The 230,686-nt window shown below is 54.7% G+C and carries 191 protein-coding genes and 1 tRNA gene; 107 read left to right on the top strand and 85 right to left on the bottom strand.

The genetic code is table 11. From position 1 onward, the window contains the following. Nucleotides 1-523 precede the first annotated feature (523 nt). From JT718_RS15385 to JT718_RS15340, 10 genes are all read right to left on the bottom strand, one after another. A complete protein-coding gene (locus JT718_RS15385) occupies nucleotides 524-1,234 on the bottom strand; it encodes a DUF4097 family beta strand repeat-containing protein (protein ID WP_205503594.1) in 711 nt (236 codons plus the stop codon). Nucleotides 1,235-1,263: 29 nt separating this feature from the next. Further along, nucleotides 1,264-2,142 carry a DUF4097 family beta strand repeat-containing protein gene (locus JT718_RS15380; protein ID WP_240337120.1) on the bottom strand — a complete coding sequence of 293 codons (879 nt, stop codon included), beginning with the start codon at nucleotides 2,140-2,142 and terminating at the stop codon, nucleotides 1,264-1,266. A 22-nt stretch (nucleotides 2,143-2,164) separates the two neighbouring features. After that, nucleotides 2,165-3,115 carry a HEAT repeat domain-containing protein gene (locus JT718_RS15375; RefSeq protein ID WP_205503593.1) on the bottom strand — a complete coding sequence of 317 codons (951 nt, stop codon included), beginning with the start codon at nucleotides 3,113-3,115 and terminating at the stop codon, nucleotides 2,165-2,167. After that, complete coding sequence (locus tag JT718_RS15370) at nucleotides 3,105-3,614, bottom strand: GFO_1088 family ECF-type sigma factor (protein ID WP_205503592.1); 510 nt, start codon at nucleotides 3,612-3,614, stop codon at nucleotides 3,105-3,107. Before JT718_RS15370 ends, JT718_RS15375 begins: the two co-directional genes overlap by 11 nt. A gap of 231 nt (nucleotides 3,615-3,845) precedes the next feature. Beyond that, entirely contained in the window at nucleotides 3,846-4,712 is an 867-nt protein-coding gene (locus JT718_RS15365) for an EamA family transporter (RefSeq protein ID WP_205503591.1), read from the bottom strand. A 159-nt stretch (nucleotides 4,713-4,871) separates the two neighbouring features. Next, nucleotides 4,872-6,050, bottom strand: a complete 1,179-nt coding sequence (locus JT718_RS15360) for a hypothetical protein (protein WP_205503590.1) — start codon at nucleotides 6,048-6,050, stop codon at nucleotides 4,872-4,874. Between the two features lie 60 nt (nucleotides 6,051-6,110). Next, nucleotides 6,111-6,974: a helix-turn-helix domain-containing protein gene (locus JT718_RS15355; protein WP_205503589.1), complete on the bottom strand. Its 864-nt coding sequence runs from the start codon at nucleotides 6,972-6,974 to the stop codon at nucleotides 6,111-6,113. A gap of 55 nt (nucleotides 6,975-7,029) precedes the next feature. After that, complete coding sequence (locus JT718_RS15350) at nucleotides 7,030-7,362, bottom strand: hypothetical protein (protein ID WP_205503588.1); 333 nt, start codon at nucleotides 7,360-7,362, stop codon at nucleotides 7,030-7,032. 4 nt (nucleotides 7,363-7,366) lie between these two features. After that, a complete protein-coding gene (locus JT718_RS15345; protein ID WP_205503587.1) occupies nucleotides 7,367-9,775 on the bottom strand; it encodes a penicillin acylase family protein in 2,409 nt (802 codons plus the stop codon). Nucleotides 9,776-9,972: 197 nt separating this feature from the next. Then, nucleotides 9,973-10,404, bottom strand: a complete 432-nt coding sequence (locus JT718_RS15340) for a hypothetical protein (protein ID WP_205503586.1) — start codon at nucleotides 10,402-10,404, stop codon at nucleotides 9,973-9,975. Nucleotides 10,405-10,617: 213 nt separating this feature from the next. Between JT718_RS15340 and JT718_RS15335 the strand changes: the two genes are divergently transcribed. From JT718_RS15335 to JT718_RS15295, 9 genes are all read left to right on the top strand, one after another. Next, entirely contained in the window at nucleotides 10,618-11,943 is a 1,326-nt protein-coding gene (locus JT718_RS15335) for a M16 family metallopeptidase (protein WP_205503585.1), read from the top strand. A gap of 33 nt (nucleotides 11,944-11,976) precedes the next feature. Then, nucleotides 11,977-14,052, top strand: a complete 2,076-nt coding sequence (locus tag JT718_RS15330; RefSeq protein WP_205503584.1) for an insulinase family protein — start codon at nucleotides 11,977-11,979, stop codon at nucleotides 14,050-14,052. 589 nt (nucleotides 14,053-14,641) lie between these two features. Then, on the top strand, nucleotides 14,642-15,892 hold the full coding sequence (locus JT718_RS15325; RefSeq protein WP_205503583.1) for an efflux RND transporter periplasmic adaptor subunit: 1,251 nt from the start codon (nucleotides 14,642-14,644) through the stop codon (nucleotides 15,890-15,892). Between the two features lie 12 nt (nucleotides 15,893-15,904). Next, the gene (locus JT718_RS15320; RefSeq protein WP_205503582.1) at nucleotides 15,905-17,383 is read left to right on the top strand and encodes a TolC family protein; all 1,479 of its coding nucleotides are present in this window, start codon (nucleotides 15,905-15,907) and stop codon (nucleotides 17,381-17,383) included. 311 nt (nucleotides 17,384-17,694) lie between these two features. Then, nucleotides 17,695-18,387 (top strand): ABC transporter ATP-binding protein, encoded by a 693-nt coding sequence (locus JT718_RS15315; protein WP_205503581.1) that lies wholly within the window; start codon nucleotides 17,695-17,697, stop codon nucleotides 18,385-18,387. Nucleotides 18,388-18,398: 11 nt separating this feature from the next. Continuing rightward, nucleotides 18,399-19,643: an ABC transporter permease gene (locus tag JT718_RS15310; RefSeq protein WP_205503580.1), complete on the top strand. Its 1,245-nt coding sequence runs from the start codon at nucleotides 18,399-18,401 to the stop codon at nucleotides 19,641-19,643. Continuing rightward, nucleotides 19,640-20,821 (top strand): ABC transporter permease, encoded by a 1,182-nt coding sequence (locus tag JT718_RS15305; protein WP_205503579.1) that lies wholly within the window; start codon nucleotides 19,640-19,642, stop codon nucleotides 20,819-20,821. The genes JT718_RS15310 and JT718_RS15305 overlap by 4 nt, the downstream gene beginning before the upstream one ends. A 191-nt stretch (nucleotides 20,822-21,012) precedes the next feature. Beyond that, entirely contained in the window at nucleotides 21,013-22,395 is a 1,383-nt protein-coding gene (locus JT718_RS15300; RefSeq protein WP_205503578.1) for a sigma-54-dependent transcriptional regulator, read from the top strand. Continuing rightward, nucleotides 22,379-23,677: a sensor histidine kinase gene (locus JT718_RS15295; RefSeq protein WP_205503577.1), complete on the top strand. Its 1,299-nt coding sequence runs from the start codon at nucleotides 22,379-22,381 to the stop codon at nucleotides 23,675-23,677. Before JT718_RS15300 ends, JT718_RS15295 begins: the two co-directional genes overlap by 17 nt. Before the next feature lie 434 nt (nucleotides 23,678-24,111). On the opposite strand, the gene JT718_RS15290 is transcribed toward JT718_RS15295, so the two are convergent. Beyond that, entirely contained in the window at nucleotides 24,112-25,662 is a 1,551-nt protein-coding gene (locus JT718_RS15290; RefSeq protein ID WP_205503576.1) for a tetratricopeptide repeat protein, read from the bottom strand. A gap of 112 nt (nucleotides 25,663-25,774) precedes the next feature. Continuing rightward, nucleotides 25,775-26,683 (bottom strand): DUF72 domain-containing protein, encoded by a 909-nt coding sequence (locus JT718_RS15285; RefSeq protein WP_205503575.1) that lies wholly within the window; start codon nucleotides 26,681-26,683, stop codon nucleotides 25,775-25,777. Between the two features lie 422 nt (nucleotides 26,684-27,105). Between JT718_RS15285 and JT718_RS15280 the strand changes: the two genes are divergently transcribed. Further along, complete coding sequence (locus JT718_RS15280) at nucleotides 27,106-27,939, top strand: septal ring lytic transglycosylase RlpA family protein (protein WP_205503574.1); 834 nt, start codon at nucleotides 27,106-27,108, stop codon at nucleotides 27,937-27,939. Between the two features lie 230 nt (nucleotides 27,940-28,169). Continuing rightward, complete coding sequence (locus JT718_RS15275; RefSeq protein WP_205503573.1) at nucleotides 28,170-29,084, top strand: toxin-antitoxin system YwqK family antitoxin; 915 nt, start codon at nucleotides 28,170-28,172, stop codon at nucleotides 29,082-29,084. 139 nt (nucleotides 29,085-29,223) lie between these two features. Here JT718_RS15275 and JT718_RS15270 read toward each other — a convergent pair whose 3' ends face one another. Next, complete coding sequence (locus JT718_RS15270; protein ID WP_205503572.1) at nucleotides 29,224-29,577, bottom strand: YraN family protein; 354 nt, start codon at nucleotides 29,575-29,577, stop codon at nucleotides 29,224-29,226. A 126-nt stretch (nucleotides 29,578-29,703) separates the two neighbouring features. Between JT718_RS15270 and lipB the strand changes: the two genes are divergently transcribed. The 10 genes from lipB to porN all read left to right on the top strand — a co-directional run bounded on the left by lipB (nucleotide 29,704) and on the right by porN (nucleotide 39,890). After that, on the top strand, nucleotides 29,704-30,453 hold the full coding sequence (gene lipB / locus JT718_RS15265; RefSeq protein ID WP_240337119.1) for a lipoyl(octanoyl) transferase LipB: 750 nt from the start codon (nucleotides 29,704-29,706) through the stop codon (nucleotides 30,451-30,453). 2 nt (nucleotides 30,454-30,455) lie between these two features. Beyond that, nucleotides 30,456-30,860, top strand: a complete 405-nt coding sequence (locus JT718_RS15260) for a hypothetical protein (protein ID WP_205503571.1) — start codon at nucleotides 30,456-30,458, stop codon at nucleotides 30,858-30,860. A gap of 74 nt (nucleotides 30,861-30,934) precedes the next feature. Further along, nucleotides 30,935-31,975, top strand: coding sequence for an MraY family glycosyltransferase (locus JT718_RS15255; RefSeq protein ID WP_240337118.1), 1,041 nt, complete (start codon nucleotides 30,935-30,937; stop codon nucleotides 31,973-31,975). Nucleotides 31,976-32,056: 81 nt separating this feature from the next. Further along, complete coding sequence (locus JT718_RS15250) at nucleotides 32,057-33,106, top strand: DUF4271 domain-containing protein (RefSeq protein WP_205503570.1); 1,050 nt, start codon at nucleotides 32,057-32,059, stop codon at nucleotides 33,104-33,106. 64 nt (nucleotides 33,107-33,170) lie between these two features. Next, nucleotides 33,171-33,962, top strand: coding sequence for a uroporphyrinogen-III synthase (locus tag JT718_RS15245; RefSeq protein ID WP_205503569.1), 792 nt, complete (start codon nucleotides 33,171-33,173; stop codon nucleotides 33,960-33,962). Between the two features lie 137 nt (nucleotides 33,963-34,099). Continuing rightward, nucleotides 34,100-35,068, top strand: a complete 969-nt coding sequence (locus tag JT718_RS15240; RefSeq protein WP_240337117.1) for a PorP/SprF family type IX secretion system membrane protein — start codon at nucleotides 34,100-34,102, stop codon at nucleotides 35,066-35,068. 197 nt (nucleotides 35,069-35,265) lie between these two features. Continuing rightward, complete coding sequence (gene porK / locus JT718_RS15235) at nucleotides 35,266-36,285, top strand: T9SS ring complex lipoprotein PorK/GldK (RefSeq protein ID WP_205503568.1); 1,020 nt, start codon at nucleotides 35,266-35,268, stop codon at nucleotides 36,283-36,285. 75 nt (nucleotides 36,286-36,360) lie between these two features. Next, entirely contained in the window at nucleotides 36,361-37,158 is a 798-nt protein-coding gene (gene porL / locus JT718_RS15230) for a type IX secretion system motor protein PorL/GldL (RefSeq protein WP_205503567.1), read from the top strand. 68 nt (nucleotides 37,159-37,226) lie between these two features. Then, nucleotides 37,227-38,822 (top strand): type IX secretion system motor protein PorM/GldM, encoded by a 1,596-nt coding sequence (gene porM / locus JT718_RS15225; protein WP_205503566.1) that lies wholly within the window; start codon nucleotides 37,227-37,229, stop codon nucleotides 38,820-38,822. 15 nt (nucleotides 38,823-38,837) lie between these two features. After that, nucleotides 38,838-39,890, top strand: a complete 1,053-nt coding sequence (gene porN / locus JT718_RS15220) for a type IX secretion system ring subunit PorN/GldN (RefSeq protein WP_240337116.1) — start codon at nucleotides 38,838-38,840, stop codon at nucleotides 39,888-39,890. A 256-nt stretch (nucleotides 39,891-40,146) separates the two neighbouring features. On the opposite strand, the gene uvrC is transcribed toward porN, so the two are convergent. Genes uvrC through porW form a run of 3 tightly spaced genes read right to left on the bottom strand, consistent with a single transcriptional unit; the run spans nucleotide 40,147 to nucleotide 46,858 of the window. Then, nucleotides 40,147-41,958 (bottom strand): excinuclease ABC subunit UvrC, encoded by a 1,812-nt coding sequence (gene uvrC / locus JT718_RS15215; RefSeq protein WP_205503565.1) that lies wholly within the window; start codon nucleotides 41,956-41,958, stop codon nucleotides 40,147-40,149. A 15-nt stretch (nucleotides 41,959-41,973) separates the two neighbouring features. Continuing rightward, nucleotides 41,974-44,268: a penicillin-binding protein 1A gene (locus JT718_RS15210; RefSeq protein WP_205503564.1), complete on the bottom strand. Its 2,295-nt coding sequence runs from the start codon at nucleotides 44,266-44,268 to the stop codon at nucleotides 41,974-41,976. Between the two features lies 1 nt (nucleotide 44,269). Beyond that, the gene (porW, locus tag JT718_RS15205; RefSeq protein ID WP_205503563.1) at nucleotides 44,270-46,858 is read right to left on the bottom strand and encodes a type IX secretion system periplasmic lipoprotein PorW/SprE; all 2,589 of its coding nucleotides are present in this window, start codon (nucleotides 46,856-46,858) and stop codon (nucleotides 44,270-44,272) included. A 319-nt stretch (nucleotides 46,859-47,177) separates the two neighbouring features. Here porW and JT718_RS15200 point away from each other — a divergent pair, with 319 nt between their 5' ends. The 11 genes from JT718_RS15200 to JT718_RS15150 all read left to right on the top strand — a co-directional run bounded on the left by JT718_RS15200 (nucleotide 47,178) and on the right by JT718_RS15150 (nucleotide 56,508). After that, on the top strand, nucleotides 47,178-47,414 hold the full coding sequence (locus JT718_RS15200) for an AtpZ/AtpI family protein (RefSeq protein WP_205503562.1): 237 nt from the start codon (nucleotides 47,178-47,180) through the stop codon (nucleotides 47,412-47,414). Nucleotides 47,415-47,438: 24 nt separating this feature from the next. Next, nucleotides 47,439-47,804: a hypothetical protein gene (locus tag JT718_RS15195; RefSeq protein ID WP_205503561.1), complete on the top strand. Its 366-nt coding sequence runs from the start codon at nucleotides 47,439-47,441 to the stop codon at nucleotides 47,802-47,804. A gap of 43 nt (nucleotides 47,805-47,847) precedes the next feature. Further along, complete coding sequence (atpB, locus tag JT718_RS15190; protein ID WP_205503560.1) at nucleotides 47,848-48,924, top strand: F0F1 ATP synthase subunit A; 1,077 nt, start codon at nucleotides 47,848-47,850, stop codon at nucleotides 48,922-48,924. Between the two features lie 36 nt (nucleotides 48,925-48,960). Next, complete coding sequence (gene atpE, locus JT718_RS15185) at nucleotides 48,961-49,221, top strand: ATP synthase F0 subunit C (protein ID WP_205503559.1); 261 nt, start codon at nucleotides 48,961-48,963, stop codon at nucleotides 49,219-49,221. Between the two features lie 117 nt (nucleotides 49,222-49,338). After that, nucleotides 49,339-49,833 (top strand): F0F1 ATP synthase subunit B, encoded by a 495-nt coding sequence (locus JT718_RS15180; protein ID WP_205503558.1) that lies wholly within the window; start codon nucleotides 49,339-49,341, stop codon nucleotides 49,831-49,833. A 70-nt stretch (nucleotides 49,834-49,903) separates the two neighbouring features. Further along, on the top strand, nucleotides 49,904-50,461 hold the full coding sequence (gene atpH, locus JT718_RS15175; protein WP_205503557.1) for an ATP synthase F1 subunit delta: 558 nt from the start codon (nucleotides 49,904-49,906) through the stop codon (nucleotides 50,459-50,461). A 2-nt stretch (nucleotides 50,462-50,463) separates the two neighbouring features. Further along, nucleotides 50,464-52,044 carry a F0F1 ATP synthase subunit alpha gene (gene atpA / locus JT718_RS15170; RefSeq protein WP_205503556.1) on the top strand — a complete coding sequence of 527 codons (1,581 nt, stop codon included), beginning with the start codon at nucleotides 50,464-50,466 and terminating at the stop codon, nucleotides 52,042-52,044. Between the two features lie 76 nt (nucleotides 52,045-52,120). After that, entirely contained in the window at nucleotides 52,121-53,014 is an 894-nt protein-coding gene (gene atpG / locus JT718_RS15165; protein ID WP_205503555.1) for an ATP synthase F1 subunit gamma, read from the top strand. Between the two features lie 193 nt (nucleotides 53,015-53,207). Continuing rightward, the gene (gene pafA, locus JT718_RS15160; RefSeq protein ID WP_205503554.1) at nucleotides 53,208-54,875 is read left to right on the top strand and encodes an alkaline phosphatase PafA; all 1,668 of its coding nucleotides are present in this window, start codon (nucleotides 53,208-53,210) and stop codon (nucleotides 54,873-54,875) included. Nucleotides 54,876-54,918: 43 nt separating this feature from the next. Next, a complete protein-coding gene (locus JT718_RS15155) occupies nucleotides 54,919-55,482 on the top strand; it encodes an inorganic diphosphatase (protein WP_205503553.1) in 564 nt (187 codons plus the stop codon). A 168-nt stretch (nucleotides 55,483-55,650) separates the two neighbouring features. Next, the gene (locus JT718_RS15150) at nucleotides 55,651-56,508 is read left to right on the top strand and encodes a UbiA prenyltransferase family protein (RefSeq protein WP_205503552.1); all 858 of its coding nucleotides are present in this window, start codon (nucleotides 55,651-55,653) and stop codon (nucleotides 56,506-56,508) included. Between the two features lie 91 nt (nucleotides 56,509-56,599). On the opposite strand, the gene JT718_RS15145 is transcribed toward JT718_RS15150, so the two are convergent. Together JT718_RS15145 and JT718_RS15140 are read right to left on the bottom strand one after the other, a co-directional pair. Further along, nucleotides 56,600-58,108: an NAD(P)H-hydrate dehydratase gene (locus JT718_RS15145; RefSeq protein WP_205503551.1), complete on the bottom strand. Its 1,509-nt coding sequence runs from the start codon at nucleotides 58,106-58,108 to the stop codon at nucleotides 56,600-56,602. A gap of 132 nt (nucleotides 58,109-58,240) precedes the next feature. Next, the gene (locus JT718_RS15140; protein ID WP_205503550.1) at nucleotides 58,241-59,032 is read right to left on the bottom strand and encodes a phosphatase PAP2 family protein; all 792 of its coding nucleotides are present in this window, start codon (nucleotides 59,030-59,032) and stop codon (nucleotides 58,241-58,243) included. Between the two features lie 306 nt (nucleotides 59,033-59,338). On the opposite strand from JT718_RS15140, the gene JT718_RS15135 reads away from it, so the two are divergent. Next, nucleotides 59,339-60,784: a thioredoxin-like domain-containing protein gene (locus JT718_RS15135; protein WP_205503549.1), complete on the top strand. Its 1,446-nt coding sequence runs from the start codon at nucleotides 59,339-59,341 to the stop codon at nucleotides 60,782-60,784. A gap of 20 nt (nucleotides 60,785-60,804) precedes the next feature. Here the strand turns inward: JT718_RS15135 and JT718_RS15130 are convergent, their stop codons facing one another. After that, nucleotides 60,805-61,368 carry a DinB family protein gene (locus JT718_RS15130; protein WP_205503548.1) on the bottom strand — a complete coding sequence of 188 codons (564 nt, stop codon included), beginning with the start codon at nucleotides 61,366-61,368 and terminating at the stop codon, nucleotides 60,805-60,807. A gap of 67 nt (nucleotides 61,369-61,435) precedes the next feature. Further along, complete coding sequence (locus JT718_RS15125) at nucleotides 61,436-62,026, bottom strand: Crp/Fnr family transcriptional regulator (protein ID WP_205503547.1); 591 nt, start codon at nucleotides 62,024-62,026, stop codon at nucleotides 61,436-61,438. Nucleotides 62,027-62,205: 179 nt separating this feature from the next. On the opposite strand from JT718_RS15125, the gene sdaAA reads away from it, so the two are divergent. Then, nucleotides 62,206-63,111: an L-serine ammonia-lyase, iron-sulfur-dependent, subunit alpha gene (gene sdaAA, locus JT718_RS15120; RefSeq protein ID WP_205503546.1), complete on the top strand. Its 906-nt coding sequence runs from the start codon at nucleotides 62,206-62,208 to the stop codon at nucleotides 63,109-63,111. 87 nt (nucleotides 63,112-63,198) lie between these two features. Here the strand turns inward: sdaAA and JT718_RS15115 are convergent, their stop codons facing one another. Next, the gene (locus tag JT718_RS15115; protein WP_205503545.1) at nucleotides 63,199-63,726 is read right to left on the bottom strand and encodes a hypothetical protein; all 528 of its coding nucleotides are present in this window, start codon (nucleotides 63,724-63,726) and stop codon (nucleotides 63,199-63,201) included. 51 nt (nucleotides 63,727-63,777) lie between these two features. Next, nucleotides 63,778-64,974 carry a cation:proton antiporter domain-containing protein gene (locus JT718_RS15110; RefSeq protein ID WP_205503544.1) on the bottom strand — a complete coding sequence of 399 codons (1,197 nt, stop codon included), beginning with the start codon at nucleotides 64,972-64,974 and terminating at the stop codon, nucleotides 63,778-63,780. A gap of 433 nt (nucleotides 64,975-65,407) precedes the next feature. Here JT718_RS15110 and JT718_RS15105 point away from each other — a divergent pair, with 433 nt between their 5' ends. Beyond that, nucleotides 65,408-66,151, top strand: a complete 744-nt coding sequence (locus JT718_RS15105; protein ID WP_205503543.1) for a hypothetical protein — start codon at nucleotides 65,408-65,410, stop codon at nucleotides 66,149-66,151. Nucleotides 66,152-66,305: 154 nt separating this feature from the next. Here the strand turns inward: JT718_RS15105 and JT718_RS15100 are convergent, their stop codons facing one another. Both JT718_RS15100 and JT718_RS15095 read right to left on the bottom strand, forming a co-directional pair. After that, on the bottom strand, nucleotides 66,306-67,187 hold the full coding sequence (locus JT718_RS15100) for a glycerophosphodiester phosphodiesterase (protein ID WP_205503542.1): 882 nt from the start codon (nucleotides 67,185-67,187) through the stop codon (nucleotides 66,306-66,308). Nucleotides 67,188-67,287: 100 nt separating this feature from the next. Then, a complete protein-coding gene (locus tag JT718_RS15095) occupies nucleotides 67,288-67,761 on the bottom strand; it encodes an Lrp/AsnC ligand binding domain-containing protein (protein WP_205503541.1) in 474 nt (157 codons plus the stop codon). A 639-nt stretch (nucleotides 67,762-68,400) separates the two neighbouring features. On the opposite strand from JT718_RS15095, the gene serA reads away from it, so the two are divergent. The 3 genes from serA (at nucleotide 68,401) to JT718_RS15080 (ending at nucleotide 71,856) form a co-directional block, all read left to right on the top strand. Beyond that, entirely contained in the window at nucleotides 68,401-70,293 is a 1,893-nt protein-coding gene (gene serA, locus JT718_RS15090) for a phosphoglycerate dehydrogenase (RefSeq protein ID WP_205503540.1), read from the top strand. Nucleotides 70,294-70,428: 135 nt separating this feature from the next. After that, the gene (locus JT718_RS15085) at nucleotides 70,429-71,505 is read left to right on the top strand and encodes an aminotransferase class V-fold PLP-dependent enzyme (RefSeq protein ID WP_205503539.1); all 1,077 of its coding nucleotides are present in this window, start codon (nucleotides 70,429-70,431) and stop codon (nucleotides 71,503-71,505) included. Nucleotides 71,506-71,622: 117 nt separating this feature from the next. Beyond that, nucleotides 71,623-71,856, top strand: coding sequence for a hypothetical protein (locus JT718_RS15080; protein ID WP_205503538.1), 234 nt, complete (start codon nucleotides 71,623-71,625; stop codon nucleotides 71,854-71,856). Between the two features lie 85 nt (nucleotides 71,857-71,941). Here JT718_RS15080 and JT718_RS15075 read toward each other — a convergent pair whose 3' ends face one another. The 5 genes from JT718_RS15075 to JT718_RS15055 all read right to left on the bottom strand — a co-directional run bounded on the left by JT718_RS15075 (nucleotide 71,942) and on the right by JT718_RS15055 (nucleotide 78,679). Beyond that, nucleotides 71,942-73,324: a LutB/LldF family L-lactate oxidation iron-sulfur protein gene (locus tag JT718_RS15075; RefSeq protein ID WP_240337115.1), complete on the bottom strand. Its 1,383-nt coding sequence runs from the start codon at nucleotides 73,322-73,324 to the stop codon at nucleotides 71,942-71,944. Between the two features lie 289 nt (nucleotides 73,325-73,613). Next, nucleotides 73,614-75,248, bottom strand: a complete 1,635-nt coding sequence (locus tag JT718_RS15070) for a M28 family peptidase (protein ID WP_205503537.1) — start codon at nucleotides 75,246-75,248, stop codon at nucleotides 73,614-73,616. 122 nt (nucleotides 75,249-75,370) lie between these two features. Further along, entirely contained in the window at nucleotides 75,371-75,859 is a 489-nt protein-coding gene (gene ispF / locus JT718_RS15065) for a 2-C-methyl-D-erythritol 2,4-cyclodiphosphate synthase (RefSeq protein WP_205503536.1), read from the bottom strand. 675 nt (nucleotides 75,860-76,534) lie between these two features. Next, complete coding sequence (locus JT718_RS15060) at nucleotides 76,535-77,281, bottom strand: energy transducer TonB (RefSeq protein ID WP_205503535.1); 747 nt, start codon at nucleotides 77,279-77,281, stop codon at nucleotides 76,535-76,537. A gap of 114 nt (nucleotides 77,282-77,395) precedes the next feature. Beyond that, the gene (locus JT718_RS15055) at nucleotides 77,396-78,679 is read right to left on the bottom strand and encodes a M16 family metallopeptidase (protein WP_205503534.1); all 1,284 of its coding nucleotides are present in this window, start codon (nucleotides 78,677-78,679) and stop codon (nucleotides 77,396-77,398) included. A gap of 209 nt (nucleotides 78,680-78,888) precedes the next feature. Between JT718_RS15055 and JT718_RS15050 the strand changes: the two genes are divergently transcribed. From JT718_RS15050 to ytxJ, 4 genes are all read left to right on the top strand, one after another. Next, a complete protein-coding gene (locus JT718_RS15050; RefSeq protein WP_205503533.1) occupies nucleotides 78,889-80,868 on the top strand; it encodes an alpha-ketoacid dehydrogenase subunit alpha/beta in 1,980 nt (659 codons plus the stop codon). Nucleotides 80,869-80,974: 106 nt separating this feature from the next. After that, nucleotides 80,975-81,265 (top strand): hypothetical protein, encoded by a 291-nt coding sequence (locus JT718_RS15045; protein WP_205503532.1) that lies wholly within the window; start codon nucleotides 80,975-80,977, stop codon nucleotides 81,263-81,265. Next, complete coding sequence (locus JT718_RS15040; protein ID WP_205503531.1) at nucleotides 81,262-81,606, top strand: hypothetical protein; 345 nt, start codon at nucleotides 81,262-81,264, stop codon at nucleotides 81,604-81,606. The genes JT718_RS15045 and JT718_RS15040 overlap by 4 nt, the downstream gene beginning before the upstream one ends. Before the next feature lie 26 nt (nucleotides 81,607-81,632). After that, entirely contained in the window at nucleotides 81,633-81,971 is a 339-nt protein-coding gene (gene ytxJ / locus JT718_RS15035) for a bacillithiol system redox-active protein YtxJ (RefSeq protein ID WP_205503530.1), read from the top strand. 100 nt (nucleotides 81,972-82,071) lie between these two features. Here ytxJ and JT718_RS15030 read toward each other — a convergent pair whose 3' ends face one another. Further along, nucleotides 82,072-82,479 carry an OsmC family protein gene (locus JT718_RS15030; RefSeq protein ID WP_205503529.1) on the bottom strand — a complete coding sequence of 136 codons (408 nt, stop codon included), beginning with the start codon at nucleotides 82,477-82,479 and terminating at the stop codon, nucleotides 82,072-82,074. A gap of 71 nt (nucleotides 82,480-82,550) precedes the next feature. On the opposite strand from JT718_RS15030, the gene JT718_RS15025 reads away from it, so the two are divergent. The 5 genes from JT718_RS15025 to JT718_RS15005 all read left to right on the top strand — a co-directional run bounded on the left by JT718_RS15025 (nucleotide 82,551) and on the right by JT718_RS15005 (nucleotide 89,941). Further along, nucleotides 82,551-83,324, top strand: coding sequence for a hypothetical protein (locus JT718_RS15025; RefSeq protein ID WP_205503528.1), 774 nt, complete (start codon nucleotides 82,551-82,553; stop codon nucleotides 83,322-83,324). A 69-nt stretch (nucleotides 83,325-83,393) separates the two neighbouring features. After that, a complete protein-coding gene (gene lipA / locus JT718_RS15020; protein ID WP_205503637.1) occupies nucleotides 83,394-84,278 on the top strand; it encodes a lipoyl synthase in 885 nt (294 codons plus the stop codon). 465 nt (nucleotides 84,279-84,743) lie between these two features. Next, complete coding sequence (locus tag JT718_RS15015) at nucleotides 84,744-86,954, top strand: ice-binding family protein (protein ID WP_205503527.1); 2,211 nt, start codon at nucleotides 84,744-84,746, stop codon at nucleotides 86,952-86,954. A 34-nt stretch (nucleotides 86,955-86,988) separates the two neighbouring features. Beyond that, nucleotides 86,989-87,942 carry a PorP/SprF family type IX secretion system membrane protein gene (locus JT718_RS15010; protein WP_205503526.1) on the top strand — a complete coding sequence of 318 codons (954 nt, stop codon included), beginning with the start codon at nucleotides 86,989-86,991 and terminating at the stop codon, nucleotides 87,940-87,942. A 19-nt stretch (nucleotides 87,943-87,961) separates the two neighbouring features. Next, on the top strand, nucleotides 87,962-89,941 hold the full coding sequence (locus JT718_RS15005; protein WP_205503525.1) for an OmpA family protein: 1,980 nt from the start codon (nucleotides 87,962-87,964) through the stop codon (nucleotides 89,939-89,941). Between the two features lie 497 nt (nucleotides 89,942-90,438). Here the strand turns inward: JT718_RS15005 and JT718_RS15000 are convergent, their stop codons facing one another. Continuing rightward, the gene (locus JT718_RS15000) at nucleotides 90,439-91,062 is read right to left on the bottom strand and encodes a DUF4136 domain-containing protein (protein ID WP_205503524.1); all 624 of its coding nucleotides are present in this window, start codon (nucleotides 91,060-91,062) and stop codon (nucleotides 90,439-90,441) included. 294 nt (nucleotides 91,063-91,356) lie between these two features. Further along, a complete protein-coding gene (gene gcvP, locus JT718_RS14995; protein WP_205503523.1) occupies nucleotides 91,357-94,272 on the bottom strand; it encodes an aminomethyl-transferring glycine dehydrogenase in 2,916 nt (971 codons plus the stop codon). Between the two features lie 205 nt (nucleotides 94,273-94,477). Between gcvP and JT718_RS14990 the strand changes: the two genes are divergently transcribed. Further along, nucleotides 94,478-95,734, top strand: a complete 1,257-nt coding sequence (locus tag JT718_RS14990) for an NAD(P)-dependent oxidoreductase (RefSeq protein WP_205503522.1) — start codon at nucleotides 94,478-94,480, stop codon at nucleotides 95,732-95,734. On the opposite strand, the gene JT718_RS14985 is transcribed toward JT718_RS14990, so the two are convergent. Both JT718_RS14985 and JT718_RS14980 read right to left on the bottom strand, forming a co-directional pair. After that, entirely contained in the window at nucleotides 95,731-96,189 is a 459-nt protein-coding gene (locus JT718_RS14985; protein ID WP_205503521.1) for a hypothetical protein, read from the bottom strand. The genes JT718_RS14990 and JT718_RS14985 overlap by 4 nt on opposite strands. Before the next feature lie 187 nt (nucleotides 96,190-96,376). Beyond that, a complete protein-coding gene (locus JT718_RS14980) occupies nucleotides 96,377-96,598 on the bottom strand; it encodes a hypothetical protein (RefSeq protein WP_205503520.1) in 222 nt (73 codons plus the stop codon). 519 nt (nucleotides 96,599-97,117) lie between these two features. Between JT718_RS14980 and JT718_RS14975 the strand changes: the two genes are divergently transcribed. After that, a complete protein-coding gene (locus JT718_RS14975; protein ID WP_205503519.1) occupies nucleotides 97,118-97,993 on the top strand; it encodes a manganese catalase family protein in 876 nt (291 codons plus the stop codon). A gap of 63 nt (nucleotides 97,994-98,056) precedes the next feature. Here the strand turns inward: JT718_RS14975 and JT718_RS14970 are convergent, their stop codons facing one another. The 3 genes from JT718_RS14970 to JT718_RS14960 form a co-directional block, all read right to left on the bottom strand. Continuing rightward, nucleotides 98,057-98,443: a DUF6960 family protein gene (locus JT718_RS14970; RefSeq protein ID WP_205503518.1), complete on the bottom strand. Its 387-nt coding sequence runs from the start codon at nucleotides 98,441-98,443 to the stop codon at nucleotides 98,057-98,059. Between the two features lie 29 nt (nucleotides 98,444-98,472). Then, complete coding sequence (locus JT718_RS14965) at nucleotides 98,473-99,621, bottom strand: ribonuclease D (RefSeq protein WP_205503517.1); 1,149 nt, start codon at nucleotides 99,619-99,621, stop codon at nucleotides 98,473-98,475. A 231-nt stretch (nucleotides 99,622-99,852) separates the two neighbouring features. Further along, a complete protein-coding gene (locus JT718_RS14960; protein WP_240337114.1) occupies nucleotides 99,853-100,566 on the bottom strand; it encodes an SIMPL domain-containing protein in 714 nt (237 codons plus the stop codon). A gap of 152 nt (nucleotides 100,567-100,718) precedes the next feature. On the opposite strand from JT718_RS14960, the gene JT718_RS14955 reads away from it, so the two are divergent. From JT718_RS14955 to JT718_RS14945, 3 genes are all read left to right on the top strand, one after another. After that, on the top strand, nucleotides 100,719-101,729 hold the full coding sequence (locus JT718_RS14955) for a hypothetical protein (protein ID WP_240337113.1): 1,011 nt from the start codon (nucleotides 100,719-100,721) through the stop codon (nucleotides 101,727-101,729). 268 nt (nucleotides 101,730-101,997) lie between these two features. Beyond that, nucleotides 101,998-102,192: a hypothetical protein gene (locus JT718_RS14950; RefSeq protein ID WP_205503516.1), complete on the top strand. Its 195-nt coding sequence runs from the start codon at nucleotides 101,998-102,000 to the stop codon at nucleotides 102,190-102,192. A gap of 24 nt (nucleotides 102,193-102,216) precedes the next feature. Continuing rightward, on the top strand, nucleotides 102,217-102,939 hold the full coding sequence (locus JT718_RS14945; RefSeq protein WP_205503515.1) for a PRC-barrel domain-containing protein: 723 nt from the start codon (nucleotides 102,217-102,219) through the stop codon (nucleotides 102,937-102,939). 119 nt (nucleotides 102,940-103,058) lie between these two features. Here the strand turns inward: JT718_RS14945 and JT718_RS14940 are convergent, their stop codons facing one another. Further along, nucleotides 103,059-104,156: an MBL fold metallo-hydrolase gene (locus JT718_RS14940; RefSeq protein WP_205503514.1), complete on the bottom strand. Its 1,098-nt coding sequence runs from the start codon at nucleotides 104,154-104,156 to the stop codon at nucleotides 103,059-103,061. A 21-nt stretch (nucleotides 104,157-104,177) separates the two neighbouring features. Beyond that, entirely contained in the window at nucleotides 104,178-104,423 is a 246-nt protein-coding gene (locus tag JT718_RS14935) for a hypothetical protein (RefSeq protein ID WP_205503513.1), read from the bottom strand. Between the two features lie 288 nt (nucleotides 104,424-104,711). Here JT718_RS14935 and JT718_RS14930 point away from each other — a divergent pair, with 288 nt between their 5' ends. Continuing rightward, nucleotides 104,712-104,942: a hypothetical protein gene (locus tag JT718_RS14930; protein ID WP_240337112.1), complete on the top strand. Its 231-nt coding sequence runs from the start codon at nucleotides 104,712-104,714 to the stop codon at nucleotides 104,940-104,942. Between the two features lie 90 nt (nucleotides 104,943-105,032). Here the strand turns inward: JT718_RS14930 and JT718_RS14925 are convergent, their stop codons facing one another. Beyond that, nucleotides 105,033-108,587, bottom strand: coding sequence for a BamA/TamA family outer membrane protein (locus JT718_RS14925; RefSeq protein ID WP_205503511.1), 3,555 nt, complete (start codon nucleotides 108,585-108,587; stop codon nucleotides 105,033-105,035). Nucleotides 108,588-108,848: 261 nt separating this feature from the next. Between JT718_RS14925 and JT718_RS14920 the strand changes: the two genes are divergently transcribed. Continuing rightward, nucleotides 108,849-109,400: a hypothetical protein gene (locus JT718_RS14920; RefSeq protein WP_205503510.1), complete on the top strand. Its 552-nt coding sequence runs from the start codon at nucleotides 108,849-108,851 to the stop codon at nucleotides 109,398-109,400. A gap of 138 nt (nucleotides 109,401-109,538) precedes the next feature. Here JT718_RS14920 and JT718_RS14915 read toward each other — a convergent pair whose 3' ends face one another. The 4 genes from JT718_RS14915 to JT718_RS14900 all read right to left on the bottom strand — a co-directional run bounded on the left by JT718_RS14915 (nucleotide 109,539) and on the right by JT718_RS14900 (nucleotide 111,989). After that, the gene (locus tag JT718_RS14915; protein WP_205503509.1) at nucleotides 109,539-110,021 is read right to left on the bottom strand and encodes a very short patch repair endonuclease; all 483 of its coding nucleotides are present in this window, start codon (nucleotides 110,019-110,021) and stop codon (nucleotides 109,539-109,541) included. 196 nt (nucleotides 110,022-110,217) lie between these two features. Then, nucleotides 110,218-111,192, bottom strand: coding sequence for a c-type cytochrome (locus tag JT718_RS14910; protein ID WP_205503508.1), 975 nt, complete (start codon nucleotides 111,190-111,192; stop codon nucleotides 110,218-110,220). A gap of 133 nt (nucleotides 111,193-111,325) precedes the next feature. Next, on the bottom strand, nucleotides 111,326-111,589 hold the full coding sequence (locus tag JT718_RS14905) for a hypothetical protein (protein ID WP_205503507.1): 264 nt from the start codon (nucleotides 111,587-111,589) through the stop codon (nucleotides 111,326-111,328). A gap of 127 nt (nucleotides 111,590-111,716) precedes the next feature. After that, a complete protein-coding gene (locus JT718_RS14900) occupies nucleotides 111,717-111,989 on the bottom strand; it encodes a hypothetical protein (protein ID WP_205503506.1) in 273 nt (90 codons plus the stop codon). Nucleotides 111,990-112,183: 194 nt separating this feature from the next. Between JT718_RS14900 and JT718_RS14895 the strand changes: the two genes are divergently transcribed. Continuing rightward, nucleotides 112,184-113,800: a hypothetical protein gene (locus JT718_RS14895; RefSeq protein WP_205503505.1), complete on the top strand. Its 1,617-nt coding sequence runs from the start codon at nucleotides 112,184-112,186 to the stop codon at nucleotides 113,798-113,800. Nucleotides 113,801-113,850: 50 nt separating this feature from the next. Here the strand turns inward: JT718_RS14895 and JT718_RS14890 are convergent, their stop codons facing one another. Next, entirely contained in the window at nucleotides 113,851-114,450 is a 600-nt protein-coding gene (locus tag JT718_RS14890; protein ID WP_240337111.1) for a DsbA family oxidoreductase, read from the bottom strand. 373 nt (nucleotides 114,451-114,823) lie between these two features. Here JT718_RS14890 and JT718_RS14885 point away from each other — a divergent pair, with 373 nt between their 5' ends. From JT718_RS14885 to JT718_RS20750, 4 genes are all read left to right on the top strand, one after another. After that, nucleotides 114,824-117,586: a 2-oxoglutarate dehydrogenase E1 component gene (locus tag JT718_RS14885; RefSeq protein ID WP_205503504.1), complete on the top strand. Its 2,763-nt coding sequence runs from the start codon at nucleotides 114,824-114,826 to the stop codon at nucleotides 117,584-117,586. 85 nt (nucleotides 117,587-117,671) lie between these two features. Continuing rightward, nucleotides 117,672-119,312, top strand: a complete 1,641-nt coding sequence (gene odhB, locus JT718_RS14880; RefSeq protein WP_205503503.1) for a 2-oxoglutarate dehydrogenase complex dihydrolipoyllysine-residue succinyltransferase — start codon at nucleotides 117,672-117,674, stop codon at nucleotides 119,310-119,312. A gap of 290 nt (nucleotides 119,313-119,602) precedes the next feature. Next, nucleotides 119,603-121,006 (top strand): dihydrolipoyl dehydrogenase, encoded by a 1,404-nt coding sequence (gene lpdA / locus JT718_RS14875; protein WP_205503502.1) that lies wholly within the window; start codon nucleotides 119,603-119,605, stop codon nucleotides 121,004-121,006. A 270-nt stretch (nucleotides 121,007-121,276) separates the two neighbouring features. Beyond that, nucleotides 121,277-124,999, top strand: a complete 3,723-nt coding sequence (locus JT718_RS20750) for a DUF7619 domain-containing protein (RefSeq protein ID WP_205503501.1) — start codon at nucleotides 121,277-121,279, stop codon at nucleotides 124,997-124,999. A 106-nt stretch (nucleotides 125,000-125,105) separates the two neighbouring features. Here JT718_RS20750 and JT718_RS14865 read toward each other — a convergent pair whose 3' ends face one another. Further along, entirely contained in the window at nucleotides 125,106-126,584 is a 1,479-nt protein-coding gene (locus tag JT718_RS14865; RefSeq protein WP_205503500.1) for an OmpP1/FadL family transporter, read from the bottom strand. A gap of 21 nt (nucleotides 126,585-126,605) precedes the next feature. Then, nucleotides 126,606-127,679 (bottom strand): hypothetical protein, encoded by a 1,074-nt coding sequence (locus JT718_RS14860; RefSeq protein ID WP_205503499.1) that lies wholly within the window; start codon nucleotides 127,677-127,679, stop codon nucleotides 126,606-126,608. Nucleotides 127,680-127,902: 223 nt separating this feature from the next. Between JT718_RS14860 and proS the strand changes: the two genes are divergently transcribed. Together proS and JT718_RS14850 are read left to right on the top strand one after the other, a co-directional pair. Further along, nucleotides 127,903-129,381, top strand: coding sequence for a proline--tRNA ligase (gene proS / locus JT718_RS14855; protein ID WP_205503498.1), 1,479 nt, complete (start codon nucleotides 127,903-127,905; stop codon nucleotides 129,379-129,381). Nucleotides 129,382-129,774: 393 nt separating this feature from the next. After that, complete coding sequence (locus tag JT718_RS14850; RefSeq protein WP_205503497.1) at nucleotides 129,775-130,356, top strand: LOG family protein; 582 nt, start codon at nucleotides 129,775-129,777, stop codon at nucleotides 130,354-130,356. Between the two features lie 343 nt (nucleotides 130,357-130,699). On the opposite strand, the gene hemH is transcribed toward JT718_RS14850, so the two are convergent. Then, nucleotides 130,700-131,728 carry a ferrochelatase gene (gene hemH, locus JT718_RS14845; RefSeq protein ID WP_205503496.1) on the bottom strand — a complete coding sequence of 343 codons (1,029 nt, stop codon included), beginning with the start codon at nucleotides 131,726-131,728 and terminating at the stop codon, nucleotides 130,700-130,702. 314 nt (nucleotides 131,729-132,042) lie between these two features. On the opposite strand from hemH, the gene JT718_RS14840 reads away from it, so the two are divergent. The 6 genes from JT718_RS14840 to JT718_RS14815 all read left to right on the top strand — a co-directional run bounded on the left by JT718_RS14840 (nucleotide 132,043) and on the right by JT718_RS14815 (nucleotide 138,021). Beyond that, entirely contained in the window at nucleotides 132,043-134,382 is a 2,340-nt protein-coding gene (locus JT718_RS14840) for an SMP-30/gluconolactonase/LRE family protein (RefSeq protein WP_205503495.1), read from the top strand. A 273-nt stretch (nucleotides 134,383-134,655) separates the two neighbouring features. After that, entirely contained in the window at nucleotides 134,656-135,546 is an 891-nt protein-coding gene (gene era / locus JT718_RS14835) for a GTPase Era (protein WP_205503494.1), read from the top strand. 173 nt (nucleotides 135,547-135,719) lie between these two features. After that, the gene (der, locus tag JT718_RS14830; RefSeq protein ID WP_205503493.1) at nucleotides 135,720-137,033 is read left to right on the top strand and encodes a ribosome biogenesis GTPase Der; all 1,314 of its coding nucleotides are present in this window, start codon (nucleotides 135,720-135,722) and stop codon (nucleotides 137,031-137,033) included. Nucleotides 137,034-137,098: 65 nt separating this feature from the next. Continuing rightward, the gene (locus tag JT718_RS14825) at nucleotides 137,099-137,290 is read left to right on the top strand and encodes a hypothetical protein (protein ID WP_205503492.1); all 192 of its coding nucleotides are present in this window, start codon (nucleotides 137,099-137,101) and stop codon (nucleotides 137,288-137,290) included. Nucleotides 137,291-137,540: 250 nt separating this feature from the next. Next, nucleotides 137,541-137,765 carry a hypothetical protein gene (locus JT718_RS14820; protein ID WP_205503491.1) on the top strand — a complete coding sequence of 75 codons (225 nt, stop codon included), beginning with the start codon at nucleotides 137,541-137,543 and terminating at the stop codon, nucleotides 137,763-137,765. Nucleotides 137,766-137,820: 55 nt separating this feature from the next. Further along, the gene (locus JT718_RS14815; RefSeq protein ID WP_205503490.1) at nucleotides 137,821-138,021 is read left to right on the top strand and encodes a hypothetical protein; all 201 of its coding nucleotides are present in this window, start codon (nucleotides 137,821-137,823) and stop codon (nucleotides 138,019-138,021) included. Nucleotides 138,022-138,099: 78 nt separating this feature from the next. On the opposite strand, the gene JT718_RS14810 is transcribed toward JT718_RS14815, so the two are convergent. From JT718_RS14810 to JT718_RS14790, 5 genes are all read right to left on the bottom strand, one after another. Beyond that, nucleotides 138,100-138,669 carry a hypothetical protein gene (locus JT718_RS14810; protein WP_205503489.1) on the bottom strand — a complete coding sequence of 190 codons (570 nt, stop codon included), beginning with the start codon at nucleotides 138,667-138,669 and terminating at the stop codon, nucleotides 138,100-138,102. 140 nt (nucleotides 138,670-138,809) lie between these two features. Further along, nucleotides 138,810-139,616, bottom strand: coding sequence for an N-acetylmuramic acid 6-phosphate etherase (murQ, locus tag JT718_RS14805; RefSeq protein ID WP_205503488.1), 807 nt, complete (start codon nucleotides 139,614-139,616; stop codon nucleotides 138,810-138,812). Continuing rightward, entirely contained in the window at nucleotides 139,613-140,464 is an 852-nt protein-coding gene (locus JT718_RS14800; protein WP_205503487.1) for a BadF/BadG/BcrA/BcrD ATPase family protein, read from the bottom strand. The genes murQ and JT718_RS14800 overlap by 4 nt, the downstream gene beginning before the upstream one ends. A gap of 53 nt (nucleotides 140,465-140,517) precedes the next feature. Then, nucleotides 140,518-140,748 carry a cytochrome b5 domain-containing protein gene (locus JT718_RS14795; RefSeq protein WP_205503486.1) on the bottom strand — a complete coding sequence of 77 codons (231 nt, stop codon included), beginning with the start codon at nucleotides 140,746-140,748 and terminating at the stop codon, nucleotides 140,518-140,520. Between the two features lie 415 nt (nucleotides 140,749-141,163). Continuing rightward, a complete protein-coding gene (locus JT718_RS14790; RefSeq protein ID WP_205503485.1) occupies nucleotides 141,164-142,312 on the bottom strand; it encodes a formimidoylglutamase in 1,149 nt (382 codons plus the stop codon). A gap of 154 nt (nucleotides 142,313-142,466) precedes the next feature. On the opposite strand from JT718_RS14790, the gene JT718_RS14785 reads away from it, so the two are divergent. The 10 genes from JT718_RS14785 (at nucleotide 142,467) to JT718_RS14740 (ending at nucleotide 157,225) form a co-directional block, all read left to right on the top strand. Continuing rightward, the gene (locus JT718_RS14785) at nucleotides 142,467-144,233 is read left to right on the top strand and encodes an AMP-dependent synthetase/ligase (protein WP_205503484.1); all 1,767 of its coding nucleotides are present in this window, start codon (nucleotides 142,467-142,469) and stop codon (nucleotides 144,231-144,233) included. 288 nt (nucleotides 144,234-144,521) lie between these two features. Next, nucleotides 144,522-144,980, top strand: a complete 459-nt coding sequence (locus JT718_RS14780) for a MarR family winged helix-turn-helix transcriptional regulator (RefSeq protein ID WP_205503483.1) — start codon at nucleotides 144,522-144,524, stop codon at nucleotides 144,978-144,980. A 153-nt stretch (nucleotides 144,981-145,133) separates the two neighbouring features. After that, nucleotides 145,134-147,536: a 3-hydroxyacyl-CoA dehydrogenase/enoyl-CoA hydratase family protein gene (locus tag JT718_RS14775; RefSeq protein ID WP_205503482.1), complete on the top strand. Its 2,403-nt coding sequence runs from the start codon at nucleotides 145,134-145,136 to the stop codon at nucleotides 147,534-147,536. Nucleotides 147,537-147,761: 225 nt separating this feature from the next. Continuing rightward, the gene (locus JT718_RS14770) at nucleotides 147,762-148,058 is read left to right on the top strand and encodes a GIY-YIG nuclease family protein (protein ID WP_205503481.1); all 297 of its coding nucleotides are present in this window, start codon (nucleotides 147,762-147,764) and stop codon (nucleotides 148,056-148,058) included. A gap of 225 nt (nucleotides 148,059-148,283) precedes the next feature. Beyond that, nucleotides 148,284-149,462: an acetyl-CoA C-acyltransferase gene (locus JT718_RS14765; RefSeq protein WP_205503480.1), complete on the top strand. Its 1,179-nt coding sequence runs from the start codon at nucleotides 148,284-148,286 to the stop codon at nucleotides 149,460-149,462. Nucleotides 149,463-149,520: 58 nt separating this feature from the next. After that, nucleotides 149,521-149,871 carry a four helix bundle protein gene (locus JT718_RS14760; protein WP_205503479.1) on the top strand — a complete coding sequence of 117 codons (351 nt, stop codon included), beginning with the start codon at nucleotides 149,521-149,523 and terminating at the stop codon, nucleotides 149,869-149,871. Between the two features lie 41 nt (nucleotides 149,872-149,912). Continuing rightward, nucleotides 149,913-151,700 carry an acyl-CoA dehydrogenase FadE gene (locus JT718_RS14755; RefSeq protein ID WP_205503478.1) on the top strand — a complete coding sequence of 596 codons (1,788 nt, stop codon included), beginning with the start codon at nucleotides 149,913-149,915 and terminating at the stop codon, nucleotides 151,698-151,700. A 501-nt stretch (nucleotides 151,701-152,201) separates the two neighbouring features. Next, a complete protein-coding gene (locus JT718_RS14750) occupies nucleotides 152,202-155,324 on the top strand; it encodes a SusC/RagA family TonB-linked outer membrane protein (protein WP_205503477.1) in 3,123 nt (1,040 codons plus the stop codon). A 4-nt stretch (nucleotides 155,325-155,328) separates the two neighbouring features. Further along, the gene (locus tag JT718_RS14745) at nucleotides 155,329-156,756 is read left to right on the top strand and encodes a SusD/RagB family nutrient-binding outer membrane lipoprotein (protein ID WP_205503476.1); all 1,428 of its coding nucleotides are present in this window, start codon (nucleotides 155,329-155,331) and stop codon (nucleotides 156,754-156,756) included. Nucleotides 156,757-156,769: 13 nt separating this feature from the next. Beyond that, nucleotides 156,770-157,225 (top strand): hypothetical protein, encoded by a 456-nt coding sequence (locus JT718_RS14740; protein WP_205503475.1) that lies wholly within the window; start codon nucleotides 156,770-156,772, stop codon nucleotides 157,223-157,225. A 117-nt stretch (nucleotides 157,226-157,342) separates the two neighbouring features. Here JT718_RS14740 and JT718_RS14735 read toward each other — a convergent pair whose 3' ends face one another. Further along, complete coding sequence (locus tag JT718_RS14735) at nucleotides 157,343-158,794, bottom strand: hypothetical protein (protein ID WP_205503474.1); 1,452 nt, start codon at nucleotides 158,792-158,794, stop codon at nucleotides 157,343-157,345. A 436-nt stretch (nucleotides 158,795-159,230) separates the two neighbouring features. Here JT718_RS14735 and JT718_RS14730 point away from each other — a divergent pair, with 436 nt between their 5' ends. Then, nucleotides 159,231-159,461: a hypothetical protein gene (locus JT718_RS14730; protein ID WP_205503473.1), complete on the top strand. Its 231-nt coding sequence runs from the start codon at nucleotides 159,231-159,233 to the stop codon at nucleotides 159,459-159,461. A gap of 26 nt (nucleotides 159,462-159,487) precedes the next feature. On the opposite strand, the gene recG is transcribed toward JT718_RS14730, so the two are convergent. The 5 genes from recG to mutY form a co-directional block, all read right to left on the bottom strand. After that, the gene (gene recG, locus JT718_RS14725; protein WP_205503472.1) at nucleotides 159,488-161,584 is read right to left on the bottom strand and encodes an ATP-dependent DNA helicase RecG; all 2,097 of its coding nucleotides are present in this window, start codon (nucleotides 161,582-161,584) and stop codon (nucleotides 159,488-159,490) included. A 418-nt stretch (nucleotides 161,585-162,002) separates the two neighbouring features. Beyond that, nucleotides 162,003-162,602, bottom strand: coding sequence for a gliding motility lipoprotein GldD (gene gldD, locus JT718_RS14720; RefSeq protein ID WP_205503471.1), 600 nt, complete (start codon nucleotides 162,600-162,602; stop codon nucleotides 162,003-162,005). Further along, nucleotides 162,589-163,854, bottom strand: a complete 1,266-nt coding sequence (locus JT718_RS14715; RefSeq protein ID WP_317195516.1) for a transporter associated domain-containing protein — start codon at nucleotides 163,852-163,854, stop codon at nucleotides 162,589-162,591. The genes gldD and JT718_RS14715 overlap by 14 nt, the downstream gene beginning before the upstream one ends. 104 nt (nucleotides 163,855-163,958) lie before the next feature. After that, nucleotides 163,959-164,444: a single-stranded DNA-binding protein gene (locus JT718_RS14710; RefSeq protein ID WP_205503470.1), complete on the bottom strand. Its 486-nt coding sequence runs from the start codon at nucleotides 164,442-164,444 to the stop codon at nucleotides 163,959-163,961. Nucleotides 164,445-164,489: 45 nt separating this feature from the next. Further along, the gene (mutY, locus tag JT718_RS14705; RefSeq protein ID WP_205503469.1) at nucleotides 164,490-165,563 is read right to left on the bottom strand and encodes an A/G-specific adenine glycosylase; all 1,074 of its coding nucleotides are present in this window, start codon (nucleotides 165,561-165,563) and stop codon (nucleotides 164,490-164,492) included. A gap of 192 nt (nucleotides 165,564-165,755) precedes the next feature. On the opposite strand from mutY, the gene JT718_RS14700 reads away from it, so the two are divergent. The 3 genes from JT718_RS14700 to JT718_RS14690 all read left to right on the top strand — a co-directional run bounded on the left by JT718_RS14700 (nucleotide 165,756) and on the right by JT718_RS14690 (nucleotide 168,826). Further along, nucleotides 165,756-166,061, top strand: coding sequence for an HU family DNA-binding protein (locus JT718_RS14700; protein ID WP_205503468.1), 306 nt, complete (start codon nucleotides 165,756-165,758; stop codon nucleotides 166,059-166,061). Between the two features lie 60 nt (nucleotides 166,062-166,121). Next, nucleotides 166,122-167,003 carry a tetratricopeptide repeat protein gene (locus tag JT718_RS14695; protein WP_240337110.1) on the top strand — a complete coding sequence of 294 codons (882 nt, stop codon included), beginning with the start codon at nucleotides 166,122-166,124 and terminating at the stop codon, nucleotides 167,001-167,003. A gap of 215 nt (nucleotides 167,004-167,218) precedes the next feature. After that, a complete protein-coding gene (locus JT718_RS14690; protein WP_205503467.1) occupies nucleotides 167,219-168,826 on the top strand; it encodes an Rne/Rng family ribonuclease in 1,608 nt (535 codons plus the stop codon). A gap of 106 nt (nucleotides 168,827-168,932) precedes the next feature. Here JT718_RS14690 and JT718_RS14685 read toward each other — a convergent pair whose 3' ends face one another. Next, on the bottom strand, nucleotides 168,933-169,619 hold the full coding sequence (locus JT718_RS14685; RefSeq protein WP_240337109.1) for a porin family protein: 687 nt from the start codon (nucleotides 169,617-169,619) through the stop codon (nucleotides 168,933-168,935). Nucleotides 169,620-169,681: 62 nt separating this feature from the next. On the opposite strand from JT718_RS14685, the gene gldB reads away from it, so the two are divergent. Next, on the top strand, nucleotides 169,682-170,677 hold the full coding sequence (gene gldB / locus JT718_RS14680) for a gliding motility lipoprotein GldB (protein WP_205503466.1): 996 nt from the start codon (nucleotides 169,682-169,684) through the stop codon (nucleotides 170,675-170,677). A 69-nt stretch (nucleotides 170,678-170,746) separates the two neighbouring features. Beyond that, nucleotides 170,747-171,946 carry a glycosyltransferase family 4 protein gene (locus tag JT718_RS14675; RefSeq protein ID WP_205503465.1) on the top strand — a complete coding sequence of 400 codons (1,200 nt, stop codon included), beginning with the start codon at nucleotides 170,747-170,749 and terminating at the stop codon, nucleotides 171,944-171,946. 80 nt (nucleotides 171,947-172,026) lie between these two features. Here JT718_RS14675 and JT718_RS14670 read toward each other — a convergent pair whose 3' ends face one another. Both JT718_RS14670 and nth read right to left on the bottom strand, forming a co-directional pair. After that, nucleotides 172,027-173,928, bottom strand: coding sequence for an FG-GAP-like repeat-containing protein (locus JT718_RS14670; protein WP_205503464.1), 1,902 nt, complete (start codon nucleotides 173,926-173,928; stop codon nucleotides 172,027-172,029). A gap of 97 nt (nucleotides 173,929-174,025) precedes the next feature. Continuing rightward, the gene (gene nth, locus JT718_RS14665) at nucleotides 174,026-174,703 is read right to left on the bottom strand and encodes an endonuclease III (RefSeq protein WP_205503463.1); all 678 of its coding nucleotides are present in this window, start codon (nucleotides 174,701-174,703) and stop codon (nucleotides 174,026-174,028) included. 264 nt (nucleotides 174,704-174,967) lie between these two features. On the opposite strand from nth, the gene JT718_RS14660 reads away from it, so the two are divergent. Beyond that, nucleotides 174,968-175,939 carry a hypothetical protein gene (locus JT718_RS14660; protein WP_205503462.1) on the top strand — a complete coding sequence of 324 codons (972 nt, stop codon included), beginning with the start codon at nucleotides 174,968-174,970 and terminating at the stop codon, nucleotides 175,937-175,939. Nucleotides 175,940-176,029: 90 nt separating this feature from the next. On the opposite strand, the gene JT718_RS14655 is transcribed toward JT718_RS14660, so the two are convergent. The 4 genes from JT718_RS14655 to JT718_RS14640 all read right to left on the bottom strand — a co-directional run bounded on the left by JT718_RS14655 (nucleotide 176,030) and on the right by JT718_RS14640 (nucleotide 178,807). Continuing rightward, a complete protein-coding gene (locus JT718_RS14655) occupies nucleotides 176,030-176,260 on the bottom strand; it encodes a hypothetical protein (RefSeq protein WP_205503461.1) in 231 nt (76 codons plus the stop codon). Continuing rightward, nucleotides 176,235-176,834 (bottom strand): RNA polymerase sigma factor, encoded by a 600-nt coding sequence (locus JT718_RS14650; RefSeq protein WP_205503460.1) that lies wholly within the window; start codon nucleotides 176,832-176,834, stop codon nucleotides 176,235-176,237. The genes JT718_RS14655 and JT718_RS14650 overlap by 26 nt, the downstream gene beginning before the upstream one ends. A 432-nt stretch (nucleotides 176,835-177,266) precedes the next feature. Beyond that, entirely contained in the window at nucleotides 177,267-178,154 is an 888-nt protein-coding gene (locus tag JT718_RS14645) for a YitT family protein (protein WP_240337108.1), read from the bottom strand. Between the two features lie 20 nt (nucleotides 178,155-178,174). Beyond that, the gene (locus tag JT718_RS14640; protein ID WP_205503459.1) at nucleotides 178,175-178,807 is read right to left on the bottom strand and encodes a DUF6799 domain-containing protein; all 633 of its coding nucleotides are present in this window, start codon (nucleotides 178,805-178,807) and stop codon (nucleotides 178,175-178,177) included. 173 nt (nucleotides 178,808-178,980) lie between these two features. On the opposite strand from JT718_RS14640, the gene JT718_RS14635 reads away from it, so the two are divergent. Continuing rightward, nucleotides 178,981-179,373, top strand: a complete 393-nt coding sequence (locus JT718_RS14635) for a YidH family protein (protein WP_205503458.1) — start codon at nucleotides 178,981-178,983, stop codon at nucleotides 179,371-179,373. Nucleotides 179,374-179,646: 273 nt separating this feature from the next. Here the strand turns inward: JT718_RS14635 and JT718_RS14630 are convergent, their stop codons facing one another. After that, nucleotides 179,647-180,042 carry a group III truncated hemoglobin gene (locus tag JT718_RS14630; protein ID WP_205503457.1) on the bottom strand — a complete coding sequence of 132 codons (396 nt, stop codon included), beginning with the start codon at nucleotides 180,040-180,042 and terminating at the stop codon, nucleotides 179,647-179,649. 222 nt (nucleotides 180,043-180,264) lie between these two features. Next, complete coding sequence (locus JT718_RS14625) at nucleotides 180,265-180,699, bottom strand: hypothetical protein (protein ID WP_205503456.1); 435 nt, start codon at nucleotides 180,697-180,699, stop codon at nucleotides 180,265-180,267. Between the two features lie 184 nt (nucleotides 180,700-180,883). Between JT718_RS14625 and JT718_RS14620 the strand changes: the two genes are divergently transcribed. Then, nucleotides 180,884-182,143, top strand: coding sequence for an MFS transporter (locus JT718_RS14620; protein WP_317195515.1), 1,260 nt, complete (start codon nucleotides 180,884-180,886; stop codon nucleotides 182,141-182,143). Between the two features lie 634 nt (nucleotides 182,144-182,777). Here the strand turns inward: JT718_RS14620 and JT718_RS14615 are convergent. The 4 genes from JT718_RS14615 to JT718_RS14600 all read right to left on the bottom strand — a co-directional run bounded on the left by JT718_RS14615 (nucleotide 182,778) and on the right by JT718_RS14600 (nucleotide 189,559). Beyond that, on the bottom strand, nucleotides 182,778-183,935 hold the full coding sequence (locus JT718_RS14615) for an efflux RND transporter periplasmic adaptor subunit (RefSeq protein ID WP_205503455.1): 1,158 nt from the start codon (nucleotides 183,933-183,935) through the stop codon (nucleotides 182,778-182,780). A gap of 2 nt (nucleotides 183,936-183,937) precedes the next feature. After that, a complete protein-coding gene (locus JT718_RS14610; protein ID WP_205503454.1) occupies nucleotides 183,938-188,332 on the bottom strand; it encodes a CusA/CzcA family heavy metal efflux RND transporter in 4,395 nt (1,464 codons plus the stop codon). 455 nt (nucleotides 188,333-188,787) lie between these two features. Next, a complete protein-coding gene (locus tag JT718_RS14605; protein WP_205503453.1) occupies nucleotides 188,788-189,171 on the bottom strand; it encodes a hypothetical protein in 384 nt (127 codons plus the stop codon). A 256-nt stretch (nucleotides 189,172-189,427) separates the two neighbouring features. Then, a complete protein-coding gene (locus JT718_RS14600; RefSeq protein ID WP_205503628.1) occupies nucleotides 189,428-189,559 on the bottom strand; it encodes a 30S ribosomal protein THX in 132 nt (43 codons plus the stop codon). Between the two features lie 272 nt (nucleotides 189,560-189,831). On the opposite strand from JT718_RS14600, the gene uvrA reads away from it, so the two are divergent. The 8 genes from uvrA to JT718_RS14560 all read left to right on the top strand — a co-directional run bounded on the left by uvrA (nucleotide 189,832) and on the right by JT718_RS14560 (nucleotide 204,504). Beyond that, complete coding sequence (gene uvrA, locus JT718_RS14595) at nucleotides 189,832-192,651, top strand: excinuclease ABC subunit UvrA (protein WP_205503452.1); 2,820 nt, start codon at nucleotides 189,832-189,834, stop codon at nucleotides 192,649-192,651. A 519-nt stretch (nucleotides 192,652-193,170) separates the two neighbouring features. Then, complete coding sequence (locus JT718_RS14590) at nucleotides 193,171-193,836, top strand: carotenoid biosynthesis protein (RefSeq protein WP_205503451.1); 666 nt, start codon at nucleotides 193,171-193,173, stop codon at nucleotides 193,834-193,836. After that, nucleotides 193,826-194,977, top strand: a complete 1,152-nt coding sequence (locus JT718_RS14585; protein ID WP_205503450.1) for a lycopene cyclase family protein — start codon at nucleotides 193,826-193,828, stop codon at nucleotides 194,975-194,977. Before JT718_RS14590 ends, JT718_RS14585 begins: the two co-directional genes overlap by 11 nt. 146 nt (nucleotides 194,978-195,123) lie before the next feature. Further along, the gene (gene tpiA, locus JT718_RS14580) at nucleotides 195,124-195,888 is read left to right on the top strand and encodes a triose-phosphate isomerase (protein ID WP_205503449.1); all 765 of its coding nucleotides are present in this window, start codon (nucleotides 195,124-195,126) and stop codon (nucleotides 195,886-195,888) included. Nucleotides 195,889-196,155: 267 nt separating this feature from the next. After that, nucleotides 196,156-196,989, top strand: a complete 834-nt coding sequence (gene prmA / locus JT718_RS14575) for a 50S ribosomal protein L11 methyltransferase (protein ID WP_205503448.1) — start codon at nucleotides 196,156-196,158, stop codon at nucleotides 196,987-196,989. Between the two features lie 25 nt (nucleotides 196,990-197,014). Continuing rightward, a complete protein-coding gene (locus JT718_RS14570) occupies nucleotides 197,015-202,117 on the top strand; it encodes a hypothetical protein (protein WP_205503447.1) in 5,103 nt (1,700 codons plus the stop codon). A gap of 181 nt (nucleotides 202,118-202,298) precedes the next feature. Continuing rightward, nucleotides 202,299-202,943 (top strand): glycerol-3-phosphate 1-O-acyltransferase PlsY, encoded by a 645-nt coding sequence (plsY, locus tag JT718_RS14565; protein ID WP_205503446.1) that lies wholly within the window; start codon nucleotides 202,299-202,301, stop codon nucleotides 202,941-202,943. A 199-nt stretch (nucleotides 202,944-203,142) separates the two neighbouring features. Further along, a complete protein-coding gene (locus tag JT718_RS14560; protein WP_205503445.1) occupies nucleotides 203,143-204,504 on the top strand; it encodes a dipeptidase in 1,362 nt (453 codons plus the stop codon). A 170-nt stretch (nucleotides 204,505-204,674) separates the two neighbouring features. Here the strand turns inward: JT718_RS14560 and JT718_RS14555 are convergent, their stop codons facing one another. From JT718_RS14555 to JT718_RS14515, 9 genes are all read right to left on the bottom strand, one after another. After that, on the bottom strand, nucleotides 204,675-205,340 hold the full coding sequence (locus JT718_RS14555; RefSeq protein ID WP_240337107.1) for a porin family protein: 666 nt from the start codon (nucleotides 205,338-205,340) through the stop codon (nucleotides 204,675-204,677). Nucleotides 205,341-205,711: 371 nt separating this feature from the next. Beyond that, entirely contained in the window at nucleotides 205,712-206,362 is a 651-nt protein-coding gene (locus JT718_RS14550) for a porin family protein (protein WP_205503444.1), read from the bottom strand. A 349-nt stretch (nucleotides 206,363-206,711) separates the two neighbouring features. Then, nucleotides 206,712-207,329: a porin family protein gene (locus tag JT718_RS14545; protein ID WP_205503443.1), complete on the bottom strand. Its 618-nt coding sequence runs from the start codon at nucleotides 207,327-207,329 to the stop codon at nucleotides 206,712-206,714. A gap of 375 nt (nucleotides 207,330-207,704) precedes the next feature. Further along, nucleotides 207,705-209,243 (bottom strand): YifB family Mg chelatase-like AAA ATPase, encoded by a 1,539-nt coding sequence (locus JT718_RS14540; RefSeq protein ID WP_205503442.1) that lies wholly within the window; start codon nucleotides 209,241-209,243, stop codon nucleotides 207,705-207,707. A 232-nt stretch (nucleotides 209,244-209,475) separates the two neighbouring features. Beyond that, nucleotides 209,476-210,060 carry a D-sedoheptulose 7-phosphate isomerase gene (gene lpcA, locus JT718_RS14535; protein WP_205503441.1) on the bottom strand — a complete coding sequence of 195 codons (585 nt, stop codon included), beginning with the start codon at nucleotides 210,058-210,060 and terminating at the stop codon, nucleotides 209,476-209,478. Between the two features lie 4 nt (nucleotides 210,061-210,064). After that, on the bottom strand, nucleotides 210,065-210,559 hold the full coding sequence (locus tag JT718_RS14530) for a hypothetical protein (RefSeq protein WP_205503440.1): 495 nt from the start codon (nucleotides 210,557-210,559) through the stop codon (nucleotides 210,065-210,067). A gap of 378 nt (nucleotides 210,560-210,937) precedes the next feature. After that, nucleotides 210,938-212,770 (bottom strand): ABC transporter ATP-binding protein, encoded by a 1,833-nt coding sequence (locus JT718_RS14525; RefSeq protein WP_205503439.1) that lies wholly within the window; start codon nucleotides 212,768-212,770, stop codon nucleotides 210,938-210,940. 157 nt (nucleotides 212,771-212,927) lie between these two features. Continuing rightward, nucleotides 212,928-213,152 carry a hypothetical protein gene (locus JT718_RS14520; RefSeq protein WP_205503438.1) on the bottom strand — a complete coding sequence of 75 codons (225 nt, stop codon included), beginning with the start codon at nucleotides 213,150-213,152 and terminating at the stop codon, nucleotides 212,928-212,930. Nucleotides 213,153-213,189: 37 nt separating this feature from the next. Continuing rightward, nucleotides 213,190-214,881, bottom strand: coding sequence for a hypothetical protein (locus tag JT718_RS14515; RefSeq protein ID WP_205503437.1), 1,692 nt, complete (start codon nucleotides 214,879-214,881; stop codon nucleotides 213,190-213,192). A gap of 206 nt (nucleotides 214,882-215,087) precedes the next feature. Between JT718_RS14515 and JT718_RS14510 the strand changes: the two genes are divergently transcribed. The 3 genes from JT718_RS14510 (at nucleotide 215,088) to JT718_RS14500 (ending at nucleotide 217,273) form a co-directional block, all read left to right on the top strand. Continuing rightward, nucleotides 215,088-216,044: a GNAT family N-acetyltransferase gene (locus tag JT718_RS14510; protein WP_205503436.1), complete on the top strand. Its 957-nt coding sequence runs from the start codon at nucleotides 215,088-215,090 to the stop codon at nucleotides 216,042-216,044. Beyond that, nucleotides 215,999-216,652 carry a uracil phosphoribosyltransferase gene (gene upp / locus JT718_RS14505; RefSeq protein WP_205503435.1) on the top strand — a complete coding sequence of 218 codons (654 nt, stop codon included), beginning with the start codon at nucleotides 215,999-216,001 and terminating at the stop codon, nucleotides 216,650-216,652. Before JT718_RS14510 ends, upp begins: the two co-directional genes overlap by 46 nt. Before the next feature lie 159 nt (nucleotides 216,653-216,811). After that, complete coding sequence (locus tag JT718_RS14500; RefSeq protein WP_205503434.1) at nucleotides 216,812-217,273, top strand: hypothetical protein; 462 nt, start codon at nucleotides 216,812-216,814, stop codon at nucleotides 217,271-217,273. A gap of 130 nt (nucleotides 217,274-217,403) precedes the next feature. Here the strand turns inward: JT718_RS14500 and JT718_RS14495 are convergent, their stop codons facing one another. Further along, nucleotides 217,404-218,870 carry a DEAD/DEAH box helicase gene (locus JT718_RS14495; RefSeq protein ID WP_205503433.1) on the bottom strand — a complete coding sequence of 489 codons (1,467 nt, stop codon included), beginning with the start codon at nucleotides 218,868-218,870 and terminating at the stop codon, nucleotides 217,404-217,406. Nucleotides 218,871-219,208: 338 nt separating this feature from the next. Between JT718_RS14495 and JT718_RS14490 the strand changes: the two genes are divergently transcribed. The 3 genes from JT718_RS14490 to JT718_RS14480 all read left to right on the top strand — a co-directional run bounded on the left by JT718_RS14490 (nucleotide 219,209) and on the right by JT718_RS14480 (nucleotide 221,837). After that, nucleotides 219,209-220,549, top strand: coding sequence for a dihydroorotase (locus tag JT718_RS14490; RefSeq protein ID WP_205503432.1), 1,341 nt, complete (start codon nucleotides 219,209-219,211; stop codon nucleotides 220,547-220,549). Between the two features lie 81 nt (nucleotides 220,550-220,630). Further along, nucleotides 220,631-220,707 (top strand) — tRNA-His (locus JT718_RS14485). Nucleotides 220,708-220,913: 206 nt separating this feature from the next. After that, a complete protein-coding gene (locus tag JT718_RS14480) occupies nucleotides 220,914-221,837 on the top strand; it encodes a PfkB family carbohydrate kinase (RefSeq protein ID WP_205503431.1) in 924 nt (307 codons plus the stop codon). Nucleotides 221,838-221,956: 119 nt separating this feature from the next. On the opposite strand, the gene JT718_RS14475 is transcribed toward JT718_RS14480, so the two are convergent. Further along, nucleotides 221,957-222,331: an STAS/SEC14 domain-containing protein gene (locus tag JT718_RS14475; protein WP_205503430.1), complete on the bottom strand. Its 375-nt coding sequence runs from the start codon at nucleotides 222,329-222,331 to the stop codon at nucleotides 221,957-221,959. 159 nt (nucleotides 222,332-222,490) lie between these two features. On the opposite strand from JT718_RS14475, the gene JT718_RS14470 reads away from it, so the two are divergent. Both JT718_RS14470 and JT718_RS14465 read left to right on the top strand, forming a co-directional pair. Beyond that, on the top strand, nucleotides 222,491-222,808 hold the full coding sequence (locus tag JT718_RS14470) for a hypothetical protein (protein ID WP_205503429.1): 318 nt from the start codon (nucleotides 222,491-222,493) through the stop codon (nucleotides 222,806-222,808). A 68-nt stretch (nucleotides 222,809-222,876) separates the two neighbouring features. Then, a complete protein-coding gene (locus JT718_RS14465; protein WP_205503428.1) occupies nucleotides 222,877-223,155 on the top strand; it encodes a hypothetical protein in 279 nt (92 codons plus the stop codon). A 119-nt stretch (nucleotides 223,156-223,274) separates the two neighbouring features. On the opposite strand, the gene JT718_RS14460 is transcribed toward JT718_RS14465, so the two are convergent. Then, complete coding sequence (locus JT718_RS14460; RefSeq protein WP_205503427.1) at nucleotides 223,275-224,174, bottom strand: serine hydrolase; 900 nt, start codon at nucleotides 224,172-224,174, stop codon at nucleotides 223,275-223,277. A gap of 111 nt (nucleotides 224,175-224,285) precedes the next feature. After that, nucleotides 224,286-226,010 (bottom strand): M61 family metallopeptidase, encoded by a 1,725-nt coding sequence (locus JT718_RS14455; RefSeq protein WP_205503426.1) that lies wholly within the window; start codon nucleotides 226,008-226,010, stop codon nucleotides 224,286-224,288. A 564-nt stretch (nucleotides 226,011-226,574) separates the two neighbouring features. Here JT718_RS14455 and rpmH point away from each other — a divergent pair. From rpmH to JT718_RS14430, 5 genes are all read left to right on the top strand, one after another. Then, entirely contained in the window at nucleotides 226,575-226,733 is a 159-nt protein-coding gene (gene rpmH / locus JT718_RS14450; RefSeq protein WP_071885432.1) for a 50S ribosomal protein L34, read from the top strand. Between the two features lie 35 nt (nucleotides 226,734-226,768). Beyond that, nucleotides 226,769-227,179 (top strand): ribonuclease P protein component, encoded by a 411-nt coding sequence (gene rnpA / locus JT718_RS14445; protein ID WP_205503425.1) that lies wholly within the window; start codon nucleotides 226,769-226,771, stop codon nucleotides 227,177-227,179. Between the two features lie 33 nt (nucleotides 227,180-227,212). Beyond that, nucleotides 227,213-228,874: a S41 family peptidase gene (locus tag JT718_RS14440; RefSeq protein ID WP_205503424.1), complete on the top strand. Its 1,662-nt coding sequence runs from the start codon at nucleotides 227,213-227,215 to the stop codon at nucleotides 228,872-228,874. Between the two features lie 107 nt (nucleotides 228,875-228,981). After that, a complete protein-coding gene (tsaB, locus tag JT718_RS14435) occupies nucleotides 228,982-229,671 on the top strand; it encodes a tRNA (adenosine(37)-N6)-threonylcarbamoyltransferase complex dimerization subunit type 1 TsaB (protein WP_205503423.1) in 690 nt (229 codons plus the stop codon). Between the two features lie 7 nt (nucleotides 229,672-229,678). Then, entirely contained in the window at nucleotides 229,679-230,203 is a 525-nt protein-coding gene (locus tag JT718_RS14430) for a DUF2480 family protein (protein ID WP_205503422.1), read from the top strand. The last annotated feature ends 483 nt before the right edge of the window (nucleotides 230,204-230,686 follow it).

Genomic DNA, 230,686 nt, shown 5'->3' with positions numbered 1-230,686 from the left:
CTTTCTTCTCACAGAGCTACTTTTTCGTTAAGAAATTGGTGTAGCGCCAGGCGAAGTTTCGGGGCAACGCTCCCAGCGGCGAGACGCCGCCCGATGACGCACACTCGCCAGAGGCGAGCGAGGGTTGTTTGGGCCGTTGCCATTGATGCCCCCGTCTGGTTACTTTGTAGCACGTCCTTGCCTGATGTGGCAGATCTATTGCTTGTTCATGTAGGCCGGATAGTTAGCAGCAGTGTCATGCCTCTACCTGATGTGGTAGACCTATTTCTTGGACGTTAGGCTGATTACTCCGCGGTGGTGTCATGCCCTTACCCTACTTCAAATGGGGAACAGTCTGGTCTCTTATAGTTCAGCTACTACAGCGCCGTTGTTGGTGTTGTCACCAACAACCCCAACTGCGTCCCACCAGCGCCAGGGGCAACCACAGAAGATTGACGCAGGAGTAATCAGCAAAAATGAATCATGCGAACCTGGAGGGGGGCTTGTGTTTAGGGGCCGTTTTCCGGGAAGCAGCCCCTAAACGCTATTTCTTCTTGCGGAAGTAGATGTTGTTGCTGATGGATTCCAGGTTGATGGCCGAGCCGCCTTCTTTCACTTTGCCGCTGACGGCAGAACCAATCATGGGCGATTCCCGCGGTTTTTCGGGGTAGTGGATGGCCACGTCTGAGAAAATTTCGCCGGTAATGGTTTTGAGGGAAACGGCGGCGCCTTGCTGGCTGGGCCAGTCCATGTCTACAAAGCCGCTGATGGATTTGGCATGGATGGGGCCGGTGAAGCCGCGCAGTTCCACGTCGCCGTTGATGGTTTCCAGGGTGAGATGGGTGTTGCGGGGCAGGAAGACCTCGTAGTCAATGCGGGTGCAGGCGCCATTGCTCACTTTGCCGTTCTTGTAATTGGCGAAGGTGCGGCCCTGGCCATCGGGGCAGTCGCCTTCCACGTTGCTGTTCTTGAGCAGCGCATGGTCCAGGTCGGCGGTGACCTTTAATTGGTCTTTGCCCGGCGCGAAGTGGAGCAGGAGCGCCTGGTTGAGCTTGCCGCCGTTGATCTCATACGTCACCTTCACGTAGGCGTCTTTTTTGTCCCAGGCGGTTACCTTTACCTCGTTCCCGAACTTCAGGTTCAGGCTCACTTTTTTGGAGGCGGGCACGGCCAGCGTTTTCTCTACCGTTTTTTTCTGGGCATGGAGGTTCCCTATACCCCACAGCAGCAGGGCTACCACTAATAACTTTTTCATAAGATGAGTGCTTTAAAAGAGGTGGGCGATTATTTCTTTTTCCGGATAAATATGTCGCTGGTGATGGACTGCACGCTTATTTCCACGCCCCCGCCGTTCACTTTGCCGGCAATGTCGCCGCCGCCGCCCAGCAGGGCCAACTCCTCGTTCTGATTGTCCCGTTTCACGGCCATGTCAAAGTCGGTGTAGATTTCTCCCTGCATGGACCGGAGTTTGAAGTTGGCTTTGTCTTTGGCCGGCAGGGTAATGTCAATGTCACCGCTCACGGTAGAGATGGCGCTGGGTTTACTCTGTTCCAGCGAGGAGAAAATCACCTTAATGGAGCCGTTGGTGTTGTTGGCCACCACGGGCCCCGACACGTTGGTTAAGGTGGCCTCTGTGTTGTTCAGCTTTAATTCTATCTCGCCGTTTACGTCTGAGATGGACAGGCTTCCGCCTTCCCAGCTCGTTTCTCTGAACACCACCGATACGTTTCTGGGCACCTTGATCACGTACCTTCCCCCATTGCGCGCCGCCTGGGTGATAGACAGCGTGTTGTTGTTCTTGCTAACCGCTAAGCCCAGGCTGGTGTTATCTTCGGCCTGGTGGTAGAGCGGCTTCAGGCCTTCGGCGCGTTTGGGCGGAGCCGTGTAGTCCCGGTTCTCAATGATTACCTCGTCACCGTTGTGCCCCACAATCTGCACGTTGCTGTTTGACAGCCTTAGCTGCACTTGCTTGTCTTTGCCGTTGCCCAGCTTGGTTTTATAGGTGCGCAGTGCGCCCTGCCTGGCGGAGTCTTGCGGCAAGGAAGGGGCAGGCTGCTGCCTGGCGCGGACCTGTTGGCCCGGGGCGGCAGTTGCGGGTTCTATGGCAAGGCAGTTTCCGGTAAGCATGAGGGTGGCCCATGCCAGTATAAATGATGTTTTCATGGAAATAGAAGGTTATGCGTGACTAGATTAGGGTTCCTAGGCCCTCTTGTGCTTTGTACTTTACAATAGGTAGTAAGTCTTCATTGTGCATTAGTTGCTGCAGCTTTGGCACCGCGGTGGCCTCTTTTAGTTTCACCACAATCTCAATCAGCGTAAGCTGCATGAGCGGATCTGTTTGGGTGCCCAGGGCATGGATAAACGCTTTCCTGACTTCTTTGTGGTCTTTGAACTGATAGAGGGCCTCACAGGCGGCCAGGCGCACGTTCAGGTTGCCGTCCTGGTTCATGGTTTTCACCAGCAGTTTGATGATCTTCTTGCTCTCAGCCTCTGTGAGTCCTTCGGTCTGGAGGCCTTGGGTGACCAGCTGGAGCCGGTCGCTCGCCGAGGCTCTTGCCCCTGATGCGCTGGAGGCCAGCACCTGCTTCACTTGTCTGGGTTTGGAGGAGGTAAAGCGCGCTGTTCTATGCTCTGATGGCGCTGGTTCAGTTGCCGCAACAGATTCCAGGGGGACCGAGGCGCTGTTTTCTGCCGGCGCAGCAGTTTCCGTTTCTGGCCTGTTTTCCGGAATTTGGTCCTGTTTCAGGGCTACCACCTCAGGGCTTCCGGTAGGTATCTCTGTTGATTGCCTGAAGTAATTGCCCGCCCAAAACGCGATGATGAGCAAACTAATGCTGGCGGCGATCTGCCAGGAGTACGTCTGGAAGAAACTAGTGCTCTTCGGCTTCTCGGCTACCCGGTCCGCTGAAAGCGTTGGGTTCTCGATCTTCTCAAACAGCCAGTCATCCGACAGGAATTTGTCTACCTGCACGTCCTGTTCCTGGGCGTAGAACTGAAACTGCACGGCGTGGGGCTTCAGGCTGTCGGGCAGAAGCTTGGTGTGCCGGAAGAACGCCTGTAGTTGGGTTTCTTCTTCCAAAGACGTCTCGCCGTTGTAGTACTTCTCCAGTAAGGTTTCTATCTGCTCAAACTGCATAGTTTTCCATCTTTAAAAGTCCGTCGCGTACACTTTTGCGGGCCCGGGACAGCGCCACCCTAATGGCGTTGACGTTGATGCCCGTGATCTGCTCAATCTCGGGGTAGTCATAGCCTTCCACATCGCGCAGGTGTAGAATCAGGCGCTGCTGTTCGGGTAAGAGTTTAAGGAGTTCCTGTACCTTGTTCACCTGGTCAGAAAGCTCGTAGCGCTGGTAGGGGTTCACCTCTCCGGAACCTAGTTCCAGGTCCACCACGTCTACCATGTGCTTGTTTTTGCGGCCTTTCAGCTTGTCCAGGCACAGGTTCTTGGTGATGCTCATGGCAAACGCCTCTACACTGGCGTAAGCGTGCAACTTGTGTTTGTTAGACCAGAGTTTCAGGAAAACATCCTGCAAGATATCCTCGGCCTCCTCCTTGTTCTGCAACAGGAAAAGCGCCATTCTGTACAGCTTCTGCTTGGCCGGGAGTACCTTGATTTTAAACTCTTGTAAGTCCATTCAATAACAGAGACGACCGAGGTGAAAGATCATTACAGCGGATTTCAGATTTTTTTCAAAAATCTGAAATAGTTCTGAGTCTTGAGTTCTGAGTCCTGAGTTGGTGGGAACAGGTGTTTTGGGGCTGGTTTTAGGGAAACAGGACAGAAACAGCAAGCAGGACGAGGAGTAAGTGAATCTATCAAAAAACAACTCAGAACTCAAGACTCAGAACTCAGGACTTGTTCAAGTTTACTTGAACAGTATAATGAGCACCGAACCGGCCACCATGATCAAGGCGCCCACGGTTTTCTTGAGAATGTTGGTCTCCTGGAAGAAACGGTAGCCCAGCAGAATGCTTATCAAGGTGGAGAGTTGGAACAGCGACAGCGCGTAGCCCACCGGCATGTGCTCAAAGGCGAAATTGGTGGTGAACTGCATCACGCCAATGCAGAGCACCAGGAACAGGTACTTCCTGATTTTGACGGGCACCAGCTCTCCGCGAAAAAGCTGTCGGTTTGCTGGGTACACAAAGGTAATGCACGCCGAAAAAAGTGCCCCAAACCAGCACCAGCTGATGAACGAGATGCCCGGCGAAGAGAATAAAATGGTTTTCTTGATGAAGACCGCTTCAATAGCGGCCAACACCATGGCCCAGAGACGGAACTGAATTCCCGATTGCTTCAGCATACCCCACGAGAATTTCTCCTGATTGGTATCCAGCACGAAGTAGCTGCCCGCCACAATGAGCCCAATACCGGCCACGCCCCAGGCAGGGGGAAACTCCCGCAGCAGCACCATGCCCGCCAATACCCCAATCACCGATTTATAGGCATTAATAGGCCCCAGCACCGACAGATCACCTGACTGCAGCGCCCGCACCAGAAAGCCGTTCCCCAAAGCACCCAGCATACCCACCGCTACCGAGTAAAGCCAGAACTCCACCGTCAATTCTTGCCAATTGATGCCAACCGCCGGAATCAGGCAGAAGAAACTTAGCAGCAGGTAGGAGTTGAAATTAACCAGCAGCGGATGGCTTCCTGCGCCCGTGAGCTGCTTCTGGAAAACATTGGCCAGCGGGTTTGAAAGGATTCTGAGAAAAACGGCAAGAAAAACCAAAACAAGAAAAGACGAAGAAAGCCGGTTGGTGCCTCGGCAAGTTAGGGGTCTGTGAGGGAATTCAAAGACCAGAACTGGTTCTTTCTGCTTTCATGCGTGCCGGTGGCCTGTTTTAAGCCCGTTTCCTGTGAAACAAGCCTGAAACAGAAACCGGGTAGTCTACTTCAGGTTGATTTGCAGTTCCTGCGTTTTGTCTGAACCGTCGCGGAGTACCAGGCGGTACGCTCCTTTGGGAAGAGCCAAGGGGAGGATTTCTTTGGCGTTTTTGAACTCTACTACATCTACGGGTACGGCTTGCTCGTTTTCACCGGCTTTATACGCCAGGGCCAGGCAGGGGTACGCAACGGTAATCTTCTGGGCGGCTACTTTGTACGGCTTTCTTTGGCCGTCCATCCAGAGCCAATCCGGTCGGCCATTCACCAGCTTGGTTCTGGGGTGCACCACTACCACATCTACCTGACGGTGTTTCCGCTCGCCGGTAAACACCTGGCCGTTGTCTTTTCTCAGGTACACGGCTGCGTACGGTTGGTGGGCCAGCTGAAAGAATGGGGCATCAAAGCGGGCGGCGCTGGCCTCGGTGTAGGCTTCCTGATCAACGGTAAACGGATCAATTCCGGTGAGTTCCTTCAATCTACCCGCCATGGCTTTTCCCCAGGACTCAGACGGGCCTTCGTTGAGGTGGTCAAAGCCGCAGTGGATGATCATTTTGGCTTGAGGGTCCTTCTGAAGCACCCGTTGGATGTGGCGGGCCTGGGCAATTTCGCGCGCTTTCCCGTTGCTCGTGGTGTCATACCCAAAAACGGTATAACCAAGCCGGATGGCTTCCCTGAGCAGATTCCCGAACTGCGGTTCCCTGGTGTAATACCCGCTCTTGAGGATAGGGTACCCGCGTTGGTTGATCAGGCTATCTGCCTGGTCCAGCGCTTCCAGGGCCAGATAACGGTAGCCCTGCCGGTACAAGTCTGCCAGCAGGGATTGCGTGAACACCCGGTGCCGTGGGTTGTGGTGCGCTTCATTGAGGATGAGGAACTGCTCTTTTGCCGCCTGGGCAAGAAGATATTCCTTAGCGCTTTTAGGAGCGTAGGCGGCTAAGGTGGCGCTGTCCTGAGCAGTGACTTTGCGGTTCTTGGTGGGATATTGGGCATCCCAGGTTGCTAGGGCCTTGAAGTAATCGCCCATGAAAGAAAAGTCCCAGGCGGCTTTCTGGTGTTTCCAGGGAAGCGTGTCCTGGGCCAGTTGTGTCTGCAACTGGGAGGATAACCGGTAAGGCTGCGGGTTGTCTTGTGCCCAGGAGATGAGAGGCAGCAGGAAAAGGAGGAGGATTCTAAGCTGTTTCATAGGAAGCCGGTAAAAAATGCCACAAAGCAAATTAGAACAAGCCAGGAATGCTTGTATTTTTCAGACAGCCTCGTCTTTCAGAAACTGGAAAATCAGGCGGTCATTGGCCAGCGGGGCAATGGCGTTAAAGAAGGCCGTAGGGTTGGAGCCGGTGAGCTGCTTGTAGATTTTGTTGAAATACGCCTGGTCGTAGAAATTACTCGCGTAGCCTACCTCGGTGAGTTTCTTAAAGTGAGAGACCACCAGTTTGTTGTGCAGGGAATGCCGGAAACGGGCAATCTTGCGGTACCCTACCGGCGAGATGCCCACGTGCTTCTTGAACGTTCGGTGCAAGGTGCGGGTAGTTACACCTACGTGTCGGGAGATTTCCTCTATGGAGCGCTCCAGCTCAAAATCAGCTAAGAGCGCAAGGGTTTTTTCCAGCAGTTCCTGCTCGGGTAGTGGGGTGTAGAGACTCAGCAGGAAATCTTCCAGCAACTGCGCCCGGGTGTGATTGTCCTGGGTAGCGTAGAAGTTTTGCAGAAAGGCATGGTAGTGCGGCAGGTGGTTCCAGGCGGTGAAGATTTGTGAGTCTTTGGGACCAACTTGCAGAAACGGCACCCCCAGAAACTGATTGAGGCCCAAGGGCGAGAAGATAATGGTGACCTTGTCTAGCCTGCCCTGCAGGTGCGCCCGTAGCGGTAATTCCCGCATGCCCTGCAAGATGGCCAGATATGGATTGCTGGGGTCTTCATACACCCTGGTATAGTAACGTTGAATGTCACAGGCCACCTGCCGGTGGATGTTCAATACCGTGTTGGTGCTGGGGAAAGCATAGTACTGCGTCTCAAAAGTGGGGGAATCAGTCTTTAGAAAATAGAAGTAAGACACATGCTTTTTCAGGAGCGGGTGCTGCGGCGTAAAAGTATGTGGCTGAATTTCCATGGGCTGGTGTGTCAAGAAACGGTTTAAAGGCCGTTTTCAGGAAAAAAGGGTTAAACTATACGACGGCCCGGCGCACATAGAAACCGGATAAGGCACTTAGCCCACCCACCACGCCGCCCACCAAAGCCGTGGCCGCCATCAACAACCACGGCGAGTTGATGGTAAGCATAGCCGCTACGCGGGTGCTTAAAAGACCATCGGTGACCACGTGCCAGAACAGCGCTGCTCCCAGCCAAGTCACGGCTATGGCCCCGAAGCCCGCCAGGAACGCCTGCCCACCGTAGCGGGCTTTCAAGAAAGCTGCCCCAAAACAGACTACCGCAATGCTCCACCACGGCAGGAAAAATTGCGCCAACAAACTGAGGAGAAGAATAAAGAGGAAGAGCATAGGCTTAGTGTTGCTTTAAAGTCCATTGAACCGAAGTAGTAGCTGGCCTGTCCGCGGCCGAGCGCAGGAACAGCAACTGGTGCAGTTTCCCGCTTTGCCAGTCGTTGAGCAGGTTGTCATAGAACCGGCTGCCGGGGTTGCCGCTTTGGCCGCCGGGGTACACGCCCCAGGCCTGTACCTGCGGACCCATCTGTACTACCATGCGCCAGGAAGGTCCGTGGCTGCCGTTAAGGGCATTGATGGAGTTAGCGCTTCCGCCGGAGAACAGCTTCTCCCCGAAGCCCGGAAGCTGCGCCATGTGCCGGATGTTGGAGTTCTTGGCGGTGCCCCATTTCAGTTGATCGCCCTCGGTGCCCAGACTGTCGGCTATCTGTTTGAAGGTGCGATTGACCAGCTGGGGCAGCGTTTCTTTCTGCGGGGTGGTCACATCATCGTACCAGCGGGCATTGGGTTCTGCCAGAATCATCTGCACCAGTCGGTCACGGGTGGGAGCTTTGAATTTGTCCTGCGGGAAATCATCTACCCAGATGGCGTGGGCCAGCCGTTGCCACCATTCCTCAAAGAGCGAAGGCGGTATTTTATCGGCATCAAACTGGTAGTTCCAGGAAGCCAAAGTTTGATAGACTTTCTGCTGCTTCTCTGAGAGTGCCGGCTGGTCTAGTAACTTCAGCATGGTGGGCAGCACATTCCTGGGCACAAAGCTGTAGTTGTCCATCTGCATCAGCCTGAAAGAATCTGGCGTAGCCTGGGTCATGGCAGCTAGCCGCTGGTTAATGCGGGCACTGCGCTCATACCCGGCAAAACTGGAGCCCAGGTAATACGGGTAATCTTTGGGGCTGACCGGCGTCTGGTTGGCAGAACTCACAAAACCACGTTGCGGATTGAGCACCTGCGGCACCTGGTCCATGGGAATCCAGCCGTGCCAGTCGTGGGCGGGGTTGGAGCCGTCCAGCAGGAACTTGCCTTGCTCCTGCCATTTCAGCGGGAACAGTCCGTTGGAGACAATGGCAATGTTCCGGGCATCGGCGAAGACGAAGTTAAAGGCAGGGGCCGCCCAGGTGGTGAGCGCTTTCCTGAAATCCTGGTAATTGGCGGCCCGGTTTACCAGAATAAGGGTTTTTAACTCGTTTTGGGTATCATGAGCGGTCCAGCGCAGGGCATGGCCGGTAGGCGTGTTGCCGCTACGTAAAGGTTCTTCGTTGGGCAGATAGGCTACCGGTCCGTGGTGCGTGTACAGCACCGTGTCAAGAAGGGTTTCGCCGCCTTTTACGTTGATTTTCTCTACCACGCGGCGAACGGGCTTCCATTGGTTGTCATGCCAGTACTCCTGCCGTTTCTGGTCTTTAAATCTGATTTCGTACCAATCCAGAACATCGGCGCCCACGTTGGTCATGCCCCAGGCAATACGCTCATTGAACCCGATGCCCACGCCCGGCGCGCCCGGAATAATGACGCCGTACGTGTTGATGCCCGGCGCATGCAACTGCACCACGTGCCAGATGGAAGGCAGACTGAGGTTCAGGTGCGGATCTGAGGCCAGCAGCGGATAACCGTTGGCAGTGCGGGCACCCGTAATAGCCCAGTTGTTGCTGCCCAGGTTCTCGGGCTTCTGACGCTCCAGGGTATGGGAAGCCATCCCGGCCATAAACTCAGCGGGCGAAGGCGGAATGGGCAGCGGGGTAAAGTTGGTGGGCGTGCCCGCCGGTACAATAGGCTCTTCGCGGAAGGGGTAATTGGGGAAAAGGTCTTTCACCACGGCGGGACCGTACTTGCGCAGGGTATTGGTCATGCGCAGGTCATCTGAGTAGCCGGTCATGTCCTGGGCCAGCATCTTAAGCAGCAGCGCAATCTTTAAGGTAGTCCAGGGCTCCGGGGCGTAATGCAACAGCTTGTATTCAAAGGGGTAGTCGCGTGGCGAGAGTTGATCTATGTAGGCATTCACCCCGGCGGTATAGGCGTCCATCACGGCTTTACTCTGCGGGTCGGCCTGCATCTTCTCCAGCGATTTTCTGGCCGAAGCCACCATGCCTATCCGGCGCTGGTAGCGGTCCATCTCCAGGGTTTGTTCTCCAATGAGCTCAGACAATCGGCCCGCGGCCGCGTGGGTCATGAACTCCATCTGCCACAGCCGGTCTTTGGCGGTTAAGTATCCTTGGGCGAAGTACAGGTCATGGTCGTTCTGCGCGAAGATGTGCGGCACCCGCAAAGAATCGAACCGGACCTGCACCGGAGCCTTCAGACCGGCTAAGGTTAATTCCTCAGAAGTGAAATCATCATCAGAGCCGCTGCGCCAGAAGCCTTCGTAGGGGCTCAGGAATGGGCCTAGGGCCGGTACAATCCCGAAGGTTCGGTTCAAAGCATAAACCAGTGCAAGCGTCAGCAGTGTGGCAAGAATGGCGCGGACCCATTTCATAGAGGAGCAGGCAAGGTGTGGAAACTGTTTGAAAGATAGTTTCTTCTCCAGGCAATGGCAAGGGGCAGGATGGAGGGAATGTGTCTATCTGCAGGCGTGGGGGCAAGTCAGTGCCTTGTTTCTACAGAACATTCTATAAAAGGCACAAAAAAAGCCGGAGTACTTCTCCGGCTTTCCTGTTCTTAATAGCGCAAATATTATAAATCACCGGGAGTACGGCGCTGACCACTTTGACGAGGGCCCCGCTGGCCTTGGCTTTGTCTTCCCTCCAGTTGTTCGGCCAGAATCTGGGCGAATTTCTCTTGCTGGGCAGGAGTCAGGAGAGCGTTGATTTCCTGGGCACGTTTCTGCGCCTCAGCTTGCATAGCGGCACGGTCAGGGCGACTGCCGGCAGCCCGCTGTTTGTCCATCTCCTGCGCAGACACCAGCACAATGGCTTTGATTTTAGTAGCTTGGTCTGGGGTTAAATTCAGTTGGCTTTGGTAGCGCTCCAGTTGTCTCAGGGCACGTTCTTCGGTGGTGAGCCTGGCTCCTTGCGGTCTTTGGGTTTGCTGAGCGAAGGTAGAGGTGCCTGCCAACAAGGCCACAAACAGGAAGGCTACTTTGGTAAGGTTTTTCAGGATTCTCATACTAATAGGTTTACTTATGGGGTTTATGGATTAGAGCTTTTTGGCTGCCTGAGGTTTAATCAGCAAGAAAAAATATAGACTATCTGCAAGGCTGTCAACCGGATGGAACAGTATTAAGAAAAATTGACTTAATTTTAAGGACGTTTTACGGAAAACAACCAAAAAACGCTCCAGACCTAACAAACGACCCTTTTTATTTTTAACGCTTTTTGAATGAAACGAAAATTGTTAAGTATCCTATTGCTGGGTGCCAGCCTGTTGGCGAACGCGCAAAGCAATAAAATTGAGTTCACGGAGTACGACCTGCCCAACGGGTTGCACGTGATTCTGCACCAGGACAAAACCACGCCTACCGTGGCCGTGACCATGATGTACCACGTGGGCTCCAAGAACGAGAACGCAGACCGTACGGGTTTCGCGCATTTTTTTGAGCATTTAATGTTTGAAGGCTCAGAGAACGTACAGCGCGGCAAGTACATTAACATGATCCAGAGTGCCGGCGGGGCCGTAAACGCCAACACCTCTTTTGACCGCACTTACTACTACCAGATTCTGCCGTCAAACCAACTGGCCCTGGGCCTCTGGATGGAAGCCGACCGCATGCGGGCCGCCAAGATTGACCAGCAGGGTGTAGAAACGCAGCGCCAGGTGGTAAAGGAAGAGAAAAAGCAGCGCATTGATAACCAGCCCTACGGCTCGTTGCTGGAGAATACCTTTGCTACGGCGTACTCAGTGCATCCGTACCGTTGGGTGCCCATTGGCTCGGCACAGTACATAGACAAAGCGTCTCTGCCTGAGTTCATGCAGTTCTACAAGACCTTCTATGTGCCCAACAACGCTACCTTGACCATTGCCGGGGACCTGGATGTTAACCAGACCAAGCAATGGGTGGAGCAGTATTTTGCCAATATCCCGAAGGGAACCGGTGCTATTCCGCGTCCAACCGTGGAAGAGCCTGCACAGGTAGAAGAAGCCCGTAAAGTGGTATTTGACAACATTCAGTTACCGGCCGTGATTCAGGCCTACCACATTCCGGCGCAAGGCACCGAGGATTCTTACGCCATCAACATGCTTACTACCTTGCTGGCCGGTGGGCAGAGCTCCCGCCTGAACAAAGCTTTGGTAGACAAGCAGCAGAAAGCCGTAACCGTGGCTTCTATTCCGTTGTCCATGGAAGATCCTGGCTTGTTCATCAACCTGGCTATTGCCAACATGGGCGTGGATGTGCATGACCTGGAGCGGGCCATGGATGCCGAGATTGAGCGCGTGAAAAACGAGACCATCACCGATCAGGAGTTCCAGAAACTGCGCAACCAGATGGAGACTGATTACATCAACGGTCTGGCCACGCTGGAAGGCCGCACCGAAAAACTGGCTTCTTACCACGCGCTGTACGGCAATACCAACCTCATCAACACCGAGCTGGACAAGATCCTGGCCGTGACCAAAGATGACCTGATGCGGGTAGCCAAAAAGTACCTAACCAAAGAGAACCGCGCCGTGTTGCACTATTTGCCTAAAGCCGCGCAAGCCAGATAAGCCTTGGTTCCTTTTTCTTATTGACTGAATTCCATGAAAAAATATATTTCAATTTTCTTCTTGTCGCTGGCTGTCTCATTTGGCAGTGCGGCGCAGACCACCAAACAAACGCCTCCGCCTGCGGGCCCGGCGCCTACCATTGAACTGGGTAAGTATGAGTTCTTTGAGCTGTCTAATGGCCTGAAGGTGTACGTGGTGGAGAACCACAAACTGCCTACCGTAGCCATGAGCCTGGTGCTGGACCGAACCCCCGTGTTGGAAGGCGAGAAAGCCGGTTTAACCGGGGCCGCCGGGTACATGATGCGCACCGGCACCAAGACCCGCAGCAAAGATCAATTAGACGAGCAGATTGACTTTATTGGTGCTTCCCTGAACACTTCTTCTTCTGGGTTCTCGGCCTCCGGCTTGAAGAAGCATTTCCCTAAGCTGTTGGAATTGGCTTCTGATGTAGTATTAAATCCGCAGTTCAAGCAGGAAGAGCTGGATAAGTTCAAGAAGCAGATGGCGTCTAACCTGGCGTCTTCCAAAGACGATCCGGCTACTATTGAAGCTAACGTGCAGCAGGCCTTGCTGTATGGCAAGAATCATCCGTACGGAGAGGTGCTCACTGAGAAAACCATTGAGAACATCACCCTGCCCGATGTGCAGCAATACTATAACACGTACTATAAACCAAACATTGGGTATCTGGCCATTGTGGGCGACATTACGCCAAAAGAAGCCAAAAAACTGGTGAAAGAGTACTTTGGGAAGTGGAAGAAAGCCGAGGTGAAACAGGCTACTTATCCGGCTCCGGCTCCTTTGGCCGGTACGCAGGTGGCCATCGTAGACCGGCCAAACTCAGTGCAGTCTAACATCTCTGTGACGTACGCCGTGGACCTGAAGCCCGGCAGCCCAGACGCTATTGCTGCCAGCTTGATGAACAACATCCTGGGCGGTTCTTTTGCCCGCCTGGATGCTAACCTGCGCGAGAAGCATGCCTATACCTACGGCTCTAACTCTTCGCTTTCAACGGATCGTTTATCTGGTCGGTTTGCCGCGTATGCCAGCGTGCGGAACAACGTAACTGACAGCGCCTTCACCCAGATCATCTACGAGATGGACCGTTTGCGCAAAGAGCCGGTACCCGCTGAGGAACTGCAGAAAGTGAAGAACATGGTAACCGGTTCCTTCGCCCGTTCTCTGGAGAATCCCTTGACCGTGGCCATGTTCGCCGTGAACACCGCGCGTTACAACCTGCCCAAAGATTACTACGCCAACTACCTGAAGAACGTAGCCGCTGTAACGCCCGCCGACATCCAACGTGTGGCCCAGCAGTACCTGCAGCCAGCCAAAGCGTACCTGATTGCCGTGGGTAACGCCCGCGAGATTGCCGATAAGCTGAAGCGCTTCAACTCAAATCAGCCGATTGGCTATTACAACGCCTTTGGGGAGAAAACCGATGCGCCGCTGATGTCCTTGCCTGCCGGCGTGAACGTGCAGACCGTATTGGCCGCGTACATGAACGCGCTGGGCGGAAAAGCCAATCTGGAGAAGGTGAAAGACCTCACCATCAAGCGGACCATGAACGTGCCGGGTGCTCAGTTGGCCGTATTGCAGCAGCAGAAAGGCGTAGACAAGTCTTTGCTGACCATTACGTTTGGTGCGAATGAAATCAACCGCGTAACCATCAACGGTCCTAAAGGTAGCATCAACAGCCAGGGACAGATCAAAGAGTTGACCGGCGCTGAACTGCAGGACCAGAAACTGGAAAACTGGATGTTCAGCTTCCTGAACTACGACCAACTAGGTGTGAAACTAGCGCTTAACCAGATGGAGAAAGTAGAGGGTCGTGAGGCGTACAAACTGGAACTGACCTTACCCAGCGGTAAAAAGTCTTACCACTACTTTGACAAGGAAACCGGCCTGAAAATCCGCGAGGTAGCCACTGAGCAAACTGCCGTAGGAACCGCCAGCCAAACCACCGACATCAAAGACTACCGCGAAGTAAACGGCATCAAGTTCCCGCACCAGATTGACTTGCACATCGGCAACCAGGTGATTTCTTCTACCGTGAACAGCGTGGAAATCAACAAAAACCTGAAAGACGATATCTTCAAGTTGAAGTAATCTCTTTTCGCTTTCTTAACCCGCCCCGTTTCGGGCCTGCTTTCCAGAAAACAGGCCCGAAACGGGGCGGTTCCTTTGAGCAGGATTTTCAGGGGTAGTGAGATGGACATGATTAAAAAGTAAAAAGATATTGGAAGTAAAAAGATTCTGGCGCGAGTCTCCAGACTCGTGCCTAAAGATGAGAGCAAGTCTCTGACTTGCTTCAAGCCAACGGCTTGACCCTTTGCTTGTATAGCTGAACATTTTGCAGGCTGTTAGCAGGAAAGAAAAGCCGTCCCGGTTTCGCTGCGTTGCAGCGAGGGTAGTCAGGAGACTACCCGCCACCCGTAGGCACGAGTCTGGAGACTCGCGCCAGCGCCTTTAGCACCATCTCTTAAATTTTTAATTATTTATCTTTCATAATCCTGTTCATCTCATCCATCCTGAAAATCCTGCTTCTAAAAAGGGTTAAAAACCTGACCACAACCGGAATCACTGTCCAGAACTGGACACTTTTGTATTGAGTAGTATGATTTAAATTATTGATAATCAATGATATATAAGTTGGCACAACGCTTGGATAAGGGATGATACCAAACCTGTGTCAATCATGGATAGAGAAATACCCCAAGCCCTAGTACAAAAATCCAAGCGCCGCCGCTTTTGGCAGGTGGGTGCCCTGGTGGTGGCCGTGCTGTTGGGGGTGCTGGCGTTCCGGTCAGTGCTTCAAACCAGAGTCGCTAAATCTGAGCTGCGCGTGGCTACGGTAGAAGTAGGCGCCGTAGAAGCCTCCCTCACCGCTACCGGCGTGGTGGTGCCCGAGAACGAAGAAGTCATTGCCAGTCCTATCCTGGCCAAGATTGAGCGCGTGCTGCACACCCCCGGCGATCGCGTATCGGCCAACGAGCCGCTGTTGCAGCTGGACAAGCAAACCTCCCAAACTGCCTTTGACAAACTCAGCGATGAGCGCCAACTGAAACAGAACAAAACCGCCGAGCTGGAGAACACGCTGCAGAAGAATGTAAACCAACTGCGCTCCCGCTACGCGGTGCAGGAAGTGAAAGTGAAAAGCCTGCAAGCTGCCCTGGATGATGAAAAGTACCTGCTCTCCATTGGCGGCGGCACCCAGGAGAATGTGAAGAAAGCCGAGCTGGACCTGAAAGTTGCCACTTTGGAACTAACCCAGCTGCAGCGCCAGATCCAGGACGAACAGGCAACCGCTAAAATAGGTATGAAAGCCGTGGGGTTTGAACTGGAAATGCAGAGCCGCGACATTGGCCAACTGCAGCGCCAACTGGCCCAAGCTGATATCAAAGCGCCCCGTTCCGGCGTGGTGACCTGGGTAAATGAAGAAGTAGGTGCCACCGTGAATGCCGGTGAGCCCGTGGCCCGGGTGGCCGACCTGAGCAGCTTCAAAATCAAAGCCACCATTCCTGACACCTATGCCGAGCAAGTGAAAGTAGGCGGCCCTGTGACCGTGCGCATCAATGAGACCGATCTGCGCGGCGAGATTGCGAACGTGCAGCCTAAAGTGGAGAACGGCATCATCACCTTCTACGTGCGGCTGCAGGAGAAAAACCACCAGGCACTGCGCTCCAACCTACGGGTAGAAGTGTTTGTCCTCACTGATTTCCGGCCCAATGTGCTGCGCGTGAAAAACGGTCCTTTCTTCACCGGAACCCCAGAGCAGGCCGTGTTTGTGATGCAGGGCGATAAAGCCGTCCGCCGGATGCTGCGCACCGGGGCCAATAACCTGGACTTTGTGGAACTGCAGGGTGACATTGCCGCCGGCGAAAAGGTCATCATCTCCAACACCAAGGAGTACGCGCACCTGGAAGAACTGCACCTCACCAATGATTAACGGCCGCCGATCATGAAAACCACTCTATTATATATAGTGTTCCTGAATATTCTGCTGGGAACGGTAGCGCAGGCCCAGACTTCAGCTGCTCTAGAACCCGCCCGCAGATTGACCCTGCAAGAAACCATTGACCTGGCCCTCGGCTCTTCCATCGCCAGCAAGCAGGCGGCCACCAACAAGACCAGCAGCTACTGGGAGTACCGCACCTTTAGAGCAGATTATCGTCCGCACTTGACCTTAAGCGGCACGCTGCCCGATTTCTCCCGCAGCATCATCCCCGTAATTCAGCCCGATGGAACCACTGATTTCCGGGCCGTTTCCATCAGCAATTCAGATTTGTCTCTGTCCTTGAGTCAATCGGTGGGGTTAACGGGCGGGCAGTTCTTTGTGTCCTCGCAGAGCCAGCGCTTTGATGACTTCAACCAAGGTTTGCGGCGCTACAACACCTTTCCGGCCATCATCGGGTTCAGGCAGCCCATCTTCGGGTACAACCGACTGGCCTGGGACAAGAAGATCGAGCCGCTGCGCTACCGCGAGTCTGAGCGCCAATTCATTGAAGACCGCGAGACCGTGGCCACTACCGCTACCCAGCGCTTCTTTGAGGTACTGCTGCAACAGGTGAACTACGAAATAGCCACCAAGAACGTGGAAAACAACCAGGCGCTGTTCAAAGTGGCGGAGGAAAAGCATCGGCTGGGCCGCTTGTCCAGAAACGAGCTGCTGCAACTGAAACTTAGTCTGATGAATGCGCAACTGGCCCAAGCCCAAGCCGCCACCGAGTTGAAAACCGTAGCCATGCAGTTCTCGGCCTATGTGGGCTTGCTGCTAGGCGAGAAAGTAGCGGTGGAAGCTCCCAACGTAGTTCCGGAGCTGCAGGTAGAAGAGCAACTTGCGCTGGACCAAGCCCGGTTAAACCGCAAGGAACGCTTCCAATTTGAGCGCCGGGTGTTGCAAGCACAGCAGCAAGTAGCCGAGGCCCGTGGCAAGGGCGGTTTCAACGCCGATCTGTACGCCACCTTCGGGTTGACCAAAAGCGCTAATAAGTTCGCCGAGAGTTATGCCCAACCTGAGAACCAGCAGCAAGTGACCCTCGGGTTTAGCGTTCCTATTGTGGATTGGGGTCGGCAGAAGGCTAACGTGAAAACCGCTGAGGCCAAGCTGCAACTCACCCAGTACACCGTGGAGCAGGAGCAGACCAACTTTGAGCAAAATGTCTACACACAGGTGAACCAGATCGAGCTCCTGAAGGAACGCCTCAAGATCACCGCCTCGGCAGACTCCATCGCGCAGGAACGCTACGACATCACCAAAGCCACGTTCCTGGTGGGCCGCATCAGCATCACCGATCTGAATATTGCCCTGCAGGAAAAAGACCAGGCACGCCGGGCCTACATCACCGCCCTCCAAGACTTCTGGGTTGCCTACTATAGACTTCGGGCGCTTACTTTATATGATTTCGAACGCGGCCAACCGCTCCTCGCCGAGAAGTAGCAAGCTGTTTTAGGGCTGGGTTCATAAAAGTGAATCAAAATCAGGAAACACGCATTGCGTCCCCCTTTGAAGGGGTAGGGGGATGACAAAGACGGAAGAAGAACCATGAACAATAACCACCAAGTAATTCAAAACGAATCTCGGGAAAGATCAATCAGCACGAGTACATCATCCCCCTACCCCCTTCAAAGGGGGACGAAAAAGAAACTAACCGTTTAAAGCCTGTTTTCCGGAAAATAGGTCCAAAGAAGAAGTGGCATCAACTTGAAGAATAGCACATCAGCACATTAACGCATTAGCACATTATAACTATGATACAGTTAATTGACATCGAAAAAGTCTACCGCACCAAGACCATTGAAACGGTAGCTCTCAATCGCGTAAACCTGCAGGTGGAGCGCGGGGAATTTGTCTCCATCATGGGGCCATCGGGTTGCGGAAAATCCACGCTGCTCAACATCATGGGCTTGCTGGATGAACCTACCAGCGGGTACGTGGCCATTGACGGTCAGCCGGTGAAAACGCATTCAGATAGCAAGCTGGCCAAGCTGCGCAACGAGAAGATTGGGTTCGTGTTCCAGAGCTACCATTTGATTCATGACTTAAGTGTGGTGGATAACGTGGAGTTGCCGCTGCTGTACCGCAAGGTATCGGGTGGTGAGCGGCGGAAGCGGGCTTTGGAAGCACTGGAGAAAGTAGGCTTGAGCGCCCGCACCAAACACTTTCCAAATCAGCTTTCGGGTGGGCAGCGGCAACGGGTGGCGATTGCCCGGGCCCTAGCCGGAAACCCGGAGATTATTTTAGCCGATGAGCCTACCGGGAACTTGGACAGCGTGATGGGTGACGAGATCATGGACATTCTGCTGCGCCTGAACCAGGAAGAAGGCACCACCATTGTGATGGTGACCCACGACGAGAACATGGCCCTCAAAACCAACCGCCTCATCAGGTTCTTTGACGGGCAGCAAGTGGCAGATTCCAGAGTACTAGAAGCCCAGATTTAACTTGTACGGCCATGTTAAGAAATTATCTGAAAATTGCCTGGGCGGTGCTGCAACGCCGCAAGTTCTTCACCTTCATCAGCCTCTTCGGGATCAGTTTCACGTTGATGGTGCTCATGGTGGTGACCTCGCTTTACGACCATGCTTTCGGGCCGCAAATGCCGGAGCGGGAATCTGACAAACTGCTTTTTGTGAACAACATGCGGGAGCAGTTCAAAGAAGGCTATACCAACAGCAGTCCGCCCAGTTACTATTTCTTGAACCGCTTCGTGCGGCCTCTGAAAACGCCGGAGAACGTTTCCATCAACTCCGTCTTTACCTCGGTGAACAGCTACGTGAACAACAAAAAGCTGACCCTAGACCAGAAACACACCGATGCCGCCTTTTGGGACATCTTGGATTTCAATTTCATAGAAGGCCGGCCGTTCAGTACGCAGGAAGTGGACAATGCCACCCGCGTGGCCGTGATTAACCAAAACACCCGCAAGAACTACTTCGGGGACAAAGAGGCCGTGGGTCAAACCATTGAGGTAGACCAGGTGAAATACAAAGTGGTGGGCGTGGTGGAAGACGTGCCGGTGCTGCGCCTGCATTCCTACGCCGATGTCTGGGTGCCGATCACCCTCAAGAGCCAGGATTTCAAACGTACCGGTCTGAAAGGAACCTACTTTGCCACCATCAAAGCCAAGCAGGCCAGCGATGTGCCCAAGATCAAGGAGGAATTCGCTTCCATGATGCTACAGGTGAACAAGAACAGCAAGCCGGAGGGAGTGCAGGAAGTGTTTTCTTTCGCCGATGATATCTTCGGGACCTTTGCCCGCAGCCTCATGGGTGGCGGAAAAACGGATAAATCAGCTATGCTATATGGTATTTTTGCCTTTGCGGCCTTTCTGTTCATGCTGCTGCCCACCATCAACCTGGTGAACATTAACATCAGCCGCATCATGGAACGGTCTTCTGAGATTGGAGTGCGCAAAGCGTTTGGGGCTTCTTCCAAAACCATCATCGGGCAGTTTGTGGTGGAGAATATCTTCCTCACGCTATTGGGCGGTATGTTAGGCTTCCTGATTTCGGCGGCCGTGCTGGAGATGATCAACGACAGCGGCATCATTGCCTACGCCTCTTTGGGGCTGAACCTGCGGGTATTTGCCTGGGGCTTGCTGCTCTGCCTTGTGTTCGGGTTGGTCTCCGGGGTGTACCCCGCTTTTAAAATGTCACGCTTAAACGCCGTTGAGGCACTGAAAGGAGGCTCCAAATGATACGCCATCTGTTTAAACTGATCTGGAATCAGAAGAAAAGCAACTTCCTCTTGATCACCGAAATCTTCTTTTCCTTCCTGGTGCTCTTCGCGGTGCTTAGTTTCATCTTTTACAATTACCATAACTACACCAAGCCGCTGGGCTTCAAATATGACAACGTGTGGCAACTGTGGCTGAATCCCAATACTGATTCATCGGCGCATAACCTGGCCGTGCAGCAGCAGTTGATTCAGCGGGTGCGCAGCTTCCCCGAGGTGGAATATGCCTCGCTCTCCAATTCCAATACCCCGTTTGCGTTTAGCCAGATGAACAATGTCTTGTCTTACGGTGGTAAAAAGGATGTAGAAGCCGGCGTCTTTGATGTGCAGGATGATTATAAAAATGTAATGAGCATGGAGGTGAGTCAGGGCCGATGGTTCGGGCCACAAGACAATGCCAGCTTACATGTTCCCATTGTGATTAACAGAAAGCTACAGGAAGAACTGTTTGGCGAGGAGAATCCTATTGGTAAACTCATCCCCATCAATGATTCTACCCAGTATGCCGTCATTGGGGTGGTAGACCATTACCGTTCTTACAGCGAGTTTGACCCCGAGGAAGCCGCGTATTTCCACCGGATCAATCTGGGCAAAAACACAAACTCTATCTGGAACGGGTTGGTCATCAAAGTGAAGCCCGGCGCGGGCGTAGCCTTTGAGGAGAAAATGGTGCGGGAACTGTCGCGCATTGCCAAAGACTGGACCATTGAGGTGACCACGCAGGAGAAAATGCGCCAAAGCAAAGCCAAAATAACCACCGTGCCTATGGTGGCTCTGGGCTTGGTGTGCGGGTTCCTGGTCTTCAACGTGGCGCTGGGCTTGTTTGGGGTACTGTGGTACAACATCAACCGCCGCTACGCCGAGATCGGCTTGCGCAGAGCCATTGGCGCCTCATCTAAACAGATTCGGAACCAGTTTGTGGGCGAAGTGCTGGTGATTGCCACCTTCGGGTTGCTGTTGGGTTTGGTGCTGGCGGTGCAATTCCCGCTGCTGCAGGTGTTTCAGCTTTCGGCCTCCATTTACTGGGAAAGCATAGGAGCCGCCGCCTTCCTGATCTTCCTGCTGGCCACTATCTGCGCGGTGTATCCTAGCTATCAGGCTTCCAAGATCTTCCCGGCCGTGGCCTTGCATGAGGAATAACGCTTGTATTTCAGAAATCAGGCGCTAAACGCAAAAACCTGTGAGGTCTTCAAGACCTCACAGGTTTTCCTACAGAAAAAGACCTCGTAGTGTGCGCCGCTCCTACGAGTATCTCTGCCCAATCCATTTCTCGCTTACTATTTCAAAAACGGCCTAAAAACGTTACCTTCACTTACCCGCTCTAAGACCCCATGATCCTGATTATTGACGATGATGTAGCCGTACGGGCTTCTTTAAGTTTGTTGCTCAAACAAGCCGGCTACGCTACGGCCCAGGCCGCCGGACCCGAGGAGGCGCTGCTAGTTGCGGCCAAACAAATGCCGCAACTAGCCCTAATGGACATGAACTTCTCCATGGAAACCACCGGCGAGGATGGCCTGCGTCTGTTAAGCCAATTGAAGCAGCTGTACCCGGCCGTGCCGGTGATCTTGATTACGGGCTGGGGTTCCATTAACCTGGCGGTGGAAGGCCTTAAAGGCGGTGCCGCCGATTTCATCACCAAACCCTGGAACAACGAGGCGCTGCTGCAATCCATTAAAACGGCGCTGGAACTAGCCAAGCCCTTGACAGAAGGTTTTAACGGCAAACTGACTCGCAAACAGCTGGACGAGCAGTACGATTTTTCCATGATTGTGGGCGAAGACCCGGGGTTGTTACAGGTGCTCCGCAACATCGGGCAGATTAGTGCTACGGATGCTTCGGTGCTTATTGAAGGCGACAGCGGGACGGGCAAAGAACTCATCGCCGAGGCCATTCACCGGAACAGCCACCGCAAGAAAGCGCCGTTTGTGAAGGTGAACCTGGGCGGAATTTCGGCGAGCTTGTTTGAGAGCGAGATGTTCGGGCACCGCCGCGGCGCGTTCACCGATGCCAAGACCGACCGCGTAGGCCGTTTTGAGATGGCGAACAAAGGCACCATCTTCCTGGACGAGATCGGCGAGCTGGATCTGAGCAGCCAGGTGAAACTGTTGCGCGTGCTACAGGACCGCACCTACGAAGTCCTCGGTGACAGCCGTTCCAAGAACCTGGACATACGGGTGATCTGCGCCACCAACCGCAATCTGCAGGAAATGGTAGCCGAGGGCAAGTTTCGGGAAGATCTGTATTACCGCATCAACCTGATTACGGTGAAGCTGCCCGCTTTGCGCGAGCGCCCCCAAGACATTCCGCTGCTGGTGCAGCATTTCGTGAACAACCTCAAGCACACCTACCACAAACAGGCACTGCAGGTGAGCAACAAAGCCCTGAAATGGCTGCGCGAACAGCCGCTGCCGGGCAACATCCGGGAGCTGAAGAATCTGGTGGAGCGAACGGTGCTGGTGAGCGGCAAGAGCCTGCTGGACGTGGAGGATTTCCAGAATCAGTTACAGGGCGGTTCCAAAAAACTGGACGAGAAACTGCTGCCCTCGGTGGGTGCCATGACCCTGGATGAACTGGAGGCCGGCATGATCAAAAAATCCATGGCCTATTACAACAACAATGTGAGTAAAGTGGCCAAGGCCCTGGGCGTTAGTCGGGGTTCTTTGTACCGCCGTCTGGAGAAGTTCAACATCCCGTATGACGCTGCGGAATAAGTTTATTCTGGCGGCGGTCTTGTTGCACGTGGCGCTGGTGGTGCTGGCCTGGCAACTGCTGGACTACAACAAATGGCTGTTTGTGGCCGCCGAGGTGCTCATTGCTTCCAGCATTTTTCTCACGTCTAAGCTGTACACTTCTTTTGTGCGGCCGCTCAACCTCATCGCGGCGGGCATTGAGTCCATTAAGGATCGCGATTTTTCCATCAAATTCATGGAAACGGGCCAAAAAGAAGTAGACCAGCTCATTAGTGTTTACAACCAGATGATGGACGAGCTGCGCCAGGAACGCGTGGTGCAAACTGAAAAGCATTTCCTGCTGGAACGCCTGATTGAGGCCTCTCCTTCCGGCATCATCCTGCTGGACACGCACGACCGCGTAGCCGGACTGAACCCCGCGGCCGCCACGCTGCTGCAGACCTCAGGGAAGAATATGGTAGGCAAACCCTTGACAGAACTGCCGCACCACTGGGGAAACTCCTTGCCCAAACTGCCCAAAGACGAGCAGCGCATCATTCGGCCCAATGGCATCCAGACGTACCGCTGCCGCAAAATTCGTTTCCTGGACCGAGGCTATCACCGCTACTTCATCTTGGTGGAAGAACTCACGCAGGAGCTGCTGGAGAAAGAGCGCAATGCCTACGAAAAGCTGATTAGGATGATGTCGCACGAGATCAACAATTCTATTGGGGCGGTCAATTCTATCCTTAACTCCTTCTCCTACTTTGCGCCGCAGCTAAACGAAGACACCCGCCCTGATTTTGACGAGGCGCTGCAGGTCTGCATCACCCGTAACCAGAACCTGGCGGGTTTTATGGCCAATTTCGCCAATGTAGTCCGAATCCCGCCGCCCACCAAGCACGAAACTGATCTGCACCAACTATTGCAAAGCATCCACCGGCTCATGCTGCCCAGCTTTGAGCGGAAACAAGTCTGTTGGCAGTGGGACTTGGCCGAAGCCGTGCCGCCTATCGCTATGGATGTACAGCAGATGGAGCAAGTGCTCATCAACGTGGTGAAGAATGCCTTGGAAGCCACGGAGCCGGAAGGATGGGTGAAAGTGCAGACCATCGCTTCGCCCCCTCAATTGTTGATCCAAGACAACGGGCAAGCCATCTCCCCCGAGGTGCAGGAGAAGCTGTTTTCGCCATTCTTCAGCACCAAAGCCAACGGGCAGGGCATCGGGCTCACCATGGTGCGCGAGATCTTACTGCACCACGGCTTCAGGTTCACCCTGCAAACCGGCCCTGATGGGGTAACTACGTTTCACATTCAGTTTTAAGGATTGCCCTCAGTTCCTCCAATACTTGCCATGGCGCGGAAGTTACTTCCGTGACTTTTAATCTTTAGTCACGGAAGTAAAATACGCGGCCGAGTTTGGTTTTTTACAGCGGTTTTGTTACCTTCCGTTCATTTAAACTTTTCCACCCGAACTCAACCCCCGCGCCATAGTGTGATTTTAGCCTGTTTTACAGGAAAGAAGCCAAAAGCGCCTGCTCAAAAGACCTCGTAGTGTCCAGCGGACCTACGAGTGTCTGTGCCAACTTCCGCTCCTGCCCAATCCTGAAAATTATATCCATCCTGAGAATCCTGCTCAGTGAAAAGACCTCACAGGTTTTCAAAACCTGTGAGGTCTCAACGGTGGCTTCTGTTTTAAGCTTGTTTTCAGGAGAGCCGGCCCAAAACAGCAGTTTGTATTTTCTGGAGGAACCAGAACTAAATCTTCGTGAACTTATCGGCGTAGCCGCTTTGCTCAAAAAAAGCTTTAGGGTCTTTGATCTCCAGAATGTCTTTCACGGCCTGTTTCTTGTCCGTGGCCTTGTTGTAGTAGGCTTCGCAGATTTTGTAGCCCATGTAGTAACCCAGGTCAGCGGGCCAGTCGGGGCGTTCCTGGCCGCCGTTGGCAATCCAGTTTTTGGAGCGGTTCAGGTACATCTCGGCTTTGAACTTCTCCCAGATTTCTTTCTCGCGAGGATTGCCGAAGGTATGGAGGCGCTTGTTGATGTTCACGCCGGAAATCAGTTCCCCAATGAAATCGGCCATTCCCTCGGTCAGAGCGCCAGCCAGCAGCGTAGTATCAGATTTGTTTGTCTGAATGAAGTGAATGAGCTCATGCGCAATGAGTGGTGGCACGTTTTGCACGGAGTTGTAGTTGTTGCGCTCCCAAAGGTTCAGCTCATGCAGCGGCACATCATCAGATTTTGAGAACTGGTCAATGCCAATCAGCAGCCCGTTGTCTGATGCGGTGCCCGCCGAATTGTAGCGTCCGATCACAAAGTACACGTTGGGAAACGTAGAGGCCGGATACAGCTCCTTCATCTTATGCAAACTCTTGTAGATATCGGCTTTCATGGCGTCTACCTGCAGCGTGTTCTTTCTTATGGCCGGGAAAAAGGCCGTCTTGTTGTTGAGGTTATTCAGGAACAGCTCCAGAGAGCCAATCTTAAACTCAAAGTAGTCCTGCAGCCCAACGGATGCTTTCGCAAAATATTCCTTTTCAAATACCTCCTGTTGACGCGCCGGGTCTTTGGCGGCCAGGTCATAGGCTTTCCAGAAGTTGTGCACGTCAGTGGTCACCAGCTGCACATTGTCTGGGTTGCCTAAGTGGGCTTGCTGTTTCTCCAGCTGCTTTTCCAGCTTTAGGTACCGTTTGTCTTTTTTAAGGATTTCCAGGTCAGAATCGCGCCGCATGTTAGACAGGTTCTTGTAACCGGCTGCCACCGCTTTCTCCAGGTTCTGCAGAGCTTGCTCTTTCTGGCCCATAAGGGCGTAATCACAGGCAATGTTGTAGTAGGTGTTGCGTACGTGAGCACCTTTCGGCTCCGCCGCCAAAGCCTGTTGGTACAGGTTGATAGACTCCTGGTAATTCTTCTTGTGGTATTGCTCCGTGGCTTTCTTGTTCAGTTCTGAATAGGCGGGCGGCGTGAAATAAGAAAACACCAGGCTAATGGTGTCTTTGCCGTTGGTGACTCTGAAGCGCTCCCGCTGATTGTTCTGGTATTTCACCGCCAAACTGTCTTTGCCGGTATTCACGTGCATGAAGTTAGGCCGGTTGTTAGGGCTGATGCGCACCAGTTTCTCCCGGCCCGCTTCGCTTACCTTAAAAGTATGCTTGAACCTGGTTTCTTTTATAGTGAGTACTACGGTGTCTTTGGGGGCGTGCAGCAAAGGCACGGTGGTCTGGGCAAAGAGGGGGGCGGGGGCAAGGAACCCAAGAAGAAGGCCAGTTTTGGCGAACAGATTCCTGAAGGGTAACGCTGGTTTCATAGTAAACAGGGGTTTAGTGGCGTGTTTCTCTGAAAGATTCAGGCAGACTGCCCATGGTTGCATTTCTCCTCTTATTTTTTTCACGAGTAAGCCGAAGGCTCTGAGTGCCAGTCTAAAAAAGTTGCCCCTGAATGTATTGCTGCACCTTTTTGGGCCGCTGTAAAGCCAAACCGGTGTGTTTCTCCAGTCTATCCATCAGGTGCACCAAGGCGGGTGGGGCATCCATGATCTCTTTCTGGTGCATAAAAAAGTACACGGTGTGCAGCCCCTGCTCCAGCCATTGGTGCAACCGGTCGGCCCAGGCATCCAGGCGGGTGTAATCGGTGGGGTGCAGGGCGTGGCCGTTGAACCGTACCATGGCTACGGGCGTGGTGAGGCGCATGTGTAGCACATCTCTTCTTCCGGCTACATCGGTGATCACCGTAGTAATCTGCCGTTCCTCTAGTGTCTGGAAGGCCCGTTGCGTCACGGCCGATTCCTTGAACCAGTTCTCGTGCCGGAACTCCACCGCTAAAGGTACTTCTGGCGGAAAGTTCATAAGGTACTGCTCCAGAATAGGCCAATCTTCAGGCCCAAAGAAAGGCGGCAACTGCAGAAAGGCCATGCCCAGGCTTTCACCTAACCCTAAGATGGCATCGCAGAAAAGCTTGGTGGGTTCCCCGGCATTCTGAAGGAGTTGATCATGGCTGATGACCTGGGGCAGCTTGGGGCAGAACACGAACCCCGGAGGCACTGCCTGTTTCCATCTATGAATAGCGGTGGCATCTGGAATGCGGTAGTGGGTGGTGTTCATTTCCAGCGTGTTGAATTGCCGGGCATACCAATAGAGTAGTTGGGCATCCTGGGCTCCGGCCGGATAGTACGTGCCTATCCAGGGTTTGTTGGTCCAGGTAGGGCAACCCAGGTACAGATTTGGGCGGGTAGGCCGTTGGGCACGGGCCAAGACGTGGGCGGTACCCGGGTGGTCTACGGGCAGGCTGAAGTCTACTTTGCTGATGTCTGGCAGGCGTCCGAAATCCATGGTGTATAAATATTTTGTTTTTTATATATAACTGCTAAATTCGTAGGCAATTGCCTCTGTTTTTAGGCCTTCAGCTAAATTTTTCAGAAAAAATAGATTTTTATTTTTCGGTTTCTATTTTTCTAAGGATTTGGCGATAAAGCAGGTATGTCATTTTAATCCAATTTAGGGAAGAAAATCGGCTTTTATTGCCTGTATTGGTAGAAAATTTCTTCTTGATGAATAGGAAATCTGGCATACCATGAATTGTAAATTAAGTTATACTGCAGGTTTGCAAATTTGGATATTTAATAAAAATAATGTTGTTTTAATGAGTTTTAGTAGAGTGTAAACCATGTGCTCAACGGCGGGCGGCTTGACATGAGGGAATTTAGCCCTAATTTTGTCGCCTTGAAATTGATGTTCCACCAACAAAACCTAAAATGGGGAAACTGAAAATTTACAATGCGCTTACCGTTCTTTTTATCTTTTTCATCAGCTTTGCGCCAGCCGCCTTTGGGCAGGAAGTAGGCGATAAGCAAAACGGACTGGCCTCTTGGTACGGGGCCAAATACCATGGCCGACCCACCAGCAGCGGGGAAATCTACAACCGCCACAAGCTTACGGCCGCGCATAATGAACTTCCTTTAGGCAGCAAAGTAAAAGTTACCAACCTGGCTACCGGCGAGAGCGTGGTAGTGCGTATCAACGACCGCGGTCCTTTCAGGGGAGCCCGCATCATAGACCTATCTGAGGCCGCCGCCCGCAAAATCCACTACCGCAAAGACGGCCTGGCCGATGTGACCGTGGAAGTGGTGGAATTGCCCGAGGCGTTCCTGGCCAGCAGAGCGAAAGCCAGAGCAGAGCAGGCTGCCAAGGAAGAAGCACTGGCCCTGGCCAAGGCAGAAGCCATCAAAGAAGCTGCGGAGACCCCTAAAGCTACTGCCCCCCCAACTCCGGCAACCGCAACTGCTACCAACCCAACGCCTATTACTCCTTCCCTGGCGCAAACCCAGGTGTATGTGGTGCAGGCCGGAGCCTTCGGGAATCTGGCCTACGCTACGGCTCAGGTGGAGAAGCTGCGCAAGCTGTACCAGAAGATGCCCATTGTCTTGGTTGAAGAGACCGTGAACGGGCAGAAGGTGCACCGCATCTTAGCCGGCCGCTTTGTCTCCAAGACCACCGCCGAGCAGGCCCGTCAGGATCTGGGGAAGAAAGGTTTCCAGGGATTGGTGCGGGTGGCCGTTGAGCCTGCCCCGCTAGCCAGCTCGCTGTAAGCCGTTCTGTTTTGTCTCTTCCCGCTCCAAGCCTTACAACCGGGCCTGATAGTGGTTTTTTGCTTGATTTCAGAAAAACAGGTGAAAAACCGCCGAATCTGAATTTTATTTAGCGTGATTTGTTCTTCACGTACGGCAACTCCTGGCGCATGGCTGTGCGTACAGGGTGCGGTATACCAATTGAACGGGTAAAAACGTTATAAGCAAGATTCAGAAAGTAGACATCTGCTATGGGTGAAATGAGAACTTTGATGAAGGTGCTGTTCCTTTGCTCCGCCATGCTTTGGGGGGCGCACCAGAAAGCACAGGCCCAAGTCATCGGGAAGGAGAAAAAGAAGCTTTTCTTCTGGCAAAAAGACCAGGGCTTGGATGTAAACCCGGTTGACTCGGTTGCCCTCACTGATTCGCTTTCTGCGCCTTCTTTGGCCACCGCTGCCACAGACAGTGTCCAGGCGGCCAAGAAAGAGAAGAAAGACAAGAAAAAGGAGCCCAAAAAGAAGAAGACCTACTTCGGTTATCGGGTGAAGAAGGGGTTTGCCCGTCAGGGAAAAGGCAAAAACCAGATTGTGGAGACGTTCTATTACCTGCGCGAGTACAAAGACCCCAACCCGTACGTGCGCGACAAGCACTTCTTTGACGTAAAGAAGCGCCGAATCTTCAGGTCGCCCACCCTTGATCCCTCTAAGACGCAAATGCTCATCCTGCACGGTCCCTACACCAAAAAGCGGGGTGATGTGGTCATAGAGCAAGGCTACTTTTACGTAGGAGCCAAACACCTGCGCTGGGAAACGTTCAGGCCAGACAGTACGCTCACCCAGAAGGTGCACTATGAGAAAGGCTTCCTGCGCGACGCCGTGATCACGTACTATGACGCCGCCAAAACCAAGATTAAGGAAGTGATTCCGTATCAGTACGGTCAGGTGCAGGGCGAGTACTACAAATTCTATGAGAACGGCCAGTTGGAGTGGCAAGGCATGTACGACAAAGGCCGGAAAGTGGGCACCTGGATCAATTTCTATGACTTCAGGGGCCGCCGGCAGTTTGAGTTCCAGTACCCTGAGTCGGCCTTTGACCCCAAGATGGAGCCGGTGCTGGTGAAGCAGTATGACCGGCATGGGAGTCTGGTGTTTGAGAAAAAGGACTGATCCTCCCTCCTTAAAAGGTTATTTTTGATGATAAACCCGTTTGGGGGCTGTTTCCCAGAAAACAGCCCCCAAACGGGTTTTGCTTTTGGTGCGCTGCCAGGCTAAGGCGGGAGGTTTCTGTGGGAGCGTTGGGTGGTCTTCAATGGAAAGCGTCCTCAATGTGCACAAGATCGGGCTGCCCGTTCTTCCAGAGAATGGAGATCACGTCAAATCGCACCTCGTGCCGCCACTGGTGCTGCTCTACATAATGGTCGGCCGCCAGCTGCAGCAGGGCTTCCTTGCGGGCCGAGACGGCCTCCTCCGGGAAGCCGTACGCATAGGTGCTCCGGGTCTTTACTTCTACCAGCACCAGCAGTTTTTCCTTGGCCACTATCAGGTCTACTTCGGCGCGCTTATGGCGATAATTTCTTTCTAGCACCGTAAAACCCTTGGCCGTGAGGTAAGCCTCCGCCGCCCTTTCGCCCAGTTGACCTAAGTGAGTATTGTACGCCATTTTTGGTAGGTGCTGGTTTAATGAGTAATTTGCACAGAATTCTTTTTGCAAATCATTCTATACGTGAAGAGTAGGTTTCTTGTATAGGGCAAATAGGATACAGCGCTGAAAGGGAAAATATGATTAATGATAGAGGAGGGACGCGACAAGACCATGAAACAGAACAGGGAAATCGTTTTTGAGAGAATGGGTCTGGTAGACTATCAGCAGGCCTGGGATTACCAGGAGAAGCTCTTGAAAGACATTGTGGACCTGAAAACCCGCAACCGAGCCTTGCCAGATGATGCTAAGCTGTCCACTCCTAATTATTTGCTGCTTTGTGAGCATCCGCATGTCTACACACTGGGCAAGAGCGGGCATGAAGAGCATCTGCTGTTAGATGAACAAGGCTTGGAGGCAAAGCAGGCCTCCTTCTATAAGATAAACAGAGGGGGCGACATTACGTATCATGGTCCTGGCCAGTTGGTGGCCTACCCCATCCTGGATTTGGAGAATTTCTTTACCGACATTCACCAGTACCTGCGGCTTCTGGAGGAGGCGGTGATTAAAACCCTGGCAGACTATGGCTTGCAGGCCGGTCGTATAGTAGGACTAACCGGAGTGTGGCTGGACTTTGAGGAGCAGCGCAACCCTAGGAAGATCTGCGCCATGGGCGTGAAATGCAGCCGGTGGGTGACCATGCACGGGCTTGCCCTCAATGTGAACACAGACCTGGGCTATTTTGGCAACATTGTCCCCTGCGGGATCTCAGACAAGGCGGTAACTTCGCTGGAGAAGGAACTGGGCCGCGCCGTGCCCTTGCCCGAAGTGGAGGAGAAACTCCTCCGTCATTTTGAAGAACTGTTTGACGCAAAGATGCTGGTGCAGCAACACTAAACATGAAGAAAGACATAGATTTCCATCAGGTAGAGGGGGTGTCCATTGCTATTGCAAGAGAAGTGAATGCGCTTGCGCAGGAAGAATGGAATGTGTACTTTATCAACAACAATGATTTTTACCTGGACAACGTGCTCATCTCCTCCAAAGGATACGGCGAGTACGAGGGCCAGGAGGTGAAGACCTCTGTGTTGCGGCACATGTTTGAACAGGTAGGGCCTAAAACGGCCATGCAGGTGGAGCCTATTGACCCAAGTTTGTTCCATATCACCAATGAGTTCTGGGTTAGTTATTACGTGGGTCGTAACATCCATGACAAGCGGTTCCTGTTTGTGCCCGGCAGCGTGGTGGAAGAGAACCTGATCCATATTTCTATCCTGGAAAAAGAAGGGGTGCTGCACTCCTAGGTGGCACTGGGCTTTGCTCAGCGAAATACAGGCGGCAGTTGCTTCCTGTCAGCCTTTTAAACATAAGACATGGCATGAAATTCTTTACTTATCTACTCTCATTTAGCTGGTCCTTCTTTATTGCACTGTTTGCCATCCCGTCCATTGTGTACGTGGCGCATCTGAAGAATATTCTGGATCAACCCAACAAGCGAACGGTGCACGTTTCGCTCACGCCGCGCCTGGGGGGCTTGGGCGTGTTTGCGGGGTTTATGTCGGCGCTCACCATCTTCGGCGATTTGTCTAACGGGGTGCAGCAGGTGCTGGCCGGTTGCGTTATCCTTTTCTTCGGGGGGCTCAAAGATGACTTGGTGTCTATCTCGGCTTTCAAGAAATTCTTCATGCAGGTGCTGGCCACCGGGGTGGTCATGTTTATCGCCGACATCCGGGTGACGAGCTTCCAGGGCATTTTCGGGATTAATGAACTACCCGATGGGCTGAGCTATGGGTTTACGTTTTTCACCATTGTGGGCATTACCAACGCCATTAACCTTATTGACGGGCTAGATGGCCTGGCCGGAACCATTGTCACCATAGTGGTATCTACCTTCGGGTTCTTTTTCTGGTATGCGCACCTGGACCAGTACTCTAATTACGCAGGCGTGGCAGTTTGCCTGATTGGGGGCTTGCTGGGCTTCCTGCGGTATAACTTCTATAAGGCAAGAATCTTTATGGGCGATACCGGTTCGCTGCTCTGCGGGTTTGTGGTCTCCATTATGGCTATTCAGTTTATAGAGATGCGCTTTGTGCCTTCATCGCCGGCGGTGGCGCTGGGGGTGTTGTTCGTGCCGCTTTTTGACACCATCAGGGTTTCCCTCATACGGGTGTTGAATGGTGTGTCTCCTTTTGCGCCGGATAAGAACCACATCCACCACCGGGTGCTGGCCATGGGGTTCAGCCAGGTATCTACGGTGGTGATTCTGGGGCTACTCAATGTGCTGGTGATCTTATTTGTATTTAACTTCTCCCATTGGGGTAACCTTAACCTGTTGCTGTGCCTGCTGGGCTTCTCAGTGGTGTTAAGCGCGGTCTTAGGGCAGTATTCTACCAAGTCTAAATCTACGGTAAGTAGCTAGGGCATGCGTTTCTGGGGGCTGGTAATAGGATTCTGGCTTTGGTGCGGGGGCGCTGTAGGGCAACCGGTGCCGTTAAAGCCATTGCTCTCCGCAGACTGGATGATTTACCATGCCCCACAGAACCAGTTGGTGCCGTATTTGCCTGAGTACCATGAAGAACACCAGGCCTTGTACCAATGGGTGACCTTAGATAAGTTCACAAACCCACGCATTGAGTTTGCCGCCCGCGAGAAACTTTGCCTTTTCATAGACAACCGGCTCATTTTTGTGGCTGATTCCACCGCCCGCTACACGTTGGATTTGGCTGCGCACCTCAAGCCGGGCAAGCGGCATCTGCTTTCTATTTGGCACCCTGACCAGCAGCCCAATTATCCTTCTTTTAGGGTGCCGCAGGAATCTTTGGTGCCAATAAACGCCCAGGCAAACGCGGCGTACCGGCCCATTCCTAAGCAACCCGATGTGCACCGGAGCGCTTTGGTTTTTTTTATGGTAGTGGTGGGCCTGATCTATGGAGCCCTCCGCATGACATTTTACTCAGATTACGCCAGTATTTTCAGGTGGAGCAACTTCACCAAGCTCTCTACCCTGGAGGGAGGATTATTGGCAAAACCCATTGGCAACTGGTCTAGCGTGCTGTTTGTGCTGGCTTTTTCCCTGTCCTTTGCCCTGCTGATTGTCGCCATTCACACCAACCTGGAAGACCTTGCGCTGCTGAGCCAGTTGTTTGCCGCCACGCAGGCAGATCTTGTCTCCAAGATTTTGCTTTATACCTTGATTATCTTCCTGTTTGTGATTTTTAAATACCTCTTCCTGCAACTGATGGGATTCATCTTTGGCGTGGGCGAAATGGTGTTGCCGCAGTATCGTGAGTTTCTGCGTACGCTGTTGAGTTTAGGGGTGTTTTTGCCGCTTATATTGCTGCTGTACTTGGGGTTATGGAATTCAATTCCGGGGGTCATTTACTGGATCGCCAACGTTAGTATTACGGGCTTGCTGGTGTTTACCATGTTCAGGACTTTCCATACCGTTAACAAAAAATATTCCCTTAAAAATCTACATTTATTTTCATACCTTTGCGCCACAGAAGTGATTCCGCTGATGATTCTACTAAAACTTATTGTTTTTGTATAGCTTGTCCTCAGACCGGAATTCTAACAGATCTTAGACTATAAGTTGTTAAAACTACCTTCTAAACATGGCTGACGGTAAAGAAGTGTTGGGTGCGGATAGACATTCAAAGAAAATCTCTAGTATTCTAGTCACGCAGCCAAAGCCGGCAAATGATAATTCACCGTACCTGAGCATTGCTGAGAAGTACGGCATTAAAGTAGATTTCAGGGCCTTTATAGAGATTGAGCCTGTTTCCTACAAAGATTTCAGGAAGGAGAAAATCAACATCCTGGATCACACCGCCGTGATCTTTACCAGCCGCAACGCCGTTGACCATTTCTTCCGCATCTGCGCCGAAGGAAAAATAGAAGTGCCCGCCGAGATGAAGTATTTCTGTATTTCAGACCAGACCGCGTACTATCTGCAGAAATACATCGTTCTCAGAAAACGGAAACTATTTATTGGCGGAAAAACAGCTTCTGACCTTTTTGATGTGCTCAAGAAGCACAAGAGCGAGAAGTTCCTGTACCCTTGCTCTAACATCAGAAAGGAAGACATTCCGGAATTTATGCGGGCCAATGGGTTTAACTTCACGGAAGCAACCATGTACAAAACCGTTGCGTCAGATTTGTCTGATCTGGCGGAGGTGAAGTACGACTGCATTGCCTTCTTCAGTCCCTCTGGCGTGCATTCTCTGTTTGTGAATTTCCCTGATTTCAAACAGAACGATACCCGGATAGCTGCTTTTGGGCCAACTACAGCCCAGGCTGTGCGCGATGCTGGACTAGAGCTGGATATTGAGGCTCCTATGCCAAATGCTCCTTCCATGACGGGGGCAATTGAGGTATATATCCAACAACATTCCAAGAAAAAGTAAAAGATAAACTACCTTTCTTTTATTTGTGCGTAGCATGGCTAAGGCTTGTATATTGAGGTTGCCTTTGGAGGTTAATAGACAATTTACTAGCTTTTGCCAAATCGCCCTTGGGTAAGCAAGGGCAATACATGCTGTCAATGATGCACAATTATCGCAACCTGGTCCTCTTCCTATTGCTTTTGTTCCCCCTGCTGGCCAAGGCACAGCAGTTGCCGCAGTTTAGCCATTATGGTTTTAACGGCCAGTTTATAAGCCCGGGATACGCCGGCATAAAGGGGCAAACGGAACTGAATGTGCTTTACAGGTACCAGTGGCTGGGGTATGACGGCACGTTTGACGCAGGCGGCTCTCCCAGAACGGCTTTGTTCACGGTGTCGGCTCCTATCTCAGCGCTTAAAAGCGGCATAGGCTTAGTGGTGATGAAAGATGAGATTGGGGCGGTGGATGTCTTCTATACGCAACTGGCCTATTCTTACCATCTCTCCGTAGGCGGAGGAATCCTGGGGGTTGGCCTCCAGGGAGGGCTCACCAACATGAGCAAGGGCGGGTACCGTCCTAATGACGCGGGGGATGTGCGGGTGCCCAACAACAGCTCAGACCGTAAGTTTGACCTGGGGGCTGGCCTTTGGTACCAGCACGATAACTGGTACGCCGGAGCCGGAATCACGAACCTCCTGGGGGCCACCTATGAATTTGAGAATGAGAGCAGAAACGGGAACTATGGCACGGTAACCGGCGAGAAGCACCTGATGGTGACCGGAGGGTATGAAATAGAACTTTCTGACGTTATAGCCGTAACTCCTACGGTACTGCTAAAGCAGGATATCAATGCCGGGGTAACCTCATTTGAAGCCGGTGGTCGGGCCACGTTCAATGACAAGTTCTGGGGCGGGGCCGGCTACAGGTTCGGGGAGGCGATCACTGGTATGTTAGGTGTGTATCTGTTAAAAGATAATGCATTGAGCTTTGGATACGCTTTTGATTATACCGCCGTAGGAACTAACGCCAAAAGCGCAACGTCACATGAAGTGATGCTTGGCTACAGGCTGCCAAAGCCTAGAAATAATACAAAACCCCCAATCAGAACCCCTCGTTACTTCTTCTAACTACCAACTTTTAAGTATTCTGCATGCTGCTAATGATTAGGGATTTAATTATTAGATAAAATAATTTTTTCTTTGCGGCGTTAGCGTATTGATGTACAAGAAAAAACACTAGTTTTGTTTTTTGAAGTTGGGGTATATATTTGCTATAGTCAAAGTCATACAAGCTAAGCGGGAACGCTATTTTCAAGTCCAAGAATATGATTAAGTTTTTACAGTTTTCTGCCATTGCTTTAAGCGCAGTCTTAATGGCAGGTTGTGGTATGGGAAGAGATTCTCAGGGAGATGTGATCGGGGCTGAAGATCGCCCGGAGTTCAATCCGCAGGAGGTTCCCTATGGAATGGTGGCTTGTCCGGGTGGTACTTTTCATATGGGACAGACAGACCAGGACATAGCGGCTAGTATGTCTAACATGAACAAGCAGGTAACCATTGGTGGTTTCTACATGGATGAGACCGAGATCACCAACAACGAGTACCGCCAGTTCATGGATGCCATCCGGCAAGACTCATTGGATATCCTGGGCGAAGAGTTTGTGATGACGCAGCTATACCCAGATACCACTGTTTGGGTGAAAGACTTCACCTACCACATGGGTGACCCTTTGATGGAGTATTACTATTCTCACCCGGCGTTTGATGACTACCCGGTGGTGGGAGTAGATTGGTTTGCGGCCAAATACTTCAACAGCTGGAGAACCAAGCACAAAAACACGTATAACGTTGAGAACGGAATGGCGCCTATGCCAAGCTTCCGTCTCCCATCTGAGGCAGAGTGGGAGTACGCCGCTCGCGGTGGACGTGACCTGGCCACGTACCCGTGGGGTGGACCTTACCTGCGCAATGCAAAAGGGTGTATGCTCGCGAACTTTAAACCAGGCCGTGGCGATTATTACAGCGATGGGTTTACATATACTGCTCCCGTTGGGCAATATTACCCTAACGATTTCGGTTTATATGATATGTCAGGAAATGTGGCTGAATGGTGTGAAGATGCTTATTCAGAGGCTACTGTTCCAATTGTGTGGGATTTGAACCCTACCTACTACAATGACAATGAGCCCCGGAAGATTGTGCGTGGCGGTTCCTGGAAAGACATCGCCCACTTCCTGGAAACCGGCGTTCGTAACTTTGAATACCAAGATTCTGCCCGCTCATACATTGGCTTCCGCAGCGCAATGATTTACATTGGACGTTCCTCAGACTTCAATTTAAATTAAGCCTTACTACACATAATAAGCACTAACTAAGCAATTTACTAACTAATAACTCTTACAATCTAAATCAGTTTAACAATGAGCAAGGCTAAAGGCAACTTTCTTTGGGATGTATTAATGCCCAAAATCTATGGTATTGGTGCCGCAATTGTAATTCTTGGAGCTTTATTCAAAATCTTGCACATAGGCCCGGCAGATATTATGTTGATGGTGGGTCTTGGTACTGAGGCGTTCATCTTCTTCCTGAGTGCATTCCAGCCACAGCCGCATGAGCCAGAGTGGGAGCGTGTATATCCGCAGTTGCGCGATGATTATGATGGCCCGCTTCCAACGGTAGCAGCGGCCAACCCAGCTGGTCCATCCATCACCGGTGACCTGGACAAAATGCTGCGCGATGCCAATGTAACTCCTGCCACTATCAGTTCTTTAGGACAGGGCTTGACCAGACTGAGCGAGACAACTTCCCAGATTGCTGACCTGACAGATGCCACCGTAGCTACCAAAGAGTATGCTGCCCGGGTAAGAACTGCCACTGGCTCTCTGGACAAAATCAACGAAGCATACGGTGCTACGTTACAGGCCGTGACGCAAATGGCCAACGCCACTGCCGATACTCAAGCCTATAACGCGCAGGTACAGCAGGTAACCAAGAACTTGGGCGCTTTGAACGCGGTATATGAGATGGAGCTGCAGGATGCCAACAACCACCTGAAGTCTATCAACAAGTTCTACGGCAGCATCACTAACGCCATGGAGAACCTTACGCAGGCGAGCCGTGAAACTGAGCAATTCAAAGAAGAGGTAACCAACCTGACCAAGAACCTGCATTCTTTGAACAACGTGTATGGCAACATGTTAAATGCCATGAGAGGTTAATCCCTGCCATTCCTATTATATACTAACCCAATCGTTTAACTTTAATTTAAAAAGCTAGACCAGGAAATATGGCTGGAGGAAGAGAAACGCCACGGCAGAAGATGATCGGGATGATGTATCTCGTGCTTACTGCTATGTTGGCATTGAATGTTAGTTCCGCAATACTCCTTAAATTTCAGTTTATTGATGACAGCTTAACCACTGTTAACACTAAAACGAACAAGGACAACAGCGGAGTACTGTCGGGGATCAAAGCAACGGTAGATGAGTCTGGCAATCGCCCGCAAGACGTACGGGTGGTGGAAAACGCTGAAGCAGTCAGAAACCAAACCAACCAGATGGTAGCGTATATCCGCGGATTGCGCGAGGCGTTGGTGAAAGAAGCGGGCGGACAAGACCCGGAAACCGGCGGATACAAGAACCCTGAGAACAATGAGCGGGTAAACATGCTCATGATTGGTGGACCTGGCAAAGGCGGTAAGGCCTATGAACTGGAGAAAAAGCTGAACAGCTATGCTGCTTTCCTGCGCCAGTACAACCCCAATGCCCCGGCTAAACTTGCCTTGAGCGGCGAAGAAGACGTTAGGGTGCAGAAAAACAAGACCCAGCGTAAAAAAGACTTCGCCGAGATCAACTTTGAGGAGACCCCAATTGTAGCAGCCTTGGCTACGTTGGCCCAGATGGAATCTGAAGTTCTGAAGTACGAAGCCGAAACCCTGTCGCAGTTGGCGCAGAAAGTGGGAGCTGATATCATCAAGTTTGAGAACATCTTCGCCATGGCCAGTGCTGAGTCTAAGACAGTAGCGGCTGGTACCAAATACAAAGCCGAAATGTTCCTGGCTGCTTCCTCAGATGCGGTTACCCCTACCATGACGGTAGACGGCAGACCAATCAGCGTGAAGAACGGCAAAGGCCAGATAGAATTCACCGCCACTGCTGGTAACTATGATGCCGAAGGCAATGCCAAGAAAACCTGGAAAGGACAGGTTCGTTTCCGTCAGGCAAACGGACGTGATACCACTTTCACAGTTACCCAGGAGTACGTAGTTGCCAAGCCGGTAATGCAGATCCAGTCTGCCTCTATCAACTCCCTGTACTTCAACTGCGGCAATGAACTGAACATCCAGGTTCCTGCCTTGGGGGCCACGTATGATCCTTCTTTCTCTGCCAGCGGTGCTACCGTGGTAAAAGGGGCTAAGAAGGGCTTCCTGACCATCATTCCAACGTCAAGACAAGTGAAATTGAACGTGAGCAGCGGCGGAAACCCAATTGGATCACAGGATTTCACGGTGAAACTGGTGCCAAGACCTAGGGTGGTAGCGTTAGCCAATGGCCGTCCGGTAGATGTGGTGAAAGGAATGCCTTCTCCTGGTCCTCGTACGTTAACGGTACAAGCTATCCCAGACGAAAGCTTCAAAAACCAATTGCCTAAAGATGCCCGTTACAGAGTTACGCAGTATACCGTATACTTAGTACGCGGTGCTCGTCCGGTGGGTCAGGTGCAAGGAACCGGACCTAACGTGAGCTTAGGTAACCTGGCGGCGCAGGCCCGTCCTGGCGATCGAATTGCGATTGACGTAAGAGAGATCCGTAGAATGAACTATCGTGATCAGACAGAAGTTGTGCCTTCTGACAATTCAAGTATCACATTCCAGCTTAACTAGTAAGTTTTTAGTATCATGAAGAAGTTAATTGTGTTGGGTTTAGCTGGTTTGCTGAGCATTCCGGTGGTTAGTACGGCGCAAAAGCGCACTACTAAAAAGTCAACTACGTCTACGCAGAGGGCGCAGCAAAATGCGGCGGCTCAGGCGGCGGCGGAGAAAGCACGTCAGGAAGAGCTAGAGCGGCAGCAGGCGCTACAAAAGCAATCAGAGCAGGCACAGCAATTAATGACTACCTCGGCGGCAGCCAACCCATCGGCCAGACCAATTCCACCATCAGATGTGATGTTCAAGAAGACAGTCTGGAGAGCGGTAGATTTGCGCGAAAAGCAGAACAAACCTATGTTCTCGCCCGGCAAGCAGATCACAAAGTTGATTACCGATGCCGTTAAGCGCGGAGAACTGCAGGCTTACCGTTCTGATACGTTGAACACGCCCATTTCTGCCCAGGAATTCTTAACGAACCTGAGCCCTACCAACACCGGTTCTGGTGGTTTGACCGAGGCCGAGAAAGCTGCCGGTTTTGACCAGCCTGCCGCTGCCGATGACGGATGGGGCAATGACGATGGCTGGGGAACTCCTGCGCCTAAGAAGAACACCACTAAGACCAACACTAAGTCAACGGCCGCTCCTGCTGCCGCCGTAGCTACCGGTAATGAGTTACTTCCTAACGAGCTGTATAAGCTGGAGATTAAGGAAGACGTGGTGTTTGACAAGAAGCGTTCAAGACTGTACCATGACATTCAGGCCATCACGTTGATCATGCCTGCGCGGTACAACAACCTGGGCTTTGAGAAGCCAATTGCCTCTTTCAAGTACAGCGACCTGGAGAAAGTGTTCAGAGCGCACCCAGACGAGGCAATCTGGTTCAATCAGCAGAACGATGCCCAGCACAAGAACCTGGCCGATGCGTTTGACCTATGGCTGTTCAGCTCTTACATCACCAAAGTTTCTAACGTGAATGATGAGCGTTTAGAAGAGGTGTACGGCGCCGGTAAGAAAGGTCTGCTGGCTGCTCAGCAAGCAATGGAAGAGTTGATTGAGTTTGAGTACAGCCTGTGGAGCTACTAACTAGTTGAAGCATAAAATCAAAAAAGGAGGCCAGAAACGGTCTCCTTTTTTATTGCCCCTACATGAATAAATCGTAGTCCATATCCCAACAGGCATTAGAGGATGATTGCCCAACAGAGAGTTCAAGCAAAGGGAAGTCTAGCCCCTTAGACTATATGATGTGGAACGAGAAACCATGGCTTTTGGGAAAAGACTTGAGGGCCCAAAGGCTGTTTTAGACCTAATTTCAGGAAATCAGCTCCAAAACGGGGAAAGCTCAGGCCTTGGCCTTTGGCTGCGAGAAATAGTCTAGCAGGAGTTTTGCTTTGCTCTTGCCCACTTCTGCCTCCAATTCCTGCAGGGATAGTTCGGCAATCTTTTTCACCGATTTGAATTTGCTGAGCAGCTTTTCTGCCGTTACCGGTCCTAAGCCTTTTACCTTGGTCAGCTCCGTCTGGAGGGTACCCGCATCGCGCAGGGATCGGTGGAACGTGATCCCGAACCGGTGGGCCTCGTTCCGGAGGCGCTGAATCAGCTTCAGGGTCTCAGATTTCTTATCAATGTAGAGGGGAAGTGAATCGCCGGGGTAAAAGATCTCCTCCAGGCGTTTGGCAATACTCACAATAGCCACCTGCCCGTAAATGCCAAGGTCTTTCAAGGCTTTCACAGCCATGCCTAACTGCCCTTTGCCCCCGTCAATGATGATCAACTGGGGCAGGGAGGCGCCTTCGTCCAGCAGGCGACGGTAGCGGCGGGTGACTACTTCATACATAGAAGCAAAGTCATCGGGCCCCACCACGGTTTTGATGTGGAAGTGGCGGTAGTCTTTTTTAGAGGGCTTTGCATTGCGGAAGCAAACCATGGAGGCCACCGGGTTATCTCCCTGAAAGTTGGAGTTGTCAAAGCATTCAATGTGCCGGGGCAGCTCTTTGAGCCGCAGGTCGCGCTTCATGGTTTCCATAATGCGCACTTCATTGGTGTCTTTAGACTTGTCCTGCATGCTTTCCTTCTCTTTGCGCAGGTACAGCGCATTCTTGAGGGAAAGGTTGAGCAGTTTGCGTTTGTCGCCAATCTGCGGAACCGTGATGGTGACGCCATCCAGCGGCACCTCCAGGTTATCAATGTTCACCAAGATTTCCCTGGCGGTACTTTCAAAGTCCTGCCGCAGTTGCATGATCATTGAGGCCAGAATGTCTTGGTCGGTTTCCTCCAGTTTCTTGTGCAGTTCCAGCGATTGGGTCCCAATAATGGAGCCGTTCATCACCTTTAAGTAGTTGATGAAGGCGCATTTCTCATTGGAGGAAATAGTGAACACATCAATGTTGGTCAGCGTATGGCTCACCACCGTTGACTTGGCTTGAAAATCATCCAGGAGGTCCAGCTTCCGTTTAAATTGATGCGCCTGCTCAAACTGAAGCTCGGCCGCCGCCTTGGACATGGCCTCTTTGAAATAGTTCTTGGCGATGGACAGGTTCCCCGACAGGATGTTCCGGATCTGCTGAATGTGCTGGTTGTACTCGGCTTCATCATACAGGCCTTCGCAGGGACCTTTGCAGTTGCCAATGTGGTACTCCAGGCAGACCTTGAATTTGCCAGCCTCAATGTTGGCCTGGCTTAAGTTATAGCTACAGGTGCGCAGCGGGTACAGCGTCCGGATAAGCTCCAGGAGCACGTACATGCTGGTGCCGGTGGGGTAAGGCCCAAAGTACCGTGAGCCATCGTTCAGCTTGTTGCGGGTACTCAGCACCCGGGGGAACCGCTCATTGGTGATGCAGATGTACGGGTACGTTTTCCCGTCTTTCAGCAGGATGTTGTATTTGGGCTGATGCTGTTTGATGAGGTTGTTCTCCAGCAAAAAAGCATCAGCCTCACTGTCTACAATGGTGAACTCAATCCGCTTGATCTGCGAAATGAGCTTAAGTGTTTTCTTGTTGTGCTGCGTGGAGCGGTTAAAGTAGCTGCTCACCCGCTTGCGGATGTCAATGGCTTTGCCCACATAGATAATGCCCTTGTCATCATAGAACTTGTAGATGCCGGGCCTGTGCGGTAAATGCCTGATCTGCTCCTTCAATAACTCCTCAACAGCCATAGTCAATGCTTTCTCTTAGAACGTCCCTTCTTCTACGTTCTGAGGTAACGTAAGAGTTTGCTCTTTTTTTACCGAGTCTACCACCGTGGGCGGAGCGCTGTAGCCGCAGTTGATCTGCATAGACAGCGGCTGCGATGGTTTAGGGAACGGCGCCTTGGACACGTTCAACGACTTATCGGCGTACACCTTCTTCATGAAGATGGCATAGATGGGCATGGCCAGCTTGTTGCCCTGGCCATACGCCGCACTGCGGAAGTGAATGCTGCGGTCTTCGCCCCCTACCCACACACCGGCGGCCAGGTCTGGCGTAATGCCCATGAACCAGGCGTCTGAGTAGTTAGAGGTGGTACCGGTTTTGGCGCCAATCTCATTTTTGAGGCCGTAGCGGTGGCGCAGGCCGTAATAGGCAGTACCACCGCGGGTATCGGCGGAGCCTTGCAGCATGTGCACCATCAGGTAAGCGGTTTCCTCGCTCAGGGCTTCCAGCGACTTGGGCACGAACTCGTGCAGCAGATTGCCGTTTTTGTCTTCAATGCGCAGCAGGTACTGCGGCTGGTTCCAGACGCCTTTGTTCACAAACGTACCGTACGCGCCCACCATGTCATACAGGGTGACATCGCTGGAACCCAGCGCCAGAGCCGGCACCGGGTCCAGCGGCGTGGTGATGCCCAGGCGCTTGGCCGTGGATACCACCGCCTCAGGGCCCAGTTTCTTCATGAGGAACGTGGTAATGCTGTTCACCGAGAGGGCCAGCGCCTCGCGCAGGGTCATCCGGCGGCCCGAGTACCGGCCATCGCTGTTCTTAGGCGTCCAGGGTTTGCCATCGGGGTTGATGATGGTCACCGGGGCATCCGTTACCGAGTAGCAGGGCGAATAGCCGTTCTCAATGGCGGTGGTGTACACAAATGGTTTAAACACGGAACCGGGCTGCCGGGCGCCTTGCTTCACGTGGTCGTACTTAAAGTATTTGTAGTTGGTGCCGCCTACCCAGGCTTTCACCCTGCCGCTCAAGGGGTCCATGGCCATGAAACCGGCGTGCAGGTAGTGCTTGTAGTACTTGAGCGAGTCCATGGGGCTCATGAGCGTGTCTTTCTCGCCTTTCCAGGTAAAGATGCGCATGGGCACCTTCTGGTTCAGGTGGTACTTGATGGAGTCCTGGTTGTCGCCGTACTGCTCTACCAGGCTGCGGTAGCGGGCCGTGTTTTTCATCCGGTCTGCCAAAAATCCCCTGATTTCGCGGCCGTTCTCGTCTACCCACGGGTTTCGGCCTTTCCACTGCTTAAAGAACTCCTGCTGCATCACTTTCATGTGCTGCTCCACGGCGGCCTCGGCGTGCTGTTGCATGCGGGAGTCAATAGTGGTGTAGATCTTAAGTCCGTCGGCGTACAGGTCAAACCCGTTGTCGCGGCACCACTGCACCAGCGTCTTGCCAATCTCGGTGCGGAAGTACGGCGCCAGGCCTTTGTTCTGGTTCTCTACGTTGAAGTTCAGCTTGATGGGCTTTAGGCTGGCCACCTCATAGGTAGGCTCATCAATGTAGCCGTACTTGAGCATCTGGTTCAGCACCGTGTTGCGCCGGTTCTTTGAGCGCTCTTCGCGGCTCACGGGGCTGTAGTAAGACGGACCTTTCAGAACGCCCACCAGGGTGGCGGCTTCCTCCAGGGTGAGTTGCTCAGGGGCTTTGTTGAAGAACGTCTTGGCGGCCACCTTGATGCCGTACGCGTTGCTGCCAAAATCCACGGTGTTCAGGTACATGAGCAGGATCTCTTTCTTGGTGTAAGAGCGCTCCAGCTTCACCGACATGATCCACTCCTTGGTTTTGATGATGAGCATGCGCAGGCCGGGCACGTCGCTCAGCAAGCCGTTGTTCAGGTCGTCGCGGGTGCGGAACAGGTTACGGGCCAGCTGCTGAGTAAGCGTGCTGGAGCCGCGGTCCTGCTTACCGGTCAGTTTGTAGTACGGTACAGCCAGGGTACCCTTGAAGTCAATGCCCGAGTGCTCCTCAAACCGGATGTCTTCGGTGGCAATGAGGGCGTCTACCAGGTGCTTGGGAAGCTGCTCATAGGTAACGGGGCTGCGGTTCTCCCGGAAGTACTTGCCCAGGAGCTGGCCGTCCTCTGAATACACCTCAGAGGCCAGCTCGCTCTTGGGGTTCTCCAGGGTCTTCAGGTCCGGAAGGTCTCCAAACAGGTTCAGGAAATTGATGCTAACGGCAAAAACGTACAACAGGAAGAACACAAATCCTCCCGCAAAAAAGAGCCAAAGTGCCGAAATGATCTTCCGGTACTTATCAGTAGGCAATGGCGACATGCTATTGGTAATTTTTTTCAAAGAAAGCTACGTACTGCGCGATATCCCCTAACTTCCTTAACAAGGTCAGGTTGGCTTCAGTAATTACAAAGGTAGCAAATTTCGGGCCTTTTAAGGTGGCCAATGGTGAACTGCGGGCGGTCTGCAGTCTGGCGTACTGTTCGGCGGCCTTATAATCGGGCAGCGACTTGATGAGGAGCAGCGTGGTGCTGTCGCCAAACGGCTGGGGTTCTATGGTAAGCTGCTTCTTGGGGTGGAAACGGTTGTTGTACGTGCCATAGGCGGTGATGAGCTGGCGAAGGGCCGTACTGTCGCCGGTGTGCACAATTACGAAGTGATGCGGTTGACTCCGCTCAGCCTTATAGGTGGGCACCTCCTCCTTGGGAACGTACGGGGCGCTTACCACCGGAGCCTTCGCCAGATCGCCGCTCTCATAACGGGCATACAGGTTCATGAACTCCCGGGCCTTGGGCAGGAGCGGGCTTTCTGGGAACTGGATCACAAACTGTTCCATGGCGTTGCGGAAGACCACCGGCGACTGGGTTCTGCCCGTCACCAGGGCCCGCAGAAAGGCTATCTGGTCCGGAATGTCGTTTTGGGGGTATTTTTGGGAAAGGGCCGCCAAAACGGCCAGGGTCTGCGGGTACTCCTCTTGCTCATACAGCACGTACGCCGAGTCATACAGGGCATGGGCCGCCAGGTTCTCCGCCGAGTAGGTGCGCAGGAAGTCGGGCTGGTCAATCAGCTTGCTGTATTTAGAGTTAGGAAAGCGCTCTTTCAGGGCTTTGGCGTAGCCGGCGGCCTGGTCGGTCTGCTGCAAGCCCTGGGCCATCACGTACAGACTGTAGTAGGCCTCTGAGGCGTGGGTGGAGTTGGGGAACCGCTCCAGGAGCCGCTTAAAGGTTTGGGCGGCCTTCTCGGGCTCGCGCAGCCGTTGCTGGTAAATGTTGCCCAGGGTGAACAGGGCTTCCTCCAGGCGCTTGTCAGAGGCCTGGCGCTGCTCTGGCGTCACCGGAATGGCCGCCAGGTAGGCCTGTTGTTTCTGCGCGGCGGCAGCGGCCAGGGCGGCGCTGTCAACGGTAGTGGCGGTGGTAGTGCCGGCCGTGAGGTTGGTGCCCCCAGAAATGGCAGTGATGCGGCGCCAGTTGTCCTGCAAAGGCCGGTCTCCCCAGGTGCGCAGGAAGTCGTTGCGGGCGCCCGCCAGGGCCACGGGGTTGTCAAAGTACCAGGCGCTGCCTTGGGTACCGGCCCCCCCGATGGGCAGCGTACCGGTTTGCGTGGTAGGGGTAGTAGGACGGGCATTGGCGGCAGCCAGCGCGGTAGCAGCGGCTTGCTCCTGCTCCCGCTCGCGGGTAATCTGCTGGGCAACGCGCTGGGCGCGCTCCGCCTCGCTCAGCTGGGCCAGGGCCTGCAGGCTGTCTTCGGTGCGGATGATCTCCAGTTGCTGGGTAAAGGCCGTGAGCACGGTGCGTCGGTCGGCCAGCTCCTCGTAGCCCAGGGTGGTAGGGGGCAGCAGTTGCAGCGTGCTGTCATAGTACGCCTGCGCCAGGCCATACTGCTGCAGGTTCTCGTAGTGAATCTGCCCGGACAGCAGATAGGAGTAGGCTTTCTGCACGGTGTTGGTGGTAGACGCCCCGGTGGACTTCTGCAGCAGATTCAGCGCCTCGGGGTACTTTTTCTCCCGGAGCTCCAGCTTGGCCAAGTCATAGTAGATTTTGTCCAGGTACTCGGTGTTTTTCTGGTCTTTGGCCAGTTTGTACAGGAAACTCTTGACCTTCTCCTGGTCTGCCTCGTCCTTCAGCTCGGTTACCTGGGCCAGGTTCAGGTTGGCGTAGAAGCCCAGTTCATAGGGCGGACGCTTTTTGAGTACCCTGGCAAACTGCTCGTAGGCTTTGGTGTCTTGGTTGGTGGTCTGGTAGAGCTGGCCCAGGATAAACCGAAGCCGGGCCTCCTGGTCGCGCTCATGGGCAAAGGGAATGGCTTTCTCCAGGTTCTCAATCACCAGAGGCAGGTTGTTCTGGATGCTGGCCAACTGCGCGCGGGTCAACAGCAGCTCGCGGCCGTTCTCTTCGTTCATGCGCTCTTTCCGGAACTGCTCAGAGATGGAGATGGCGTTGTCGTACTCCTTCTGGCGCAGGTACAGGCGCATCATCCAGATCATGGCCTCATGGCGGGCGTGGCGGTCTGGGCTGGTGGTCTGCACAAACCGGAAGGTTTTCATGGCCTCGGCGTCTTCGCCCTGGTAGTAGCGGGCCTTGCCAATGAGCACGTAGCAGTCGTCTATCCACCGTGATTTTGGGTGGCGCACAATGGGGAAAGAAGCCCGTTTGATGACCTCGTCCAGGTCAGGGGCCAGGGTCTTCAGGGTGGTGGTATCGACTGGGGGCAGGATGTCCAGGATGCGGTTGTAGTCATTCACCGTGGCAGCAGCCAAGCGCTTCTCAATCTCCTCCATTTTCTGCCAGGCCAGGAAATAGCCGTTGAACCGGGCATTGATGTTCCGGTACAGTTTGCCCAGGGGCTTGTCTGCCGAGCAGCCGGCAAGCGTGCTCAGTATAAGAATAAGTAAAAGAAAACGTGTCAGTTTCAACGTAAAGTCAAATGATGGAATACTAGTAGAACTACGTAGCGCCCGGTTTTATTTTATGCCTGTTCTGGCGAAAATAAGCCTGAAACGGAGGTGTGCTGGTGGGCCCTGGTGCGCGGTGCCCGGACCCATAAGCAAACATACATTTTTTTATGCTCTTGGTACGCAAGAAGCGGGGCAAGAGATAAACCTACAAAGGCAGAATACGTGCGAACCTTACCTGTTTCTGGGTTGTTTTTCTTAAAACGCCGTAGAACCAAAAATCTTTCTGCCAAAGGCAGGCCCGTTTAGTACCTTTGCAGGAACAGGAGCAACAAGCAGCATGGAGCCCAACAAGCCCTCTACCGGACCCAAACGCAACTCTGAGGTAAAACCGTACCTCAAGTACTCGGGTCTGGCGTTTCAGATGATTGCCATCATGACCCTGGCGGCCATTGGCGGGCGTAAGCTGGACGCGTACTTCCAGAACCAAACGCCCTGGTGGACGTTGAGCCTCCTGGTCATTGCCGTGTTTGCCTGCATGTATTCTGTTATTGTATCACTTACCAGAAAGGACTAGAGAAGGGTGAATTTTATTAGGGGCTTGCTGTTGATCACCGGGGTGCTGGTTCTGCTGGTGACCGCATTGGTAGAACTTACCGGCGACAGATTGATTCATTCCTATATCTGGTACATGCTGGCCTTCTTTCTTTTTGTGACCAGCTTTTCGCATTATGTTGCCCATTTGGGCCTAAAGCACGATCAGGCGAATTTACATGTGTACTATTTTACCTCCATGGGGGTGCGCATGGTCTTCTGCATAATTGCAATTTTTCTGTACCGGTTTTACCATGAGGAGCAGGTGATGCAGTTCGTCTTCAACTTTTTCGTCCTTTATTTTACGTATACCGCATTTGAAATCTACGCTTTGTTGAGTAACTTGCGCCGAAATTCAAAAAAGCAAATCTGAGGAAGCATGTTGCGTCCAATATGCTTCTTTTAAATCGCTCTGAATGAAAAAGATACTCGTTTTCCTTCTTTCTGTACTTACTTTTTCAGCCCAAGCGGCAGAATCTGCCGAGGGTGGTGAATTTAGCCCGGGGCAGATGATTACCCACCACATTGGGGATGATTATGTCTGGGAGTTCGCGCATGGAGTGGTGCTGCCGCTGCCAGTTATATTATATGGGGAAAATGGACTGGAGATTTTCTCTTCCTCCAATTTCTATGATGAGCATGGCAAGCCGCGCCCTTACAAAGGGTATGTCATGGATCATGGCCACATCTATTACGCCAATGAAGAAGGCGAGCCGCGGATAGAGAGGGGCGAAAACGGGGAAGCAAAACCGGTGGGCCCGCTTGACTTCTCTATCACCAAGAATGTGGCTTCTATGTTCCTGAGCGTGATCCTGCTTTTTGCCGTGTTCCTGACAATTGCCGGCCGCTACAAGAAAACCCGTGGAAGAGCGCCTTACGGTGTGCAGTCCTTCTTTGAGCCTATCATCATCTTCATCAGAGATGAGATCGGGAAAACCAACATTGGGCCCAAGTATGAGCGCTACATGCCTTATCTGCTGACCATCTTCTTCTTTATCTGGTTCAATAACCTGTTGGGCTTAATGCCAGGCGGGGCAAACCTTACCGGTAATATTGCAGTAACGCTGGTGCTGGCGGTGTTGACCCTGTTGATCACCCTGTTTAGCGGTAACAAAGCCTACTGGGGGCATATCTTCGCTACCCCGGGTGTGCCGGGTTGGTTGGCGCCTATCATGATTCCGGTGGAGTTGCTGGGGATCCTTACCAAACCCTTCGCGTTGATGGTGCGTTTGTTCGCTAACATCACGGCCGGCCACATTGTAATCCTGAGTTTGTTCAGCTTGATTTTTATCTTCAAGAGTGTGGCTATTGCGCCGGTGAGTGTTGCCTTCGCCATCTTTATGAACTTCCTGGAGCTGTTTGTGGCGTTGCTACAAGCGTACATCTTCACGCTGCTTTCTGCCATGTACTTTGGCGGCGCGGTAGAAGAGCATGACGGGCACGGGGACCATGGGCACGGAGACGCCCCGCACGCCGTAGAGGCCCACCATTAATCTGAATTCCTTTTTTAACTATATATATCTACTACTATGTTGTTAGCATTATTGCTTCAAGTTTTTTCAGAAGGTGCTGGTTTAGCTATTCTGGGTGCTGGTATCGGTGCAGGTTTAGTGGCGCTTGGTGCTGGTTTGGGTATCGGTAGAATTGGTGGCTCTGCCATGGAATCTATTGCCAGACAACCAGAGGCTGGTGGCCGTATCCAGACTGCCATGATCATTGCTTCGGCTCTGATTGAAGGTGTTGCCCTGTTCGGGGTGGTAGTGTGCCTTCTGATTTCCTTCATTCGCTAAGAATGCCTGTTACATCTCCCGTCCAGACGATTGGTCTGGACGGCGAGATGTAATCGTAGTAAGTAGAACGTATAAGTTGCGGAAGGTACTCCCTTCATACCTAAACCTAATAATATAATGGAATTAGTAACCCCAGCCTTAGGATTACTTTTCTGGCAAGTAGTCACCTTTCTTGTGGTGCTTTTCTTGTTGTCTAAATTCGCCTGGAAGCCTATCATGGGTGCCCTGCGGGAGCGCGAAGAGTCTATTGATTCTGCCCTGAGCATGGCCGAAAAAGCCAAACTGGAGATGCAGTCGCTCAAAGCAGACAATGAGCGTCTCCTGAACGAGGCCCGTGCCGAGCGTGACCGAATCCTGAAAGACGCCACCGACGCCGCCAACCACCTGGTGGAAAGCGCCCGTGCCAAAGCCAACGAAGAAGGCAGCCGCATGATTGAGCAGGCCCGCTTGTCTATTGAGAACGAGAAGAAAGCCGCCCTCACCGAAGTGAAGAACCTGGCCGCAACCTTGTCCATTGACATTGCCGAGAAGTTGATTAAGCGTGAGTTGCAGGACGAGCAAGCCCAGCGTGCGCTGGTACAAAGCTACCTGCAGGACGCCCGCCTGAGCTAATACCCCGGACCGGCGAGATGCTTCCCGCCCTTAAAAGGAAGTGAATCGTTAAACCACGCAAGAGAAAGAAATGTCAGAAGAAAGAGTTGCCTCCAGATACGCGAAGTCTCTGCTGGAGCTTTCCCAGGAGAAAGGTTCTTTGGAGAAAGTGTATGAAGATATGGGCTTCTTCTCCCAGACCCTGGAGAATAGCCGTGACTTACGCCTGGTGCTGCGCAACCCGATTATCAAGCATGATAAAAAACTCGCCATCCTTACCTCACTCTTCGGGGGCAGGGTAAGTGAGTTAACGAATGCCTTTTTCAAGATCATCACCCAGAAAAACCGTGAGGAGATTCTGGAGTCTGTGGCCACAGAGTTTGTGAAGCAGTACAATGAGGTAAAAGGCATTCAGAAGGCAACGGTGACCACTGCCGTGCCGCTCACCCCAGAATTGCGCGCTACCTTCCAGCAGATGGTGGTAGAGCGCACCGGCAAAACGGTAGAGTTGCAAGAAGTGGTAGACCCGGCCGTGATTGGCGGGTACGTATTGCGCATTGGCGACCAGCAAATTGACAACACGGTGCGTACCAATGTGCAGAAACTGAAAAACAAGTTTAAAGAGAATCCATACATTACTAAACTATAATCATGGCAGAAGTTAGACCTGATGAAGTATCAGCGATTTTAAGAGAACAGCTGTCAAACTTCAGAACAGAAGCTGAACTGGAAGAAGTTGGTACGGTTCTGCAAGTAGGAGACGGTGTTGCTCGTATCTACGGCTTATCCAAGGCGCAGTCTGGTGAGTTGTTAGAGTTCGAAAATGGTCTGCAAGCCCTTGTTCTTAACCTGGAAGAGGACAACGTGGGTGCGGTATTGTTGGGTGACTGGAGCGACATCAAAGAAGGCGATACAGTTAAGAAAACAAATAAAATTGCCTCCGTTCGCGTAGGTGAAGGCATGGTAGGCCGCGTGGTGAACACCCTGGGCCAGCCCATCGACGGCAAAGGCCCCTTGGTGGGTGAGCTGTACGACATGCCAATTGAAAGAAAAGCACCAGGCGTAATCTACCGCCAGCCGGTAAATGAGCCCATGCAAACCGGTATCAAAGCCATTGACTCCATGATTCCGATTGGCCGTGGTCAGCGGGAGTTGATCATTGGTGACCGCCAGACCGGTAAAACCGCCGTGGCCATTGATACCATCATCAACCAGGGTGAGTTCTTTGACCGTGGTGAGCCTGTGTTCTGTATCTACGTAGCCATTGGCCAGAAAGCCTCTACCGTAGCGCAGATTGTGAACGCCCTGGAGGCTGGTGGTGCCATGCGGTACACCGTGGTAGTAGCCGCTCCGGCTGCTGACCCAGCCCCAATGCAGTTCTACGCGCCGTTCACCGGTGCCGCTATTGGCGAGTTCTTCCGTGATACCGGCCGTCCAGCCCTGGTAGTGTATGATGACTTGTCTAAGCAAGCCGTGGCGTACCGTGAGGTGTCTCTGCTGCTACGTCGTCCGCCAGGACGTGAGGCCTACCCAGGTGACGTGTTCTACCTGCACTCCCGTTTGCTGGAGCGTGCCGCTAAGATCAACGCCTCAGACGCCATTGCGCAAGACATGAATGACTTGCCAGAGTCTATCCGTCACTTGGTGAAGGGTGGTGGCTCTTTGACCGCGCTTCCTATCATTGAGACCCAGGCAGGTGACGTTTCGGCGTATATCCCAACCAACGTGATCTCCATCACCGACGGTCAGATCTTCTTGGAGACCAACCTGTTCAACTCAGGTATCCGTCCGGCCATCAACGTAGGTATCTCGGTATCACGTGTGGGTGGTTCGGCGCAGATCAAGTCCATGAAGAAAGTAGCCGGTACCCTGAAGCTGGACCAGGCGCAGTTCCGCGAGCTGGAAGCCTTCGCTAAGTTCGGTTCTGACCTGGATGCCTCTACCAAGCTCACCATTGAGCGGGGCCGCCGCAACCTGGAGGTGCTGAAGCAAGCCCAGTTCTCTCCGGTAGCCGTAGAAGACCAGGTAGCCATGATCTACTGCTGTACCAACGGCCTCATTGACGACGTGCCGGTGAACCAGGTGCGTACCTTTGAGAAAGAGTACCTGATGACCCTGAACGCGCAGCACCGCCCTGTGTTGGATGCGTTGAGAGCCGGTAAACTTGATGACAACGTGACTGACACGCTGAAGCAAGTAGCGCGTGAGCTCACTGCCAGATATCGTAAATAATTAAAATCAACAGAAGAAGAGCAGCACGGGTCTCCGTATGCTCTTCTTTCTCTGTCTATACTTGACTAACTATTAAATGGCTAGTTTAAAAGAAGTACGCAACCGGATTGTCTCTGTCAGCTCCACGCAGCAGATCACCAAAGCCATGAAAATGGTGGCGGCGGCCAAATTGCGCCGGGCGCAGGACAACATCATGCGCATGCGTCCCTATGCCCAGCGTCTGAACAACATTCTGGCCAACCTTTCAACCGTACGGGGCGAAGGGGGCGAGAATGTCTATGCGCAGAAACGCGACGTGCAGCGGGTGTTGATCATTGCCGTTACCTCAGACCGGGGGTTGTGCGGGGCGTTCAACTCTAACGTGATGAAAGCCGTGAACAACCTGATCAGTGAGCGCTACAGTGCCCAGCAAGCCGCAGGCAACGTAGAGATCATGGCCATCGGGAAGAAAGGGCACGAGTACTTTGACAAGCGTAATTTCCCGCTGGCCGGAGACTACACCGGTGTTTTCGCCAACCTGTCGTTTGAGACGGTACGAGTTGCCGCTGAGCGCGCCATGGAAGGTTTCCGCACGGGGTACTATGACCACGTAGAGGTGGTGTACAACGAGTTCAAGAACGTGGCCACCCAGATCATCCGCACCGAGCAGTTCCTGCCCATTCAGGAGAACACTGAGGAGCAGGGTGCTGCCAGCAACGCGGCCCTGGACTATATTTTTGAGCCTTCCAAAGAGGAGATTGTGGAGCAGTTGATTCCTAAGTCCCTGAAGATTCAGATCTACAAGGCAGTATTGGAGTCAAACGCATCGGAGCACGGGGCCCGGATGACCGCCATGGACAAAGCCACCGACAACGCCGGTGAACTGCTCAAGCAATTGAAGCTGACCTATAACCGTACCAGGCAGGCCGCCATTACCACTGAGATCCTGGAGATTGTGGGTGGTGCCGAAGCCCTTGCAGCCGGAAGATAATTCCTTGATAACCCTTACAGAGCGGCGCCCATTGCAAAATGGGCGTTTTGCTTTTTGGGGGTATATTACCGCAAGGTTAATTTCACGGCCGGCCGCCGGAAAAGAAGGGTAGAAAGGGCTGCCTGTATATCTTTGCGTTTTAGGGCTGTTTCAAAGAAAACGGCTCAGAAACAGAATTTGTAAACCATACAGAATGAAACAAAGAGTAGCTACTGTCTGGGCATTGCTGGTGCTCCTGCTGCTAGGCAGTAACCCGGCGGGTGCCCAGAGAAAGAAGTCCAAGGCGAAACTGCCCGACAAGCCAAAGCTGGTGGTGGGTATTGTGGTAGACCAGATGCGGTACGATTACCTGTATCGTTTTTGGGACAAATATTCCAAAGGTGGCTTTAAACGGCTGTTAAGCGAAGGCTTCAACTTCCGCAACAACCATTATAACTACGTGCCCACTTATACAGGCCCGGGTCACGCCTCTATCTACACCGGCACCACCCCCGCCATCCACGGTATTGTGGGCAATGATTGGTACAACCGGGCCACGGGCCGCAACATCTACTGTGCCGAGGATAAGACGGTGAAGACGGTAGGAAGCGCTTCCAGGGCCGGGGAAATGTCGCCGGTGAACATGATCTCCACCACCATTACCGATGAACTCAAACTGGCCACCAACCAGCAAAGCAAGGTCATTGGGTTGAGCCTGAAAGACCGGGGATCTATCTTGCCAGCCGGGCATGCGGCCAACGCGGCTTATTGGTATGATGGGAGCAACGGGAACATGATCACCAGCACCTACTACATGCAGGAGCTTCCGGCGTGGGTGCAGGCGTTCAATAACCGTAAACTGCCCGAGCAGTACCTGAGCCAACCCTGGAGCACCTTGCTTCCCATTGAGCAGTATACTGAAAGCGCCGCTGATGACCAGCCTTTTGAGGGAACCTTCTCCGGGGAGCAGAAGCCCGTGTTTCCGCACAATATTCCGGCATACAGAGGCAAAACGTATGATTTGCTGCGCTCCATTCCGGCCGGGAACACCTACACCAAGGAGTTCGCGGTAGAGGCCATCAAAGCTGAGAACATGGGCAAGGGGACGGTTACCGACTTCCTGGCCGTAAGTTTCTCCACGCCAGACTACGTAGGCCACCAGTACGGGCCAAACTCCATTGAGGTACAAGACACCTACCTGCGCCTGGACCAGGACCTGGCCGACTTTCTGAAGTTCCTGGACAACCATTTGGGCAAGGAAAACGTCTTACTCTTCCTGACCGCCGACCACGGGGCCGCGCACAACCCCAATTACCTGAAGCAGTTGAGGATTCCCGCCGGAAATACCAACAACGGCATCATGACCGATTCCCTGAAGAAGCACCTGAACGCCAAGTTTGGGGCGGCTGAGTGGGTAAGTTCGTTCATGAACCAACAGATTTACCTGAACCATGCGGTAATTGAGAGCAAAAAGGCTAATTTGGTGGAAGTGCAGGAAGAGGTTGCCCGGTTCATGCAGCGTTTTCCGGGCGTTTTGCGTTCCTTTACCGCCGATGCCCTCATGAAGTCGCATTGGGAGAGGGGCCTGGGCATGCTGGTGGAGAACGGTTACATGCCGTACCGGTCCGGCGACGTACTACTCACCTATCAGCCGGGCTGGTATGAGAATTACGGCCGCGCCATTGCCAAAGGCACCACCCACGGCAGCACCTGGGCGTATGACACCCATATTCCGCTGTTGTGGTACGGGTGGCAGGTACCGGCCGGCGAGACCACGGTAAGAACCGAGATCATGGACATTGCCCCCACCCTGGCGGCCTGGCTGCGCATTCAGGAGCCCAACGGAACCATGGGCAGAGCTTTACTAGAGTACGTGCGGTAAGAAACAGGCCGCTGAGATTTAAAATAGAATAGAAATAATTAGTATGTCAGAAACTACAACGCAAACTTCGTCTAACCCTTGGCACCAGGTAAGCTACGGTGAGGACGCGCCTAAGATTGTAACCGGTATTATTGAAATCCCGAAGGGCTCCAAAGCCAAATATGAGCTGGACAAAGACAGCGGCATGCTGAAACTGGACCGCGTGTTGTTCTCGGCGGTGCACTACCCGGCCAACTACGGCTTTATTCCGCAGACCTACTGCGACGACAAAGACCCCCTGGACATCCTGGTGATCTGCTCCATTGACGTGGCTCCCATGTGCCTCATTGAGGCCAAGGTAATTGGCGTGATGCAGATGATTGACAACAACGAGGAGGACGACAAGATCATTGCCGTGGCCGCCAACGATATGTCTGTGAAGCATATCAATGATATTTCTGAGCTGCCTCCGCACACCCTGCTGGAAATCCAGCGCTTCTTTGAAGACTACAAGAAGCTGGAGAACAAAGAGGTGATTGTAGAGAACTTCCTGGGCCGCGAAGACGCGTACCGCATCATTGAGCAAAGCATTGAGCTGTACAACACCACCTTCAGAAACAACGGCTAAGAAGCTGTAAAAACAGTTGGTAGAAAAGCGCCGCTTTCCGTATAGGAGAGCGGCGCTTTTCATTTCTGCGCCGGGGTAAGAGAAAGCGTTTTCAAGAGTTGCACCGCACGTGACCGCAAGCGTACTTTGCCGCTGCAAGGGGCATACTGCCATTGACCAACCAAAAGCATGAGGGTTCTCCAGAACATCCTGAATTTTATTCTGTACAGCAACGTGTTTATCTCGCTCTGCGCGGCCCTGCTGGTGTGGGAGACCTACCTGCTGAGCGGAATCCCGGTTTCTATCCGGTTGGGCGGAATCGTGTTTTTTGCCACCCTCTTCGTATACAACGCCGACAGCCTGGTGCCCTACAAGTTTAACCAGGAGGTGGCCCACTCGCCGCGCACCGCATGGATTCAGAAGTACCGGCTGGAGCTGATCTTCATGTGCGTGGCCAGTGCCCTGTGCGTCCTCTACCTGTACTGGACGGCCCTGTTTGACCTCAGCTTCTGGTTCCTGCTGCACTTGGTGGTGGTGGCCGGCCTGTACTCGGTGGCCGTGGTGCCCGAGGGCGAACGCTACATTCCGCTGCGCGATATTCCCTTCCTGAAGGTGTTTCTCATTGCCTATGTCTGGGCGGCGGTAACGGTGCAGTTGCCCCTCATGGAGGTAGACCGTGATTTGTTCGCCTCAGAGAACCTGATCCTGTTCCTGCGCCGCTTCCTGTTCATCTTTTCCCTCACGCTGGTCTTTGACATACGTGATGTGTACAAAGACAAACTTACCCAAACCACCACCTTCCCTACCAAATGGGGAGTGCCCACCACCAAGAAACTGGCATTGTTCACCTTGTTCCTGTACGCGCTCCTGCTGCCCGCCGGCACCGAGCCCTTGGTACGGGTGGCACTGGGCCTGGCGGGCGTAGGTGCCGCGCTGGTGGTGTGGTACGCCCATGAGTACCGGTCCCAGTACTACTTCCTGATCTTAGCTGACGGCATGATGCTGGTGCAGTTCCTTTTGGTCTGGCTGCTGAGCCTGTACAGCTAAGGAACGCGTCTCTTTAAGGCACCGGCGTTTTACGCCCGTTTTCTGAAAAACCAGCCTGAAACACCGGTCAGGCCAACGGTAAAATCGCAAACTACTTTGCCAGGTGCAGGAAGGCGGCGCCGAGGTATTTATACAAGTCAGAGGCAATCAGGGAAGTTTCTCCTTCGGCTTTGGCCGCCAGGTCGCCCGCCAGGCCGTGCAGGTACACGCCCAGTTGGCAAGCCTCCAGGGCGGAGTAGCCTTGGGCCCGTAAGCCCGTCAAAATACCGGTAAGCACATCGCCGGTGCCGCCGGTGGCCATGCCCGGGTTACCGGTGGTGTTGAAGTAAAACTCGCCCGCCGGAGTGCCGATGCAGGTGTGGGCACCTTTTAATACCACGTAGCAGTGGTGCTCGGCGCAGAAGCTCTGCAGGAGTTGCAGGCGGTGGAAATCATCGGTGGCGGGGCCGGTGAGCCGCTCAAATTCCTTGGGGTGCGGGGTCAGGATGCTGTCGGGGGGGAGTTGCTGGCGCAGGAGCCGGTCAGTGGCCAGCAGGTTCAGGGCATCGGCGTCCAGCACCAGGGGCGGCAACTTCCGGCGAAACAGTTGCTCCAGGGCCAGCCGGGAGGCTTCGGCCTGGCCTAGACCCGGCCCTACGCCAAGGCACTGGTAATTGCCCACTTCCTCCGGAAACCCGGTAAGGTAATGCTCATGCGCATCGGTCAGGACCATGGCTTCGGGCACCGCCGTCTGCAGCACCTGGTATCCAATCTGGGGCACCATTACCGTGAGCAAGCCCACTCCCGCCCGCAGGGCCGCGTGGGCGCTCATGGTAATGGCTCCCATCTTGCCGTAACTGCCACCTACCAGCAACGCGTGGCCAAACGTACCCTTATGAGAGAACTTTGAGCGGGGCCGCAAAAGCTCGTGCACTGCCTCGGGCGTGAGAAAGTGGTAAGGAGATTCTACCTGCCCCAGGTACTGCGGGTGCAAACCAATGGGAAGCACGTGCCAGTTGCCCACATACGCGCCCGAGGCCGGCAGGAAGAAGCTGAGTTTGGGCCGCTCAAACGTGAGGGTGGTGTGGGCCTGCACCACCGCTGATCCGGGCGGGGTAGGCGCATCAGTGAACAAGCCGGAGGGAAGGTCCACGGAGACGACCGGGGCTTGCTGTTGGTTAAGGTAAGTGACCACATCGGCATACAATCCCTGCAGCGGCCTGGAAAGCCCCGAGCCGAACAGCGTGTCCACCGTAACCGCGTGAGCAGGCAAAGCAGGGGGCAGGTCGGCGAGCGAAGATACCCTGGTCATCGGTACTGCCTCGGGGAGCCGCTTCAGGTTCTGGGTAAAGTCGGTGGAGAACTTCTGCTCTTCGGCTATTCCATAGACTTGCACGTCGTAGCCGTCATGGTGCAGCAATCGGGCCAGGGCCAGCCCATCGCCGCCGTTGTTGCCGGGGCCGCAGAAGACAAAGAAAGGCACCTGCGGGGCGTAGGCCTGCTCCAGCCACTGCACCAGCGCCGCGGCCGCCCGCTCCATCAGGTCCAGCGAGGAAATAGGCTCATGGGCAATGGTGTAGGCATCGGCTTCTCGGGTTTGGGCGGCACTCAGAATCTTCATCTCTTTATGGTTAATTGTTGATTGCTGATTGTTCTCATATAGTAGGAAATGGGCCTAAAGTTGAGTTGTCTTCCATACGCTGTTTTGGGGCCATTTTATCAAAAACAATCAACAATCAACAATCAACATTCTTCAGAACTGGAGCACAAAGCCCAGACCCATTTTGCCGTTGGGTAAGACCGTGGGCATGACGCTGCTGTTGAGGCCTTTGTTGCGCATGATGCGGTCATGCACAAAGTACACGGTGTTCACCGAGAGAATGCCCACGCCCGCGCCTGCCAGCACATCGGCCATCCAGTGCTCATTGTTCAGGACGCGCATGACGCCCGTGGCCGAGGCAATGGTGTAGCTGCCAATACTGATCCATTTGCTCTTGCCCCTGAACTCCTTGTCCACAATGGCGGCAATGGTAAAGGCGTACGCCGTGTGGCCCGAGGGAAAGGCCCGGGGCAGGCCGTTGGGCCGCTCCTGCGCCGTCAGGATCTTGGTAGGGTACACCATGAGCGTGGTGAGCACCCCTGAGGCCAGTACCAGTCCCGTTTGCCGCCTGATGTCATGCTTGTTCTGCGAGGAGAACAGGTTAAAGCCGTACAAGCCCACAATGGGCACGAAGAACAGGTAATCGTCCAGCGTGGTGCTGAAGTTGGGAAAGGCCTCGCGGGCATCGCGGCTGGCGTCATAGCTGCTGTAAAAGCCATTTCCCTTGATGGTGGAAATCCCCGCCGCGATGAGCACCGCCGACGGCAACACGGCCCGTTTCAGGTAGTGGGAAGTTTTAGGCCGGTCTTCCGGGGGAGCGGCTGAAGCTACGGCGGGTCGACTTTGCGTTACCGCGCTGGTGTCTGGAACGGGTACTTGGGCAATCACTCCGGTGGAAAAAGAAACCCACAGGAGACAGGTGGTCAGGAGTTGTTTGCAGTTCAAGGGGCGTAGAGGTTTATGTGATAGAAAACAGGTTAAGGTGGTACATATTTAAAAAGCGAAAACAGAGGCCCAGGGCCCGCCCCTGTTTTAAGCCTATTTCTGAGAAATTACGTTTGAAACGCAAGGAAGGCAAAGAGGGTTAGGAGAGCCCGCGGCCAGGAAGCCTCCCGGAGGCCTGACCTGCCCAGGAGACCCAAACGTTTTCGCCCGCTTCCTGAAACTAGATTTTTGTCTATCTTGTAGCAGTGCTACTGTTGCCTTAGAAAGTACCATCCTGCTGTTTTACTCCCTGAAGAAGATCTGCTTATGCTTACCGGACGCGTGAATGCCCCTGAGATAAACACCCGCCATGGCTGGCTTAATACTGATAGAGCCTACACCCTCAAAGATTTCAGGGGCAAGATCGTGCTCCTGGACTTCTGGACCTTCGGCTGCATCAACTGCCAGCACATTCTCCCAGACCTCAAGCGCCTGGAGCGGGAGTACGCCCGTGAGTTGGTGGTGATTGGGGTGCACTCGGCCAAGTTTGACGCCGAGAAACGGCAGAACGCCATCCGGCAGGCCATCCTCAAATTTGGCATTGAGCACCCCGTGGTGAACGATGCTGATTTTGAGGTCTGGAAGCAGTATGCCGTGAGCGCCTGGCCCACCGTAGTGCTCATTGACCCCAACGGCAAAGTAGTGGGTCAGAAACCCGGCGAAGGCATCTACGACATCATCAAACCGCACCTGGACGACCTTATTGAAACCTTCGGGGAAGCGCTCAACCGCGAGCCGTTCCGGTTTAGGCCAGAACCTGCCGAGGCCTCGGTGCTCAGGTTTCCGTCCAAGCTCATCGCCGGGGAGCAGGGGCACCTTTACCTGTCCGACAGCGGCCACAACCGCATCTTAAAGCTGGACCAGACAGGCCAGATTCTGGAGGTGATGGGCAGCGGCGAACAGGGCTTTGCAGACGGGCCCGCAACCCAGGCTACGTTCAATGAACCGCACGGGCTGGCCCTGGCCGGGCACTTCCTGTACGTGGCAGACGCCAAGAACAACGCCATCCGGCAGGTGAACCTGCAAACCAGGAACGTAAGCACCGTGGCCGGCACCGGCGAGCTCAGCTATTACTTTTTCCATGAGCAGAGAGGCGTGCCCGTAAACCCCAACAGCCCCTGGGACCTGGCCCTGAAAGACGACCAGCTGTACATCGCCAGCGCGGGCAACCACCAGATCCTGCGCATGGACCTGGCTACCCAGCGCGTGTACCGCTTTGCGGGCACCGGGCGCGAGGCCCTCGCCGATGGTTCCCTGCAGGAGGCGGCCTTCAACCAACCCAGCGGCCTTGCGCTCCACCACCACACCCTGTACGTGGCAGACCCCGAGGCCAGCGCCATCAGGGCCGTGAACGTGAACCAGGGCTCGGTGACTACCCTCATCGGGCGGGGCCTGTTTGAGTTTGGTGATGAGGACGGCGACTTTTACGAGGCGTACCTGCAGCACTGCATGGGCATCACGGCCCACGCGGGCCAGCTGTACGTGGCAGACACCTACAACGGCAAGATAAAGGTGATGGACCTAGCTAAACAACGCATCAAGACGGTGGTGGCCGGCTTAGACGAGCCCAACGATGTGCTCTTCCACCAGGACCGTCTCTGGATCACCAACACCAACGCCCACCAACTCTGGAAGGTAAACCTGGAAACCGGCGAGCGAGAGATAGTGCAGGTCCGCTTTCCGGAAGCACTGGCAGCCTGGGAACAGGGCTAATAGAGGCCACCAGGCTTCCCTCACACCACCAGGCTGATGGTTGGCTGCGCTTTCGCGCGAAGGGCCTGCTGCAGGTGACGCTGCTGGTGCGCCAGCAAGAACTCCAGAGCCTCGCCGGTCCGCATCCTGAGCAGGCGGAAGAACTCCACCGGAATGTTTTTTTGGTTAAGGTCTGCCTTTGGCGCCAAGGCGAAGAGGGAGAGCAATCTATCTTGGTGCTGCAGGAACTCGTCTACCACGGCGGTGGTCAGGCGGCTGTTGTGCGGGTTCATGTGCCTGAGCGTCTTGTGCTTTCTGGGGCTGCTGGGGTCTACCACCGCCAGCGACTTCCGCCCGATCCAGGAATACCGCACGGGCAGGTTGCCGGGCGAAATAGGCGCAGCGGAAAGGGCTTTCTCCAGGTGGGGCAGGTAAAAGCGACAGTAGCGGTTCAGGTGTTCCAGGCACTCCAGCGCGCTCCAGCCAGTGGCGTGGGGCTTGGCGTTGAGGAGGGCGGCGTCCAGGGGCAGGAACTCCGCCCGAACCAGGGCTTGCTGGGTTTGGGCCTGCTGCTGTAATTGCGTAAGGAAAGTTGTTGCGTCCATGGGGCTTCTCTTTTTTTTACCAAAGGTAGCGGCCCGCCGGTGACCAGTCCTTGATCCAAATCAAGATTTACATGATGCGGCTCAGCGTTTCTGGGGTCATGCGCAGGTAAGAGGCAATGTACTTTCTGGGCACCAGTTGGAAAATGTGCGGGCTGCGCCGGAGCAGCCGCTCCAGCCGCTGGGCGGGGTCGGGCAGTTGCAGGTCTACCTCGCGCTCAATTTTCCCAACCAGGGCTTTCTCCAGCTCCATCCGCCAGAACTTCCCGAATATAGGCCGTTTTTCCTGAATCTGGTCAAAATCAGCCTTAGTGATGGCCACCAGTTCGCTCCGCCGCAGGGCCTGAATGCAGTATTGCGAGGGGGTTTGGGTAACCAATGACGGAAACGCGGTGATCAGGGTATTGGGGTACGCAAAGCCCACGCAGATTTCTTCGTGCGCCGTAGGCAGGTACAGGCGCAGGGCCCCGCTTTCCACAAAGTAGAGGTGCTGCTCCACCTGTCCTTCCCTGATCAGGAAATCGCCGCGGGGCACGGTCAGGCGCTTCTTCCAGAGGGGCAGGAACGCCTCCACGTCATCGGGGGTGAAGAGCGGAACTTGTTGCAGCAGGTCGGCCAGCATAGGGGTGAGATTTAGGGCAGTTTTCGGGAAAACGGGCATAAAGCAGGGCAAAAACAAATGTTTGCTTTTTTTGGCGTTTCCTGCCCCAGAAGATACCTAAAATCTGTTTCTTCTGCGTAATTTTATAGGATGGCTGCTCTTAAACAGGCAGATTTTCGTAAAAAAGAGAGCGTTAGACAACAGGGCTCCAGGCCCTGTACAGAAGAGGAGAAACAGGAATGTCAATATTATTCAATGATTTCGCAAGTTGGGAACAGCATTGCCAGACCACGGGAGAGCCCCTGTACCAGGCGGTGCTGGCGTACGAGATGGAGCAGAAGGGCCGCACCGAGGAAGAAATCTGGGCCGGCCTGCAGCGGGCCTATGACGTGATGCGCGATGCCGTGAAAGCCGGCCTCACCCAGGACATGACTTCCCGCTCGGGCATGGTGAACAACGGGGCCAAGAAAGTAGCCGCCGCCCCGGTCACCGTGCTGTCGGCCGAGTTCCAGCAGCTCATCAGCCGGGCCTTGGGTGCCAAGGAAGTAAACTCCTGCATGGGCAGGGTGGTGGCGGCTCCCACCGCCGGGGCCTCGGGAATCCTGCCGGGCATCTTAACCACGCTCCAGGACCTGCACGGGCTGGAGGACCGCAAAATTCTGGAGGGGCTGCTGGTAGCCGCCGGCATTGCCCTCATCATTGAAACCAATGCCTCCCTGGCGGGGGCGGTGGGCGGGTGCCAGGCCGAGACCGGCAGCGCAGCCGCCATGGGCGCCGGAGCCATTGTGTACTGCCTGGGCGGGAGCGTGGAGCAGACCTTTGCCGCCGTGGCCATCACCATCCAGTGCATGCTGGGCCTCATCTGTGATCCGGTGGCGGGGCTGGTGGAGGTGCCCTGCATTGTGCGCAACGCCAGCGCGGCCGCCATTGCGTTTTCCAGCGCCCAGATTGCCATTGCCGGCGTGAACCCCGTAATTCCGGTAGACCAGTGCGTGATGGCCTTGGGCGAAGTAGGACAGAGCATGGAAACCAAGTACAAGGAAACGGCCCTGGGAGGGCTGGCCAACACCCCCAAAGGCCGCGAGATAGAGAACCTGGTGCTGGTACAGGACGTGGAGATCCTGCCCGACGAGGAGCACGAGTAACCTGTAGCCCTCCGGCACGGGAGGTAAGTAGAGCGCCCGTTTTGCGCCCCTTTTTCCAGAAAGAGGCGCAAAACGGGCGCTTTTTACTTAGTCGGCGGTGACCAGGTTCAGGAACTGCTCGTTCTCGTTCCAACTGAAGCGCACCGGGCTGGTCTTCTCCAGTTGAATTACTTCCACTTTCTGGATGCGGGCCACATCGGCTAGAAAACGGGTGCGGTTCACGGGGCGCTTGTTGAGCAACACCCGCAGGTGGCGCTGGTCGGCGGGAACTTGAAAGTAATCCAGCACGTCATCCAGCTTCAGCAGGGTTTTGGGGCTTTTCAAGGCGATGACCAGGACGCCGTGGCGGGCTTTCGCGCCCAGCGGGGCCAGGATGGCCGAGTCTCTGTACGCCTGCACCACCTTAATCTCCTTGGGGTCTACCACCAGCGAGGCGTAGTCTGTTTCCTGGGCGCCCAGCAGCAGCAGCGGGCTGTTGTCTACGGTAACCAACCCGGTTCTGGTAATGGGCCGCTTCTGCTCCAGATGGGGCAGCAGGTACGTGGGTTGCGCCTGGCTCCAGGCCGCCGGGCCGCCGCACAGCCCTAAAACCAACAGGATCAGAAACGTTCTCATAGAAGCAAAGCTACCAATTTTCGCCTTGAAATGACAGGTTTTGGGGCCTGATCAATAGTCCGGGATGTCGCTCACCTTGTTGCGGGTAAGCAGCAGCCCCATCATCATGAGCAGGGCCGAGAGAATGACCACGAAGAAGAGCACGCTCTCATTCATGCCCTCAATGGAGTACTGCGGCGGAATGCTGTAAAAGAGCAGGATGGTGATAAGGCCGCGGGGCGCGATGAACAGCTCCGGAATAAGGGGCACCTTGGCAATGTATTGCAGGTAGCCAAACCGCACCAGCAGGATAATGCTGAAAATGGTGAAGCCCAGGACCCAGACATCCAGCTGGTAGAGCTCCTGCAGGTTAATGGAGTACCCAAACAGCAGGAAAAAGAACGTCCTGATCACAAAGGCGCTCTCGCCGTTAATCTGCTTCAGGATCACAATCTCAGACTTCAGCGACTCCAGGCTGATGTACCTGGCCAGGCGGTCCCGGATAAACAGGGCGGCGTTGTTCAGCATCAGGCCGAAGCACAGCACCATGAGCAAGGAGGAAAGGTGCAGCTTCTTGCCCACCGAGTACAGCAGGATCAGGATGGCGATGATCAGGAAAAACTTGATGTGCGTCTTGATCTTGTCCACAAAGAACAGCAGCAGCAGGCAGCACACAATGGAGATCAGGAAAATGCTGACCAGGTCTACCGCCAGGCTCACAAAAGACCCCACCCCAATGCTTTCATTCTGCACCGCAAAGTTGAACGCCACAATGCCAATAATGTCAGAGAACGTGGCCTCGTAGACAATGAACTCCCGCTTCTCTGGGGTAAGGTTGCTCACGCTGGGGATGGCGATGGCGCTGCTGATCACCGCCAGCGGAATGGCGTTGATAATGGCTACCTGAAAAGGCACCTGCAGCCAGAAATTGATGAACCAGGCAATGAGCGCCGCCGTGATCAGCAGTGTGGCGGTGGCGGTAAGCAGCGTCTTCCTGATGAGGGGCAGCTTTTCCCTCTTCAGCTCCAGGTCAAGGGCACCCTCCAGCACAATCAAGATCAGCCCGATGATGCCAAACAGCTCCAGCACGTTTCTGATGCCGGGTAAAACAATGTTGAAGTAGGTGGCGGCCAGCTTCAGGAGGATGCCCGTGGTGAGCAGTAAAATCACCGAGGGCACTTTGGAGCGCTTGGCCCCCAAGTCAAACACGTACGAAAGTACGATCAGGCTACTAAGGATAATGAGAAAGGTATAGGAATCTAAAATCATTGGCGATGGGGTGTGTGGCACAATCCGTACGAAAGCGCGGGCTGAAGCATCATTTTAGGGCCGTTCTGGCAAAATGAGCAGCTTTTCATAGGGGTAAAAGCAGATGAGTTGGTCTCTTTACCATCACTAAGATACGCAAGCAAACTTACCTTGCCGCATGATTTCGCAAAAGATGTGACCGGGAGCCCTCCTGGAAGGGCTTTTTGCCGGTCGCAAAACTTCTGTTTCAAGAGGGTCTGCGGGGGGTGAGCAAGGGCAAATCCAGCGCTTTTAGAAAGGCCGGAGGGTTGGCCAACAGCACCGCTAAACGCGGCCTGGAATCCTGCTCCGGAGGTTGAGAAGCCCGTCTTGCAGAAACCTCAGTAGGGCTGGGCGATGATTCCGGTGTATCTGTATTGATGAACTTCTTTTTCACCTATGCATAGTTCTGTTGATGATCTGCTTTAGAACCCTTGTGTTGTCTGTGGCCGCCTCTGCCCTGGTAGGGGTGACCAGTTGTTCGGTGCCCCAGTTGCGGGTAAGCGAAGCCATGACCCAGGAGGCCACCGTCCTGCCGGTGGTGGGCCGCCCGGCGTTCAGGCTGTCGCTGGGGCAGGAGAAGGGCTTTGGGTTTGGCGCGTACAAGCTGGAAGACCCTCAGCGGGGCTGGACCAGAAAAGCTACGTACGGCGAGGGCAGTCCCCTGCAGGTAGCCGAGGGGCTCCAGAAGTACAGTTTCGGGGTGCGGGACACGCTGCGGCAGCAAACCTGGTGGGTGCAGGCTGCCGCCCGGCTCAACGCCACCACGGTGCAGGCCGCCGGATGGTCGGTGGACCTTGACCGGCAGCGGGAGTTTCTGCAGGTGGCGTTCCGGTCGCCGGAGAGTGGGGAGTGGCGCATGGCCCTGGCCGATCCGGGCAATTACCTGGAGCGCAAAGACTTCGTGGGCAAGATCAGCAACGGAACCCAGGAAATAGAGGTGTTTCCGCTGTATAAGTGGGAAGGCAAGTCGCTGCCCTCGGGCACGGTCTTGGGCTACGAGTTTTCCCGTGGAGGGCACGTGCTGGCCACCGTGCAGACCGTGAACAGCGGCAAAGTCTGGATGAAGAACACCCTTTCACCTGATTTGCGCCAAGTACTGGCCAGTGCCTGCGGGGCCTTGCTGCTGTACAACCAACTAGGCCAGGACAACCAGTAACCACGCCCTTGGCTGCGCCATCCAACAAAATCGCCACGCACTCCTCTACCAGGAACCCGTGGCGATGTTGGTTTCTGATTCTAGTATGGCAGGTAAAGCAAGTAGGGTTCAACCCATTTTAGGGCCCATTTGGCCAAAACAAGCCTGAAACGGACTACTGCTTTTCTATCAGCTCGGGATGGTTGGTCATCACGCCATCGGCGCCCAGCTCAAACAACTGCTGAATGTTCTGTGGGTTGTCCTCGGTCCAGATGAAGGTTTTAAAGCCCTGGCCGTGCAGTTTCTTGATAAAGGCCTTGGACGCGAAATAGCGGTGGATGTTGATGGCGGTGGCCTCTGAGTAGCGGTCAAAGTTGCCGAACTTCAGCTCATGGTCAATGTAGATGGGCAGAAACGGGATCTTGCCCACTATGAGTTTGTGGGTGGGAATCACAAAGTCGGTTTGCCAGATACGCTCCAGAATAGGGTCATGGAAAGACTGCAGCACGCACCACTCCTGAGCCCGGTGCTCCCTGATGAGTTTTAGGGTGTTCTCTTCCAGGCCGGGGTAGTAGTCTTCCTCGCCTTTCTTCAGCTCAATCAGCAGCTTTTTCTTGCCTTTCACGGTGCGCAGGACCTGCGCCAGGGTGGGAATGCGGACATCGGTGAGGGAAGAGTCAAACTTGATGCCGGCCTCCAGTTGCTTGAGTTCTGCCAAAGTAAGATCGGCAACCCGGCCGCTCCCGTTGGTGGTGCGGTCTACGGTGGGGTCATGGATCACCACCACCTGGCCGTCTTTACTTTGGTGAACGTCTATCTCAATAAAGTCGGCGGAAGTCTCCAGCGCCTTTTTAATGGCGGGTAGCGTGTTCTCGGGGGCAGTGCCAGAGGCACCCCGGTGGGCAATCACGCTCACCTTGCGGGACTTTGTCCTTAAGACTAGCTTTTTGTCTGGGGTTTCGGGGCCGCCGCAGGCGGTCAGCAACAACAACAGCAACGGCAGGAAGAGGGGCCTCCATCCTGCAAAACTCCCATGGGTATCAGATCTTCCGCTCATAGACACGCTGACCTATCTGCCGGCTTCAGCGATGTAAGATACTACATTTTCTTTTTCGCCCAACCGGCGGGCAGTGCCGGGGTGGGCAAATCTGGGGTTCTTATTTGGGAGGCAGGATGTCTACCTGGCGGGTAATGCTTTCCTCCAGCGAAATAAAGGTCTCGGTGCGCTCCACGCCCTCAATGGCCTGTATTTTCTCGTTCAGGACCTCGCGGAGGTGCAGGGTGTCGCGGCAAATGATTTTGGCGAACATGCTCCACTGCCCGGTGGTGTAGTGCATCTCCACTATCTCGGGCACCTGGCGCATAGACGCCACCGCCGACTGGTACGCTGAGCCTTTCTCCAGGTAGATACCAATAAAGGCGCAGATGTCATAGCCTACTGCATTTGGATTGATGAAGAGGTGTGATCCTTTGATTACCCCTAAATCTTCCAATTTCTTCATGCGCACGTGTACGGTACCCCCAGAAACCTGTAACTCCTTCGCTATGTCTGTGTAGGCCCTGGTGGCATCTAACATGAGCATGGAAAGAATTCTTCTATCAAGATTATCAATTTCTGAAACTTGGGCCATTTTATAGGTCTGTGTTTAACAATTCAACAACGAACAATACCTCTTTTTATTGATGTGCTAAGATACAAAAAAAAGGTTTATGAAATTATTAATTTATAATACTAGTTGTTAAGTTTGTTTCAATGGAAAATCATTATTGTTGATACTTTGACAAAATTCTAGAAACAGGGCCGCTCCCCCTGGGCCGAGCCAAGGCTTTTAGGGCAAATTTAACCAAGTTGCAGGGACTTCGGCCGTAAAAATACTGAAAAGAAGGTTTGGGCCGTGACACGGGGCCTGCCGGGAGAAGGATAGACCTGAGCGGAAAGGGGGTGTTCTTGCTGCTTTCTCTCATGTAGCTTTGGTTAAACCGGCCAGAAAACGGGCAGTGCCGGGGCAGATCTGCCGTTTGCCGTCTGTGCGTTTACGAGGCGGCTTGCCTTTGAGTTCATTTAGGGGCCGAGGGGTGCCAGCCATTGCCCAGGGAACCACCTGGCCAGAAAGCGGGGCGTTTTACGCCTGTTTTTTGTAAAACTGGCCCCAAACACTTTTCATTTGACCGTAACCTGCCCGATATTGGGGCGCCAATCTGTAGGAGGCACAACGGTAACCAGAGGCTGGGCAGCGCCAGTTTGCCCGGCATCGCAAAACCAAACAGGCATGAGTACGCACAAGCACTTCATCATTGACTTTGACAGTACCTTCACCAAGGTGGAAGCCTTGGACGAACTTTGCACCATCTGCATCCCAGACCCGGCCCGCCGGCAGAAAGTGCTCGCTGAGATCCAGCGCATCACAGACCTGGGCATGGAGGGCGAGATTCCGTTGGTAGATTCCCTGGAGCAGCGCCTGGCCTTGCTGCAGGCCAACCGGGAGCACATTGACACGCTCATTGAGCACCTGCGGGGCCAGATCTCAGACTCGTTCAAGCAGAACCGGGCCTTCTTTGAGGCTTTTAAAGATGACATTTACATCATCTCCAATGGGTTCAGGGAGTTTATTGTGCCCATTGTGCGGGAACTGGGCGTAAAGCCCGAGAACGTGTTTGCTAACAGCTTTGTGTATGACGAGGCCGGCAACATTGTGGGGTTTGACCGCCAGAACGTGCTTACCCAGAACCAGGGCAAGGCCCAGCAGATAAAGGCCCTGCAACTGCCCGGCGAGGTCTACGTGATTGGCGACGGCTACACCGACTATGAAATCAAGGAAGCCGGCATCGCCGATAAGTTCTACGCCTTCACCGAGAACGTGAGCCGCGACAAAGTAGTGGGCAAAGCCGACCACGTTACCCCCAGCCTGGATGAGTTCCTGTACGTGAACCGGCTGCCCAGCGCGCTCTCCTATCCCAAGAACCGCATCAAGGTACTGGTGCTGGAGGGTATCCATGAGCGGGCGGTGAATATGTTCCGTCAGGAAGGATACCAGGTGGAAACGGTGGCCGGTGCTCTGGAGGAAGACGAACTCTGCGCCCGCCTGCACGATGTCTCCATCCTGTGCATCAGGTCCAAGACGCAGGTCACGGCCAAGGCCCTGGAGCACGCCCCGCGCCTGATGGCGGTGGGCGCCTTCTGCATTGGTACCAACCAGATTGACCTGAGAACCTGTACCGAGCGCGGCGTTATTGTGTTCAACGCGCCCTACAGCAACACCCGCAGCGTGGTAGAGATGGCCATTGGCGAAATTATCATGCTGTCACGGGGGCTGGTGGAGAAAAGCAACCGCATGCACGTGGGCGAGTGGGACAAATCGGCGAAGGGTTCCAATGAGATCCGGGGTAAGAAGCTGGGCATCATTGGGTATGGCAACATAGGCTCACAACTGTCTGTGCTGGCCGAGAGCCTGGGCATGGAGGTATACTTCTATGACGTGGTAGACAAGCTGGCCCTGGGCAACGCCAAGGTCTGCCATTCCCTGGCCGAACTGTTGGCCCTGGCCGACATCATTACGCTGCACGTAGACGGCCGCGCCGACAACAAGAACCTGATAGGGCCTAAGGAATTTGAGCTCATGAAACCCGGCGTCCTGTTCCTGAACCTGGCCCGCGGCCACGTGGTGGACATTGAGGCTCTGGCCCAAAACATCAAGAGCGGCAAGATCAGAGGCTGCGCCGTGGATGTGTTCCCGTATGAGCCCAAGAACAACCAGGAGAAGTTTGAGTCGGCGCTGCGCGGCTTGCCGAATACTTTGCTGAGCCCGCACGTGGGCGGCAGCACCGAGGAGGCCCAGGAGAACATTGCGCAGTACGTGCCGTCTAAGATGATTGACTACATCAACACCGGCGGTTCTTACAACAGCGTGAACTTTCCCAACCTGCAGTTGCCGGCCCTGCGCAATGCGCACCGCCTCATCCACATCCACCGCAACGTGCCGGGTATTCTGGCCAAGATCAACAACGTGCTGGCCGAGAACCAGATCAACATCCTGGGCCAGTACCTGAAAACCAACGAAACCATTGGCTACGTAATCACCGACGTGGACACCAAGTACGACCGTTCCGTGATCAAGCACCTGAAGCAGATACCGGACACCATCAAATCCCGCACGCTGTACTAGTATCATGTAGCACGTAGCAAGTATCATGACCGTGGTACTTTTAAACCTGTTTTAGGCCTGTTTCTATGAAAATGGGCTTAAAACAGGTTCTTTTATTCAATCATTCACCCAACCACTCAATTACTCCTTAAGATAATGGCTCCCGTATACTTCACTCCCGGTCCGGCGCAACTGTACCCCACGGTGGCAAAGCACCTGCAGACTGCCCTAGACAAACAGGTGTTTTCCCAATCGCACCGCAGCCAGGCCTTCAAAGATTTGTACCGCAGGGCAGACGAGGCGCTCAGGGCCTTGTTGCAGCTCCCTGCCGACTATGCCATTTACTTCACCGGCTCGGCCACCGAAATCTGGGAGCGCAGCCTCCAGAGCGTCACCGCTGCCAATACTTACCATCTGGTCAACGGCTCCTTCTCCAAAAAATACCTGGACCACGCCAAGTGGCTGGGCCGAAACGCCCAGGCGCTGCAGGTGCCGTTTGGGCAAGGGTTTTCCCTGGAGCAGGTTCAGGTGCCCGCCGGAACGGAGCTGTTGGCTGTTACCCAGAACGAGACCAGTTCTGGCGTCTGCATGCCCGTGGCCGACATCCACTCGCTGCGCGAGCGGTTTCCTGAGCCGCTGCTCTCGGTAGACATCGTGTCGGGGGCGCCGTATGCCGCGCTGGACTTCGGTAAGGTAGACATGGCCTTCTTCTCGGTGCAGAAGGGGTTCGGCTTGCCGGCTGGCCTGGGGGTATGGCTGGTAAACGAACGCAGCCGGGCCAAAGCGGCCACCCTGGAGGGCCGGCAGTACACCGGCGGGCACTACAGCCTCCAATCGCTGCATGATCAGTACCAGCAGTTTCAGACGCCCTGTACGCCCAACGTGCTGGATATCTACCTGCTTACCCACGTGGTGGAAGACATGCTGGCCAAGGGGGTGGCGCAAATCAGGAAAGAGACCGAAGCCAAGGCGCAGCAGGTGTATTCGTTCCTGGAAGAAAGCGCCCGGTTCTCGCCGTTTGTAGCGGAAAAAGCGCATCGCTCGCCCACCGTGCTGGTGGCCGACGTGCTGGAGAAACCCGCCGCCGAGGTGATCGCGCAGCTAAAGGCCCAGGGGCTGGTGGTGGGCGCTGGCTACGGCGCGCACAAAGAAAAGCAGATCAGGATTGCCAACTTTCCCGCGGTGTCAGAAGCTGATATGGGCGCCTTGGTGAGCCGCTTGCGTGCAATTTGACTTAGATAAAGTCTATTTGTTTGTAAATAGTTATAAATTTTATTTGAATTAGTAAATTACCTTTAGTAATATTGCTCGTATTAAATATCCTATATAACTAAACAAATAAAATATCTGATGAAAAGATTTTTACTTCCCCTGGTTGTAGGTGCATTTGCTCTGTCGTTTGCGCCTGAGGCAACTGCCGCCCCAGCAGTTGCCACCTCCGAGGTAACCGCTGCCACTGCTGAGTTGCCGTTCTTCAAGAAGAACAAGAAGTCCTCTAAGGCCAGATACAAGCAGATGAAACGCAACAAAGGGAGTTATGCCAAAAAGGTAGCAAGCCGTAAGAAAAAGGCCCGGCGGTATTAAGGGAAGCAGGCTCCTGGTAGCCTAAGCCCACCAGCGGCACTTACGTAAAAGCAAAAAGCCTTCTGAACTCAGAAGGCTTTTTGCGTTAGCTGTTTTTGTGTTGTTTTCGCCACATCTGGTTAAAAGACTGCGGGGCGGCCACCAACGGTTCGCGGCGCTTGCTCCAGGTGTCTTTCTGCACATGCCCCAGCACAAAGTTCTTCACCGCAGCGGGCGCGAAGTTGAGGAGCCGGCGGCTCTTCATGCCTTTCACCCAGAACCTGAACGCCAGTTTTTCATTCTTGTCTACCAGGCCTTCTTCTACGCTTTGCTTGCGGTTAAGCAGCAGCAGGTTGTGCAGGTTAATCTTTACCGGGCACACGCTGGTGCAGGCCCCGCACAGCGAGCTGGCGTAGCTCAGGTGTTTGTTTTCTTCCATGCCCGCCAGGTGCGGCGTAATCACCGACCCGATAGGCCCGCTGTAGGTAGCCTCATACGTATGCCCGCCGATGTTCTTGTACACCGGGCACACGTTGAGGCAGGCCCCGCACCTAATGCAGTTCAGGGCTTCACGCTGCTCAGGCTGGGCCAGCAAATTGGTGCGGCCGTTGTCCAGCAGCACCACGTACATCTCCTCGGGGCCGTCTTTCTCGGTGGGTTGCCGGGGGCCGGTTAAGATGGTGTTGTAAATGGTCACGTTCTGCCCGGTGCCGCTGGTGCTCAGCAGGGGCCAGAACAGGTCCAGGTCTAGCATGCTGGGAATGAGCTTCTCAATGCCGGCAATGGCGATGTGCGTCTTGGGGAACGTGGTGGAGAGGCGGGCGTTACCCTCGTTCTCGGTCACGGCAATGCCGCCCACGTCGGCGATCAGGAAGTTGGCCCCGCTGATGCCCACTTCGGCCTGGGTGTATTTCTCGCGCAAGAGCTTGCGGGCGGTAAGCACCAGTTGCTGGGCGTCGTCGGTGAGGGGGATGTTGAGTTTCTGGTGGAACAGCTCCGCGATGTCTTTCTTGGACATGTGCATGGCGGGCGTGACAATGTGGTAGGGCCGCTGGTCGGCGAGCTGCACAATGTACTCGCCCAGGTCCGTCTCCACCGTTTCTATGCCGTTTTTCTCCAGGAAGTCGTTGAGATGAATTTCCTCGGTGCTCATGGACTTGGACTTCACCACCGATTTGGCGCGCTTGCGCTTCATGATGGCCCCAATCTCGCGCAGGGCCTCCTCGGCGTTCTGCGCCCAGATCACCTTGCCGCCCCGTTTGGTGAAGTTGTTCTCAAACTCCACCAGGTATTTGTCCAGGTTGTTGATGACCTGAGTTTTGAGGAAAGAAGCCCGCTCCCGCGCCAGCTCGTGGTGCTGGTAGGCCATGAGGCCGTTCTGCACGGCGGCGTTGTATTTGCCAATGTTGAAGCGGATCTTCTGCCGGTGCTCCAGGTCAAAGGCCTTCTGCTCTGAGTCCTGCAGAAACTGCTTTAGTTTTATGCTCAATTTCTTGTCTCCGGTTAGGTCTCACGGGCGCAGGCCTTTGCCTGCGCCAGCTGCACTATAGTAAGTTTTAAGCCTGTTTTCTGAAAAACAGCCCAGAATCAAAGCCCTGGCCCTGAACTGCCGCGCTGTTCTCCGTAAAGGAACGAATGTTGCCGCAAAAGTAACACCCGTCCCCGCAATTAGATAGAAATCAGAAGAAAACGTGCCGACACTAAAAAAGTTCTGAGCCTTACTTTCTGAAAAACTCAGAACGCAAGACTCAGAACTCAGGACTGAAAATAAGCGAAGCTTATTTCTTGTTGCTGTCTACTTTGATGCGCTCCTGGCGGTTGGCCAGGTCCCAGGCGGTGTAGAACACCAGGCGGGTCACTTTCTCGGCAGACGGAAAGTTGATCTTGTCCACGTCGTCGGTGGGCTGGTGGTAGTCATCGTGCACCCCGTTGAAGTAGAACGCGATGGGAATGCCGTGCTTGGCGAAGTTGTAGTGGTCTGAACGGTAGTAGAACCGGTTAGGATCGTTGGGGTCGTTGTAGGTGTAGTCCAGATCCAGGTTGGCGTAGGTCTTGTTGGCGTTCTCAGAGATGGCGTGCAGCTCAGAGGAAAGTTTGTCTGACCCGATCACGTAGATGTAGTCTGGCTTGCCCTCGTGCTGTTTGTCTGAGCGGCCAATCATGTCAATGTTGAGGTTGGCCACGGTGTTCGCCAGCGGGAAAACCGGGTTCTCGGTGTAATACTCAGAGCCCAGCAGGCCTTTCTCCTCGGCGGTCACCGCCAGGAACAGGATGCTGCGGCGCGGGCCGTGGCCGTTCTTCTTCGCTTCAGAAAACGCCTGCGCCAGCTCCATCACGGCCACCGTGCCCGACCCATCGTCGTTGGCGCCGTTGTAGATCTGACCATCTTTGATGCCTTCGTGGTCATAGTGTGCGCTGATTACAATGAGCTGGTCTTTCAGGTCAGTGCCTTCCACGTAGCCCAGCACGTTCTCGGTAGGCAGCGGCTGACGGTTGCGGGCGGTTTTGATCTTTACGTTGGTGGCCACTTTGTACGGAGACGCCACCGCTTTGCCGGCCTTCGCCACTGATGCGCCGTACGTGGCCAGTTGCTCTGGCTTGGTGTTCAGCAAGGCGGCCGCCATGCTGGGCGAGATGTAGATGTTAGCGGCGCGGGGCTGGGTAGCAGAGGTGCCAAACCCAATGGACGGCCGGGACAGCATGCCGGCGTAACGACCGGTCATCTGCTGGAACTCGGCATCGGTGGTGCCCATCACTACCAGCACGCTCTTGGCGCCTTTCTTGGTGGCGGCGGCGGCTTTGGTGCGGGCGTCCTGTGACCAGGTGCTCATTTTGTCGGTGCCGCTGAGGAGGTAGTTGCCATCGGCCTTCTTGGGCTCACCGGCCAACACTACCACGGCTTTGCCGGTCACGTCAAGGTTGGTGTAGTCTGAGTAGGCAGGCTCGTCAATGCCGTAGCCGGCGAACACCACCTGCACGGCCTCCTCGTTCTGGTACGGCGAGGCGCCCAGCACAAAGAAGTCTTTGCCCATGGTGAACCGCTTAGAGCCCACGGTCACGTAGCCCTCGCCCCAGCTGCTTTTCTCCAGGTCAAAGGGCTGGTAATACGGGTTGGAGCCGGTTTTCACCGGACCCGCAATGCCGTTCGCCTTGAAGTGGTTGGCGATGTATTCCGCCGCCATCTTCTGCCCGCGCTCACCGGTCTCGCGACCCTCCAAAGAATCGGAGGCCAGGATGCGGAGGTGTTTCTCCAGGTCGGCCGCCGTGATGGTGTTGGCGTATTGGGTAGGGTTGGCGGCCGTACTGCTGCTATTGGCAGCACCACCCGCGGTAGAGGCGGAAGGAGTTTGGGACGAAGAGCAAGCCGACAGGAACGCCGCGGCCAAACCCAACGTGTACAAATGCTTTTTCATGCAAGGATGTTTGTTAAGCTGGAATATGACCTTAATGCTACTCATTTTTTGCCTAACGAACAAGCGATAGCCGTTTTTGCGCCACTTTTAGCAAAGCAGGCCCAAAACAGCCGTCGGTTTTGTTACGCCTGCCGGTGAATGAGCACGGTGGCGTACGCGGCCACGCCTTCCTTCTTGCCCACAAAGCCCAGTTGCTCGGTAGTGGTGGCTTTGATGGAAAGGTCTTCCTCCGGAATGCCCATCACCTCGGCCAGGCAGGTTTTCATGGCCGGGATGTGCGGGTTCACCTTGGGTTCCTGCAGGCACACGGTAGAGTCAATGTTGCCCACCTCGTAGCCTTTCTCCCGAATCAAATTCATGACTTCGCGCAGCAGGATCTTGCTGTCAATGCCTTTGTACTTGGGGTCTTTGTCGGAGAAATGATAGCCAATGTCGCGCAGGTTGGCGGCGCCCAGCAGGGCATCGCAGATCACGTGGATGAGCACATCGGCGTCTGAGTGGCCCAAGGCGCCGTGCGTGTGAGGAATTTTGATGCCGCCCAACCAGAAGTCCAGGCCTTCCTGGAGTTGGTGCACGTCATAGCCGAAGCCGGTTCTTATATTGAAGCTCATGTATGGGGTATTGATTGCTCGTTTTTAGTTGTTGGTTTTTAGAGGAAGTAAGGCAGTGCCCCACCTAATTCTTGGCCCTTGTTGGTGTTCTCACCAACAAGAGGTTGAACGCTTGCTTTACAAGAGCGGCCCTAGGGTTTGTTGGTGATAACACCAATAAAGGCAGGGTAAGGCAGGGGCTCTGAAGTGAGATGCTTGGCTTTGTCAGCATGGTATTTCTTAGTGGTGTGAAGTAAATCACACTATTTGTCATCTTGGAAAGATCTTGTGGGCGAACGGTAGTAGTGCTTTGTCCATTTGCCCTTGCTTTATCCTTTGCCCTTGTTGGTGTTATCACCAACAAGCAGTTGCATGCTTCCTCTGCCAAGTGCGTCACTTGGGTTTTATGGTGAAAACACTAACTAAGGCAGTGCAAAGGTATAAGGCAAGTCATGGCCCCACCTTTGTTATCTTGGAAAGCTCTTGTGGGTGAACGGTAGTAGCGCCAATCAAACGCCTTTACTGTTCGCTCACAAGATCCTTTCAGGATGACAAATATAAGGAGAAGGAAAATGGTGGGGTGAGGCTTTCTAGTTGGGGCTGTACAGAGGCTGTTCCTAGGGATTCCTTTCGCGAAGGGTAGTGTTGGGTTTGCTGGTGACAACACCAACAAAGGCCAGATTAGGGATTCAGCAGCTACAGTTTGAAGTTAATGGGGAAAATGAAATCAGCAGTTATGTTCTCCTGGTTGTTTTGCGCTGGCGTCCATTTCTTCTTAGGTAAAAGGTTTGCTATCCGTAGGGCTTCCTCGTCTAACAGAGGATGAGCTTTCTGTGCTACTCTAATATGCTTTAGATTGCCTTTTTCATCTATGCTTACGGCTACAATCACTCTGCCTTGGATTTCCCCTTGCATGGCCTGTGGAGGGTAGATGATTGTTTTTGAGAGGAATTCAGAAAGGCGATTGTTACCGCCCGGAAACTCAGGCTGCTTGGTAATTTCTTTAATTCCGTACTTTTCTAGCTTCTCTTGGGTAGACAATGTGGCCAAATACTCTTTCTTGATAATGTGAAGTGTTTGCTTGCCCGTTTCGTCAAAAGTGAAGGTCTCTGCCACCATGTTGTTGACCCAGATGTTCTTTGAGGTTAAAACCCCACTTTCAGAATAGTAGCTAAATTCTCCGTTCCTGTTTTCGGGCTTTAGAGAGGTAAAATAGCCTGTCATTTGTGCTTTCCCGTTCGGATAATAATCCATTACTTCAAATAGGCTGTCCACTGGTTTGATAGTTCTGAGGTAAAATCGCTCTTCGGGAGTTTGGGTCACTTTCCAATTTTTGTCAAACCAAAGAGAATCCGTCTTTTGGGCATGGGTGTAAAAAGATGCGATAAACAATAAAAGGAATACTGGAAAACGCTTACAAGGGATTACCTTAGAAATGCTCATCAGGAATGGATTTATGTTGATTGCTCTAGACTCCAAGACTTTCCAACCACTTATCATGTGAGTTGGGGGAATAAGGTTTCGGGGCTGATTTTGAGAAATCAGCCCCGAAACAGGTTAGTTCTCTTCCAGTACTTCTTCCAGTTCTTCCTGGGCCTCGTTGCCGGGGGCTGCTTTGTAGATGAGGGTAGAGCAGTTGTCCGGGCGAAGGATTTCCTGGGCTTGGTGGTAGATGTCTTCTGAGGTAACGGCTTGTACCAGTGCTCCTTCCTCGTTGATGAAGTTAGGGTTGCCCATCAGTTTTCCGAAGGCCAGGTTCATGGCGCGGTTGAGTAGCTCTATCTCCGAGAAGACAATAGATGTTTCGGCCTGATTTTTCACCTTCTGCAGTTCCTCGGGGGTTACGTGCTCGCTTCTCATTTTCTCTACAATGGCTTCTACGGCAGCATTGGCTACTTTGGGGTCTACGCCTACGTTCAGTTTGCCTTGTACCACCAACAAACCGGGTTCCAAAGAGCCGGTAGCAAAAGCTGAGACTGAGTTGAACAGCTTCTGTTCCTTCACCAGCTCATTGTACAGTCTGGAGGAATCTCCGCGGCCTAAGATGTCACCTAGCAGGTCAGCGGCGTAATATTCTGGACTGGTGCGGGCGGGCATGTGGTAGGCTTTGTAGAGTGCGGTGAGCGGCACTTCGGCCTCTACTTCCAGCAGGCGCGCCTCGGTTTGGCGGGGCTCCTGCGGCAGGTTGCGCTCGTACTTTACGCCGCCCGGAATAGGGCCGAACCATTTCTCGGCGAGTTTCTTGGCGCGCTCAAAGGTGATGTTGCCGCCTACCACCAGAATGGCGTTGGCCGGCGAGTAGTGCTTCAGGAAAAATGCCCGCACATCGTCCATCACGGCGTTCTCAATATGGCTGATCTCCTTGCCGATGGTAGCCCACTTGTACGGGTGCGTTTTGTACGCCAGCGGCCGAAGTTTCAGCCACACGTCGCCGTAGGGTTGGTTCAGGTAGTTCTGCTTGAATTCCTCCACTACCACTTTGCGCTGCACTTCCAGGCCGTGCTCGCTGAACGCCAGGCTCAGCATGCGGTCAGACTCCAGCCAGAAGCCGGTTTCAATGTTCTGCGCCGGCACGGTGAGGTAGTAATTGGTAATATCCGGGGAGGTAAAGGCGTTATTCTCTCCGCCGGCCTGCTGCAGCGGCTCGTCATAGTTGGCAATGTTCACCGATCCGCTGAACATCAGGTGCTCAAACAGGTGCGCAAACCCTGTGTGCTGCTCGTCTTCATCGCGGGAGCCCACGTTGTAGAGCACGTTCAAAACCGCCAGCGGCGTGGTGGGGTCTTCGTGCACTAGGCAGCGCAGGCCGTTATCTAAGGTAAATTCTTTAAAATGAATCATACGTCTAAGCTAAAAAAGAACTCCTTTTTATAAGGTATCCTTGTAACGCGTTAAGCCGGGTGGTGTTGCAGACCGGCCTGGCGCCAAGTGGTTTCGGGGCTGTTTTGGGAAAATCGGCCCGGAAACGACAAAAGTAAAAATAACTAGGCCATTATTTTCCTCCTTACCTGATTGCTGTAAATTTACGCCTCGCAGATAACGCGAACACCATGAAATTCAACCGAAAAGACTATACAGACGACGACCTTCTGCACCTGTACCGGGGAATCTTAAAACCCCGCATGATTGAAGAGAAGATGTTGATCCTGCTGCGGCAGGGCAAAGTGAGCAAGTGGTTCTCGGGCATCGGGCAGGAAGCCATCTCGGTGGGTTCTACCCTGGCGCTGGAAGAAGACGAATACATTCTGCCCCTGCACCGCAACCTGGGCGTGTTCACCTGCCGCAACATTCCTCTGGACCGCCTGTTCGCCCAGTTCCAGGGCAAGAAAACCGGTTTCACCAAAGGCCGCGACCGTTCTTTCCACTTTGGCAGCAACGAGCACCACATTGTGGGCATGATCTCGCACCTGGGCCCGCAGTTGGCCGTGGCCGATGGCATTGCCTTAGCCGAGATGCTGGACAAACGCGAGAAGGTAGCCCTGGTGTACAGCGGCGACGGCGGCGCCAGCGAAGGCGACTTCCACGAGGCCCTGAACGTAGCGGCCGTGTGGAGCCTGCCCGTGATCTTCATGATTGAGAACAACGGCTACGGTTTGTCCACGCCCAGCAACGAGCAGTTCAAGTGCCAGAACTTTATTGACAAAGGCCCGGCCTACGGCATTGATGCCCTGCAGATAGACGGCAACAACGTGCTGGAGGTGTATGACACCGTGCGGCAGGCCGCCTACAGCATCCGCAAGAGTCCGCGCCCCATGCTCATAGAGGCCATGACCTTTAGGATGCGCGGGCACGAGGAAGCCTCGGGCACCAAGTACGTGCCACAGGAGCTGTTTGAACGCTGGAGCAAGAAAGACCCCGTGGAGAACTTTGAGAAATACCTGCTGGACGAGAAGGTGCTCACGCCTAAGTCCATGGCGGCCATCAAAGAAGAGATCCGGGAGGAGATTGAGCGCGGACTGGAGATTGCCCACGCCACGCCTATGCCGGTGGCAGACCCTAAGGAAGAACTCGCTGATATGTATCAGCCGTTCATCCAGACGGTGATCAAACCCAAAGACAGCGCCCGCTCTGAGCGCCGCTTCGTGGATGCCGTGTCTGATGGGTTGCGCCAGAGTCTGGAGCGTTACCCGGAACTGGTGATCATGGGCCAGGACATTGCCGAGTACGGCGGCGTATTCAAAGTGACCGAGGGCTTTGTGGATAAGTTCGGGAAGGAGCGCATCCGCAACACGCCCCTGTGCGAGTCGGCTATTCTGGGCATCGGGCTGGGGATGTCTATCAAGAAAAAGAAATCGGTGATAGAGATGCAGTTTGCTGATTTTGTGAGCGCCGGTTTCAGCCAGATTGTGAATAACCTGGCCAAAAGCCACTACCGCTGGGGCCAGAACGCCGATGTGGTGGTTCGTATGCCTACGGGTGCGGGCGCGGCGGCGGGTCCATTCCACTCGCAAAGCAACGAGGCCTGGTTTTTCCACACGCCGGGCCTCAAGATTGTTTATCCGTCCACTCCCTATGATGCCAAAGGCTTGCTGAACGCGGCCATTGAAGATCCTAACCCGGTCATGTACTTTGAGCACAAGCTGCTGTACCGCTCCCTCTCGGAGGCTATTCCAGATGACTACTACACCGTGGAAATCGGGCGGGCCAGACTGGCGCAGGAAGGATCAGATTTCTCCATCATCACCTACGGCATGGGCGTGCACTGGGCCAAACAGCTCCTGCAAACCATGCCAGACGTAAGTGCCGATATCCTGGACCTCCGTTCGCTTTTGCCCTGGGACAAAGAAGCCGTGCGCCAGACCGTTGCCAAAACCGGCCGCGTGATTGTGCTGCACGAAGACACCATTACCGGAGGTATTGGCGCCGAGATTGCCGCCTGGATTTCTGAGCACTGCTTCACGCAGTTAGACGGGCCGGTGGTGCGCGTAGGCGGCCTGGATACTGCCGTTCCGTTTGCCCCGCCGCTGGAGCAGGAGTTCCTGCCGGTGAAGCGCCTGCGGGAAAGAGTAGAAGCCTTGCTGAGCTTTTAAGGTTCGGCACACCCTGTTTCGGGGCTGTTTTTAGCAGAACAGCCCCGAAACGGAAATATAGACAGCCAACGCGCGCTCGTACACGTATACCTAAAGTTATGTAAGTATGATGAAGCTTCGTTTTGCAGCGGGAGTAGTGGTGTTCGCCATGGGTCTTGCTTTGAGTGGGTGCAACGCCAACAGAATTGCTTGCCCCGATGTTTCCGGTAAAAAGAAGTCTTTGGTAGGCGTGTTCAAGAAAAATGAACCCACCCCCGAGGACCAGGCCAATGAAGGCCGCGATTACGGCGGACGTAACATGGAGTACAACAAGCAGGGCTTGCTCAAAAAGAAGAAGACCAGGGTGCCGGTGCCCAAGCGCAAAAGAAGCTTACTAGAACGAGTTGGACTAGCATGAAACAAACGTTACGCATTTTACCTTTCGTTGTCCTTGCCTGCGGGCTGTTGCTAACGGCAGCGCCCGCCGCTGCCCAGACCGCCTATAAAACCCGCGCAGAGCACAAGCGCGAGGTGCGCCAAAGCATTAAAGCGGCCCGGCAAATCAAAACCGACTACAGTGAATCACATCTGGATGTGAGCGCGTACAATTTCAGGGGAGGCGAAAGCGGCCGAAAGCAAAAAAAGGTAAGAAAGAAGGAGCAGATGCTCATCAACGAAGACGGTACCGCTGTCATCAAGCCCCGGGTGTTTCCTAAGAAGAACGTGCAGGCAAGGGTGGCAAGAGGCAGAGGCATTTAACAAACCAAGAACCTAGAACAGAAACTATGCAGTGGCATTCATTAACCAGTACAGAACAGATAGACCAGATCAAGGAAGAGTCAAAAGAGCAGCCCATCGTTATTTTCAAGCATAGCACCACGTGCTCCATCAGTGCCACGGCCAAAAGCAGGCTGGAGCGCCAGTGGGACGATGCCGGCCTGGGCCGCGTGAAACCCTACTACCTGGATCTGTTAAGTTACCGGCCGGTCTCCAATGAGATAGCCCAGTCTTTTAACGTACGGCATGAGTCGCCGCAGTTGCTGCTCATCAAAGACGGGCAGTGTCAGTACCACGGTTCCCACCTGGGGATCAACCTGCAGGAAGTGAAGAAATTAGCCTCCTGACAGACCCAAGATAAATCCCCTTGCCGGTGCCGTAAATGAAACACCAGCAAGGGGATTTTCAGTATATCAAAAACAGGAGGTAGTGCGTTCTATATCAGCGCTAAACGTAGTGGAACGTTAGGGTCTGTTTGATATCGGGGTGCAAGCTCAGGGCAACCGGGCAGGTGCGGGCCGCATTCTCCAGCAAGGCCTTCTCCTTGTGGGTAAAGGTTCTGGCGGGCATTTTTACCTCCAGCACAATCTCGGAGATCCGGCGGGGATCTGCCACCATTTTCTTGGTGATGTCCATAGACATGCCAGTCAGGTCAATGGTGTTGCGCTCGGCCACTATGCCCATAATGGTCATCATGCAGCTGCCCAGGGCGCTGCACACCAGGTCTGTGGGAGAGTACGCTTCACCGCGGCCGTTGTTGTCTACGGGGGCATCTGTCACCACGGTGTTGCCAGAGGCAAGGTGGGTTCCCTGGGTGCGGAGCTGGCCAGAATACGTTAGCGTCATTGAACTCATTGTCTTACTTTTAAGATTTGCAGGTGCCTGTAAAGTTACTTACTTTTAAACGAAACTTAGCCTTTTGCTCTGTGCGCAGATTTCTACTTTTGCTTGTTGCCATATGTGTTCTTCCGGTGAGCCTGGCTCTGGCCCAGTCTGTGGAAGAAGAGGAAGGCTATTCCCGGGAGTTTACCTACGGGCTTAACTTCAACTCCAACGGCGGGCTGCTGGGCGGCGCCATGATCAAGCAGGCGTACCATCTCAAAGGCAACTGGTACCACTTCTGGTCCCTGGAGGGCGTGGAGGTGAAACACCCCAAGGAGACCCGGGTCCAGAACCTGGTGAACGGCGCTTCCTTTGTGAAGGGCAAGAGCAATTACCTGTTTGTGCTCAGGCCGCAGTACGGCCGCGAGTACACCTTCTTCAAGAAAGCCGCCGAGTCTGGCGTGCAGGTAAACGGCATTGTGGCTGCCGGGCCTTCTATTGGTATCATGGCGCCTTACTTCATTGAGTACGACCGCAGCAACTACGTGCTGGACCAGAGAACCCAGCAGTACTACCTGGTGGGGCCGGTCATCATCAACACTGAGCAGTACAACCCCGACGTGCACACCAACGAGGGCATGATTGTAGGAGCCCCGGGCGTGTTCAAAGGTTTAAGCGAACCCAGTTTCAGGGTGGGGGCCAACGCCAAGGCCGGGGTGAGCTTTGAATATGGCCGCTACATGGAGAGCGTGACCGGTATTGAGGTAGGCATGATGGTAGAGGCCCTTGCTGGCGACATGACCATGATCCCCGGCGCGGAGAACCGAAACGTGTTCATGTCGGTGTACCTGACGTTGTATTACGGTCGGCGCCGTTGAACGATCCTTCCTCTTTGGCTGTTTTTTGCCTATCCGCTCCTCACTTAGTACCTTTGTGCCATGGATCAATTGATTGCGTTGCCGGTTATTCAACCAGCTGAAGCTCAAACCAAAACCCGTAAGCCAGACTGGCTGCGCGTAAAACTGCCGGTAGGCAAAGAATACGCCAAGGTCAGACAACTGGTAGATACTTATAAACTACATACCATCTGCGAAAGCGGAAACTGCCCGAACATGGGGGAGTGCTGGGGTGCCGGCACGGCCACGTTCATGATTCTGGGCAACGTATGTACCCGTTCCTGTTCTTTCTGCGCCGTGGCCACGGGCCGCCCCAATGAATATGACCTGGATGAACCGCGCCGCGTAGCCGAAGCCATTCAACTCATGGGCGTGAAGCATGCCGTAATCACCTCGGTGAACCGCGACGAGCTGAAAGACCGTGGCGCCCATGTATGGCACGAGACGGTGGTGCAGATCAAGAACCTCTCACCCGAAACCACCATTGAAACGCTCATTCCAGACGTGAAAGCCAACTGGGAGGCGCTGGAAGTGATGATCTCGGCCGGGCAGGAAGTAGTGTCGCACAACATGGAAACTGTGAGAAACCTGTACCGCCAGGTTCGTCCGCAGGCCAAATATGACCGCAGCCTGGAGCAGATCAAGCGCACCAAGGAGTATGGCAAGCGCACCAAGAGCGGCATCATGCTGGGCCTCGGCGAAACCAAGGAGCAGGTGTACGAAGCCATGGATGACCTGGCCGCCAACGGTCTGGACATTCTTACCTTGGGCCAGTACCTGCAACCCACCAAGATGCACATTGAGGTAGCGGAGTTCATTCACCCAGACCTGTTTGCCCATTACCGCGAAGAAGGTCTGCGCCGTGGATTGAAGTACGTAGAGTCTGGGCCGTTGGTGCGTTCATCTTACCATGCAGAGCGCCACGTGCACGTGTAGTTTAGAAATTTTAACGTAAAGAGGATGCAAAAAGCCCCGCTGCACAGCGGGGCTTTTTTTGTGCCGTTATTGTACTTTCTTACCTAAAGTAGGATGTATCCCGCCTATATATTAGTTGCTGAATATTCGAGACGTTTTTGAATTTTAAGGGCAAAAACGTATTTGTTCTGTTAGTTAAGGGTAAATACGCAAGCGCAGTGAATGGGCGTAGGTTTACCTGTATAATTCAATTCATGTATTTTATATCTTCTTGTGTTACAGAAGATAGTATTTAGGGTGGAAAGCTTCTTACTCCTGTTTTAGCCTCTTTTTGGGGTCTCTTCTCCAGCTTCTGGCGGCCTTGGCCAGATTGCATCTTTCCTGCAAATCTAAACTTTTGACAAAAAAGCCAAGTACATGCAGGTGCTCCATGTATATATATGAATATCTGGAGTAAGCTTTATTGAAATTTCTTTTTCAGACCACATGAAGAAAATCTTACTCTTTATGGCAGCGCTGTTTGCTGTCCTTACTTCTTCCAATGCACAAACCTTAAGTCCACCTAACCTGGGGGCTGCCCGCGAGTATGCGGTGCTGGGGAGCAATGCGGTTACCAGCACCGGCAGTAGTGTTCTGTACGGCGACCTTGGAACCTCACCGGGCACGCTGGTAGCGGGTTTCCCAACCGGGAGGGTGCTAGGCGAAACGGCACGTGGCACTGCCGCCGCCGCTACCGCCAAAGCCGAAGTAGCGCGAGTGTACAATGAACTGGGGCAGTTGCCGGCAGCCCGTACCCTTACCGGGCAAACCCTGGGCGAAGGGTTCACGCCCGGCGACGCCGCCGTGCGCGGCACCACCCTTACCAGAGGGGTGTACAAAATTGACGGCGATGCCCGCCTAAGCGGCCGCCTAAAGTTTGACGGGCAGGGGAATCCTAACTCAGTGTTTATCATTCAGGTGAACGGCGATTTGGTCATTGACCCGGGTTCTGCCATCAACGTGTTCAACGCCAGCCCCAACAATGTATTTTTCAGGGTAACCGGTAATGTAACCATCGGGACCGGAGGCATGCTGGGAACGCCTTCAACCCTGGCCGGCAACCTAGTGGCGCAGAAGAACATCCTGCTTAGTCTGGGTACCACGCTGGTGGGGAGGGCGCTTTCCACCACCGGTGACATAACGCTGAACAACAACAATATTTCCCTGCCAGAGCCTATCTCTTCCGGCGATGGCGGGGATGGCACTGGTGGCGGCGGTCCCGGAGGAGGAGGCGGTGGCGGAGGCAGCGGAAACGCCAACCTGCGCATCACCAAATCGGTGAACGGGACCACCTTCACCTTGGGTGAGACGGTGACGTACACCATCACCATCACCAACTCCGGGGCTTCTGATGCCCTCAATGTCACCGTAGAAGACAAACTGCCAGCTGGCCTGGAGTTAGTGCCCCCGGTAGAGACAGACAAGGGAACCTATGATGCCAACACCGGAGTCTGGACCATTGGCACCTTGCCTGCAAACCAAACGGCTACCCTGCGGATTGCTGCCAAAACCACGGCCCTGGGAGAAATCACGAACGTAGCGGTAATTGGCGGCGGCGGTGATTCAGATGAAGCTACCATTTGCGTGCGCCCCGCCAGGCCCAACGTGGTTGGTCTGCAGGCCATTTGCGTGGGCGGCTCCACTACCTACACGGTGAGCAATATCTCTGCCGGAGTAACCAGCCTGGCCATTGTGGCGCCGGAAGGCAGCGGCATTAGTGTGGAGGCCAGAACGCTTACGTCTTTCACGCTAAGGGCAAGTGCCACCACTGCACCGGGCACCTACTCCGTTACGGTAGTAGCCGTGGCGGCCGGTAACTGCCAGAACAGTCTGGCTTTCCCCATTGAGCTGGTGGTAAATGCGGCCCCAGTGGCGCCCGTGATCACAGGACCAACCACAGCCGTTTGCGCGGGAAGTACCTACCAGTACAGCATCAGCCAGCCCGTTGCCGGCGTGACCTACACCTGGACCGTGAGTGGCGAAGGCTGGGAAAGAATTGGAGCTACTACCGGGACGCAAATCCAGGTGAAAGCAGGCACTGGTTCCGGTAGCGTCACCGTAGTGGCCAACAATGCGTGTGGCTCGGCTACCGCTTCCACCCCTCAGATTACACCAGCTGCCGTTCCGGCTGTTCCGGTCATTCTGGACAACAGTGGGCCGTGTACCGGCTTAACCTACGCTATCTCCAACCCGGTAGCCGGCGTCACCTACACCTGGACGGCCCCGGCCGGCTTCACGTTTGCCGACAACAGTACCACCACTACGGGTACCAATGTCACGCTGAAGGCCACTGCTGCCAATGCCGTGGGTACCCTTACCGTAGCGGCCAACGTAGCGGGGGCTTTCTGCGCCAGCGACAACGCTTCTGTGGAAGTAAGGGCCGCAGACGCCGGAACCGAGATTGTGGTGCCAACGGTGTTCAGCCCGAACGGTGATGGCATCAACGACACCTTCGTGATCCGGAACCTGCTGAACTTCCCTGACAATGAGCTCACCCTCTACAACCGTTGGGGCAACGAGATCTACAAAACAAAGAGCTACAAGAATGACTGGCAGGCCACCGGCCTGGAAGAAGCCACTTACTTCTACGTGCTGCGGGTGCGGGGCTGCGATGGCAAAGACCAGGTGTTCAGAGGGCCGGTGCAGGTGGTGCGCTAAGGAGAGATAGTCAAGACGATAATTCACGTAAGAAATGAAAAAAGCTTTAGCAATCATGATCATGGTGCTAACCGCCGCTAGCGGCTGGGCGCAGCACAGATCACAGTTTTCGCAGTACATTTTTAACCAGCTGGTGATTAACCCGGCGTACGCGGGCAGCAAGGAAGCGCTTACCATCAATGCCTTTCACCGCACCCAGTGGGTAGGTTTGCGGGGCGCGCCCAACACCCAGACCTTCAGCATTGACGGGCTCACGAAGAACAAGACGCTGGGACTGGGCTTCCACGCTACCCGCGACGAGATTTTCGCCCAAAACCGAAAGAACATTGAGGTAGACGCCGCCGTGAAGCTGCCGGTAAGCGAAAACGGGGTGCTGTCCTTTGGTCTGGCGGCTGGGGTGTCGCACTTCGCGGTAGACGGCTCCAAGCTGGTGACCGGGAATGATGCGGTGGACCCAGCGGTCATCAACGCCCAGAAGGAAACTACCTGGAGCCCTAGCCTAAAGGCGGGGATTTTCTTCCACACCGAGCGCTTCTACGCCGGCGTTTCCGTAACCGACCTGCTGGGCATTGACAAAGACATCAACTATGACCCCGAGCGCCATTACTTCTTCAACATGGGGTATGTGGCAGATATCAGCCATAACATAAAGGTGAAGCCCAGCATTATGCTCAAGGAGAACTTTGACGGGCCCACCAACGTGGACCTGAACGCCTTTTTCCTGTTTGGGGAGCGCATCTGGCTGGGAGCCAGCTACCGCACCGCCATGAACCTTTTCAAGAATGATTTTGAGGGCAAGGGCCTCAGCTCCAAAGATGCCGTGGTGGCCATGGCCGATGTGTACGTGACCAAGCGGTTGCGCCTGGGCTACGCCCATGACTTTACGCTGCACGGCAACCTGAATGATTTAAGTACCCATGAAATATCAGTTGGCTACAGCTTCCTGAGAAAGGAGGCCACTAAGATGCTTTCACCCCGGTATTTCTAACCTCAACCAGACGCTTACAATGAATCAGCTATACAAATCTGTTTTACTTTCTTTTCTGGCGGGCAGCATGGCGCTGAGTGGGTGCCAGACCACCCGCAAGGCCGACCGGCTGTTCCAGAACTATGACTATGCCCTCGCCATTGAGGAGTACCAGGAGGCCTTCGCGAAAAAAGACCCTGACCTGCAGGGAGCTCAGCGGCTGGCCGAGGCCTATCGGCTCACGGGCCGCACCCAGGAGGCCGAGCAATGGTACGCCAAAGTAGTGGCCATGCCGGAGGCCGAGCCCATCAACCTGTATCACTACGCCGAGGCCCTGCGCAGCAACGGCAAGTACTTTGAGGCCAAAACGCAGTACCAGAACTACGCCATGAAGGTGCCCGCTGAGGCTGCCATGGCCAACGCCAAGGCCCAGGCCTGTGATGCCGCCCTGAAGCTCATGGAAGAGCCGCCCTCGGCCATTGTGGTCAATGAAACCGCCATCAACTCCGGCAACGCCGATTTCAGCCCCACGGTGTATGACAGCGGCATCCTGTTCACCTCAGACCGGGGCAGCGGCAGCGGGAAAGTTGCGGAAACTGGTACCTACGGCTGGACCGGCCGCCCTTACCTGCAGATGCTGTATGCCCAACGCAACCAGGACAGCACCTGGCAGATGCCCACTCCGGCCAGCGCCGCGCTGAACTCGGCCTACCATGATGGCCCTGCCGTGCTGGACTCCGCGGGCACTACCCTGTACTTTACCCGCACCAAAATGGTGGAGAAAGCGCAGAGAAACCCCAACGTAGACCCTACCAGCTGGGTGAAGCGGCCGCTCTCCAATGACTACATTAACCGCCTGGAGATTTACTCGGCGCGCCGGAACGGAGCTACCTGGGCCGAGGTAGAGCCATTTACCCACAATAAGGTGGAGGAGTACAGCGTGGGGCACCCAGCCATCTCGCCCGATGGCAAAACCCTGTACTTTGTCTCGGACATGCCCGGCGGCTACGGTGCAACGGACATTTACTACGCTGAGCGGCAGGAAGACGGCAGTTGGGGCAAGCCGGTCAACGCCGGTAACACCATCAACACGGCCGGCAAGGAGATGTTCCCGGCTTTTGACCAGGCGGGTACCCTCTACTTCTCCTCAGACATGCACCCCGGCTTTGGCGGCCTGGACGTGTTCAAGGCCAAAGGCAGCCGCTCTGCCTGGACTAAACCAGAAAACCTGCGGGCACCGGTAAACTCCCCCAAAGATGACTTCGGAATGGTGTTCATGCGCGGGGCCAGCAATGCCCAGGTGGGCTACCTGTCTTCTAACCGCGACAGCCCCAACGGAACCGATGATATCTACTCCTTCAAGCTGTTGAGCAACGCCGTTCTGTTTGTGACTACGTTGGAGAGAGTGCCCGTGAAAGGCAAGCGCAGCATCACCCAGCCCCTGGCCGATGTGCGCCTGAAGCTGACGCCGCAAAGCACCACAGACTCTACCGTGGCTTTCTCTGACCGCAACGGGGAGTACAAGTTTGGGGTGATGAAAGGTACCACCTATGATCTGGTGGGCGATAAGTTTGGCTATCTCACGCAATCCATGCTGGTGGCCATTGACACCGTGAAACTCGCCGACACCACCCGGGTCACGCTGATCTTTGACAAGAGTCAGAAGAACCAGAGCATTGCCCTGGAGAACATCTACTATGACCTGGACAAGTGGAACATCCGCCCAGATGCCGCGCGCGAACTGGACAAGCTGGTGCGCATGCTCAAAGACAACCCCAGCATCAAGATAGAACTGGGCTCCCACACCGACAGCCGCGAAGGCCACGGCTACAACCAGGTCTTGTCTGAGCGCCGGGCCCAGAGTGCGGTGGAATACCTGGTGAGCCAGGGCATCGCCCGCAACCGCCTCACCTGGAAAGGCTACGGCGAAACCGTGCTGGTAAACGGCTGCGCTGATGGCGTAGAATGTACCGAAGACCAACACCAACTGAACAGACGGACTGAATTTAAGATCAAGTAAGGCCGGGAAAACCTTGTAAGAAGTTGCCAAAAGAGCCACCAAAAAAGGTGGCTCTTTTGTTTGGTAGCATTTGCGGAAGGGGTAGCTAAACCCATTTACAGCCCGTTTTTTAGAAAAGAGCACAGAAACCCTCTGGCAGCTTTTGTCCTCTTCTGGCTCCAAAGCCGGTCTGCTTTCCGACTTGCCTAATCATGCTTTTAAGCGTTCTAACTTCCTTCTAAGCTCCTTTTGTCATCCTGAAAGGATTTTGTGGGCGAACGGTAGTGGCGCTTGTTTTCTGCCACTGAGGATTTTCCTTGCCCTAAAAAAAGCCGCTTTTCTATTGAGTTGGGGCACGCCTGGCTTACCCACAAAATCCTTTCAGGACGACAAAGAGGGGAGGAGGCAAGGAAACCAGGAGCGAATGTGAAAGGGAGAGTAAATGAAGTTTGCACAAAAAAGAAACCCCTTGCCATGGCAAGGGGTTTCTGGGCTGTTTTCAAGAAAACGGCTGCAAACTACCGGCGGGCCGTGGCGCGTTCCTGGGCCTGCGGAGGGAACTTGGCCAGAATGCTGGAAACAATGGCCTGCACCTTCTCATCGGTCAAAGATCTTTCCCGGGCAGAGGTGGCACTGGTTCCGCGCCAGATCAACTCGTTCGACTTGGCATCCACCACGTCCAGGATCAAGGTTCCTTCCTGGTAGTCCTGCACGGAGGTGGTGTTGTACAGGCGGTTGTAGGTGTAGGCATAGCGGTAGCCATACCAATACCCGTACCCAATGGACGGAATGCTGATAAAGTCAGGACGGATGCGCTGCTGGTTCTCGATAGTGAAATCATAGGCCAGCAGCATGTCTGGTTGCTCAGAGGCGCTTGCCTTCTGGAAGCCCCGGCGCTGCATCTCGGCTTCTACCGCGTTTTTCACCCGTTTGTCTAAAAACGTGGTGTACCGGCGGTTGGTAGAATCCTTGGCCACGGGTTGGTCCTGGTACCATCGCCAGGTTTTGTACGTCTGGAAATTGGTTGACTGGTCAAAGTCAGTGACCACGTTGTACGAGGCTGCGCAACCGGTAAAACCCAGTACCAGCAGTCCCATCATTGCGCCCGTCACCCATTTTGCTATTCTGCTAAATGGTTTCATGGTTTTGTACAGTTTGTAAGTAAAGCATGTATAAAGATAGAACAACCTTAAACCGGGCTAAATTCCTTGCCAGCGGTGTATTTAAGAAGTCAGTCGGCTTGGCGGGTGTCCCTCTTTCGTGCAATTATAACGCAAAAACTATGCCCAGATTATACCAATTGGTCTATGTGCGGTGGCTAAATTTAGGAGGGCGGAACAGCTGTTTCAGGGGTGTTTTCGGCAAAATGGCCCTAAAACAAAAAGTCCTGCGGAGTAGCTTCGCAGGACTTTTTTATGGCTATAAGTTAGGTCAGCTTAAACAGCTTTCATCTCCTGGCCTTGCTCGTTGTAGGCTTCAATAGGAGCGCAGCTGCACACCAGGTTACGGTCACCGTAGGCGCTGTCAATCCGGCTTACGGTTGGCCAGAACTTAGCGGTGCGGGTGTACGGCACTGGGTACACGGCCCGCTCACGGGTGTACGGGAAGTTCCAGTTTTCTGAAAGAGCCACGTGCGCCGGGTGTGGAGCGTTTTTAAGCAGGTTGTTTTTCTGATCAGCCTGTCCTTCTTCAATCTCGCGGATTTCTTCGCGGATAGAGATCATGGCATCACAGAAACGGTCCAGCTCTTCTTTGCTCTCACTCTCGGTAGGCTCTACCATCAACGTACCCGCTACCGGGAATGATACCGTTGGGGCGTGAAAACCATAGTCCATCAGACGCTTCGCGATATCTTCTACTTCTACGCCCGCCTTTTTGAACGAACGGCAGTCTAAGATCATCTCGTGGGCGCAACGGCCGTTGGAACCAACGTACAACACTGGGTAGTGGGCCTCCAGACGCGCTTTGATGTAGTTCGCGTTCAGGATGGCCATTTTGGTAGCCTCGGTCAAACCTTCGCCGCCCATCATGTTGATGTAGGCGTAAGAGATAGGCAGAATGCTGGCGCTACCCCAAGGAGCCGCAGAAACCGCGTTGATGGCCTCCGGACGCTCCAGGTCTACCACCGCGTGGCCTGGCAAGTAAGCCGCTAAATCAGCGACTACACCAATCGGGCCTACGCCTGGTCCACCGCCACCGTGCGGGATGCAGAAGGTTTTGTGCAGGTTCAAGTGACACACGTCCGCGCCGATGTTGGCCGGAGAGGTCAGGCCTACCTGGGCGTTCATGTTGGCGCCGTCCATGTACACACGGCCGCCGTTCTCATGAATGATTTGGCAGATTTCAATGATGCTCTCCTCGTACACGCCGTGCGTGGATGGATATGTCACCATAAGGCAAGACAGGTCATCTTTGTGCTCCTCGGCTTTCGCGCGCAGGTCAGCTACGTCAATGTTTCCTTTCTCATCGCACTTCACAATCACCACTTTCATGCCGGCCATTACCGCCGAGGCAGGGTTGGTGCCGTGCGCCGAGGACGGAATCAAAGAGATGTTGCGGTGATGGTCGCCACGGGCTTCGTGGTACGCTCTGATCACCATCAGACCGGCGTACTCGCCCTGGGCACCGGAGTTCGGTTGTAAGCTCATGGCCGCAAAACCAGTCACTTCGCACAGCCACGCTTCCAGGTCTTTGAAGATTTGGGCGTAACCTTGGGCCTGGTCTGCCGGGGCAAACGGGTGCATCTGCCCGATCTCGGGCCAGGTTACTGGAATCATCTCGGCGGTGGCATTCAGTTTCATGGTGCAGGAACCCAACGGAATCATGCCGTGCGCCAGCGAGAAGTCTTTGTTCTCCAGGTACTTCATGTAGCGCAGGATCTCGCTCTCAGAGTGGTACTTGTTGAAGACTTCGGCCTGCAGGTACGGAGAGGTCCGGATCAGGGCTTCTGGCCAGGTGATCTCAGTTTCCTCCGGAACGGCGTCCAGCTCTAAAGTGGCATCGGGTTTTCCGGCTACTTTCGCGAAAACGGCCAGAATATCCTTCACCTCGTCCAGATCAGTGTTCTGGTTGATGGAAATGCCTATATTGTTGTCCCCAAAATAACGGAAGTTGATCTGGGCCGCCTCGGCCTCCTGGCGGATGGCTTGCTGCAGTTCAGCGCTCTCCACCCGCAGTTGCAGGGTGTCAAAGTAGTTTTCGTTCAGTTGCTCAAAGCCCAGACGCTCCAGGCCTTTCTCCAGGATTTGGGTCAGGCTGTGGATGTTCAGACCGATGTATTTCAGACGGCGCGGGCCGTGGTACACGGCGTACATCCCAGCCATCACGGCCAGTAATACCTGCGCGGTACAGATGTTAGAGGTAGCTTTCTCGCGGCGGATGTGCTGCTCGCGGGTCTGCAGGGCCATGCGGTAGGCTTTCTGCCCGAACGCATCCTGCGAAATCCCGATAATACGGCCCGGGATATTGCGCTTGTACTCGTCTTTAGTGGCGAAGAAACCAGCGTGCGGTCCGCCGTAGCCCATCGGAACCCCGAAACGCTGCGAAGAACCAACTACCACGTCGGCACCCATCTCACCTGGTGATTTCAACAAGGTCAAACTCAGCAGGTCAGCGGCAACGGCTACCGGTAAACCAACTTCGTGGCCTTGCGCGATAAAATCAGTGTAATCGAATACCTCACCGTCGGCGGCAGGGTACTGCACCAGGGCTCCGAACAACGTGTCGTCTTGCAGGTTGACTTCGCGGTGGTCACCAATTACCAGTTCAATGCCCAGCGGCGTGGCGCGGGAAAGCAGCACGTCAATGGTCTGTGGCAATACCTGGTTAGACACAAAGTAGCGGTTCGCGTTTTTGCGGGCACCTTTGCGCAAAGAGTACTGAAGGTTCATGGCCTCAGCAGCGGCAGTAGCCTCATCCAACAAAGACGCGTTGGCGATGGCCATGCCGGTCAGGTCAATGATCAGGGTCTGGTAGTTGATCAAGGCCTCCAAACGGCCTTGGGCGATCTCGGCCTGGTAAGGCGTGTAAGCGGTGTACCAGCCTGGGTTCTCCAGGATGTTACGCTGAATCACCGGCGGCAGGATGGTGTCATGGTATCCCAGTCCGATGTATGATTTGTAGAGTTTGTTCTGCTTGGCAATCTGGGAGAACTTACGCAGGAAGTCACGCTCCGTGAGCGCGGCCGGTAAGTTCAGCGGTTTTTTCAAGCGGATAGCCGGCGGAACCGTCTCGTCTATCAATTGGTCTAGAGATGCTGCCCCAATGGTCTGCAGCATGTCCTGCATCTGTTCTTTCACCGGACCGTTGTGGCGCTCCTTGAAGATATCGGCAGGCTTGGTTTTAAAGATCATTTATCGCTGGAATTTAGGTAGATAAGTTTCTTTTGTCCTGTAACAAACGTTTGGTGCAAATGATTTTACAAAAGTACAGGTTATAATTCACTAATTACAGGGGGAGCGCTTAAATTGCAGGCAAGGTTGGGAAGAGGTTTGCATTATTGCTGTGTTTTTGGGAAAACAACCTTAAAACGTACTTGTTGCTCTAAGATCAGCTGTTATGAAAAAGTTAAAGATTGGGGTCCTGCGCGAAGGGAAGGTGCCGGTAGACAAACGGGTGCCGCTTACTCCTAAGAAGTGCCTTGAAGTGTTGCAGACTTACCCGCAGGTGCAACTGGTGGTGCAACCCAGCCCCATCCGTTGTTTTTCAGACGAAGAGTACGCCGACCTGGGCATTCCCCTGAAGGAAGACCTGAGCGGCTGCGATGTGCTGTTCGGGGTGAAGGAAGTGCCCGTAGACCAGCTGATCCCCAACAAGACGTACTTTTTCTTTTCCCACACCATCAAAAAACAGGCGCATAATCAGAAGTTGCTGCAGGCGGTGCTGGCCAAGAACATCACGCTCGTTGACTATGAGACCATCACCAACGCCAAAGGCGAGCGGGAAGTGGCCTTCGGCCGATGGGCCGGCATTGTGGGGGCGTACAACGGCCTGCTCACGTATGGGCGCAAATGGAACCTCTTTCACCTGAAGCCCGCCCACCAGTGCCAGGACATGGAAGACATGCTGGAAGAGTTTTTCAAGGTGAAGAACCTGCCCAACATCAAGATTGCCGTCACCGGGGGCGGAAGAGTGACCCAAGGTGCCCTGGAGGTGCTCACCCGCATGGGCCTGAAGGAGGTAACCCCCTTTGATTACCTCTACAAGGAGTTCTCTGAGCCGGTGTTCACGCAGCTGCGCTCCTCGCACTACCACGTGCGGCCCGACGTGGAGGTGTGGGACTCGCAGGATTTCTACCAGAACCCGCACCTGTACCAGTCCACCTTCCACAAGTTCTCGCGCGTGACCGACCTGCTCATGGCCTGCGCCTACTGGAACCCGGCCGCGCCCGTGCTGTTCACCCGCGAAGACATGCAGCGCCCCGATTTCAGGATCAACACCATTGCCGACATAACGTGTGACGTGAACGGCTCCATTCCCTGCACCAAGCGCGTAACCACCATTGCCGAGCCGGCCTTTGACTACAACCCCTGGACCGATGAACTGGAGGAGGCGTACAGCTCAGAGAAGAACATCACCATCATGGCCGTGGACAACCTGCCCTGCGAGTTGCCCCGCAACGCCTCGCGTGATTTTAGCCGCCAGATCATAGACAAGATCTTGCCCCACCTCTTCAACGGCGACAAAGACGGGGTGCTCAAAAACGCCACCATTGCCAAAGGAGGCCAGCTGTGCGAGAAATACAGCTACCTGCATGATTACGCGTTTCCGGCCCAGAACAAGCCAAACCACCACAAACTGGAGAACCTGTGCTAAGCTAGGGGCATGGCCTGCAGCCCTAAGGCGGGGACTTTCCTGTGATCAGTAGCAGAGGTTTGCGCAATCCACTCCAGGGAAGAGGCCACGTCGGCAAAATACTGCAGCTCAAAGGAGAAGGGTGTGTGCGTACTATACACCAGATGGCTCAGGTTAAGTTGGCCCAGCTCGCTGGTAGATTCCAGCACGGCCAACTTGCGCACCAGGGTTTGGGTAAGCAGGGGCAGCACGTCATCTATGAACCAATCCTGGTCATGGGGGTGCAGGCTTTTGAGCTTGCGGATGTCATAGACCCAACCCACCAGGTGGTGGGCCTTGATCACGTCCAGCACCCGCAGAATGGTTTGCCTGTAGATGCTGCTTGGCACAAACCCCTGGCACTCCACGTGAACTACACGCAGGTTGGTTTCTAGGTAAACGTTGATGTAGGGCAAGGTCTGGCAAGCTAACTTCACAAATCCTGGGGTTTAGATCTATTGGTGTATTAGGGGGTACAAATATAGGAGGTTTATAATAGGTTATATTACTATGGTGGAAAAAAATTGAATAATTCAATTTAGTATAAACCGCAAATAAAAAGCCCGCTACCAGCAACGTGAGTGCCTAATAGCGGGCGTATTACAAAAAGATATAGAAGTATTTCTATTGGTTCTCCATCTTGTCTGCAACTCCGTCTTGTACCGGTTCATCCTGCACAGAGACAGTGTCGGTGCTGGTGAAGGCAGAATCGGCTTCCGCCTCAACCTCGTTTGCCGCCGATTCCGCTCCGTTTTCAACGTTTTCGGCAGTTTTAGACTCACAAGAGGAGAATCCGAAGGCTACTGCCAGAGCGGCGGCAGCCAAAATTTTGGGTGCTTTTTTCATAGTTGTGTTCGTTTGGTTCATTACGCCTAGTATACGGCAGATATTACTATTTGGTCTACGTCTCTACTTTTCAACTGAAATAATCTCCGCGAGGGCTCTGCTGAATCTTCGGTAAGTTTGGTGATTAAGTAGTACTATTTTGATTTTTGCTTAGAAATTGAGCTGGAAGAGTGTAAGTTTATTTCGGTAGGTTGCTGTTGCAGGTTGCCGCTTAAATTCCTGAAATACGGTGCCTAAATTTAGATATAGGCAATAGAAATGAACGACTAATAACTGCTCTTGCCCTGCCTGTTAAGGAAGCCCGCATTTAACCTGATTTCTGGGGGGAATGATGCCAATAACATACGCAACGCAAAGCGACCGAGCCGATTTTGAGCCTGTTTTTCAGAAAGATAGCGTAAACTAAATATCGCTATATTATTGTATTTATTGGATTTTTATTTTCAAAATAATTATCCTTTCTAAAAATACGCTCGTTAAGAATGGGGAAAATAAATGTTCTATTTAACCCAAAAGCCAATGTTCTACCACGATCGTAAACTTCAGTACAAGGTAAGAGTTGACAAGCCCAATCCCCAATTTGCGCGTTTATTGCAGCAGGCTATTGGCGGGATTGAAGGGGAAATGAGGGTGTGCTTACAATACCTGTTCCAGGCCTGGAACAGCCGCGGGCCTGTGAAATACAAACACATGTTGTTAGAGACCGGAACCGAGGAAATTAGCCATATTGAGATGCTGGCCACCGCCGTAGCCTTAAACCTGGAAGGGGCCTCTGCTTCGCTGAAAGATGAGATAGTGGGGGCTAACCCTATTGTGGAGCAGGTAATGGGCGGCATGGACCCGCGGCACTTCCTGTCGGCTGGTTTGGGGGCCATGGCCACCGATGCCAACGGCGTTCCGTTCAACGGCTCCTGGATAGTGAGCAGTAATAACCTGGCCAGTGACATGTACGCCAACGTGGTGGCAGAAACTACCGGGCGCACCCTGGCCACCCGCCTGTGGGAGTCTACCGATGACCCCGGCATGAAAGACATGCTGGCCTTCCTGATTGCCCGTGACACCATGCACCAGAACCAGTGGCTGGCGGTGCTGGAAGAGCTGGGTGGCCTGAATGGGGTGCACCCAATTCCCAACAGCTTCCCGCAAGACCAGGAGGTGCAGGAGTTCTCCTATGCCTTTGTGACCACCAACATCTACAAAGACGACATGGCCGCCGGGCGCTGGTCTTCCGGGCCATCTATGGATGGGAAGAGCCATTTCCAAATGGTGCCCGGCGCACCGCTAGGCGATGAGCCCATGTTAGGACCGCCCCTGCCGCAGGCGCACGCCCAGGTAGAGCAGATGACCGGTTCTTCTGAGGGCGGCATCATCAACAAGATCAAGGATGCGCTCTAATTCCTGAAAAAGGGCTTAAAAACAGCGGCCTTCCTTTACGTAAAGGAAGGCCGCTGTTTTTACTTACGCCGGGCGCAGTTGCTCTTGCCTGAACAAACCCTCCAGCCTTCTTTTCCCTTGTTTGAGGGCGAAAAACGCGGCGTCATCGGGCACGCTCCAGTAAATATCGGTGATCTCGGCAATGGGGCCGGTGGGTTGGTCGGCGGGGCGCACCCATTCGCCAAAGGTGAAGGGCAGCCACTGCACCGCCGTGAACAGGTCTGGCCTTACCTTAAACTCCTCGTCTGAGTAGCGCAGCAGCAGCCAGCCGTTTATCTCGCCCACTTTCTCAAACACTTTGTTGTGAGGCTCCAGCAATTCAAACTCCCTGCGGTTGGCCGGGTGGATGGGGGCGTAGCCGTACCCTGGAAACCAGTTGTATAAACCAAATTCAAGACTCTTCTTGGGCATAATTCTCTTCTTCTCTCTTGCACGGGAGACTACAGCGTGATCTGCAGGTCACGGGCGGTCGCCTCCACTATCTCACGCGCGTATTTCTTTACAATAACTAGTTCGCCCGTCTGGCTGTAGTGGGTGATGGTGCTCTGGTCCAGGAGCATGGGCGTGGCGTAGGCGCCGTAACGCTCAATCAAGGCCCGCTGCACGGTGCAGAGCAGCTCGCGCCGGGCCTCGGTCTCCGGAGTCTTCAGCCGGGGCGGGTAAGGGTTGGGCGGCAGCCGGTTGGGGATCTGGCGTTTCTTGGCCTCTTTCAGAGAACCGTTGACAATCCGTTGCAGTTGCTCCTCGTACCGTTCCTGCTGCAGGCGGCCGTTGATGCCCTTGGTGTGGTACAGCCAGTTGTTGATACCCTGCTCCGGGTCTTGCAAGAGCTGCATCAGGGCGTTGGTGTTGATCACCTGCCCCGCCGGAATGTTCCACTTCTGGGCCAGCTGGTCGCGGAAATCATAGACGGGCTTCAGCACAAACTGCTGCAAGAGGGTAAGCCGCTGCGGAAACTTGATCTTCAGGTGCGGGTCTTCCAGTTCTACGTAGGTGATGGATTCCAGCAGTTGGTCTTCTTCCTCCAGCCAGTGCAGGCGGCCCAGCTCCTCTATCTTGGCCACCATGGCGTTCTTGAGCTGGTGCAGGTACAAAACGTCCTGCGCGGCGTACTCCAGCTGCCGTTTAGACAGGGGGCGCTGGTTCCAGTTGCTCATCTGCTGCGACTTGTCCAGCCTCAGGCCCAGCTCTTCCTCCAGCAAGGTACCCAGGGCGGCCTTGGCGTAGTTCAGGATCTTGGCGGCCACGGCCGTGTCTACCAGGTTGCGCACCTGGCAACCCAGCATGCTGAGCAGCATCAGGTCATTGTTGGCGTGGTGGAATATTTTGGTGCTCGCCGGGTTCTCCAGCACATCCCACAGGGGTTGCAGGTCATCCAGCGGAAAAGGGTCAATCAAAAAACAGGTGTGGCCGTCTGAGATCTGGATCAGGCACAGCGTGAACCCGTAGGTGTAATGGTGCTGGTCAAACTCCAGGTCTAGGGCTAGTTCTGGCTGCTGGTTTAAATGGTGCGCGGCCTCTTGCAATGCTTCGGCGGTTTGCACCACATGCACCGGCTTTCCTTCCAGAATAAATGCAGGTTCCTTCATAATCTTCCAAATGTATCCAAAAAACAGGATAGTTGCTTGACGCGGAAGCGGCGGCCGGTGTTGCCTTTTTGGGCTGATTTCCCAAAAACTGGCTAAAAACGGCTTGTTGGCATGCGCCGGCGGCTACCCTTTTCCAGAAAATTGAGGCGCAGGCGGGCCGGCCGAATGGTTCAGCCTGCCCGCCTGCGCCTCTCTGGCTGCTCCTGGCAAAGTAAGAATCTTCCGGGAAGGCTACTCCAGCAGGAAGCTTACCTCTACCGTGGAGGTGATGGTGATCTCGCCCAGGGCGATGGTGGGCCCCCCGGCATCCATGGCCGACATTTCGCGCATGGCGGCTTTGGCGTACAGCACGGGTCTGGGGCCGCCGTTGCCGCTCTCGTTGATCTGGTAGGGGCGGCCTACTTTGGAGCCCAGCTCAGAGGCCAGCAGCACGGCTTTCTGCTTGGCGTCCTGCACGGCTTTGCGGCGGGCTTCCTCCTGGTGTTTTTTCAGCTGGGTGGTCTCATAGGTGATGCCGTCTACGCGGTTGGCGCCCGCTTTGTAGAGGCCGGTCATGAGCTCGTCAAACCGGTTCAGTTTCTTGAGCGTCACCGAGATGGTTCTGGTGGCCTGGAAGGACTGCGGGGCCGTTTGCCCGTACTCCGGGCCTGAGTAAATGGGGTAAACAGACAGGTTCTCGGTCTGCACGTCTTTGTCGTCTATGCCGCTTTTCTTCAGGAAGCTGATCAGCGCGGCGGTGCGCTGGTCGGCGGCTTTGCGGGTTTCGTCCAGGGTTTTTTCCCGTATCTCCACCCCCACCCTGAAGGTGAGTTGGTCGGGCTGAACTTTCACCTCGCCCAGGCCCGAGGTGTTTACCAAAGGCGGCAGGGGGTGTTGCTGGGCGTACCCCAGGGAAGAACTGAAGGAGAGCAGCATGGCAAACACAAAAGGTAAGATGGTTTTCATAGTGGTTGGGTTTATGTTGCCGGGCAGAGTACAAGTACCATGCCGGGTTGCGGGGCTGCCGGTTTAACGCACGTTACCGGGGCAAGATTGCACGCCAAGCAGCATTGATGCGTATCTTTGCGGTTTACCCTAAGGCTTTGCCCGTTACTTGTATGCAGCAGCACCTTGCCATTTTTGACCCGTTTGACGGAATGCGGTTTGGAAACCACATCTGTTTTTCCTGCGGCACCACCATTCCGGCAGACCAGCAGACCACCATTTTCCCGGCCTGGCTCATGGAAAAGTATGGCCTTACCCATGAACTGCTTCGGCTGCTGGACCAGAGCGTGGTCACTTACCAGGACCTGAAGGTGCCGTGCTGCACTACCTGCCAGACACAGCACCTGGCCCCTCTGGAGGAGAAGGTGCAGGCCGCGGTAGCGCAAGGGGTGCCCGGCCTGCGGGCCCTGGACCAGAAGTTGCTGTTCCAGTGGCTGGGCAAGATGTTCTACGGCACGCTCATCACCGAGCTGATCAAGGAACAGAACCCGCTGGTGCGCCCCGAGTACGCCGTGAGCGAGCAACCCCGGATGCTGCTCAAGTTTCAGTCGTTCTTCAGGGTGCTGCAATCCATTCGGGTGCCCATGGAGTTTGCCGATTTCCTGCCCTGCTCGCTTTTCATCCTGGACGTGGATGCCTCGGCGGAGCCCAACCGCTTTGAGTTCCGCGACGAGCTCTCTACCATGATGTTCAGCCTGCGGCTGGACAATGCCCTGCTGGTCTGCTGCCTGCTGGACAACGGTATGATCAAAGACGTCATGCGCCCGGCGTGGGAAGTGATTGAGCCCCGGCAGCTACAGCCCATCCAGGCCGCCGAGTTCAGCGCCCGGGTCTTTTACGCCGCCTACCTGCTCAACGTGATCCCAGATTACCTGGTACGCCCCGTAAAGCCGCAAGACGACCACCTGGTCCTGGACACGCTCATTGACGATGTCACCAACGTGATCTTCAACCCCTGGCAGCACAGTTCCTACGCCCGGCTCCTGGCCACCGTCTGGGCCAAGTGGGGCATTACGCAGGAAGACATACTGCGCGATCCGCAGGAGCCCCTGAGCATGCTCTTCTCGCCGGAGGGCGAGTTTATTGAGTTTCCCCAGATTCCGGGGCAGGACGCCGCTAAGTAAGCGTCTTTCCGCCCCGGGCGTTAAATCTTACCAGAAGCCGTTTTAGGCCTGATTGTGCAAAATCGGGCCCAAAATGGCTTCTGGGTTTTAGGGGCGTTCAGTTCAGGGGCGCGGGCCGGTTTATCAGTTTCCGTGCCTTGTATTGGTTTTGGTGCGTTTGTGCGGTGCGGTATTGTGCAGAATGGCCCGGGTATAAACCTCTGGGTGAAAGCTTCGTACGCAAGAATGCAGTCCTTCCTGCTGCACTGACCTTAAACAAACTAAAACTATGGCTGAAATAAACATTGAACCCAAAAAACGATCTAGCTGGGCCTGGATCATTGCGCTGTTGGTCTTGCTGGTAGTGGGCTGGCTGGTGTACAAATACTTCTTTGAAACCCAAAACGGCGACACCATGAACACCGACACCGGCGTACCGGCCGGTATGGTCATGCCCCTGGCGCCTGCCTTCCTGTCTGTTTAACCCTCTACCGTAACACCAAGTACTATGGCATACCATGCAAACGACGGGGTGGCAAGGCTCGCCCCTTTACATGACCTTAAAGATTTTAAAGTAGCCAGCAGAGACTTAGACGTGAGGGGCTGGGAAGTGATAGGCTCAGACGGCAAGCGCATTGGCAAGGTAGATGATCTCATTGTAGACCGCGAACTCATGAAAGTGCGCTACCTGGATGTAGACGTAGACAAAGACCGCGTGCTGCCCGACACCGACGCCCGGCACATCTTGGTGCCCATTGGCGCGGCGCAACTAGACAACGACGGCGACCAGGTGTTCATCGGGATGGACCAGTCCACCTTGTCCCGCATTCCGTTTTACCGGGGCGGCGCGGTAGACGCAGACTATGAGTACCGGGTCATGCATGCGGTCACCAGCCCTGCAGATTCGTACAACAGCTCGTCCACTGCAACTTCCTCGGCGCAGCCAACCTCCGGCATGGGAACTCCCGGCGCTGATTTCTACAACCGCGAACAGTTTGACGAAGACCGGTTTTACAGCCGCCGCTCCCAGCACAGAGCAGCCCATGACCACATGGCGTCAGATACCTATGGCACCGGAACCTCCAGCTTTGGCAGCGGTACCATGGCGAACAGCGGCAGCCACGTGCACGATGACATCGCCACCATTGAGCGCCTGCGCGACATGCTGGACCAGGGCACCATCACCCAGGAGGAGTTCGCCGTCCTGAAGCGGAAAGCCCTGGGGATCTAACGGGCACCATCTGTTTCAGAGCAGTTTTCCAGAAAAGTGCCCTGAAACGGAAAACCTTGTAAACAAAAAGAGGAGCCGGTTTTAGAGCCGGCTCCTCTTTTTGTGTTAAGTGGGGCGTGTCACGGGTAGTTGTTGGTGGCTTCTACCTCATCAGAACCATGCGAAAAGGAAGCATGCTCCGGCGCGCTGGGCCCAGGGGTAGGCCGCTGGGGCGTACCGGCGTGTGCCGGCCAGGTGCGCTTCACGCGGGAGTACGTTCTGGATTTCCGCTGTTTGGTGAGCGCGTAGGTAGCCAAACCGGCCAGTGCCACCAAGCCGGCGGTAGCCAGCACCTTGGGCACCGTGTTGTTCACGGTGGGCGGTAACTGCACCACGCCGGTGGCATCTGTCACCGCAGGCTCTGGCACGTAACGGCCCCGGTTGGGGATGGCCAACTGGTCAAAGAGGCGCGCCAGGTCGTTCAGGCCTTGTTTGAGGGCCGGGCCCTGCATGGGCAACCCGTGCCCGCTGGCCGCAATTTCTGGTTGCAGCTCGGCCAGCCGTTGCACCGAGGTGCGGGCCGCTTCCCAGTCGGGGGTGAAATAGGCCGGTGGGCCGCACACTTCCTGTTTCTGGGTTAAGACGGCCAGGGCAGACTCGGGTTTGCGGGTCACAAAGGCATCGCCCACCAGCAACACCCGGTCATGCTCCCTGAAGAACGACACGTGCCCCGGCGAGTGACCGGGCGTTTCCACCCACCGCCACTCCGGCAAAAAGGGCACCGAGCCATCAGGGGGGAGCGTCTCCAGTTGCCCTCTAAACGTGATGGGCTTTTTGGGGTACATGAACGAGAGGTAAGCCATGCCGCCCCCACCCACGCTGGAGTCGGGCGGTGGATAGCTGGACAGGCCGGTCAGATAAGGCAACTCCAGCGGGTGCGCATACACCGGCACTTGCCAGAGGTCGGCCAGGGTTTGCAGGGCGCCCACGTGGTCAAAGTGGCCGTGCGTGAGCAGGATGGCCTTGGGCGGATTGCCCTTGCCAAACTTCTCCTCGGCGGCTTTTCTGATGCGGTCGGCGGAGCCGTACAGTCCGGCGTCAACCAAAACCCAGGATTTGTCTGGGTTCTCCACGTAGTACAGGTTCACGAAAACAATTTCCTGGCCCATGACACCTGGTGCCACCGGAAAGCAGGAGTGCTGCTTCTGCCGCAGAACGTTGCTTATCTGGTCTTGCATAGAGGGTTCTGCCTGCTTCGTTTAACTGTCCAGACGGCCAAACACGCTCATTTCATCGCCGGCGTCATGGCGGGAGTTCTTCTCGCCGTCGGTAGACTGGCCGCCCTGGCCGCCCTGGCTATTGCCCGGCTGCTGGCCGCCTTGCTGGAAGCTGGCCTTGTCATTGGCACCGGCTCCCGGCTCTTCAGAGGTTTGCTTCAGGTCATCGGCCGCCTGGGTGCCGTTGGGTAGTTTTTCCTTCTCGTTGAATTTATTATCCTGTTCCATGGTGCGGTTACGTTATGGTGTAAAAACAAGTGAATACCGGGCAAACCGGCTTGTGTTTGTACGGACATATCTGAAAGAGGGTGCCTTTCTGGCGGCAATTTCTGCCACCCTTTGTTGGAAAAGTCAGAATAGGTGCGTATACTAGTCATGACATTAAACGGCAGGCGCGTGCTGGTCTAACGAAGGAGCAGGGCCTTAATTTAGGGGAAGACCCATGCCACGCCGGAATTTTTCTCACCTGTTTACAGTTTATAAGACATGGTAAATTTGATCTATCCACCTAGCTATATGGCGGTTTACGCCAAGTGTATTGATGCCACCCTCCCCAACTTTGAGCCAGAAGAGTGGATTGAGGAAGGGCACGTGTACACGGTGAAACATTTCACTGAGCCCCTCAACCAGGAAGAAGGAATGGCGGTGACCATTATTGATGCCACCGGCGAGGAGATTCATCCATCACCCTCGCACTGGAGCTTTTCCTCTAACCGGTTTGAGCTGTTCTCTATTTTCCTGAACTAAGCGTTTTAAGGGTCTTTTACCAAAAAAAGCCTCAAAACAGAAAGGGCTGGCCATATGGCCAGCCCTTTCTGTTTTTATGGGTCCTACGGGTTAGAACTGGAAACCGCCCCGGAGCAGGAACTGGTTTTCTTCCTGTGAGGCGGCAAAGCCCACTGAGAGGACCACCTGGTTCAGGGGCGAGAGCCAGATGCCGCCGCCGTGGCTTCGGTGCCATTTTTTGGAGTTTTCGCCTTCCATCCACACGCGGCCAATGTCATGGAACCCGAAGACCCCGATGGAGGCAGGGAACAGGTAGGTAGTGAAGCTGAACAGGCGCAGGCGGGCCTCCGTGTTGTTGTAGAGGGTGCTTTGCCCGCTGAAGCGGTTGCGGCGGTAGCCCCGCAGCATGGTGGGGCCGTCCAGGGTTTGCGCCTGGAAGAACTCAAAGTCATCGCCAAAGGTGTGGCCGCCGCCAAAGCGGGTAGCCAGGGTCAGCTTCAGCGGAATGCGCAGGGTCTGGTAGAGGGCGAACTGCGAGTGCACCCGCGCCACGTCTGCCGAGTGGCGGTTAGTGCCCTTGAGCAGGTCGGCGGCTACTTGCCAGTACACCCCCTTGGCCGGCAGGGCCGCCAGGTCACGGGAGTCTAGCACGTATTCTATGCGGGCCCCGGCGTAGGCATGCGGTTCATAGTAGCCGGCCAGCCGGTCTGAGGTGGTCAGCTGCTCGGGCAGGAACCGGCCCGGCGTACGCTCCACGTTCACGGTCTGGTAAGCCGGACCCACGAAGATGGTCTCGTACTGGCTCAGCTTGCGGCCGGCCAAGACGTTGGCGTAGAACTGGGCAGACCGGAACCGGTAATACTCAATGTCTATGTCTGGGTTGTAGGCGGTCTCGTTGCCCAACCCAAAGAAGTTCTGCGAGAAGCCCGGGCTTTTCCAGTTCACGTTCACCTTCAGGTCAAGGCCTAGCCTCAGCTGCGGGAAATGGGCCCCGTAGTCTACCATGAACGACTTGGTCTGAAACGCATAGCTGGCTTCCAGGCGCTGCATCATGCCATACGGCTCTTTCTGGAAGCCCTGGGTTTTGAGCAGCACCCCGCCGCCCAGGATAAAGCCATCGTCGCGGTTATAATTAATGGAGGCCAGCGGGCCGAGGTAGTTGTACCTAAAGCTGCGGCGGTCATACACCGGCGTGGGCCGTTTACGGGTAAGGTTGCGGGCCTCAGGGCCCAACTGCAGTTGGGTGCCGTTAGGGGCATCGTACACGTAGGTCAGGCGGCGCAGGCCCACCACGCTGGAGCTGTCTGTGATAGCGTCCTGGCCGTCGCCTCCAATGATGCGTACCCTTATTCCGTCTGAGGCCTGGCCCTGCACGTTGAACGCATCGGCGCCGCCCAGGCCGTACAGCCTGATCTCGCGGGTCTCATCGGGCTGGAAGCGGCGACGGTACAGCTCGTCCTCGGGGGCGGTGCTCCCTTTCTTGTAGATGGTGACCAGGGTAGAGCCGCCGGGCTCGCGTCTTACCTCAAACTGTTCCTCCAGATCAGTGCCCACCACGTCTACTTTCTGGGCCAGGAACTCATAGTAGTCCTCGGCGTCGCGGCGGATGTAGGCCCGGCGGGCTTTGAGGGTGTTGGCCAGGCGCTCACCGGAGATCCTGTACACCTCTGGCGGCAAAGCACGGACGGCCTCGTCAATAGCCTCGTCGGTGAGGGCGGCGCGCACAGAATCGGCCATGGCCACCCAGTCAGCGCGTTCCAGTTTGGTGAGAAAGTAGCGGTCAAAGTAGCGGTTGTTGAAGTTGAAGCCCTTGATGTCGCGCAGGCTCTCGTCAAACCCCTGCACCTTGGGCAGGATCCAGCGGCGGCTGGCAATGTTGGGGATCACCCCTTGGTTCACGAAGAAAGCCTGGTCACGGTCGCGCGGTACGGGTTTGTAGAGCTTGCCCTTGCCTTCTTTCTTGAACTCGGCCCAGCGCCACTGGTCGTCGTGGCGGTCCCAGTCGGCAATGAAGAAGTCCAGGAGGCGGGCTCGGAGCAGGCTGCGCTGGTCCACCTCGTCGTTCTGGTCTTCCAGGGTGTTTTCCAGGACTTTGTCGGTGCCCACCACGTTCTCAGAATTCCCGAAGCTGGCCAGGTCAGACATGTCTTCGTCGGGACGTTCCTCAAACAGGCCAATGGTGTTGGCAAAGCCCTTGAGGTACTTCCCAAACCGCGGATCCTCCGGAATGGCAAAGTACTGCGGGTTGGTGTGGTACACGCCCACGGCGCTGGCCAGCCTTGGCACCACCAGCGCGCCATACGGGTGCGAGGCCGAGATCTGGTCTTTCACCACGTCGGCGGCAATGGTCTGGCGCAAGATGCGGGGCAGGGCCGCGTCGGGGTATTTCTCCACGGAGCGCAGCACGTACTGGCGGCCGGTGCTGTCTTCCAGGCGCAGGGACACGGTCTGAAAGCCGCCGCCGCGCTGCACCACCTTCAGGCCGCCTTTCTGGGAACCAATGTCAAAGACCGGCAGGGTAACGGGGGTTTGCCACTCGGGGCGGTAGTTTTCGCCCAGCAGCCACTCTCTGAAGCCGCTGCCCTTGTACACCAGGCTGGCCGGCAGGCTGGCCTTTTGCCCCGCGAAGTTCAGGTTCATGCGTTTGATCTGCGCCTCTAGCTGTTGCTGGGTGAGCTTGCGCGAGAGCAGCGCCCGGTGCGCCACCTGGCCCTGGGCGCTTTGGGCGTCTGGGGCGGTCCAGATCTCCAGCCAGGTTTCGCCGTTGGGGAAATACAGCAGCTTGGCAAACCCGGCGCTGGCCTGCGAGAAGTGCGCCGTGGCGTCTTTGGAAATTTTCCGGCTGTCAGCGCCCAAGCCCGCCGAAACAAAGTGGACGCTGTCCTTGGTCTGGTGCGCCAGGGCGGCCGAGTTGCCCTCAGCGTGTACCAGGCCCTTGTGCTGGGTGTACATCTGGGCCAGCTGGCGGTGCATGAGGCGGTACTCCAGGTTCTTCATCTGGGGCGAGATGCTCATGACCACCAGCAGGTTCTTCTCCTCGTTGCTGCGCAGCACGTCGTCCAGGGCGGCCAGGGTGGCGGTGCCGCCGGTAGTGGGGCAGCCGCGCTGTTCCTCTTCCTCGTCTATGCGGCGGTTGGGCAGCAGCCACTGGGTGTCTAGCAGGAGCAGGTGCACGTCATCGGTGAGGGCCACCTCAGAGGGGCCGGGGCAGTGGTTCTCGGGCAAGACCAGCTTCTCGTTATTAAGGTACTGCGCAATAAACCGTTCCTGGTTCTTCACTTCCTGTACCACGCGGCCCTTGGCGTCATGCTCGCCGGGCATTAAGATGATCTTGCCTTGGTAGCCTTGCAGGTAGTTGAGTTGCCGCTGCAGCTGCGCCTCCAGTTCTTTGCGGTTGGCCGCCGATACAGCCGGCAGGGTAGCCGGCTGAAAAGGATTCCCGATGAGCACCAGGGCGCTTTTCTCGCCGGATTGCTGCAACTGGGCTTGCAACAGCGGCAGGGGAGCCGCCGCAGTTTGACCCGGCGACCACCGGCCGGCCAGCAGCACCGTGTACGAGGGAGAACCAGATGGCAGGGATGGCAATTGGGCCCAGGCAACCAGGGGCGCAAACACCCAGGCGCAAAGTTGAAGAAGGATTACCCTGTAGGGTAAATAGTCTCTCATGTTCATTTTTTAAGGAGCTGGCAGCTCTCTGGTTTTGCGCCTGCTTTCTGGAAAACAGGGCCAAAACAAGGAACCGTACTTTGAAAAACCGGGATGCACCGGCTGTTTGCCGCTGTTTACGCAGTTTTGGCCCTCTAAGGTTGGCGCAGCCCCTGCTTTCATGCCGGCGCTGCCAGCAAGCCTGCTGCCTGGGGCAATCTTTCCCGAAAAGGAATAAACCGGGCCGTTTTGTTGTTTCACGCTAAGAAGAAGACTCGCATTATGCCCGCGTTAGACAAAGAACTCCGCAAGGCCATTCTGGCTCTGCCCGCCGCCCGCAAAGACAAACTGTTGCTGCAGCTGCTCACGCCCAACCAGTTGCTGCAGGAGCAGCTGGCCTTTGAGTTGCTGGAAGGCCCCGATGGACTGGAAACCCGAAGAGAAGCGCTGCATGCCCACATTCAGGCCGTGGCGCAGGGCTTTTACTACAACGCCTCTGAACTGCTGATCGCTTTGCGGGCGCTGTGCCCGCTCCTGAACAACCACGCCAAAGTAACCGCCGATGCCTACGGGGGAGTCAGCCTGCTGCTGTTGCTGCTAAAGGAAGTACTGTTATACCAGCAGGACCTGGTGCGTGACCTAACCGGCGCCACCGAACCGCTGGGGGTGTTCCTGGCCAAACAGACGCAGGAGGCGCTGCAGAAACTGCAAAAGCTGCACGAAGACCTGCACGTGGAGTTTGCCGACGATTTGAACCAGGTCTTGCCCAAACTGCATGCCTCGGCCGCGGGGTATACCGCCCGTAAGTTGGGCGTGCCAGTCCGTTGGGAGTAAACCCAGGCCTCGCTGTTGTTTTTTAGACTGCTGAAGTGCGCTTCCCAATAGAAAGCAAGCGGAGGGCACAATTGGTGTTTAGGGCGTGTTTTTGGCGAAACGGCCCCAAAACAGAGAGTGTGTGCTAAGCCGCAAAAGTTACGCGGCCTCTACCCAATAGCTCTCCGGCACGCCTTGGTGCAAGGCCTTGATGGTAAGCAGGCAGCCCGCCAGGTCCTGGTGCAGTTGGCAGGCCCAGATGACCAGTACCTGCCAGCCTGCCGCTTTAAGTTTTTGACGGTGCTGCTGGTCCCGCTGCTGATTGCGGGTGAATTTTTCGGTCCAGAAGGGGAGGTTGGTTTTGGGCATGGCGGGCAGGCAGTGCGGACACCGGTGCCAGAAACACCCATGCAGGAAGATGGCCAATTTGCGGCCGGGATAGCAGACATCGGGCTTGCCCGGCACGTGCTTCCAATGAATGCGGTAGCCGCGCAAGCCATTCTGCCACAGGGCGCGCCTCAGTAGCAACTCCGGCTGCGTGTCCCTGGACTTGTTGCCGCGCATGTAACGGCTCACCCGCTCCTGGGCGGTGAGCGGAACGGCATCTGCAGCGGCGTACTTCTTCTTCTTTTTGCGGGGCATACCAAGGGCGTGTGCAAAGAAAACATAAACAGCGCGCCGTGAGTGCCCAAGCCTTCCACTTTCTGCGCCCGGCGCACCTTTGCAGGCTACAAACCGTTGGCGTAGCCCAAAAAAGAAGGAGCCGTTTTAGGGCTGTTTCTGAGAAAACAGGCCCAAACGGCTCCGGTAAAAAGATTAACGCTAATACCTCTGGTGTTTATTTGCTGTAGCGAACCACCTGGTGGGGTACTGCCGGAATGTCTTGCAGATAGGCGTAAATGGCTTCCAGGTCTTGCTGTTCCATGCCGGCGTACATTACCCAGGGCATGACCGTGTTAAACGCACCCTTGGCTACCGTTTGGGTGTGGAACGAAGAATCATTGTACTGCTTAAACCGGTTTATAAAGGCCTCCTTGGTCCAGTTGCCCAGGCCAGTTTTCTTGTCGGGCGTAATGTTGGCCGACCGGAGGGTGCTTCCGTCCGGGAGCTTGAACTCCATGCCGCCGGCAAATTCCATTCCTGGTATGTTCTGGCCCTTTTCTTTAGGCGTATGGCACTCTCCGCAGGCTGCCGCCGTGGCCAGGTACTTGCCGTACAGCAGCGTCTCTGACTTGGCGGGCATGGGTTTGAGGCTGGCTTTCCTGGGCAGGGTGTTCATGATGAAGTTCATGGGGAACTCCGGCTGCGAGTCTGGGATGTCGTTCTCAATGGCGGGCAGCGTGCGGATGTACGCAATCACGGCCTCAATGTCTTCCTGGGCCAGTTGGCCGTACAGGTGGTGGGGCATGACCGGGAACAGGGCCTGCCCGTTCTTGTCTACCCCAGCGGTGATGGCCCTGAACAGCTCCCCGTCGGTCCAGTCGCCCACGCCGGCCGGGGTAATGTTGCGGGCGAAGAAGGTGCCGGGAAAGCCCATGTCCTTGGAGAAGGCTTCGCCGCCTTTGCCCCAGGTGCCCGGTTTGGGCGGACCAGAGTACTTGGTCCAATCCCGTTCAGAGTGACAGTCAACGCACACCATTACGTTGTGGGCCAGGTACCTGCCGCGGGCAACCTGGCTTTCAGTGCCGGTGATCTTGATCTCGGGGGCTTCGCCTACATCGGGCAGGGCCACCTTCACGTATGCCAGGGCAGATAACACTACCACCAGTAGTCCAGCCATGCCCATGAATAAGTACTTGCTTGCTTTTTTCATGTGTCACTCTGTTCTTGTTTACTATAAATATAATATAAACATTCTTATAATAAAAAGAACTAAGCGACTGTCTTGAAACAAAAAGCCCCGCCTATGGGTATAAGCGGGGCTTTTCTGCGTGGGGCAAAAGGTGCTACTTCACTTCTTCCGCGTCGCTGAACTGGTTGCCGCTGTAAGAAACCAGGACAATGGCGCCAATGGCCACCGCGGCCACCGACAGCACCAGCTGCACGGGCGTCATTTTCTGACGCACCTTGAGCAACATCCGGCCGGCATCAGCCAGCAGATCTGGTAGCACATCATGGTTGCCTTGGTACACGTGCACAATAGACTCTACGGTTCTGGCGAAATCTTTGGGCTGTACAAGCTGGGTGGAGGTATTCTGTGATTGTTCCATAGTGTTAGTTTCTTGGTGTCTCTAGAGGTAGTCAAGGTGTACAAAAAATCCCGGTCTGGCCTGTGGGGCCGAACCGGGATTTTTATACGCAAACGCAGCCGCTAAGGTCGCGCTTTTTTAGAACAAGTTAGGCCACCTGTCCGCCGGCGCCGCGTACCGCCTCCGTTATCTTCTGGATGATCTTGTCTGGGCTGAACATCATACTGGCCGGAAAGCTCACCTGTACGTTGTTGATCTGCAGGGTTTGCGTGGCTTCTTCATACGCATAATCGGCGGTAACGCCTTGCTTAGACACGCGGCCGCTGTTGCCGGCCAGTTCAATGCCCGCTGCGCCCAATTTGCCTCTTAGCGTGTTATACAGATCTGGAGTGATTCCGGTGTAGGTAGCACTGTTTGCCATAGGTAAAGTAAGGTTAAGGTTGGGTAGAATTGATTAAACGCAGGGCAAACTGGTAAGGTTAACGCCTGCTCACAAGCCTAAAGATAGCGTTTTTCTGGTGTTTTTGCGTAATGGGAGGAAGAACGTTGCCCTTAAACCGGCTAACCTTTGGCAAAGGTTTGGGGTAAAGCTGTACTCTAGTCTACTGCGCTTACATGAAGAGAAGAATTCTACTGGCACTACTGGGGGGGCTGTTCCTGTACGGACTGGTGAGCTTCTTTTTTACGGATGAACAGGCAGGGGAACGCGGGCCCCTGCCTGCCTTGGGAGGAAACCGGATTGCACAACCTGTGGTGCGGGATTGTGTGACAGTGAGTGCCGGCGCCCATTACCAAGTCAGCAAGGCGGCCGCCTTTTTCCTGGGCGAGCATTACCGCCCGGTGTGGGCGGTACCGGTAAAAGCCAAGGTCTTTCACATGCAGGAGGCCAAAGGCGGGCTGGCCATTGAGAAACTGGGCGGCGGCATGCAAACCACCAGCCTTACCTTGGTAGACTCCCTGGGCCGCCGGTTTGCGCTGCGCTCCATAGACAAAGACCCTATTAGCGTGCTGCCCCCGTTCTGGCGGAAAACCTTTGTGGGCGCCTTCGTGCGCGACCAGGTGTCGGCTACCAACCCGTATGCGGCGCTGGTGGTAGAGCCGCTGGCCCATGCCGCCGGTATCTTTCACTCCCACCCGCAACTGGTGTATGTGCCCCCTTCAGACCAGAGTTTCAGGCAGTACGCCAACCTCTTCGGGAACAAGTTGTTCCTCATGGAGGAGAAGTTTACCAGCAAAGCCTCGCTCACAAAGGAGTTCGGGCCGGCCTCTGACCTGGTCAGTACCGAGGAGATGCTGCGGCGGCGCTATGGCTCCAGCCGGCACCGCATTGACCAGTGGGCCTTCGCTAAAGCCCGCCTCCTGGACATGCTGCTCAGCGACTGGGACCGCCACGAGGGCCAGTGGGACTGGGCCGTGTATGCCCAGGGCAAGGAGGTGTGGTACAAACCCGTGCCTAAAGACCGGGACCAGGCGCTTTGCCTCTACGACGACGGCGTGATTCCCTGGATTGCCACCCGCAAGTTTGCCGCCCGCAAGTTTGAGTCTTTCCACGCCCGGTTCAAAGACGTGTACGGCCTCACCATCAACGCGGCCTTCCTGGATGCCCGGGCCCTGTCTGAGGTTACCCTGGTTGATTTCAGGAGGTTGGCGCGCGAGATGCAGACCGCCCTTTCTGATTCTGTGCTGCACGTGGCGGCCCGGCGCCTGCCCCCGTCGGTGTATGCCCTGGTGGGGCAGGAGACTTTCCAGAAACTGAGGAGCCGCAGACGGTTGCTGGTGCAGGTGGCGGAGGAGTACTACAAGATCCTGGCCCGGGAAGTGGCCGTGGTGGGCTCAGATGAACCAGAACGCTTTGTGGTGCAGCGGCTTCCGCAGGGCAGAACCGTGGTGGAAGTCTACCGCCTGGGCCCAGGCAACGTAAACGGCGCCAAAGTCTATAGCCGCACGTTTTTTGCCGTAGAAACCGAAAAGATCAGGCTTTATGGGTTGGGCGGCAAGGATATTTTTGACGTGCGCGGAACGGCCCAGAAAGGCTCCTATGTCTACGTGCACGGCGGCGCGGGCCTGGATGAAGTCACCGACAGATCAAGCCTGGAGGGGTGGCGTAAGAAAACAGTGGTGCTGGATGAAACCAATGGCGTGAACCTGCAGGCCGGGCCCATCACCAACGCAGAACTCTTCCAGACCGCGGCGGAGGTTCCGGCTTTTGTACGGGTAAGAAACCGGGAGTAAGCCGTTTCAAGGCAGATTTCCCCAAAACAGGCCTAAAACAGAGAGGCGTATCAGGAGGAGAAGCTTTGCAGTACCTTGGCCAGGTCCTCGGCGCGCAGCATACCTCGGATGGTGTGTCCCCCAATAACCATGGTGGGCACGGCCCTTACGCCCACTTCTTCCACAGCGTGCCGCAGCGCAGCCGCGTGGGCAGTCTGGTACCTGCGCGAAGTCACGGCTTCCTGAAAGGCGCTGGCCTCAAGCCCTATCTCCCCGGCCAGTTGCGTGAGCACCTCTATTGCTCCAATGTCCTTGCTTTCCTGAAAGAAGGCCGTAAACAGGCGGTGGGTGTAGGCTTCTCCTTTGCCCTGTTCTTTGGCATATTGGAACCCCTCAAATGCCAGATGCGTGTACGGCTGCGGTGACACAGTGGGCAGTTGGATAGGTACGCCCAATTCCTTTGCCATGGGGTAGACTGAGTTTTTCCAGGTGGTTTGCAGGTAGCTTTCCTCCGGCCGCAGGGTGGGGGTAGGGGCGGGCCTGAGTTCAAAAGGCATCCACTCCACGGGTATTTCCTGGCCCACTATCTTCTGGGCTTTCTTTATTTCTTCTTCCGCCAGAAAGCAGTAGGGGCAAACGTAATCTGAGTAAACAGTGATTTTGGGTATCATACAAAAACAAGCGTAGGTAGTCTTTTGTGTACTCGTAACCTTGGAGAAAGGATGCTCAGCGAGGAAATGCGTCAGGAAAAAGGCTCCTGTTTTTGGCTTAAAAATAGAATAATGAATAGAAAACGGGGAAAGTGAAGAATTAAAAGCAGAGTTAGAGTAAAGGTTTGTGCCTTATCTATTTATCTCTAATTTCGCCAAAATCAAAATAAATCACGTACCCCTTAGATGAAGAGAACGTATCAAAGCAGATGTATCCCAGAACTACTGATAATTTGTTAATGTGGTTTATATATTTGCTTATGCGAATCTAAGGTTATGTCTATTGGTCATGATTTTATAATTTGCCGCGATTCAAGTAAGTACTTTCAATTCTATGGATAAATACTCTTATATAGCCAACGCGCATGGAGCGTACATTGATGAACTGTACAAGCAGTATCAGCAAGATCCAGGTTCGGTGGATTTTGGTTGGCAGAAATTCTTTGAGGGGTTTGATTTCTCCCAGAGCTACCCCAGTGAAAACGGGGAAGCAGCGGTTGCCGCAAAACCCGCCGCTCCTGGCGCTGCCCCCAGCGTCTCTGCCAGTGAGGTAGAGAAAGAAATTCAGGTGAGAAACCTGATCTATGCCTACCGTTCCCGCGGTCACCTGCGGTCTAACACCAACCCGGTGCGTCCGCGTAAAGACCGCAAGGCACTATTGGACCTTTCTGACTTCGGGCTTTCTGAGGCCGATCTGGACACTAAATTCCAGAGCGGTTCTGAGCTTGGCTTAGGCGCTGCCACCCTGCGCGACATTCTGGCTACCCTGAAAAAAGTGTACGAAAGAACCATCGGGTTTGAGTACATGTACATCCGCGACCCAGAGGTGCTGGAGTGGTTCAAGCAGAAGGCTGAGAAGGAGTCTATCAATTTCAATCCTTCCATCGACTACAAGAAGCGCATTCTGTCTAAGCTGAACGAGGCGGTGGTGTTTGAGAACTTCCTGCACACCAAGTTTTTGGGGCAGAAACGCTTCTCCCTGGAAGGTGGCGAAACCACTATCCCGGCCCTGGATGCCATCATTGACAAAGGTGCCGAACTTGGCGTGCAGGAAGTAGTGATTGGGATGGCGCACCGCGGTCGTTTGAACGTGCTGGCCAACATCATGGGCAAAACCTATGAGCAGATCTTCTCTGAATTTGAGGGAACGGCCGTGCCAGACCTGACCATGGGCGATGGTGACGTGAAATACCACATGGGCTTCTCCAGCGAGATTGACACGCCATATGGCCACAAAATTAACCTGAAACTGGCTCCCAACCCCTCGCACTTAGAGGCGGTGAACCCGGTGGTAGAAGGTTTTGTGCGCGCCAAACTGGATTCCATGTATGGCCGTGACACTAATAAAATTCTGCCTATCCTCATCCACGGTGATGCGGCGGTAGCAGGTCAGGGCATTGGCTACGAGGTTACCCAGATGGCCAAGCTGGAAGGTTACAGCACCGGCGGTACCATCCACTTCGTGATCAACAACCAGGTTGGTTTCACCACCGACTTTGAAGACGCCCGTTCTTCTATCTACAGCACTGATTTAGCGAAGATCATTGACGCACCGGTGCTGCACGTGAACGGTGATGATCCGGAGGCTGTGGTTTTTGCCGTACGCCTAGCTACGGAATACCGTCAGCGTTTCCACAATGATATCTTCATTGACATGGTGTGCTACCGCCGCCATGGCCACAACGAGGCAGATGAGCCTAAGTTCACCCAGCCTCAGTTGTACAATCTTATCTCTAAGCACCCTAACCCACGCGAGATTTACAACAAATCATTGGTAAGCCGCGGTGAGGTAGACGCTAAGTTAGCCGATGAGATGGACAAGGAGTTCCGGCAGATGCTGCAGGAGCGTCTGGACATGGTGAAGCAGGAGCCATTGCCTTACAATTACCAGGTTCTGGAAAAAGAGTGGCAGGAACTGCGCCGTTCTAAGCCAGAGGATTTCCACCAATCGCCAGAAACCGGTATTCCGGTAGAGGCCATTGAGAAAGTAGGAAAGGCGTTGAGTACTTTGCCAGAGAACTTCAAGCCGCTGAAGCAGATTGAGAAGCTCATCAAAGAGCGCCAGGATATGTTCTTCAACAGCCGCTCCCTGAACTGGGCTTCGGCGGAATTGCTGGCGTACGGTTCCATTCTGTTGGAAAACAAGATTGTGCGCATGAGCGGACAGGATGTGCGCCGTGGTACTTTCTCGCACCGCCACGCGGTGTTGCGTGATGCCAATACCAACGCGGCTTACACCAACCTGAACCACATCCAGGAAAACCAGCAGCAGTTGCATATTTACAACTCCCTGCTGTCTGAGTATGGCGTGTTGGGCTTTGAGTTCGGTTATGCTATGGCTAACCCGAACGCCCTGGTGATCTGGGAAGCGCAGTTCGGTGACTTTGCCAACGGTTCACAGGTGATGATTGACCAGTTCATCTCGTCCACTGAATCTAAGTGGCAGCGCATGAACGGTCTGGTGATGTTGTTACCGCACGGCTATGAAGGCCAGGGACCAGAGCACTCCAATGCCCGTCCTGAGCGCTTCCTGCAGTTGGCCGCGGAGTACAACATGTACGTGACCCAGTGTACCACGCCGGCAAACTTCTTCCATATGCTGCGCCGTCAGTTGGCTACGCCGTACCGCAAGCCATGTATCCACATGTCGCCAAAGTCTATGCTGCGTCACCAGAACGTGATGTCGCCAATTGAAGACTTCGCCCAGGGATCTTTCCAGGAAGTAATTGGCGATGCGTACGCAGAGGCGAAAGCCGTGACCAAAGTGTTGCTGTGTACTGGTAAAGTATACTACGACCTGTTGGAAGAGCAGCAGAAAACCAACCGCAAAGATGTAGCCATCATCCGTCTGGAGCAGCTGCATCCGTTCCCAGAAGTACAGTTGGTGCGTGAACTGGAGAAATACCCAGAGGCACAAATCATCTGGGTACAGGAAGAGCCTTATAACATGGGTGCCTGGACCTACATCCTGAGCGTGATGCGCAAAAACATTGATGATGTGGTATCCCGTAAGCCAAGCTCATCTCCGGCTACCGGTTACAACAAAATCCACCAGAAAGAGCAGCGCAGCATCATTGAACGCGCCTTCAGCATTTAAATAAGGTAAAAGCTGTTTTGGCCCTGTTCCCCAGAAAACAGGGCCAAAACAGACTTAAGTGATCATCTTAAGCCAAAAAGAAAGTATGAGCTTAGAAGTAAAAGTACCAGTGGTTGGGGAATCCATCACGGAAGTGACCATCGCGAAATGGTTGAAACAAGACGGCGATCAGGTTGCCATGGACGAGGTGATCTGCGAGCTGGAATCAGATAAGGCTACCTTTGAATTGCCCGCCGAAGCCGCTGGTATTCTTAGAATCAAAGCCCAGGAAGGCGATACCATTCCAATCGGGGAGGTTATCTGTACCATTGACGGGGCCGGCCAAGGCGCTTCCACTCCTCAACCTACCACTGTTTCTACGCAGCACACCCTCACTGAAAATAAAAGCGTGACCGACCCGCAGAGCACAGTAGCGGCGGAAAACACGCCAAGCCACGGTACCCAGAACCAAGCCACCACGGGTGGCGGTGCCGGTCAGACCATCGACGTGAAAATTCCAACCGTGGGAGAGTCGATTACCGAGGTAACGATCTCTAAGTGGCTGAAATCTGACGGAGACCAGGTAGCCATGGACGAAGTGCTGTGTGAACTGGAGTCTGACAAAGCTACGTTTGAATTACCTGCCGAAGCGGCCGGTGTCCTGCGCATTGTTGCCCAAGAAGGCGACACCATTGAAATTGGCGCTACCATCTGCCGCATTGAAGTAGGTGCTGGTTCTGGTGTGGTTACTTCTCCGGCTCCGCAAACGGCTGCTCCGTCTGGACAACCAGCGCAGGCTGCTGCTGCCACTTCAGGGGCTTCTACCTACGCCAGCGGTACGCCATCGCCGGCTGCCGGCAAAATCCTTTCTGAGAAAGGCATTAACGCTGCAGACGTGAACGGTACTGGCAGAGATGGTCGCATCACCAAAGAAGATGCCCAGAACGCCCAGGCTCGTCCGGCTGCTCCGGCGCCACAACCTGCCGCCGCTCCTGCCGCACCTGCTGCCAAAGAATCTGCTGCTCCGGCTCCGGCCGCTGCGGGTTCACGCAACAGCCGCCGCGAGAAAATGAGCAGCCTGCGTAAAACAGTTGCCCGCCGTCTGGTAGCGGTGAAAAATGAAACGGCCATGTTGACCACCTTCAACGAGGTAGACATGAAGCCGATCATGGACATTCGGGCCAAATACAAAGACAAGTTCAAAGAGAAGCACGAGGTAGGCTTAGGCTTCATGTCGTTCTTCGTGAAGGCTTGTACCGTGGCCCTGCAAGAGTGGCCAGCCGTTAACGCCCAGATTGACGGGGGCGAGATCGTGTACAACGATTTCTGCGACGTTTCCATTGCCGTTTCTGCGCCTAAAGGTCTGGTGGTTCCGGTGATCCGCAACGCCGAAGGCCTGAGCCTGGATGGTATCGAGAAAGAAGTCGTTCGTTTAGCTAAGCGTGCCCGTGAGAACAAACTGGGCATTGATGAGATGACCGGCGGTACCTTCACCATCACCAACGGTGGGGTGTTCGGGTCTATGATGTCAACACCCATCATCAACGCGCCGCAATCGGCTATCCTGGGGATGCACAACATCGTGAATCGTCCGGTGGCTATCAACAACCAGGTGGAAATCCGTCCGATGATGTACCTGGCCCTGTCTTACGATCACCGCATCATTGACGGCCGTGAGTCGGTGAGCTTCCTGGTGCGCGTAAAAGAGTTGCTGGAAGATCCAATGAGACTCCTGTTGGGCGTTTAGTGCATTGAATCTGTGAGGGAGGGGTAAGCGTCAGGTTTGCTCCTCCTTTACGTTATGGGTGGGCGGAGAGGATACCTTGATAAGCTGCAGACCCACCTCTGCCCCTCCCAGGAGGGGAGTTTCAGATAAAGTAAGATAGTTTTAATTGCTAACTGAGTAAAGGCCGCTTCCTGTAGGGGAGAGCGTCTAAAGCTCAAAATTCCCCTCCTGGGAGGGGAAGGGGTGGGTTCTAGTTCTGCCCCCCTGTGTTAAAATAACGAGGGTCTGTTTCCTCCATAAATAGAAAAATCATGAAATACGATGTAACGGTAATCGGTTCAGGACCGGGAGGCTACGTGGCCGCTATCCGCTGTGCGCAGCTGGGCCTGAAAACCGCCATTATTGAGAAATATTCAGTGTTGGGTGGTACTTGCCTGAACGTAGGCTGTATTCCGTCTAAAGCCTTATTGGATTCATCTGAGCACTTCCACAATGCCGCGCATACCTTCAAGACGCACGGTATTGAGTTGGATAATCTCAAAGTGAACCTGGAGCAGATGATTGCCCGCAAAGGTGACGTGATCAAGTCTAACAACGACGGCATTGCGTACCTCATGAAGAAGAACAAGGTAGACGTGTACAACGGTCTGGGCTCTTTCGTGAACAAAAACACTATCAAAATCACTGGGCAAGACGGCGCCGAGCAGCAGATTGAGACGGAAAAAACCATCATCGCGACGGGTTCTAAGCCCATCAACCTGCCGTTCCTGCCCGTAGACAAGAACCGCATTATCACTTCTACCGAGGCCTTGGCCCTGAAAGAAGTGCCAAAACACCTGATCGTGATTGGCGGTGGGGTGATTGGGCTGGAGTTAGGTTCTGTGTATGCCCGCTTAGGCGCGAAAGTGTCTGTGGTAGAGTACACCGATGCCATTATCCCTACCATGGACCGTTCTTTAGGCAAAGAACTGCAGCGTGTGCTGAAAAAGACCTTAGGGTTTGAGTTCTTCTTCGGGCACAAAGTAACCGGGGCCGAAGTGCAAGGCGAAGGCGTAGTAGTTACCGCTGAGTCTCCTAAAGGCCAAACGGTTACCTTTGAAGGCGACTACTGCTTGGTATCCGTTGGGCGTAAGCCATACACCGAAGGTTTGGGTCTGGAGAATGCCGGGGTACAACTGGGTGAGCGCGGCATGATTGCCGTAGACGATCACTTGCAAACCAACGTGCCGGGCATCTACGCCATTGGCGACGTGATACGCGGAGCCATGCTGGCGCACAAAGCCGAAGAAGAAGGAGTGCTGGTAGCCGAAATCATAGCGGGCCAAAAGCCGCACATCAACTACAACCTGATTCCGGGTGTGGTATACACTTGGCCAGAAGTGGCTGGGGTAGGCTTCACTGAGGAGCAGTTGAAGGCGCAGGGCGTAGCATACAGAGCAGGTTCGTTCCCATTCAAAGCTTCAGGCCGCGCCAAAGCGTCTATGGACACCGATGGTTTCGTGAAAGTACTGGCAGACGCGCAGACAGATGAAATCTTGGGCGTGCACATGATCGGGCCACGTGCCGCAGACATGATCGCGGAGGCAGTGGTGGCCATGGAGTTCCGGGCATCTGCCGAGGACATCGCCCGCATGAGCCACGCGCACCCCACCTATACTGAGGCCATGAAAGAAGCCTGTTTAGCCGCTACAGAGAACAGAGCCATTCATATTTAATCTCTGGAAATAATATCACTAGGAAAGCCCAGTCGTGTAACACGGCTGGGCTTTTGCATTTTAGGGGCTAACAGTTGTCAACTCGTGCAGATTTACTGTATCCTTGTGCTATAGTTTATTCCTATACAGTATTCCATCTCTTTTATGAAGCACTTCTTCCTGAAGGTCTTGCTATGTATTCTCTGTTGTTCTGTTAGTCCTGGGCAGGCTCAAGTAATTTCTTCAGTGCAATCCATCGGCTCAGATAGCTATGACTATGCGTCAAAAGTAGTGGCAGATGCAAAGGGATGGACCTATGTCATTGGGCATGTTGGCGGCAAAGATGGGGCAGCGTTTGAAGGCATCCCGCAGCGGAAAAAAGGAGGCTTCATTGCCAAGTATGGGAAAGACAAAAAAGCGGTTTGGGTGAAGGATGATGAAGGCAGCAGTATTGACCATAGATACACCGACCTGGCAGTAGATGCCGAGGGAAATGTTGTGGTGGTGGGGCAGGGGGCAGACGCGCAAACCTCCAGTTTTTCCCTGCTAAAGCTTGACAGCGAAGGAAGCGTAAAATGGCAAAAGGAGTTCAAAGGGGCCGGCTTCCAAAAGGGAAGGGGCAAGAGCGTAGCCCTTGACAAGCAAGGCAACATCTATGTGGTGGGCTCCTTCTTTGGCGATAACTTCATGGGCATACCGCTGCCTTTGCACGTGCCGGCAAAAGCGGCTGAGCGCGACTTTCTAGGGAAATTTACGCCAGAAGGAAACGTGGTCTGGTGTAAAAGCTCGCCTAATTACAATCTCCAGTACCAGGATGTAAAGCTGGATAGTGAAGGAAATGTAGTAACAGGTGGGGCGTTTGTTGGAAAAGCCAGCCTGGACGAAATCACCCTGGAGCCTGCCAAACCTGAAGATGCATCAAATCCCTTTCTAACTACCCCGTTCATTGCCAAGCAAGACGCAGCAGGAAAAGTGGTGTGGGCAAAGGCGCTTCCCTTTATTTTCAACACCTCAGAGAACGGCGGCTTGGTAATTGACAACGACAATAACCTCTATCTTTCGCTTAGTGCCACCTCAGATATCCGGGCAAAGGCAGTGCAGATAGATGACCTTCTCATTGAAGGTTCTCCTGCTGCTAACTGCCTTGTGCTGAAGTTTGACCCCGCCGGCAAAGCTTTGTGGGCAACCAAAATAATGGGTGTCAGGAAGGGGGAGTTAGGCAGTTTCATGCAACCCACCGAGTTGGTGTACGGCAATAATGCGCTTTATCTGGCAGGTATCTTTGCGGGAGGCATTCTGGCAGAAAACGATACCCTGTTTAGTACCGCTCCTACCACCCTGGTGCAGGATGTTTTCCTGAGTAAGTTAAGCCTTGCAGGCGAAAAAGTCTGGCTGGTGAACTACTTTGGGGAACAGCCCGAAATTGCTTTCAATCCCGGTCAGAAGGAACTGGTGTACACAGGGTCCTTCAAAAACAGATTGTTGCTAGGGAACAAGCTACTGCAGGGAGCGGGCCTGGACGACATTTTCATCGCTCACCTGGCTGATAGCAGCGGTGCCTTGGCCACACGGGTAAGCGGAAAAGTGTTCAATGACATAAACGGAAACTGCAGGCCGGAGGAGCACGAGCAAGGCTTTGCGAATATTCTGATAAAAGCAGAGCCCGGAGATTACTACGGCATTACCAACAGCCAGGGGGAGTACTCCATCAGGTTAGAGCCCGGAGAGTACCAGATAACCCCTTTGTTTGGGGCAGCCTCCAAAACAACCATCCGGCGGGTGTGCAATACCGCAGTGCCCGTTACCACTTCTGAAAACCTGGCCGAAGTCAATAATCTAAACTTCGGGACCCAGGTAACCGAGTGCCCGCAACTCACCATTGACATAGCCGCTGACCGCCGCCGGCGCTGTTTCAGGAGCAATACCACCGTTACCTACGCCAATGAGGGCACCGCAGCCGCCCATAACGTGAGAGTCATGGTGATTTACCCGCAATATGTAGTGCCCATCAGCAGCAGTTTGCCGTGGGTAGCCCGGCAAGATTCCGCCTTCATCTTTGAGATTGGTACCCTGAAACCAGGCGAGCGCAAAAGCTTTGTGAATGCAGATTCTACCATCTGCTGGAAGGAAGAGATCAGGGGCTTGAGCCAGTGCGTCAAAGCTTTTATCACGCCTAAGAATGCCTGTGCTCCCCGCAGCCAGCAGTGGAGCCAGGCCAGCGTGGCCTTGGCCGCTCACTTCACCAACCAACAGCAGACGGCAGAATTTACCATTGCCAACGAGGGGCAAGGCGACATGGAAGACAGCACCGCGTACCGCGTGTACGCCAATACTGCCCTGGTGAGGCAAGGGAAAGTCAAACTACGGCAAGGAGATTCCACCACCTTAGAAGTACCCGCCCAACTGGTCACCTTCCGCTTGGAGGTGGACCAGGTGCCCCACCATCCGGGACAGAGCCGACCTGCCGTAAGTCTGCAGCCTCCGGGCATTCCGGTGGGCACTCCGTTCCAGGCCATGCCCCAGCCCATTGACAACTTCTACCAGGATGACGCCGACGCGGAGGTGGATATTTCCTGCCTGGAGATTGTGGACAGCTATGACCCCAACGACAAACAGGTGAGCCCTAAGGGTATCACGGCCCGGCATTATATCAAGGCTGAGGATGCGTTGGAGTACCTGGTCAGGTTCCAGAACACGGGTACTGATGTGGCTTACAATGTGGTGGTAAAGGACACCATCAGTGAGCACCTGGACATTGCCTCGCTGCGGGTGGGGGCGGCCTCGCATCCGTTCACCTATACCGTCACGGGCAAGGGGAGACCCGTGCTGACCTTTACCTTTAAAAACATTAATCTGCCAGACCATAAAACAAATGAGCCGGGCAGCCATGGGTTTGTGAAGTTCTCTATTGCGCAGAATCCAGGCAACCCTAAAGGCACTGTGATCAAAAACACCGCCCATAACTATTTTGATTTTAACAGGCCTATCGCTACCAATGAAGTCACCAACATCATAGGAGATACAGTGCTCGTTTCACCCGTGGCGGTTGCGGTGACTGATTGCGGCATAGAGGAACCTACTGTTTCCAGGGCCGGGAGCAACATCAGCTTATGTGAAACTAGTCAGGCTGTCTTGCAGGGAAACATGCCTGCCAAAGGAGTTGGTAAATGGAGAGTAGTTAGCGGCCAAGCCTTTATTGCAGACCCGCAAAACCCTAACTCTGCCGTTCAGGCCATTGGATATGGTGAGACGGTCCTGGAGTGGACCACTACTTTATGTAAAAAGATCTCCAGCAGCCAGGTGAAAATCTTCAGGTATCAGTTGCCTTCTTCCCCAGTGATTGCGGAGGTGCCATCGCAGTGTGAGGGCGATGCCTTGATGCCTTTGGTGGCGACAGGGGCCAACATAACCTGGTACGCAGATGCTGCCAGACAGCAGAAGGTTGCTGCCGGCAACCAATTCACCCCATCGGTGACAAGTAGCGCCACATTCTACGCCACCCAAACCCTTAATGGCTGCGAAGGCCCTGCTGCGGAGGTGACCGTCAGAATTCACCCGAAAGCCATAAAACTGGCCAAAAACGGCGATACCCTGGTTGCCCCCCAGGCAGATAGCTACCAATGGTTCTTCAATGAAGCTCCGCTTGTGGGCAGTACCCAACAAAGCCTGGTAGTAAAGAACTCGGGGCGGTACAGGGTGCAAACCGTAACCAATGGCTGCCTTGCCGCCAGTGAGAACGAGGAGCAGGTGGTGCATCTGGCAGCTTCTGAGGTGAAGATCAACCCCAACCCGGTACGGGAGGAGCTTGCCCTCACCTTTGCTTCCAACGCCGTGGGGCAGGTACAGGTCACGTTCAGGAGCCAGCTGGGCAAACCCGTACGGCGCACCACAGTTGATAAAACCCTTACGGTTCTGGAGAAAACACTGGATGTGAGCAGCCTGGTGCCAGGCGTGTACATCCTGGAAATAGGCTTAGGCAAAGAGGTGCACCGGCGCAGGTTTGTAAAGCTGTAACAAACCTGTGCAAGGTAAAAAATAGAAGGCCCCTCCTTGCTACAGGAGAGGCCTTCTATTTTTTAGTTTTAAGGCTGTTTCAGGGAAAATAGCCCTAAAACGGGTATCAGAAATTCCAACCCACGGTGGCCACAAAGTTGGTGTTCTTGTGTTTGTTCACCACACTAGGGGTAGTCACGTTGTAGAACGGAGAGTTCTGGTCGTTGATTTCGGCGTTAGTGTAAGGCGAGTAAACGCTGTTGTATTTACCATACACCAGAGCTCCGTCAATGAAGAAGTTCTCCTGCCTGATCCCGAAACCACCGGTCAGGAACGTCTTGGCCTGGTTCGCATCACTGTTCTTGAACGGATCACCGTACAGGGCATAACCGGCTCTCACCCGGAAGATGTCAAAGCGGGCCTCGGCCCCAATGCGGTAGTTCAGGGCTTTGTCATAGAGCGTCTTGATGTTCTGGTTCTCGGCCTGGAAAGAATCATCGGCGTTAATGCGGGCGCTACTGTAATCTACGTACTCCACATCGGCGGTGATGAACCCGTTTTTGCCCAGGAAGAAGGCCGCGCCCCCGGTGGCCCTGAACGGCGTGGTGATGTTGTACTCATACTCGCCGGGATCGGCGGCAAAGTACTGGTTCAGGGAAGCGCCTTCCTCCGGAGCCTCGTTGTAGTTCACGGCCAAGGTGGTGTTGAACTGGTCGGTTAGGGTGTACCAGGTAGGCGTTTGCACAGAGAAACCTAACCGCAGCGCATCGCTGGGGCGGTAGATGGCACCCACGCGCAGGCTGATACCAGTTCCTTCGGTGGTCAGGTCATCGCGCAGCTGCAAGTCTCTGATGTTCTGCGGGCCTTCCTCCGCATACGTCCGGGTTTGTTTGAACCTGATGGTAGACACGCCCAGGGAAGCCCCCAGGAACAACTTATCCCGGAAGCTGGCGCCGTAGGCAAAGTCCCACTGGTTCTGGGCCCCGCTAGACTGAATGTTCTCCTGGAACACGTTGGTGCCTTCCCAGTTGGGGTTGTAGAAGCCCAGGTCATCCTCCTCAATCAGGTAGGTCTCATAGGCCAGCTCCTGGAGCGAATTAGGGCTCAGGCCATACAGATCGGCCCGCTGGGCGGCATACTCGCCAAACTTCATGTTGCTTTCTGGGCCGGTAGCCCGGTAGAAAGAACGCTGGTTAAAGTTGTTGAGGCGGGTAAAGCCCACCCCGAAAGAGCTGGAGCGCCAGTCGCCCTCCTCGTCATCGGCTTTGCGGGTGGTAAACACCGCCGAAAGGCCGGGGATGTTGAGGTTGTTGCGGCTTTCGGTGGTTTCAGAGCCATACACGCGGCTGTTCACCTCATTGCCCACGATGCCCGCCGATACGGTAATCTCAGAGCGTCTGAAAAGCCCCAGGCCGGCAGGGTTGCTGGAAAGATTTCCGGCGTCTGCGCCCAACGCCACGTTGGCGCCACCAATACCCATGGTGCGGGCAGTTCCGCCAAAATCAGTACGGGAATAACGAAGAGCGTCTACCTCTGTCTGGGCAAAGCCCTTCCCGGCACTGCCTAGCAGCGCCAGGCAGGCCAAAAGAAAGCTATATCGTTTCATGTAAGTTTAAAAAGATGGGGGTTAATTTCTGCCTCGGCGGCTTCCTCCGGAACTGCTGCCACCTCCTGAGCTACCGCCCGAAGAACGGGAAGGCTCATACGAGGAGCGGCTTGGCTCATATGAAGACCGGCTTGGTTCATAGGAGCGGCTGCGCATCTCAGAAGATCTGCTTGGGGCAGGGGTGTACTCTATGCGTTGCCGTCTGGTAGGCTGCGCGCCCTCTGACCGGCTGGTGCGTGAATTACGGCTTTGGTCCTGGATGATGATGCCCTGCTGAGACTGCCCACCGGGTTGAGGGGTGGCAACTGGTCTGCGGCGGCGCTGACCGGTATCGCCGGAGGTGGTCCCTGGCTGGCTGGCAACCCTGCCGGAGCGGGTTCTGTCCTCTGCGTCTACCACCGCGTTGGCCGATCTGTTGGTGGCCGGAGCGGCAATGCTGCCACGTGGGTCACGCGAGATATTGGGGTTGCGGCTGCCCGCATTGGAGCTGCGGTCATCTCTGCGGCCGTAGGCTACGCGGTTGGCAACAACACGGCCTCCGCCATAATAGTTATCATAGTACCCGTAGCGGAATGGGTTATAACCGTAGCCGTAGCCGTACCCATAGCCCCATGGGTTGTAGTAGCGGCCAAAGCCAAGCCCAATGCCAATAGACAAACCGGTGCGGGGCCAGAAAGGATCATAAAGCGCTAAGCTGGACATGCTGGGGCCGTAGAAGGGATCATACCACGGGTCCAGCCACGGGTCGTACATCATGGCTCTGGAGTAGTAGCGGCCCGGTGAGTAGAACGGCGTATGGTAGGCGTAGAACGGGTTACCGAACGGCGCGTCATAGTACGAGTACTGGTAAGGCGTGCTGCTGCTTCTGCGGCTGCTGTAGGTCTGCGGGTCGCTCACCCGCTCCGAGATGTCCCGGGAGGCATCGTCTTCCGTTCCGGCGGCCAGGGTTTCTTCCACCGTCAGGTCCTGGGCCGGCTCCACGTAGGTGACTTTGTCGGCCGAGGAGAAGTACACGTCATCGGCCTCGCTGGTCTGCAAGTTAGATGAAGTGCTACACCCAGCCGCCAGAAAGCCCGCCAGGGGGAGTATAAGCAATCTATTGAAGGTATATTTCATGGGAGTATAGTAGTTGGTTTTGGATGCTAGATCAATTCACGAAAGCCAGTCACACGAGTATCCGGTTCGCCAACGTTTCTATTCAGATATATTAACGTATTTTTGAGCCGAAAAGGTATAGGGCTGGCTAGAAAACAAGCAAATTCTATGCCGGGCTATTGAGATTTCGCTATATATTTCTTCTCTATCAAAGATACGAAAAATGAGTAAAGGGTTGCCTAAACGCAGTGAGGATTATTCTCTCTGGTATAATGAGTTAGTAAAGCGGGCCGGCCTGGCCGAAAACTCGGCCGTGCGCGGCTGTATGGTCATCAAACCCTACGGGTACGCCATCTGGGAAAAGATGCAGCGCGTGCTGGATGACATGTTCAAAGCAACAGGACACACCAACGCCTATTTCCCCCTATTTGTGCCCAAAAGTTTGTTTGAGGCCGAGGAGCAGAACGCCGAGGGCTTCGCCAAGGAATGCGCCGTGGTCACCCACTACCGCCTGCAAACCGACCCCGACAAGCCCGGCAAACTGCGCGTAGACCCCAACGCCCGCCTGGAAGAAGAGCTCATTGTGCGCCCTACCTCAGAGGCCATCATCTGGAACACCTACAAAGGCTGGATCCAGAGCTACCGCGACCTGCCCCTGCTCATTAACCAGTGGGCCAACGTAGTGCGCTGGGAAATGCGGACCCGCCTGTTCCTGCGTACCGCCGAGTTCCTGTGGCAGGAAGGCCACACCGCCCACGCCACCGAGAAAGAGGCCATTGCCGAGACCGAGCAAATGCTGCACGTCTACGCCGACTTTGCCGAGAACTTCCTGGCCCTGCCGGTGATTAGAGGCAGGAAAACCCCCAACGAGCGCTTTGCCGGAGCCATTGACACCTACTGCATTGAGGGACTCATGCAAGACGGCAAAGCCCTGCAGGCCGGTACCTCGCACTTCCTGGGCCAGAACTTCGCGCAGGCCTTTGACGTGAAATTCGCTACCAAAGAAGGCGGCCTGGAGCACGTATGGGGAACGTCATGGGGCGTGAGTACCCGTTTAATGGGGGCCCTGGTCATGGCGCACTCAGACGATGAAGGCCTGGTGCTACCGCCAAAACTGGCCCCAATCCAGGTAGTGATTGTGCCTATCTACAAAGGCGAGGAGCAACTGGCGCAGATCTCTGAGAAGGTGCTGGGCCTGAAAAAACAACTGGAGGCCAAAGGCATCTCCGTGAAGTACGACGACCGCGACACTGAACGCCCTGGCTTCAAATTTGCCGAGTGGGAGCTGAAAGGCGTGCCCGTGCGCATCGCCATTGGCGGTCGGGACCTGGAGAACGGTACCGCTGAAGTAGCCCGCCGCGACACCAAAGAGAAATCTTCGCAGCAGTTTGATGACCTGGTGAACCTGGTGCCTGCCTTGCTGGACGAGATTCAGGCCAACATCTTCCAGAAAGCCCTCACCTTCCGCGAAGCGAACACCACCAGAGTGGATTCTTACGAGGAGTTCAAGCGCGTGCTGGACGAGAAACCAGGCTTCGTGCTGGCCCACTGGGACGGTACGCCAGAGACCGAGGAGCGCATCAAAGAAGAAACCAAAGCCACCATCCGCTGCATCGCCCTGGATTCTCCGGAGGAAGACGGCGTGGACATGGTGACCGGTCAGCCGTCCAAGCGCCGCGTGTACTTCGCCAGAGCCTACTAATATTTGGAGATTTGAAAATGGGGAGATGTGCAGATGTCTCTCATTTTTCTGAAGATAAGAAACGGGAGCCGCGCAAGTGGCTCCCGTTTCGTTTTGGGCCAGTTTTCTGGAAATTAGACCCAAAACGTAGCGTCGTTACCCTGTAACGACGTGTCTTCCTGAAACAAAAATGGCTCCCCAGAGAGAACCTTCCTTCATAGCAGAAGTTCTCGTTGCAAAGAGATAGGTTTGACAATTTAGAGACTGGTTCGCTTCGTAGAAACCCGTCGTTACAGGGGAACGAAGCTACGTTTTTGGTGGGTTTTGGGCAAAATAGGGTAAAAACAGACCGTTGAGGCAGGACGTAACCTTCGCGGTTTTTGTACCTTCGCTTTTCACTTTAACCAAGTGCACATGAAAAGCATTGCCATTTTCTGCGGCGCCCAGAGCGGCCATAATCCTGTTTACCGTGAAGCCGCCCACGCGCTGGGCACCCTGTTCGCCCAGAAGGAGATTAGGCTGGTGTACGGCGGTGGAAAAGTGGGCCTGATGGGCGTGATTGCCGATGCGGTGCTGGCCGGTGGTGGCGAAGTGGTGGGCGTGATCCCACAGAGCCTGGTAGACATGGAGGTGGCGCATGAAGGCCTGACCAAGCTGCACGTGGTGCAAACCATGCACGAGCGCAAAGCCCTCATGGCTGCCGAGTCAGATGCGTTCATGGCCCTGCCCGGCGGCTTCGGGACCTTTGACGAGTTCTGCGAGATTGTCACCTGGAACCAGATTAAGATCATCAAAAAGCCTTACGCGCTGTACAACGTGAACGGCTATTTCAATCCCTTCCTGCAGATGCTGGACCACAGCGTGGCCGAAGGCTTCCTGAAACCCGAACAGCGCAACAAGGTTCTGGTGTCTGACCAGGGCGAAGCACTGCTGCACCAGTTGCTGAAAAGCGCCGAAGCTACCGCAGAAGACTGGGTGGACTTCAAGCGCATCTAGGAGCAGGATTTACAGGATTTGTAGAATTTTCAGGATTGGGGTAGTTTTTTGATTTCCGTTTCCGGGCTGTTTTTTTAATACAGAAAACGTAGCATCGTTCCGCAGAACGACGCAGTGCTATGCAGCAAAAAGCCTCTGGCTAAAAAATGCTTCCAAGTGTTTGTGGCAAAAAACGGTTTTAATGAGATGGAAACGGTATTTGCTGCGTATAGCCCGTCGTGTTAATACCACGGTGCTGCATTTTTCTGTTTTTAGGCTGTTTTCTGGAAAACAGCCCGAAAACAGGAGAAGCCACGGCAACACCGTGGCTTCTCCTGTAATAAAAGGCTACCTACTACTCAACTCACGCTTCCTGAATCATGTCTACCACCGCCTGCACCCACATAGGATGGGTGTTCAGGCTTTCTACCAGTTGCCAGTGCTCGCCACCGGCGGCCTCAAACTCTTCCTTGAATTCTTTGCCAACCTCAATGGTGGTTTCCAGACAGTCGGCCACGAAGGCGGGGCTGAAGGCCAGTACGCTTTTCACGCCGGCGGCTGCCAGGTCTTTCAGGATAAAATCGGTGTAAGGTTGCAGCCAAGGATCTTTTCCTAAGCGGGACTGGAAAGAAACCGTGTACTTGTCCTCGGGGATGTTCAGGACTTTGGCCAATTGGCGCGAGGTCTCAAAACACTGGGCCCGGTAGCAGTAGCGGTTACGGCTGTGGTACGTGTTGCAGCAAACGCCCAGTTGGCAGTAGCCTTTGGTGCTGGCTTTCAAGATCTGGCGCTCCGGCAAACCATGGTAGCTGAACACGAAATGGTCATAGTCGCGCTTGGCCATGTGGGCGCGGGCAATCTCGGCAAAAGTACCTATAAAGCCGGGGTGGTTGCAGAACGTGCTGATGAACTTAATGTCTGGAATCACTTCCCACTTGCTGACAATCTCCATCACCTTCTCCTGTACAGAGCCGGTACTGGCCGAGGCATACTGCGGAAACAGCGGCAGCACCACAATGCGGTCCACTACTTTTTCCTGCAGCTCTCTCAGGGCATTCTCAATGCTGGGGCTCTGGTACCGCATCCCAAACGCCACGTGGTAGTCTTTGCCCAGTTTCTCCTGCACCAGCCGCTGTAGATCCAAGCCGTGAAAGAGCAGGGGCGAACCGCGCTCGGTCCAGAGCTGGGCGTATACTTTCGCCGACTTGGGCGCTCTGAAGGGAGCAATGACCCCGTTCACCAACATATATCTGGAAGGTGCCGCAATGTCCAGCACCCGTTTATCTAATAAAAATTCGCGCAGGTATTTCCGCACGTGCGGTACGCTGGGAGAGTCCGGCGTGCCGAGATTTACCAATAATACTCCTGTCTTGCCAGGAAGTCCACTTTTCATAAGCATATCATTGAAGTACAAAGGTACGGATTTGCAGGGCACAAGTCACCTCTTGCACAGATGATATGCGTCATCTTGTAAGTTTCCCGCAGTCATCTGTAAGTACTACTCTATTGTTCTAAACTAAGTATATATGTAGAAATACTTATATTTATAGCACTGTTCTACATAACCCTTTATTCGCTTAAAAGTTTTCTATGATTTCAACCTTTACGCAAAAAGTATTCTTGTTTTGTGTCCTCTGCCTGCTCTGCCTTTCTGGGCGGGCGCAGCAATTTTCTTTCACTGCCCTCAAAAAGATTGGCTCCGGAAATTTGCAGAAGCCTTACAGCGTGGCTATTGACGGCGCTGGTAATACTTTCGTTACCGACCGATACCAGCACCAGGTCATCAAATTCAACCCTGCGGGTCAGGCGCTCGCGCGCTTTGGTTCGTTTGGCTCTGGCAACGGGCAGTTCAAACACCCCGTGGGGGTTGCCGTTGATGCCGCTGGCAATGTCTACGTGGGGGACCAGGTGAACAACCGGGTGCAGAAGTTCAGCCCTAATCCAGACGGCACGTATGCCTATGACTTACAATTTGGGTCTTCAGGGCGCAATGATGGCCAATTTGACGGCGAGATACGGGACATTGCCGTGGATGCCGCCGGTAACGTGTTTGTCGTAGACAACGGCATGAAGCGCGTGCAGAAATTCAGCCCCACGGGCGTATTGCTGAATAAGTTTGGCAAGTACGGCAACGGTGAGGGTGAATTCTGGTCTCCTTACGGCATTACGGTAGACCAGGAGGGCATTGTGTACGTGCTGGACCAAGACCGGCAGAAGATCAACAAATTTAAACTGGGGGCAGACGGCGCTTATGCTTTCTTGGGCGCGTTCGGGAACCCGATTCCCAGATTTAGCGGCACCGAAGACGGAGTGCTGGTAGAGCCCGCGAGTTTGGCCGTTGATGAGGCGGGCAACGTCTACGTCACGGAGCGTGGTAACCACCGGGTGCATAAATTCAATTCCGCGGGCGCTTACCTGGGTAAGTTTGGGGTTTATGGCTCTACGGAGGGCACCTTTGACCGGCCTACCGACATAGCGATTGACCCAACGGGAAACGTCGTCATCCTAAGTGAGACCAGAATCCAGAAATTTACCGCCGCAGGTGGTTATCTGGCTAACCTGGGCGAGAACGGCGCAAGTGCCGGGGACTTCAATGGACCCAGCTACATGGCCACTGATAAAGACGGGAACCTGTATGTGTCGGACCGTGAAAACCACCGCGTGCAGAAGTTTAGCCCTGCCGGGGCATTCCTTGCTCAGTTTGGGAGCTTGGGGTCTGCAGATGGGCAATTTAAAGGGCCAGCGGGCATTGTGGTAGATGGCAGCGGCGACGTGTATGTGGCGGATGAAGGAAATGACCGCATCCAGAGGTTCAGCCTACACCCAGATGGCACTTACTCGTTTGCCCTGAAGTTTGGCACGAGAGGCTCTGGCAACGGGCAGTTGAACCAACCGGCGGGGCTGGCCTTAGACCATGTAGGCAATGTGGTGGTGGCCGACGCTACGAATAACCGTTTGCAGAAGTTTAGCCCCACCGGCATCTTTATGCACGTGATTGGCGGTTGGGGCAGCACCAACGGCTTATTTAACTCGCCCCGGAGTATTGCCATAGATGCCACCGGTCATTTGTTTGTGGCAGACTGGCGCAATAGCCGGGTACAGAAATTCAGCCCCAGCGTAGACGGAACCTACACCTATGTAACCCAGTTTGGAGGTTTTGGGTTTTATGCCGGATCCATGCTTGAGCCCAGCGCTATTGCCTTGGGGGTCACTGGAAATGTGTATGTAGTGGATGATGGTAATAACACAATGCAACGTTTTCAGTTGCAGGATGATGGCAGCTATCTCTTTCAGACTGCTTTGAACCTGGCCGGAAATGGGCTTAAAGATGCCTTTGGCGTAGCGCTTGATAAAAACGGCAGCCTTTATGTGTCTGACATAGGTACCCACCAGATTACGAGGTTCAGTGAAGGTGTGGCCGGCGGCGACATGCAGGTGAAGTGGGGCGGCACGGTGATTCCGCACAACGGCACCTTTGACTTTGGGGGCTACTCGGGCTCGCCCATTTCCTTCACCTTCCGGATAGGCAACCTTTCTGCGTCAAGCTTATTGGAGTTTACTGGCTCGCCCAAGGTAGAGGTTACCGGCCCGCAGGCAAGTGCTTTCTCGCCCCAGACCATGTTCCTGCCGGCGTCCATTGACCCTAATGACAACACAAGCCTCACCGTAAATTTCCAGCCCACCGCGGTAGGGCCGCAGCAGGCGCAACTGGTGATCAAGACCAATGACCCGGCCAAGAACCCATACATCATCCACGTGACCGGTACCAACACCGTCCTTTCAACGCGGGAAGAGTTAGCGCCAGAAACCATTGCCCTTCACCCCAACCCCACCACCGGGCAAGTAACACTGGACCTGGGAAAACTGGAGGCGCAGACGTGCCAGGTGCAGGTACTGGGTGCCCAGGGGCAACCGGTGCTGGAGAAAGAAGCGAAGCCTTCCGCCCAAAAACTCTCGCTTAACCTGCAGCATTTACCCGCCGGCATGTACCTGGTGCGGGTGCAAACAGACCGGCAGTTTGTGGTGAAGAGAATGGTGAAAAGATAAGTTTTCCGTTTGGGGCTCATTTTCAGAAACAGGGCCCGAAACCGGAACGGATGTCGAACCATCCACCACTGCCATGGAAAGGGGGAAGCTGACACTGCGTCGGCTTCCCTTTTTTGGTGGGAAGATTTCTGTTTTCATTCGGTTTTAACAAAAAGGGGCCTAAAACAGCAAAGGCTCTGGCGCGTACAGGTAATTACCTGAAATTGAACTCCTGACGCAGAACTCATTAAAAAGCCGTACCTTTGCAAACTATTTCAAAAAACAGGAAGAAAAATGGCAGAGCAGCCGCACAAAGCAGGGTTTGTCAGCATCATCGGGAAGCCTAACGTAGGCAAGTCCACGTTGATGAACGTGATGGTGGGCGAGAAACTCTCCATTATCACCTCCAAGGCGCAGACCACCCGTCACCGCATCATGGGCATCCTGAACGGCGACGATTTCCAGATTGTCTACTCAGACACGCCCGGCATCATTCAGCCCCAGTACGAGCTGCATGAGTCCATGATGCGCTTTGTGCACGCCTCGCTGGAAGACGCTGACGTGATCCTGTTCGTGACCGATATCTACGAGAAGCACGACGAGAGCGAGGTGGTGGAGCGCCTGCGCAAAGCCAAGGCGCCCATTCTGCTGCTCATCAACAAGATTGACCAGGCCACCCAGGAAGACGTGGAAGCCAAAGTCGCTTACTGGCGGGAGCAGCTGCCCGCGCAGGAATACCTACCCATCTCGGCGCTGCACAACCAGGGCATCCCCGGCGTGTTCCAGAAAATCCTGGACTTGCTGCCCGAGCACCCGGCATATTACCCCAAAGATGAACTAACCGATAAGCCCGAGCGTTTCTTTGCGGCCGAGATGATCCGGGAGAAAATCTTCCTCAACTACAAAAAAGAGATTCCTTACAGCTGCGAGGTAGTGATTGAGGAATTTAAGGAAGACGACCAGATCATCAGGATGCGCGCCGAGATCTCTGTGGAGCGCAAAAGCCAGAAGGGCATTGTGATTGGCAACAAAGGCGAAGCCCTGAAGAAAGTAGGCACCCAGGCCCGCGTAGACATGGAAGAGTTCTTCCAGAAGAAAGTGTTCCTGGACTTGTACGTGCGCGTGAATGAAAACTGGCGCGCCGACAAACGCCTGCTAGACCGCTTCGGCTATAACAGCATTTAGTATCAAGATACACGTATCAAGTAGCACGACAAAAATTAAGTCTTGATACTTGCTACTAGATACGTGATACCAACAGTACCCTACGCGGCGCCAAGGAGGCGATACCGCAGGTTTAACCCGCGTTTTGGGAGCGATTCCCTCAAAGGAGCCTCAAAACGCACATTCAAGTAGATATGGCACAAAATACCATCGCCATTGTAGGACGCCCCAACGTGGGCAAATCAACCCTGTTCAACCGTTTAGTAGGCGAGCGCAAAGCCATCATGGACAACGTGAGCGGCGTGACCCGCGACCGGCACTATGGCCACGGCGAGTGGACAGGCAAATATTTTACTGTCATTGACACCGGCGGCTACGTGCACGGGTCAGACGACATTTTTGAAGAAGAAATCAGAAAACAGGTGGAACTGGCCATCAAAGAGGCCGATGTAATCCTGTTCATGGTAGACGTGGAGGCGGGCCTCACCGGTCTGGACGAGGAGTTCGCCAACGTGCTGCGCCGCACCGATAAGCCCGTGTACATTGTAGCCAACAAAGCCGATACGCACGCCCGCGGGCACTTGTCGGGTGAATTCTATGCCCTGGGCTTTGAGAACGAGATTTTTCCGGTTTCCAGCCAGAACGGCTCGGGCACCGGTGAACTTTTGGATGCCGTGGTGGCGCACTTCCCCGAGGAAGGCATTGAGAACCCCGAGGCTGGCATTCCTAGAATTGCCGTGGTGGGCAGGCCCAACGTAGGCAAGTCCTCGTTTGTGAACCTGCTGCTGGGCGAAGACCGCAACATTGTGACTGATATTGCCGGAACTACCCGTGACTCTATCCACTCGCACTACAACGCGTACGGCAAGGAGTTCATCATTGTAGACACCGCCGGGCTCCGGAAGAAAAGCAAGGTGCACGAAGACATTGAGTTCTACTCGGTGCTGCGTTCCATCAGAGCACTGGAAGAAAGTGACGTGGTGATTGTGATGCTGGATGCCACCCGCGGCCTGGAGGCCCAGGACATGAACATCATTGGCTTAGCAGATAAGAACCGCAAAGGCCTGGTGATCCTGGTGAACAAGTGGGATTTGGTAGAGAAGGAAACCAACACCATGCGCGACATGGAAAACCAGATCAGGGAGCGCATTGCCCCCATCTCGTATCCGCCCATCATCTTCATCTCGGTGCTGAACAAGCAGCGCGTGCACAAGGCCATTGAGACCGCCATTGACGTGTATGAGAACCGGAGCATGAAGATTCCTACCTCCAAGCTGAATGATGCCATGCTGAAGGAGATTGAGCGGTATCCGCCGCCGTCTATCAAGGGCAAATTTGTAAAAATCAAATACGTGACCCAGTTGCCCACGCACACGCCTACGTTTGCGTTTTTCTGCAACTTGCCGCAATACATCAAAGAATCGTACACCCGCTACCTGGAGAACCGCCTGCGGGAGAACTTTGGATTTGAGGGTGTACCCGTTAATTTAGTATTCAGGAAGAAGTAAACGGTTCTGCCGCTCCCTTCTTTTTTCCGCGACCTTTTACCCTACAACCCCCTTTATTACCATTTATGAGAAGTTTCTTTTCTTTAGTTGCAGTAGCAGGCATACTGGCTCTTTCTGCGTGTGACACCAGGCCCACCCAAGAGGCCATTTCTGTAGAAGATGCCACCACCGCCACAGACATAGCCGAGACCACTGCCTCGCCGCTGGACACGGCCGGGGTTTTGCAGGATACGGTTGCGGCAGACTCTGTCAGGTAAGCTCCAGGCAGATACGGCACCATTTTTTCAGGCGCGGGTTATTCTTGAGATATTTCAAGAATGGCCCGCGCCTTGTGCGTTGAAAAGAATGTAGTTGCATTGTTCTTATATCTAGGCCGTGTAATATATCCATTCTCCCATACACTCGTACATATGCCAAGAAGTGCCACCCTATTCTTTGTAGTTCAATTTTAAGGGCTTACCAGAGAATAGTTGACCAAAGGATTTCCTGATCAGACAAAATAAAACTATGAAAAAGACATTCTTTCTGTTGGCGTCACTGGCGGGCTTTGCAAGCCTTACTGCCTGTGACTCCAAAACAGAGAACCGCATGGAGGACCAGGCCGAGAAAGTAGAACTGCACGCCGAAATGGCCGGTGACTCAGTGCTGGCCCGGCAGGCCAGAGAAGTAAGAGACAGCGTGGACAAGGCAGATCCAAAGGACAACGAGGACACTACCCAGGATGCTCAGTAAGAAGCCTTTACTCTGCACCTACGCGTAATTTGTTAGACCCGTACAAAATAAAACTATGAAAAAGAACTTGTTGATGCTGGCCCTGGCCACAGGCATGATGACCTTCGCTTCCTGCAATAACACCACTGAAGAGCGTGCCGAGGACCGTACCGAAGAAGTGGAAGACGCTGCCGAAGAGGCCGGTGATGAAGTAGAAGATGGCGCCGAACGGGCGGGCGATGCCGCTGAAAACACCGCCGAGGACGTGAAAGACTAGCAGTCTGGCTCTTTGAGAAAAACAAGAGAGGGTGCCCGCAGGGGCACCCTCTCTTGTTTTAACGGGGTTGAAAGCGGGCTACGGTCCCAACCTGCGCTGAATAAGGCTGTCTACCAGATGGTAGAGCCGGGGCGGCGTAAGCGTGCGCCACGGAATCTTGTCCAGGTCGCCCCCGAAGTTGATGTAATAGTCTAGGTGAAACTGCTGCATCTCGCGCACCACAAACTCCTGAAATCCGATGGCGGCGATCCAGCCGTCTTCCACTTCCTCAAACCACTCCTCATAGTAGGCGTCATCTGAGCCGTGAAAGTTGAACACGTTTTCGCCAATCAGGATAAAATGGTTGATGCCCTCGCCCATCATCAGGTCCAGGATGTTGCGCTTCAGGGTCATGATGTCATTGTTGAGCGTGTCGTTCCACTCGCCAATGAGCTCAATCACGGCGTAGCCCTCGTTGTAGTCGGCGTAGAGGATCTTGAGGAAAAGCGTCTCAGAGTCAATGTCGTCCCACTGCGGGTGAATGTAGTAGCCGTAGATGGTGTGGGTATATTCAGACTCGCTGTTCTCGGCGCCGTACAGCGGCGAGCGCTCGTCTTCTGAGGCCGAGTAGGCTTCTATCCAGTTGTAAAAGGGTTCAATGGTGTGCATGGTTGTATAAACTTACTGCAGAAATCCATAACGGAGAAACAAGGCTTTAGGATGGCCCGTGGGCATAAAAAAAGATTCGCCGGGTGGGGCGAATCTTTCTGTTTCAGGGGCTTTTTTCAGGAAACAGGCCAAAAGCAGTATTAGTGCTGGCCCTGGGCCGAGATGGCGGCGCGCACGCTGCCGTGCAGCTCCAGCAACTCCTTGGCCTTGGCCTCAGAGATGTTCAGTTCTTCCATGATCATGCGGGTGCCCCGGTCTACCAGCTTGTGATTGGTCAATTGCATGTCTACCATTTTGTTGCCCTTCACGCGGCCCAGCCGGATCATGGTGGAGGTGGTGAGCATGTTGAGGGCCAGTTTCTGGCCGGTGCCGGCTTTCATGCGGGTGCTGCCGGTCACAAACTCGGGGCCGGTGACTACCTCTACCGGAAACTTGGCCACGGCCGCCACTTTGCTGTTGGCGTTGCAGACAATGCAGCCGGTGGTAATGCCCCGCTCATTGCAGGCCTGCAGGCCGCCAATCACGTACGGCGTACGGCCCGAGGCCGCGATGCCCACCACCACGTCTTTCTCGTTCACGCCGTAGGCATCCAGGTCTTTGATGGCCTGCTGGTCATCGTCCTCGGCAAACTCCACGGCTTTCCTGATGGCGGTATCTCCGCCGGCCATGATCCCGATGACCATGTCAAAGGGTACGCCGTAGGTGGGCGGGCACTCAGAGGCGTCTACCACGCCCAGGCGGCCACTGGTACCGGCGCCAATGTAGAACAAGCGGCCGCCTTCCTTCATCTTGGCAACGGTGGCTTCCACTAATTTCTCCAACTGCGGAATGGCTTTCTCCACGGCCAACGGCACGGTCTTGTCTTCTTTGTTGATGTTAGTGAGGAGCTCATGCACGCTCATCTGCTCCAAGTGGTCGTAGTACGACGCGGTTTCAGTGGTGCTCATAGGGTTATTTTCTGTTGGTGGTACAGGCTCAGGCCTGCAATAGGACTTTCTAGAATGTTGCCTACGGTAAGGCCGTACTGCTGGGCTACCGTACGCAGGATGTCTCCAAAATAAAACGCGATGGAGCCCACAAAGTGGGTTTTCAGCTTCTGGTAATTGGGGTACTTGACCACCGTTTTCTCAAAGAAATCAGCAAAACACTGCGAAATCATCTGGTAGATGAACGGGTGCTGGCGGTGGTCAAAGAGAAACTTGGCGAAGCCCGCCATGTACCGGTTGGGGTAGGGCTTGCGGTACACGTGGTCCACAATCTCGTCGCGGTTGGTGTGGTAGCGGTCCATGAACGCCTGGTGGATGTCCTGGGGCAGCTCCTGGTTGAGGAAGGCCTGCACAATGCGCTTGCCCATGTAGCCACCGCTGCCCTCGTCGCCCAGGATGAAGCCCAGGTTGGGCACGTTCTGGATGATCTTCTCGCCATCATACAGGCAGGAGTTGGAGCCGGTGCCCAGGATGCAGGCAATGCCTTCTTCCTGGCCGCACAGGGCGCGGGCGGCGGCCTCCAGGTCGTGGTGCACGCTGATGTCTGCCAGCGGGAACAGCTCGGCAAGGGCGGAGGCCACTATGGCTTGTTTGTCTTTGGCACTACAGCCCGCCCCGTAGAAGTGAACTTCCTGGGGGGCCTCGCCTAAAAGTTGGGGAAGAAGACTTTCCTGCAGCATGGAGGCTATTTCAGGGGTGTCTTGGTAGTAGGGGTTAATGCCTACCGTATGGGCCTGGCCCACTTCGCCTTCGGTGTCTATTAACCGCCAGGCTGTTTTGGTGGAGCCGCTGTCAGCAATCAGAATCATACACGTGCTTAGAGAATCTGGGCCAAATCTCTGAAAAACTGCCCAAACCAGAACTATTTTTTTAAGATTCCTACCACAGAAAACTTATCAAACACAAACTCGGTGTGGGGCGCGTCCTGCAGTTCCTCGGTTAAGTCCTGCCCAGCCCAGTGCTCATAGTGCTGTCCCTTGCGCCACAGCCGGGACTTGGTCACGTCATAGATCTCGCCCTTGTAGGCCACCCAAATCTCGTCTCTGTCCTGTCCGTTCCTGAGGGCCAACTGGGCGCGGGTGTATTGTTGCATGGGGGTAATGTGCTATTTAGTTAATGTGCTATTTAGTTAATGTGCTGATGTGCTAATTGTTTTCAATGTGCTAATAGTTGTCTTTTTCGGGCGGTTTTCTGATTTCGGGCTGTTTTCTGAAAATTAGGCATGAAACGTCTTTTCTCGCTCCGCAACACCCTTTTGTCATCCTGAAAGGATCTTGTGGGCAAGCTAGAAATACAAAAGCTATGAAACGAGGGCTCCCCGTCTCTTAAGGTAGATTGATTAAAGCTTTTAGCCAGCCAGTTGCAGTTTGCCCACAAGATCCTTTCAGGATGACAACACGAAGAGAAGCCTTGTGTCTTTGTTTTGCTACTTGGGTCTATACGCTACTGGTGTCAATAATTAGCACATCAGCACATTAACTCATTAGCACATTGTAAAAATTAACCCGTTACAACCTCGCCTGCATCAGGATCCAGCGGTTGGGTACTTCGCCGTCGGCGGCGGTGAGGTAGTCCTGATAGCTGCAGGGGACCACCATGGGCGGGCGCTGGCCCGAGAGGTCTTCCACTTGCATCCACCATTTTTCGGCGTGGCGGCTTTTGTAGAAGAGCATCTTGTTGGGGTTGTCGTGGAAGCCCACCGAAAAGCGGAGGAACTGATTGCTCTGGAAGTCCATGGTGGGCAGCCGCTGGTGGTAGCCCTCTATGCTGTACCACACCATGGTGGCCAGGGTGGTGGCGGTGAGATGGCGGTAGTCCAACTCGGGGCGGTAGCCGTAGAAGCCCAACGAACTGAGCTGGTTGTTCTGGCCGGCGTACCAGCAGAGCTGGCAGGCTTCCTCGCCGGTAAGCCCGAACGGGTTGGCGTGCTGCTGGCCGGGCGCATCCTGGTGCCGGATGGCTGCCACGTCAAAGCTCACCAGGTCGGCCTGCCGCATGACCGGCTCCAGTTCCTTGATCTGCTGGTGCACTTGTCCTACCCTGAACAGCTCAAAATGAAGTTTTTCCAGGGCCGCCAGCGTAGAGGCCTCGGTGAGGTAGGCCTGGTGCCCCACGTGGCTGAACCCAAACAGGTAGGTGGGCTCATGCAGCAAGATGCGGTGCAGGTGGCTTAGCTCGGGGGTGGCGCGCTCCTCGGTGGCCATGTCCAGCTGGCTGTCTACCACCACCAGGTTAACTGTCTTGGACAAGTGCTCGTACCCTAAGAATTGCCCGTAGGTAAGGTCATGGGAGCCGCCCAGCAAAATAGGAAACTTGCCTGCGTCCACTAATATTTCTATTACCTCCTTGAGCCGCAGGTAGGTGTCTTCCAGGTGAATGCCCGGCAGCAGGTTGCCCAGGTCCATGACTAGCCAGGTGCCGGTTCCCTTCATCAGGCGGTAAAGCTGTTCCCGTATTTTGTTGGGACCCTGGTAAGTAAGTTCGGTGGGGTGGGCGGCACCCCGGTACTCTGGCAAGCCAATGAGCACAATCTCCGCCGACCGCCAGTCTGGGAAGGAATGCACGAAAGGGGCAATGTAGCTGCCTACAGATTTGGGGTGCTCGGGGTAGCCGAACGGATCTTCAGGAAGCGGTTCAAAAAAGATGGAAAGGTTCATGGAACGCGTGGGCAAAAATCAAATTTAGGTAATTATCGGTCATGGGGCCGCAGCATTTTTAACAAATTGCCGCAGGAGGCACCAGCCGGTTTTGGTTTTTTTAAACCTTATTTGCTTATATTAACCCAACAAACGACTAAGCAACCACAGCACTATGAAAGTAACCCGGGTTTTTGATCTGCTAGCCAACCAGTTAGAGCAGTTTCCGCAACCAGACTGTCTGGCGGCTAAAATCAATGGAGAATGGGTGAAATACAGTACACAGCAAGTGATAGAAACGGTAAACACGTTGAGCCTTGCGTTACTGAAATCGGGGATCAGGAAAGACGATAAAGTCGCTTTGATCTCCATGAACCGTCCGGAGTGGGTGTTCGCTGACTACGGCATTCAGCAAACCGGTGCCGTGAGCGTGCCCATGTACCCTACCATTACGGTGGAAGATTACCGGTACATCCTTAAAGACTCGGAGACCAAGCTGATTTTGGTGTCTACCGAGGACTTGTACAACAAGGTGAAGGAAGCGGCCCGCGAGGTGCCGGGCGTGCAGGAAATTTACACCTTTGACCGCGTGCCCGGGGCCAAGCACTGGACCGAGCTCCTGAAGATGGGAGAGGGCGAAGACCCCGCCACGCTGGAGCCGTACAAGACCGCCGTGCAGCCCTCAGACCTGCTGTCTATCATCTACACCTCGGGTACCACCGGCGCGCCCAAAGGCGTGATGCTTTCGCACAACAACCTGGTGAGCAATTTCACCTCGGCCATGCCGTACGTGCCCGTGAACCAGACGCACCGCGCGTTGAGCTTTTTGCCGCTGTGCCACATCTATGAGCGCATGGTGTCCTGCATCTACCTGAGCGTGGGCGTGTCTATCTACTTTGCCGAAAGTATTGACAAAGTAGGCGATAATCTCAAAGAGGTAGCCCCGCACATTTTTGTGACGGTGCCGCGCCTGCTGGAGAAAGTCTACGACAAGATTGTGGCCAAAGGCGGCGAGCTTACCGGCGTCAAGAAAGGCCTGTTCTTCTGGGCCCTGGGCCTGGGGCAGAAATACGACACCCGCACCTCGCCGGGCGCGTTCTATGACCTGCAACTCAAACTGGCGCGCAAGCTCATCTTCTCAAAATGGAAAGAGGCCCTGGGCGGCAACGTGAAAGTGATCGTGTCAGGTGGGGCCGCCTTGCAGCCGCGCCTGGCCCGCGTGTTCTGGGCCGCCGACATCAGGGTGATGGAAGGCTACGGCCTCACCGAGACCTCGCCGGTCATTGCCGTGAACCGCTACGAACCCGAGAACAACGTGATTGGCACCGTGGGCCCCGCCATTGACAACGTGGAAATCAGGATTGCCGAGGACGGCGAGATCCTGACCCGCAGCAAGAGCGTGATGGTGGGCTACTACAAACGCCCCGACCTTACCGCCGAGGTAATTGACCCTGACGGCTGGTTCCACACCGGCGACATTGGCGAGCTGGTGGAAGGCAAATACCTCAAGATCACAGACCGCAAGAAAGAGATGTTCAAGACCTCGGGCGGCAAGTACATTGCGCCGCAGCTCATTGAGAACAAACTCAAGGAATCACTGGTTATTGAGCAGGTGATGGTGGTGGGCGAAGGCGAGAAATTCCCCGCTGCCCTGATTGTGCCCGCATTTGAGGGCCTGCAGGAGTGGTGCCGCATCCACAGCATTCCTTATACTTCCAATGAGGAGATGATTAAAAAGCCCGAGGTGCTGGACAAGTTCCAAAAGGAGATTGACAAAGCCAACGAACACCTGGCCCAGTACGAGAAGATCAAGAAGTTTGTGCTGCTGCCCAAAGCCTGGAGCGTAGAAACCGGCGAGATGACCCCCAAGCTCAGCATCAAGCGCAAGGTGATCACCACTAACAACCGCGCCTTGATTGAGAGCCTGTACCGCACCGCTTAAGGCACCCCAGACAAGAGAGGAGACGCAGCAATGTGTCTCCTCTCTTGCTTTATACACTTGCTGGTTTTCAGTCCTTTTTAAGGAAAACAGGCCCAAAACTATAGTCCGGTTACTAACGCAGTCCTACAAGCTTTTTGAAACTGCTAATCTGGGGCTGCAGAAAGGCCGGCGGGTTAAGGGAATTTGATCTGGAGTAGGATTCTTTTAACAGACCAGAAAAATTTACGTTTAATTGGTATGCAAGCATAACAATTATTTTCTAAATTTGGTAAGAGACAAACGAACCCCATGAAAGCAGACGAGACGGTTGACTATAACATTAAGGTGTGCTGGCACGCCATTGCCCGTATGTATAATACGCAGGCGGTGAAGAATGATATCACCACCTCCATTGGGTTTGTGCTGCTCAACATTGACCCCGAGAAGGGCACCCCCGCCACCAAGATTGCGCCCCTGCTGGGCCTGGAGGCCCGCAGCCTTACCCGCATTCTCAAGAGCATGGAAGAGAAAGGCCTCATCTACAAGGCCGCCGACGCCCAGGACAAGCGCAGCGTGCGCATCCTGCTCACAGAGTTGGGGCTGGAGAAGCGCGAGGTAAGCCGCGTTACCGTGAAGCAGTTCAACAAAAAGGTGCGGGAAGTAATCCCCGAGGGCCAGCTGCAGGTGTTCTTTCAGGTCATCGGGCAGATCAACAGCCTCATTGAGTCAAAAGAAGTGTTTGCAGACGAAGGAAGGTCGGCCAAGTAGCCTGCTGTTTCCAGTGTGTTTTTCTAGAAGCGGCCCGGAAACAGAAACTTTTCGTCGCCCTTTAAGGGACAAAGGAGTGCCAAGTTTAGAGAATATTCGTGCTACAATTAGCACATGAGCAAATTGAAAAATTAGCACATTAATACAGTAACTATGAAGAGAATCATCAAGAAGGTGGCGGTGCTAGGCTCGGGCGTGATGGGCTCGCGCATTGCCTGCCACTTTGCCAACATCGGCGTACAGGTGCTCCTGCTGGACATGGTGCCGCGCGAGCTCCTGCCCGAGGAAGAAGCCAAAGGCCTCACGCTGGAGCACAAGCCCGTGCGCAACCGCATTGTGAACCTGGCCCTCCAGACGGCCATTACCTCTAACCCGGCGCCACTGTATGAGAAAACCAAAGCCAGCCTCATCAAGACCGGTAACTTTGACGATGACCTCCCGGAGATTGCCTCCTGCGATTGGACCATTGAGGTGGTGGTGGAGAACCTCAAGATCAAGCAGTCCATCTTTGAGCGGGTAGAGCAGTTCCGCAAGCCGGGCACCTTGATTACGTCTAACACCTCGGGGATTCCCATTCACTTGATGGCCGAGGGCCGCTCCGCGGATTTCCAGAAGCACTTCTGCGGCACCCACTTCTTCAACCCGCCGCGCTACCTCAAGTTGCTGGAGATCATACCCACCCCGCACACAGACCCCGAAGTCACGCAGTTCCTGCTGCGCTACGGTGACCTGTACCTGGGCAAAACCACCGTGCTGGCCAAAGACACCCCGGCGTTCATCGCCAACCGGGTGGGCATTTACGGCATCATGCAGGTGCTGCACGTCATGGGCAAACTAGGCCTGAACGTGGACGAAGTAGACCGGCTGACCGGCCCCGTGGTGGGCAGACCAAAATCAGCTACGTTTAGAACTTCAGACGTGGTAGGCCTTGACACGCTGGCCAAAGTAGCGCAAGGCCTGTACCAGTCTGGCGAGCAAGACGAAGCCCGTGACCTGTTTCAGCTGCCGGGCTACATTCAGCAGATGCTGGAGAAAGGCTGGCTGGGCGATAAAACCAGACAAGGCTTCTACAAGAAAACCAAAACCCCCGAAGGTTCCACCGAGATTCTCACACTGGACCTGAAAACCATGGAATACGGGCCCAAGCAGAAGGTCAGGTTCCAGAGCATGGAAATGCTCAAGCCCATTGAAGACCTGCGCAAGCGCCTCAAAGCCTTCAGCCAGGCCCAGGACAAAGCCGGCGATTTTTTCCGGGAAACGTCTTACGGCCTGTTCCAGTACGTGACCAACCGCATCCCTGAAATTTCAGACGAGCTCTACCGCATTGATGATGCCATGCGCGCCGGCTTCGGTTGGGAGCTGGGTCCGTTTGAGACCTGGGACGCCGTGGGCGTGCGCGAGACCGTGAGCGCCATGGAAGCCGCCGGTTACAAGCCTGCCCAGTGGGTGTACCAGATGCTGGAGGCCGGGCATGAGAGCTTCTACCGCAGCCACAACGGCCAGCGCCAGTACTATGACCTAGAAAGCAAAGAATACAAGCAGATTCCGGGCACCGAGAAATTTGTGCTGCTGGACGTGCTGCGCGGCACCAACGTGGTCTGGAAAAACGCCGGTTGCTCTATCCTTGACTTAGGCGACGGCATCCTGAACGTAGAGTTCCACACCAAGATGAACTCCATTGGCAGCGAGATCATCCAAGGGCTGAACAAAGGCATTGACCTGGCCGAGCAGAGTTTCCGGGGTGTGGTGGTAGGCAACGAGGCCACCAATTTCTCGGCCGGCGCTAACCTGGCCCTGGTGTTCATGTACGCTTTGGACCAGGAGTACGATGAACTCAACCTCATGATCAGGCAGTTCCAGAACACCATGATGCGCATGCGCTACTCGGCTATTCCGGTGGTGGCCGCGCCGCACGGCTTAACGCTGGGCGGGGGCTGCGAGCTCTGCCTCCACGCCGATAGAGTACAGGCCGCCGCCGAATCGTACATCGGGCTGGTGGAGTTTGGCGTGGGCTTGATTCCGGGCGGGGGCGGAACCAAGGAAATGACCCTGCGGACCTCGGCCGCTTACGAGGAAGGCGATACCGAGTTCAACGCCCTGCGCAACGTGTTCATGACCATCGGCATGGCCAAAGTCTCTACCTCGGCCCACGAGGCGTTTGACCTGGGCTTTATGCGACGCGGCGACGGTATCACGCTCAACAACAACCGCCTTATTGCCGAAGCCAAAGCCGAAGCCATTCTCCTGGCCGAAGCCGGGTACACCAAGCCCACGCCTAAGACCAACATCAAGGTACAGGGCCGCGCCGGGCTGGGGATGTTCATTACCGGTGCCCACGCCATGCAGGCCGGCGGCTACATCTCAGACCATGACCGCAAAATCTCTGAGAAGCTGGCCTACGTGATGTGCGGCGGTGACCTTTCCATGCCGTCTGAAGTCTCTGAGCAATACCTGCTGGACCTGGAGCGCGAAGCCTTCCTGAGCCTCTGCGGTGAGCGCAAAACCCTAGAGCGCATCAAGAGCATTTTGACTACGGGTAAACCGCTCAGGAATTAGAGGCTGAATCTCCCGTTTTGGGCTTCGTTTTCAGAAAGTAAGCCAAAAACGGGGAATTTGTTCTCAGGAGCTTTGGCAACCGGCCGCTCCCTTTACTTGACTTTTGATTTGTAACGGCTCACTCTCCACTTTGTCATTCTAAGGAAGTTTTAGTTCACGCAAGTAACGTCTCTCCTCACTGTCATTCTGGAAGAATCTCGGTAACAAACTAGACAAGCAGCGGCCATGAAACAGCATAACTACTTTGTCTACATCACATCAAACCCAACCAAGGCCGTGCTCTACGTGGGAATGACCAATGATTTGTCTAGAAGACTGTTTGAACACCGGGAGAACAGAGGGAAGCCAGAGACATTCGCTGGCAAGTATTACTGCTACAAGTTGCTGTACTATGAGCGGCACACCTATGTGCAGCATGCCATTGACCGGGAGACAGAACTGAAGCTGATGAGCAGGGAAGAGAAAGTAGCTTTGATTAAGAGTATCAACCCGAAGATGCTTTTTCTGAAGATAGCTGACTGAACTACCGTTCGCCACCGAGATTCTTTCAGAATGACAAAAAGGGTGGTGAGTTAGAATCAATTGCCCTGCGTCCATAAGGTCCTTTCAGGATGATAAAAGGGGAAGCGGTTCATAGACTTGATGAACGGCTGCGTTTTTGGCCTGTTTTTCCAAAAAACAGGCCAAAAACAGAATAGCACATTAGCACATTAAGAATTAGCACATTAACATCAAACAGAAAAGAAAATGCAAACTGCCTATATAGTTGCCGGATTCAGGACCGCCGTGGGGAAAGCCCCGCGCGGCGTATTCCGGTTCACCCGGCCCGATGATCTGGCCGCCGATGTCATCAAACACCTGCTGGCATCGGTGCCGCAGCTGGACCCCGCCCGCGTAGATGACCTGCTGGTGGGAAACGCGGTGCCCGAGGCCGAGCAAGGCCTGCAGATGGGACGCATGATTTCGCTCCTGTCGCTGCCCATCAACGTGCCCGGGGCCATCATGAACCGCTACTGCGGCTCGGGTATTGAGACCATCGCTACGGCGTCCTTCAAAATCCAGGCCGGCATGGCCGACTGCATCATCGCCGGAGGCGCCGAGTCCATGAGCCTGGTGCCGGTGGTGGGCTGGAAAACCGTGCCCAACTACAAAATTGCCAAAGAGCACCCGGAGTACTACCTGAGCATGGGCTTGACCGCCGAGGCGGTGGCGCATGACTTTAAGGTAAGCCGCGAAGACCAGGATGCCTTTGCCTACGCCTCGCACCAGAAAGCCATCAGGGCCATTGAGGAAGGCCGGTTCAAAGACCAGATTGTGCCCATCACGGTAGAAGAGACTTTCCTGGACGAGAACGGCAAAAAGAAAACCCGCTCCTACGTGGTTGACACCGATGAGGGCCCGCGCGCCGATACGTCTATGGAGAAACTGGCCAAACTGCGGCCGGTGTTCGCGGCCAACGGAACGGTAACGGCGGGTAACTCTTCGCAGACTTCAGACGGGGCTGCCTTTGTCATTGTCATGAGCGAGCGCATGGTAAAAGAGCTGAACATTGAGCCCATTGCCCGCCTGGTGTCTTACGCCGCCGAGGGCGTGGACCCGCGCATCATGGGCATGGGCCCGGTGAAAGCCATTCCGCGCGCCCTGAAGAACGCCGGCATGAACCTGCAGGACATTGACATCATTGAGATGAACGAAGCGTTTGCGTCGCAGTCGGTGGCCGTGATGCGGGAACTGGGCATTGACCCAGACAAACTGAACCCCAACGGCGGTGCCATCGCGCTGGGGCACCCGCTGGGCTGTACCGGCGCCAAACTGAGCGTGCAACTCTTCAGTGACCTGCGCCGCCAGAACAAGAAATACGGCATGGTAACCGCCTGCGTGGGCGGCGGCCAAGGCGTGGCGGGGATTTATGAATTGTTGCGCTAGCGCGCATGGAGTATCGAGTAGCAGGTATCAAGTAGCAAGACAAAAGTTGAATTAGCCAATGCATAATTTCAAGGAATTGAGAGTCTGGCAAGAGGCAATGGATTTGGCTGAAGCCATCTATTTAGCCACAGCCAACTTCCCGGCTCATGAAAAGTTTGGTTTAACTTCTCAACTCACACGAGCTGCTGTTTCTGTACCTTCAAATATTTCTGAAGGGGCTGGGAGAAACTCAAATAAGGAGTTTTCTCAGTTTATCACCATTGCTACTGGTTCTGCTTTTGAAGTTGAAACTCAACTCCTATTGGCGCAACGCTTAAAATTAATTAACAATGAAACTACAGAGCCACTTCTTGTAAAAGTGGAGAACATTCAGAAAATGTTATACAGGCTCAAAAAGAGCCTAGGTTAAAAATAAGTCCTGATACTTGATACACGATACGTGATACTACCATGGAAACTACCAATAGAACCCTAAAAGGCGGCGAGTTCATCATCAAAGAAACCAACGCCCAGGATATTTTCATCCCAGAGGACTTCTCTGAGGAACAACGCATGATGGCCGAGACGGCCCAGCAGTTTGTGCAAACCGAGGTGATGCCGCTGGTGGAGCGCCTGGACAACCACGAGGAAGGCCTCATGGAGAACCTCATGAAGAAGGCCGGCGAATTGGGCCTGTTCGGCGTGGCCATCCCAGAGGAGTACGGCGGGCTGAGCATGGACTTCAATTCGTCTTTGCTCGTGACCGAGTCCGTGGGCTCGGGGCACTCGTTCCCGGTGGCGTTTGCCGCTCATACCGGTATCGGAACGTTGCCTATCCTGTACTTCGGCACCGAGGAGCAGAAAGCCAAGTACATTCCCAAGCTGGCTTCGGGCGAGTGGGCTTCTTCTTACTGCCTAACGGAGCCAGGCTCCGGGTCAGATGCCCTGGCCGCCAAAACCAAAGCGGTGCTGGACCCCAGCGGCGACTACTACGTGCTGAACGGCCAGAAAATGTGGATCACCAACGCCGGCTTCGCCGATGTGTTCATTGTGTTCGCGCAGGTAGACGGCGACAAGTTCACGGGCTTTATTGTGGAGAAAGGCTACGAAGGCCTGAGCCTGGGCCCCGAGGAGCACAAGATGGGCATCAAAGGCTCGTCTACCCGCCAGGTGTTCTTCACCGACTGCAAAGTACCCAAAGAGAACGTGCTGGGCGAGATTGGCAAAGGCCACCTCATTGCCTTCAACATCCTCAACATCGGGCGCATTAAACTAGCGGCGGCTTGCCTGGGCGCTTGTAAATCAGTGGCAGACCTGTCGGTGAAATACGCCAATGAGCGCATCCAGTTCAAGATTCCAATCTCCAAGTTCGGGGCCATCCGCCATAAACTGGCCGAGCAGGCCATCAGAATCTTTGCCGTGGAGTCTGCGCTGTACCGCTGCGGGCATGATATCCACCTGAAAGAGCAGGAGCTGCTGGCCGCCGGCAAGAGCTACAACCAGGCCGTGCTGGAAGCCGCCCGCGAGTTTGCCGTGGAGGCCGCCATCCTGAAGGTAGACGGCTCTGAGGTGCTGGACTACGTGGTAGACGAGGGCGTGCAGATCTACGGCGGCTACGGCTTCTCCGCCGATTACCCCATGGACCGCGCGTACCGCGATGCCCGCATCAATCGCATTTTTGAGGGGACCAATGAGATCAACCGCATGCTCATCGTGGACATGGTGTTGAAGAAAGCTCTCAAGGGCGAACTAGACCTGATGGGCCCCGCCGCCAACGTGCAGAATGAACTGATGGCGATTCCGGACTTTGGGGACGAGGACACCAGCCTGTTTGCCGCCGAGAAGAAAGCCGTGGAGAAATTTAAGAAAGCCGTGCTGCTCACCGCCGGTACCGCCGTGCAGAAGTTCATGATGACCCTGGACAAAGAGCAGGAAGTCTTGATGTACATCGCCGACATGGCCATCCAGACCTACATTGCCGAGTCTACCATGCTGCGCGTGGAGAAACTGGTGAGCCGCAATGGCGAGGAAGCCACCTCCCGCCAGCTGGACATGATGCGCGTGGTGATTAATGACGCCGCTGACCGTATCAACAAAGCGGGTAAAGAAGCCATCGCCGCCATGTCTGAGCCCGGTGATGAGCAGAAACTGCTGCTGATTGGTCTCAAGCGCTTCACCAAGCTGGAGCCGTACAACACCAAAGAAGCCCGTCGCCGCATCGCCGCTGAGATGATCAAGGCGAACGAGTTTGTGTACTAGTTTTTTTAAGACGCAAGGTTCAAGACAAAAGACGAAAGACTTTTCTTGAGTTCGTGCACGAAGCATGGCGTTTACGACCTATTTTGGTCAAAATTGCCTAAAAACAGAAAGCCCCGCTGCCTCAGCGGGGCTTTCTGTTTTTAGGGCTAAATTCTAGTAACGGGGCTATGGGTTTGGGGTGAACATCTGGGCCTAGCCTCGGCAATTCTTTGGTGTGTTTCAGGGCTGTTTTCGCCAGAGTTGCCCTAAAATGGCATGGGTGCAGAGGAGCTTTTAGGCAGTCATCTGTACGCGGGCGGTGGGGCTGTTCTAGCTGCTCAGTGGTTGGGAATTGCCCCTGCAGCAGGAGGCGTTTAAGTGTGGTATTAACCTTTGTAAACTGGTGAGGTTCTGCAGTTTAACTGTGTAAATATTTAACTATGGAATATTCTTTTTTATATACACTATTTCTACCTTAGGTCTATTAGTTCTCTGCCGTAGCCTCACCTTAACCTACATACTATGATAAAATCTCTATGCATTTTATTCCTGGTCATGGGGAGCCTCTACTCTTATGGCCAGATCAGGATCACGGGGCAGGTCACCTCCGGTAAAACCAACGAGGTGCTTGCGGGGGTAACCGTACTGGAAAGGGACAATCCTACCAACGGGGTGGCTACGGGGCCAGACGGCAGGTACACCATCGCTGTCTCGGGCCCCAATGCGGTACTGGTATTCTCCTTTATTGGGTACCGAACGCGGGAAGTGCCGGTGGGCAACCAGCAGACCATTAACGTGGGTCTGGCGGAAGATGCCCGGGCCTTGGGCGAGGTGGTGGTCACCGCCTTTGGGGTGGAGCAGGAGCGCCGGGCCCTGAGCTACGCCGTGCAGGAAGTAGACAGCCGGTTAATTCAGGAAACCAACCAGCCCAACGCTATCAATGCCTTGCGCGGCCGGGTGGCCGGGGTGAGCATCCAGAGTGCCGGCGGCGCTCCGGGGGCGGGTTCCACCATTGTGATCAGGGGCATCAACTCGCTTAACCCTAATGCCAACAACCAGCCCCTGTTTGTGGTAGACGGAATCCCGATCAGCAATCAGACGAACCTGACGGGTGGCCGGGCCGGGGAACAGGCAGACCTGACCGGGGGCCGGGCGGGTGATATCTTCACCAACACCAACCGCTTCGCGGATCTCAACCCAGACGACATCGCCTCCATCTCGGTGCTGAAAGGCCCGGCCGCTTCGGCGTTGTACGGGCTCAGGGCTTCCAACGGGGCCGTGATCATCACCACCAAATCGGGGCAGGCGGGGAAAACCACGTACAACTTCCGGACTTCCTTCAGCGTGGATGATGTGTACCGCACACCGCCCATGCAGGAGCGGTACAGCCGGGGCATCAACGGAGTCTACAACCCCACCGACTACCGGGCCGATGGTCCGCCTATTCCACCCGGAGAGCGCGTGTATGACCAGTGGGACCAGGTGTTCAGGACCGGGCACCAGTTCCAGAACAACTTTTCGGTTTCTGGCGGCACGGAGCAGGCTACTTTCTATGCGTCTCTGGGCCGTCTGGACCAGACCGGCGTGGTGCCCAATTCAGAGTTTGAGCGGACTACCGCCAAAGTCACCGGGGCCCTGAAAGCCTCTGACCGCGTACGGGTAGATGCCTCGGCCAATTTCATCAACTCGCAGGGCACCAACCCCAGGAGCGGGGTAGGCGGGTCTGGGGTGGTTTCGTACGCGTCGCGCTACGCGCCAGATGTAGACATGCTCAACTACCTCAACCCAGACGGAACCCAGAACCGGTATTCTACCCAGCTGGATAACCCGCTGTTCTTCGCGGAGAACGCCTACCAGGAGGAAGACCTGAACCGGATCATCGGGAATGTGGGCCTTAACTACAAATTCACCGATTGGCTTGCTCTGGATTACCGGGCGGGCATTGACTATTACAGCAACAACCGGCGCATCATTACGCGGCCCACTGTGTTAATTGCCGCCACCAGCCGGGGCAGTATTTCTGAGCAAAGCCTCACCTACCAGGAAATCAACAGCAACCTGCTGCTCACCGGTGAACGCCAACTAGGCGAAAACCTGGGCCTGACGGTTTCATTGGGCAATCAGGTCACGGCCATCAACACCACCGATGTAATTGGCTCTGGTACCAACTTCATTTTGCCTGATTTTAACAGCGTGAACAACCTGGGGCAGTACACGGTGCGTTCTTTCCCCACCGAGCGCAACATCATTGGGGTGTTTGGAGACGCCAAGCTGAACTACAAAGAAACCGTGTTCCTGAACGTGACCGGCCGCAATGACTGGTCCTCTACCTTGCCCGTGGCCAACCGGTCGTTTTTCTACCCGTCGGTGAGCCTGGCCTACATCTTCAGCGAGACCCTGGGCCTTTCGCAGAACCGCTTCTTCAACTACGGAAAAATAAGGGCCTCTTACGCCGAGGTGGGGAAAGACGCTGCACCTTACTTGCTAGGAACCTACTACAGCACGCTGCCCCCGTTCCTGGGCGTGGCGGGCATCAGGCAGAGTACTACCATAGGCTCTGAGCGGTTACGGCCCGAGCGCACCAAGGGCATAGAACTGGGCGTGGAGCTGGCCTTCTTAGGCAACCGCCTGCGGGTAGATGCCAACTACGCTATCCAGAACTCGGTAGACCAGATTGTGCCCATTCCTACCAGCCGGGCCACGGGCTTTATCACCTACGTGGCCAATGCCGGCGAGATCCAGAACCGGGTCATAGAGCTGGTGGTAGACGCCGAGGTGCTGAAAGCGCGGGACTTCAGCTGGAGCAGCATTTTCAACTTCACGCGGCTGCGGGGCAAAGTAGTCAGCATGCCCGAGGGGGTGGATGTGATCACCTTTCAGCCAGAATCGCCGTGGGTGAAACAGCGCATCCAGACCGGGGGGCGCCCCGGCGATTGGTACGGCTGGGAGCTTAGCCGGGTAAACGACCCCGGAGATCCGGCCCATGGCCGCCTGGTCATCATCAACGGGTACCCAGACGTGAACAACAACTGGCTGGGCACCCCGCTGGCCCAGGACACCCACATAGGCAACGCTTTTCCAGACTTTGAGGGCGGCTGGAACAACAGCTTCACCTTCAAGAACTTCAGCTTTAGTTTTCTGTTCAACTTCAGGAAGGGCGGCGATGCCTTTGACATAAATCGCCGCATGCGCTACGGGTCTGCGGGTGGGGAGTCGCCCACCGGGGCAGAGACCAACCTGCGCAACCGTCTGGTGATCTTTGACGGCGTGATCAATACGGGTACCAGGGAAGCTCCGGTGTGGGTAGAGAACACTACCCCGGTGGTCATTGACGTGTCCAGTCTCTACAGCCAGTCGTTCCGGTACCGGCTGGCCAAGGAGTTCAACGGCTTTCAGGATGCCAGCGTGCTGCGCCTGCAAAACGTGAGCCTGAGCTATTCGCTGCCCAAGACCTTGTTGGCGAAGACCCCATTCTCTAACCTGACCGCCTCAGTAACCGGCAATAACCTCTGGATGACGTCGCCCTTCATAGGCTTTGACCCCGAGCAGAGTGCCTACGGGCCGGGCAGCAACGTGTTTGGGTACGTGGGTACCAACATACCGGCTACCCGCAGTATTTATTTTGGTCTTAACGCTACGTTTTAACCTCATGAGAAAGCTACTCAACAATATAACCATGGCCTTGGGCGTGTTGCTGCTGGTTTCCTGCGGAGACCTGCTGGACGTGAACACTGACCCCTCACGGGTAAGCGCCGGCGAGGCCACGCTGCCCACGCTGCTGCCCTCGGCCCAGCGGTTTACGGCCAACACCCTGTACGGGGCGGCCCAGTACGGGGCCCAGTATCCGCAGTACCTCACGGGGCAGGCCATCGGGCAGTTTACGCCCTACGGCTTTGATCAACTGTGGCAGCCGTTTTACTCAGACGCCTTTCCCACGCTTCAGGACATCATCACCCGGGCCGAGGCGGTAGGGGCGTTCAACTATTCGGGCATCGCCAAGACGCTGCTGGCGTTAAACCTGATGACCGTGGCCGATGTCTACGGCGATGCTCCCTACTCCCAGGCCAACCAGGGCACCGACAACCTGTACCCCTGCTACGATAAGATGGAAGACCTCTACCAGACGCACATCATTGCCCTGCTGGAGGAAGCCCTGTCAGACCTGGCCCAACCCTTGCCTTCGCTGCCCAGCCTGCGAACCGTGCAGAATGACCTGATCTACGGCGGAGACCTGGCCAAGTGGACCAAAGCCGCCCACGCCATTAGGGCGCGGTACTTTCTGCACCTGAGTGAAAAGCAACCCGGCGCCCTGGCCACCGCTGCTCAGGAAGCCAGCCTGGCTTTCAGCTCCAACGCTGATGATTTGCAGTTGCTCCATGAGCAGCAAAATCCCAATCCGTGGTTTGGCTTTATCGGCAATGCCACCAACAAGCCCATGCAGCCCAGTTCGTACGTGGTAGACCTGATGAGTGGCCGGGGCGGGAGGTTCCAGGGGGCGGCAGACCCTCGCCTGCCCATCTACATGACGCGCTCCGGTACTAACCCTACCTATGTGGGGCTTACCCCCGGTCGCTTGGTGGGCGACCAGCCCACCGCAAACGTGAACCTGACCACTGCTTCATGGCATACCCGTGACGTGGCCCCTATCCAGTTGATTACCTACGCCGAGACCCAGTTTATCCTGGCCGAGGCCCTTTTCAACACCAATCGGGCGGAGTCTTACCTGGCCTACCGGCGGGGCATTGAAGCCAGCATGCGCAAAGTGGGGGTGGCTGAAGCCGATATCACCGCTTATGTAGACAACCCCGCCGTTGGCCTGAGCCCCGCTACCTTAACCCTGGCCGATATCCTGCTGCAGAAGTACATTGCCCTGTTCCTGCAGATAGAAACCTGGACCGATATGCGCCGCTACCAGTACGACCCCAGTGTGTATGTGGGGCTTGAGAAGCCGGTCATTAACCAATTGCCGGGCAATCCCTGGGTGCAGCGGTCTAACCTGGCCGATGAGGAGCCGGGCGTGAATACGTGCGTGCCCAGCGGTGTTACCCAAACCAGCCCTTTGTGGTTATTTCAATAAAAACAGCCCTAAAATGAAAAGCATATCTAACCTTATCGCCTTGTTTCTGCTGGCCTTTGCTTTTGGTTTCAGCGCCTGTGACGAAGACCCTACCCAAGACCTGGAAGACATCATCAAAGAAGACTTGGGGTATGTGCCCAGGATTGCCACGTTCCGGCTGGTTACCCCGGCTTCCACGGCTGTGCCGCCCGGCACCAACCTGAGTTTTGACCTGCGGTATTGGTCTGAGGGGCAGATCAAAGACATTCAGTTCTATATGATCATGGGCACGCAGGAGACCAAAATAGGGGAGGTGCCCTACCAGCCCGCGTACAGCAACATCACCCGCACCGATTCGCTCCTGTTCAACTACCAGGTGCCCGCTGATATTGCCCGGGGAAGTGCCTTCTCCATTCAGGCGCGGGTAGCCAACCAGGGGCTGGAGCAATATCCGGCCCGGGCGAGCGTGAGCTTTACGGTGCCGCAGTAACCCCAAACGGCTGCCTTTAAAAGAAAAGCCCCATAGCGCAAATGTGCACTATGGGGCTTTTGGGGTTTGAGTTAGCGTTTTTGGCCTCTTTTCTGGAAAACAGCCGCTAAACGCCTTCTATTTAAACGTGATCCGGCTAAGACGCAAGCCCGCCGATGCTTTGGATGGTCTGTTCACCGCCGTGATGGTGCGCTCGTCCAGCCAGGTGGTAAAGTCTTTCACAAAGGCTACCTGCTTGTCATTGGCTACGTTCAGGCCCACGGCTTTGGGCGGCTCGGCCGCGCCGGTTAACAGGTGAATGGAGCGCGAGTAAAGATCGGTTTTGCCTTTGATGGTTTCCAGGGTGAGCAGCTGCAGGCGGTTGCCGGTGAGGTGCGCGCTGTACGAGATACCCGCGAAGCCTTCGGCGGCGGGCGCCACCTGGTCTTTCAGGATCACCGAGTTCCAGGTAGGCTGCAGGTACTCGTTGTAGGCAAAGAGCAGCAGTTCCTTGGCGTGGTAGTCGCTGTGCTCGCCGCCATCGGTGTACTTTTTCTCGGCAATCACCAGGGTCTGGCCCTCGGTACTGATGAGGATGTCTGACAGGTAAAGGTCTTCCAGGCGCTTGGCGCCAGTGGCTTTGGTGACCTTCTCGGTGAACTCGGGGGTGAAGCGGAACTCCTCGGCAAAGCGCATGTTGCCGGCGGCATAGTCAAACCTCACCATCTTGAGGCTGTGGTACGCGCCGGTTTTCTCTTCGGCCACCAGCACGGCCGCGTACAGGCTGCTGTCCTGGTGCAGTTTAAAGTTGGTGTCCATCACGTATACCTTGGTGCCGTCAAACACGCCGCCCAGCATGACCTCCATTACCTTAATCTCATTGTCGCGGTTGTTGTAGCGGCGCACGCTCAGGCGCATGGAGTTGTTGGTAAGGATGCTCACAAACTGGTTGCCGTGGTTGTCAATCTGCACCTGGGCGCTCACCTGGTGGCCGGCATTGGCAAAATCATACAGGCGGTCTTTGATCTTGGTAAGCGCGGCGTCATACACCACGGCCTGGATGGAGCGCAGTTGTTCATCACGGGTAATGGAATGGTAGGTTACCAGTTTGGAACCGTCTGCCGAGGTGGCTACGGCCAACCGGCGGCTCTTGCTGGGCGCTTCCAGCAGTTTGGCCTGCTTCAGCTCCTTGCCGGTCTTTACATCAAACAAGCGACCGTACAGCGCCTGGCTGCCTTGCTCCGCCGAGACGCGGTGGGTGATCAGCAACGCCGTTTGCTGGTTCTGGGAAAAGGATTCTACCGTTTCCTGCCCCACCAATTTCACGGGGGTAGACCAGGTGGCCTTCAGGTCGGCGCCGTAGCGCTCCACCGCATAGGTGTTGTCGGCGGTGCGGCTTAGAATAATGAAGTCTGTGGGACTGATGGCGAACGCCTTTTTGGGGATGCGTTGGTTGTACTGGTCGCCGGCGGTTTCAGGCACATAGGTAAAGGCCGCCGACTTTATCTTTTGCGCCCGGGCCACTGGGGCCGAAAGGAGGGCAACTACTACCAGAAGATAAGCAAACAGAAACAGGGAGTTGGTGCGCATATTTCTTACAGAGTGATGTAAGGCAAATATACCGCATAACGCAGCAGGAGCCATAAAGTATATAAAATGCAAAATCAAAGCCCCGAAAAAAGCAGGAAGTAAGGGGCTAATGTTAGTGATTATGAATTTAATGTTTAACTTTGCAGCCGCCTGAAAAACAGGCAGACAAAGACAAAAAATACTAAATATTTAATATTATAATATAGGACTATTTTGCTTCAGGCTTGTGGAAAACTTTTTACAGACTGAAGCCGAACCCCTGCCCTAATGGCCCGTACATTCCAAGGCTTGCCCAAAAATGGCAGGTGAAAATGGAGCAGACGGTACAAAGTGAAATATGATTATTTAACAGAAAGCTAACCTTCTGGTAATCATAGTTTAAGCGGAAGTAACGTATTTGTAGTACTTTAAAACATTTAATTTTTTCTTTTAGATTATGAAGTTTACGTTTAAGATGTTTGTTTTAGTTGGGATGATTTTGGTAGGAAAGTATTTAAAAGATGACGCCTCCAATGAAATCGGCAAGGAAAAAGATCTTACAACGGGAAGTGCTTATTCAGTTAATTTTCAAGAGACATTCCCTTTCACACAGCAGACCAACAGTGTTGTAGAACCCACCATTAAAAAAGTAACTACTGAAGAAACCTTTACTTACTCTTTGAATTAATTCTTCCAAAAGACCCAGACTCAGGTCTAGCTGATCCGGCTCCAGTTCACGGTGTTATGGCTCAGCGACCGGATGTGCCGCAACAGGTTGGCATGCTCCGGAAGGCTTAAGTCCGGGTCTTTTTCTACGATCTCCAGGGCCGCCGCCCGGCTTTCCTTCAAAATTTTGGCATCCTTTGCCAGATCAGCAATCAGAAGATCCAGCACGCCGCTTTGCTGGGTGCCCATCAAATCTCCCGGCCCGCGAAGTTTCAGGTCAATATCGGCAATCTCGAAGCCGTTGTTGGTGCGCACCATGGTCTCAATGCGCGTCTTGCCCTCTTTGCTGAGCTTGTAGCCCGTCATCAGGATACAGTAGCTTTGGTCAGCGCCCCGGCCCACGCGTCCCCGCAACTGGTGCAGCTGCGCCAACCCAAACCGCTCGGCATTCTCAATCACCATCACACTGGCGTTGGGCACGTTCACGCCCACCTCAATCACGGTAGTGGCCACCATAATGTGGGTTTCGTGTTTCAGGAAGCGCTGCATCTCAAAATCCTTGTCCTGCGGCTTCATCTTGCCGTGCACCATGCTCACGCGGTACTCCGGGAAGGCGCGGGTCACGCTCTCGTAGCCGTCCATCAGGTCTTTGTACTCCAGCCCCTCAGACTCTTCAATGAGCGGGTATACAATGTAGGCCTGCCGGCCGAGTTTCAGCTGCTCCCTGATAAACCCGAACACCCGCAGGCGGTTGGCGTCATAGCGGTGCACGGTAATGATTTCCTTACGCCCGGCGGGCAGCTCGTCAATCACAGAGACTTCCAGGTCGCCGTACAGGGTCATGGCCAGGGTACGCGGAATGGGCGTGGCCGTCATGACCAGCACGTGCGGAATCACGCGGGGGTTCTTCTGCCAGAGTTTAGAGCGCTGGGCCACGCCGAAGCGGTGCTGCTCGTCTACAATGCACAGGCCCAGGTTCTGGAACTGCACCTCATCTTCCAGCAGGGCGTGCGTACCCACAATCATCTGCATTTCGCCGCTGCGCAGTTGCTCGTGCAGCACCCGGCGGTCGGCTTTCTTGGTGGAGCCGGTGAGTTTGCCCAGCACAATGCCCAGTTTGTCGGCGTGCTGCTTCAGGCCCTGGTAGTGCTGGTCGGCCAGGATCTCGGTGGGCGCCATGAGGCAGGCCTGGGCCCCGTTGTCGGTGGCCAGGAGCATGGTCACGAATGCCACAATGGTTTTGCCGCTGCCCACGTCGCCCTGCAAGAGGCGGTTCATCTGCTTGCCGCTGGTTACGTCCTGGTAAATCTCGCGCACCACCCGTTTCTGGGCATTGGTAAGGTCAAAAGGAAGGTGATTTTTGTAAAACTCGGTTAAAGTAGGCGTTTTGCTGAAGATCTGTCCGGCCAGTTCGGCTTTGCGTTTGGTGGCGGTGCGCACCAGCTTGAGCTGGGTGTAGAACAGTTCCTCAAACTTCAGCCGGAAGCGGGCCGCCTGCAGCGTGTCCCAGTTCTTGGGAAAGTGGATCTGCAGCATGGCCTCGCGCTTGGATACCATGCGGTAGCGGTCCACCAGCTCGGGCGTGAGCGTTTCGGGCAGGTGCGTGGGCGCCTGTTTGAGCAGTTCCATCATCATTTTGCTGATGGTCTTGCTGTCTACGCGGTGGTTCTTGAGTTTCTCGGTGGTGTGGTACACCGGCTGCAGAAACGTCTGCTCGGGCTTTATCTCAGAGGTTTCCTCCAGCTCTGGGTGCGCCATGTTGAACCGGCCGTTGAACAGGCTGGGCTTGCCGAAGGCGATGTACTCATGGTTCACCTTCAGCTGGGTGGTCATGTACTTCACGCCCTTGAACCACACCAGTTCCATCTCGCCGGAGGCGTCCCGGATGATGGCCGACAACCGTTGTTTGCGCCCTTCGCCCAGCAGGTTCTTCTCCAGAATGCGCCCTTTGATCTGCACGTACTGCATGTCTTCGGTGAGCTCCGCGATGCTGTGGAACTGCGTGCGGTCCATGTACCGGAACGGGTAGTGCTGGATGAGGTCGCCGTAGGTGAAAATGGCCAGCTCGGTCTGCAACAGGGTAGCCCGCTGTGGCCCAACGCCCTTGAGAAACTCTATTTTGGTATGGAAAAAGCCTGATGACACGTAATGAGAGAAGCTTGGTGTTTAGCGGCCGTTTTTCCAGAATCTGCCCGAAAACTGCCGCGAAGCCGTCCTGTAAAATTACGCAAAAGATGGGAGAGGGGCTAACGGAGGGAAAAGTTGGATACGCCGGAGCAACGAGTTTCTGCTATCAGGGAGCAGTAGCGGCTCACGTAGGGCCGCGGCGTATTTGTGTTTAGGAACCACTTTTCTAAAACTAGCCTCTAAACACAACACTTGCCGTAAGCGAAAATACCGGTGAGAGTAGGTTGAGCCGAGACGCAGGTGCGCGGTTAGAGGTTTACCTGTCCCGCCATATTGCAGCTGCAGGTAAAAGTTTGCGGAAAAGTTACCTGCCAGGCACATAAGAAGGGTTTGCTGTTTATCGGCCGTTTTCCCCAAAACGGCCCTAAAACGCAGTTTACTTCACCTGCTCTGTCCAGTGTAGGGTGTTCAACAGATGCACCACGTCTTTCTTCAGGTACTCAATCACGGGCGCCAGAGAGTCATTGGCGGTGGCGGTTCTGAAGTAGAGGGCTCCCCTAAAAAAGTGCTTGGTGCTGTCTGTCAGATAGAACTGGAACTGGCTGGGCACTTCGCCCTCCAGCTCAAACACGCTGGCGGTAATGCCTGTGGGCGTCTGAATCTGGCTTTCCTCAATGGCGTAGGCCTTGATCTGGTGCCGGCCGGTGAGCTTGCGGGCATCCTCTACCAGGGCGTTGAACTTCTTAGGGTCCTGGTTGAAGTCTTTGTACGTGAGCTGGATGTTGGCCTTGAACTGCGGGTAGTAGATGTCAATCCAGTGCGGCTCGGCAATGCGGGAAGAATCCTTCAGGATTCTGGCGTGCACCGAGTGCTCAAACACGTATGGGTGTTGTTCCTGCAGGCGCGTGTACCGAGCCTCGGGTAAGTCTATGCGGTTGTAGCCCTTGGGTTTGGGAGTGTACTCTTCTGCGCAGCCGGCCAACAAGAGAATGCCGCAGCACGCGGTAAGAAGAGAGAGCAGGTTATTCTTTTTCATTATGCGGATGGTGCACCGCTTCGTGCACCCGTACTTTCTTTATTTTTTTACTGTCGGCGGCTTCAATGCGGAAGAAGTAAGGTCCCAGCTGAATCTCCTCGCCGGTATGCGGAATGCGGGAGAACAGGCGCAGCATTAACCCGGCCACCGATTCTACCTCGCCCCTTACTTCTTTCAGCAGCTCGGCCGGCGGGTCTACCACCTTGCAGAAATCGTGCAATGAGGTGCGCCCCTCAAACAGGAACGTGTGTTCGTCCAGTTGCGTATAGTAGCGGTCTTCCTCGTCGTCCAGTTCGTCATGGATCTCGCCCACAATCTCCTCAATCACATCTTCCAGGGTGAGCAGGCCAGTGGTGTCGCCGTACTCGTTCACCACAATGGCCATGTGCACCCGGCGGTCCTGGAACTCACGCAGTAATTCGTCTATTTTTTTGGTTTCGGGTACAAAGTAAGGGGTTCTGATCAGGTTTTGCCACACAAAGTCGGCGGGGGCGTTCAAATAAGGCAAAAGGTCTTTCACGTACAGAATGCCGTCAATCTTGTCCAGACCCTCGGTGTACACGGGCACGCGCGAGTAGCCCCACTGGTTGATCTGCTTCAGGAGGGCCGGAAACGGCATGCGCCGGTGAAAGGCAATCACGTCTACGCGGGCGCGCATGATCTGCCGCACGGTAATGGAGCTGAAGTTCACAATGGCCTTGAGCAGGCCTTTTTCCTCCGGCGAGATGGGCTCAGCGGGCGTCTGGTCCAGCGAGTGGGTGAGTTCCTCAGAGGGAGACGGGGCCCCGAAAGCCACCCGGGTGCGGCCCACCAATTGCTGCAGGGGAAGGATGATGGCCACAAACGGGGCACCCAGGGCATACACCGTTCTTAGGGCAGCGGTGAGTACCGGAGTGGCAGAAATGGCTTGTTTGCGCCGGCCCCAATTGGCAAAATACAGCCGGGCCGCCAGGAGCAGGACCGCCCCGGCCACCAGGCATCCGCCGGTGATGAGCCAAGGGTGCGGGGCCGCCGAGGCCACCAGATAGGTCAGGAGCCAGTAGCCGCACACGCCCAGCAGGAGGTGAAGCGTGGAGGAAAGAAATGCACCGGCCAGGAGAACCCGCTCCGGCTGCTGCAGGAACGGAACGGCTGGTTGCCGGGTGGCGGCCGATGTGCTAAGGTATTGCTGGCAGGCGGCAAGGGAGGCAGAGATGGCCAGGCTGCCGCCGAAGAGGAGCGCAAGCAGGACAGAAGGGAGAACCCATTCCACCCCTTGAAAAGTTGAAAGGGAAAAAAGTAAGAGAGAGCCCCAACTGGAGGGCTCCCCTAATGGAGGTATACTTTCCAAATCTCTAAGTTTGGTTCAACAATAGGTTAGAAGGGCAGATCGTCTGGCTCTTCTTCATAGGCTGCCGCGCGGGAGTTGCCCCCTTTGCCTTGGCCCGTGTTCCCGCTAGTGGTATTTACGCTGGCTGCCGGGGCCTCGTTGCTGTAGCCACCGCCGTTCTGCGCCGCTCCGCCGCCTTCGGGGCGGCCGCCCAGCATGGTCATGTTGTCGGCCACAATCTCGGTGCTGTACCGCTGGATGCCGTCTTTGTCCTGGTAGCTGTTGGTCCTGATGCGGCCCTCAATGTAGACTGACTGACCTTTTTTGACGTATTTTTCGGCAACTTCGGCCAAACCGCGCCACACCACAATGTTGTGCCACTCGGTGCGCTCTTGGCGCTCCCCATTTTTGTCTTTGAACGTCTCTGACGTGGCCAACGGAAAGCGAGCCACGGCCACGCCGCCTTCTAGATGACGCACTTCAGGGTCTTTGCCAAGGTTGCCAATTAAGATAACTTTATTGATGCTCGCCATAGGTTAAAATCAAGTGGTTTAAATTTGATTTAGCTTATAAATATATTAAAAAAAGTGCTCATCTAAAAACGAATGGATCAAAATAGGTTTGGGCAGGGCTTCTATCTCTTCAATGGTATATAGCTTTATGCCTATAGTGTCTTCCGTTTCCTCCCTTAAACGAGAAGGGAGCGAAAAAAGGTAGAACTGGGCGGCAATTTTCTGGTGGCTCAGGATGTGTTTGTACACTTTGCCGGTGCTGCGGAACTCCAGCCCGGGCAGGCCCAGCGCCTCGGCGGCCCGGTTCTGCAGCAGCGCCGGCTCGGGGTGCAGTTCGTCGGTCTCAAGTATGTAGAAGTCATAGAGGCTCTGCCAGATGTCATTGGCCGGGCGCTTTCTCAGGTAGAGTTTGTCTTCGTGCTGTAAGACCAGATAATGGAAGTACCGCTGGCGGCTGCTTTTGGCTTTCTCCTTGATGGGCAGAACGTTCACCAGGCCGTGCTGAAACGCGAAGCACTCTTGCTGCAGCGGGCAGAACAGGCAGTCTGGCGCCACCGGGGTACACTGGATGGCCCCAAACTCCATGATGGCCTGGTTGTAGGTATGGGGTTGGTCTGCCGGCAGATGGGCGTTGGCAAGCTCCTCAAATATTTTCTTGCTGGCTGGGGCGGCAATGTTCTCCTGGCGGCCAAACACCCGGGCCAGCACGCGATACACGTTGCCGTCCAGCACGGCCACCGGCTCCCGGTAGGCAAAGGAGGCAATGGCCGCTGCGGTGTAGGTGCCCACTCCCTTGAGCTGCAGCAGTTTGGCGTACGTATCCGGAAAACGGCCTCCAAACTCACTTACCACCTGCTTGGCGGTATGGTGGAGGTTGCGGGCGCGGGAGTAGTATCCCAGGCCCTGCCAGAGCCTAAGCACCTCATCCTCGGGGGCATGGGCCAGGTCTTGCACCGTAGGGAACCGCTCCATGAACTTAAGGTAATACGGCAGGCCCTGCCGCACGCGCGTCTGCTGCAGAATGATTTCTGAAAGCCAGATGGCGTAAGGGTCTGTGGTTTCGCGCCAGGGCAAGGGGCGCTGGTGGCGGTGGTACCACTCAATGAGGATATAACTAAAAAAAGAAGGGGAAGCGGCCATGAAAAGGCTTTAACGTGTTGGTTTGCTGTTCTTACGCGGTGCCAGAACGAACAGATTTTTTACATAAATTGTTTTACTTTCCGAAAAGCCCAACTACCTTTGTGCCCCGATTTCAGGGATGCGGTAGCAATACAGCATAACGTTTGTACAAACATATTCATCTTTACTTAATTACTTAAACAAGTTAAACAAGTGACTAAAGCAGAAGTTATATCAGAAATTGCGGATAAGACAGGGATTGAGAAATCTGATGTTGCGGCCACAGTAGAAGCGTTTTTCAAAGTGGTAAAAGATTCCATGGCCGATGGTAATAACATTTATGTGCGTGGCTTTGGGAGCTTTGTGAATAAGAAGCGCGCCAAGAAGGTAGCCCGCAATATTTCTAAGAACACGTCTATCATCATTGACGAGCACTACATCCCTTCTTTCAAGCCGTCTAAGACGTTTGTTGCCAAGATCAAAAACAGCAAAAAAATTAAAGAAACCGTAGTTTCTTAGTTTTTTGTACCTTTGCACCCGCAACGGTTTGCTTTTTAATTATTTAGAGGTTTCAAGTCTATGTCAAAAGGTCGGATAGCCCTTATTTTCTCTGCCGTGGTGCTGGCTGTTTTGATGGCTATGTTACCCAAAGTGATTATAAACAAGGACAGTAAAGGAGAGTTTGCTTCTAACGGAGCTACCGCCAACCGCGATGAGCCTGCCCATGACCCTAACCATCCGGGCCATGAAGACCACGCGAACGAGGCCGCCCCGGCAGACGCACACGTGGAGGCATCGCCCGCCCAGTTGAAGGAAATTGCCGATCTGCGCAACCGCTTCAACCTGGAGGCCAACGCCCAGGCCAAAGGCAAGCTAGCCGATGAGCTGGGCCAGAAGTACGCGGCCATTGCCAAGCATGACAGCGCCGGGTACTACTTTGAGCAAATGGCTCAGGTAAGGCCAGGCGAGAAAAGCCTGCAGAAGGCCGCTGACCAGTATTTTGAGGCGTTTACGTTTGCTGCCACGCAAGAGCGTTCCCAAGCTTTGGGCGCCAAGGCGCAAGGGCTGTATGAGCAGGTGCTCAGGAACAACCCCACCAACCTGGACGCCAAGACCAACATGGCCATGACCTTCATTGCCAGCAGCACGCCTATGCGGGGCATCACCCTGCTGCGCGAAGTGCTGGCGGCAGACCCTAAGAACGAGAAAGCCCTGTTTAACCTGGGCGTGCTGTCTATCCAGTCTAATCAGTATGAGAAGGCGGTAGACCGGTTCCGGGAGCTGTTGGCGGTGAGCCCAGACCACGTAGAGGGCACTTTTTACCTGGGCGTAGCGTTGGCTGAGACGGGTAAGAAAGCAGAGGCCCAGAAGGCTTTCCTGAAAGTCAAAGAAATAAGCAAGCAGCCAGAGGTGCAGGCTTCTGCAGACAACTATTTACAGCGCCTGAACAGCGCTCAATAAAAGAGTTAAAATATTTTTCACTAATAAAAAATCAAGACTATGCCTTGCGGTAAAAAAAGAAAAAGACATAAGATCGCTACTCACAAAAGAAAGAAGCGTCTTCGTAAGAATAGACACAAGAAAAAATAAGGCATAGCCTTTGATCTTTCAAGCCCACATTGCCGCCTCTGGTAATGCTGGGCTTTGTATATTCTTCCAACTAAGCATCTAAAACATTGAGTAACGAATTAATTATTAATTCTACTCAAGATGGAGAACGAATAGCCCTTCTTCAGGACAAGCGATTAGTGGAGTATCACTTCGACCGGAATGATACCAACTACTCGGTGGGAGATATTTTCCTGGGAACCGTGAAAAAGGTAATGCCCGGTCTGAACGCCGCGTTCATTGACATTGGCTACACCAAAGACGCTTTCCTGCACTACCATGATTTGGGTGAGAACGTGAAAACGCTCAACAAATACGTGAAGATGGTGCAGACCCAGAAGAACACTTCTGCCAAGCTTGGCCCGATCAAGTTTGAGCCCGTAATAGACAAGCTGGGCAAAATGGCCGATGTCCTGAAGAAAGGACAGCAGGTCCTGGTCCAGATTGTAAAAGAGCCAATATCTACCAAGGGGCCCCGGCTTTCTTGCGAGATTTCCCTGGCTGGCCGCTACCTGGTGCTTGTGCCCTTCTCTAACACGGTAAGCGTGTCAAAGAAGATTGTAAGCAAAGAAGAGCGTACGCGTCTAAAACGCCTGATAACCTCCATTAAGCCGGAGAATTTTGGGGTGATCATCCGCACCGTGGCCGAGGGCCGCGAAGTGGCGGAGCTAGACAAAGACCTCCGCTCCATGCTGGCCACCTGGGAAGAAGGCATTGCCACGTTGCGCACCGCCAAGGAGCGCGACAAGGTAATTGGGGAGCTTGGACGCTCCTCCTCCATGTTGAGAGACATCTTAAATGAAAGTTTTGACAGCATTGTGGTAGATGACCCCAAGCTGCACGAAGAAATCAAAACTTACATTGAGACCATTGCCCCGGACAAGCTGAAGATTCTGAAGCACCATACGGGCAAGGTAAAAGCCTTTGAACACTATAACATTGAAAAGCAGCTGAAATCCCTGTTCGGGAAGACGGTGAGCATTCCCGGCGGCGGTTACCTGGTGATTGAACACACCGAGGCCCTGCACGTGATAGATGTAAACAGCGGCAACAAATCCAACTCCGAGACGGACCAGGAAGCCACCGCCTTGAATGTGAATCTTACCGCGGCAAAAGAGGTAGCGCGTCAGCTGCGCCTCCGGGACCTGGGCGGAATCATTGTAGTAGACTTCATTGACATGAAGTCGGCCGAGAACCGGCAAAAAGTGCAGGATGTGGTGAAGGAAGAGATGAAGAAAGACCGGTCTAAGTACACGGTGCTGCCCATCTCCAAATTCGGGCTCATGCAGATCACCCGCCAGCGCGTTCGGCCTGAGCAGAATATTGTAACCGGCGAGGTATGCCCTACCTGCGGAGGCAGCGGCAAGATATCCGCCAGCATTCTGGTGACCGATGACATAGATCAGACCATTGAAGATCTGTTGACCCGCCAGAATCAGAAAAACATTACGCTGTACGTGCATCCTTTCCTGCACGCGTACTACACCAAAGGCATCCTTTCCCGTCAGCGGAAATGGTTCCTGAAACACTTCAAGTGGGTGCACGTGATGAAAGACACCGCCCTGGCACTCACAGAGTTCAGGGTGATGGACGAACACGGCGACGAGATTGAGCTAAAGTCAGCGTACGCTGAAGTAAATGGGTTACAAGACCGTGCGGTAGAAACAGAGGAATAAGCCTCCTGCTGCCAGTATATAACAAAAGGCCCCCGTTGCAGAACGGGGGCCTTTCTTTTTACCTGCGGTTTTGGGGCTATTTTCTGGAAAACCGGCCCAAAACAGCTTAGAACTTAATGCCCAGGTCAACGGCCACGGAGTTGTTCTTTAGCTCAATTTTTTTGTCACCGAAGCGTTTCTCATACAGCTCATCAAAGTCGGTGAGGCCGCGGTGGTAGGAGAGGCCGGCAAACAGCTTGGTGCTCTGGCCCAGTTCCCACTCGGCCCCGGCGCCCAGCAACAGGCTAATCTCAAAGAGGTTGAAATCCTTGGTGTATTTGTCGCCGTTGGGCTGCACCTTGCGGTCGTCAAACTTGGCGGCCAGCATGGTGTTGAGGGAAGGCCCCGCCTGGAAGTACAGCCGCGTGCCCTGCGAGACTTCATTGGTGAAGAGTTTCAGGGTGACCGGAATCTCCAGGTACTGCAGGTTGATGTCGTTCTCACCAGTTTGCCTTACGCCCATGGCGTCATCGGCGGTATAGTCAAAGCTGATGGTAGAGCCCTTGGTGTTGAAGATAAGGCCCGAGCTCAGGGCGTAATTGGCCCCAAAGAAGTAATCGGCAATGATGCCCACCCCAAAGTTCAGGTTGCTGCCCTTGTTCTGGAGGTTGTATTGTTCTTTGGCAATGGTGCGGGCAAAGGAGAACGAAGGAGCTACCTTCACGCCAATCTCTACCTGCGCCGAGGCCTTAGGCGCACAGAACAGGAAAGCGGCCAGCACTATAACCAGGGAAGTAAAGCGAATCATCTTCATGGGGTAAGAGGGTATTAAGGTTTGATGCGTTAAATTTGCCTAAAGATAAAAAGGAAGAAAGAATGCGAGGCTATTTGTTGCTGCTGTTTACTATAGTGCTGTTTTTTGGTTGTAATAAAAATGAAACGTGCGAGATCCCCGAGGAGATAGCCGAAATTCCGGTGGATATCAAAGTAGATCGGCTGGAGCAACGCTTCTTTAAGATAAAAACTGTGCCAGAGATGCAGGCCTTCCTGCAAGAGGAGCCACTCCTAAGAGATAAATTCCTGCTGCGCGACCGCTACCCTTCTGAAGAACTCATGGCGCAGAGCCTCCTCCGGCTGGCCACCGATACCAGCATCCACAAACTGGTGCGCGAGAGCGACGCCACCTTCAAAGACATGAGCGGCATTGAGCAGGATCTGGAGAACGCCCTCAAGCACGTGAAGCACTACTACCCCACGTTCCATATCCCCAAGGTACAGACGTTTGTCTCAGGCCTCAGCCGTGACCTGCTGGTGAGCGATAGCCTCATTGTGATGGGCCTGGACTTCTTCATCGGGGAGAAAGCCTCTTTCCGTCCGCAGGCGCCGCAGTACATTCTGGAACGCTACGAAAAGAAAAACCTGGCCCCGTCTGTGATGCTGCTGGTCTCCAACAAATTCAACAAGACCGATTTTGTGAACAAGGAGATGCTGGACGAGATGATTGACTACGGCAAGTCGTACTACTTCACCAAGCAGATGATGCCCTGCACCCCAGATTCTTTGATCATCTGGTACACCGGGCAGGAGCTGGCCGATGTAGAGTACAATGAGGGCAAGATCTGGGCCCACCTGATAGAGAAAGGCCTGCTTTACGAGAACAGCCAGTTCATCATACGAAAATACATTGGCGAACGCCCCAACGTACCCGAGATCAGCGCCCGCTGCCCCGGCCGGGTTGCCACCTGGGTAGGCTGGCAGATTGTGCGCAAGTACATGGAGAACAACCCTGAGGTAACCCTGCAGCAACTGATGGAGGAAAAGAACGCCCGCAAGATTCTGGAGCTGTCTAAGTACAAGCCCCAGAAAAAGTAACCGTCTTACGTTTTAAAGCCGGTTTGGCCAGAACAGGCCCAAAACGTTCACCTTTGTATCTTTGGTGCCATGCACATCGCGCTTTTCCACCAGTACCATCATAACCCAGACTGCCCGGCCACGTGCCGGCATTACACCTTTATGACGGAGCTGGCCAAGCGGCACCAGATTACCCTTATTACCTCCAACGCCTGGGAAAGCAAGCGCCTCACGCAGCACTATCATTGGGTACCCCCGGGCGTCAATCTGATTTCTATTGAAGCGCCGTACTCCAATAAAATGGGCGTGGTGCAGCGGTTGCGGGCGTTCAGTTCCTTCGCCTCCCACGCTGTAGTGAGAGGCCTGCGCATGCCCAAACCCGATGTCATTTGGGGCGTATCCACGCCGCTTACCACCGCCTGGGCGGCCGCGCAGGTAGCCCGGTTCAGGAAGGTGCCCTGGGTGTTTGAGGTGCAGGATCTTTGGCCCTCATTCCCCATCCAGATGGGGGCGGTGCCGTCAACTTTCGCGCAGCAGCAGCTTTACAGAATGGAGGCTTCCTTGTACCGGCAGGCCGTGCACATTATTCCGCTGTCTCCAGACATGGAGCGGTACATTGTGGAGAAAGGTGTTGCGCCGGGGAAAGTGACCACCCTGGTGAACGGAACTGAGATCCCGGCCGACATTGCCGTTCAGGAGCAGGAGGCGCTACGCGAAAAGCTAGGGCTGAAAGGAAGGAAAGTGGTGCTCTACGCCGGTACCTACGGCCGGGCCAATGACATTCCGCTGCTGGTGAAAACTGCCGAGCTGCTGCAGGACCGCCCAGACCTTTGCTTCGTCTTTACCGGGCAAGGCTATGACGCGCCTTTGCTGGAAGAAGCCGCCGGCCGACTCCCCAACATCAAGCTGTTGCCGCCTCTGCCCCGGCACGAAATCTTCAAGCTGTTCTCTATCGCAGACGTTTCGGTGGTTTCTTTCATTGACTTACCGGTGCTGGAGGCCAACTCGCCGGGAAAACTTTTTGACAGTCTGGCGGTAGGGACGCCCGTGGTGGTCACCAATCCTGGCTGGACGAAAACGTTGGTAGAGGCGCATTCCTGCGGCTGGTACGTTCCTGCCGGCGAGGCCGAAACGCTGGCCAGCACCTTGGTACAGCACCTGGCAGATCAACCGGCTATGGCCCACATGCGGGTGAACGCGGCGCAGGTGGCACGGGAGCAGTTTGATCGTGCGCAGATGGTACCCGTTTTAGAGCAGATTTTTGAGAATTGCCTCCAAACCAACTCCTAAGGCAGAACGAAGCAGAAGACTGGGAAACCCCTAGCTCAGAATCAACCCCCTTGTTTAGGCCAAAAGTGGAACGGCCCCTCTTACCGGATAATCTCTACCCAGCCCTTGATTCTTCTCCCCAGCGCGGAGAGGTGTAAACTGTAGTAGTACACGCCACTGCTTAGCTTTTCGGCTTTCCAGTCGTTTCGGTAGTCTGGGGTGTGGTACACTTCCTGGCCGTAGCGGTTGTAAACGGTGAGTTTCTTGCTGCCCTTCACCTTCTCCAGGTCTTTGATGTAAAAAGCGTCATTCAGGGCGTCATGGTTGGGCGTGAAGATATTGGGAACGGAGAGGCTGATGGAGATAACCTCCAGCGTGGCAGATGCCTCTCCGCAGGCATTGGCGGCACTTACCCAGTATTTGCCGGCGGTGGTAAAGCTCCGGCTGGGCTCCTGGCTGCCGTCGTTCCACTCAAACCCGCTCCCAGAGCTGGTTACCTGTACCGTTTCGGGCTTGTTATCAAACACGTACAGCGTGTCTGTGGAGAGGCTTACCGTTGGGAAATTCGCGGGCAGAAGGCACGGCGACCCTAAAACCGTGATGCTGTTCTTAATGGTGTTGGCTACTACCAGTTCTGGGCTGCCGTCGGCGTTCAAATCACTGGAGGCCACGCTGGTCTCATAAGGCCCGGTCAGAAACTCTACTTTATCGGCAAACGAAAAAGGGGCGGCGGCTGAATGGGTGTTAGGGAAGACAGAAATCAGGCCGGTGGTATTGGATCCGGTAACCATGTCCAGCTTTCTGTCTCCGTTGAGGTCGGCGAAGCAGATGTTGGTGGCATCTGTGTTTATGGCCTGTTTTGGCGCAAAGGAGAGCAAACCAGGAACGCTCTGGTTCTGGAATAGAGAGATGGTTTTAGTGGTGTAGTTCGTTACCGCTATGTCAGCCTTCTGGTCGCCGTCTAAGTCCCCGGTAATGACGTGGATAGGGTGCGTGCCGGTAGAAAGGTCTATTCTGCCCGCAAACGAGATAGGGCCGCCCTTGCTACTGGTATTTCTGAACAGGGAAATGTTGTGGCTACTGAAGTTAGAGGTAATCAGGTCCTCTTTCCCGTCCTGGTCCAGGTCGGCGGTGGTGAGATTGTTGGGGTGGGTTAATAGCGTAAAATCCTGTTTGGTGGCCAGTGTGATGGTGCCGGGCAGGGCCGTGGTGTTTCGGAAGACGGAAAAAAAGCCTGAGTTGCCGCTGCCCACCACAATGTCGGGTTTGCCGTCTGAGTTTAAATCGGCAATGGAAAGGCCAATGGTTCCGTTGCCGGTGGCGTATTCGGCCTGGGGCGCAAAGGAAATGGCATTGCCCGCGCTGGTATTCCTGAACACCGAAATAGTGCTGGCAAGCCCCCTGTTAAAGTTAGTCACCACTAGGTCTAATTTGCCGTCGCCATCCAGATCGACGGTGGCAATCTCTTTGGGGTCTACGCCGGCGGCAAGCTCCAGCGCGGCGGTGAAAGCTATGTTTTCCCTGCTGCTGCTGTTTTTCAGGATAGAAACGGTGTTGGCCAGACTGTTGGTAGTGATCACCTCGGCCTTGCCGTCGCCGTCTAAGTCTGCCACGCTCACCCGCTCTGGCCAACTGCCCACGTCGTAATTGCCCAAGGGAGCAAAAGTAGTGGGTGTGATCGTGGGGGAGGCCAGCGGATACGTCAACAAAAACGGCTGCCGAGAGGAGGCGGTAAGGTTTGCCACGGTGACCGTAATGGGCTGGTACGTGGCCCCGGCGGGCGCGAGCACCCGTAATTGAGTTGGGCTGGCCGAGGTGACGGTTGCCTTTATGGCGCCAAAGTACACGGTATTGCTGCCCGGATTGGTGCCAAAGCCCGTGCCGTTAACGCTGACGGTGGTACCGGCCGGTCCATGCGCAGGAGAGAAAGAATGAACAGCGGGTTGCGCCGCGGCAGATAGCCAGGCGCAGAGGGAAAGCAGCAAGGAAACAATTTTCTTCATACAAGAGTGTTCACCCCAGAAGGCCAGCCTTTTTAGGGTCCTAAATTGGCAGAAAAAGATAAGGGAAGGTCCTCTGTACAGAAGCCCTCGCTAAGTATTACCCCAACTTGTTTTGTGGGTCATCGGGCTTGTTTGGCCAGTTTTTCTCAAAATAGGCGCAGAAATGCGTGAGCGGGCAGCGCTCGCACTGCGGGGTGCGGGCCAGGCAGATGTAGCGGCCGTGCAAGATGAGCCAGTGGTGCGCCTTGGGCACCAGGTCCACCGGAATGTGCTTCAGGAGTTCTTTTTCCACCTCCAGCGGGGTCTTGGCCTTGGCGCTCACCAGCCCTAACCGCTTGGAAACCCTGAACACGTGCGTATCTACGGCCATGGCGGGCATGTTGAAGATCACCGAGGCGATGACGTTGGCGGTCTTGCGGCCCACGCCGGGCAGGAGCTGCAGTTCCTCAATAGAAGAAGGCACTTCGCCCCCGAACCTTTCCACCAGCATCTTGCCCAGACCGGCCAGGTGCTTGGCTTTGTTGTTGGGGTATGAAATGCTCTTGATGTACGGGAATATATCTTCGGCGCCAGCCGTGGCCAGCACCTCTGGCGTAGGGAAAGCTTCAAACAGGGCGGGCGTGACCAGGTTCACCCGTTTGTCGGTGCACTGGGCGCTCAGGACCACGGCCACCAGCAGCTCATACGGGTTGCGGTAGTCCAGCTCGGTTTCGGCCTCGGGAAAGTGTTGGGTAAAGTAGGAGATTAAGTGGCGGTACCGCTCTGGTTTGCGCATGGTGTAAGTCTGTAGTCTTTTCAGATACAAACTTATGTAAAAGGAGGAAAGTAAGCTTTACGTAGACTGCGGTTTCTCTTACCAAGCAACCTGTTGAATACATGGGGAGCCAGGCCGTTAATTTTCGGTCGGTATGAACTATATTGCTTAAGGACCTACCGCCGGCTTGCCGAAAGAAAAAGCTTGCAGCCCAGCGATAAGGTATCTCCATAGTTTGAATCAAACCTAATAGTATATCAAGTACTTATCCTTTATCGCTTTTTAATGATTACAACCAGAAGGCATCCCACTAAATTTTACCTATCTCTGGCCTCCACTATAGCCCTAACTGGCGGCTTCGGCGGCTTTATGGTTTATGAATCTTTTGTCGTTTGGCAAGGCCAAGGTTTCGGTCCGCAGGTCTTCTTCCCGCTGATGCTGACGCTGGCTGTGCTGGGTGTAGCCGCTTTTGTACTTCATCATTTTCTGAGAGATTTCCCTACCATAGCCGTTGGCCAGGCCACCATCAGGTTTGGGGATGAGGTTTTCCGCCTGTCGGAGATAGAGGAAGCCAAATTGGTGGGCAAGGTTCCGCTAGGGTGGTGGGGAGGTCCCAGGGTAGAGGGTGTCGCTCTACGGTTCAGGGGTGGGACAGAGCGGTTCATCCGCGACGACATGTACTCCAATACTTGGGAACTGAAGGAGTTTCTGGCGCAGGTCGTATCGGGCGAGGGGAGCGTTCACCCGGTGGTGGAAACTATTTCCACGAAGACCTCGCCTTTACGTGGAGCCGCGGAGTTCAAAGGCAACCAACTCGCTAGTTTCTGGGGGCTGATGCTGTGGGGAGTTACCTGTTTTTTCTTCCTGCTGGTGCTCCTGCTGGAACCCCGCCCAACCGCCCTCTGGATCTTTCCTCCGGTGTTCGGGGCTGTCTGGTTCCTGATCTGCTCCCATGCAATGCACTTCTTCAGCCTTGAGGGCAAGCGTTTCGCCGTCAGGAACCATACCCTTTTCTGGCGAAGACGTGCCTTTGGGCTAGATTATGTTGTGGAGGTGGTGTTTGAGAGACCTTCTTTCCGCAGCCCTATTTGGCTCCGCGTCATTACCAAAGATTACAAGAACTGGGTTTACCCGGCTGCTACGTTGTCTGACGAAACATGGCTACGGCTCCGGCAAGCCTTAACAGAAAGCGGCATCCCCGTGAGGAATGAATGTGTTATAAGCCGTGAGACACAGATGGGGTTTTCAGTCTTCTAAAGCTTACTGATATCTAACTGGGCTAATAAAACAAAAAAGCCGCTGATTACTTCTCTAGTAATCAGCGGCTTTTTTGTTTGGTTAGCTCCTCTACGGGTGCAGAGGAACCGTTTTAGAGTAACTAATGATAGCGTTGGTGACCCGCTCGCTTGGTTGGGTGAGCGCTTCCTCCAAGCTAAGCTGGGTGAGGAGCAGATCAGCGCAGGCTTCGGCTAAATCCTGGTCTACCATTAAGGCTGCTTCCAGGGCCTCGCGTTGCTTTTTAGGCAGTTCGTTGTAGAGGTACTGGACTAGATCATGATGAGTAAAGGTTTTGATCATAGGCTGTTTTATCAATGGACATTTTTTTCCGCAAATTGATTAATGCGTATCTCATTCTGCCCAAAGCCGTGTTAATGCTTACACCGGTAGCCTCTGCGATCTCCTGGAAACTCATGTCAGCGTAGTGGCGCATGATCAGCACCTCTTTCTGCGCGGCGGGTAACTGCTGAATCAGTTCCCGCAGCCGGGCATGGGTCTCCTCTTTGATCCGGATGGATTCCACTGATTCCTCAGAGAAGTTCAGCGTGTTAAACACATTGCTGCCGTCTTCCAATGTAATCATAGGGCTCCGTTTCTCCCGTCGGAAGTAATCAATAGCCAGGTTATGGGCGATACGGCAGATCCAGGATGAAAATTTTCCTTCTTCGTTGTAACGGCCGCTCTTCATGGTATGGATCGCCTTCACAAAGGTTTCCTGTAACAGGTCCTCAGCTGTGTAGGTGTCTTTTACAATAAGCAGAATGGTGGTATACACCTTGCTCTTGTGGCGGCTTACCAATTCCTCAAATGCGCTCTCGTTACCAGCGATATACGACGTTACCAACGCCGAATCGTTGAGCTGTACTGTATTCATCTAAATCTACAAATAAGGTAACGTAGAGGTTTAGGCCATATTGTGAGGTTTGGTTAAATAGATGTGGTTATATGAGTATATCAAATATAGATAATAAGACAGCTAAATGCAACGGCTGAAAATAGATCTAAAAATATTTTTTTTAGTTTTCTGCTGATTTCTAAAAAATTGCCCAAAAACAAGCCTGTTCTGCAAAAGGGAGCTGCCTCAAAAATCAGACCAGGCAGAAGTCGTATCCAGGGCCAGTGCTACAGCAGGCTTAGGCTGCCAGGGCAACAGGAGATAGCGGCGTGTTAAAGTCCAAGAGGCGGCCGTAAGCTGCTGTGGCTCAGGGAAAGAGTGGTTTTTCTTAGTGAGCGCCCAAGCTACGGCAGGGAGAGTGCCGCATGAAGCCTGGCCTCTGGCAAAGGGGCAATTGGCAGAAGAAAAAGGCTAGTGCGAGAGGGGCCTTTTCTTGATCATGCCCCCTGAGGTGTCATTGATGCTGTGCATGATGAGGAACGCCGTGGGGTCCAACTCGGCAATGAGGGTTTTAAGGCGCTGTACCTCCAGGCGCGTCACCACGCAGTAAAGAATGTCCACCTCGTCGCCAGAGAAGCCGCGCTGACCCTTGTAAATGGTGACCGCCCGGCCCAATTGGGTTAAGATGGCCTGCCTGATGGTCACGCTGTGCACCGAAACAATGGTCACGCCCGTGTACTCCTCAATGCCGTGGATGATAAAGTCAATGGTTTTGGAGGCGGTTAAATAAGTGAGCACCGAGTACATGGCGGGCTCCGCCCCCAGCAGGAACGCCGCGCCCATGAACAGTACAAGGTTGATGACCAGGATCACATCGCCAATGGTGAGGCTGGTGCGTTTGCTCACCAGCAGGGCCAGAATCTCGGTGCCGTCCAGCACGCAACCTCCCCTGATGGAAAGCCTAATGCCCGCCCCCAGAAAAAAGCCCCCGAAAACCGCCGTCAGCAGTTTGTCATCGGTAATGGTGGGGAACTCAGTGGTAAACAGGAGCACAGCCAGGCCCAGCACCGCCAGCAGGCTTTTCAGGGCAAAGGAGCGGGCCACCAGTTTGTAGCCCGCCAGAAAGAACGGCGCGTTGATCAGCAGGATAAGCAGGGCCAGCGGCAAGCCTATGCTCTTGGAAAGCAGCATGGAGAGCCCCGTTACCCCGCCGTCAATAAAGTGGTTAGGAATAAGGAAGCCTTTCAGGCCCAGGCCGGCCGAGCCAACGCCGCAGGCAATCAACAGGACATCGCGCAGCCGGCCCCAGGGGCGCTTGATCTTTAACGCGCTGCGTACGGGCGGAAAGGCGGAGTTCAAGGAAGTAGGGCTAGCGTTGCTTATCTCTTTACAGTAGTGGGCAGCGCCTGCAGTTGCTGGTCAAGGGCGGCCAGCTGCTTGTTCAGGCCTTCATGGTAAGCCTTGATGCTGCTGCGCTCGGCAGGGCTCAGGTTGGCTTCCAGCAAAGCCGTGCGCTGCTCCAGCAGCTTCACCATCTGTTCCAGCAGTTGAATTTCTCGCTCCTGGGGCAGGGTGTAGGTAACCTTCTGCTTGTTATTGCCGGCAGACACTACCTGGCCGTCCACCACCAGAATGCGGGTCTCGGTGTCGCCCACCGTCTGGGTTTCATGCTGCACAATGGCCTCGTGGGTAAAAATGTCATCGGCTACCAGCACCACGTGGCCCTGCGGGCTTACGGCGTTCTTTTGCTTTAAGACGTAGTTCCGGCCATTGGGCAGACGCACCTGGCCGCTGGGCGAGACAATGGTGCCGCTGCCGTACTGCACCGGTTCCTGCACTTCATACAGTTTGCCGCCTCTGTGCTGTACCAGTTTGCCCTGGTGCCAGAAAATAGTGTTGTCCTTTATGTTGGCCCGGGTGATAAGCGAATCTGCGTGCACCTGCGCTGAGGCCGCCCGGGGCAAACCGCCTAAGAGCACTGCTGCCAGGAAGAAGAGTAGGGTTCCTTTCATAGTTATACTTCTTGTATAAGGCTATATACGGGAGTTGCTGTCTGGAAGATAGAAAGCAACCTGCCAAGCCCCAATTGCCGGCTTTCTGGTAACATGAAGGTTACAGGTAGGTTCTTTGGAAAAGACAATTATTTGTACATCTTTCCTAGGGTAGGGTGCGTATAAACCAGTGTGTGGAATATGAAATTTACATGTCGCCGGAGTGTAGGAAGGAAGTGAAGCGGGATCTGAAGGTGAAGGAGAAAGCCAACGCCGAGATCAAGGATACCCTGGCCATTGAACGTACTTCCTTCGCCAATGAGCGAACGTTCTTAGCGTATCTGAGAACCTCGCTCTCGCTTATCATTGCAGGCATTTCGCTGCATCAGTTTTTCAATACGGCCGTTTCTATGTGGATTGCGGTGGTTTTGATTCCGTTAGGGCTGGCGATTGGTGCCGTTGGCTACCGTAAATTCACCCGGAAGCGCGCCTTGATCCAGCGCAAGCGCGAGGCGTACGTGCCGGCGAAACAGATGCTGGCCCTGCTGAAGGCTGAGAAGGCAGGGCAGATGAGCGTGAGCCCGTAAGATAGCCTGGTGTTTTAGAAGAAATTGTATTTTTAGTGCATAAGGGAGCGTGGCAGCGAAGACAGAAGGGTGTTGTTGGAATGCAAAACTGCCCGTTCCTTTTTCTTTTCTCTTCCCGAATGGTACGCCGCCTAACCGGTAAAAGCGCAACGGCTGCCATCTTGCCATATACTTACTTAAAAAGCAGCAGCGGAGGCCTTGCAAGGCCTCCGCTGCTGCTTTTAGGGCCGGGCCCAAACGGGCTTACTTTCCCAAAAACGGCGCAAAAACAGACTACCGCTTCACCAACGGAGTGGCCCAAAGGCCCATCTTCATCTGGAAGATGTTGGCAATACTGGCGGCCTTCGCCTTGGCGTCGTCTGCGGTGGGGCCCGCAAACAGCTCGTCCACGGTTTGGGTGAACAGGGCAATCCAGCGGGTAAAGTGGGCGCGTTCTATGGGCAGGGCCAGGTGCTTGGGAAAAGGCTGACCCTTGTACGCCATGGAGCCAAACAGCACCGAACCCCAGAAATCATACATCTTGGGCAAGTGGTGCTCCCAGTCTACCTGGGCAATGTCGTTGAAGATGGGGGCCAGCAATTCGTCCTGGTTGACATGCTGATAAAAAGTGTCTACCAGCGCTTTAATGTCATCCTGGGTAGTAAGGTCGTGAAAAGGGGCTTTGGTCATAGGGGTGGGTGCGCAACAGGGCTGCTCTTGGGTGTAACACTGCAAGGTTACGCATTGGTGCCCGCCCATAAAATGATTTAGGTCATTTTGGGACCGATTTCTGGAAACAAGGCAAAAAAGGCCGCAAACCCTGTAAGGCCTCTGGACTGGGAAACCCTGTAAAAGCGAGCGGCCCAACAGGGGTGCTGTTGGGCCGCTCGCTATAGGTTCGTGAAAGGAAGGTTATTTCGCCACCTCCATCAACTGGCACGTCTTCAGCCAATGCAAGGCCTCTGTTTCTGAGGTGAATCCCTCAAAATCGGCTCCTTGGCCGTACCACGGCAGGGTACGCATCTGCAACGCCGACTCCTGGGTCTGAGGATCTTTGGCGTGGGCCGGCGTGAGCAGGTACGCCACGTGGGTAATATGACCTAACTGCCCGTGCAGGGTTGGGAAATAAGACTCGCGCAGCCAGGCAACATCTTCATCAGAAAGCGGACCACGGCTCCGGATGTCAAACAACCAGTAACGTGCGTTTGTCTCCTGGGCCAGTTCTAACACCTGTTGGTACACCTCACGCGGGGCGAGCGCATACACAGGCTGTGGCCAACGCAAAAACAACACGTCCAGATCCGGACGGTAGCTAAGAGCAATGGCATCTAAAAATATGGGAGACATAGAAAAGCTATTTAGCGGTAAACTTACGAATTATAATGCATGCCCTGTTATAGGCCGCCGAATTTGTTTATCAGCTGCTGAATATATAGACAACGCCTATATGTACCCGAAACGTTCGCCTGCCAAGCAGATTAAACGCAATTCCCAGAAGAATGCAATATCTTTGTAGCTTGAATTTTAACCTGTGGCAACATCCTCCCCAATCCCTGAGGAGCGGCATGATCCTTACGCCGTCCTCCGTATTCCTGAATTCCGGCTTTTTATCTCTGCCCGTTTCTGCATCACGCTGGCCATGCAAATTCAGGCGGTAGTGGTGGGATGGCAGATCTATGACATCACCAAAGACCCTTTCTCCTTAGGTCTGATAGGCTTGGTAGAGGCTATTCCGTCTATCACGGTGGCGCTGTACGCCGGCCACGTAGCCGATATCATCCCCCGGAAACGCATCATCATTACGGTGCTGAGCGTGCTGCTTTTCTGCTCAGTGGCCCTGCTGCTGTACACCCTGGACATCGGGAAAATCCTGCACCAGTTTGGCACCTTGCCCATCTATTCGGTGATTTTCCTGAGCGGAATCGCCCGGGGCTTCATGGGACCGGCGGTGTTCTCGTTCATGCCCCAGTTGCTGCCCGACCGTAAGTTCTACGCCAACGCCATCACCTGGAGCAGTTCCACGTGGCAAGCCGCCTCGGTGGCAGGACCGGCCATTGGTGGGTTGGTCTATGCCTTTGGAGGCGTGTCGGCAGCGTTTGGCGTGGATGCCGCGCTAGTCTTATGCGCCTTGATTCTCTACGGCTTGATTGCCGGCCGCCCCTTGCCGGTGAGCGAAGGACCCAAACTCAAGATCAAAGAAAGCCTGCAGACGGGCCTCAAATTCGTATTTGGGAACCAGATTATTCTAAGTGCGCTGGCCCTGGACATGTTTGCGGTATTGTTCGGTGGAGCCGTGGCGCTGCTGCCGGTATTTGCCTCTGATATCCTGAAGATTGGTCCGCAAGGGTTGGGCTTGCTGCGGTCAGCGCCGGCTATTGGCTCCGTAACCATGGCAGTGTTCATGGCCTACCGGCCGATTACCAACAACGCCGGTAAAAAGATGTTGTGGGCGGTGGCTGGTTTCGGGGCGTGCATCATCGGTTTCGGGTTGTCCAACGTGTTCTGGCTCTCGTTTGCCTTGCTGCTGATGAGTGGCGTGCTGGACAGCGTCTCGGTGATCATTCGCTCCACCTTGATTCACACCCTCACGCCGGAGCACATGAAAGGCCGGGTATCCAGCGTGAACAACATCTTCGTGGGTTCCAGCAACGAGATCGGCTCCTTTGAATCAGGCCTTGCCGCGAAGCTGCTGGGCGTTGTGCCCTCGGTGGTGTTCGGCGGCACCATGACCATTTTGATTGTGGCCTTCACCGCCTGGAAAGCGGATAAACTTCGGAAGCTGAGTTTGTAGTAGACTTTAAAAGTAAAGCCTCTTTGTTTTCGGTTTGTTTTCTGAAAAACAGACCGAAACAAAGAGGCTTTTTTATGGGATGGGTTTGGGGAAGTGCTCTGTTTACTCGGGAAACGATGAATCTGCGGTGATAGAAGCAGCTGGCGGTGACACTCGTAGGAGCTGCGCACAATACGAGGTCAAGCAGTAGTCCTGAGTCTTGAGTCCTGAGTCCTGAGTGGGGAATGGGTTTTTTAGTTTTTTGGGGAGAAAGATTACCGGAACGTAACTGAACCCACCCCCTGCCTCTCCGAGGAGGGGAGTTATCTGCTACTGTAGGGAGAAAGTAACTCTTAATAAGCTCTCATGGCTTAAAATCAGGCTCTGAAGGCGATGGTTGCAAAGCGGTGGAGCAGATTTCTCGTCACTAAAATGTATTTTTTTCCCGTTTTACCTCTATTTTTGGCAAAGCAACCCCAAACCGGAATAGCCCAATTCCCCTCCTGGGAGGGGTAGGGGTGGGTTCAAGTCCATTCCTGACCTCTTTCTCCCAAAAGCCCCTAAAAACACATTCCTACTCAGGACTCAGTACTCAAGACTCAGGACTACTGTTTGACCTCGTAGTGTGCGCAGCTCCTACGAGCGTCTACGCCAACTACTCCTCTTCCTCTTTGTTTTCCTGCATAGCCAGCAGGTTGTGCGCGCCTTTCACGGCAATGCTGCTGGTGGATTGAAGTTCCGCCGGGAGTTGCACTTCCACGTAGCCGTTGCCTTTGAGGCCGGTTTTTACCTCTACGCGTTTGAACTGGCGGTTGCCGGGGCTGGCGTACACGTAGGGCGTGCCGTCAAACTGTACCACGGCGCTTTCGGGGAGGGCGGTAACGGTGCGGTCGGTGGTCTGGACGGTGGCGGTCACGTACATGCCAGGCAGCAGTTTGTGCTCGTCGTGGTGGTCCAGGTGGGCGTGGATAGGAACGGTTTTGTCGCCTTCCACGCTGTGGCCTACCAGGATGATCTCGGCGGTACGGGGCGCGGGATCGTTGGGCAGGGTGTAGGTGAGGCGCTGGCCGGGACTCAGGTAGCGCACGTCTTTCTCGAAGGCGTTGAGTTTGAGGTGCAGGTCATCGGTGTTCACCAGTTCAAACAGCACATCGGAGGCGTTCACCATTTTGCCCACGTTCACCAGCGTGTTTTTCACGAAGCCGTTGATGGGCGAGGTGATGTTGATGGTACGGCTGATTTTGCCGTTTTGCAGACGCGCCGGGTTGATGTTGATCATGAGCAGTTTCTCGCGCAGGGCGGCCAGGCTGTTCTGCAGTACCTCCCGCTCGGTTTTGATTTGCTGCAGGTTCTTGAGGGCGCTCACTTTCTCCTGGGTGAGTTCCTGCTGACGTTGGTACTCCAGGTTAGCGAGTTGCAGGCGGGCGCGGGTATCCAGGTAATCCTGCTGCAGTTGCACGTAATCGGGGTGCTGGAGGGTGGCCAGAACCTGTCCTTTGCGGATGTGCTGGCCCGGCAGCAGGTTCATGGATTTCACAAATCCGCCGTACGGCACCGAGACGCTGATCAGGCTGGTGGGTGGCACGTCAATCTCACCGGAAAGCTGCAGCGTGTTGCCCAGCTTCTGTTGCGTGGGCGAGCCCAGTTCCACCCCGGCGTTCTGCATCTGTTGCTGGGTGAGGGTGATGAGTTCAGGCGTTTCTACTGGCGCAGCCGCAGTTTCAGCTGTAGGCGTTTCGGGGGTGTTTTTCTCAGAACAGGCCGAAAACAGCAGAAGCCCGGCCAGGCTATACGTGAAAAGAGATGTTCTCATGGTTAGTTGCCTCCTAAGTATTGGAGTTGAAAGACGTTTAATTGGTAGTCCAGCAGGAGCTGAAGGTAGTTCTGTTGGGTGCGCAGTTGCTGGTCGGCGGCTTGCAGGTAGCTCAGGTAGCTGGCCTCGCCGCTACGGTAGGCTTTGTCGGCTTGGGTGAGGGCCAGGCGGGCGTTCCCCAGCACTTGCCGCTGGTAGAACTGCAGGCTCTGGCGCAGCTGCTGATGGGTTGCCTGGGCGGCCTGCCACTCGTTTTGCAGCAAGTGCTGTTGGTTTTGCAGGGTGGCCTCGGCGGCTTGCTTGCCCAGCGCGGCGGCTTTCACCCGCGCCCGTTGCGGTCCCTGCCACAGCGGCACCGCCAGTCCCGCTTCCATGCCCTGAAACCGTCGGCCCCGGTCTGCTGCCGTTTCCACGCGGCCGTTTATGTCATAGGTGCCAATCAAGGACTGGTTGAAATAGCCCAAGGTAATATCCGGGGCCAGTTTGCTTTTCTCGGCCTGCTGTTCGCGGTCGGCCACGGTGATCTGCTGCTGGTATACGGAAAGCAGCGGGTGGCTTTCCGGGGCGGCTGCGCCGATGCTGGTGCTGTCTGCCCGCAACGGCTCCGGGGTAATCACCAGCGGCTCGGGAGCCTGGATTAAGGCGTTCAGCTGTGCCTGGGCTACGGACAAAGCGGTTTGGTTCTGGCGTATTCTATCGGTGAGTTCCAGGCGTTGGGTGGTGGCGGTAGTTTTTTCTAGCAGACCGGTCTCGCCGGTTCTAAACCGCACCTCGGCCGCCCGTTCCAACACCTGGAAGATGCTGTCCTGCCGCTGCAGCAGCTGGGCCGTGCCGTGCAGAAACGCCAGGCGCGCATACGCCTGTTTCACCTGGTAGGCCAATTCGTGCTGCTGCAGCTTCAGTTGCTGTTGGCTCAGGCTCTTCTGCTCCTGCAACAATTTTCCCTGCGCGCTCCACGTGGTGGGGAACGGAATGGTCTGGCTCACGCCAATGCGGTCATCAGTTACGGGGCTATTGATTTCGCCCTGGCTGTAGGTCACCTCGGTTTTAGGAATATCTATTGCCGTCTTTTGCAGGGCTCCGCGCATTTCCACCTCCAGCGCCGTGCTGCGTAGCTGTTTGTTGTTCTGTTGCGCCAATTCCAGGACCTGCGCCAAAGACAGGGTTTGTGGCGTCTGGGCCTGACTTACCTTCGGCAAAGCCAGACAGAACAGCACCAAGCCTAGGGCGGCTTCTTTTTTCCGCTTCTTCAGGCCTTTACCGGTGTTTTTCAATCTGCCCAAGCCTTTCTCGGAGAAATAGTAGATAATGGGCAGCACCACCAGCGTGAGCAGCGTGGCCGAAAGCAAACCGCCGATCACCACGGTAGCGAGTGGTTTCTGGACTTCGGCGCCCGCCGAGGAAGACAGGGCCATGGGCAGGAACCCGAGCGAGGCCACCGTGGCGGTCATCACGATAGGTCGCAGACGCGCCGCCGTGCCTTCCCGGATGATCTGTTCCAGGTTGGTCATGCCGCCGGCTTTGAGTTGGTTGAAGTACCCGATCATCACAATCCCGTTGAGCACCGCCACGCCAAACAAGGCAATGAAGCCCACGCCCGCCGAGATACTGAACGGCATATCGCGCAGAAGCAAAGCAAAGATGCCCCCAATGGCGGAGAGCGGAATGGCCGTGAAGATGAGGATGGACTGTTTGATGGATTTAAAGGCGAAAAACAGCAACACGAAGATGAGCGCCAAGGCTAGCGGCACCGCCACCGAAAGGCGTTTCTTGGCTTCAATCAGGTTCTGGAACTCGCCGCCGTAGGTGATGGTGTAGCCCGGCGGCAGCTTGATCGTGCCCTCTATTTTCTGCTGAATCTCGGTGACAATGCTCTGCACATCGCGGTTACGCACGTTGAAGCCAATGGTGATGCGGCGGCGGGTCCCGTCTCGCTGTATCTGGTTGGGGCCTTCCTTCATTTCCACTTTGGCAATGTGCTCCAGCGGAATCTGCAGGCCGTTGGCATTGCTCACGTAAAGACGCTGCACGTCAGAGATGTCCCGTCGGTTCTGCTGGTTCAGGCGCACCACCAGGTCAAAGCGTTTCTCGCCCTCGTACACCTGTCCGGCAATTTCGCCCGCGAACCCGGCGGTAACAGTACGGTTCACATCTTCAATGGTGAGGCCGTAGCGGGCCATGCTCTCGCGGTCGTATTCCACCACCACCTGCGGCAGTCCGGTCATTTCCTCAATGTACAGGTCCTGCGCGCCTTCAATGGGCTGGATGAGCTTGCCTATTTTCTGCGCGGCGCGGGCCAGTTGGTCCACGTCTTCGCCGTAGATTTTGAGCACCACGTCTTGCCGGGCGCCGGTCATAAGCTCGTTGAAGCGCATCTGGATGGGCTGCTGCACCCCAAAGGAGGCCTGCGGCAGGTTCTGGTGCAATACCTCAGACATTTTGTTGGCCAGTTCTACGCGGGAACTGGCGCTGGTCCACTCAGAGCGCTCTTTCAAAACTACAATCATGTCGCCCAGTTCCACGGGGTTGGGCTCAGTGGGTACTTCGGCGGAGCCGATTTTGGTGACCACTTTCTCTACCTCGGGGAAGGTATTTTTCAGGACCTCGGAGGCTTTCTGCACTACTTTGATGGTCTCGTTGAGGGAGCTGCCGGTGAGCACGCGGGTTTCAATGGCGAAATCGCCCTCGTCCAGAGACGGAATAAACTCGCCGCCCATCTGCGTGAAGAGCACCAAGCTGAGCGCGAACAGCCCCAAGGCGATGCCTAGCACCAAAGTTTTGGCGCGTAGCGCGAAATTGAGCAGCGGCTGATACGCCCGGTTGATGGCGTTCATGATCTTGTCTGAGATGTTCTCTTTGTGCTGGGTTTTGCGGCTCAACACCAGCGACGACATCATGGGCACGTAGGTGAGCGACAGCAAAAACGCCCCCAGAATGGCGAAGGAAACCGTCTGCGCCATGGGTTTGAACATCTTGCCCTCAATGCCCACCAGCGCCAGAATGGGCAGGTACACAATCAAGATGATGATCTGCCCGAACGAGGCGAAGCCCATCATTTTGCTGGCCGAGCCCTGCACCTCATCGTCCATCTGCTTGCGCGAGAGTTTGAACACGCCCTGCTGGGAATACTCGCTGGTTTGGATGTTATGGATCACGCTTTCCACAATGATCACAGCTCCGTCTACTATGAGTCCGAAATCCAGCGCGCCCAAACTCATGAGGTTCCCCGATACGCCGAACACGTTCATGAGCGAGATGGCAAACAGCATGGCCAGCGGAATCACCGAGGCCACCAGCAGACCCGCCCGCAGGTTGCCCAAGAGCAGCACCAGCACGAACACCACAATCAAAGCGCCCTCGGCGAGGTTTTTCTCTACGGTGCTGATGGCGCGGTTCACCAGTTTGGTACGGTCCAGGAACGGCTCCAGCACCACGCCCTCCGGCAGGGTTTTCCGGATTTCGGCTACTTTGTCTTTCACCCGCTGGATGACCTGGGACGAGTTCTCGCCCTTAAGCATCATCACAATGCCGCCGGCCACCTCGCCGTGCTCGTTCACCATAGCCCCGTAGCGGATAGCCGATCCTTCGCGTACCTCGGCCAGATCCCGGATGAGCACGGGCGCGCCGCCGGGCGTGTTGGTGACCACCACGCGGCCGATGTCTTCCTGGGTTTTCACCAATCCTTCGGTGCGGATGAAGTAGGCGTTGGGGTCTTTCTCAATGTAAGCGCCGCCCGCGTTGGCGTTGTTCTTCTCCAGCGCATCGAACACCTGGGTGATGGTGAGGTTGAAACTGCGGAGCTTCTCGGGGTTGATGGCTACCTCGTACTGCTTCAGGTTCCCCCCGAAACTGCTGACCTCGGCCACGCCGGGGGTGCCCAACAGTTGCCGCCGCACAATCCAGTCCTGGATAGAGCGCAGCTCGGTGGCGTTGTACTTGTGCTCAAAGCCGGGCGCGGGATGCAGTTCGTACTGGTAAATCTCGCCCAAGCCGGTGGAAACGGGTGCCAGCGTGGGCGAGCCCATGCCCTCGGGGATCTGCTCCTCGGCTTCTTTCAGTTTCTCGGTAATCTGCTGGCGGGCCCAGTAAATATCGCGGTCCTCGTCAAAGACCACCGTCACCAAAGACAGCCCGAAGCGGGAAAACGACCTGATCTCCGTGATGCCCGGCACGCTGGCCACCGACAGTTCCACGGGGAAAGAGATAAGCCGCTCCACTTCCTGCGCACCCAAAGACGGCGACACCGTGATAACCTGGACCTGGTTGTTGGTGATGTCTGGCACGGCATCAATGGGCAGGCGCTGCACGTTGTACACGCCCCACGCCACCAAAGCCACCGTGAGCAAACCGATCACCAGCTTGTTCTTGATGGAAAACTCTATAATCTTCTGTAACATGTTCTTGTGTTGGAATGAAGCTGCGTTCGCCGGTTATGAGCGGATAGCAGCAGGATGAGAGAACCTTCCGGCTTGTGGTAGCGCAGTGGTTTCTAGGTGAATGAGGTTGCGGCTGGGTGGTTTATTGGCAGAGACGCTCGCAGGAGCTGCGCACACTACGAGGTCAAACAATAGGTTCTGAGTCTTGAGTGCTGAGTCCTGAGTCCTGAGTCTGGCGTGCGTTTGTAGCCTGGTTATCAGAAAACAGGTCAGAAACGCATTTTACGCTTTGCATACAGGGCTGAATTGATCAGACCTTTCTTGGTCATCCTGGAAGGATCTCGGTTGCGAACGGCAGCAGCATTCCTGAAACGCTATCATAGTTCGCCCACAAGATCCTTTCAGGATGACAAAAGAGAGAAGATCCAGCTTTTGAAAGTAGCCAGACTGCTTATGTAGCCAGAAAAGGAGAAGTGTTACGCCACCTGCGGAGGTTGCCAGATACTGCCGGTGAAGGCCTCGGGAACCCTGGATTGGGGATGAGAAGTGAATTGCTGTGGCTCCTGCGCTTCCTGCACCTGGAAAAAAGGCTGCAGCAGCGGCATGGCCACAAAATAATCGTACGCCGAGTTGCCCATCTGTTTGAGCGGGAGCCGGTCGTGTTTTTCAGAGGGGGTGTTTTCAGAGCCCTGGTAGTGCATGTCCAGAAACTCCGTGAAGCTCAGTTGGCCGTTCAGGGCGATGTGCGTCTGGTAGTGCTGCAGCAAATCTGAGATTTTGGACAGCTCGTGCAAATCAGAGTTGGGCAGCAGGGAGCCCAGGAAGAGGTATACCGCAAAAAAGATAACTCTGACTTTCACAACAGGGGGAAGAGGTTCTGTTGGCAAAGATAGCGGTAATGGGAGAAAGATGGAAGTAAAAGGTGAAAGTGTAAAATTACGTTTGTCGCCGACTCAAAAGAACTCGTAGTGTGCGCCGCTCCTACGAGCGTCTATGTCACTAGCCACATCACTTATGGTAACCTTCTGTCTCAAAGCTATTTCCCCGGAAACAAGCTGAAAACGGAGAGCCCCGCCAAAACAATTTCTGGCGGGGCTCTCCGTTTCACCGTGGTGACTAGGCCGATGCTTTGGCTGGTGCAAGCTTCGCAGCCTTGGAGGCTTTGTTCTGGACTTTCTTTGGGCGGCTGTTGCCAAAAGAGCCTTTGCTGATTTTGCCTTTTCTACTCTTTTTATCTCCTTTTCCCATAACGGTTGTGGTTTGTAAGTGAAACATTAAAACAGAGTACTCTCTTCCGAGACCTAAGAAGAGAAAGTTACAAACTCCGGCAAATTAGCGCAAGTTTTTACCGGTGTTTCCCGCTCGCTTTCTTCAAATTAGCCATAAAACAGAACCTCAGGCGCTTCCTTCTAAATGCCGTTGCGTATACCTACCTTTGCGGTTTAGCCTTCCGCCGTTTTATGGCTGTGTAACAGAATTATTCTGCCGCGGTTAATGTTCTGGAGAGGCTATAATTCCTTATGACAGAAGATCTCATTCAAGATACCGAACTAGACGCGCTGGACGCCCGCGAGCACATCATCATCAAACGGGCCCGCGTCCATAACCTGAAGAACCTGAGCGTGGCCCTGCCGCGCAATCAGTTCATCGTAGTCACCGGGCTTTCCGGCTCGGGCAAATCTTCCCTGGCCTTTGACACCTTGTATGCCGAGGGGCAGCGCATGTACGTGGAGAGCTTGAGCTCCTACGCCCGCCAGTTCCTGGGCCGCATGGACAAGCCCGATGTGGACTACATCCGCGGCATCAGCCCGGCCATTGCCATTGAGCAGAAGGTGAGCATCCGTAACAACCGCTCTACCGTGGGCACCAGCACCGAGATTTACGACTATCTCAAGCTGCTGTACGCCCGCATTGGCAAAACCATTTCGCCGGTTTCGGGGCAGGAAGTGAAGAAAGACACCGTCACCAGCGTGGTGGACTTCTTGATGGGCCTGGAAGACGGCACCCGCCTCATGATTCTGGCACCGCTGCAGCAGAGCAAAGACCGTAAACTCAGCAAAGAACTGGATTTGCTCTTGCAGAAAGGCTATTCCCGCGTAATTCTGAACGGCGAACCCTTCTTCATTGAAGAGCTCATTGCCGAGGGCAAACCAGAGCCCAAGGGCGAAGTGTTCGTGCTGATTGACCGCGCCGTGGTCCGGAAAGACGAGGAAGCCGAAAACCTGCAGATGCGTTTGTCAGACTCGGTGCAGACCGCTTTCTACGAGGGCCACGACGAATGCCACGTGCAGATTGGCGATGAGAAACGCGTGTTCTCCAACCGCTTTGAGCTGGACGGTATGGTGTTTGAGGAGCCCAGCGTGAACTTCTTCAGCTTCAACAACCCGTACGGCGCCTGCCAGACCTGCGAAGGTTGGGGCAGCGTGCTGGGCATTGATCCTGACCTGGTCATCCCAGACAAAAGCCTTACCGTGTATGAGGGAGCCGTAGCCCCCTGGCGCACCGAGAAACAGAACGAATGGCTGCAGCCCTTGCTCAAAAACGGCGTTCGCTTCGATTTTCCTATCCACCGCCCGTATAATGAACTCACCGAGGAACAGCAAGAACTGCTCTGGACCGGTAACAAGTACTTCGGTGGTCTTAACGACTTTTTCAAGCACGTACAGGCACAGACGCATAAGATTCAGTACCGCGTGCTGCTGAGCCGTTACCGTGGCCGCACTACCTGCCCCGACTGCAAAGGCAGCAGGCTGCGCAAAGACGCCAGCTACGTGAAAGTAGACGGCAAAAGCATCACCGATCTGGTACTCATGCCCGTAACCAAGGCGCTGGAGTTCTTCCAGAACCTGAGCCTGAGCGAGCATGACATGGCCGTGGCCGAGCGTCTGGTGACCGAAATCACCAACCGCCTGAGTTACCTGGTGCGCGTGGGCTTGGGCTACTTGACCCTTAACAGACTTTCTAACACTCTTTCCGGGGGCGAGAGCCAACGCATTAACCTGGCAACCTCGTTGGGTAGTGCGCTGGTGGGTTCCATGTATATTCTGGACGAACCCAGCATCGGGCTGCACCCCAAAGACGCGGATCAGCTCATTGGCGTGTTGCGCTCCTTGCAGCAGATGGGCAACACCGTGATTGTGGTGGAGCACGAGGAAGGCATGATGGAAGTAGCCGATCAGGTCTTGGACATTGGTCCGGAGGCTGGTTCTGGTGGCGGAAATCTCCAGTTCCAGGGTACGTTCCAGGAATTGCTAAAAAGCGATACCTACACCGGGCGTTACCTGAGCGGCCGCATGGAAGTGTCGGTTCCGGCTACCCGCCGGCCGTGGCGCAACTGCGTAGAGGTGCACGGCGCGCGCGAAAACAACCTCAAAAACGTGAGCGTGAAGTTTCCGCTGAACGTGATGACGGTGGTAACGGGCGTGAGCGGCTCCGGAAAATCAACCCTCATCAAGAAGATTCTGGCCCCGTCGCTCATCAAAGCCTTGGGCGGCCACGCCGATGCCACGGGAAAATTTGATAAACTCACCGGCGATATCAACAAAGTGTCGCACGTGGAGTTTGTGGACCAGAACCCCATCGGAAAATCATCGCGCTCTAACCCGGTGACCTACGTGAAAGCCTATGACGCCATCCGCTCGCTCTACGCCGATCAGCCGTTGGCCAAAGCGCGTGGGTTTAAGCCGTCGCACTTCTCCTTCAACATTGAAGGCGGCCGCTGCGAGGTGTGCCAAGGCGAAGGGCAGGTGAAGATTGAGATGCAGTTCATGGCCGACATCTACCTGACCTGTGAAGGTTGCGGCGGACAGAAGTTCAAGCAAGACATCCTGGACATTCAGTACCATGAGAAGAACATCTCTGAGGTGCTGGACATGACCATTGATGACAGCTTGATTTTCTTCAAAGACCAGCCTAAGATTCTGGAGAAACTGAAGCCGCTGCAAGACGTAGGCTTGGGCTACATCCGGTTAGGGCAGTCTAGCAATACATTGTCTGGTGGCGAGGCGCAGCGCGTGAAACTGGCTTCGTTCCTGACCAAAGGAGCCACGCCGCACAACGACAACATTCTGTTCATTTTTGACGAGCCCAGCACCGGTCTGCACTTCCATGACATCAGCAAGCTTTTGAAAGCCCTGAATGCCCTGGTGGAAAACGGCAATACCGTGCTGGTGATTGAGCACAACATGGACATTGTGAAATGCGCCGACTGGATCATTGACCTGGGCCCCGAAGGCGGTACCAACGGCGGTCACCTGCTGTTTGAAGGCACCCCAGAAGACATGGTGAAACTGGAAGATAACCATACCGCCAAGTACCTGAAGCCTAAGTTAGAGGCGTAAACCCGTTTAGTGGCTGTTTTTGGCTCTGTTTCTGGAAAATAGGCCCAAAATGGAAGTCTTGTCAAAAGCCTGCGAAGTACATTCTGCGCAGGCTTTTTATGTGAATGACTTGCCAAACGTGCTACCCACCCCTGCCCCTCCCAGGAGGGGGAGTACACTGCATAGGGCTTTGGAGACTCCCCTCCTGGGAGGGGTAGGGGTGGGTTTCCTCTGCTTTTGTCGTCCTGTAAGAACCTTGGAACAAACTAGACAAGCATTTGCCAACCGTAAAACCTTATGCGGCTTAGATACTTTCAGCTGATTTGGAAACAATTTCCTCTGGAGCAGCTGAAGAAAGTATCACCGTGTAGCGGCTCTTTTTCTGAAATCAGGCCAAAAACGGAGGCCACAAAAGAACTAGACCTTCCTGTGTTTATATTTCACTGACAGAAGAGGTCGATGCCGCGAACAAATCTTTCTCAAACCGGTTCACTATATTGCCATCTCTCGCGTACGCCTAGTTGGAAATCAATTTTGGGAATGAAAGACCTTTCTGTGCCTTTGCCTATTAACAAGCTTTTCCTGTCGGTGGGGGTGCTATGCCTGTTTCACGGGTGCGGACTCATTGGGTTCTACACGCCGTACCGAGATTGGTTTCTGAGCAATACCCCACTAAACCTGATTTTAGCCACGGCGCTGTTGTTCTGGAACCACCAGGGACTAACGTGGAAGATGGTAGCCGGGGTGATAGGTGTGTTTCTGGTAGGGTTTACCGCTGAGGTCATCGGCGTAGCCACGGGGAATGTGTTTGGGGCTTATTTCTACGGCGATGCCTTCGGGCCGAAGTTCATGGGGGTGCCCTGGCTCATTGGCATGAACTGGGCGGCGCTGTGTTTTGCAGCGGCTACGGTGGTGAATACCTGGCAAAAGCCTTTTCTGGTAAAAGCGGCGGTAGCGGCAGCCATGCCCGTGAGCATTGATTTTCTGATTGAGCAGGTCTGCGAGAAATTCGATTTCTGGTACTGGGAAGCGCAGGCTGCCCCCCTGCAGAATTATATAAGCTGGTACGTCTTCAGCTTTTTATTTGTGCTGGTACTTATCCCGCTGCTCAGAAACTCGCAGAACCGACTAGCGCCTTATTTCCTGCTGATACAATTCGTTTTTTTCTTGCTGCTGAACCTTGTAGAGCTCTTCTATGCCGGATAATCCACGCACCTATGACTACATCATTGCCGGGGCCGGGGCGGCGGGCCTGAGCCTGCTGTGCTATTTGCTGGAACAGGAGCCTTTGCGAAACAAGCGTATTCTGCTGCTGGACCGCGATGCCAAGCAAACCAATGACCGCACCTGGTGTTTCTGGCAAACTGAGGAAAGTCCGTTTGAGAGCTGCCTCAAGAGCAAGTGGTCTGCCTTGTATTTTCATTCCCCCACGTTTTCCAGGCTGCTGGACATAAGTCCGTACCAGTACAAAATGCTGGACAGCCTCGCGTTTTACCAGCATTGCCTCGGGTTGTTAAAAAAGCATCCCAACGTAGAGTTCAGGCAGGAAGACATCGTGCGGGTAGAACCAAACGGCGTGGTGCACGGCAAACAAGGCGTGTACCAAGCGCAGTACGTGTTTAACAGTGCCTTCTTCAAAATCAAGAAGCTGCCCAAGAAGCATTACATGGTGCAGCATTTCAAGGGCATTTTCATCAAAACTGCCAAACCCGCCTTCAACCCCGCAGAACCTACTTTGATGGATTTCCGGGTGGAGCAGCACCACGATTGCCGCTTTATGTACGTGCTGCCCACCAACGCACACGAGGCGCTGGTAGAGTACACCGGTTTTTCAGAGACGGAGCTGCCCCAGGAAGCGTATGACCGGGAACTAAAAGCCTATCTCCGAGATTTTCTGCACCTCACGGAGTATGAGATTACGCACGAGGAGTCCGGGATTATTCCCATGACCGATGCGCCTTTTCCTAAGAAGCTGAGCGAAAAGGTCATCAATATCGGTACGGCGGGAGGAGCTACCAAGGCTTCCACTGGGTACACCTTCAGCTTTATTCAACGGCAGTGCTCCGCTATTGCCCGCAATCTGGCGCAGGGCAAAGAGCCGCTGGCGGGTAAAGGAGCCGGGTTCAACAAGTTTGGCCTGTATGACAGTATCTTTCTGCGGGTGTTGCTGGAGAAAAAACAGGAGCCGCGGCAGGTGTTTCATGACCTGTTCAGCAAACTGCCCGCCCCGCTCATCCTCAAGTTCCTGAACGAAGAGACCTCCTTCTGGGAAGATTTCCGGATCATGAACGCCGTGGAGAAAAGTATCTTTCTGCCTGCCGCCCTCAAAGAAAGCCTGCACGTGTAGCCACAAAAACCGGCCCTGGCGTTTAGATCAGCCACAAATCCTTAACTTAGCGGCGGCAGGGTGGAGCGTTTTTGCCCTGTTTTCCTGAAAAGAACCTAAAAACACGGCTGCCTGAAGGCGGCTTTTCCTTTCATAAATTTGCTACTATGAGAAAAAACATTGTTGCCGGTAACTGGAAAATGAACAAAACCTACCAGGAGGCCCAGGCGCTGGTAAGCGAGATTGATAACATGGTGAAAGACGAGGTCACCAATGACAACGTGGAAGTGATTGTCACGCCCCCATTCCCGTTTCTTCAATCCATCAGTAAGCTGATCCAGGGCAACCCGCGCCTGCATTTGGCGGCACAGGACGTGAGTGCGCACGAAAGCGGCGCTTATACCGGCGAGGTATCGGCGGCGATGTTGAAATCGGTAGGCGTGGAGTACGTGCTGGTAGGCCACTCAGAGCGTCGTCAGTACCACAATGAAGACGCTGATCTGCTCCTGCAAAAAATGAAAGCGGCCCTGAAAGAAGGCATTAAGCCGATCTTCTGCTGCGGCGAGCCCCTGGAGGTACGTGAGGCCGAAGACCACTTCAAATACGTGAACCAACAGCTCCGCGAAACGGTAGCGCACCTGAGCAACGAAGAGTTTGACCAGATTGTAATTGCCTACGAGCCCATCTGGGCCATTGGTACGGGCCGTACCGCCAGCAGCCAGCAGGCGCAGGAGATGCACGCCAGCATCAGAGAAGAACTGTCGCGCATTTTTGATGCCGAGGCGGCTTACAACAAAACCATCTTGTACGGTGGCAGTGCCAACCCGGGCAACGCCAAAGAATTGTTCGCGCAGCCAGACGTAGACGGCGGCCTCATTGGCGGAGCCTCACTTAAGTCAAGAGACTTTACCGACATCATCAAATCTTTCTAGTTTCTGCCGAAGGGGTGACCAGGCGGCCACCCGAATAGTTATATAGTTCTAATTCTATGTTTAGGGCCTGTTTTCTCCAAAACAGGCCCTAACTGCTTTTATATGGTTCCCTTATTGCTGCCGGGCCCAGCGGGCCGAAAAAATCTTTTCGGGCTTTTTGCTCTATTTTCTAGAAATAAGCCTAAAACGCAAGATATTCCTCTTACTTTCGTTTCAATATTTAGCGCACCTTCTACTTATTGGTAGAAAATTTATAAGAATGTTTTTATGAGTTTTATTGAAGTAACCGTTACCGCCTCTACTGAGTATTCAGAAATCCTGATCGCCGAACTGGGCGAACTGGGCTTTGACACGTTCCAGGACACCGACGAGGGTTTTCAGGCGTACATTGAAGAAGAGCGGTTTTCTGAAGAAGACCTGCAGGAAGTGCTGGAGCGCTACCGCTTTGCCGGGGAGTTTCCTTACTACGTGCAGAGCATCGCCAAGCAGAACTGGAACGAGGAGTGGGAGAAGAACTTTGAGCCGCTGCTGATCGCCGGGAAAGTATCCGTGCGCGCCGATTTCCATTCCAAGCCCGAGGGCATTGCCTATGACATTGTGATTACGCCTAAAATGTCGTTCGGCACGGGGCACCATGAGACCACCACCCTCATGATTGAAAACCAATTGGGGCTGGATCACGTTGGTAAGCGCGTTCTGGACATGGGCTGCGGCACCGGCATCCTGGCCATCATGGCCGAGCAGCTGGGCGCTACCCAGGTGCTGGCCGTGGACATTGAAGACTGGACCGTAGAAAACGCCCGCGAGAACGCCGAGCGCAACCACTGCCAAACGCTGGAGGTGCGCCTGGGCGATGCCAGCGTGCTGGCCGGCGAAGCTCCTTTTGACCTGATTCTGGCAAACATCAACCGAAACGTGTTGCTGGAAGACATGCCGGTGTACGAGCAGTTGCTGCAGCCGGGCGGACCTCTGGTGCTCAGCGGATTCTACACGGAGGACCTTCCCGTTCTGCAGGAGCGCGCGCAGGAGTTGGGCCTCACGTTTGAATCCTCCAGAAGCAAGAACAACTGGGTTTCGGCCATCTTCCGGAAAAACGCTTAAAAATCTCAGAGTTTACCTTCTTTTTATGAAGCACTTCTATCTCTTCCTCATTTTTCTGCTCACCGGGGTGGCGGGGTACGCGCAAAGCTACAAGCTCTCGGCCAATGACCCGCAGCAGTTTCTGGTAGACGCGCGCGCGCTGCTGGCCGGCACCAAGAACGAGGCGGCCGTGCAGGTGGCCTCGGGCCTGGAGGCGGCCTGGAACAGCGGCAGGCTCAGCGCAAAGCAGCAAACCAAGGTCATGGACCTGGCGCAGCAAATGCTGAAGAAAAAGCTGAAGTCGCGGCCGCATTTTGAGAGCTTCTTCGGGGTGGTGGGCACCAGCGTGAACGCGCACCAGTACACCGGTGCCAACCTGGACCAGCTCCTGCAGGTGATAGAGCAAACGCTGCAGAAACAAGAGGTAAAAGTGTACGAGCGGTTCTTGCTCAACACCCAGCAGTTCCTGGCCAGCCGGGCCCTGTACAAAGGTCCCACCAACCGGTTGCAGGCCGTAGGCGGGGTGTTTACGTTTGAGTACCGCGAGGGCACGCCAGAACCGGCCGCAGATGCCGGCTGGGGATCTGAAGAACCCAAAGCCACGGCGGCTCCTGCGGCGGCAAAAGCCAAGACTACCCCCGCCGCCCCAAAAAAAGCAGCCCCTGCTCCTAAAAAAGAAGAGGAAGACCCGTGGGCTGCCTGGGAGACGCCCAAGAAGGTAACCAAATCAACTTCTAAAACCGCCAAGACCGCTAAGGCGGGCAGCAAGAAATCCACCGCTGCCCCCAAGAAAGAGACTGCCGCGCCGGTGAAGGAAGAGCCGGTGGCCCCGGCAGAACCAGACTATTTTGCCGCCCCCTTGCCCGTATTGGCCGGGCCGGTGGTAGTGCTGGAGAAAACCGACCTGCTTTTTGCCTCGGCGTATGATTCTGTGACCATCAAGGAGACCTCCGGAGCGGTGTCCCTGGCTAACGGACAGTACGCCGGCAAAGGCGGCAAACTGGTGTGGAACCAGCTGGGCAGCGACGCCACCGCCGAGTTCAAAACCCTGGCCTTTGAGGTGGCCAAACCGGCTTTCAGGGTAGAAGACGTGACGCTCACTTATCCGGCGGTGCTGGAGAACAGCATCAGGGGTAACCTGGAGTACAAGCTCACCAAGCCCAAGCCCAACGGGGACAACGGGTACCCTAAGTTCATCTCCCACACCAACAACGCCAAGATCAAACGCTTTGGGGCAGACATCCAGTACCTGGGCGGGCTTTCGCTGGCGGGCAACACGTTGATGAGCGCCGCCCTGGACGGCAGCCCCTCCACCATCTGGGTCTCAGACAACGGCGAGCGCAAGTTCAGGGCCTTCTCGCGCAACTACACCATCAATGACAGCCTGATCACCTCGCCGGAGGCCGGAATCGCCATTTTCCAGGGGCAGGACTCGGTGACGCACCCGGGGGTGAAGTTCAAGTACAACAAAGAGCTGAAGCGGCTGGTGCTCATCAAGCCCGAAGGGCTCTACAGCCAGACGCCCTACTACCATTCCTACAACCAGGTAGAACTCACCACCGACATGGCCGTGTGGGACCTGAAGAACCCCACCATTGACTTTGCCATTCTAACGGCCAAAAACCAGGTGCCGGTGCAGGTAAACTCCAAAGAGTACTTCACGCTGGGCCGGTTCCAGCAGATCAAGACCATCTCTAACTTCCACCCGCTGTACACCACCGTGGGGTACGGGCTTAAAAGAGGGTCGCAGACGTTCTACCTGACCGAGATGGTGGAGGACACCAAGATCAAGAAAGAGGTGCTGCACAACGCGCTCACCACGCTGGCCCAGAGCAATTTCCTGGATTATGACCCCAAAACCGGGCACATACGCCTGCGCGAGAAAGCCTACCACTACGCCGAGGCCTCCCGTAACCGCCGGGACTACGACAACATTCACCTCAACGCCCTGTCGCCGGCCGGGCGCAACGCCACCCTGGACCTTGCCTCCGGTGACCTGATCCTGCGGGGAGTGGAGAAGTTTGCCTTTCACCTGGACTCAGCGGTGATTGCGGAGCCAGACAGCCAGATCGTGCGCATCAAGAAGAACCGCAACATCTTGTTCAACGGTCGGGTGAAGTCCTCCAACTTCACGTTCAAGGGTCAGGAGTTTTTGTTTGATTATGATGGCTTTTTCATAGATCTGGCCAAAATTGACTCTACCACCTTAACCACCAAGACCAAGGGCAAAGACGGCAAAGAAAAGGACACTCCCTTTACGCTGGTAAACCGCGGCGGCCAGGGAAAAGCCAAGCTGTACCTCAATCGTCCAGACAACAAGTCGGGCCGCAAGAAATACCCGGGCTACCCTTCGCTAGACGCGGTGTCCGGGGCCACGGTGTACTTCAACAAGCCTGAGATCCTGGGTGGCGTGTATGACACCAGCGTGTATTTCTTCATTCCGCCCTTTAAAATAGACAGCCTGGCCAGCTCCAAGGGCAACGTGATCGGGTTTAAGGGTACGTTCAATTCCGGGGGCATTTTCCCGCCGTTTGAGACCAAACTGGCCATTCAGCCAGACGGGGCGCTGGGCTTTGAGTATCCGGTGCCCAAGGGCGGTTTTGCGCTGTACGGCGGCAAGGGCAAGTTCTCTGACACGCTCACCATGGACACTAAGGGACTGCGGGGCAAGGGCACACTCAGCTACCAGACCGCCAGCATGTACTCGCCGGGCTTTGTGTTCTTCCTGGACTCCGCCATTACCGACGTAGGGGTGAAAGGGAGCTTCATGGAAGGCAGCGTGGCCCAGGGGTCTTACCCCAGCGGATCGTTCAAGAAGTTCAAGATGAACTGGTACCCGTACAAAGACACCCTGCAGATCCACACCGTGAGCCGCGAGCTGATGAGCCTGTTCAATGACCGCATGACCTACAAAGGCATGCTGGGCTTTACGCCGTCTTCGCTCTTCGGGAGCGGGGTGGCCGAAAACGCGGAGGTAGCCCTTAAGTCGCCGGCTTTTGTGTTCAAGAAAGGCCTCATCCACGGCACCAATGCCTCCATGGAGGTAGCCTCCTCTGACCGGAAGATCCCGGCCCTCACCACCACCGACATCTCGCTGGATTTCTACATGGATGAAGGGTACGCCAAGTACAGCGCGGAGCAGAAAGGCAGCGCCAACACCATTTTCCCGTTTGCCCAGTACAAGTCATCCCTGAGCAGCGGCCGATGGGATTTCAAGACCAAGAAACTCACCCTCAGCAATACCAACGGCGACGAGGCCTACTTCTACTCCCTGAAATCGGGTGATGATTCGCTGAGCTTTAAAGCCAAGGGCGCGGTCTATGACTTCGGCAACTATACCTTGGTGGCCTCCGGGGTGCCGTACATCCCTGTTGGCGACAGCTACATTGTGCCAGACAGCAACCGCGTGGAACTCCTGAAGGGGGCCGAGCTCAGAACCTTCCAGGGGGCAGCCCTGGCCATGGACTCGGTGCAGAAATTCCACCAGATGTCCAGGGGCGAAATCCACATTGACAGCCGGTTTGGCATTACGGGCAACGCGCTGTACAACTTCACCAACTCCAGCGGTGATGCCTACAAGATCAAGTTTGACAAGTTTGAGTGGCAGCGCCCAGAAGGCAAGAAAGACGAGAACGCCGCCCCGGCCTTCTTCCTAGCCAAGGGAGCGGTGCAGGAGAAAGACACCTTGTTCATTATTCCTAATGTGCGCTACTACGGCGACGTGGCCATTGCCTCCAACAAAAAGACGTTTGACTTTGACGGGCACGCCAAGATGCTCTTTGGGGGGGGCGAAAGCGCCGAATGGTTCCCTTTCAAGAAGAGTGGCCTCAACCCTGAGGACGTAAGGCTGGAGATCAACAAACCTACCCTGGCCGACGGCACGCCCCTGAAAACGGGTATCCACATCAACGCCACCACGGGCAAGATCTACAACACGTTTGTGTCCAGAAAGCAGTACGACGATGACCTGGACGTGTTTGAGGCCGAAGGCCTGCTGTCGTTCAACAAAGAGTCTGGGCAGTACAAGTTGGGCAGCGAGGAGCGCGCCTACGGCAACTCGTACACCGGCAACGTGCTGCAGTACAATGACGCCACCAAGCAGGCTACCTATGAGGGTCGCTTCAACCTGATCAAGTCGCTCAAGGAGTTCCAGCTGCAGGCGGTGGGCACCGGCACCGGCCGCACCGACAGCAGCCTGTATGAGCTGGATACCTTCCTGGCCTTTGACTTTGAGGCCCCCGAAAAAGCCATTGAGAGCATGGGGCAGAGGGTGTCCAAAGAAGTGGCTGGCCTGCCCGAGGGCGTGAACCTGAGCAGCCCCACCTTGCCGTACCAGCTGGCCGCGTTCATTGGTGACAAAGGCGTGGCAGATTTTACCGCCCTCACCGCCAAAGGCTACGTGCCTTTCTCCAAGGTTTCGCCCAAGCTCATCCATACGCTGGTGTTGAACCAGGTGCAGTTCAAGTGGTCGCCTAAGCAGAACGCCTGGTACAGCGTGGGACCCATCAGCATTGCGGGCATTGGCAAAACCGACGTGAACGCCAAGATCAACGGGCACATTGAGATCAAGCGGGGCGCCGCCGGCGATGACGTGGTGTCTATGTATCTGGAGGCCAACCCGTACGTGTGGTACTACTTCAACTTCTATGAAGGCAGCCTGGGCATGACCTCCTCAGACCCGGCCTTCAACGGGGCGGTGGCCTCCAAGTCGAAGGGGCGCGGCATTGCCGGTGGACCGTACACGTTCTACCCCATTGAGGACATTGACAAGATGGAGTTCGTGAACTACTTCCGGAAGACGTACCTGGGCAAAGAGCCGCTGAAGGCAGCGCCGCAGCCGGCGTACAACACCTTTGACACCGCCCCCGCCGAGGAAGAAACCGACAAGAAGAGTAAGAAGAAAAAGAAAGCCGAAGTAGTGGCCGATGCCGTGCCGCCCGGGTTTGACGTGCCGGTAGCCACCGAGGAAGCCCCGGCCGGCAAAGCCAAGAAGGAGAAGAAAAAGAAAGCCGAAGCCGCCGATGACGCCGTACCGTCTGGGTTTGAGACTCCGGTAACCCAGGAAGAGGAGCCCGCCGGCAAGAAGAAAAAAGAGAAGAAAAAGAAAGGAGAGGAAGCACCACCAGACATTGATCCGGTGGGCAACTAAGCCCGGCTTTCTCTGGGCAAGTAGAACAGCATCCCGTTTTCAGGCTTATTTCTCAGAAGTAGCCCGAAAACGGGATGTTGCGTATGAGGCAGTGGGGAGGGGCTTAGGTGAGGGGTTTTTCCTATATTTGAAGAAATATATTTACAGAAAATCTGGCAGGGCCAGGCTATAAGGCAAGCGCATGGAGGTAGTCATTATTGGCGGAATTATTTTGTTGGCGTACTTGATTGGGGCCATCCCTACGGCGGTTTGGGTGGGTAAAACCTATTACGGCATAGACGTGCGGCAGCATGGCAGCGGCAACGCCGGGGCCACCAACACGTTCAGGGTGCTGGGCAAGAAACCGGGCGCCATTGTAATGGCCGTGGACATCCTGAAAGGCTGGGCCGCCACCTCGCTGGCCAACTTGCTGGTGCTCTGGAACGTGATTGAACCAGACCAGCTGATCCAGTTTAAGCTCCTGCTGGGGGTGGTCGCTGTGGTAGGCCACATTTTTCCGGTGTACGTGGGCTTTAAGGGCGGCAAGGGCGTGGCTACCCTTATGGGCATGGTGCTGGCGGTGCATCTGCCGGTAGCGCTGCTGTGCCTGGGCGTGTTCCTGACGGTGCTCATGTTCACCAGTTACGTGTCGTTGAGTTCTATGCTGGCGGCCATTGCGTTTCCGCTGTTCCTGCTGCTGCCCACCTTCCGCACCGATGATCCGCTCTTGCTGGGGTTTGGGGTGCTCATCGCCATTATGGTGGTGCTCACGCACAAGAAGAATATCTCGCGGCTGCTGCAGGGGGTAGAAAGCAAAGTCAACATCGGGTTCTTCCGGAAGAAATAACCGGTCTGGCGGTGCTTCTTGGGTAAATCGTTTTGGGGCGGTTTTCGCAAAAAGCGGTTAAAAACAGGTGCTGAGTCCCTGGAAAAGCGTTGTTGTTCTTGCCAAGGGGCGGGTTTACCGGCAAATTCACGTTTCGGGCGTCGTTCTTCAAGGAGAATGGCGCTTTTTGTTTTAATTTCACCCGTTACCAAATACCACTATGAAAGCCTATCTGGAAGAAAATAAAGAGCGGTTCCTGCAGGAGCTGCTGGAGTTGTTGCGCATCCCCTCAGTGAGTGCCGACCCGGCCTTTAAGAACGATGTGCTGCGGGCCGCCGAGTACCTGCGCGACAAGCTGGCCGAAGCCGGTGCCGACGGCGCCCAGCTGTTTGAAACAGCCGGGAACCCCATTGTATACGCCGAGAAAATCATAGACCCCGCCCTTCCCACGGTGCTGGTGTACGGCCACTATGACGTGCAGCCCGCCGACCCCTACGAACTCTGGAACTCGCCGCCGTTTGAGCCGGTCATCAAAGACGAAAAAATCTACGCCCGCGGCGCCTGCGATGACAAAGGCCAGACCTACATGCACGTGAAGGCGTTTGAGATCATGATGCAGCAGCAAGCCCTGCCCTGCAACGTGAAGTTCATGCTGGAGGGCGAAGAGGAAGTAGGCTCCGTGAACCTGGCCACCTTTGTGAAGAACAACAAAGAGCGCCTCAAAGCCGACATCATTGTGATCTCAGACACGGGCATGCTGGCCAACGACGTGCCCTCGGTGACCACCGGCCTGCGCGGCCTCAGCTACCACGAGGTGGAAGTAACCGGCCCCAACCGCGACCTGCACTCTGGCCTGTACGGCGGCGCGGTGGCCAACCCCATCAACATCCTGTGCAAGTTGATTGCGTCTCTGCATGACGAGAACAACCACATCACCATTCCCGGGTTCTATGACAACGTAGAGGAGCTGAGCCAGGAGGAACGCGCCGAAATGGCCCGCGCCCCGTTTAGCCTGGAGGCCTACAAGCAGGCCCTGGACTTATCTGACGTGCACGGCGAGGCCGGCTACAGCACCATGGAGCGCAACTCCATCAGACCAACCCTTGACGTGAACGGCATTTGGGGCGGTTATACCGGAGAGGGCGCCAAAACGGTGATTCCTTCCAAAGCCTTCGCCAAGATCTCTATGCGCCTGGTGCCGCACCAAAGTTCTGAGGAAATCAGTGCGTTGTTCCAGAAGCACTTTGAGTCTATTGCGCCACCCAGCGTGAAGGTGGTGGTAAAGCCGCACCACGGCGGTGAGCCGGTGGTCACGCCCACTACTTCGGCGGGCTACCAGGCGGCCGCCCGGGCTATGGAAGACACGTTTGGCAAGAAACCGGTGCCGGTGCGCAGCGGGGGCAGCATTCCCATTGTGGCCATGTTCAAGTCTGAGTTGGGCATTGACACGGTGCTCATGGGCTTCGGGCTGGATTCAGACGCCATCCATTCGCCCAACGAGCATTTTGGCGTGTTCAACTTCATGAAGGGCATTGAAACTATTCCGCTGTTCTACCAGCATTTCACCCGGCTGCATCAATAGACGCAAGACATAAGACACAAGATGCAAGACTTTTCTCTTGCCAGGATGTATGCCTGCTTTGGGCCTGTTTTTGCTGAAACAGGCCCAAAATAAAAATCCCCGGCTTCTTGGGAGGCCGGGGATTTTTTATGCAAGAAGTCCTGTGTCTTACATCTTGTGCCTTACAAGAGCTATCTGCTCAGCGGGAAACCTACCGACAGCTGGAACATGGAGTGGCGGGCATCTTTGAAATCGCCGCGGGCGGGCGAGTCATCTGTCAGGTCAGTGAAGGCGCCGTTGTAGCGCAGGCCCAGGCTGAAGCCGTTAGCGGTGGCAAACCCCAAGCCGGCGGCATAGCCTATCTCAAAGTCTGAGTATCCCGATTTGCTTTTCTGGTCAACGGTTCGGTCTACCTCGGTGAAATCTGAGCCGTTGGTGCTTTGGAAGACCTTGGTTTTGTCATTCACGTTGAGCAGGTAAGACACCTGGGGCCCGGCCTCAAAGAACAGGCTGCCGGCCTTTACGCGCGCCAGCACCGGCACGTCAATGTAGTTGAAGTTGGCGGTGCCTTCATACCGTTCCTTTACACCCAGCAAGCCGGTTCTCTCTACATCGTCATACTTGAAGCCTTTGTTGGAGTACAGGATCTCGGGCTGAATGGAGAAGAAGTCTCCTACAATGGGGGCGTTGAAGTAAACTCCGGCATGAAAGCCCACTTTGTTATTGAACCGTGATTCGTCCTTTAAATCGCCAGAAAGGTTAGAGTAGTTTAAGCCACCTTTTACCCCGAAACTAGATTGTGCCTGGGCCGCAAAAGAAGCGATAACGGCAAAAGCCAGGATGAAAAGTTTTTTCATGATCTTGAATTTTTAGGTTAGTTCTGTTGTTTATAGGTGGTTTTGCAAACACTGTGCCTAAAACTGGTTTTTAGGGATTTACTGGTTGGTAGAAAGAGGTTTTTATTGGTAAGTGCCTGAAAAAGAGAAGGAAGCTGTTTCGCGTTTTCGGTTTTGTCCCTGGCGCAAGCGTCCGTTGGTGCCTTGCGCGTAGCGTGATCCCCCTATTTCTGGGCAGTTATCTGAAAAGTAGCCCTGAAACGGCGGCACCAGCGGACGCTTGCACCAGGGATAGTTCTACAGATAGAAAGAGGGGAAGCTCTGAACTGGTTCAAGCTAAAAAAACAGGGCCCACATGCGTGGGCCCTGTTTTTTTAGCTGAAATGCGCTTGTTACCTGCTCGGGAACAGGAAGCCCAGGGTCAGCTGGAATGCTGAGTGACGGGCGTTGGTGAGGTTGTCATTGTCTTCCTTGGCCAGTGAGTTGATGCTGCCGTTGTACCGAAGCCCCAGGCTGATTCCGTTCTGGGCCTGGTAACCAATACCGGCGGCGTAGCCAATCTCAAACTCAGATAGATTGTCTTTGTCAATTCTGCGCGAGGTCTCAAACTCATTGTTCCCTTGCTGGGTTTCGCTCTTGTCTTTGATGCCAAGCAGGTAAGAAGCCTGTGGCCCGCCCTCAAAGAACAGCCCGCCGGCGTTAATCCGCAACATAACGGGCAGGTCCAGGTAATTGAAGTTTACGGTTCCCTTGCTCTTGAAAGTGGTGTTGCCTATAGGGTATTCCTCGTCGCGGTACTGGTAGCCGCGCTGGGAAAACAGAAGCTCTGGCTGAAGGGACAGGAAACCGTCGCCGCTCAGGTCAAAGTTAGAGGTGATCCCTCCCACAAACCCGAATTTGTTCTTGTAGATGTCCTGGTTATCCAGGTCTCCGGAGATGTTGGAGTAATTCGCACCAGCCTTGATTCCGAAACGTGGACCATTCTGGGCCTGTGCAAAACTGAAGGAAAGCACGGCTGCTACAAATAATACAATCTTTTTCATAGTGGTAAGTAAGTAAGATAATGGGCTTTGTAAAAAGGTGAGCCCGTGTAAAACCCTCCCTTATACGGCTCAAATAAAAAATGTTGGGCAGGTTTCTCCTGTTTTTCAGCGTAGGTGGAGAGATAGCAAGATTTGAAAAGACAAATTGCAGACGATAGAAGTGAAGCGGGGCCTAAAGTGAAATTTTCTAAGGCAGGCTTTTCTTCTTATGTGCTAAGGCATTAGGCATTGAAGAGGGGCTTTCTGTTGGTAGGGCTAATCCTGAACCACAATGACCCGAGGTGGTTGCGTGATGGGCATAAAAAAAGGGCTCCCATGGGAGCCCTTTTCGTGGTAAAGGGTTTAGATATTATCTTCCGCCAAAAGCATAGCTTAGAGAAAGCATGAAGTTAGAGTTGTAAACTTTGCCATCTTCAGCAACTTTAGAAAGACCGCCATTGTAACGCAGGCCAATTCCAACACCTACTGGCAATTCATAGCCTAAACCAGCAGCATATCCAATGTCCACTGTTTCAGGATCTCCTCCAAACACATCTTTAAAATCACCATCCTCATCTTCATCACCGCCAGTGAGTTTATACTTAGAGGCAACATTGAAAGAAACTGTTGGGCCAAGCTCAAAGAATAAAGCACCAGCTTTGATACGAGCTAAAATTGGAACATCGATGTAAGAGAGGTTAACTTTAAACGTTTCATCTTCTTCTTCCATTTTCCAGCCTTTCAGGGAGTACAATAGCTCAGGGCGTACAGAAACCATCTCTGAGAAGCTATAGTCAGCGAATAAACCGGCATGGAAACCGAATTTGTATTCCATTTTGGTGTCAAATAGCTCTTCAAAGGCTTCTACGTCATCTCCAGTCCAGTTGCTGAAGTTACCTCCGGCTTTGATACCTACCTTAATTTCACCCTGCGCTTGGGCAAAATAGGTCATGAACAATGCGGCAATAAAGAATACTAGTTTTTTCATGAGTTGGGGTTTAAGGGTTGGTTGTTGTGTTTTCTAGTTTTTTGTGCTGCTAGTTACTAATAATATAGGGGATGGGCTATACCGAAAAGTGAGTAAGTCCAGGCCAAGGTGGAGCAAAGCAGAGAGGGCTGTGCCAAGCATAAGCATCAGGTTTTAGTTAAAATATTGCTTTTCTATTGTTCTTCTTGATTCTGAGCCTTTTGCTGTACTGCGCCAACGTTGCCTGCAGCGCCAGACCCAAAGCCTTCCCCTACTAGACAGGCAAATTGGAACCTACCCCTATCCGCTACCAGGAAATAAGTAAAAAAGAACGGCAGGTCGCCTTTCCTGAGAAAAACGACCTGCCGGCAAAATACACTGGTGGAGAAGAAGGCCTTACCCGGCCCAACCTTCGCGGTCAAGGCTGCGGTACTGGATGGCCTCGGCCAGGTGCTCTATTTTGATGTCTTCAGACCCGGATAGGTCTGCAATGGTGCGGCTCACCTTCAGGATGCGGTCATACGCCCGGGCCGAAAGGCCCAGCCGCTCCATGGCGGCTTTCAGCAGCAACCGGCCCGCTTCATTGATCCGGCACAGGTCTTTGACCATCTGCGAGGGCATCATGGCGTTGGAATGGATCTCGGGGAACTCCTTGAACCGGTCGGCTTGCCATTGGCGGGCGCGCTCCACCCGCTCCCTGATATCTTCGCTGGTCTCCGCCTTACGGGTTTCGGTCATCTGGTCAAAAGAAACCGGCGTTACCTCCACGTGCAGGTCAATCCGGTCCAGGAGCGGGCCGCTTACTTTGTTGAGGTAGCGCTGCACCACACCGGGGCCGCACACGCAGTCTTTGTTGGGATCGTTGTAAAAGCCACAGGGGCACGGATTCATGCTGGCCACCAGCATAAAGTTGGCCGGGAAATCAATGGTAAGCTTGGCGCGCGAGATGGTGACCCGGCGTTCTTCCAGCGGCTGGCGCATCACCTCCAAGACCGTGCGCTTGAACTCGGGCAGCTCATCCAGGAACAGCACGCCGTTATGAGCCAGGGAAATCTCGCCGGGCTGCGGATTGCCGCCGCCGCCCACCAGCGCCACGTCTGAAATGGTATGGTGCGGAGCCCTGAACGGCCGCTGCGCCAGGAGCGAACTCTGCACGCCCAGTTTACCGGCCACCGAGTGGATTTTGGTGGTCTCCAGCGCCTCATGCAAAGTGAGCGGCGGCAGAATGGAAGGCAGGCGCTTGGCCAGCATGGTCTTGCCGGCCCCGGGCGGGCCGATCATAATCACGTTATGGCCGCCGGCCGCCGCAATTTCCAGCGCGCGCTTAATGTTCTCCTGGCCCTGCACATCGGCAAAGTCTGCCGAGTACTGGTGCACCGATGCCTGGAACACGTCACGGGTATCTATTTCCAGCGGATCAATGTGGAGGTCGCTGCTCAGGAAATCAATGGCCTCTTTCAGGTTTGAGACGCCAATCACGTCCAGTTTGTTCACAATGGCTGCTTCCTGGGCGTTCTGTTTGGGTAAGATGAACCCCTTGTAGCCTTCCTTGCGGGCCTGGATGGCAATGGGCAGCACCCCTTTGATGGGCCGGAGTTCGCCGTCCAGCGCCAGCTCGCCCATGATCAGGTACTGGTCCAGCTTATCGGTGATTAGTTGGTCAGAGGCGGCCAGGATGCCAATGGCAATGGGCAGGTCGTAGGCCGAGCCCTCTTTGCGCACATCGGCGGGCGCCATGTTAATGACCACCTTCTGCCGGGGCATGCGGTAGCCGTGGTGTTTTAGGGCAGATTCAATGCGCTGCTCACTTTCTTTGATGGCGTTGTCTGGCAAACCCACCAGAAAATACTTAGTGCCCGGAGAAACGTTTACTTCAATGGTAATGGTAAAGGCATTCACGCCCTGTACCGCGCTTCCGTAGGTTTTTACAAGCATATATGATTTTAATACAATACTATATTTTCTTGAGGGAGCCAACAGCAGCGCGGCCAAATAAATTCCGCCCGGCCCAAACCTGTTTTGGGGCCAGTTCCAGAAAAACAGGTTAAAAGCGGCAGGCCCGCATTCCAGAGGGGGCAGAATCTTTTTGGGGGCCTTTGCCAGACCAGGCACGCGCGGGCCGTTCCGGTGCTTTCTCCGTTTCCGGGCCCTTTTTCTAAAAAGCGGCCTACGCCATGTGTTTCTCCAGCAGCAGAATTAAGATGTGGATGACTTTGATGTGGATTTCCTGGATACGATCGGCGTAGCCGAAGTGCGGAACCCTGATTTCCACATCGCTCAGGGGAGCCAGTTTGCCGCCGTCTTTGCCGGTGAGCGTGACTACCAGACCGCCGTTGGCTTTGGTGGCTTCGGCGGCTTTGAGCACGTTGGCCGAGTTGCCGCTGGTGCTGATGCCCAACAACACGTCGCCGGGCCGTACCAGGGCCTGCACGTAGCGGGAGAACACGTGATCGTAGCCGTAATCATTGGAGACGCAGCTCATGTGGCTGGCGTCTGCAATGGCAATGGCGGCCATGGGCGCACGGTCATCGCGGTAGCGGCCGGTGAGTTCCTCGGCAAAATGCATGGCGTCACACATAGAGCCTCCGTTGCCGCAGGAAAGAATCTTGCCGCCGTTTTTCAGGCTGTTGGCCATCAGCTGCGCTGCTTCTTCAATAGAGGTAATGGTGGCAGGCTGGGCCAGAAAATCAGAAAGGACTTGTTGGGCTTGTTGCAGTTCCTGCAGAATAAGGGCGGCGGGTGAGGTAGTCATGTGCTTATAAAGGCCGGTGGTCTGCCGGCGGTAAATTGGGGTTTTCGTCTGGGTTCAAGGTGGGCGGAATGGGTGCCGGCGTAATGATAGGGGCCTGGTCCCGCAGGTCACCTGAACCTGAACGAGAAGAAGGCTGCGAACTGCCAGGCGAAGAGCTTGCCGGGGCAGGCTCAGGAATAAGCGGGGCACCGGCGGCTTTTATCTGCTGGTCATAATGCCGGGCTTTCCACTCGGTGTGTTTCGCTTTCAGATCGGTGTGTTGCCGGCGCTCGCGGTCCAGATCTCGTTTCAGGAGGGCAATATACGCGTTTTCTACCAAGAGTTCTGCCAGCAGCAACACGGCCCCGACCCAAAGCAACCGGTTGTAGAAGTCGGCGTGGGTGGCTAAGTCAAAGAGCATCACAAATTTAGAGACGCTCAAGATGCGCAGTAAGAACAGAAAGGCGATGAGCAGGTACACCATCACCAGGATATTGACAGCTTTTTTCAAAGTCTCCATAGCGGTACAGGTCTAGAAACATTAAGAATGTTTAATATTTATCTGTACGCAAATGCGTGGAAATAGCTGTAAAACGAGCGAAGATGAAGTAATGGAGTTCTGAAAAGAGGACTGTTCTCTGGTTTAGCGCCAACCCACCCCTGCCCCTCCCAGGAGGGGAGTTTCAGATACTGTAGGATACAGAATAAAGTAGGGGACTGACAAAACTCACATACGCATATAGTAGAACCGCTGCTACATGCGAAAGCGGCTGAAGATGAAAACTCCCCTCCTGGGAGGGGCAGGGGTGGGTTGGACGGTTGAAAATTCGGAAGCCGTTTAGCGCCTGTTTTCCTGGAAACAGGCGCTAAACGGCTTCCGAATGGCAGACGCAACTGGTTAAGAGGTGTGCTGCATCTGGGTGAGTTTGTGATACACCCCGCCGTGCTGTACCAGCTCGCTGTGGGTGCCTCTCTCTGCAATGCGGCCTTTCTGCAGCACAATGATTTCGTCGGCGTGCTGAATGGTGCTCAGGCGGTGGGCAATGACCAAAGAGGTCCGGTTCTTCATGAGGTTGGTGAGGGCTTCCTGCACCAGTTTCTCAGACTCGGTATCCAGGGCAGAGGTGGCCTCGTCCATGATGAGGATGGGCGGGTTCTTGAGAATGGCCCGGGCAATGCTCAGGCGTTGGCGCTGCCCCCCAGAGAGCTTGCTGCCTCGGTCGCCAATCACGGTCTGGTAGCCGTCTGGGCTCTGCATGATGAAGTCATGCGCGTTCGCGATTTTGGCGGCGGCCATCACCTCGGCCTCGGTGGCATCGGTTTTATTGAAGGCGATGTTGTTGAAAATGGTATCATTGAACAGGATGGATTCCTGCGTTACAATGCCCATCTGCTCTCTTATGGAGTGCAGGGAGCAATCGCGCAGGTCTTGCCCGTCTATGCTGATGGAGCCTTCGGTGGGGTCATAGAAACGCGGCAGAAGATCGGCCAGGGTAGATTTTCCGCCACCGGATGGGCCCACCAGCGCGATGGTCTTGCCTTTGGGAATGGTCAGGTTGATGTTATGCAGAATAGGGTCATCGGCGTAGCGGAAACCTACGTTCTTGAACTCAATCTCGTGGGTGAAGGTCGGCAACGTCTTCGCATCGGCTTTGTCTCTGATCTGGGGTTGGGTATCAATCAGGGTAAGCACCCGCTCCCCCGAAACCAGCCCGCGCTGAATGTTGCTGAACGCGTTGGAGATGGCTTTTACCGGCACCAGAACCTGCGAAAACAAGGCCAGAAACGCAATGAGATCTTCGCCGCCCAGGTCAGACTCGCCACGCAGCACCAAAGAACCGCCGTAGAACAGAATACCCGCCACCACAGACACCCCCATAAACTCAGAGAACGGCGAGGCCAGGCTGCGTTTATTGTTCATAGACGTGATAATGCGCGCGTACAGGCTGTTGCTTTGCCTGAACTTGCCCAACACGTACGGCTGGGCGTTAAAGCCCTTGACCACGCGCAGGCCGGTGAGGGTCTCGTCAATGATGCTCAGGATAGAGCCCAGCGCATCTTGCCCCTGCGACGACTGCCGCTTCAGTTTTTTGGAGATAGTGGAGATCACCAACCCAGAAACCGGCAGGACAATGAGGCTGAAGAACGTAAGCTTGGGCGAGATGTAGAACAAGACCACAAAGTAGCCAATGAGGAGGAAAGGCTCCCGGAAGAGCACATTGAGGGTGCTTACCACCGAGTTTTCCACTTCCTGCACGTCATTGGTGAGCGTAGACATGATGTTGCCTTTGCGCTGATTGGAGAAATAGCCCAGTTGCAATTGGGTAAGGCGCTCAAAAACCTGCATTCTAAGGTTTTTCACTACTCTGGCGCGCACCACACCCTCTATGCGCAAACCAATGTACCGGAATACGTTGGCCAGAAACACCGAGATGATGAGCATGATGCAGATGAAACGCAGCGCGCCAATGGCACCCTCGGCCTGAATGATCTGGCCTACGTGGTAGTAAAAGAAATCACTGATCCAGCTCAGATTTAGTTGAAAAGGAGGAGGTGCCGTGGGGGAGGATTTCAGGGCCTGGTCCTGGCTGAACAGCACCTTCAGCAAAGGGGACAGCAAGCCAAAGTTCATCACCCCGAAAACGGTGGCCAGCAGCGTTGCCATGGCGTACCAGGGAACGTACTGACTAAACGGCCTCGCAAAATTTAGAATGCGGAAATAAGTTTTCATTGCCGCAAAGGTACGGCTTTGCTTTCTAAATCAGCATACCGTGAAAAGGGCCTGTTTCAGGCCAGATTTCTGAAAAACAGCCCTGAAACAGCCGCGCCTCCTTCTGTGGTGGAAGGAGGCGCGGCTGTTTCTGATGATCTTATTATGGCTAGCTAATTCAAAAGTGGTCATTCTGAAATTCATCAATCACTGCCTGTACATACTTTTCAATGTCTTCTTTGGATAAGGTGTCATCTGAGATATGGTCCAGGATCATCTCATACGCCATCAAAGTTCTTTTCTTGGAGAAAGTAATCTGCTCTGAGCGTGACAGGTTTCTCTGCAATCTCTCTTCCAGTTTGCTAAGAATGGCTTCCTGAAAACCTTTGTCCAACAGGTCCATGGTTGAGGGCGCAGTTTTCCTGGAGGTTGGCCAGTCACTAAAAGGCATGCGTGCGCTGCGGAATGTTCCACCGGAAAGACACTGCCGTGAAAGCGGTGTTCCGGTCCAGGCGGTTGTCCTCGGCGTCGGCGCGGCGCAGGACCTGGGTAAGGTCCAGGAACATGTTGTAGCGTAACTGGAAAGAGGCGGTAGCCTCGCCGTACAGCTGGTTGGTGGTAATGCCGTCGCCAATCTGGAAACCGTAATTGCCTGGGCGCGTGGTGTAGGGCTTTAACACGTTGCCGCCGTAGTTGTACTGGATGAAACCGCCTTCGGGGTCATTGGGGTTAACGGTGGGCTCGGGGTCCTGGCCGTAGCGGGTGGCAATGGCCTTGGCGGTAAGCGTGAGTTTGGGCAGGGGCTGGTAGCGCACAATGGCCACGGCCTCGGCCAGGTTGGCGCCCATGGGGTGGGCCAGGGGCTGCAGGTAATGCTGGTAGTTTTTAGAGGCGTCTTCGTGCTGGTAGGTGAACGGCCGGGCCAGGTTGAGTTCGCCCTGCAGGTCCAGGTTAGACACCCCGAAGGCATCAATGTACTTGGCTCCGCCCTGGAGGGCGAATTTGTTGCCCCACCAGCCGTTGCCGGCCCGCAGCTCACTGATCAGGAACTCATCCAGCACCACCTGGCCGTAGAGCTGCACCCGGTTCCTGATGTTCCACTTGAAATCGGCACCCAGCAAAGCGTTGTCTTCTGAGCCCAGGCCCTGCTCAATGCTGCGGTAAAAGATTACCGGGTTTAGGTACTGCAGCTCAAACCGGCCATGGTCACGCCCGAAGATCACCGACTCAAACACGCCCACGTTCAGGTTGGGCAAGATGTTCACGCTGAGGTGGTGCAGCGTCATGTACTTCTTGTCGTAGAGCTGGTCAACGCGCTCAAAGTCCTGGGTGAGCTCGGCGTAGAGGTTGGTGTACTGCAGTTTCCAGACCTGGGTCTGCAGCTTGAGGAAGAAGTAAGGCGCTGCGTAATCTGATAAGATCATGGACCGGTACCCGGTGCCGATGAAGTTGCGGTCGTGGCCCAGCATGACGCTAATGTGCTTGGTGGCCGCGTAGTTGATGTAACCCCGGGCCGAGAAAAAGTCGTACCCGCCCGTGCCGAAGGTTTTCCAGTAGGCTTCATGCGGCACAATGTTGTCGCGCGACACGCGCTCGTTCACGTAGCCGGGGAGCTTGGCCTGGTTGTCGGCCAGAAAGGTGTAAAAGCCCAGCTTGCCGTCCAGAGAGCCTTCTACCTGCAGGCCGCGGGTGTTGAGGTAGCGCAAGCCGTCGGTCTCGGTGTCTTTGCCCGCCTGCAGGCCCAGCACCGGGTTCACGCGCAGGGTAAACTCAGGGCTTTCGTGGTGGTACAAGTCGGTTTTATTGCGGAAGAACGGGCCCAGTGACCGCTGGCTCTCGTTTTCGCGGGCGTACCGGGTGTAGTTCCAGTTGTCGTTGAGCAGGTAATTGACGTTGTAGGCATCGGTGGGGGAGCCGTTCATCGCTTCCTGGCGGGCCTCCTCGGCCAATCGGGCCACCCGCGCCCGGCCGAACGGTCTGAACGAGGTGTGCAGGTCCTCGGGGTTGTGCTTGATATGGTATCGGTCAATGACCCGGTATACATCCTGGTTAAGGGGTACGGTGGCATCCTGCGCCAGGGCCGGGCCGGTCACAAGGGTAAGGCCCAGCAGCAGACGGTATATTTTGCTCATAAAGTAAATTTGTAGACCCGAAGATAGTGGAATTTTGACGGTGTACTCCCCACAGGGCTTGCGGGTTGCCTCGCGTCTGGTCCTGCGCAGGGTGTCCGGGGCGTTTCGGGCCTACTTTCCTCAAACGGGGCCCAAAACAACCTGCCAGCAGGGCTAAGGGGCAGACTGCCCCGCACTCTGCCCATAAACCCGTATCTTGCCCTGTCATGATAAAGTTGCTGCGCCATCAGGAGATTAGTCCAGAGCGTTGGGAGGCTTGCTTAGCACGGGCCCACCAGCCCCTGGTGTATGTGCACGCCTGGTACCTGGACGTGGTGTGCGGCGGAGCCTGGGAAGCGCTGGTGGAGTTGCAGGGCGAGGAGTACGTCTCTCTGTTTCCGCTGCCGGTGCGCAGCCTGCTGGGGCAAAAAAGGGTGTACCAACCCTTGTTCACGCAGCAACTGGGTTTGGTGGTGACGCCGCAGAGCAAAGAAACCGACCCCAATGCTTACCTGGCCTTGCTGCCAGGCTTGTTCGGACAGGTGCAGTACCAACTGCCCAACGTGCGGGAGATTACCCTCGGAGCCCCCTGGAACCATCGGCTGAGGCCCAACTATGAATTGTCGCTGGAGCCTGGTTACCCGGCTTTAGAGCAGCACTACTCCACCAATCTGAGGCGAAACCTGAAAAAGGCCGCCAAAACGCCGCTGGAAGTACAAGTAGTTTCCTCTATAGAGCCATTGGTCAGTCTGTTCCGCAGTACCAAAGGCCAGGAACTAACCGAGTTGAAGCCGCGGCATTACCAGACGCTAGAGCAACTGTACCAGCGTGCTGCGCAGCGGGGAGTTGGGCAGGTGTGGGAGGTGCGCCGGCAAAATAAGTTGCTGTGCGGGGCGTTTCTCCTGTGCACCCCGCACCGGGTCACGTTTTTGTTTGGGGCCAGCTCAGAAGAGGGCCGCGCCGCCAGCGCCATGGCGTTCCTGCTGGACCACCTGCTACAGCGGGAGGCCGGCTCCGGCAAAACCTTCGACTTTGAGGGCAGCGAGGTGCCGGGCGTGGCGAATTTTTACGCCGGTTTTGGTGCGCAGCCGGTCCCCTACGTATCTTTAAGCACGCAACCTAAACGCTTTTTCCCCGCATGGATCATAACCGCCTTCATATCCTTAGCCAAACGCCTTCGTTAGCCAATCATTTTATTGCTGAGTTACGGGATGTGACGGTGCAGAAAGACAGTCTGCGGTTCCGCAGGAACCTGGAGCGCCTGGGCGAGGTGATGGCCTACAAGATCTCTGAAACGCTGCCCTACAAGGAGCAGACTATCCAGACCCCGCTGGCCCAGACCCAGCAAACCCTGTTGGAAGAGTTTCCGGTACTTGCCACCGTGCTGCGGGCGGGTTTGCCGTTTCACCAGGGCTTCCTTAACTACTTTGACCGGGCTACCTGCGCTTTTGTGGGAGCTTATAGGGTAGAAGGGGCCCGCCAACTGTCGGTACACCTGGATTACATGGCCACGCCGCACCTGGAAGACAAGATCCTGATCTTGGTAGACCCCATGCTGGCCACCGGAAAGTCATTGGTGCTCACCTATAAAGACATGCTGCGGTTCGGGACGCCCAAGCGAATCATCATTGCCGCCATCATTGCCAGCCCCGAGGGGGTAGCCCATGTGCAGGAGCACATCCCCGAGGCCGATCTGTGGTTGGGCGCCCTGGATGAGCAACTGAACGAGCAGGCCTACATTGTGCCTGGCCTGGGCGATGCCGGCGATCTGGCCTTCGGGTCCAAGAAATAGCTAAAGTGCAAGCAGTATCTTTCTTTGAGCAAAGAAATTTTACCTGCGCTTCGTTAATATTGTATATTTAGGGTAGCGGGCCCGTTACAGGTGGTCGGTGGGCCTGTCAGGTATAAATCTGGTAAGTTTGTGGTAAAAGCTAATCTTCTGTAAGACTGTATGTTTGCGGCAGTTCTAAAATACTTCTCGGTTTATCTGCTAAGTGCGGTAAAGTTCTTTGGCGGACCCCTGGTGGGCTTCACCATGGGCGTGTCTTTCTGGGCTACGCTAGGGCTTACCGTGGCCGGAATGATGACCAGCGTGTGCCTGTTCTCACTCATCGGGTCTGCGGTACATGACCACTATGTGGCCCGGCAACGAACCAGGAACAAGCCCAAGTTCAGCAAGAAGAACCGCCGCATAGTCTCGGTATGGCAAAAGTTTGGCATGTCAGGCATCGCCTTCCTTACGCCGGTGCTGTTCACGCCCATTGTAGGCACGGTATTGGCCACTGTGTTAGGAGTCTCCAAAAGCCGCATTGTGCTGCACATGCTCTGGAGCGCCGTTTTCTGGGGTTTTGCCGTAACACTTACCCTATTCAAACTAAGCCACCTGCCGCTATTGCAGTTCCTGCACCGGTAGTCATTACTGCTTGTTGATTGCTTTTCAGATAAAACAAAAGAGCCGCATGATCTACCATGCGGCTCTTTTGTTTTAAGGGTATTTTCAGGAAATCAGCCCGAAAACAGATTAGGAGATCAACAATCAACCATTACCGCCGGCCGCTTTTGCGTTTGCTGGCCCCACCCGACTTGGTTTTCTTCCAGCCGGCCTTCTTGGCGTCCCGCACCTTGGCACCTTTGCCGATGTTCTCCCTAGGTGCCCGGGATTTTTTCTCGTGGAACGCGCCTTTGAAATCAGGGTTCTCTCTGCGTTTCTGATCGTCCAGTTCCCGGGCAATGGCCTGCTGCTCGTCAAAAGGAGTGTCATAGACTTGTACTTCAGCGGGCAGCGGCTCTTGTGGAATCTGCATTTTGATAAGCTTCTCAATGCGATGGATGTGGTGCATCTCGGCCTCGTTGGCGAAGGTGATGGAAGCGCCGGTTTTCTCGGCTCGTCCTGTCCGCCCGATGCGGTGTACGTAGTCCTCGTAAATGATGGGCACGTCAAAGTTGATCACGTGGCTTACGTCTACAATATCTATTCCGCGCGATGCTACATCAGTGGCCACTAAGTACCGCACTTCACCTTCCCTAAAGGCATCTACGGCATTGATGCGGGTGTTCTGGCCCTTGTTGCCGTGCACCACGCGTACGCCGCCTTCGCCTTTACGGTCCAGGAAAGAGCTCACGTTGTCGGCGTTGGTTTTACTGCGGGTAAAGATCATGACGCGGTTAAACGTCTCTTTGTCCTGGAACAGGTACTCCAGCAGCGCGATCTTGGTGCGCAGGTTAGGCACCTGGTACAGCACCTGGCTCACGGTTTCTACCGGCGTGGCTTGCGGGGTTACCTCCACTACCATAGGAAACTCCAGGAACTCCTCAGACAGCGTGTGCACCCGCTCGTGCATGGTCGCCGAGAACAGCAGGTTTTGGCGTTTACGCGGTATAATCTCCAGAATCTGCCGAATCTGCGGCATAAAGCCCATGTCCATCATCTTGTCGGCCTCGTCCAGCACCAGCGTCTTCAGCTCTTTCAACACCAACTCGCCTTTGCGGTATATGTCCATGAGCCGACCGGGCGTGGCTACCAGAATATCAATGCCGGCCTGAATGCGCTCAATCTGCGATTTGGGCCCAACGCCGCCGTAAATGCCCACGGTACGCAGGTCTAGGTAAGCGCTGAATTTCTGAATGTTCTCTTCAATCTGCAGCACTAGCTCACGAGTAGGAGCCAGGATCAGCGCCCGCGGGTGTTTGCCCTGGGCGTACTTTACTTTCATGAGCAGCGGCAATACATAGGCCGCCGTTTTGCCGGTACCGGTCTGGGCGATGCCCATCACATCATGCCCGGCCAGGGCCAGCGGAATGGTCTGCTGCTGCACGGGCGTAGGTTTCTCGTAGCCCAGCTCGGCAATGGCATTCAGGAGCTGACGGTTCAGTTTGAAGTCCTCAAACGTAAGGGTAGAAGTGCTTTCTTCGGCTTCTTTTGCCTCGTCTGCTTCGTTTTCTGCCGTTGGTTCGGCGGGTATATGCTCGTCCTGCTCAGTTGTCAGGTTTTCGTTTTCTTCGTCTATCATCAGCGCAAAGGTACGGGTTCTCTTTTAGATTACGTTTCTGGGCAGACTTTGTGAAAACGGGCGCAAGGCAAGGGCGGTTTTAAAGGACACTACGAGGTCCACCGCTGGCGCGAGCTTTTAGCTCGTGCCTTCTTTTGCTGATTTCTACTAGTGCTTGGCAGAGTAAATTCGGGAATGCGTGCGGACACGAGCGGGACGCTCGCGCCAGCGGATGCTCAAAAGACCTCGTAGTGTCCGTCAGGTTCTACGAGTGTCTTTGCCAACACCGTTTCTAACCGGTTTTCAGAAAAACAGGCTTGAAACGCAAGACTTAACCGAGGCAGCTTTATCTTAGCCCCATGAACAGCATCCTGATCAAAAACGCCCAACTGGTAAACGAAGGGCAAATCCAAGCGGCCGATGTGCTGGTGAAAGACGGATACATCCACGCCATCGGGCAAAACCTCAACGCAATTGCCGACACCGTGATAGACGCCAGAGGCCAGTACCTGCTGCCCGGCGTCATTGACGACCAGGTCCACTTCCGCGACCCGGGCCTCACATACAAGGCAGATCTGTATTCTGAACCCAGAGCTGCCGTAGCCGGCGGCGTGACCACCTTCATGGAGATGCCCAACACGGTGCCCAATGCTACCACGCAGGAGCTGTTGCAGGAGAAGTATGACACGGCCGCGCAGAAATCACTGGCCAATTACTCCTTCTTCATGGGCGGTACCAACGACAACCTGGAGGAGATTCTGAAGACCGATCCGCGTACCGTTTGCGGCATTAAGCTGTTCATGGGTTCCAGCACCGGAAATATGCTGGTAGACAATGTGCAGACACTGGAAGAAATCTTCCAGAAATCACCCATGCTCATTGCCACGCACTGCGAGGATGAGGCTACCATCAGAGCCAACATGCAACGGGCTATAGAACAGTACGGCGAAGAGAACATTCCCGTAAGCGCCCACCCGGTGATCAGGAGCGTGGAAGCCTGCTACAGATCTTCCAGCATGGCCATTGAACTGGCCAAAAAGCACAACACCCGCCTGCACATCCTGCACATTTCCACGGAAGAAGAACTCGCCTTGTTCCGTAATGACATTCCACTGGAGCAGAAACGCATCACTGCCGAGGTCTGCGTGCATCATTTATGGTTCGATGCTGCTCAGTACGAGACCTTGGGTGCGCAGATTAAATGTAACCCCGCCATTAAAGAAGCCCGCCACAAGCAGGCGCTGTTCCAGGGTTTGCTGGATAATAGATTGGACATCATTGCTACCGACCATGCACCGCATACCTGGGAAGAAAAGCAGTCTTCCACTTATAAAGGAACACCGTCTGGCTTGCCGCTGGTACAACATTCCTTGCAGGTGATGCTGGCCTTCTACCAACAAGGCAAGATTTCTTTGGAGCGGGTAGTGGAGAAAATGAGTCACGCCCCGGCCATCTGCTTCCAGGTAGAAAAGCGCGGCTTCATCCGGGAAGGTTACTGGGCCGATCTGGTGTTGGTAGACTTAGAACAAAGCCAAACCGTGACCAGAGAGAGCGTGTTGTACAAGTGCGGCTGGTCACCGCTGGAAGGCGAAACCCTGCCGGGCGTAGTGACGCACACCATTGTTTCCGGGCACTTGGCTTACCAGAACGGACAATTTGATGAGAGTAAACAGGGTGAGCGCGTGTTGTTTAGCCGCTAGAGGGAAAATTTTTGAAGAAAATTAGCGGTAGAAACTTGCGTTGAATAACCTAACCCACTACTTTTGCTATCCAATTACACGGTGGCCGTAGTTCAGCTGGTTAGAGCACCAGATTGTGATTCTGGAAGTCGTGGGTTCGAACCCCATCGGCCACCCCAAAAAGCTCCTGATTCGTCAGGGGCTTTTTTTGTTTTCGGGCGAAAGCGTATCAGGTAGCAAGTATCTCGTATCAGGACTATTGTTCTGAGAATGAGGCTTGCAAAGGATGATTGCTTTTGCCGGTTTTTAAGCTTACCAGATTTTAAAACAATCTTGCTACGTGATACCTGCTACTTGCTACGGGTACCGCATAACTGTAAAACACATGAGTCTATTAGTAATCGGGTCGGTGGCGTTTGATGCGCTGGAAACTCCGTTCGGGAAACGGGACAAAATCATCGGCGGAGCCGGAACGTTCATTGCCTTGTCAGCTTCCAACTTTGTGCAGCCGGTAAACCTGGTGAGCGTGGTGGGAGGCGATTTCCTGAAGTCAGACATTGAAATGATGCAGCGCAAAGGCATCAACACAGACGGGCTGCAGATCAAAGAGAATGAGAAATCGTTCTTCTGGTCGGGCCGCTACTTCAACGACATGAACAGCCGCGAGACGCTGGCTACGGAACTGAACGTGCTGGCTGATTTCGACCCGATTATCCCCGAGAGCTACCAGGACTGCAAATACCTGATGCTGGGCAACCTGGCTCCGCAGGTACAGCGCCAGGTGATTGAGCGCCTGAAAAACCGTCCTAAACTGATCGTGATGGACACCATGAACTTCTGGATGGACATCGCGCTGGAAGATTTGATCCAGACCATTGGTATGGTGGATGTATTGAGCATCAACGACGAGGAAGCCCGCCAACTGAGCGGCGAGTACTCTTTGGTGAAAGCCGCCAAGAAGATCATGGGCATGGGCCCTAAATACCTTATCATCAAGAAAGGCGAGCACGGTGCCCTGTTGTTCCACGGGGAAGAGGTGTTCTTCGCGCCAGCTTTGCCGCTAGAGGAGGTGTTTGACCCAACCGGAGCCGGCGACACCTTTGCCGGTGGGTTCATTGGTTACCTGGCCTCAACAGATGATATCAGCTTTGAGAACATGAAGCGCGCCGTGATCCACGGTTCGGCCATGGCGTCTTTCTGCGTAGAGCAGTTCGGGACCGAGCGCCTGGTGGATCTTCAGCCCGACGAGGTGGTAAGCCGCGTGCTGGAGTTTGTGAAGCTGGTGAATTTTCAACCGCAGAATGTTTAAAACCGTTTCGGGCCGGGTTTTCTGGAAACAGGCCTAAAACAACCCATAAAAGGAAAGGGGCTGCAGATGCGCATCTGCAGCCCCTTTCCTTTTATGGGTTTGAGAACGTTCTCCTGCTGTTACTGGGCCTGGAGCCACCGCCTGGCGCTCGCCATGTTGGTAAAGTACTGGATGGTGATGTCGCCCTTCCGGATGGCGGGCTGATTGGTGGCCTCCACGCTCACCTTCCCGAAGTAATCGGCCGGGGTGAGAAAGGCCATGTGCCTGACCCCCGCTTTGGTGGCCCGGGGAAACCAATCGCGGTCTATCCACTGCTGGCTTTCTTTCTGGATAATCCGGGTCTGGCGGGTGTCTACCAAAATCTTGGAATACCCGCTCTGCTGAATCAGGGCCAGGCTGCCCTCGGCAATCTCCCTGAACTCGGTGTGCTTCAGGAAACCCTCATAGGTGGCTACCACCGCTTTCAACTCCTTATCTACTTGATTTGCACTCATATACTGAACGAAGCCACTCTCGCAACGCTACCGTAGAACGTCAATGGCCCAGAAATTCTTACTACGTGTTTCAATCAGTTTTTACAAAAATGGGCCGAAAACAGGAAAAAAGCCCGAAATTTCTGCAAAGATTTACGCCACGTTTTCTTGAGGTGAACCATGATGCAGAAGAAAAATGATACCGGGTTGGCCATTTTTATTGGGGCCGTGGTGTTCCTGGCCCTGGAGGTGGCGGTCTATTACGGGCTGGTCACCTGGCTGGTGCCCACCGACCCCGAGGTGGAGGAACGGGGCGGCAGTATTGTGCGCAACTGGAACAAGGTCATGTACTTCATCCTGATTTACATGGGGGTGTTGGTGTCGGCGCTGTTGCTGGCCAGTTCGCAGGTGCCCCGGGCCTACCGCCGGCATGTGCTTTTCTGGTTTTACCTGTCGCTGCCCACCCTGCTGGTGATTCTGGTGCTGGCATTTAGCTGAAAAAAAGGTATACTTTTGCCCAAGCGGCTCGTATAGAAGGTATCAACTTAACCCAAAAGGAGGATTTTATGAGCAGCAATAAGAAGAATCACAGCGGAGAAAAGGATAACACCAAAGGCGGTTTTATTGATAACACAGACAAAAATCACCTGACCGATAACGACCCGGCCCTGAACCCAGAAAGCAAGTATTTCCGCTCCAAGAACGGAAGCACTACCATTCAGGATGAGCGGAGCCTGTCCAGAACCGGGAACAACAACCGCGAAGGCGTGAACCGCGCCTACGGCGATGGCGGTGACCGCCCGCGCAGCAACCCAAGCGACAACCAGGTAGACCGCGGTAAATAAGCACCGCAACAAATAAGGTAAACAAAAAGAGGCTGCCCCGTAAGGCAGCCTCTTTTTGTTTTGTGGTCTGGCCTTGCCTCTAACCGAACATTGCCGACTCAAGACTCAGCACTCAAGACTCAGGACTCTCCCGCAACGTGCCGGTAAAGCAGCTCAGAAACGCGGGCCATGGCCGCAATGCCCGCTTTGTCGTCTTTCAGGTCTTTGGAGAGCAGCACCAGTACGTAGGAGCGCCCGTTGGGCAGGAACACAATGCCCGAGTCGTGCCGTACGCCGGTGATCCAGCCGGTCTTGTGGGCCACTTTCACGTCTTGGGGCAGCCTGGCGGGAATGATCTCTTTGTATTTCTGGTCCAGCAGGATCTTGATCATTTCCTGCGAGGCTTCGGGGCTTACCGCCTTTCCCCGGGCTATTTTCTCAAACAGCACCAGCAGGTCATAGGCGGTGGTGGTATTGTTAAGGCCCTGCCGGTACGCCTTGGTGTCTTCCACGCCGCGCCGCACCTGTATGTCCTGGGCGCCCAGATCACGCATGGTTTGGGTGACGTTCCGGGCGTCTAGTTGCTCAATCACGAGGTTGGTGGCCAGGTTGCTGCTCAGGATGATCATCCGGTAAAGCAGCTCAGAGAGCGGCAGTTTCCGGCCTAGGTGCTGGTAAATCTCCTGATCGCTGTCGCTGGCCGCGCCAATGCTGAAGAGGCTGCCATCCACGATGCTCTTGAATTGATCCTTCACCAGAACAGAGTCATGGAGGGAGAACCGGCCCTCGGCCGCTTGGTTGTAGGCCTCAATGAGCACCGGGGTTTTCATGGTACTGGCGGCGTGGAAGCTCTCGCGCTCGTTGAGGAGGAGTTCCTGGCCGGTTTTCAGGTCTTTGAACGCCACGGCGAAGGTGCCGGGCTGCTTTGCTAGTTCGGCAAGAATCTCTTCCCTGAGCTGGTTCATGTTGTGGCTGGGTTTAGTGGCGGTGCAGCCTAGCAGCAAGACGGCCAGGGCAAGCAGGTAGGAGTAGGGGCGCATGCGGGTATGGTTTGGCTCTTAAGTTAAAGAAGTGCGGCAACTCTTGCGGCAGAAAAGTTGAAAAACGTTTCGGGCCCGTTTCTTTGAAAACAGGCCCGAAACAAGGGTAGGCTAGAAGTCCTGCTTTAACCAAAGTTTGAAGTTGCCTCTTTGCGCCGGCGTGGCGGCCGGGTTCCTGCTCACTTTGTACACCGGCAGGTGGAGCTTGCCGTCGGGCGCAAGGCTGACGGTGTGCAGTTTCTTCTGCCGGAAAAGCGTCAGCTCCACCTCGGCCTGGAGCGCCATCAAGTTGGGCAGGTTGTTGTTCTCCAGCTTGCGGCCGTTCAGGGCAACCAGTTCATCGTCCACTGATAAGACTTCCGCCGCCGGCGACTCTGGGGCAAGGTAACTTATCACCGGCGTAACCGAAGGGGCAGGGTTCAGCCGGAAGCCGTACAAACTCTCATAGGCCAGGGGCGAAGGCAGCTTCTCCAGGCGGCAGCCCACGTGCTCCAGGGCGGGTGCCAGCCACTCCTCAAACGGGGCGGTGCCAAAGATCATCTCCTGAAAGTACTGCTCCAACGGCACGCCGGCCACCGCTTCGGCCAGCCGTTGGTAGTCTTCCTCGGTGTAGCCAATGCCCCGTTGGCCGAAGTCCTGCCACATGCGGCGCATCACGTCGTCCAGGGAGCGGGTGTTTTGGGTGACTTTTCTGATTTCCAGGTCTAGCACCAGCGCCGCCAGGCAGCCTTTGTGGTAGATGCTCACCTTGCGGTCTGGAATACCGGCTTTGTACCCGTCCAGCCAGGTGTCAAACGAAGAATCGGCCACGGAGAGGTTCTTTTCGCCCTGGTCGGCGGTGTGGCGTTTAATCACCGTGTCCAGTTCCTGAAAATACTGGTCGGCGGTGAACACCCCGCTCCGGGCCAGCAGGTAATCGCCGTAATAGGTGGTCACGCCCTCGGCCACGTAGCCGGTCCTGAAGTAGTTCTCGCGGGTGAAATCATAGGGCAGCATCTCCTTGGGCCGGATTTGCTTGATGTTCCACGTGTGGAAAAGTTCGTGGCAGCTTACGCCCAGCAGTTCTTTGTAGAGGTCGGGCTGCATTAGTTTCTCCGCCGGCCCCAGCGTGATCACGGTGGAGTTGAGGTGCTCTACCCCGTGGTAGTGCGCGTAGGGCAAGATGAGGTTCAGGAAATGGTAGTCCGGCACCGGGAAGGTCTCAAACAAGGCCAACTGCTCCCGGGTGAACGCCCTGAAGTGCGGGAGCAGTTTGTCCCAGTCGGGCCGGCAGTCGCCCTGAAACCACACGTGGAACGGAATGCCCTGCTCTTCATAGACCTGGTGCTGCAGCGTGGCGCTGGCCATGAACGGCGAGTCTACCAGATGGTCAAAGTCCCGGGCTACCAGGGTATGGGGCTCGGTTTGGGGCAGGCCGCAGGCAATTTGCCAATCGGCCGGAAGGTCCAGAGACAGCGTGCAGGGCTCCTGTTCCTGGCCCTCAGCGGTGAGCAGGCAGTTGACCGGGTTCACGTACAGAAAATCGGGGGCCAACCAGGAGCCGCCCGCGTCCATCTGGCGGGCAAAGAAGTTGTAGTGCACTTCAATGCGGGAGTGCCCTTGGGTGTCTACGCGCCAGCGGTCCTTGGTCACCTTCCGGAAGGGCAGGGGCGAGCCGTCTGGTGCGGTTACGGCAAAGCCCTGCAGTTTTTGGGCAAAGTTCTGCAGTTCATACCGCCCGGGGCGCCAGGCAGGCAGCTGCAGGAAAAGCGCTGGTGCGGAAATGTTCTGGAGGGTGGTCTTGATTTGCAGATAGCCCGAAAGCGGGTTCTGGAAGGAAATATGGTAGTGCGGCACGGTTTCTTTTGCTTTGGGTGGTTCACTTAAAACGAAAGTAGTGCGTTTTTGACCTGTTTTCCAGAAAATAGCCGGAAAACGGAAGCTCTTTATGGTGGAATGGTCAATTAGATTCCTCCTCTGGAGGAGAAAAGCATATATGAACCCCAACTGCGATTTACCGGGGCCGTGCGCATGAACCCACCCCTATCCCTCCCAGGAGGGGAGTAATCAGCAAAAGCAGCAGGGGAAAGTGCTACCCCGGGAGGGGTAGGGGTGGTGGGATATCAGAAGGAGGACAAATTACAGGAGTGTTCCTTTTAAAAGGAAGTGCGCCGCAAGAAGTAAATCTCTACGCAACAAGAGGTGCTCCGCAAACCATAAACTCCGTTTAGCCAGCTTCTGTTTTTCAGCGCTTTTCCGGAAATTGGCTCCAAAACGCGCTGAAACGAGTATTCTGGATTTAGGAAGCCGTGGGGTGGGTGCGGAAACGTGCAAATAATCAAATTAAAAAGTGTGGCAAGTCTTGCTTTATCAAAATGCCTTTTATAATTTTGCAGGCCTTAATAAAATGTTTAGTGTGAGATGAAAAGAACATTCCAACCTTCGCAACGCAAAAGAAGAAATAAGCATGGTTTCCGCTCTAGAATGGAGACTGCCAATGGTCGTAGAGTATTAGCTAGCAGAAGAGCTAAAGGCCGTCACAAACTGACCGTTTCTGACGAAAGAAGACACAAAGCCTAATTTTTCTGATTAGCTCGCTGCAAGGCGCCTTGCGAATGGGTACCTTCACTGAACATTCTGCAGAAGAGCAACCGCTTTCCCATACCTTCAAGAAAGAAGAACGTTTACGGAGCAAGAAGCTGATTGACCAGCTCTTCCGTGAAGGTTCTTCTTTTAATTTATACCCTCTGCGGTTTGTGGCGCTGCACGTGCCGGAGCCCTCAGACGTTCCCGTGCAGGTGCTGGTGTCGGTGTCAAAGCGCCACTTCAAGAAAGCCGTGGACCGCAACCGCCTTAAGCGCCAGATGCGCGAGGCGTACCGGCTGCACAAACCCGTGGCGCTTCCGTCTAATAAGGAGGGCGGCACGTGGTACATTGCCATTCTGTACATAGGCAAAGAAAAAAATCCTTTCAATCTTATCTGTAAAAAACTAAATTCAGGATTGGAGCGTTTGTTTTCAAAGTAGTCTCCTTTTTTCCGTTTTTTCACTGCAGCAGATATGTTGAAGAAAACTTTTGCCGGCCTTCTGGTGGCGGGCACGGCGTGGGGCCTTTTCTCCTTTACGTCCGGCACTAATGAGCGGTATTTTGACATCGCCAAGAACCTGGACATCTTCGCTACGCTCTTCAAGGAGGTGAACACGTATTACGTTGATGACGTTGCCCCTTCCAAGCTGGTGCGCACGGGCATTGACGCCATGCTCAAATCACTGGACCCTTACACCAACTACATCCCCGAGGACGATATTGAAGACTTCCGTACCATGACCACCGGTCAGTACGGCGGTATTGGCGCCCTGGTGGGCAAGCGGGAGGGCCGCACCATCATCTCTCTGCCGCATGAGGGCTCACCGGCGCAGAAAGCCGGCCTTATCATTGGCGACGAGATCCTGAAGATTGACGGCGTTGACCTTTCCAAGAAAAACGACAACGAGGTAAGCAAGCTGCTCAAAGGCCAGGCCGGCACGGTGGTGAAACTGGAGATCAAGCGCTTTGGTCAGGATAAGCCCATGATGATAGATGTAACCCGGGCCAATATCCAGATCAACAACGTGCCTTACTACGGCATGGTGACGTCTGACATTGGATACCTTCAGCTTTCGGGCTTCACGGTAGACGCGGGCCGCGAGGTGCGCAGCGCCGTTGCCAAGCTCAAAGAGCAGGGAGCCAAGAAGATAATCCTGGACCTGCGCGACAATCCCGGCGGGCTGTTGAACGAGGCGGTCAACATCTCTAACCTGTTCCTGCCCCGGGGTAAAGACATTGTGAGCACCAAGAGTAAGGTGACTGACTGGAACAAAATGTACAAGGCCCTGGATGAGCCGCTGGACGTGCAGGTGCCCCTGGCCGTGCTCACCAGTTCCAACAGCGCCTCGGCGGCAGAGATTGTGGCCGGTGCCCTGCAGGATTATGATCGCGCGGTTTTGATTGGGGAACGTACCTTTGGGAAAGGCCTGGTGCAGATGACGCGTCCGCTTTCGTATAACTCCCAACTCAAGGTGACCACCGCTAAATATTACATCCCCAGTGGCCGGTGTATTCAGGCCATTGACTACGCCCACAGGGCCGCCGATGGCTCGCTGCACAAAACCCCAGATTCGCTGCGGGTGGCGTTCAAGACAGCCAATGGCAGAGTAGTGTATGATGGAGGCGGCATCAGTCCGGACCTGGAGGTGAAAGACCAGTCTGTGCCGGACATTATCCGCAAGCTGGTAAGCAAGAACTATATCTTTGACTATGCCACCCGTTTCAGGGCAGCTAACCCTACCATTGGGGCGGCCAAAGACTTCCGTCTGTCAGATGCAGAGTATCAGAAGTTTGTTGCTTACCTAAACGGCAAAGACATCTCTTACTCTACCGACGTGGAGAAGGCGCTTGACAACATGGTTGCCAAGGCCAAGGAAGACAAGCACTATGAAGAGGTGAAGGCCGATATTGAGCAGATCCGTAAAAAAGTGGCCACCAACAAGAGCAATGACCTGGTTCGGTTCAAGGCGGAGATCACAGAACTGCTGGAGCAGGAGATTGTCTCAAGGTACTACCTGCAGAAAGGCTTGGTAGAATCTACCTTCAATGATGACAAGAACATTCTTGCCGCGGTAGAAGTGCTGAACAACCCTGACAAGTACCAGACCCTGCTTACCGTGAGCGCTAAGAAATAGAAAACACTCTATATATATAGTATCGTAAGGGCAACTGGCAACGGTTGCCCTTTTGTTTTAGAATAGCGTAGCTTTGCGGGGTAATTGCTGCTTAGTGTTGTAGATCCATGGCTTATATCCTTTCCTTAGAAACTTCTTCGTCTGTTTGCTCGGTGGCCCTGCACCAAGACCGGCAGCTACTTTCCTACGCTGAGCTGCAGATGGAAAAGTCCCACTCCTCTCATATTACCATAATGGTGCAGCAGGTGGTAGAAAATGCGGGTATCAGGCTAGAGCAAGTAGATGCGGTGGCGGTATCGGGCGGTCCTGGTTCCTACACCGGATTGCGTATTGGTTCCGGCACGGCCAAAGGCTTGTGCTATTCGCTCGATAAGCCCCTAGTCTCAGTGGGTACTTTGGAGGCCATGGCGCGACAGGTTATCTCCGGAACGCCAGCACCCAACCGGTACCTGTTCTGTCCCATGATAGATGCCCGCCGTTCTGAAGTATATACCTGCCTGTTAGATCATGCCTTGGGAGAAGTTTTGCCCGTGGAACCACTTATTCTGGAGCCAACCAGTTTTGCCCGGGAATTAGAAAAACAGCCCATTATCTTCTTCGGGAGCGGAGCCGCCAAGGCCCGGGCGTTATTACCCCCTCACCCGAACGCTTTGTGGGTAGAAGATGTTAAACCTACAGCCAAAGCCATTGGCGAACTAGCCTTTGCCAAGTTGCAGGCAGCGCAATTAGAAGATGTGGCCTACTATGAGCCATTTTATTTAAAAGAAGTATATATCACAAAACCCTTAGGGAAATAAAGTAGATATGGAAGAGTTTGTAAACCGAGTAGCCAACAGCGGGCTTGTTACCCTTAACTTGGAAGAATACCTGCATCCCGGTGAGCGTATGGTCTATGATATCAAAGACAACCTGTTTCATGGCTTGATGCTGCGGGAAAAAGACTTTCGGGCTTTTGTGAAAGAGCATGACTGGTCACAATACGCCGGGAAGAACGTAGCCATAATCTGTTCTACAGACGCCATTGTGCCTACCTGGGCCTACATGCTGCTGGCAACTAAGTTGCAGCCGTTTGTGAACCGCTATGTGTTTGGCGACTTAGATGCCCTGGAGCAAGCCTTGCTGCAAGATGCCATCTCAAAGATCAATCCTGAAGAGTACCATGATGCCAAAGTGGTTATCAAAGGCTGCGGACAAATACCGGTTCCTACTTTTGCTTATGTAGAGATCATGCAAAAGCTGTTACCCGTAGTAAGTAGCATCATGTACGGCGAACCCTGTTCAACGGTACCGATCTATAAGAAGCCGAAGGAGAAAGTGGTTGCGTCATAACTTAGTACAGGAACATGGAAGTAAAAAGGAGCCTCTTACAGGAATAAGGGTCTCCTTTTTGTTTGGAAGAGGCGTGAAGTTTTAGGCGTTTTTTTCTGGAAACAGCCTGAAAACAGGGTGCCTGCTACTGGCGGATGGGCGTAACGGAGAAGGTCTCCCTCGTCCCCGCCGCCGAAAGACCCTCCAGGGACCGGCCGCAGGGCGGGGACTGGCCAAAGGGAGAAAGCCTTGAAAAAAACTGCTCCCGGTTGAACTTCGGGGCATCAGGTTTGGTTCTTGCCTAGGCGCCGGCCGGGAAGCCCCCCGCCGCGGCCTAAGCCCAGGCGGGTTCGGGTAGAAAAAAAGTTCGCCCCGCCCCCTTGCGGTCCCGGAATAGTTCGCTACCTTTGCAGCCCCTTCGGGAAAGGAGGTTGCTCCGCCGAATGGGCGGAGAAAAAATAAGAAAAAAGTGTTGCAAAGTGAAAGGAGCTTCTTACCTTTGCA

Source organism: Rufibacter psychrotolerans, from assembly GCF_016924645.1.
GTDB lineage: Bacteria > Bacteroidota > Bacteroidia > Cytophagales > Hymenobacteraceae > Nibribacter > Nibribacter psychrotolerans.
This window is presented reverse-complemented; position numbering and strand designations above follow the sequence as displayed.

Coding starts and splice junctions, on each gene's coding strand:
- JT718_RS15385 (WP_205503594.1), bottom strand. CDS start 1,234: ATGAAAAAGTTATTAGTGGTAGCCCTGCTGCTGTGGGGTATAGGGAAC.
- JT718_RS15380 (WP_240337120.1), bottom strand. CDS start 2,142: ATGAAAACATCATTTATACTGGCATGGGCCACCCTCATGCTTACCGGA.
- JT718_RS15375 (WP_205503593.1), bottom strand. CDS start 3,115: ATGCAGTTTGAGCAGATAGAAACCTTACTGGAGAAGTACTACAACGGC.
- JT718_RS15370 (WP_205503592.1), bottom strand. CDS start 3,614: ATGGACTTACAAGAGTTTAAAATCAAGGTACTCCCGGCCAAGCAGAAG.
- JT718_RS15360 (WP_205503590.1), bottom strand. CDS start 6,050: ATGAAACAGCTTAGAATCCTCCTCCTTTTCCTGCTGCCTCTCATCTCC.
- JT718_RS15355 (WP_205503589.1), bottom strand. CDS start 6,974: ATGGAAATTCAGCCACATACTTTTACGCCGCAGCACCCGCTCCTGAAA.
- JT718_RS15350 (WP_205503588.1), bottom strand. CDS start 7,362: ATGCTCTTCCTCTTTATTCTTCTCCTCAGTTTGTTGGCGCAATTTTTC.
- JT718_RS15345 (WP_205503587.1), bottom strand. CDS start 9,775: ATGAAATGGGTCCGCGCCATTCTTGCCACACTGCTGACGCTTGCACTG.
- JT718_RS15340 (WP_205503586.1), bottom strand. CDS start 10,404: ATGAGAATCCTGAAAAACCTTACCAAAGTAGCCTTCCTGTTTGTGGCC.
- JT718_RS15335 (WP_205503585.1), top strand. CDS start 10,618: ATGAAACGAAAATTGTTAAGTATCCTATTGCTGGGTGCCAGCCTGTTG.
- JT718_RS15330 (WP_205503584.1), top strand. CDS start 11,977: ATGAAAAAATATATTTCAATTTTCTTCTTGTCGCTGGCTGTCTCATTT.
- JT718_RS15325 (WP_205503583.1), top strand. CDS start 14,642: ATGGATAGAGAAATACCCCAAGCCCTAGTACAAAAATCCAAGCGCCGC.
- JT718_RS15320 (WP_205503582.1), top strand. CDS start 15,905: ATGAAAACCACTCTATTATATATAGTGTTCCTGAATATTCTGCTGGGA.
- JT718_RS15315 (WP_205503581.1), top strand. CDS start 17,695: ATGATACAGTTAATTGACATCGAAAAAGTCTACCGCACCAAGACCATT.
- JT718_RS15310 (WP_205503580.1), top strand. CDS start 18,399: ATGTTAAGAAATTATCTGAAAATTGCCTGGGCGGTGCTGCAACGCCGC.
- JT718_RS15305 (WP_205503579.1), top strand. CDS start 19,640: ATGATACGCCATCTGTTTAAACTGATCTGGAATCAGAAGAAAAGCAAC.
- JT718_RS15300 (WP_205503578.1), top strand. CDS start 21,013: ATGATCCTGATTATTGACGATGATGTAGCCGTACGGGCTTCTTTAAGT.
- JT718_RS15295 (WP_205503577.1), top strand. CDS start 22,379: ATGACGCTGCGGAATAAGTTTATTCTGGCGGCGGTCTTGTTGCACGTG.
- JT718_RS15290 (WP_205503576.1), bottom strand. CDS start 25,662: ATGAAACCAGCGTTACCCTTCAGGAATCTGTTCGCCAAAACTGGCCTT.
- JT718_RS15285 (WP_205503575.1), bottom strand. CDS start 26,683: ATGGATTTCGGACGCCTGCCAGACATCAGCAAAGTAGACTTCAGCCTG.
- JT718_RS15280 (WP_205503574.1), top strand. CDS start 27,106: ATGGGGAAACTGAAAATTTACAATGCGCTTACCGTTCTTTTTATCTTT.
- JT718_RS15275 (WP_205503573.1), top strand. CDS start 28,170: ATGGGTGAAATGAGAACTTTGATGAAGGTGCTGTTCCTTTGCTCCGCC.
- JT718_RS15270 (WP_205503572.1), bottom strand. CDS start 29,577: ATGGCGTACAATACTCACTTAGGTCAACTGGGCGAAAGGGCGGCGGAG.
- lipB (WP_240337119.1), top strand. CDS start 29,704: ATGATAGAGGAGGGACGCGACAAGACCATGAAACAGAACAGGGAAATC.
- JT718_RS15260 (WP_205503571.1), top strand. CDS start 30,456: ATGAAGAAAGACATAGATTTCCATCAGGTAGAGGGGGTGTCCATTGCT.
- JT718_RS15255 (WP_240337118.1), top strand. CDS start 30,935: ATGAAATTCTTTACTTATCTACTCTCATTTAGCTGGTCCTTCTTTATT.
- JT718_RS15245 (WP_205503569.1), top strand. CDS start 33,171: ATGGCTGACGGTAAAGAAGTGTTGGGTGCGGATAGACATTCAAAGAAA.
- JT718_RS15240 (WP_240337117.1), top strand. CDS start 34,100: ATGATGCACAATTATCGCAACCTGGTCCTCTTCCTATTGCTTTTGTTC.
- porK (WP_205503568.1), top strand. CDS start 35,266: ATGATTAAGTTTTTACAGTTTTCTGCCATTGCTTTAAGCGCAGTCTTA.
- porL (WP_205503567.1), top strand. CDS start 36,361: ATGAGCAAGGCTAAAGGCAACTTTCTTTGGGATGTATTAATGCCCAAA.
- porM (WP_205503566.1), top strand. CDS start 37,227: ATGGCTGGAGGAAGAGAAACGCCACGGCAGAAGATGATCGGGATGATG.
- porN (WP_240337116.1), top strand. CDS start 38,838: ATGAAGAAGTTAATTGTGTTGGGTTTAGCTGGTTTGCTGAGCATTCCG.
- uvrC (WP_205503565.1), bottom strand. CDS start 41,958: ATGGCTGTTGAGGAGTTATTGAAGGAGCAGATCAGGCATTTACCGCAC.
- JT718_RS15210 (WP_205503564.1), bottom strand. CDS start 44,268: ATGTCGCCATTGCCTACTGATAAGTACCGGAAGATCATTTCGGCACTT.
- JT718_RS15200 (WP_205503562.1), top strand. CDS start 47,178: ATGGAGCCCAACAAGCCCTCTACCGGACCCAAACGCAACTCTGAGGTA.
- atpB (WP_205503560.1), top strand. CDS start 47,848: ATGAAAAAGATACTCGTTTTCCTTCTTTCTGTACTTACTTTTTCAGCC.
- atpE (WP_205503559.1), top strand. CDS start 48,961: ATGTTGTTAGCATTATTGCTTCAAGTTTTTTCAGAAGGTGCTGGTTTA.
- JT718_RS15180 (WP_205503558.1), top strand. CDS start 49,339: ATGGAATTAGTAACCCCAGCCTTAGGATTACTTTTCTGGCAAGTAGTC.
- atpH (WP_205503557.1), top strand. CDS start 49,904: ATGTCAGAAGAAAGAGTTGCCTCCAGATACGCGAAGTCTCTGCTGGAG.
- atpA (WP_205503556.1), top strand. CDS start 50,464: ATGGCAGAAGTTAGACCTGATGAAGTATCAGCGATTTTAAGAGAACAG.
- atpG (WP_205503555.1), top strand. CDS start 52,121: ATGGCTAGTTTAAAAGAAGTACGCAACCGGATTGTCTCTGTCAGCTCC.
- pafA (WP_205503554.1), top strand. CDS start 53,208: ATGAAACAAAGAGTAGCTACTGTCTGGGCATTGCTGGTGCTCCTGCTG.
- JT718_RS15155 (WP_205503553.1), top strand. CDS start 54,919: ATGTCAGAAACTACAACGCAAACTTCGTCTAACCCTTGGCACCAGGTA.
- JT718_RS15150 (WP_205503552.1), top strand. CDS start 55,651: ATGAGGGTTCTCCAGAACATCCTGAATTTTATTCTGTACAGCAACGTG.
- JT718_RS15145 (WP_205503551.1), bottom strand. CDS start 58,108: ATGAAGATTCTGAGTGCCGCCCAAACCCGAGAAGCCGATGCCTACACC.
- JT718_RS15135 (WP_205503549.1), top strand. CDS start 59,339: ATGCTTACCGGACGCGTGAATGCCCCTGAGATAAACACCCGCCATGGC.
- JT718_RS15130 (WP_205503548.1), bottom strand. CDS start 61,368: ATGGACGCAACAACTTTCCTTACGCAATTACAGCAGCAGGCCCAAACC.
- JT718_RS15125 (WP_205503547.1), bottom strand. CDS start 62,026: ATGCCCGTTTTCCCGAAAACTGCCCTAAATCTCACCCCTATGCTGGCC.
- sdaAA (WP_205503546.1), top strand. CDS start 62,206: ATGTCAATATTATTCAATGATTTCGCAAGTTGGGAACAGCATTGCCAG.
- JT718_RS15115 (WP_205503545.1), bottom strand. CDS start 63,726: ATGAGAACGTTTCTGATCCTGTTGGTTTTAGGGCTGTGCGGCGGCCCG.
- JT718_RS15110 (WP_205503544.1), bottom strand. CDS start 64,974: ATGATTTTAGATTCCTATACCTTTCTCATTATCCTTAGTAGCCTGATC.
- JT718_RS15105 (WP_205503543.1), top strand. CDS start 65,408: ATGATCTGCTTTAGAACCCTTGTGTTGTCTGTGGCCGCCTCTGCCCTG.
- JT718_RS15100 (WP_205503542.1), bottom strand. CDS start 67,187: ATGAGCGGAAGATCTGATACCCATGGGAGTTTTGCAGGATGGAGGCCC.
- JT718_RS15095 (WP_205503541.1), bottom strand. CDS start 67,761: ATGGCCCAAGTTTCAGAAATTGATAATCTTGATAGAAGAATTCTTTCC.
- serA (WP_205503540.1), top strand. CDS start 68,401: ATGAGTACGCACAAGCACTTCATCATTGACTTTGACAGTACCTTCACC.
- JT718_RS15085 (WP_205503539.1), top strand. CDS start 70,429: ATGGCTCCCGTATACTTCACTCCCGGTCCGGCGCAACTGTACCCCACG.
- JT718_RS15080 (WP_205503538.1), top strand. CDS start 71,623: ATGAAAAGATTTTTACTTCCCCTGGTTGTAGGTGCATTTGCTCTGTCG.
- JT718_RS15070 (WP_205503537.1), bottom strand. CDS start 75,248: ATGAAAAAGCATTTGTACACGTTGGGTTTGGCCGCGGCGTTCCTGTCG.
- ispF (WP_205503536.1), bottom strand. CDS start 75,859: ATGAGCTTCAATATAAGAACCGGCTTCGGCTATGACGTGCACCAACTC.
- JT718_RS15060 (WP_205503535.1), bottom strand. CDS start 77,281: ATGAGCATTTCTAAGGTAATCCCTTGTAAGCGTTTTCCAGTATTCCTT.
- JT718_RS15055 (WP_205503534.1), bottom strand. CDS start 78,679: ATGATTCATTTTAAAGAATTTACCTTAGATAACGGCCTGCGCTGCCTA.
- JT718_RS15050 (WP_205503533.1), top strand. CDS start 78,889: ATGAAATTCAACCGAAAAGACTATACAGACGACGACCTTCTGCACCTG.
- JT718_RS15045 (WP_205503532.1), top strand. CDS start 80,975: ATGATGAAGCTTCGTTTTGCAGCGGGAGTAGTGGTGTTCGCCATGGGT.
- JT718_RS15040 (WP_205503531.1), top strand. CDS start 81,262: ATGAAACAAACGTTACGCATTTTACCTTTCGTTGTCCTTGCCTGCGGG.
- ytxJ (WP_205503530.1), top strand. CDS start 81,633: ATGCAGTGGCATTCATTAACCAGTACAGAACAGATAGACCAGATCAAG.
- JT718_RS15030 (WP_205503529.1), bottom strand. CDS start 82,479: ATGAGTTCAATGACGCTAACGTATTCTGGCCAGCTCCGCACCCAGGGA.
- JT718_RS15015 (WP_205503527.1), top strand. CDS start 84,744: ATGAAGAAAATCTTACTCTTTATGGCAGCGCTGTTTGCTGTCCTTACT.
- JT718_RS15010 (WP_205503526.1), top strand. CDS start 86,989: ATGAAAAAAGCTTTAGCAATCATGATCATGGTGCTAACCGCCGCTAGC.
- JT718_RS15005 (WP_205503525.1), top strand. CDS start 87,962: ATGAATCAGCTATACAAATCTGTTTTACTTTCTTTTCTGGCGGGCAGC.
- JT718_RS15000 (WP_205503524.1), bottom strand. CDS start 91,062: ATGAAACCATTTAGCAGAATAGCAAAATGGGTGACGGGCGCAATGATG.
- gcvP (WP_205503523.1), bottom strand. CDS start 94,272: ATGATCTTTAAAACCAAGCCTGCCGATATCTTCAAGGAGCGCCACAAC.
- JT718_RS14990 (WP_205503522.1), top strand. CDS start 94,478: ATGAAAAAGTTAAAGATTGGGGTCCTGCGCGAAGGGAAGGTGCCGGTA.
- JT718_RS14980 (WP_205503520.1), bottom strand. CDS start 96,598: ATGAAAAAAGCACCCAAAATTTTGGCTGCCGCCGCTCTGGCAGTAGCC.
- JT718_RS14975 (WP_205503519.1), top strand. CDS start 97,118: ATGTTCTACCACGATCGTAAACTTCAGTACAAGGTAAGAGTTGACAAG.
- JT718_RS14970 (WP_205503518.1), bottom strand. CDS start 98,443: ATGCCCAAGAAGAGTCTTGAATTTGGTTTATACAACTGGTTTCCAGGG.
- JT718_RS14965 (WP_205503517.1), bottom strand. CDS start 99,621: ATGAAGGAACCTGCATTTATTCTGGAAGGAAAGCCGGTGCATGTGGTG.
- JT718_RS14960 (WP_240337114.1), bottom strand. CDS start 100,566: ATGAAAACCATCTTACCTTTTGTGTTTGCCATGCTGCTCTCCTTCAGT.
- JT718_RS14955 (WP_240337113.1), top strand. CDS start 100,719: ATGCAGCAGCACCTTGCCATTTTTGACCCGTTTGACGGAATGCGGTTT.
- JT718_RS14950 (WP_205503516.1), top strand. CDS start 101,998: ATGGCTGAAATAAACATTGAACCCAAAAAACGATCTAGCTGGGCCTGG.
- JT718_RS14945 (WP_205503515.1), top strand. CDS start 102,217: ATGGCATACCATGCAAACGACGGGGTGGCAAGGCTCGCCCCTTTACAT.
- JT718_RS14940 (WP_205503514.1), bottom strand. CDS start 104,156: ATGCAAGACCAGATAAGCAACGTTCTGCGGCAGAAGCAGCACTCCTGC.
- JT718_RS14935 (WP_205503513.1), bottom strand. CDS start 104,423: ATGGAACAGGATAATAAATTCAACGAGAAGGAAAAACTACCCAACGGC.
- JT718_RS14930 (WP_240337112.1), top strand. CDS start 104,712: ATGGCGGTTTACGCCAAGTGTATTGATGCCACCCTCCCCAACTTTGAG.
- JT718_RS14925 (WP_205503511.1), bottom strand. CDS start 108,587: ATGAGAGACTATTTACCCTACAGGGTAATCCTTCTTCAACTTTGCGCC.
- JT718_RS14920 (WP_205503510.1), top strand. CDS start 108,849: ATGCCCGCGTTAGACAAAGAACTCCGCAAGGCCATTCTGGCTCTGCCC.
- JT718_RS14915 (WP_205503509.1), bottom strand. CDS start 110,021: ATGCCCCGCAAAAAGAAGAAGAAGTACGCCGCTGCAGATGCCGTTCCG.
- JT718_RS14910 (WP_205503508.1), bottom strand. CDS start 111,192: ATGAAAAAAGCAAGCAAGTACTTATTCATGGGCATGGCTGGACTACTG.
- JT718_RS14905 (WP_205503507.1), bottom strand. CDS start 111,589: ATGGAACAATCACAGAATACCTCCACCCAGCTTGTACAGCCCAAAGAT.
- JT718_RS14900 (WP_205503506.1), bottom strand. CDS start 111,989: ATGGCAAACAGTGCTACCTACACCGGAATCACTCCAGATCTGTATAAC.
- JT718_RS14895 (WP_205503505.1), top strand. CDS start 112,184: ATGAAGAGAAGAATTCTACTGGCACTACTGGGGGGGCTGTTCCTGTAC.
- JT718_RS14890 (WP_240337111.1), bottom strand. CDS start 114,450: ATGATACCCAAAATCACTGTTTACTCAGATTACGTTTGCCCCTACTGC.
- JT718_RS14885 (WP_205503504.1), top strand. CDS start 114,824: ATGGATAAATACTCTTATATAGCCAACGCGCATGGAGCGTACATTGAT.
- odhB (WP_205503503.1), top strand. CDS start 117,672: ATGAGCTTAGAAGTAAAAGTACCAGTGGTTGGGGAATCCATCACGGAA.
- lpdA (WP_205503502.1), top strand. CDS start 119,603: ATGAAATACGATGTAACGGTAATCGGTTCAGGACCGGGAGGCTACGTG.
- JT718_RS14865 (WP_205503500.1), bottom strand. CDS start 126,584: ATGAAACGATATAGCTTTCTTTTGGCCTGCCTGGCGCTGCTAGGCAGT.
- proS (WP_205503498.1), top strand. CDS start 127,903: ATGAGTAAAGGGTTGCCTAAACGCAGTGAGGATTATTCTCTCTGGTAT.
- JT718_RS14850 (WP_205503497.1), top strand. CDS start 129,775: ATGAAAAGCATTGCCATTTTCTGCGGCGCCCAGAGCGGCCATAATCCT.
- hemH (WP_205503496.1), bottom strand. CDS start 131,728: ATGAAAAGTGGACTTCCTGGCAAGACAGGAGTATTATTGGTAAATCTC.
- era (WP_205503494.1), top strand. CDS start 134,656: ATGGCAGAGCAGCCGCACAAAGCAGGGTTTGTCAGCATCATCGGGAAG.
- der (WP_205503493.1), top strand. CDS start 135,720: ATGGCACAAAATACCATCGCCATTGTAGGACGCCCCAACGTGGGCAAA.
- JT718_RS14825 (WP_205503492.1), top strand. CDS start 137,099: ATGAGAAGTTTCTTTTCTTTAGTTGCAGTAGCAGGCATACTGGCTCTT.
- JT718_RS14820 (WP_205503491.1), top strand. CDS start 137,541: ATGAAAAAGACATTCTTTCTGTTGGCGTCACTGGCGGGCTTTGCAAGC.
- JT718_RS14815 (WP_205503490.1), top strand. CDS start 137,821: ATGAAAAAGAACTTGTTGATGCTGGCCCTGGCCACAGGCATGATGACC.
- JT718_RS14810 (WP_205503489.1), bottom strand. CDS start 138,669: ATGCACACCATTGAACCCTTTTACAACTGGATAGAAGCCTACTCGGCC.
- murQ (WP_205503488.1), bottom strand. CDS start 139,616: ATGAGCACCACTGAAACCGCGTCGTACTACGACCACTTGGAGCAGATG.
- JT718_RS14800 (WP_205503487.1), bottom strand. CDS start 140,464: ATGATTCTGATTGCTGACAGCGGCTCCACCAAAACAGCCTGGCGGTTA.
- JT718_RS14795 (WP_205503486.1), bottom strand. CDS start 140,748: ATGCAACAATACACCCGCGCCCAGTTGGCCCTCAGGAACGGACAGGAC.
- JT718_RS14790 (WP_205503485.1), bottom strand. CDS start 142,312: ATGAACCTTTCCATCTTTTTTGAACCGCTTCCTGAAGATCCGTTCGGC.
- JT718_RS14785 (WP_205503484.1), top strand. CDS start 142,467: ATGAAAGTAACCCGGGTTTTTGATCTGCTAGCCAACCAGTTAGAGCAG.
- JT718_RS14780 (WP_205503483.1), top strand. CDS start 144,522: ATGAAAGCAGACGAGACGGTTGACTATAACATTAAGGTGTGCTGGCAC.
- JT718_RS14775 (WP_205503482.1), top strand. CDS start 145,134: ATGAAGAGAATCATCAAGAAGGTGGCGGTGCTAGGCTCGGGCGTGATG.
- JT718_RS14770 (WP_205503481.1), top strand. CDS start 147,762: ATGAAACAGCATAACTACTTTGTCTACATCACATCAAACCCAACCAAG.
- JT718_RS14765 (WP_205503480.1), top strand. CDS start 148,284: ATGCAAACTGCCTATATAGTTGCCGGATTCAGGACCGCCGTGGGGAAA.
- JT718_RS14760 (WP_205503479.1), top strand. CDS start 149,521: ATGCATAATTTCAAGGAATTGAGAGTCTGGCAAGAGGCAATGGATTTG.
- JT718_RS14755 (WP_205503478.1), top strand. CDS start 149,913: ATGGAAACTACCAATAGAACCCTAAAAGGCGGCGAGTTCATCATCAAA.
- JT718_RS14750 (WP_205503477.1), top strand. CDS start 152,202: ATGATAAAATCTCTATGCATTTTATTCCTGGTCATGGGGAGCCTCTAC.
- JT718_RS14745 (WP_205503476.1), top strand. CDS start 155,329: ATGAGAAAGCTACTCAACAATATAACCATGGCCTTGGGCGTGTTGCTG.
- JT718_RS14740 (WP_205503475.1), top strand. CDS start 156,770: ATGAAAAGCATATCTAACCTTATCGCCTTGTTTCTGCTGGCCTTTGCT.
- JT718_RS14735 (WP_205503474.1), bottom strand. CDS start 158,794: ATGCGCACCAACTCCCTGTTTCTGTTTGCTTATCTTCTGGTAGTAGTT.
- JT718_RS14730 (WP_205503473.1), top strand. CDS start 159,231: ATGAAGTTTACGTTTAAGATGTTTGTTTTAGTTGGGATGATTTTGGTA.
- gldD (WP_205503471.1), bottom strand. CDS start 162,602: ATGAAAAAGAATAACCTGCTCTCTCTTCTTACCGCGTGCTGCGGCATT.
- JT718_RS14710 (WP_205503470.1), bottom strand. CDS start 164,444: ATGGCGAGCATCAATAAAGTTATCTTAATTGGCAACCTTGGCAAAGAC.
- mutY (WP_205503469.1), bottom strand. CDS start 165,563: ATGGCCGCTTCCCCTTCTTTTTTTAGTTATATCCTCATTGAGTGGTAC.
- JT718_RS14695 (WP_240337110.1), top strand. CDS start 166,122: ATGTCAAAAGGTCGGATAGCCCTTATTTTCTCTGCCGTGGTGCTGGCT.
- JT718_RS14685 (WP_240337109.1), bottom strand. CDS start 169,619: ATGAAGATGATTCGCTTTACTTCCCTGGTTATAGTGCTGGCCGCTTTC.
- gldB (WP_205503466.1), top strand. CDS start 169,682: ATGCGAGGCTATTTGTTGCTGCTGTTTACTATAGTGCTGTTTTTTGGT.
- JT718_RS14675 (WP_205503465.1), top strand. CDS start 170,747: ATGCACATCGCGCTTTTCCACCAGTACCATCATAACCCAGACTGCCCG.
- JT718_RS14670 (WP_205503464.1), bottom strand. CDS start 173,928: ATGAAGAAAATTGTTTCCTTGCTGCTTTCCCTCTGCGCCTGGCTATCT.
- nth (WP_205503463.1), bottom strand. CDS start 174,703: ATGCGCAAACCAGAGCGGTACCGCCACTTAATCTCCTACTTTACCCAA.
- JT718_RS14660 (WP_205503462.1), top strand. CDS start 174,968: ATGATTACAACCAGAAGGCATCCCACTAAATTTTACCTATCTCTGGCC.
- JT718_RS14655 (WP_205503461.1), bottom strand. CDS start 176,260: ATGATCAAAACCTTTACTCATCATGATCTAGTCCAGTACCTCTACAAC.
- JT718_RS14650 (WP_205503460.1), bottom strand. CDS start 176,834: ATGAATACAGTACAGCTCAACGATTCGGCGTTGGTAACGTCGTATATC.
- JT718_RS14640 (WP_205503459.1), bottom strand. CDS start 178,807: ATGAAAGGAACCCTACTCTTCTTCCTGGCAGCAGTGCTCTTAGGCGGT.
- JT718_RS14630 (WP_205503457.1), bottom strand. CDS start 180,042: ATGACCAAAGCCCCTTTTCACGACCTTACTACCCAGGATGACATTAAA.
- JT718_RS14625 (WP_205503456.1), bottom strand. CDS start 180,699: ATGTCTCCCATATTTTTAGATGCCATTGCTCTTAGCTACCGTCCGGAT.
- JT718_RS14615 (WP_205503455.1), bottom strand. CDS start 183,935: ATGAGAACATCTCTTTTCACGTATAGCCTGGCCGGGCTTCTGCTGTTT.
- JT718_RS14610 (WP_205503454.1), bottom strand. CDS start 188,332: ATGTTACAGAAGATTATAGAGTTTTCCATCAAGAACAAGCTGGTGATC.
- JT718_RS14600 (WP_205503628.1), bottom strand. CDS start 189,559: ATGGGAAAAGGAGATAAAAAGAGTAGAAAAGGCAAAATCAGCAAAGGC.
- uvrA (WP_205503452.1), top strand. CDS start 189,832: ATGACAGAAGATCTCATTCAAGATACCGAACTAGACGCGCTGGACGCC.
- JT718_RS14590 (WP_205503451.1), top strand. CDS start 193,171: ATGAAAGACCTTTCTGTGCCTTTGCCTATTAACAAGCTTTTCCTGTCG.
- JT718_RS14585 (WP_205503450.1), top strand. CDS start 193,826: ATGCCGGATAATCCACGCACCTATGACTACATCATTGCCGGGGCCGGG.
- tpiA (WP_205503449.1), top strand. CDS start 195,124: ATGAGAAAAAACATTGTTGCCGGTAACTGGAAAATGAACAAAACCTAC.
- prmA (WP_205503448.1), top strand. CDS start 196,156: ATGAGTTTTATTGAAGTAACCGTTACCGCCTCTACTGAGTATTCAGAA.
- JT718_RS14570 (WP_205503447.1), top strand. CDS start 197,015: ATGAAGCACTTCTATCTCTTCCTCATTTTTCTGCTCACCGGGGTGGCG.
- plsY (WP_205503446.1), top strand. CDS start 202,299: ATGGAGGTAGTCATTATTGGCGGAATTATTTTGTTGGCGTACTTGATT.
- JT718_RS14560 (WP_205503445.1), top strand. CDS start 203,143: ATGAAAGCCTATCTGGAAGAAAATAAAGAGCGGTTCCTGCAGGAGCTG.
- JT718_RS14555 (WP_240337107.1), bottom strand. CDS start 205,340: ATGAAAAAACTTTTCATCCTGGCTTTTGCCGTTATCGCTTCTTTTGCG.
- JT718_RS14550 (WP_205503444.1), bottom strand. CDS start 206,362: ATGAAAAAGATTGTATTATTTGTAGCAGCCGTGCTTTCCTTCAGTTTT.
- JT718_RS14545 (WP_205503443.1), bottom strand. CDS start 207,329: ATGAAAAAACTAGTATTCTTTATTGCCGCATTGTTCATGACCTATTTT.
- JT718_RS14540 (WP_205503442.1), bottom strand. CDS start 209,243: ATGCTTGTAAAAACCTACGGAAGCGCGGTACAGGGCGTGAATGCCTTT.
- lpcA (WP_205503441.1), bottom strand. CDS start 210,060: ATGACTACCTCACCCGCCGCCCTTATTCTGCAGGAACTGCAACAAGCC.
- JT718_RS14530 (WP_205503440.1), bottom strand. CDS start 210,559: ATGGAGACTTTGAAAAAAGCTGTCAATATCCTGGTGATGGTGTACCTG.
- JT718_RS14525 (WP_205503439.1), bottom strand. CDS start 212,770: ATGAAAACTTATTTCCGCATTCTAAATTTTGCGAGGCCGTTTAGTCAG.
- JT718_RS14520 (WP_205503438.1), bottom strand. CDS start 213,152: ATGGACCTGTTGGACAAAGGTTTTCAGGAAGCCATTCTTAGCAAACTG.
- JT718_RS14515 (WP_205503437.1), bottom strand. CDS start 214,881: ATGAGCAAAATATACCGTCTGCTGCTGGGCCTTACCCTTGTGACCGGC.
- JT718_RS14510 (WP_205503436.1), top strand. CDS start 215,088: ATGATAAAGTTGCTGCGCCATCAGGAGATTAGTCCAGAGCGTTGGGAG.
- upp (WP_205503435.1), top strand. CDS start 215,999: ATGGATCATAACCGCCTTCATATCCTTAGCCAAACGCCTTCGTTAGCC.
- JT718_RS14500 (WP_205503434.1), top strand. CDS start 216,812: ATGTTTGCGGCAGTTCTAAAATACTTCTCGGTTTATCTGCTAAGTGCG.
- JT718_RS14495 (WP_205503433.1), bottom strand. CDS start 218,870: ATGATAGACGAAGAAAACGAAAACCTGACAACTGAGCAGGACGAGCAT.
- JT718_RS14490 (WP_205503432.1), top strand. CDS start 219,209: ATGAACAGCATCCTGATCAAAAACGCCCAACTGGTAAACGAAGGGCAA.
- JT718_RS14480 (WP_205503431.1), top strand. CDS start 220,914: ATGAGTCTATTAGTAATCGGGTCGGTGGCGTTTGATGCGCTGGAAACT.
- JT718_RS14475 (WP_205503430.1), bottom strand. CDS start 222,331: ATGAGTGCAAATCAAGTAGATAAGGAGTTGAAAGCGGTGGTAGCCACC.
- JT718_RS14470 (WP_205503429.1), top strand. CDS start 222,491: ATGATGCAGAAGAAAAATGATACCGGGTTGGCCATTTTTATTGGGGCC.
- JT718_RS14465 (WP_205503428.1), top strand. CDS start 222,877: ATGAGCAGCAATAAGAAGAATCACAGCGGAGAAAAGGATAACACCAAA.
- JT718_RS14460 (WP_205503427.1), bottom strand. CDS start 224,174: ATGCGCCCCTACTCCTACCTGCTTGCCCTGGCCGTCTTGCTGCTAGGC.
- rpmH (WP_071885432.1), top strand. CDS start 226,575: ATGAAAAGAACATTCCAACCTTCGCAACGCAAAAGAAGAAATAAGCAT.
- rnpA (WP_205503425.1), top strand. CDS start 226,769: ATGGGTACCTTCACTGAACATTCTGCAGAAGAGCAACCGCTTTCCCAT.
- JT718_RS14440 (WP_205503424.1), top strand. CDS start 227,213: ATGTTGAAGAAAACTTTTGCCGGCCTTCTGGTGGCGGGCACGGCGTGG.
- tsaB (WP_205503423.1), top strand. CDS start 228,982: ATGGCTTATATCCTTTCCTTAGAAACTTCTTCGTCTGTTTGCTCGGTG.
- JT718_RS14430 (WP_205503422.1), top strand. CDS start 229,679: ATGGAAGAGTTTGTAAACCGAGTAGCCAACAGCGGGCTTGTTACCCTT.